A 230686-nucleotide genomic window follows, 5' to 3' on the forward strand; every position below is an offset into this window, starting at 1 on the left:
CAAATCAATTTGGATATATTACGCAATGTGATGCTGATGTTTTTTATCGATTATATACAGCCGCTGGCAAGTACCATTTTTCGAGCTCATGAGCAATCAAGCTCAGCATGGCAAAAACTGTTAGATGAGCCCGCTCTGCATCCCGATATGAAAGCGTTTATCTTAGCTCACACGCAAACGCACCACGCTGAGTTTAAAAAAACCATCACAGCACATGTCACAACGTGGCAAGAATTGTTTTCTCTATGCTCAATGTCGCCGACTGGAAGATGATGAGAGCCTCTTGCACATTGACCAGAAGAAAGTTTGTGTTGAGATCTTGAACAACCGAAAACAACCTTTTGGGTGGATAAAACTCCTCTTATAGGTCCCACCAACGACATAGAAATTTTAATTTTTTGTGCTTTAGTATCTGTTACAATTGTGTGAAATACTCACACTAAACGAACAATGCAATGAAGACCACTGCTCGATTACATTTATTTATTATATTAATCTTCAGTTTAGTATTTATTGTATCAACCGTCAGTTTTTGGCAGTTATCTAACCACGATGTAACGTTAGAAACTCAAAATGCACTTAATAATGCCCAGTTACTCATAGAGCGAGAAACGCCGCCAGAGGCCTTATATGAGTTTTTGACTCGAAGTCGACACGTACAAATTTCAAATCAATTTCAGGATGAAGCGCCCCACTTTATATATCAGGGAAAGCATTATTATATTTTGCCAGATGGCTCCTCTGAGCTCGATGAAATCGCATTCACCATTGGTCTATTTTTCGCTTTATTTGCCTTGGCGTTATTTTTAACTCTTTACAGCGTCAAACGCGTTCTCAACGAAAAAGAACAAACCATTCATCGCATCCAACAGCAATTAGTTCACATCCAAGAGCAAGAACGCCGTCACTTTGCCATGGAATTACACGATAATGTTAGTCAAATCATCAGTGGGATCCATGTCAATGCTTATATGCTGCAAGCGACGCTAGGAACGAATCAAGATGTGTTAAACATAGCAACCAAAATCTCGACTATGTGTGAGGCACTAAAAGAAGATACAAGGAATTTAATCAACTCCCTACATCCAGTTATGCTAAGTCGTCTTGGATTTGAAAAGGGATTGGCGCAATTTATAGCAGCAGCCAACGAAAATTCCGATGTAGCTATTCTACTGAAAAACCAACTCGACACTTGGTTTGACGATGAAGACCGTGATATTCAAATATTTAGAATTTGCCAAGAAGCCATTCAGAATGCTTTGCGTCATGCCCAAGCATCTGAGATAGTGTGTAGCCTATCAGCCAACAATGATGTGGTGCTGATTGAGATAAAAGATAATGGGCTTGGCTTTATCCCTAATAAGGTAAAATCAGGGGTCGGTTTTCACTCAATACAAGAACGAGCCAGAATTGCCGGATGTGAGCTGAATATAATCAGTCAGCCTAACCTAGGTACGCGTATCAGGATAAGTTTCAAAAAGGATTGATCAAATATGAGCAATACAGACTCCCTCTTACATATTTTACTTGTTGATGATCACGCTGTGGTTCGTCAAGGCTATAGTGCATTGGTACAAATGCTCTATCCTGATGCGGTGGTGCAAGAATCAGCATCCGGTGAGGACGCTTTAGCAATAGCCTCATCTCGGGCATTTTCTCTAGCTGTTTTAGATATTAATTTAGGTGGAATGTCGGGGATCTCACTTGCAACAAAGTTATTACAGTCACAACCTGATATCAAAATTTTGTTTTTTAGTATGTACGATGAACCGAGTTTGATTCAACAGGCTATGCAAACGGGTGCGTTAGGCTATATCAGCAAGCGCAGTGAACCAAAGATGATGCAAGCCGCTATCACGACGGTTCTAAATGGCAAAACTTATCTAACGCCAGAAATTGCCAGCAAATTAGCCTGCGCAGAACTCTCTGAACAACCCAACCTAGGTAAACTGCTAACCGAAAGAGAATTTGATATATTTTTGGCAATTGCCCATGGCCAAAACAAACAGAACGTGGCTCAAGCATTGGGGATCAATGAAAAAACCGTCGCCAATAGTCTTACGCAAATCAAACAAAAGCTGGCCATCAAAGATCTCGCTGAATTGGTCCACATAGCCCTATCACAAGGATATTTACAACGCTAAAAATCCGTATTCGATAACGTTAATTTTTAGTATCTTCCAACTAAAACCGAAGGTGCGGACCACATAGCATGATAAACCTCCCCATGATGAATGTAATAAATATCCTCATCTACAAACACGGCTCGATCTCGCCAAACGCTCCATTGAGTATCTTCTGGTGACTGAATCTGTCCATGACTATCTATGACACCTCCATTTTCAAGTGAGATCTGTAACAACTCCAAACGACTCTCACTGCGCCAAATATCATTATCGTTTGACCAACTTTGAACGGGTAAGCCAATCCGAATATCAGCAGTCGATAACGGTAAATAAGTAATGGCTTTATAATCAAACTCTGCCGGTGTGGCCCCCTGTTCATAGACCACTTCATTGACTAGCCGAGGTATGTCCGTAGACACATCAAAAAGAGCAACTTTTGCTCCTTCTGCTATCGGTGCAGGCATGGAAGTCGCCAAATCTCCCTGCATGATAAAACGATTGGGATCGATATTTTGTCCAATGCCGAGTAAATATTCAGAACTCAATGGTAAAAGGTAAGATGAATAGCCTGGGATCTCTAGTTCTCCTGCAATAAAGGGTTGCCCTGGTACACTCAGATCCAAGATATATAAAGGATCTATTCGTTCAAACGTCACCACGTAGGCTCTGTCTCCAAAAAAGCGTACTGCGGTGATGTCTTCATTTGGCTTGCCAATTGCTTGTGGAAACGTCGAATTTGGTAACCTTCCTAACACCGGTAATGTTCTATCTTGGGCGGATAAGCTGAGCGAAAAAAATTGATGATCAAAGCGATCTGTGACATCTTGAGTCGATTCGGTGGTCACCACTCTTAGCTGTTGATCAAAAATAGATAAACGCAACTGTGGTTGGTTCCAATCTAATCGACCAGCCAAATTAGCACTACCATTGTATGCAATGGCTCCATTGGCAACAGCAAAGTGATGCAACACAGTTTGCTCTGAATAGTCACCTTGGGCATCGACAACATAATTTTGCCCAAATATCACCAAGTCGTTTTGTGCTGCATAAATACCGTCGTACATACCGTTGACACAGATTGAGTTAATTCGAGTAGGCTCGGCAATATCTATGATCGTTAACGTCACCATACCACTATAACCATTCAACTCAGTGGCATCTTCAGGGATAAAACAGGAGTCTTCATCAACTAATGCCTCCCGTACATTATTCATCTCATAAGTAGGTAAAAACTGAGCCACTGGCATCACAGAAAGTGTTTCAAGATTTGCTTGGCGCTGTGTGTCAGTCGTTGCAACAGGAAGCGTAACATTGCTCGGCCAATAAGTACTCAACAAGATAAGTTGATTGCCTACGCGACGACTGGTAATCAAATTCCCATCAAACTGTATTGTTTGTATTTCATCATTCGAGGGGAGTCTTTGTGAACCATGTGCCGAGTTCAAGTCGACAATAGATAAAGTAAATTTCTCTGCATCCGGAGACCAAAAGTGCGCAAGTCCTTGCTCTGAAAAAGACGTTTTTCGGCTCAATACAGATAAATGATCCGCAGATAGATATAGCCCATTAATATAAGTCCCCTCTTCTAAACCTAATGCCACATATTGAGACGAGCTTAATGAACCATCAGCTTCTCTTCTTAACGCTCTCACTGTATTGTGTTCTGGGGTGGTAATAAATAACCATTCACCATCGTATTTTATGATATCGGCTTCGTCGACGCCGGATTCTTGCGTGATGGTTTGTGAAAATGAAGGCGCTGCTGTGGCTTCTGAATCCGACATATTAGGTGCTACTACCGGTAACGCTGTCGTTCGCGATGATGTACTCCCGTAATACAGTCCATTGGTTAATTGCGTATGTAATTCTGTCGCACTCGCTGGTTTGAGTTTCGCAACGGATAACGTCGGTGGTTGAATGTCAGGTAACACAACCGGAGACGGTGGTGAAACAACAGAATTCGATGAGGAACTTCCACCACAAGAGAATAAAAATAGAGTTCCAAAAACGAACGTAAGCTTTGCATTCAACATAAAATAATCCGTATTAGCTATTTGAATACAAGTTAGCAGTTGGAATGCTTTAAAACAAGTAAGAAAGAGAAACGAGGAGAGATTTGGTAGGACTGGGCGAATTCGAATCGCCGACCTCATCGATGTCAACGATGCGCTCTAACCAACTGAGCTACAGTCCTCCCGAAGTCGACGTGCATTATACATTTTAAATATTGCTGTGCAAGCATTAACTGTAAATTGCTCATTATTTGACAGCAAATTCAAAATCTTTGATTTCATCAACGATTCGCCCCGTTTTAATCGCATCAAAAAAATACTCAGCTAGACGATCTGATTCACTTAAAATAGTTTGCCAATATGGGATCCTCTGTTCAGGAGTCATCTTTGCAAAATCATTGCGATCTGAGATTTTGCCATACGGCAAGGACGCAACAAACTCTCGACTCGGCACTAGCATAACCACATTATCGTATGAAGCAGCATGGGGAATTCTATGCGTAAGGCGCTTATCAAACCAACCGGTGATAGGACGTGGATAAAAGTGCGGATATAACGTTAAACCAGCGTTTTTTGGATGCTCAGAGAATTGCAAATCAAAGTGGTAATCTGTGATACCACCATCGCGATACATCCCTTGTCCTGCCCCAGGAATATCTGAGATACCACTCATCACCATAGGTATAGAGCCACTTGCCAGCAACGCAGGCTCAAGGTTGTCTTCAGTTAATGGTACAAATTGATTACCTAAACGGTAAGGATCAATGATGTTCAATCGCTGAGTGCCAAATGTAACACGATCAAAATATCGAGTTAACCGAGTTCTTGAGCGCATATTAGCAAACGCGCTTTGGATTAAACCAAACATTTGAAGCTTGCTGTTTTCACTCGCAACCAAGCCTTTACAGCGCGCAACGATAAAGTGAGCTTTGAATCTTGAATTGGTTAAAATTTCTTGAGTCCCCGTCTCACCCAGCATTTTTGCCAAAATATCTGCAGCACTTTGCGATATTTCGGCCGGAGAAGGCTTGTCAGAGTAAACGGTATTTGAGTAAAAATGCGCTAAACGATCAATGGCTGCTCGCGAGTCTCGTTGACACATACAGGCGGCACGAAAAGCCCCTGCTGAAGTTCCGATTACGTCGATGGATTGATTGCAAGTGGCGAAAAATTCACTGACTAAAATCCGATCCAAACCTGCTAAGACAAACCATTTTGGTCCACCTGATGCGCCTAAGATAGTGTCAAACAATTCTGCATTGAAGCCATTTTCTCTAATTTTTTGTTTGGCATAGGGACCTGAGTATATATCAAGCAAGACTTCTTCCTTTTTTGGTTTGATTGCATGGTTTAAAGGTGTAGGCGTATGCTTACAATTTGTGCATATCTAAAAATTTAATCCACACCTTACATACCTCACAAATACATTCTAAGCTGGCTTATCTAATATATGTTTGAAATTGATTTAGTTCACTTTGAAAAAAAATACCCATCCTATTGATTCTTTGTACCCCTTAATTTAATTGGCCTTTGAGGTATTTTAAAAAAAAACGAAATAAAATCAGTTTGTTTTTTATACAATCTAATGACAAACACGAGATAATGTACAACGAAAGTATAAATCCAAACAATATTCACAAAGTTATCCACAGATCTAGTGGATAATTATCAACAACGAGAGTAAGACATATCTTACAAAAACAAACGACCTGATTACCCAAGAATTATTAATGAATTTCATATGATAATTGATTACACTTGCATGACATAATAATCAATACAAATTTTCCTATTATGATAACAGTCTTCGGTATAAAGAACTGCGATACAGTAAAAAAATCTTTAAAATGGTTAGAGGCCAACAACATCAGTTATGAGTTTTATGATTATAAAAAACTTCCTCCGAAGCGCGAATGGCTGATTGAACAAATTGAACAACACGGCCTTGATACGATAGTAAATAAACGCGGCACGACTTATCGCAAACTTGATGACTCAGTCAAAGCATCACTCGATGTCGATACGGCTCCTAACCTGTTAGTTGAAAATCCATCGATGATAAAACGCCCGATCCTCTGTCATCAAAACAAACCGAAAGCAAAAAGTTTAGTCGGTTTTAAATCTGAACAATATGAGCAATTTTTTAATGAGTAAATCTCCTGTCATCACACTGTGTCAAGCCCTTATCCAACAACCTTCAGTCACGCCAGATGATGCCAATTGCCAACCGATGATGGCTGAGCGGCTTAAGCCGATTGGCTTTAATATCGAAACCATGCAATTTCATGACACAACGAATATGTGGGCAAGAAGGGGCACAACTGGCCCTGTCTTTTGTTTTGCTGGACATACCGATGTAGTCCCAACGGGACCAGAATCACAATGGAGTCATCCTCCATTTGACGCACACATCGAAGATGGCATGATTTGGGGAAGAGGTGCAGCTGATATGAAAGGTTCTCTGGCGGCAATGGTCGTTGCCACTGAAAGATTCATAGCCGATTACCCGAATCACAAAGGCTCTATTGCCTACTTAATTACCTCAGATGAAGAAGGGCCTTTTATCAACGGGACAACTAAGGTAATTGATACATTAGAGGCACGTAATGAGAAAATTGACTATTGCATTGTCGGTGAACCCTCAAGCACATCTCATGTTGGTGATGTGGTTAAGTATGGTCGCCGTGGCTCCTTAACGGGTGACTTAACCATCATTGGTAAGCAAGGTCATGTAGCTTACCCTCATCTCGCAGAAAATCCTATTCATGCGGTTGCACCTGCATTAGCAGAATTGGCGAATACCGTTTGGGATGAAGGTAATGCGGCATTTCCACCTACGAGCTTTCAAGTTTCAAACATGAATGCCGGTACAGGTGCTGGAAACGTGGTTCCTGGGCGTGCAACCTTGTGTTTTAATTTTCGATTCTGCACAGAACAAACCTTTGCTTCATTAATTGAACGAACGTTGGCTATATTAGATAAGCATAATCTTAAATATGAGATTGACTGGACCTATAATGGACAGCCTTTTTTAACTGAAACGGGTACTTTGGTTGATGCAACGGTATCAGCTATTGAGTTAGTTACCGGAAAAGCACCTGAACTTTCTACGGCAGGTGGAACTTCTGACGGACGTTTTATTGCTCCCACAGGCGCTCAAGTTGTTGAATTAGGACCAATTAATGCCACAATTCATCAAATAGATGAGCGTGTTAGTTGTGCTGATTTAGAGCTGCTGACGGATATGTATTATCAAATACTGAAACATTGTTTGGGTCAATAATAATGTTACTTGACGAACAAATCCTGGGTTTAGAAGACAGTCATTTAACGGATTTGTCCACACTCAATGCATTGGGTGTTTCCGGAGGTTTTGCCCTGATTAAAGAGGCTGGAGAAGCTTTTGTAAGCATGCAAAAGGCCGCAAATAAGGATGGTATAGACTGCCAAATTTATTCTGGTTTTCGAAGCTTTAAAGCGCAATCTTCGATTTGGCAGCGCAAGTGGTATGGTGAAAGACCTACGCTGAACGACAAGGAAGAAGCAATCGATATAAATATCTTAAGTGACGTTGATAAAATGTATGCGATATTGCGTTTTTCAGCTTTGCCTGGTGCCTCGAGACATCATTGGGGGACGGATATTGACGTGTATGACGCAAAGCAGGTAAATAACAAAAACCAGCGTCTTGCACTAGTACCAAGTGAATATCAGCCCGATGGGATTTGTGGTGAGTTAAACGCGTGGATGGAAGCAAATGCTGAAAAATTTGATTTCATTCGTCCCTATGCTCATGACTATGGTGGTATTGGTGTAGAGCCATGGCACTACAGTTTTGCCCCTATGGCACAAAAAATAATTAGAAATTTCCCTCTAGCTTCACTTAATCAGCAATTAATGCAAAGTAATTTACCAGGCACACAAGTCATTTTGAATAACCTGGATATTGTGTATAACCGATATATACTTAACAACTCTCTTGGTGATTCAATATGAGCACAACAGTTATTGTGATTATTGTCTTAGTCGTGTTTGGCTTAATCATTTCAAATTTATTATTGTTAAAAGATTCAAAACGAATGGATCTACCGCAATCATACAAAGACCGAAAAGAAGCGGAAGCCAGACATCTCAAAGAACAAGAAGACAATAAGCAAGAATAATCTATTTAAGCCAACCTAGCAAACGCCTCTTGGAGTGTGTTTATGAGTTTCAACTTAACCTTACTGTCGTATTGAATGACAGGCTGTTTGCCCCATATTGGACCAGGCCAAGCAGGATCATCTGAATATCTTGCCACATGATGAATGTGAAGTTGTCGAACAATATTACCTAGTGCTGCGATATTTAATGTTTCAGGGTTGAAAACTTCTGTTAATACTACTGAAGTCAGATTTGAATCCTGATTCAATAAGCTTTGTTGTGTTTCTGTTAGGTGGTGTAATTCACTAACATCTGCAACTTGAGGCACCAAAATTAGCCAAGGGTATTGTGCATCATTCATCAAACGCACAGTACAAAGTTGCAAGTCAATGACAAAGTCAGTATCGTTTTGTAAGCGAGTGTCGAGCGCAAATCTATTTTTCATATCAGTTCCAAATCATGTAAATCAACCTCGACAACCGTCAATAAAGCGCGTTGCCCGATAGCCACATCCGCATTAGGAAAAACAATGGCTTCTTTTTTTGCTAAAACAGGATATTCTTTTTTGCCTGATTGAGAATAGGCTGTTGCTAAATTATATCCTTGGTCAAATGCAGTAAAATTTGGGGTATCATCAGCAAAATGCAACTCAAAATCCTCGGTTTCTCTGCGCACCGTTTGGGCAATATCAAACACAATCGGTGAATCATCACACTCGGGATTGAATTGATTATCGATTAATAAGTGCTTGAGGAACTCGAAACTCGATGCAAAATCAGCACGATTATTGTGCCCAAATGTCCTCACCTTGCCTAGTTCCACAGTGAACGCATGTGCATCACAATGTTTACTCGTATAGTAAGAATAAGTGGTCGTTGGGTTGTGTGATAGCAGTATTGCTTGAATACCTGCACTCGCCAACCAATTGATTTGTTGTCGACTATAGGGCTTGCCATGTATATAAGGGTATACCGCAAATCTAGGGTATTTGGCGTCTCTTATAGCAGTATGTAAGTCGTAATGAAATTTTAGATCTCGATGGCCACACTCGGCAAAAAAAGTTCGAGTACAGCACTCTAGCTGAGCAGCTCGACGGGTTTCTGGACCGGGTTCATAATGGTGATGAGCGCCATCGAACAAGCGATTCATATTGAGATCAACAAAGCGTTCACCGATATTCATCGCCGGAAGATTAGCAAACTGAAATTGCACTTTTACTTGTGGAATAATCGATTGGTTTAATATTCCTTCGACTAAGTCCGAACACATTTCAATCGGGGCCGTTTCATTGCCGTGCACCCCGCAGCTTAACACTACATGACGCACTTCACTTGGTTGATAATTAGCTGGTGCAAATTCAATTATCCCTGCATCAATCACAGATACACGAGTGCCATTGGAGAGTATAGTTTGATGAGGCTGTATTTGCTCCGGCGAAAAACGAGAGCGGTCTAAAAATGATTGCATATCGGGTCTTATCTTTTTTGCGTTAATTTTACCGTTTGCTCAGGTTTTCACAACAAAAAGGAGCCAGCTGGCTCCTTTTTCAATTATTAAAGCGATTTAATCTTTAACCTCGCATGGGGTTAAACGCCAGATGTTATTGACATAATCGCGAATGGAGCGGTCTGAGGTAAACTTACCCATGTGTGCCGTATTCAAAATCGCCATACGAGCCCAATTTGTTTGATCTCGGTAAGCTTTATCCAAATCTTCGTGCGCGTTAGCATAACTTTCATAATCGGCTAAACACAGATAGGGGTCGCCACCGTCTAACAAGCTGTGCTTAATATTGCTCAACGCACCGGGTTTACCTGGCGTAAAGTAATCCGTATCCAACCAGTCAATGACCGCTTTCAGCTCGGCGTTGGCATAATAATAATCGTAAGGATTATAGCCTTTCGCTTTGATAGCTTGCACTTCCTCAACGGTTAAACCAAAGATAAAGATATTATCATCACCAACTTCTTCAGCGATTTCAATATTAGCGCCATCCAAAGTACCAATCGTCAGTGCGCCATTAAGTGATAACTTCATATTACCAGTACCAGAAGCCTCTTTACCTGCCGTTGAAATTTGCTCAGACACATCCGCCGCTGGGATCATTTTTTCGGCTTGAGAAACACGATAGTTTGGTAAAAACACCACTTTTAGCTTGTGATTGACACGAGGATCGTTGTTAATCTTTTCAGCAACGGCATTGATTGCGTATATGATGTCTTTGGCAAGCTTATAACCTGGGGCTGCTTTAGCACCAAAGATAAAGACTCGAGGATGCATATCGTAGCTCGGGTTTTCGAGCAGGCGTCGATATAAAGCTAAAATGTGTAGCAAGTTCAAATGTTGACGCTTGTATTCGTGCAAGCGCTTGATCTGAATATCAAAAATAGCCTTTGTATCGACTTTTATCCCGGTTAACTTCAAAATTTCTTTGGCTAAATCCGCTTTATTTTCTTGCTTCACTTTCATGAAGGCTTTTTGAAATTTGGGATCGTCTGCAAACTCGGCAAGACCGGTTAATTTATCCAGATCCAACGGCCAATTTTTACCAATCTTTTTGTCAATCAGTTTGGATAGGCGTGGATTACAAGCTTTTAACCAACGACGCGGAGTAATCCCATTGGTCACATTGGTTAACTTTCCAGGAGACATCTGTTCAAACTCAGGGAATAAGTTCGCTTTGACTAATTTAGAGTGAATTTGCGCCACACCATTGACTTTGAATGAACCAATAACTGAAAGATTACCCATGCGAACCATTTTTTCATCTGCTTCTTCGATGATGGACAGCTTAGCCTTCATGGCATTGTCACCTGGCCATACTTTTTCCACCTCAGCTAAGAAGCGATGATTGATTTCATAGATAATCTCAATATGCCGTGGTAAGATTTTTTCAATCATACGCACAGGCCATTTTTCTAGCGCTTCGGGCAATAACGTGTGATTCGTGTAAGCAAAGACTTGGCTAGAAATACCCCAAGCCGTGTCCCAATCAAGCTCAGCGCGATCAACTAAAATGCGCATCAGCTCTGGGATAGCAATTGCTGGATGGGTGTCATTGAGTTGGATCACAACTTGCTCAACAAAACGCGACCAATCATCACCATGTGCGCGCTTGTAACGACGTATAATGTCTTTTAATGAACAAGCACAGAAAAAATACTGTTGGATGAGGCGCAGTTCTTTACCCGCTTCGGTTTCATCATTGGGATAGAGGACTTTTGAGATCGTTTCAGCTTGAACATTTTCGCGTTGCGCATCGACATAACCGCCGGCATTAAACACGTCCCAGTTAAAATAATCAGACGCCTCTGACTGCCATAAACGCAAAACGTTGACCGTTTTACCACCGTAACCCACCACTGGTACATCCCATGGTACCCCTTTTACAATCATACCTGGATGCCATTCTTTTTGAATACCACCATCGCTGTTGTATTTGGTCTCAACATAACCATAAAGCGGAATTTCTTGGATGGATTCTGGTCGGCAAATCTCCCATGGATTGCCGTAGTCACGCCAACTATCTGGACGCTCAATTTGCTGATTATCACGAATTTCTTGACGAAATAAGCCATGTTCGTAGTGAATACCATAACCAATTGCCGGTAAGTCCTGCGTGGCTAAAGAATCCAAAAAGCAGGCGGCAAGTCGGCCTAAGCCACCGTTACCAAGAGCCATATCTGGCTCTTCTTCCAAAATATCAGTCAGTGAAACGCCTAGCTCATGCAAAGCCTCATCAGCTGCATCGAACACTTCAAAATTGTGCATATTGTTTGACAGCAGACGTCCCATCAAGAACTCAGCCGAAAGATAATGTACCGCGCGAGTGTCATTGAGATAATGGGTTTTTTGGGTTTTACGCAACCCTTCCAATACGAGTTCCTGCATTGCAGCAGAAGTCGCTTTCCACCAAGCGTGATTATCGGCTTTATTTTCATCCGTCCCCAAGGTCGAATGAAGATGACGCACCACTGCGTCTTTAAATGTTTGTTTGGTGATTGATGTACCGCTCATGTTCCATTTACCCTAAAAGAATAATTAAGATAATTGTAACAGTGGATCACTTTGTTTTTTGTTAAAATAGTGTTAACAAATCGAATTATTACAATACATTCGTTTGCAAAACCAAACTTGTTAACGACTTATTAACTTTTTATTTAAAAAAATTAAACATAGCGGTTATTTAATGACGCTTGCGACTAAGTTTTGAGCATCTTTTAACAAGCGTTCTAGGTGCTCATCAGACACAAAACTCTCAGCATAGATTTTATAAACGTTTTCCGTGCCTGAAGGACGAGCGGCAAACCAGCCATTTTCAGTACTCACTTTAACCCCGCCAATCGCAGCACTATTGCCTGACGCATGCGTTTCAATGCGCAAGATAGACTCGCCAGCAATTTGCGTAGAGGTCACGCTATCTGCATCCATAGAACTTAACGCCTGCTTCTGTGCAAGACTCGCAGCCACATCCATTCTTTTGTAATACGGTGTGCCGTGTTTTTCAGTAAGCTGTGCATAATACTGGCCAGGATTCATACCGGTCTTTGCCGTAATTTCAGCTGCTAACAAACACAAAATAAAACCGTCTTTATCAGTTGCCCACGGGGTGCCGTCATGGCGCAAGAAGATCCCGCCGGCACTTTCTTCACCAGCAAAGGCAATCGACTGTTCTAATAAACCAGATACAAACCACTTAAAGCCTACTGGCATCTCTGCCAATTTGGCACCTTGTGCCTTAATAACTCGATCAATCATAGAACTTGAGACTAATGTTTTACCAATCGCTGCATCTTTAGGCCACTGCGGTCGATGCTGTAGCACATAATCAATCGCAACCGCCAAATAATGATTCGGATTTAATAAACCATGAGTGGGAGTCACAATTCCGTGGCGATCAAAATCGGCATCATTGCCGAATGCCAAATCATAATCTTGCGCATAAGTAAGCAATCCAGCCATTGCATAAGGAGATGAACAATCCATACGGATTTGACCATCTTTATCGAGCGGCATAAAGCGAAACGTTGGATCTATGTTGTTATTTACAACTTCAATATCCAGCTGATAAGTCTCTGCAATACGTTGCCAATAACGCATTCCTGAGCCACCTAATGGATCAACTGCGATCCGCAATTTGGCGGTTTGGATGGATTCGATATCCACTACATTGACCAAATCTTGGATATAGTCATCCATGAAATCGATTTCAGTCACATATTCTGACGCCATTGCCTCTGCGATATGGATGCGTTTTACCTCGACATTTGAATTAGCCAGTAACTCATTTGCACGTTGTTGGATTTGACTCGTTGCATCACTATCAGCCGGACCGCCATGAGCGGCATTGTACTTAAAGCCACCATCTTGTGGGGGATTGTGCGATGGTGTGATAACCACACCATCGGCCACGTCATCATACTTGGCATTGTGCTGCAAAATCGCTCGTGAGATCACTGGTGTCGGCGTATAATTTCGGTCCTGCTGTAGCACCATAGCGACTTTATTGGCCGCTAATACTTCAATCGTCGTGGTTAACGCAGCTTCAGATAAAGCATGTGTATCCATACCAATAAAACATGGACCTGTATTACCCTGTTCTTGTCGGTATTCGGCTAATGCCTGAGTAATGGCAGCAATATGAGCATCGTTAAATGACAGATTAAACGCACTGCCGCGATGACCTGATGTACCAAAACTCACCGCTTGGGTTGGCTCGTTTACATTGGGTTGTAAGCTGTAATAATCACTGATAAGTTTTGGAACGTTGATCAAATGTTCACTTTTTGCTGGCTGACCAGCGAGAGGATGTAATGCCATGCGCTTCCCTGTCGATAAAAGATAGTTAATTCAATTCTTTACAGTATATAAACATTTATAAGCGATCTCATCTGTTTTTGAATATGTTTTATAGAGAATATTGACATATTACCTATGCATACAACGTTTATAACGTGATTCGTCATATCATCCGAGTGCTCATTGGCAAGTAAATAAGTACCGATAGTAAAAAATGGACATTAAAAAACCCCGAGGAGCGAAACTCATCGGGGTTTTGCTATATTCGAACAGCTTACTTAGCTTCTTTACGCGCTTTCGCTTCTTCGATAACTGCTTCAGCTACGTTCTGTGGACAAGGGCTGTAGTGTGAGAACTCCATTGAGAACTGACCACGACCAGATGTCATTGTACGTAAGTGACCGATGTAACCGAACATTTCTGAAAGAGGTACATCAGCCTTGATGCGAACGCCTGTTACGCCCGCTTCTTGGTCTTTGATCATACCACGACGACGGTTCAAGTCACCGATAACGTCACCAACGTGATCGTCTGGCGTAAATACGTCAACTTTCATCACAGGTTCTAGTAGTTGTGCACCCGCTTTTGGAATTGACTGACGGAACGCACCGCGCGCTGCGATTTCGAACGCAACCGCTGATGAGTCAACGGCGTGGAAACCACCGTCGAATAATTCAACTTCAACATCTAATACTGGGTAACCCGCTAGCACACCTTCTTGCATCATTGAGGCAAAGCCTTTTTCGATGGCTGGGAAGAATTCTTTTGGTACGTTACCACCAACAACCGTTGATTTGAATGTGAAACCAGAATTTTGCTCGCCTGGCTTGATACGGTAATCAATTTTACCGAACTGACCAGAACCACCGGATTGTTTCTTGTGCGTGTATGAATCTTCAACTTCTTGTGTGATAGTCTCACGGTATGCTACCTGAGGTTTACCTACTTCAAGTTCTACGCCATAAGTACGCTTCAAGATATCTACTTTGATGTCTAAGTGAAGTTCACCCATACCTTTAAGGATGGTTTCACCTGAATCTTCGTCCGTCTCAACTTGGAATGAAGGATCTTCTGCAACCATCTTACCGATTGCAATACCCATCTTCTCAGTAGAGCCTTTGTCTTTTGGTGCAACCGCAATTGAAATAACTGGCTCAGGGAAGATCATAGGTTCAAGCGTACAAGGATGATTTGGATCACATAAAGTATGACCTGTTTGTACATTCTTCATACCCACAACAGCAATGATGTCACCTGCTTGTGCAGATTCTAATTCAGTGCGCTCATCAGCATGCATTTCTACCATACGGCCGATACGCTCAGTTTTACCTGTTGCAGAGTTTAGTACCGTCATACCTTTGGTCATGCGACCAGAGTAAATACGGATAAAGTATAATGCACCGAAACGGTCGTCCATGATTTTGAACGCCAATGCGCGTAGTGGCTCGTCAGGAGAAACGATGGCTTTTTCGCCAGTCGGCTCACCAGTTTCTTCATCAGTCAAATCTTGAGGATCAACTTCGGTAGGTGACGGTAAGTAGTCAACAACCGCGTCAAGTACTAACTGAATACCTTTGTTTTTAAATGCAGAACCACAGTAAGTCGGGAAGAACTCAAGGTCACGAGTACCTTTGCGAATACACGCTTTGATTTGCTCAACTGAAGGCATCTCACCTTCCATGTACTCCATTAATAGTTCATCATCAACTTCTAATGCAGTTTCGATCAGTTCTTCATAATATTGGTCAACTTTATCAACCATGTCGGCTGGTACATCTTGCACTTCGTAGTTTTCTGGAAGACCAGAATCGTCCCAGACATACGCTTTCTTAGAAAGAATATCAACCACACCAACGAAATCATCTTCGATACCAATTGGTAAAGTCATTACTAGAGGCTTAGCACCAAGTACTCTCTTTACTTGGTCAACAACGCGATAGAAATCTGCGCCCATGCGGTCTAATTTGTTCACGAAAATCAAACGTGAAACTTCAGATTCGGTAGCATAACGCCAGTTTGTTTCTGATTGTGGCTCAACACCACCAGAACCACAGAATACACCGATACCACCATCAAGTACTTTCAATGAACGATATACTTCAACGGTGAAGTCAACGTGTCCTGGAGTATCGATGATGTTCATGCGATGGTCTTTCCAGAAACAAGTTGTTGCCGCTGATTGGATAGTAATACCACGCTCAGCTTCTTGTTCCATGAAGTCAGTCGTAGACTCACCGTCATGTACTTCACCCGTGCGGTGGATCTTACCAGTTAACTTTAGAATACGTTCTGTAGTGGTGGTTTTACCCGCGTCAACGTGAGCAAAAATACCGATGTTACGATAGAGTGATAAATCAGTCATGGTTACACTTTTAAATTGGTTCAAAAAATCGGGCGGATTATATAGGATTTTAGCGCTGAAGTCATAGAGTTTTTAGTTTTTAAATAAAATTTTCATAAAAACCTCTACAAATCGCCATCGCGTAAAATACAGACGGTGACTTCATCGCGGTTGTGATAAAGATGCTTTGCTTGCAATGAAAATGATATGCCTGCACCTTTGAGACCTTCCCTAAGCAGGTTCAGGCATTCGGTCATAGTGGCATAGCGATTTTGCATCGGTAGCTTTAAATTGAATATCGCGTGTCGAGCATCGCCGTCAAGCAACCAATCCAACATCAAATTAGTTACTCGTTGCGGCTGTTCGATCATATCGCATACCAGCCATTGAACCGGGCCGTGCAGAGGTCGATATTTGAATCCATCTACAGCGTAATACTCAACTAATCCCGTCGCCATCAGTTGAGCTTGCATTTTGCCATTATCGATTGCTGCCACCTGAACTCCTCGTTTCACTAGCTGATAGGTCCAACCTCCAGGACACGCCCCCAAATCGACAGCTCGATAGCCTTCGCGAAATAGGTCGGCTTGGTCGGTTTTGGGGATGAAGGTATAAATGGCCTCTTCCAACTTGAGCGTTGAGCGACTAGGGGCATCTTGTGGCATTTTGAGCCGATAAATACCTTGTTCATGGTCACTGCGATTATGCGGGAGACTGACACCTAACAACGCCTTATCATTTTGTGACAAAAAAATATGCCAACACAGACCCGCAATAGGCTTGTTGAATTTGCGCCGATACAGCACCCCTTTATCTCGCATGGCTTGTCTGAGCGGTACTGCAAATTTGCGACTGAACTTGCTTAAGTGTTTGCCTTCTTCAGTATCCGGCACTTCAACCACGCAAGTTTGTAGTGCTTGCTCTGATTCAGGTAATACAGACACGACTTCGCTTACCCTATCGTCTCCAGAGAGATGTACCGGATGAGCAACCAAAAACACCAGCTGACGAGCGAACATTAGTTCAGAAAACTGAACCTGCTTTGAAATCGTTTTCAACGACTGGCTTTGATGAAGATAAAAGCAAGCAAAGCCTGCGCTTTTAGTAAACTTTGGATAACCAGAAATCGCTGATTGGGCAAAATACCTCGACAATTCATCAGACATCTGACTAGCATAGCCCTGCCGGCAATAGCACAAGACGCCAATGATTTCGAAGTCTGGAAAAAATGCTTTTGCGTGAGTCATACTTTTGCTTATGTTCCTGGACCTTGCTTTGGCACTGAGCGTATGACATATATTATCAAAAGCAACCATGAAATAAGTAAGGAAATTCCACCAAACATAGTTAACTTGCCCCAAATGGCAATATCAAACACGTATTTAGCATATATAGTGAACGAAAAAAGCACCACACCAAGAGTTGCAAACATCTGCACTAAAAAAACTAGTGCATCATTGCGCTGAAATTGACCAATGAGCAAAATTAACAGCACATGGACAATATGCATCATTAAAGCATTATCGATACTTTGTTGTGCCATTTTATGTAGTTGAGATTGATGAGAAACATAAGCACTCAATGCAACAAAGACAAACCCAGCGAAAGCCGCTACAGCATTCAAACATCGAGACAATTGGTCAAACCTATTCACTTACCCGCCCTTTCATGAACTGAGTAATTTTTGAGGCCGCAGTATGCATGTGTTCAATATGAGATAGGCCACTTACTTTGCGCGGTTTTAAACTGTGATCACCATCTGGTACACAATGAACGGCGATGTTTGTTGGGAGTGAATAATCTGCTATTTCCTGTGCGTTGCCAAACGTATCTCGCTCACCTTGAATGATAATGACTGGTTGCTCTATCTGGTGTAATACATCAAGACGAGTGTTATTTGGTTTACCGACTGGGTGGAATGGATATCCTAGTACTGCAACGCCTTTTATATCATCACTTTGGCACGCCACATGGCAAGCCACTCGACCACCCATTGATTTACCTCCGATCCAAAGCTGAGCATTAGGCTCGCGTTGTCGAATTTCAGTAATGACTTGAGAATATTCTTCAATTAATGTGGGTAATCGAGACGGTGGGATTTTTTTTTCTTCAGCATACGCCTTTTGCATATAGCCAAAATTAAACGTCCAAACATTTACGCCTTTCTCACAGAGAAATTCTTGCATCCCTTGCATAAAGTCATGACGCAACCCTGCACCTGCGCCATGCGCTAAGACCACATGCAAATTAGATTCTGCGTGTTTCACATTCAGATCAAACATTATCTATCTCCGAGTCGAAACGGTTATTCGATGTTGTACCGTTATGCGGAAAAGCACTTTCATGTTTGACTAGTTCAAGCATCCACTCGCGAAACGCTGTGACTTTTTCTGATTCGTAGTGCAATTTATCCGCGACCAGATAAAAGGCGTCTTTCGCCGCAATCTTTTGTGGAAAGGGACAAACCAAACGACCTGATTCTAATTCCGGTTTAGCTAAAACAGTATTAGCCAAGGCCACCCCTTGACCAAGTGCGGCAGCTTGTAACACATACATTGAATGACTAAATACAGGACCTTGATTGACATTTATGTGCGTTAAGCCGTAGTGACGCAGCCAATTACGCCAACCATTTCTGGATTCATCGTGTAGGAGTGTGTGCTTATCGAGATCCGTAACGGAATTCAATAGCGGTTGATGCTCTAACAACATTGGAGAACATACTGGCGTGATGAACTCATCGTGAAGTTTGTCAGCCAATAATCCCGACCAGCGTCCCCGCCCATAGTAAATTGCCACATCCATATCGTCGGTCAAATAGCCATCATCAAAATCAACCGCCTTTAAACGCACATCAATATCCGGATATACTTGACTGAACAAACTTAATCTTGGCACTAGCCATGTACTGGCAAAACTGGGTGGAGAGGCAATGGTTATGGCGCCTTTCGCACCGCGCGCAAGCAGTTTTTCGGTCGCGTCTTGAATATGTGCGAAGATATCTTTCATATCATGAAAATACGCTTGCCCTTCTTCAGTCAAGAACAAATTCCGGTTGCGACGTGTAAACAACTTTACGCCCAAATGCTCTTCTAATAATTTTATTTGATGACTTACAGCAGCCTGTGTCACAAAAAGCTCATGTGACGCCTGGGTAAAACTCAAGTGTTTTGCAGCGACGCAAAATGCTCTCAACGCATTTAATGGCGGTAATCTTTTCATAAAACTCTTGTCACAGGATGTTGTCGTTAAATATATCGCAGAAAGCCGACACTGGACGAATAACTTGTAAGAACTCTAATCACACAACTAAGCGTTGTACGACTGGAGCGAATGTTACATGTGCAAAGCGATACGGTAAACGTCCTTGTAAAAACCCCATGTTACTCTGCGCTGGTATCTAATGGTGCAAAACCTTTAACCAGCTCATCAACCGCTTTCATTTGCGCCAAATAAGGTTCTAATTTGGATAATGGCAAAGCACAAGGCCCATCGCATTTGGCTTCGTCAGGCTTTGGATGCGCTTCGATAAAAAGACCGGCAATACCGAGTGCCATCCCAGAACGAGCAAGTTGTGCAGCCTGAGCGCGACGACCGTCTGCAGAAGATTCACGACCGCCAGGCTTTTGTAATGCATGTGTGGCGTCAAATATCACAGGCGCCATGGTTTTCATCTCATCCATTGCCAGCATATCGACGACCAGATTATTGTACCCGTAACACGAGCCACGCTCACACAGCATGATTTTTTCATTACCTGCTTCGGCAAATTTTTTGATGATATGGCGCATTTCGTGGGCGGCGAGAAATTGCGGTTTTTTAACGTTGATCACCGCATCGGTTTTGGCCATTGCTACGACCAAATCGGTTTGCCTAGCCAAAAACGCCGGTAACTGAATGACATCCACAACTTCAGCCACAGGTTCGGCTTGAAAAGGTTCATGAACATCAGTAATGATAGGCACACCAAAAGTGCGTTTGATTTCAGAAAAAATTTCAAGACCTTTGTCCATGCCGGGACCTCGAAACGAGTGAACCGATGAACGATTCGCCTTATCAAAGCTAGCCTTAAACACATAAGGAATGCCTAGTTTGCTCGTTACCTCAACATAATGCTCTGCTATGCGCATCGCCAGATCTCGGCTCTCTAATACATTCATTCCACCAAACAAAGTAAACGGTGCGTCATTGGCAACGCATAATGCGTCAATCTGACATGCTGCAATAGTCATAAAATTCCTTAAAATAACGGGGTTTTAGTGATAGCAATATTCACTGTAATTAACAGCCAAGCGATGGCACCTATGTACCCAAGCATGCGCATCCCATTATTACGAGCATATTTATAAGCGAGCGCACCTAGAGCGACATAACACACAAAGCCCAAAATCTTGTGCATAACCCAAGTATGCTCTAATGGGTTCAGTTTTAATGTGCCTAATAATCCAAACGCAGTTATCAAAATGAGGGTGTACAAGATATGGGGTACTATTTTGAGCCACTTTTTATCCTTAATGGCTAAATCGAAGTAATGTGCAACAAATTGAATGGTCAAAACGATTGCCGATAAGCTCACAACAAGATAGTGTAAGTGCTTAAACATCATATACATAATAATCTTCCTAGTCTCATTATAATTGTGTTGATATCTTGGACTATGGCATACGTCCAAGAGTAATTCGCGGTTGTTGTGCATAATCGCATAAGGTCTGGATATCTGTAAACCCAGCATGACTAAATAGAGCCTGTATCGCACTGCCCTGCTCAAAACCATGCTCAAGCATTAACCAGCCTCCATAATGCAAATACTGCGGTGCAGATTGAATGATCAGTTTGATATCAGCCAGGCCGTTTAATGCCGATGTCAACGCAGACTGTGGTTCAAAGCGAATATCCCCTTTTTGTAAATAGGGGCTCCCTGGTTCAATATAGGGTGGATTGCTGCATATCACATGAAATTTTTGATGAATTTCGTTAAACCAATCACTGGTAAAAATCTCGGCATTGGCAATTTTTAATGCCTGTTGATTGTGCTTTGCTAAGTGAACGGCATCTGGTACAAAGTCGACACAAACCACTTCTGCATGTGGCGCTGCTTTGGCGATGGATAAGCCAATTGCACCGGTACCCGTGCCTAGGTCAAGAATTTGCGGAGAGGATATGTCTGTGATTTTTTGCAAGGCTAAATCAACTAGCATCTCCGTTTCTGGTCGCGGTATTAAAGTACAGGGTGCAACCGCAAAAATACTATCATAAAACCCCTGCTCACCCAGTATATAGGCAACTGGTTCACCGTGCATTCGCCTCAATAACATATGATGGAGTTGCATCACTTGTGCATCGCTAAGGTGTTTTTCAGGGAACGCTCTTTGCTGAGTTGCAGATATACCACTGATATGCTGAATCAAGCGCATTGTTTCAGTTCGTGCATCGGACTTGCTGTATACCACACCAGGTCCTTGCACACTAGCTAAAGCATCAAGTAAGGCACTTTCCGCTTCAACTAAGAGGTCTTGAATTTGGGTAGAACTTAACACTAGTCGTCGGCAAGCGCGGCAAGTTGGTCAGCTTGATGTTCTTGACGAATCGGCTCTAACAAAGCGTCTACATCACCGGCAATCACTTCATCTAGCTTGTATAAAGTTAAATTGATACGGTGATCAGTCACTCGACCTTGCGGGTAGTTATACGTTCGGATCCGCTCGGAACGATCGCCCGAACCCACCAGACTTTTACGCGTTGAAGCTTCTTCTGCTGCACGCTTTTCTTGTTCAATATTGTTTAAACGAGATTGCAAGACTGACATCGCTTTGGCGCGATTTTTGTGTTGCGAACGCTCATCTTGACATTCCACCACCAAGCCAGTTGGAATATGTGTTAAACGAATGGCTGAATCAGTTTTGTTAACGTGCTGACCACCAGCGCCTGATGCACGAAACGTATCCACACGCAAATCTGCAGGGTTAATTTCGATAGCCTCAGATTCAGGTAATTCAGCTAACACTGCAACAGTACAGGCCGATGTGTGAATGCGACCTTGGCTTTCTGTTTCTGGCACACGTTGCACCCGATGACCGCCAGATTCGAATTTGAGCACACCGTAAGCACCATCACCAATCACATTCACAATGACTTCTTTGTAACCGCCATGCTCACCTTCGTTAGCTGAAATCAATTCTACTCGCCAGCCCTTAGTTTCAGCATAACGCGAGTACATGCGGAACAAATCACCAGCAAAAATCGCTGCTTCATCACCACCAGCACCAGCTCGAATTTCCAAAAAGCAGTTACAATCGTCTTGAGGATCACGAGGTAGTAATAAGACTTGTAAAGATTGTTCTAATTCAGCGATTGTGGCTTTGGCTGTTTTGAGTTCCTCTTGTGCCATCTCGCGCATTTCAGGATCGTCTTCATTTAACATTTCATTGGCCATCTCGAGATCATCACACGCCTTCTGATAATCGTTAAAGTGCTTGACTACGTCTTCAAGTTGAGAAAATTCTCTTGAAAGAGCTCTAAACTTTTCTTGATTGCCGATCACTTCAGGATCACTTAACAGGGCTTGAACTTCCGCAAAACGCTCAACCAAGTTTTCGAGCTTATGCACGACCGATGCTTTCATTTGTATTCATTACCTTCTGTTTTAACTTCGACATCCAGCCCCATGGCTTGACTCACCTGTGCCAACAAATCGTTATTGCCGTCCGCACTGAGCTGACCAAGTACCTTAGTTGGTCCGTGCGCAAGTTGATTGGTGAGCTTATATGCAAATTCGTCGAGAACAGACTCTGGATCTGTTCCGTCTGCTATTTGTTGTTTGGCTTTGCTGAGAAGTTTATCACGGATTTCGATATTTTTTTCACGAAATGTTTTGACGACATCCACCCCAGCCTGTGCGGCTTGCCACTTGGCAAACTCTGTGATTTGCGAGCTGATTAAAGATTGTGCAGCCTTAGCTGCTTGTTCACGATTGGCTAAATTTTCTTGCACAATCTGCTGTAAATCATCGACCGTATACAAGTATGCCTCATCAATGTCAGCAACTTCTGCTTCGATATCGCGAGGCACAGCAATATCGACAAACAACATCGGACGGTGTCGGCGTTGTGCTAAGGCGTGTTCAACTGTCCCTTTACCTATTATTGGCAGTTGCGAAGCCGTAGAACTGATAATAATGTCAGCTTGCGCTAAATGAGACGGTAATTGACTTAACGTCAATGCTTCACCGGCAAAAGCTGAGGCAATCCCTTGCGCCTTGGACAAGGTTCGATTGGCCACACTGATATTCGTTGCGCCTTGGTCATGAAGATGCTTAGCGACCAGTTCAATCGTTTCACCGGCACCGACTAACAAAACTTTGGAACGGTCGAGTTTTGAAAAAATTTGTTTGGCTAGTTGTACTGCAGCAAAAGCAACTGAAACGGCGTTGGCGCCTATTTCTGTCTCAGTACGGACTTTTTTTGCCACTTGAAAGGTGTAATCAAACACTTTGCGAAATTGATTCGTTAGAGCGTCATGGTTTTTGGCGTCCATCACGGCTTGTTTCACTTGTCCCAATATCTGTGGCTCCCCTAATATGAGAGAATCTAAACCACTCGCCACGCGCATAATGTGATTAAGCGCCGCTTCATTTACGTGGGTGTAAGAGTGATCCGCGAGCGTATCAATGTCTACATTGTGGAATTGCCCCAACCATTGCAGCAAAATTTCTGGATCTTCTTTTGTACATTGAGCATAGATTTCGGTACGATTGCATGTAGATAAGACAACCGAGCTAGTCACACCATCGATTTTTTGTAAACTCGAAAACGCACGGGTCACCGCATCTGGCGTGAAGGCCACTTGCTCCCTGAGTGCCACAGGTGCCGTTTCGTGATTGATGCCAAAGGCAATGATGGTCATGGTGTTCCTACTCTTTGTTACGGCGTGCATTGTACGAAAAAGCCCTTATGAATAAAAGCAGTTTACGACTATGGATCGTGTTTTATTGCCTGTGGTTTAGTGGTTGTTCCACTTTGCCCAAATCATTACCTTTGACGGATACGCAAAGACCATCCGAACTTACACAGTGGCAAATGCGCGGGAAACTTGCCGTAATTACCCCTGATGAGCGTCGAGCTGTTAATTTTTTTTGGCAACGCAACGACGCAATTTATCAGACGGTAATAACCACTTCTCTGGGCATAAATGTATTATCGGCCAAACGCAATCAATCGGGTCTAGAATTAACTGCTGATGGGCAGACCTATGCATCAAACGTTCCGGAACAACTCATCCTTGAACTCACTGGTTGGCAATTGCCCATAGATCAATTAAATCATTGGTTGATTGCTGACGTCAGGGAGGAAGATGGCGTGGTCAGCAAAAATGATCAGGGGGTAATTACTGAATTTATGCCAACATGTTTTGTTATTGACAAACAAACTTGTCCAACACCCATGCGTGTTACCTACTCTGACTATCGCAAAGTAAATAAAGTCTCGTTGCCACATCGTATTACCCTGATCATGGGGGCACAAACATTCAGACTCAAAGTCTCCGGCTGGAATTAAGTAAAATGTATAATCAAATCGATTTTTTAGATGCTTTTTCACACGTCAAATGGTCTTCTCCAGCAAAACTGAATCTTTTTTTGCACATCACCAAACAACGAGATGATGGTTATCACGAACTACAAACCCTATTCCAGCTACTCGATTACGGCGATTCTCTGCGTTTTTCACCCGCATCTGTTGGCGAGATTAATATGCTAACCCCCATCGAAGGTGTTGCTGATGAAGATAATTTAATTGTCAAAGCAGTACAGCTGTTGCATCAAACGACGGGCAACCGCTTTGGAGTAAACATAACATTAGAAAAAAAGCTCCCCATGGGCGGCGGGATTGGTGGGGGTTCGTCCAATGCAGCGACCACTCTAGTGGTACTCAACAAATTGCTCGCGCTGGGCTTAAACCCAATTGAATTAGCCGATCTGGGTTTGCAATTAGGTGCAGATGTGCCGGTATTTGTAAACGGGTTAACTTGTTTTGCCAGTGGCGTTGGCGAAGAATTTGCGCCGGCACCGCTCAAATCCTATACATTTTTAGTGATCCATCCAGATGAGCACATTTCAACTGCAGCCATTTTTAAACATCCTGACCTCCCCAGAAATACACCAATAATGAACTGGCACGATTATCAATTTCCCAAGACCCATAATGATTGTCAGGAATTAGTCGTAAACCTTTATCCGAAGGTTGCAAATTTATTACAGCACTTGTTACACTACGCACCGTCGAGATTGACAGGTACGGGCGCATGCGTATTTGCAATGTTTGACACGGAAGATGAAGCTTTACATGCACTGCAAGAATTGCGTAAACAGCAAATAGTCGATAATAATACACATGCATTTATTGCCAAAGGAGTTACTGAATCTCCTTTGCATAGTCAACTAAAAACGTTATTTGCAACACATGACACGGATTAACCACTGGGGTATAGCCAAGTTGGTAAGGCAGCGGGTTTTGATCCCGCCATTCGTAGGTTCGAGTCCTGCTACCCCAGCCATCTTTTTGACAATTTGACTAATTGACCGCACTGAGGAAACACCTGTGCCAGACATGAAAATATTTGCCGGTAATGCCGTTCCTGAACTCGCCTGTAAAGTTGCTGAAAGACTTTATACCAAACTAGGAAACGCCACCGTCAGTCGTTTCAGTGATGGTGAAATTTCGGTCGAAATCCATGACAACGTTCGTGGTGCCGACGTCTTCATTATCCAATCTACTTGCGCCCCTACTAATGACAACCTTATGGAATTGATCGTGATGATCGATGCACTGCGTCGTGCATCAGCTGGCCGTATTACTGCAGTAATCCCTTACTTTGGTTATGCACGTCAAGACCGCCGCGTTCGTTCTGCACGTGTTCCCATTACCGCAAAAGTGGTTGCAGATTTCTTATCGAATGTGGGGGTTGATCGCGTATTAACTATCGATTTGCACGCTGAACAAATTCAAGGCTTTTTTGATGTACCGGTAGACAATGCTTTTGGTACACCTATTTTATTGGCTGACATGCGTGAACGTGATTTTCATGATCCAGTCGTGGTATCTCCTGATATTGGTGGTGTGGTCCGTGCTCGTGCTACAGCAAAATTACTCGATGATATTGATTTGGCTATCATCGATAAACGTCGCCCAAAAGCAAACGTCGCCAAAGTCATGAACATCATCGGCGATGTCAAAGGCCGTGACTGTATTATTGTGGATGACATGATTGATACCGGTGGCACTTTGGCCAAAGCTGCTGAAGCGTTAAAAGACCACGGAGCGCGAAACGTTTATGCTTACGCAACGCATGCTGTATTTTCTGGTCGTGCACCAGAAAATCTTGAGGCATCCGTTATTGACGAGATCATCGTGACCGATTCGATTCCTTTGTGTGACAAAATGCAAAAAGTTTCAAAAGTGAAGCAGTTGACCTTATCGGACATGCTCGCTGAAACCATTCGTCGCATCTCAAATGAAGAATCAATCAGTGCGATGTTTGAGTACTAAAATCTGATTGATTGATAGCATAGGCAGCGAAAGCTGCCTTTTTTGTTTGTACCTTGGTAATTTACTTGTCGCAAGCGCTCACAAATGGTAGACTTCGTCGCCCTCAATTTGAGGCGAACATGACATAACTTTGATTGCGTCACTCACAAGGGTTAATCTTGGTCGCAAAGATTAACAACATTTATTATTTATTTGGAGACTATCATGTCTGAAGCTATTTTTAACTTAGATGCTGAAGTCCGTAACGATCTAGGGAAAGGTGCGAGCCGCCGCCTACGTCGTGAAGACAAAGTTCCAGCAATCTTATATGGCGCTGATAAAGAGCCTGTATCTTTAACTCTTGCTCATAACAAACTGATCCAAGCATCAGAGTTCGAAGCATTCTACTCTCACGTATTAACCCTAAACATCGGTGGTGAAAGCGTAGAAGCACTAGTTAAAGATATGCAACGTCACCCGTACAAGCCAAAAATCTTGCACGTTGATTTTTTACGCGTTGATGCATCTAAGAAAGTTCATACTCAAGTGCCTGTTCACTTTATCAATGAAGCCACAGCACCTGCAATCAAAACTCAAGGCGGTCACGCTGAGCACCACGTAGCAGAAATCGAAGTATTGTGTTTACCTGCTGATTTACCGGAGTTCATCGAAGTTGACTTAACAGAAGTTGCACTAGGTCAAACATTGCACTTATCCGACATCAAACTTCCTAAAGGTGTAGAGTCAGTTGAGTTAGCAAAAGGTGAATCACACGACCTTGCAGTGGTTACTGTGAAAGCTGCTAAAGGCGCTGCTGCTGAAGCGGAAGGTGAAGCTGACGGCGAGTAAGACCGTTGACTAAGATCCAACTTATCGTGGGCCTGGGCAATCCAGGCCCCGAATATCAAAACACTCGGCACAATGCGGGTGAAATGTTTGTCTCATCTTTAGCCAAAACTTTTGGCTGTACCCTATCCCCTGAAGCAAAGTTTTTTGGACTCACCGGTCGCACTCGTATCGCTGGTCAAGATGTGCGTTTACTGTACCCTACGACATTTATGAATCGCAGTGGTAAAGCAGTATCTGCCATCGCTAACTTTTACAAGATAGATGTGGCAAACATTTTAGTCGCGTTTGATGAATTAGACCTTCCTCCAGGAGTGGCGCGATTCAAAGTAGGTGGTAGCTCTACGCAAAACGGAATTCGAGATATTGTCAGTGCGCTTGGCAATCAAAAAGATTTTTACCGTTTGCGTATAGGTATTGGTCATCCCGGCCACAAAAGCAAAGTGACAGGGCATGTTCTAGGCAAAGCACCACACACCGAACAGACCAAAATTGACTCCAGTATTGATGAAGCAATTCGCTGTACTGAAATATTATTAAAAGACGATTTAGTCACAGCACAGCAACGTCTGCACAGCTTTAGTGCTGAATAGACGTTTTTTGTTGTGTGACGTAATTTGAGGAATGACTTATGGGTTTTAAATGTGGCATTGTTGGTTTACCCAATGTGGGTAAATCCACCCTATTTAATGCACTGACTAAAGCAGGTATCGAAGCAGCAAACTTTCCGTTTTGTACCATTGAACCAAATACCGGTGTTGTGCCTGTACCTGACCCTCGCTTAGACGCATTAGCAGACATCGTCAATCCACAAAAGGTCATTCCAACCACGATGGAGTTTGTCGACATTGCGGGATTAGTCGAAGGCGCTTCAAAAGGCGAAGGTTTAGGCAATAAGTTTTTAGCAAACATCCGTGAAACGGATGCTATTGGTCATGTAGTGCGTTGTTTTGATGATGAAAACATCGTTCACGTTGCGGGTAAAGTCGATCCTGCTGAAGACATTGATGTCATCAACACCGAACTTGCTCTGGCTGACCTTGATAGTGTAGACCGTGCCATTATCCGTGTGGGTAAACGCGCAAAAGGCGGTGATAATGATGCAAAGTTCGAATTAAAGGTCTTAGAAAAGATCAAGCCTCATCTTGATGAAGGCCAACTTTTACGCAGCGTTCCATTAGAGAAAGAAGAACACGCCGCCATTGCTTACATGAACCTACTTACGTTGAAACCAACCATGTATATCGCTAATGTCAACGAAGACGGTTTTGACAACAATCCATATTTAGATAAGGTATGTGAGATCGCTGCAGGTGAAAACGCTGTCGTCGTAGTGGTCTGTGCTGTAATCGAAGCAGAAATTTCTGAGTTAGAAGATGAAGATAAAGCCGAATTTTTATCAGAAATGGGATTGGATGAGCCGGGTTTAAATCGAGTGATCCGCGGTGGCTATAATTTACTGACATTAGAAACTTATTTTACTGCAGGGGTCAAAGAAGTTCGTGCATGGACCTATCCCATCGGTTCGACTGCGCCACAAGCTGCAGGTAAAATTCACACAGACTTTGAAAAAGGCTTTATTCGCGCTGAAGTGATCGGCTTCGATGACTACATTGAGTGCAAAGGTGAAGCCGGTGCCAAAGACGCTGGCAAATGGCGACTGGAAGGCAAAGATTACATCGTAAAAGACGGTGATGTGATTCATTTCCGCTTCAATGTTTAACAACAATCGTCAAGCACAAAAGGTCGGGGTTACCGGCCTTTTTTGTACAGCCAAATCCTATAAAACATCACTGATCACTCAATATTTAATCAAGATGCTTATTTTGCCAACTATTTAGCAAAAAAGGTTGACGCAAGCATTCGATATGTCCATAATACGCGCCACTTCCAAGACACAGATTGTACTTGGAACTACCAAGGCTACGTAGCTCAGCTGGTTAGAGCACATCACTCATAATGATGGGGTCGCAAGTTCGAATCTCGCCGTAGCCACCATTTTACTTTTTGTAAAATGACCAGAGAAATGCGGGAGTGGTGGAATTGGTAGACACGCTGGATTTAGGTTCCAGTGCTTCACGGCGTGAGAGTTCAAGTCTCTCCTTCCGCACCATCTGCTGGGGTATAGCCAAGTTGGTAAGGCAGCGGGTTTTGATCCCGCCATTCGTAGGTTCGAGTCCTGCTACCCCAGCCATCTCTCTACTGTATCATTCATGTATCCACTGGGGTATAGCCAAGTTGGTAAGGCAGCGGGTTTTGATCCCGCCATTCGTAGGTTCGAGTCCTGCTACCCCAGCCATGAATTGCACAGATATTCTCGAAACCATATCGTTATTAGTCTATTTGTTTTATAATCATTTTAATAATTAGAATAAATCTCCACTAATCACATGATCCACGATATTGTTGCCTTTATTAATAACATCCTTTGGGGTGACGGCCAGATTTTGATCTACATGCTATTGCTTGCAGGCATTTGGTTCACCTGGCGTCTTCGTCTATTACAAGTCATTGACTTCAAACACATGTTTAGCCTACTCAAAGGCTCTACTGCATCTGATAGCCGTGGAATATCATCCTTTCAAGCACTTTGTACATCCCTTTCTGCTCGCGTGGGAACAGGCAACCTCGCTGGAGTCGCCGTGGCGATTTCTCTTGGTGGTGCTGGTGCTGTATTTTGGATGTGGGTGATTGCGTTTTTGGGCATGGCCACAGGCTATGCTGAAAGTGTTTTAGGTCAAGTGTATAAGGTCAAAGATGCCAACGGTGAGTTTCGTGGGGGACCCGCTTATTATATCAAACAAGGCTTAAACCAATCCTGGCTCGCAATTACCTTTTCGTTATGTTTATTTTTGGGGTATGGGTTTATTTTTTCGGCAGTGCAAGCCAACACCATTACCGATGCTCTGAATAATGCCTACGACATTGATACGCTTTATTCTGGATTAGTTATTATTACCCTTGCCGGATTAATTGTGGTGGGCGGTCTCAAAACCATCGCGCGTTTTGCCGAATGGATTGTGCCTTTTATGGGCCTTGCGTATGTGGCTGTTGCCTTGGTAATCACCGTCATCAATATTGATTTGTTGCCTTCGGTATTATGGCAAATTATCGCAGGTGCGTTTGGTTTGGAAGAAGCTGCAGCAGGAACGTTTGCTGCTGCCGTCAAGTACGGGGTCATGCGCGGCTTATATTCGAACGAAGCTGGCTCTGGTTCAGTGCCACATGCAGCCGCCGCCGCTACGCCCCACCCTAACCATCCAGCCTCACAAGGCTATATCCAGATGCTTGGTGTTTTTATTGACACGATGATTCTGTGTACTGCAACTGCGTTCATTATTCTGCTCGCTGGTGGTGGTCAGTCAGAGCAAATGGAAGGCATTCGTTTAACTCAAACGTCAATGAGCTTTCATTTAGGCGATGTAGGAGCTGATTTCGTTGCCGCTGCTATTGCTCTATTTGCCTTTACCTCAGTGGTAGCAAACTATGCCTATGGTGAATCTAACTTACATATCTTTAAACTGGACAACAAAATTGGCCGCTGGGCTTATACCGCTGGGTATCTGGCGATGATTTTGTGGGGTTCAATGGCAGCTCTGCCAAAAGTCTGGGCCGCAGCCGATATGGCTTTAGGTTTGATGACGGTCATCAATATCATCGCAATCGTCTGGCTGACCCCCACTATTGTGAGTATCAGTCGCGATTATATTAACAAACGCAAATCTGGACAGAGCATGGCATATAAAGCCGGAGACTGCGAGATCCAAGGCGAGTCTGAAAAAGGTATTTGGTAACATTTACCTTAATTGTGTCACTGAATATCCTTTGGCTTCGAGCATGGTAAGTACACTGTGCTCGCCAGCCAAATGCAAACCACCTACCAAGACCAATTCAGTATTATTATCTTCAAACATGGCTTCAATTTGAGGCACCCAACGCATATTGCGGTCTTTCAATAGTAATTGATACATTCGTGGGAATTCTCTCGGCATATCCGCAATGCCGATCTCCGCCATTGCTTTCATATTACCACTGCGCCAAGCCGCTAACATGCCGTCTAATAACGTTTTAGCGGTAGCAGTTTCAGTCACAGAATAGGAGATAAATAAGTCTTCTTGGCCTTCAGCCATGCCCATCATCATTGTCAGCTGCTCTTGAGGAGATTCTAGCCATGCAATGTCTTTACTATCTTGGTTCGCTTTATCAAAAAAGATTTTATCAACACCTGGTTGGGTTAAACCCAAGATTTGCAGTTCTATAAACGTTATTGCTGTCCCTAATAATGCAGGCTTCATTGGTAAAAAATTCTCAATTGGGATACCGCGTTGTTGTAAGTGTGATTTGACCAATGCCACTGTTTCAGGTGTCAGTACATCCTCAAAAGTGCGACCATCTTGAAAACTCATACTCTGCATCATTAATTGTTGAAATTGCTGAGTTTCCATAAAAGCCAAATCCGATTCAAAAATCAGCTCATCGCTCAAGGCGTAAATTTCTTCGAATAATATTGGCAAAGGTAATTCAGAGGCTGGTAAAACATGCACCGTACCTCCTATATAGAGAATGTCGCCATCTGGTGCTTTGACTTGCCAGATGGAAGTGGCTGAGGCATTTGTTGAAAGGAAGAGTAAAACAGTAAATAGCAACGATTTCATAAAACTTGTCCGTGTAAATTATCACGAACACAATATAGGCTAAAACGCGAGCATTACCAACTGTACTATCAACATGATCATGATCAACGGCCAGATAAACCGGCTGATTTTACTTGTGGTCTCATCACTGACTCGAAGATTGGATTTTTCAATCATGGGAATAAATATAATTAATGCAAGAAACAAGACACCTAATAAGACGAGTACCTCCATAAAGGGCTCCTTACTTTAAACCCATGGCGTGTTTGATAACCTGACGTTTTGCCAAACCACCGTGCTGTGCTAAAAACAAGCCAAGATTCCGCAACGGCTTTAAGATGACATTGGTATTTGAAAATAGATGATACAACACATCCATGCTATTCATCATTTGGCCATTGGCCGCTTGTCGTGGTAATTGGTAATAGCGCTTAAGAGATTTTTGTTCCGCAATGACACCCAATAAACAGCGCACATCAGCAAAGCCCAGATTGACGCCCTGCCCGGCTAACGGATTGATGGCATGTGCCGCATCGCCAATCAAAATCACTTTATCTTTAACATAGTGCTGTGCATGCATACGCACGAGTGGGAAACGTGCTTTGTCCAACACTTCAAACTCGCCAACTTCTTTAGGAAAATGTGCTTTTATCGCTTGGGTGAGTTCTTGAACGGTCATTAGTTCAAGCTCAGCCAAACGTTGCGGCGAATCATACCAAATTAAACTGGCATATTGTTCGTGCATGGGCAAAAACGCCACTGGCCCAGAGGGTTTGAACGCTTGCCAAGTCAATGCTTGCGCCGCTTGAGCTTGCTCCTCAGAAGCATAGTGGTTGCGCACAGTAATCCCCATTGCTTGTTGATCGTATTCCCAGCCGACCGTCGCAATACCAGTTTGTTTGCGAACTTGCGAATGCACACCATCGGCAGCGATGATCCAATTGCCTTGGAGCCTCTTTCCTGATTCAGTTTGAACTACGGCATTGGCTGAATCAATAAAGGAAGCTTTGTCATGCATGACGGTAATGAGTTTTTCATCTTCCATCGCTTGAGCTAAGCCGAGTTGAGTAATGCGATTTTCGACAAAATATCCCAGTAATGATTGACCGACTTCACTGGCATCGAATTGTGTTTTGGCCCAACTTTCTTCCCATACTGCGAGAGAAGAATATGGTTGAACACGCATAGCTGTAATATGTTTCCACGCGCCCAAATCGTCCAATAATTGTACACTGGCCATAGCTAAAGCAGACATCCTCAAGTCAGGCCCTTGATCGGAAGCAAATTCACTGGCAGGAAATGCTTCCAAGACAATGACACTGTGGCCAAGTTGAGCCAAGCCTAAGGCTGCGGCCGAGCCCACCATACCGCCACCTACGACGATATAATCTGCGTTGTGCACTGCTTGGGTCATGCGCTGAACTCCTGAGAAAAACAAGGTTAATCCTTATACGTAAGAAACCCTATTATGTGTCACTCGTGATCCTTGCGCAATACTAGTCTTTGTGAACAATGTCCTGTAAAATCACGATGTTTTTCGATTCTTTGCATACAAGGTCAATACGACAGATGAGCCAAAAACTCTATATCAAAACTTGGGGCTGCCAAATGAACGAGTACGACTCGGAAAAAATGGCCGACTTACTCGACTCAACACATGGATATTCGGTTGCCGAAACGGCCGAAGAAGCAGATGTGATTTTGCTGAACACCTGTTCAATTCGCGAAAAAGCCCAAGAGAAGGTATTTCATCAACTCGGACGTTGGAAAAACCTCAAAAAATCCAACCCTGACCTTATTATTGGTGTAGGCGGTTGTGTTGCTTCTCAAGAAGGCGATCATATTCGTCAACGCGCACCGTATGTCGATATTATTTTTGGTCCACAAACCCTGCATCGTTTACCAGAGATGATCAATGACATCAAAGACGGTAAACCGGCTGTTGTGGATATCTCTTTTCCTGAAATAGAAAAATTTGACCGTTTGCCTGAGCCTCGCGCTGAGGGGCCAACAGCATTTGTTTCTATCATGGAAGGCTGTTCAAAATACTGCACATTTTGTGTAGTACCTTACACTCGCGGTGAGGAAGTCTCCCGCCCTGTTGATGATGTGCTATTTGAAATTGCGCAACTCGCAGAACAAGGCGTTCGTGAAGTCAACTTGTTAGGCCAAAACGTGAATGCCTATCGCGGTGACCATCACGACGGAAGCGTCTGTCGTTTTGCTGAATTACTCGAACTGGTCGCATCCATTGACGGAATTGACCGTATTCGCTATACCACTTCTCATCCGGTTGAATTTACCGATGATATTATCGCAGCATATGACAGTATTCCAGAACTAGTAGATCATTTGCACCTTCCTGTGCAAAGTGGCTCGGATCGTATTTTAAACTTTATGAAACGTGGACACACGGCAATCGAATACAAATCAAAAATCCGCGCATTGCGTAAAATCCGTCCAAACCTTTCTATGTCTTCTGACTTTATCATTGGTTTTCCTGGTGAAACCCAGGCCGATTTTGCAGACACGATGAAATTGATTGATGACATTGGTTACGACTTGAGCTTCAGTTTTATCTACTCAGCTCGTCCAGGTACACCGGCTGCGGACATCGTGGATGACGTCTCTGAAGATGAGAAAAAACAGCGTTTGTATATTTTGCAGGACCGTATTAATCAATCTGCACAGCGTATCGCACGCAACATGCTCGATACAGAGCAGCGTGTCTTGGTGGAAGGTCCATCCAAGAAAAATCCAATGGAGCTCACCGGTCGTACTGAAAACAATCGTGTAGTCAATTTTGAAGGCTCACCCGATATGATTGGTCAGTTTGTGGATGTTAAGGTCACTGATGTCTATACCAATTCATTGCGTGGCGACGTTATACGCCGTGAATGTGATATGGGGCTACGTGTCGCCATATCACCACAAAGCATCCTTGCCAAACAACAAGACTCATTAGGTGTGCAGATCGTCACGCCTAAGTTTGCATAATTTTTTAGAGGCATTTTTGAGTAACTTAGAATCGAACGAGCTTATCTTAGAAGCGGATAATAAGCGCCTTGCGAGCTTATGCGGTCCTTTTGATGACAACATCAAGCACCTTGAAAGACGTTTAGGAGTCGAAATCACCTATCGCAACAATCACTTTAAAATTATTGGTGAAACCTCTGCATCGGATGTTGCCATAGATTTATTAAAAAATTTATTTGTGGAAACTGCTCCTGTTAGAGGAGTCATTCCAGAATTATCTGCAGACCAAGTTCACCTAGCCATTCAAGGGGCTAAAGTCTTAGACCAAGTCAGCGAAGATGAACTCAACCCCTACGGTAAACAAGTTCACATTAAAACTAAGCGCGGCATCATTAAACCGCGTAATCCGAATCAAGCCCAATATGTCGCCAACGTCATTAACAACGACATCGCCTTTGGTATTGGCCCTGCGGGAACAGGTAAAACCTATTTGGCCGTGGCCTGTGCCGTAGATGCTTTAGAGCGTCAAGAAATTCGTCGTATATTGTTGACTCGCCCCGCCGTTGAAGCAGGCGAAAAACTCGGTTTTTTACCCGGTGACTTATCACAAAAAGTCGATCCGTATTTGCGACCATTATACGATGCATTATTTGAAATGCTCGGTTTTGAAAAAGTCGAAAAACTCATTGAACGCAACGTCATCGAAATTGCGCCTCTTGCCTATATGCGTGGCCGAACCCTAAACGATGCTTTTGTCATTTTAGATGAATCACAAAATACCACCACTGAACAAATGAAAATGTTCCTTACTCGGATTGGCTTTAACTCTAAAGCCGTCATTACAGGTGATATTACTCAAGTGGATTTACCCAGAGGGGTGCGTTCGGGATTGCGTCATGCGATAGAAGTATTGCAAGACGTAGAAGATATTTCGTTTAATTTTTTCAACGCCCATGATGTCGTACGTCATCCAGTAGTGGCTCGTATTGTGCAAGCTTATGAAACCCATGATGCGGAAGTAGCCAAACGCAAAGCAGTAGAAAAAGCCCAAAAACTTGCTCAGCAAGCAGCCAAAGATAACGATGCAAATTGATTTAGATGTGCAAATTGCGGTTGATGCTTTGGATTTACCTCAACCAGAGCAAATTGAGCAATACATCCAAACCACATTAGAACAAATTCAGCATGATTGTGCTGAAATGTCAGTTCGATTCGTTTCTAAGACCGAATCACAACAGCTCAATCGCGAGTATCGGGGCAAAGACAAACCGACAAATGTTCTGTCGTTCCCCTCTGATTTGCCCGATTTTATTCCCTCCAATCACATTGGCGACTTGGTAATCTGTCACGATGTGGTCGTGTCTGAAGCGGCAGCTCAGCACAAATCGATAGCGGCACATTATGCTCATATGATCGTCCATGGCACCTTGCATTGTTTGGGCTTTGACCATATTAAAGATGATGAAGCTGAGTTAATGGAATCACATGAAATTGCCATATTAGCGCAATTAGGTATTGACGATCCCTACAACACAGATTAATTTAGATATTGTATTTTTTGCTAAGGTAAACAAAATAAAGTCATGAACGACGACAATCCCCACTCTAGTAACGGTTCTGCGCAAAGCAAAAGCTTTTTTGAAAAAATAAAAGACACGTTTAGCCCAGAACCGCAAAGCACGGAAGACCTCGTAGAAGTCATCTCAGAGGCCCAACAAAATGACGTCATTGACCCACAAACACGGGAAATGATAGAAGGCGTTATCAACGTAGGCAATATCAAAGTTCGCGATATTATGATTCCTCGGGCTCAGATGATCACTATCAATATTGAAGATAAAGTCGAAGACTTTTTACCCCAAGTACTAGAATCCGCACACAGCCGTTTTCCAGTGATCAGTGAAGACAAAGACCATATCGAAGGTATTTTGCTTGCTAAAGACATGCTCAGTTATGCCTTTAACAGTGATGCCACCTTTGAGCTCAAAGATGTGTTACGCGATGCCGTCATTATCCCTGAATCCAAACGAGTGGATATTTTATTAAAAGAGTTTCGTCAGCAGCGCTATCACATGGCGATTGTGGTCGACGAATACGGTGGTGTATCGGGTCTAGTGACCATTGAGGATATTTTGGAACTCATTGTTGGAGAAATCGAAGACGAACACGACGATGACGAAAATAGCATCGATGGTATACGCCCTCTTAACAAGCATACTTATTCAGTCAAGGCCCTCACGCCTTTGGATGATTTTAATGCCTTTTTTGAAACCCAATTCAATGAAGAAGAAGCCGATACTATTGGTGGCATTGTTCTAAAAGGCTTTGGTCATATGCCCGACAGTGGTGAAAAGGTAAAAATTAACGGCATTGAATTCAAAGTCACTCACGCTGATAAGCGTCGTATCGTACAACTCAAAGTCACTTTACCAGACGTACCAAACGAGACCCCGGCCTAATGCCCAAGCATTTACCACAGTGGTTAGCGCCTCTGTGGCGTCAAATGATCATGGCCCTAGTCTGCGGTGCCATGATGACACTGATTTATGCACCATTTGAGCATGGGCTGTTGGTGTTTTTTATTTTACCGGTTTGGTTTTACCTCATATTGCGTTCTCAAGCACCTGGCAAAGTGGGCTTTGCTTTTGGCATGGGCTGGTTTGGTGCCGGTATAAGCTGGGTACATGTATCGATTGCTGATTATGGTGGAGTGCCATTATTAGTATCATTGGCTTTAATGGGGGTATTATGTAGCTATCTGGCACTCTTCCCCGCGCTATTTGCTCGTTTGTTAGCATGGGTGAATCAACACAGTCAGCAACAGCTATTGCCGACCTTATTAGCCGCCCCCATCTTTTGGTATGCCGTTGAATATTTACGCGGTATCTTATTGACAGGTTTTCCATGGCTATCACTTGGTTACAGTCAGATAAATGGTTCGGCACATGCGACGCACCTCATTCCCATCTTTGGCGAGTTAGGCACTAGTGCGTGGATAGTATTGGTATGTATTTGTTTAACACCAGCCACTAATCGTTATCTTTGGCGTCACGCCATTGAACCCAAATCAAATGGACTCTTTGCGCTCGGCTTGTTTTTGGCTGTTTTCATGAAATACACCAATTGGCATTGGGAAATTGAAGATCCACAACAATCTGTAAATCTCGCGTTAGTTCAAGGCAACATTCCGCAATCTCTGCGCTGGGTACCAGAAGAAGACGCCAACACCATGAATAAGTATCTTTCCATGACACAAGCATTATGGGACACACATGACGTCATCATTTGGCCTGAAGCGGCTATTCCGCAATTAGAACCGCTTGCTGATGATTATCTCGCTGCATTACAACAACAGAGTATGGCATCGGATACCCCCTTGATCACTGGGATCCTTAATTATCGGGTGCCAACGAATGAAGCGTTTAATAATGTCATTGTCATTGATAAGCAATATACCTATGAGCATGCTAATCGCTATGCCAAACATCATTTGTTACCTATTGGTGAATTTGTTCCTTTTGAAGGGGTTTTGCGTAAATTGGCGCCTATTTTTGATTTACCTATGTCATCATTTACCCGCGGGGCGTATTTACAACCTAATTTACAAGCAGGGTCACTGTCACTCACCACCGCACTTTGCTATGAAATATTATTTGCCAGACAAGTGCGTGATAATCTCACGCCCAAAACAAATGCCATATTGACGTTAAGTAATGATGCCTGGTTTGGTGCCTCTCATGGTCCTTATCAACACATGCAAATCGCACAGATCAGAGCGCTTGAATTAGGGCTGCCGGTGATTCGAGCGACCAATAATGGGATCACCGGCGTTATTGATCATTATGGGCGGGTTACAGCACAACTTGAGCAATTTTCAACCTCACATCTTAGTTACGCGTTACCATTAAAAAAGCGACATACCCCTTATTTTTACTTTGGTGAGGCAATAAATATGATTTGGCTAGGGATCATGCTCATGATTGCGGTATACTGCATGGTAACAACACGAAAACAGACGTTACAATAACAATAATCACCTCATTTTAGGGAACACAATGATTAAAATTACCAAGCATCTTATCATCGGCCTCTCTTCATTTTGTTTGTTTCACTCTTTTGCCTTCGCTGACTCCATCAAAGTCCTGAAAGCGGATAAACTTATCTCGGTAAGGGATGGCAAGGTTTATCCAAAACCGGTAGTGATTGTTACTGATAATGTGATCACGCAAGTAGGTCAACAAGGTGATATGAGCATCCCTTCTGACGCTACTGTGATTGATTTAAGTGGGCATACCTTAATGCCAGGTCTAATGGATATGCATGTTCATCTCACCTCTGATGCCAATATTCATGGTTATAAGCGCTTGCAACGCGATACCTCCCGTGCAGCCATTACTGGCGTCGTCAAAGCCAAGCGTACCTTGATGGCTGGTTTTACCACAGTGCGCAATGTGGGTGCACCAAACTATGCCGATGTAGCGTTGCGTAATGCCATCAACGATGGTGATGTACTGGGCCCTCGAATGTTCGTCTCAGGTCCGTCGATCGGCGTCACTGGCGGTCATTGTGACAATAACTTATTGCCGTTCGAATACGATGTCACTTCAGAAGGTGTGGCTGACGGTCCATGGGCGATGAGAGCAAAGGTCCGTCAAAATATCAAATACGGCGCCGATGTCATCAAGTTTTGCGCGACCGGCGGGGTGTTATCCAAAGGCACCAAAGTTGGCGCACAACAGCTTACCTTTGAAGAAATGAAGGCGTTGATTGACGAAGCACATCTACGCGGGCTGACTGTTGCAGCACATGCACACGGTACAGATGGGATCAAAACCGCCATTCAAGCTGGGGTGGACTCGGTTGAGCACAGTTCATTTTTGGATGAAGAAGCCATCGCCCTAGCAGTCAAACACGGTACTTACCTATCTATGGATATTTATGTGACAGAATATATCCTTGGCGAAGGTGAGAAAGCTGGTATTTTAGAAGAAAGTCTTGCCAAAGAAAGAACCGTAGGCAAACGTCAACGCGAAAGCTTTACCAACGCGTTGAAGGCAGGTGTAAAAATGGTTTTTGGGTCTGACGCTGGCGTATATCCACATGGTGATAATGGCAAGCAATTTGCGCGAATGGTGCAATTTGGCATGACCCCGATGCAAGCCATTCAATCCGCAACGATAGCCCCTGCGACCTTAATCAACAAGGAAAGCACACTCGGCAGTATTGATGTCGGTAAAGTTGCTGATATTTTAGCCGTATCAAATGATGTTCTTAACGATATCAGCGTGTTAGAAAATATCCCATTTGTCATGAAGGACGGCATTGTGGTCAAGGATCACATAGGAAACACGGTACAATAAGCATTTTACGACTTTCGTCGCACAGTGGTCGGTCTTGTTGCACCGAACATGACTTGGGAAAATAACGGACGTTAATACCGCAATAACTAGAGAAATACATGCTCGCACTGAACAAACTTTCGCTTAATAATCTACGAGGCGATCTTCTAGGGGGTTTAACCGCTGCCATTGTCTCTTTGCCTCTAGCCCTTACTTTTGGTGTCGCCTCGGGCGCTGGCGCTGAAGCAGGTTTGTATGGCGCTATTTTAATCGGGTTATTTGCCTCGCTGTTTGGTGGCACATCCACGCTTATATCGGAGCCTACAGGCCCTATGACGGTCGTTATGACCGCTGTCGTAAGTTCTCTTATCGCGTCTAATCCCGATAAAGGCATGGCAATGGCGTTTACCGTCGTGATGATGGCTGGTGCTTTTCAGATATTTTTTGGTTATTTAAAACTCGGTAAATACATTACTTTAATGCCCTACTCTGTGGTATCTGGCTTTATGTCTGGCATTGGTGTCATACTGATTTTACTGCAACTTGCACCTGCGCTAGGGCAATCAGCGCCCGCTGGCGGTGTGATTGGCACAATCAGTCACATCCCTGAGCTATTGAGTAATATTCGCTTGCCTGAGTTAATGCTGTTTAGCATGACGTTGGTCGTGTTGTTTTTGACCCCTGCCAAATATAAAAAGTACATCCCGCCCCAATTGATTGCTCTAGTATTTATTACTTTGTTATCGGTGCTGTTTTTTAGCAACGGTGGCATCAATCGCATTGGCGAAATCGACGTATCTTTGCCGTCGATGGTTATGCCCTATTTCACGCAAGAAGAACTGCGTATGATGCTCATTGATGCCATGGTGTTAGGTATGCTGGGATGTATCGATTCGATGCTAACCTCGGTCATTGCCGATAACTTAACGCGTACCGAGCACAACTCCAACAAAGAACTAGTGGGTCAAGGTTTGGGGAATATTATGTCTGGCCTCTTTGGTGGTCTACCCGGTGCGGGTGCTACCATGGGGACGGTGGTCAATATTCAATCTGGAGGACGCACTGCCCTCTCTGGCGTGTTCCGAGTAGCGGTGTTGGTTGTTGCCGTGTTTGGCGCAGCGTCCCTGATTGAAACCATTCCCTTAGCCGTGCTGGCAGCCATTGCCGTAAAAGTGGGTGTGGATATCCTTGATTGGTCCTTTATCAAACGTGCCCATCGCGTGTCTCGCCACTCTACCCTAATCATGTACGCGGTATTACTATTAACGGTGTTTGTCGACTTGATTGTGGCGGTAGGCGTCGGTGTCTTTATCGCGAATGTCATCATCATTGAAAAGCTTTCTGCCGTTGAAGCACAGAAAATCAAAGCGATGTCGGATGTGGATGATGAAATCCCATTAAATGATGAACAACGCGAATTGTTGAACAGTGCTCAAGGTCGTTTGTTGTTTTTCTATCTGTCTGGGGCGATGATCTTTGGTGTTTCAAAAGCGCTTGCGCGTGAACGTAAAAACATTGAAAGTCATGATGCTGTTATCTTTGATATCAGCCATGTTTCTTTGCTCGATGACACAATGACGCTTTCTCTAGAAAATGTCATTCTTGAAGCAGTAGATATGGGCAAACATGTTACGATTGTTGTGCGTACTGATGAAGCTAAAGCCAAACTGATGCAAGTAGGATTAGAAGCACATCTTTCGGATGAACATTTTACTAACTCTCGTACCAAAGCTTTAGAGCGCAGCACTCAGTTTCTAAACAGCTATTAAAAAAGCCACCGCGTTAGGTGGCTCATGCAAATATCAAAATTCCTAGTTTAGTTGTGCTCAACTTCTAATATTTCAAACTCCACAACTCCTTTGGGCGTTTGAATATTGACCACATCATCCACCATTTTACCAATCAAGCCACGAGCAATCGGCGAGTTAACAGAAATCAGATTATTTTTAATGTCGGCTTCATCATCGCCCACAATCCGATATGTAATCTCTTCATCCGTATCGCAGTTCAATATGGTCACGGTGACGCCAAAAATGACCTTCCCTGTATTAGGAATACTGGCAACGTCAATCACTTGAGCGTTCGACAACTTACCTTCGATGTCTTGAATACGCCCTTCGCAAAAACTCTGTTGCTCACGCGCAGCATGATATTCAGCGTTCTCTTTTAAATCGCCGTGCTCGCGAGCTTCCGCAATCGCTTGAATAATTTGTGGGCGCTTGACCGACTTGAGTTCGTTCAGCTCTGCACGAAGTGCTTCTGCACCTTGCACCGTCATTGGAAATTGTGTCATGGCTAATTCCTTGTTCTTTTGATTTTGTCATAACATTAGAACAAAAATGCGCCCTATCCTTGTTAAGCATAAGGCGCATTTGTTATTTTGAAGGTATTTTAAATGGCTTTAAACCATTTGTCACCTGTGATTTAGGCGTTGTTCACCTGCTCATGAAGCTCTTGAACAGATGTCACACGTGCCCGATCATCCGCTTCTTTAGAATTGATGGTCGCAAACGCCGCATTCAATGTCGTCGTATAAGTCACTTTATTTAACAGTGCTTCTTTACGAATGTACACAGAATCGGTGATCGCTTGACGCCCTTCAGTGGTGTTAATGATATAAGCATATTCACCATTTTTGATGGCATCGACGATATTAGGACGGCCTTCTGAAACCTTATTGACAACGGCCACGTCTGTCACACCGGCATCATACAGTGCCGTTGCAGTACCACGAGTCGCTTCTAACTCATAACCACGTTCCAGCATTAATTTTGCCAGTTCGACCAAACGGACTTTGTCATTGTTACGCACGGACAAGAGTGCTTTGCCCCCTGTTGGAATTGGGCTAGATGCCCCCAAGTTCGCTTTGGCGTACGCCTCTTCAAACGTTTCACCAACACCCATGACCTCACCAGTAGAGCGCATTTCAGGACCTAGTAATGGATCAACACCTTGGAACTTCGCAAATGGCAAGACGACTTCCTTGACCGAGTAAAACGGCGGAATAATCTCATCTGTGACACCTTGGCTCGCCAATGACTGACCTGCCATGGCACGTGCTGCCACTTTGGCACATGCTCGACCGGTCGCTTTTGAAACAAACGGCACGGTACGCGCAGCACGAGGGTTTACCTCAATCAAGTAAACTTCATTGTCTTTAACCGCAAACTGGGTATTCATTAAGCCAATAACACCTAACTCAAGCGCCATTGCTTTGACTTGGTCACGCATGACCTGTTGAATCTCAGGTGATAATGAATATGGAGGCAGTGAACAGGCTGAATCACCAGAGTGAACCCCTGCTTGTTCGATGTGTTCCATAATGCCACCAATCACGACATCAGTGCCATCGCAGATCGCATCGATGTCAATTTCAATCGCATCATCTAAGAAACGGTCGAGTAATACGGGAGAATCATTTGAGACTTTTACCGCTTCATTGAGGTAACGCTTCAAATCTTTCATGTCATAAACGATTTCCATGGCTCGACCACCTAATACATAAGATGGACGTACAACTAATGGAAAGCCAATATTTTCCGCTTCGGCTAACGCTTGTTCCATATTGGATACGGTGGCATTTGCAGGCTGTTTTAAGTTTAGCTTATTGACCATGTGCTGAAAACGCTCACGATCTTCGGCACGGTCAATGGCATCAGGTGACGTTCCGATAATTGGCACACCATTGGCCTCAAGCGCCCGAGCGAGTTTAAGCGGAGTTTGACCACCGTATTGAACAATGACACCTTTAGGTTGTTCAACTCGCACAATTTCGAGTACGTCTTCTAACGTCACCGGCTCGAAATACAAACGGTCAGAAGTATCATAATCAGTTGAGACAGTTTCTGGATTACAGTTTACCATGATGGTTTCGTAACCATCTTCACGCATCGCTAGAGCAGCATGCACACAACAGTAATCAAACTCAATGCCTTGACCGATGCGGTTAGGACCACCGCCTAAGACCATGATTTTATCTTTATCCGATGGGTTCGCTTCGCATTCTTCATCATAGGTAGAATACATATAAGCGGTGCTCGTGGAGAACTCTGCGGCACAGGTATCAACACGTTTGTAGACTGGCTTGATATCCATTTTGAGACGCGTATCGCGAATATCATCTTCAGCCACATTAGTTAAAGCAGCTAAACGTGCATCTGAGAAGCCCTTACGCTTAAGTTTACGCATCAAGTCGGCTTCAATACCCGCTAAACCAATACGCTCGACAAGTTGTTCAAGTTGAATGATTTCTTCAAGTTGCACCAAGTACCAGCGGTCAACATTGGTGTAACTAAATACTTCATCAACCGTCATTCCCATACGGAACGCATCACCAATGTAAAGGATTCGATCTGCACCTGGCTCGCGTAATTCATACATCAACGTCTGCTTTGCATCAGGGCTTTCTGGATCAAGAATGGGATCAAGACCATTAATGCCTACTTCAAGCCCACGCAAGGCCTTTTGTAACGATTCTTGCTGATTACGACCAATCGCCATCACCTCTCCCACAGATTTCATCTGTGTAGTCAAACGATCATTAGCACCGGCAAATTTTTCAAAGTTAAAACGCGGGATCTTGGTCACAACGTAGTCGATGGCCGGCTCGAATGATGCAGGCGTTAGACCACCGGTAATATCATTAGCAAGCTCATCTAAGGTATAACCAACGGCTAATTTGGCCGCCACTTTGGCGATTGGGAAACCTGTGGCTTTTGAAGCTAATGCAGATGAACGTGACACACGGGGGTTCATCTCAATGATGACCATGCGACCGTCTTTTGGATTCACGCCAAACTGTACGTTTGAACCGCCAGTTTCTACACCAATTTCACGTAACACCGCCATCGCTGCATTACGCATAATTTGAAACTCTTTATCAGTCAGGGTTTGAGCAGGAGCCACCGTGATGGAATCACCGGTATGCACGCCCATGGCATCAAAGTTTTCAATGGTACACACAATGATGCAGTTGTCCGCCTTATCACGGACCACTTCCATTTCATATTCTTTCCAACCGATGAGTGATTCATCGATTAATAACTCTGAAGTCGGTGACAAATCGAGGCCGCGTGCACAGATTTCGTTAAATTCGTCAATGTTGTATGCAATACCACCGCCGGTCCCGCCCATGGTGAACGATGGGCGAATAATACACGGAAAGCCAATGCGACTTAACACGTCGTGAGCTTGCTCCATCGAGTGGGCGATTTCCGCACGAGGACACTCTAAGCCAATGTCTTTCATGGCTTTGTCGAAGCGTTCGCGGTCTTCTGCTTTATCAATCGCATCTGCCGTGGCACCAATTAATTCAACACCGTATTTTTCAAGTACACCGTATTTATTTAAATCAAGTGCACAGTTTAGTGCGGTCTGACCACCCATAGTTGGTAATACAACATCTGGGCGTTCTTTTTCGATGATCTTTTCAACTACTTCCCAATGAATAGGTTCGATGTAAGTTGCATCGGCCATTTCGGGATCGGTCATAATCGTCGCGGGATTTGAGTTCACCAAAATCACGCGATAACCTTCTTCACGCAATGCTTTACACGCTTGCGCCCCTGAATAATCAAATTCACAGGCTTGGCCAATCACAATAGGACCGGCACCTAAAATCAATATACTTTGTATGTCAGTACGTTTTGGCATCTCAATTCCTACTTGTGTTGCTCAATGAGTTCAATAAAGTGGTCAAATAACGGCGCTGCGTCATGTGGGCCAGGGCTTGCCTCTGGGTGTCCTTGAAAACTAAACGCGGGCTTATCAGTTAAATGAATGCCTTGTAATGAGCCATCAAATAATGATTTATGAGTCACTTTGATGTTTTCTGGCAAATTGTCTTCTTTTACCGCAAAACCATGGTTTTGCGAGGTAATCATCACGACATTACGTTCTAAATCTTTGACTGGATGGTTTGCACCGTGATGACCAAATTTCATTTTTTCAGTTTGCGCGCCACTGGCAAGGGCTAATAATTGATGCCCCAAACAGATTCCAAAAATGGGTAAGCCCTTATCTAAGAACGTTTTAATTGCCTCAATGGCATAGGCACATGGCTCGGGATCACCTGGACCGTTAGATAAGAAAATACCATCAGGATTCAATGCCAGTACATCTTCAGCAGGCGTTTGCGCAGGCACAACCGTTAATTTACAGCCACGTTCAACTAACATGCGCAAAATATTGTGTTTGGCACCAAAATCATAAGCCACTACGTGATGAGGTAAATCTTGTAGGTCTTTGCCGTAACCTTCACCTAATGCCCACACACTGTCGTTCCAAATGTGCGGTTCAGAACACGTTACTTCCTTGGCTAAATCCATGCCTTTCAAACCAGCAAACGATTGAGCGTGTTCTAACGCTTGGCTTTCATCAATGTCACCTGCCATAATGCAACCGTTTTGCGCACCTTTATCGCGTAATATACGAGTCAGTCGACGCGTATCAATATCAGCAATGCCAATGATATTGTTGGCCTGCAAATATTCAGAAAGCGTTTGTTCGTTACGGAAATTTGAAGCAATCAACGGTAAGTCGCGAATGACTAAGCCTTTTGCCCAAATACTAGTAGATTCCACGTCTTCGCTATTCGTACCTGTGTTGCCAATATGAGGATAAGTCAGCGTGATGATTTGTTCAGCGTAGGATGGATCAGTGAGAATTTCTTGATAACCTGTCATTGAAGTATTAAACACTACTTCGCCAACAGCGTGGCCAGTGGCACCGATTGCGGTACCTTTAAAGACAGAACCGTCTTCTAACACCAAAAGGGCAGAATGAGCCAAGTCAACCTCCAGTCGTAGGATAACTAGGTGCAATCCTTAGATTACACATACAAAAAACGGGATAAAACATACTGACATGTTCATCCCGTATAACATTCTTCGCGCTACTACTCGCCAAATCCATGAGGCGATTTCGTTCTTGCAGGCAAATTAGCGAGATTATATATGCAGACTCGCAAATGATCTAGTAAAAATATGAAAATTTAGTAAAACAAAGGCTTTCATTAATTTTTTATGCGAAGCTTGTAAAAGTCATGTTAAACCCATGCTAAATCAGGCGTTTTAAACTGCTTTTATTTCTTATAAACCAAGCACATCCATCATTGAATAGAGCCCTGGCGGTTGCTTTTTGACCCATTTAGCGGCTCGTACTGCGCCTTTCGCAAAAGTCATCCGGCTTGATGCTTTATGAGTCAGTTCAATACGCTCACCAATGTCTGCAAACAATACGGTATGATCCCCTACTACGTCGCCACCACGCACGGTCGCATAGCCAATCGTTTGTTGGTCACGCTCGCCTGTGTGTCCCTCGCGCCCGTATATAGCAACTTCATCATGATTTCTATCGATGGCATGAGCAATACCTTTACCAAGAGCCAAGGCTGTACCAGATGGTGCATCAATTTTGTGTCTGTGATGCGCTTCTATGATCTCGATATCTGCGCTCTCCCCCATTACCTGAGCCGTTTGTTGGGCAAGTTTAATAAGCAGATTAACACCTACGCTGTAATTGGCAGCAAAGACAATCGGAATGTGTTCCGACGCTTTGTGCAAAGCGGTTTCTTGTTCTAAACTGAGTCCTGTGGTACCAATTACAATAGGCAACTTATGCTGAATGCACCAATCCAAATGGGTAGACAACACTGTCGGCAAAGTAAAGTCGATCACAACGTCTAAACCCATGATTTGCGTGTTATTTAACGTGTCTAGGTTGACGTTTAGGGGCGTAATCCCAACTGCCACACCCGCGTCAATACCTAACAAAGGTGATGCTTCACGCACCGTGCCACTGTGCAATGACGTTTGCGGATCTTCCGCTACGGCCGTGATCAAATTCCGCCCCATCCGACCATTGGCACCTAACACACTGATACTTAACATAAACCCTCTTGATACAACTGTTTACAAAACCCAACCTTGAGACAGGTTTTCTTTTACAAAATTTGCGCCATAATAACACGAATAACGGTCGATATGAGAGCGGATGTGTCTGCAATCATATATTTGTAAGGAAGGTTAAATGACGACTCACACTGACGCTGAAACATTTGAAACACCGGATCAAGAAATCGGTTTTAGTAATCGTGTGATTACCAATGCTGATGGAACCACTATTCATTCTCCTGATATCACTCATATTTCTGCAGATTACCCAGGTATCAGCCTGCTAGTAGGTCTGTCGGTAGTCGCAGTACTCAGCATTGTCATACTTGGCCTCATTTTTCAGCCCTACTTCGCTCTACCGGAAAAGCTTGAATATTGGGGTATTCGCATCTGGGGAGGAATTGCGTTGCTATGGTGTCTACTTGAGGCTTATGAATACGGTGCCAACAAACGATTAGGCTATTGTTTACGAGAACAAGACATTACGATGTTCAAAGGGTGGCTATTTTGCAAAATCAGCACCCAACCCATCTGTCGTATTCAACACATTGAAGTGAAGCAAGGCCCTATTGACCGCAAAACGGGTTTAGCAAAATTACATGTGTTCAGTGCGGGAGATTTGACTCAAACCTTTATCATTCCTGGACTAGAAAAGGACAAAGCTGAATTCATTCGCAACACCATTTTACAGCATAAGGAGTTACACCAACGTGGCTGAATTATCGCAAAGCTTGCCTGAAGGTAATTCTGGCATACAGGGTGAATGGTCACAAGTGGCGCCAATTGGGATCTTGTATTTTATTCAAAAATTCATTGTGATTGTGGTGAACAATGTCTTCTACATGTTGCCCATCTTATTTGTACTGTGGGATAAAATCAAAGCCAACCCATGGATTGCGGTGTTAATTTTTGCTGGCATTTTGGGACTCTTAATCGGTTTTGCAGTGCTCTCGTTTGTGTTTTTTCGATACCGGTTGTTTGACGGATCCGTTGAAGTAAAAAGCGGGATTATTTTCAAAAAACACATTAACTTGCCATTTAATCGTATTCAAAATGTCAAAATTGAACAGCCGTTTTACTATCGTCCCTTTGGCTTCGCTTCGCTTGCTTTTGACTCTGGTGGCTCACTTAATCAAGAAGCGCGTTTAATCGCTTTGCGCCTGAAAGATGCGCAACATCTTCGCAAGCAAATCAGTGAGGTGGCCACCGAGACAGATAATACTCAAACCATCAGCGAAACTATTACAAACACCTCCAAGGTAGAGGCGCCATCGGATGAAACAGTGATCAACACTCGCACCGTTGGCGATCTCGCGATGCATGGTGTGACCTCTAACCGCATATATTTGTTGCTGGCTTTCATAGCGCCTTTTCTTGATGAAATCATTGAGTACTTTAGCGGCAAATTTGCAGGCTGGGGCCTCAATATTCAAAGTCACATCGAAAATGATCCGACTTGGCAGATAGGCTTGTACATGGTTGGTCTCTTTTTGTTATTTTTAGGGATCATGACCGTTCTATCTATCATTGGTGCGGTTATCCTATTTTGGGGATTTACGTTGAGTAAAACTCATGAAAAATTCATACGTCGCAGTGGCTTGATTAATCGACATGAGGTAGCAGTACCGATCAGCCGCATACAAGTTGCCATCATGAAGCAAGACTGGCTGGATACGATATTTGGTAGGATTAATTTGCGCCTGGATCAACTCAACGCTCAAGCCAATGTCGCGAATCCGGAAGCATTAGCCAATAAATTAATGGTGCCTTCTGTTTTTGCATATCAATGCAGAGATATCTTAGCCCACGTCTTTCCTGAGCATCGTCTGCACGACACGCCATTTTTAGCCATTAAAAAGATGTTCATCATTCGCTTTGTATTATGGCTTGTGTTGCCTATTACCATCGGTTTAGCCGTTCTGTTTGCGTATCATAATGACCCAAATTGGCTTGCGCTATTGATGACGCCTGTTGTTTTGACAGCCTTAATTTGGCTGCGTTGGAAACGCTGGGGATTTGCCTATACCGATGATTATCTGTATATCAAAAAAGGCTTGTTTGGCGTAGATAGATACTGCATTCCAGTTCATAAAATACAACGTGTCGCTATTTCTCAGAGTTATTGGATGCGTCGCAGTCAGGTAGCGTCTATCAAGTTTTATCTGGCATCCGGGAGCTACAGTATTCCATTGATCGACGAGACAGTTGCCAAACAGCTCCAATCTGTGATTTTATATCAAGTAGAATCACAGGCACGTTCATGGATGTAAGTTAATGAATACAAATCATTCACGCGTATGGGACATCTATACCCGACTGTTTCATTGGTTGCTGGTCACTGGCATTGCCTACCAATACTACTCAGCAGAAATAGCAGATACCGCAATTGATAACCATGCTTTGGTTGGTTATGGGCTCTTAGGCCTAATTATATGGCGGGTATTGTGGGGTCTAATCGGTCCAGTTCCAGCTCGATTTAGCACATTTCTATCCCATCCTAGGGCGTTAATCAAGTATGTAAAAGCCTCGCCAAAGCCGATCTTCGCAACGCACAATCCATTGGGCGCGTGTGCAGTCGTCTTGTTTTTGTTGTTCATCTCGCTTCAAGCTATCTCTGGTTTGTTTATGACGGATGATATTTTGTTTACTGGGGTCTTACACAATTGGTTATCAAGTGCTATGACTGAGTCCATTATGTGGTTTCACAACAATGCCTTTAACCTGTTATTGGTTCTGATTGGCGTTCATGTATTTGCAGTTATGGTGCATGTCAAAACCACCGAGCCATATCTCATCAAAGCGATGTTCGACGGGAATAAACCCAATCACCAATATGCCGTGACATACGACTGGAGAATGCACATGAAATGCTTGATATGTATTGCGATAAGCGCGGTAAAGGTCTACTTGCTCGTCAACCATGTGCCAGATTGGTTGGGAGTGGAGCCCGAAGACCTATTTGATTTTTAGCTTACAATTGTTTAATCCGCCTTATAATCGTCATGACAAGCTTTACAAGTGCCAAAAATTGCGCGCATTTTGCCAACATATTCATCTGATTTTTTGTTTTGCACAGCATCAAGTAATTCTTTTGACTTAGTCGTCATATTTTGGGCTTTTTGGTTAAAGTCGCCTTGGTTATCCCATATTTTATCTAACGCACTGGTTTGGACATCATTATTGCGTGTGTCTGCGACAAAATAATCAGGAAGCATTAGTGACAGCTGATGTAATCGCGTGGCATTTTTTTCAATTAATGCTTCATCAATTGGCATTTGTCCTTTGGCCATTGCGCCAAAAGGCCCTACATTGCTTTTGACAAGTTGAAAAATACTTTTGCGAAACTCAACTGCGTTTTTAGCTTGTTTGTCGCTAAGTGCTGCACTAGTCGAAAAAGAGGCAAGCAATATAGTGGATGCAGTGATAAGTGTTACGGATTTGAGCATGAAATGTTCCCTATTCAAGGTGATTTATTATTTTTATACAGTCTAAAACAAAAAAAGGTGCGATTTCTAGAGAAAATCACACCGTTATTACATTTTTTGAAGACAACGTCTAGTTGGTTAAATCGTCAAAAAACTTTTTAACCCCGTCGAAGAAGCCTTGCTCTTTTGGACGATGCTTAGCTACTGTGCCATCCATTGATGCTTCAAATTCTTCAAGCAACGCTTTTTGTTTACTCGACAGATTGACTGGTGTTTCGATCACCACTTTACACATCAAGTCGCCAACAACATTCGAGCGAACGGATTTAACCCCCTTACCACGCAGGCGGAACATCCGTCCAGTCTGAGTTTCTGGTGATACTTTGAGTTTTACTTTGCCATCAAGTGTTGGGACCTGAATATCGCCACCAAGGGCCGCGGTAGTAAAGCTCAAAGGCACTTCACAATACAAGTTATTGCCATCTCGCTGAAAGATTTCATGCTCGCGCACGTGAACTTGTACATATAGATCACCAGAAGGCGCACCCATTTCACCGGCTTCCCCCTCGCCAGATAAACGAATGCGATCGCCAGTATCCACACCAGCAGGGACTTTGACTGACAAGGTCTTGGTCTTTTCTTTGCGACCTCGACCGCGACACTCGCCACAAGGGTCGCTGATCACTTTACCTTTACCGCCACACGTTGGACAAGTTTGTTGTACAGCGAAGAAACCCTGACGCATTTGCACCTGACCACTGCCATGACAGGTTGAGCAATTCTTAGGTGACGTACCAGGTTTAGCACCTGAACCATCACAAGGTTCACAGCTGACTAGAGTTGGTACCTGAATTTCAATTTCTTTGCCACGCACAGCTTCTTCAAGAGATAATTCAAGGTTATAGCGCAAATCGCTACCACTGCGCGCACGTGAGCGACCGCCACCGCGACCACCACCAAAAATATCGCCAAAGACATCACCAAAGATATCACCAAAATCAGCGCCACCAGCACCACCTCCACCAAAGCCACCACGGCTTGGATCGAATGCAGCATGCCCATATTGGTCATACGCAGCTCGCTTTTGATCATCGGTGAGCACTTCAACGGCTTCTTGGATTTCTTTGAATTTTTCTTCCATGCCTTTGTCGCCCTGAGTACGATCAGGGTGATACTTCATTGCGAGCTTTTTATAAGCTTTTTTAATTTCGCGTTCAGTCGCCGATTTACTGACACCTAGAACTTCATAATAGTCTCGTTTAGACATGCAACTTTCTCATTCTCGTTTCACAAACAAAGCGCAGTACGGTCAGGCAGCTGCGCTTTGTTTTTCAATTAGAGCAGATACTACTGAGGTATCTGCGTATTTTTAACGATTATTTTTTATCGTCTTTGACTTCTTCAAACTCAGCATCAACTACATCGTCATCTGCTTTTTTGGCAGTTTGCGCGTCTGCTTCTGGCGCTTCTGCACCACCACCTTGCGCTGCCGCTTGTGCTTGAGCAATTTCCATCAACTTAGCCGAGGCTTCGATCAATGCTTGCGTTTTGGCTTCGATTTCCGCCTTGTCATCACTTTTAGAGGCGCTCTCTAGGTCGCTAATAGCAGCTTCGATCTTAGTCTTTTCATCTTCTGGTAACGCATCACCCGCTTCTTCAATTTGTTTCTTGATAGAAGAGACCATACCGTCAGCAGAATTACGTGCTTGAACGAGTTCTTCAAACTTCGCATCCGCTTCTTTATTGGCTTCAGCGTCTTGTACCATTTGATTGATTTCGTCTTCTGACAAACCTGAAGAGGCTTTAATTGTGATCTTCTGTTCTGTACCCGTATCTTTGTCTTTCGCTGATACGTGTAAGATACCATCTGCATCAATATCAAACGTTACTTCAATTTGTGGTACACCGCGCGCTGCTGGACGAATACCTTCTAGGTTAAATTGACCTAGTGACTTGTTACCAGAAGCTTGCTTACGTTCACCTTGCAACACGTGAACGGTTACCGCTGATTGGTTATCTTCTGCAGTTGAGAAGGTTTGAGACTTCTTCGTCGGAATGGTCGTGTTCTTCTCAATCAGTGCCGTCATTACGCCACCCATGGTTTCAATACCTAATGATAATGGCGTCACGTCAAGCAATAGTACGTCTTTCACATCACCCGATAATACACCACCTTGAATCGCTGCACCGGTTGCTACCGCTTCATCAGGGTTAACGTCTTTGCGTGGCTCTTTGCCAAAGAAATCCGCTACGTATTTTTGCACAAGAGGCATACGTGTTTGACCACCAACCAATATGATGTCATTCACATCAGAAACCGATAAATCGGCATCCACAAGTGCTTGTTTGACTGGTTCTAAAGACGCTTTCACCATATCTTCGACCAGTGATTCCAGCTTCGCACGGGTGATTTTGATTGCCATGTGCTTAGGCCCAGACGCATCTGCTGTAATGTATGGCAAGTTCACTTCAGTTTGCTGCGCAGAAGACAATTCGATTTTGGCTTTTTCGCCCGCTTCTTTTAAACGCTGCATGGCAAGGGGGTCTTTTCTCAGATCAACGCCCTGCTCTTTTTTGAACTCGTCTACTAAATAGTTGATAACACGGTTATCGAAGTCTTCACCACCTAGGTGAGTATCACCATTAGTCGCAAGTACTTCAAACGTGTGTTCACCGTCCACTTCATCAATTTCGATGATAGAAATATCAAAAGTACCACCACCTAAGTCATAGACTGCAACCACATTGTCGCCAGATTTTTTGTCCATACCATAAGCCAATGCCGCAGCAGTTGGCTCATTGATAATGCGCTTAACTTCTAAACCAGCGATGCGACCTGCATCTTTGGTTGCTTGACGTTGGGCATCGTTAAAGTAGGCAGGAACGGTAATAACTGCACCTGTCACCGGTTCACCAAGAAAGTCTTCTGCGGTTTTCTTCATCTTTTTTAAGACTTCAGCAGAAATTTGCGGCGGTGCCATCTTTTCATCTTTTGCTTGCACCCAAGCATCACCATTATCGGCTTTAATGATTTGGAATGGCATGATGTCGATGTCTTTTTGCACTTCTTTATCTTCGAAGCGACGACCAATTAAACGCTTAATCGCAAACAACGTGTTTTGTGGATTGGTAACTGCCTGACGTTTCGCCGCAGCACCAACTAATGTTTCGCCATCGTTAGTGTAAGCGATGACAGATGGAGTTGTGCGATCGCCTTCCGCGTTTTCAATGACTTTTGCCTTGTCGCCGTCTAATACCGCAACACATGAGTTAGTTGTACCTAAGTCAATACCAATGATTTTACCCATTGCAATTTCCTCAAAAAATTCTGGTTTTAAATACTTACTTTCTTAATAGGGTTGTTAATTGCACTTTCAAGTGCCAACCTATAAAAAATTACGCTTCAACGTCGATTGGATTGGCGGGTGCTTGTGACACCATCACCATGGCCGGACGTAATAAACGGCCATTAATTTCATATCCCTTTTGCACCACTGCAATAACCGTATTCGGTGGTACTTCCGCACTTTCTTGCATAGACATGGCTTGATGCTGTTCAGGGTTAAACGCTTCGCCTTGTGGGTCAAGCACAACCAATCCGTGCTTAGTGACCGTGTCATTGAACGTCTTCTGTGTTAACTCAAGCCCTTCAAGTACTGGCTTTAATGCTTCGTTACTTGGATCGGCATAACGTACGGCTTGATCTAAGCTATCGATGACAGGAAGCAAATCACCAGCAAATTTTTCTAATGCAAATTTGCGCGCTTTATCAATCTCGGTTTCAGCACGACGTTTGGCGTTTTCACCTTCTGCTAAGGCTCGCAATGCCCCTTCTTTTTGATCGTGCAATGCTTGTTGCGCTTGAGCTAACTGAGCTTGTAACTCAGAGATTTGTGCGTCTTTAGGATCGATTTCAACTACCTCTGCGGTGTCTGTATTCTCAGGTTTCTGTGCCGTATCAGCAGATACATCACTGTTTTGTACATCAGATACTTGTTCTTCTGCTACCTGAGATTGCTCTTCTTGAGTTTGGTCATTTTGCGGTTCTTTTGACTCGCTCATGCTTGCCTCCAAATAACGTTTAGCTTGATTTCGTTGATAAATGGGGATAATTTTTTGGACTTCAAGCATCTTTGTCTAGTTAACCCTTATTTTTTTAAGGAAATGTGATAGTGTGAGTGCATGAATGTGGTGGAATGAAACTAAACAACTGGATATGACATGCTTTCTACGCCTTTTTTAGTTGTGGTTGTGCTATCGTTTTTTGCGATGATGGCAGCATTATTTTGGTTAACCCCTCGCCTTTCTATTCCAAACCGATTAAAAACTCCCATATTTAGCTTAAGTTTAGGCGTGCACTGTACTAGTTGGGCTATGCTTGGCACGGTAGCACAAGCTGCTCAGCACCAATGGGCCATATTCCCAACCTATTTAGGGATTATGTTTACCATGATTCTGGGACACAGCATGGTACAAAAAGTATCTGTTCTTAGTGCACAAAGTAATAGTGCATCTTTAGCCGACTTTATGGCATCGCGTTGGCCCCATGTTGGCTGGTATGGCACACTTGTCACATTACTGGCCTGCGTAACGGTTATCCCCTATATTGCATTACAGCTCATGGCGTTAACAAACATTGGCGAGTTACTGCTTAATCGTTCACCGCAAAATCTTGGTCTATGGGTCACTGTATTGCTGATAATTAGCATCGGCTTATTAAGTTTTAGCCGAGGCAGCTTACTGCAGCAAGGACAAAGTATTTTATTACTCAGTGCGATTAGCTCAATTATTAAACTGACTGCTTTACTCAGTGTGTTAATGTTTATTAACTATGCTTTATTTGACAACACATCAGACTTTGTCATTAACACCCTCACTACGGTTAAGCCTGTCAGCAATTCGGCGTGGATCAGCTATGCTAGCTATTGTCTACTTGGTTTATCTGTCGTATTTTGCTCGCCTCGTCAATTTCACATGGCATTTGTCTTAAATCGCGATAACCGTATTTTTGGTGAGGCACGCTGGCAGTTTAGTGCCTTTTTACTTGGTATGGGTTTGCCCATACTACCCATAGCGCTTGCTGGACAGTATCTTTTTAATGAACAGGTATTCAGTGCAGAACTCTACACGCTTGCTATCCCGTTGTTTAATGACGCAGCGTGGCTCAGTGCGCTGGTCGTATTAGGTGTTCTTGCTGCAGCGGTCCCCATGATATTGGTCGCAACCATTAGTTGCAGCGTCATGTTAGCAAACAATGTCGTTAGCCCTATTTGGGTCAAGCGCAATTTGAATCAAGTCAGCCCTTTAACGCATAAACGGGTATTAAATATACGTCGGATCACTATTGTTTCATTCTTAATTGCGGCTTATGTATTTTTCGAATACGTTGCACAATACACTGAACTGGTTTTTTCTGGTTTTGTAGCGCTAGCTTTGATTGCGCAGTTACTGCCAAGTTTTATCGCATCCCTTTATGTAAAACGCCCAAATGTTATTGCACTGAGTCTTGGCATTGCATCAGGGGTCACAGTGTGGATTGTGTATTTAAGTGGTTTTTTTGCGCTTGATGACGTGATTATTTCTTGGGTTGGGGTTGAGCAAGCCTTACCGATGACATTATTCATCAGTATTGGTCTCAATGCATTCATCATTACTGCTTGCCAACACTATTTGCAAACTAAACTGCCTTTTTACAATGCTCATTCTGAAGAATTAAAATACTCAGAGCCAAGCAATGCCTCATTGAGTTTGTTAATGACCTTATGTGATGCGGTCTTACCCAAAGAAGAATATAAGGCAATACACAGCATCACCAAAACAGAATTACGCTTTGAAAAAGCGCGTAACGCGCTCGTAAATCGGGTCGGCCTTGCCAGTACTAATATGCTCATAGACAATGCTCAGCAATACTCCGAGCAGCCTAATACACTGCTTAATTGGGTGCAGGAAACACAAGAGCTATCAGAAGCTAAGCGGATAGCGGAAGCGGAAAACAAAAGTAAAACGAGATTCTTAGCAGCTGCTGGGCATGATTTGATGCAGCCGTTCAATGCTGCCCAGTTACTCAGCAACATTTTGTATGACAAAACCAAAGATACGCCCCAGCACAAAATTGCTCATGACCTGCAAGATGCCCTCAAGCATGCAGGCACCTTACTTACGTCTTTACTAGATGTTACAAAGTTAGACTCAGGAGTAATGAAAGCACGCCCGAAACCCTTTCAATTGCACCCTACACTATTACCATTGATCAGAGAATTTAGTGTCATTGCCAAAGCACAAAATGTTACCTTACATTATGTACAGAGCAATGTATGGCTTAAAACCGATCCTAATTTGTTTTTGCGGTGTTGCCAGAATTTAATTGCCAATGCGATTCGATATACTGCCATGAGCCACCCTACAGGTGGTGGCAAAATAGTTATCGGATGTAAACGCTATGCCAATAAAGTTTATCTGCATGTCATTGATAATGGCCCAGGGATCCCTGCAGAACAACACAAAATGATTTTTGATGAATTCACGCAACTCGGGCAACACCGAGGACAAGAAGGGCTTGGAATCGGCTTGACCATTGTAAAAGGGATATGTGAATTACTAAACATCAAGATTAAGGTCAAGTCTCAACCTCAGCGCGGAAGCCTGTTCGCGCTTGATTTACCCATAGTCAATCAGAGTAATGTCATCTCTACTGAGCCTGTCTCAATGAAGGAATCTCGCATTTTACAAAAACAGTTATTGTTGTGGTTAGTTGAAAATGATGACGCAGTTGGCAATGCAATGTTACGACTTGCTGAGCATTGGGGCATGGAAGCGAGGTGGTTCAAAAATCAAATTGAATTAAGCGATGCCATTCAAAGTGATGAGTATCCCGATGTCATGATATTGGATTATCATCTGCATGATGGCGAGCTTGGCACACGAGTCTGGGACAATGCCTGTGTTGAATGGCAAAATAGAGGTCGCATTGCTCCAGTCGGGATTTTAGCGACTGCGGATAGAAGCACTGAAGTAAGGGAAACCGCAAATGACTTAGGCTTAACTTACCTGCCTAAGCCAATCAAGCCAGATGTTCTTAAACGGATCATCATCAACAAAACTACTCGCTCAGTGGCGTAGCAGATGCAATATCTAGGTACTGCCGATAGATTACCCCAGCTTGGGTGCGATTGATTAATGAGAGTTTTTTGAGTACCGCTGAAGCATGCTGTTTAACGGTAGACTCTGAAATCTCCATTGTGTAAGCAATTTGTTTATTCAGAAGGCCTTCTGCCATATATTGCAATACTTTGAGTTGATGTGGCGTAAGCGACTGCAATTTTTGAATAAATTCGTCATCCAGTTCATCTTCATCACTATCAATCGGATACCAATTATTACCCGTCAAAATGTGTTTTACTGCATCCTTTAATTGTTCTAGCTGGGTGGATTTGGGAATAAAACCACTCGCACCTAGCTTTTTGGCTTTGTTAATAATGTGGGGATCTTCATGTGCAGAAATCATAATGACTTGCTTTTCTGGAAACTCATTTAATATGGTCACTAGACCATCCAACCCATGAACGTCAGGCATCGCAAGATCTAAAAAAATCATATCCACCAGCGGATTCTCTCTTAATACAGTCAAGGTAGAAGCAAAATCTTCGGCCTCTAAAATAAGTTCATGAGTCAATTCTGATAATGCATATTTTAGGGCATTGCGAAACAATGGATGATCATCCACCAGCAAGAAGTGATGTGACATGAATGAAGTAGTTGATGAAAAAGACATGGTTGCGTTCCCTTTGTCCAGTCGCTTAATAAAAAAACTATCATGCTCTGTGTGTTTTTTACAGTGATATTTTTAAAATACAAAAAAGGCGACCAGTGGGTCGCCTAAACTCAGGTAATAACAACGTTTAAAAACGATACCCTGCCGTGAGGTGAACGGTCGCAGGTGCCCCATAATATCCGATTAAGGTGTTATCGCCACCTAGACCCGGAGTGTATAGGTCACGGTTAGATGGATCGCTTGGGTCTGGGGCTACGAATTGATAACCACCGACTAAGTATTCTTCGTCCGTGATATTTTTAAAATGCAATCCAGCGTACCAATTGCCATCATCATGCTGCCAATTGATGGATAAATTCAGTAAGCCATATCCATCCTGTACTAATAAATTATCTAGCTCTGTGATGCCGTATTCAGAGCGATAATAGTAGTTACCATTGACACTGAATTCACCCATTGAGGATGGAATAAAGTAGGTAAAACCAAGATTGATGGTACGTTCTGGCGTATTCGATACTTCAAAGCGATCTGCAATGTTATTAAAGCCCCCGTTACCATCCGCTTCTAACACTTCGTCAAACTCTGCGTCGATTAAACCAATCGCAGCGGTCAAGGTTAAATCATCCGTGGCTTGGTAAGTAATTTCGGCTTCTACACCAGTTGCTGATGATTTACCCACGTTCCCCAACACTTGAGCCAGTTCTGACGCATCTTCAGTAGGCAGGACGGATACATATTGACGGTCTTTGTGGTCGAGATCAAAGATTGTGATATTGGCTCGTAAGTTATCATTCCACTCACTCTTCATACCCAATTCGATTGAGTCGACAATCTCTGGATTAACGGCGTCTTCGTTGGCACTCGCACGAGGATTAAACGTGCCCGATTTAAAACCCTGTGAATAGTTCGCATAAAACATGACATCTTCAGCATACTGATATTCAATACTGACACTTGGCGTAAAGCGGGACCAGCTTTCAGATTTTGGTGCGTCTAAAACACCATCACCATCGGTATCGTCACCTAATACTCTTGGCACGATTTCGCCATCGAATGTTGCTGCTGGACGCGTATATCCAGGTACCCAGTTATTATAAGGGTATGCACCGTCAAAAATAAGCCCGTTGTGAACAAAGGCTGATTTTTCTTCGTCTGTATAGCGTGCACCGACTGCCATAGACACTTTGTCGGATACGGCAAAATTCGCTTGGGTGTAAACTGCCCAACTATCAGAGTTATTGCACCCTGTGACCTCACGCGTTAACCCTGGAGTAGAAAACGCAGCTCGCCCTAAAACATTCAGTATCGCATCAAAGTTGCCGCACGATTCACCCTCATACGCATACAAACCACCTACAACGGTGTAATCATCCTGCGAGTATGAGAACTGTAATTCGTGTGAATCGGATTCATCAAAGTACTCTGCTGGCACATCAAAGATATCTAGTGGTGTGTTGTCAAAGTCGATATTAGTGGGTGAATAGCCTTCTCGATGAGCCATAATGTATTTAATGCTCATAGCGTCACTAAGGTCATGGCGAATGGTTAGACTATGCCCTTCTAGCTCGACTTTGTTCCATGTCGGCAATGAAGTATATGAGTCATAAACGCTATCAGGCACCGGCGCATTAGTGAGTAAACTTGGCAATAAACGATAGCCGCCTTTGGCATTCGAGTCATCATCGGTTTTGTCATAGCTTAAGCGAATAAACCAATCGTCTGCTGGGGTGAGTTCCACATCAAAACGCATCGCGGTAAGATCTTTGTTGTAGTTTTCTCGGTCTTGGTTATCTAACGCAGATTCTAAAAATTCACCGTAGCCATCGCGATTGAGTGCGGCATAACCAAAGCCAAAATACAGTTTATCTTCTATGATTGGCAATTGACCGGTTAATTTAATGTCTCGTTGCGAATAACTCCCTGCGGTGACTTCTGCAGTAAAGCTGGGGTCACCGCTCATTTCTTTAGTGACGTATTTCACCGCACCGCCAATCGTATTTTTGCCATATAAGGTCCCTTGCGGCCCTCTAAGCACCTCAATACGCGATATATCTAGCAAGTCCAAAACGGCACCTTGTGGGCGGGCCATGTAAACATCATTGACATAGATGCCGACACCTGGTTCATAGCCCCACAATGGATCCTCTTGACCAACCCCTCGGATAAACGCGGTTAGCGTTGAATTGGTACCGCGACTCGTTTGCAAGGTGGTATTGGGTGAAAATTGTTGTACTTCAGTAATCACTTCAATGCCTTTTGCAGCAAGTGCATCGGCACCAAGACTGGTAATTGACACTGGTACTTCTTGCAGTGATTCGACGGTTTTACGGGCAGTCACTTCGATGCGTTCTAGTTTACTTTCATCATCCTGCGCAAAAGCAGAAGGCTGTATACTGGCACATAAAGCGAGTGCAATTGACGTACTTATAACGGATTTTTTATAGCTTGTTTTAGTTTCCATGTCACTACCCATGTAAATAAGTTGTTTTGTAAGTGTGAAATATCTTTCGTAGACAAGCTTACTTCGACTTTTGAAAAAAATCGCTAGCACGATAGTACTATAGGCTTTTACAGTGAAATACATCACTATTTGTAAAATTCGCAATCTTCTTTGCGTAACATAAAAATAACAACTCAGTAAAAAATGGAGTCGCTATGCTAAGTATTTTTGGCTTGCTAGGTGGATTGGCGTTATTAATTTTTCTAACCATTCGAGGCATGAATCTATTTATCGCTGCACCCTTGTGTGCGGTATTCGTCGCATTGTGCAATGGCATTGCCGTATTCACGGGTGAGGCAAATTTTGTCACCATGTATATGTCTGGCTTTACCAGCTTCGTTGGCGCTTGGTTCTTTATGTTTTTACTTGGGGCACTGTTTGGTAAATTCATGGAAGATACTGGAGCCGCTGACGCCCTAGCGCAATGGATTGTGACCAAACTGGGGTTTCAACACGCTGTGTTGGCCATAGTCAGTGCCTGCGCTATTCTGACCTATGGCGGCGTTTCTCTTTTTGTCGTTGCGTTCTCGGTTTATCCAATGGCCTTAAGCCTATTTAAAGACGCTAACTTACCACGTCGCTTTATTCCAGCTACATTAGCATTTGGCTCGGTTACATTCACCATGACGTCAGCTGGCAGCCCAGAGATCCAAAACTGGATCCCCATCCCCTACCTTGGCACCTCTGCCTTTGCTGCGTGGGAAGTCAGCTTAGTGGTTGCGATATTTATGGCGCTGTTTGGTTATTGGTGGCTCAAACGAATGATTGGTAAAGCCGTCGCTGCAGGAGAAGGCTTTGTCGCGCGTGATGACGACCCGCAAGTCACCCAGCGCAAATTGCCCAATCCAATAACGGGTATCATACCCATCATAGTAGTATTAGTGCTGTCTTTTATCTTCCATGAAACGTATGGAAAGATGGCTCTGATTGTCGCGCTAGGCGGTGGTGTATTAACACTTTTGGCAATCAATTATCGCTATTTTATCAGCATCTCAAAAGCTATAAACCTAGGTACTACTGGCGCACTTGTTGCTATTGGCAATACCGCAGCAGTTGTTGGTTTTGGTGCAGTTGCCAAAAATACCCAGGCGTTTTCCGATACCGTGGCAATCATGACTAATTTACCCGGCAACGAATTAATCGGGGCCGCGGTCGCCGTCAGTGTGATTGCAGGCTTAACCGGATCTGCATCCGGTGGACAAGCGATTGCACTCCCCTTGCTGGCCCCACATTATCTTGAGCAAGATGTTGACCCAGAAGAGCTGCATCGCATTGTCGCCATTTCCTCAGGGGCGTTGGATTCCTTGCCGCACAACGGATATGTGGTCACCTTAATCCGAGCCATCTGTGGTGAAAACCACGCCAATGCTTATCTGCCTTTAGGGGCATTAACCGTGATAGTACCATTGCTTGGTGTGATCATGGCGATTGCGTTATTCAGTATCTTTTAAGATAAGGAGCACGTGTATGTTGATGCGAATTATCCTTTTTATCATTATTGGGCTGTATATGTTTAATACCGAAGTCACTCTTGCTCAAGCACAGACATTCAGCAAAGAGAAACGCGAATTTTCGATGCCGTCGCTGACGTTTTTTAACGGTCAAACCATTTCTGACGTTCGGGTTGGTTGGGAAGCCTATGGATCGCTTAACGAAGCAAAAGACAATGCCATCCTCATCACTCACTATTTTACCGGTAATTCACACGCTGCAGGACAGTACGAAGAAGATGGCGAGCCTGGCTATTGGGACGTAATAATTGGTCCGGGTAAGGCGATAGATACCGATATTTACTATGTCATTGCAGTGGACACACTAGCAAACCTTGGGGTTCACGACCCATATGTGATTACAACTGGTCCTGCAAGTATCAATCCTAAGACCAATAAACCTTATGGCTTATCATTTCCAGTGATCACTATGCGCGACCAAGTAAATGTCCAAAAAGCATTGATTGAGTCGTTAGGTATTACCAAACTACATGCTGTGATCGGTGCATCAATGGGATCGATGCAAGCCCTTGAATGGGCCAGCGCATATCCAGAAATGGTGCCAAGAGTCGCAGCTGTGATTGGTTCTGCTCATTCTGATGCATGGACAACGACCGCGCTAGAACATTGGAGCATGCCAATCAAGTTAGATGCCAACTGGAATAATGGGGATTACTACGACAACAAACCACCCATTGCGGGTCTTACCGCTGCATTAATGGCCATCACACAAACCGCGCTTCATCCTGATTACATGAATTTGATTGGCACACAACTCGGTCATTTTCCTCTAGAAGAGGCTCCTTTAATGAACATTACCTCAGACCATGCGATTACCACTTGGCTCAAACAAAGAGCGGCTGAACGTGCTGAGGTAATGGATGCTAACCATTTGCTGTATCTGGTTAGAGCATGTCAGTTGTATATGGCTGGACAAAAAGACTCTCTTAAAGAGGGGTTAACAGCCCTTAATGCCAAAGTATTGTTGATGCCTGCCAGTAATGACTTGTTATTAATGCCCTATCATCTAGAATTAATGCATCAAGCATTGACTGACATGGGCAAATCATCAGAACTAATTTATTTGGATGGGGATTTTGGACACCTGAACGGGTTAGCCACCATCGCACAAGCAAACGATGCTTTGCAAGAATTTTTAAAAAGTTCACCAACGGATAATCACAATGACTAAACGGACTCTAATGCTTGTCAGTTTTTTAAGCTTTTTGGCTCGTGCAGAAGCTCCCCTAGAACAATTAAATTTGCACACCGAACAGGTGACTATTTCAGGTTTATCTTCTGGAGCTTACATGGCCGGTCAGTACCATCTTGCTCATGCTGAACACGTGTCTGGTGTCGCTATGCTTGCTGGTGGCCCCTATTATTGTGCCCAAGGTAATCTCGGCCAAGCCATGGCGGCCTGTTTGCACAAAGAAGATGCTCCGATTCAGTTAGATGCGATAAATCGCACAATTGAAGATTATCAATCTCGAGGCTTACTAGCTTCGGATAGTGCAATAAAAGATTCAAAAGTTTGGATTTTTCATGGTGATAACGACGAAACCGTTGGACGTCATGTGGCGGAACATCTTGTCAGGCAATACCAGCAATGGTTTAAGCAAGATAATATGACAGTGATATTTGATGACGAAGCCAGCCATCATTTTCCAACGGTGAGCGAAGGACATGCGTGTGATATCTCTGTTTCTCCATTTATAGGGGCTTGCCAATTCGATGCCGCAGGTGCACTTTTAAATGCCACTGCGGGCCAACTCAATGCCCCTAGTACTTCAGAGCAAGGTAAAGTGTACTCAATTAAGCAGCATAAGCTCGGTGGAGATTCAGCCAAAAGTATTGCTAAAAATGGTTATGTATATATTCCCGATGTGTGTTTGGATGGCGAACCATGTTCCTTGCACGTGAGTTTCCATGGCTGTAAACAGAATGCCAAAACCATCGGCATGCAATACATCGAAGATACCGGCCTTAACCGCTGGGCGGATACCAATCGTATGGTTGTTCTGTATCCACAAACTAAAAACTCTCTTGCCCTACCGTTTAACCCTTATGGTTGTTGGGATTGGTGGGGCTATACCGATTATCAATATGCAACACGTGAAGGCCAACAGATTAAGGCGATACACACTATGATCCAAGCTTTGGGTGCTCTGGGTAAATCCAGTGCCATGAGCCAACGCAGTGTTGACTAATTTTAGGAATGTAAGTTTATGACCCCTCAACAAAAAACTCTTTTTATCACCGGTGGAGCCAGTGGCATCGGTTATGCAATGGCTGAATATTTTTGCGCTCAAGGGCACACCATCATCATTGCAGATATCAATCTTGAAGCCGCGCAAGTAGCGGCTAATAAATTAAGTGACTCAGGCTATCATGCCCACCCGATTAGACTAGACGTTGGTAGTTTAGAAGATATTGCGAGCTTACCAGAGAGAATGGGTGACGTTAAAGTCGATGTCTTAGTGAACAACGCTGGCATTCAACATGTCTCTCGCATTGAGGATTTTCCACCTGAAAAATGGCAATTACTCATCAATATAATGCTCGTAGGACCCGCTATGCTCACCCAAACGTTTTTACCTGGGATGCGAGAGCGTAATTATGGCCGTATTATCAATGTGGGTTCCATCCACTCTCTTGTTGCCTCCCCATTTAAGTCCGCTTATATTGCAGCAAAACACGGGCTAATTGGTTTGGCAAAAACCGTCGCATTAGAGAATGGCGATAAAAACATTACCATCAACACGCTTTGCCCTGCTTACGTTAAGACGCCATTAGTAGAAGCTCAAATTGCCAAGCAAGCAATTGAAAATGGGATCTCAGAGGAAGATGTCGTGAATAAAATCATGCTCGAACCCATGCCCAAAAAAGCCTTTATCGAGCCATTAGAACTGGCGCAAACCGCTGAATTTTTGATGTCTAATGCTGCCAAAAACATGACCGCGCAAACCTTAGTCCTCGATGGGGGTTGGGTTGCACGCTAAAAACGTGATACATTGCGCGTAATAACAAACAAAGTGTTACGCGCATGGCCTACTCAACTGTCGGAATATTAGGGAAACCCCAACACGAAGCCACTTATCAAAGTGTGCTTGGCCTAATTGATTATCTGCAAGAAAAACAATGCACAGTTTTAGTCGAAGAACGCCTGCATAAAGAACTCATTGGTACTGATTTACCGGCAGCGAATTTGGTCGAAATTGGCCAAGCTGCTGATTTAGCAATTGTGGTCGGTGGCGACGGAAATATGCTCGGTGCTGCGCGCGTGCTTGCTCGATACGATATTCATGTGGTGGGTGTTAACCGAGGCAACTTGGGTTTTTTAACCGACATTAACCCCGACAATATTGTGGCCGATTTGGATGATATATTTGCCGGTAACGGTATTGTTGAGGAGCGATTTTTACTCGAAGTGGATGTGCGCCGTCACGACTCGTTAAAATCAACAAATGTTGCGGTAAATGAAGTCGTACTGCATCACGCCAAAGTCGCGCACATGATGGAGTTTGAGGTCTATATGAACGATAATTTCATGTTCACGCAGCGGTCAGATGGCTTAATTGTCGCCACTCCTACTGGCTCCACAGCGTATTCATTATCAGGCGGAGGCCCCATAATGATGCCATCACTGAATGCCCTCACCTTAGTGCCAATGTTCCCTCACACCTTAACCAGCCGCCCTATCGTTGTTGATGCAGATAATACCGTGAAATTGATTATTTCGCGTGAGAATACCGATGATTGCCAAGTCAGTTGTGACAGTCAGGTGGGCTTGAGTATCATGCCTGGAGACGAAGTCATTATTCGCAAGTTCCCTTCTCCACTGAGAATCGTTCATCCATCTAGTTACGATTACTTTAATGTATTACGCTCCAAGCTCAATTGGGGCAGTAAACTTTTTTAAGCGAAAAAGCAAAACTGATCTTGATACTGTATAAAATACTGTATATATTTACTGAATTGTATATTTAACCAGTACTTTAGGTTGTTTAAGCTATGTTAACTGCACTCTCAATTGAAAACTTTGCTATTGTGCGCAACGTCTCTGTACAGTTCAAAGGAGGCTTATCTGTCATCACGGGTGAAACAGGTGCGGGTAAGTCAATTGCCATTGATGGATTAAGTTTGTGTTTGGGTGCGCGAGCCGATGCGTCTTCTGTTCGCAAAGGAGCTGATAAAGCGCAACTCAATGCCTGGTTTGACTTATCTGACTTACCCAAAGTTGCCCAATGGTTATCTGAACATGAAATGCTCGATGATGAGCAGACAAATCACTGCCATATCCGTCGTGTCATTTCTGCTGAAGGTCGTTCTAAAGCTTTTATTAATGGCGTTTCCGTTACATTAAGCCAACTTAAACTACTCAGTCAGCAACTATTAGCTATTCATGGGCAGCATGCACATCATTACCTTTTGAAACCTGAAGCACAGCTTGAGTTAATAGATAAATATGCCGAACACACTGAACTCTTGAATGAAGTAGCACGTGCTCATCAGCATTACCACACCTTGCAACAACAACTTAATCAACTGCAAAAAGCACAACAACAACGCGCTGACCGACGTCAACTCCTTAGCTATCAAGTTCAAGAATTGAATGATTTTTCCCTCCAAGAAGATGAGTTTACTGAGCTAGAAATTGAGTACAAGCGCCTTAGCAACGCCCAAGATCTACTTGAAAACGCGCAAAAAGCGTCGTATCGAATCAGTGAAGATGAGCAAGCCAATGCCGTTCGCATGGTACGTAAGTCAATCCAAGAGTTATCTGAGCAAGTTGATAACGACCCTGCCCTTACTGATATCATTACCTGTTTAGCAGAGGCCGAAATTAACCTGAATGAAGCAGCTTCGCAACTGAATGAATATTGTTCTGACTTAGAGCTTGACCCGATGCGTATGCAGCAAGTTGAGAATCGATTCAATCAGGCGATGGAACTTGCACGTAAACACGCTGTGATGCCAGAGAGCCTTTTCTGCCATCATCAAATTCTCAAGCAAGAATATGAATCCTTACAAGGCGATGAGGAGTCTATACAAGGTATCCAAACAGAATTAAACGAAGCTAGAAATGCGTACACTGCTGCCAGTAGCAGGTTGAGTAATTCACGGCACAAACACGGTGAAGCATTAGCACAAGCAATTGTTCAGAGCGTATCCAAAATGAATATGCCACACACACAAATGCAATTCACAGTGCAACACAATCCACAAGGCCCCTTTACCTCACTTGGCCAGGACGAGGTGCAAATTATGATCACAACGAACCCTGGACAACCTATGGGACCGATTGATGAGATAGTTTCTGGCGGTGAATTATCAAGAATTGGACTTGCTATACAGGTAATTACTTCAGATCAAAATCAGATCCCTACACTCATTTTTGACGAAGTAGACACAGGTATCAGTGGCCCAACTGCGTCTGTGATTGGACAGTTATTGCGCAGTTTAGGTCAAACTACGCAAGTTCTGTGTGTCACCCATTTACCACAAGTGGCTGCCCAAGGCCATCAGCAATTGTTTGTAAATAAGCTCACCGATGGACACAGTACAGAGACAACAATGCGTGAACTCTCGCCTGAACAACGTTCACGTGAACTTGCACGACTATTGGCGGGAGATGAAATCACTGAGACTGCCCTAGCAAATGCTAACGAATTATTAAAAAATGTCAGCTGAACTTCTTATTGGTTGCAAGGTCTTATGCGCTAGGTTAGCATTTACGCATTGATTGAATTAAAAAGATAACTATGCAAGTAATTAAGCAAACATTGGCTGTCGTCATATTAGTGATGAGTTTTTCTTCGTTAAGTGGCTGCTCAAACTGGATCTATCGCATTGACATACCGCAAGGCAACTACTTAGACAAACGAGATGTTGAGAAACTACGTGTTCAAATGACTAAAGAACAAGTGGAATTTGTTTTGGGCAAGCCAGTTATCAACGATTTGTTCAATCAGGACACTTGGTATTATGTTTACGAAATCAAACGTGGCATGAAAGGATTTGGCGAAGATTTACGTAAAGAGCTGGTGTTGCGTTTCGAGGATAACAAACTTATTTCTGTTGCTGGTGACTTTGAAGTCTCTGAAGACTTTGATACACCGTTGAGTTAAGACTATGGATAAAATTCTCGAACACGTTGACCTCAAACGCCTAGCCAGAGTGTGTGGCTTGATCTTACTACTCCCATTGGCAGCAACTATTTTAGATGAGAACTTCCGATGGGGAGCGTTCGACTTCCTCGTTGCTTACGTGCTTTTTTTCTTAGCCGGGGCAAGCATTCAAGTCACTATACGTCACCCACAGGCGCTGTATAAGTTTAGTGCGGCGTTAGTATTTATGACGGTTGCAATTTTATGGGCGGTATTGGCAACAGGTGGCTAATCACCTAGTTGCCACTTAGCCTATCAAAAATTAAATCTTACGCTATTTCAAGTGCTAACGACGACGCATGGATTGTGATGTGCGTTTGTGCGCTTTTTTCCGTACTTCTTTGTGCTTCTTGACTGAACGTCGCATTTGCGCAAGCTTTTTATGATCCAGTTCGCTGTCGTGAATACCTAATACCGTCTGTTGCTCATTGGGCAGTTGTACGCTTTTGCGCAAGGCATTCACCACATCCAGTTCAGCTTCAACCCAAGCCCCTTGTGGCAGACGTTTTGGCAGTTCGACAGGGCCGTATTGCAACCGGATCAAGCGAGACACCTGCACTTCTTGAGATTCCCACAAACGACGCACTTCACGGTTACGCCCTTCTGCAAGCGTGACATCAAACCATTGGTTGATGCTGTCTTCTGCAGCCACTCGTAAACGCACATCATCAAATTTGGCTAGGCCATCTTCAAGTTCGACCCCTTTGGTCATGTTCGTGATCATCGCTTGGCTTACCGCACCAAAGACTCGCACAGCATAGTGGCGTTGTACCTGATGTTTGGGATGCATCAAACGGTTAGCAAGTTCCCCATCATTAGTAAACAACAACAAGCCACTGGTATTCAAGTCCAAACGTCCTACAGCAATCCAACGGCCATTGCGCAACGGAGGCAATCGGTCAAAGACGGTATCACGGCCTTCTGGATCAGAATTAGTACAGATCTCGCCTTCAGGTTTGTTATACATCAGGACGCGACAGACAAAGTCGTCTTTGTCGTATTTGACTAAGTTACCATCGACTCGAATTTGTTCGCCAACCTCTGCTCGGTCACCTAATGTTGCCACTTTACCATTAATAGATACACGACCAGCTTGGATCCAGCGTTCCATTTCACGACGAGAGCCAACGCCAGCGTTAGCAAGAATTTTTTGGAGTTTTTCAGACATGTTAGTGCAGTTGCTCAGAGGTTGATGGTGATTCAGGATCGATTATATCAGATTGCACGCTTTCAGGTGAGTTTTGTATGCTTTGAATCTGATTTTGTGTCTCTGCGGTCAATCCTTGCGCGTCCTCTAAGGCCGCTACAAAGGTATCCACATCTGGCAGTTCCGATAATGATTGCATCCCAAAATAATCCAAAAAACCTTTGGTCGTTGCGTATAACGCTGGGCGCCCGGGGACTTCTTTGTGTCCCACAACGCATACCCAGTCTCGCTCTTGCAAAGTTTTCATAATATGACTGCTGACCGTAACGCCACGCACTTGTTCAATCTCACCTCGAGTAATTGGCTGTCGATAAGCAATCAAAGCTAACGTTTCGAGTAATGCCCGAGAATATTTCGGCGCCGTTTCTTGCCATAATCGCCCTAACCATTGCGATAAACTATCTTGTGACACAAAGCGCAAACCTGACGCCGTTTCCTGTAACACAATACCCCGAGGTGCATAATCTAAAATCAACTCATTAATGACCTTGTTGAGTGCTTGGCTAGAAACAGAAAAATCCAACAATACAGTGGACTTAAGACGGTCGCGGCTGATTGGCTGTTCAGATACAAAAATTGCTGCTTCAATCAATTGTTTGAGTTGCTCATGAGATATTTTCATACCCTACTCATCCTCTACTGCCAGTTGTGCTTTTAACCTAACATTGACGACACCTAAGGGATCGGCCTGCATGCATTCAAGCAATCCCTCTTTGGTTAATTCTAATATCGCCAAGAAGCTCACGACACACCCCGCTTTGCCCTCTTGTGCCGAAAACAAATCGGTTAATGCCATAAACGTATCGTGTTTCAGGGTCTGTAAAATCTGACTCATTCGTTCACGGGTTGAAAGTTGTTCACGCTCAATCTGATGATGCGCAAACGCCTCAGCACGTTGCATAGCCTCGGCAAACGCTAAGACAATATCGGCCATCGCGACATGCGGATGGATTTTTTCAGGGGCAATATTTTCAGCTGGGGAAGCGTTTGCGACAAATCTGTCGCGTCCCATTCTTGGTAATGCATCCAATTCTTGCGAGGCGTGTTTAATGATTTCATATTCTTTGAGGCGTCTGATGAGTTCAGTGCGCGGATCGATTTCATCTTCCTCAGCAGCTGGCGGTTTGGGCAAAAGTAGACGCGATTTGATTTCAGCCAAAATCGCCGCCATCAACATGTATTCGGCTGCAAGCTCAAGCTTAACTTCCTGCATAAGCTCGACGTATTCCATATATTGTTTCGTGATTTCTAATATGGGTAAATCAACGATGTCGATTTTTTGTTTGCGGATGAGATACAGCAACAGGTCAAGCGGGCCCTCGAAGGTTTCCAGGATCACTTCTAAGGCATCGGGTGGAATGAACAAATCTTCTGGCTTTTCCACCAAAGCTTCACCGTGTACGAACGCCAACGGCAAAGGCTGTTGAATCATCGTTTTCTCAGCTGGATTTGCTTGTGGTTTTTCCGAATCGCTCACTCGTCTACTCAAACACACTAACATCGCCACTGCCGTGACGAATAACGTTGATTTCTCCTTCCGATAAATCCAGCACTGAAGTCGGTTGCTCTCCAATGTAACCGCCATGGATAATCAGACCAACCAGTTTTTCAAGTCGGTCACGGATCGCGTCTGGATCCGATTCTGCCATATCTTCACCTGGCAAAATCAGGGTAGTGCTCATTAGTGGTTCACCCAACTCCTCCAATATCGCCAAGGCAATTGGATTATCCGGCACGCGAATCCCGATGGTTTTACGCTTGGGATTTTGTAACCGCTTAGGTACCTCTTTGGTCGCTTTAAAAATAAATGTATAGGGCCTGGGGTATTGTTCTTGAGGAGTCGGAACGAAACATTATCGACTCGTGCGTATTCGGATAATTCAGACATATCACGACACATCAACGTGAAATTGTGTTCTTTAGACAAATCCCGAATGCGACAAATTTGCTCTAAAGCTGCTTTATTGTCCATTTGGCAGCCGATGGAATAACCTGAATCGGTTGGATACACAATGACCTGTCCCGCCTTAATGATCTCAACCGTTTGTTTGATCAAACGCGGTTGGGGATTATCAGGATGAATATAAAAAAACTGACTCATGATGCGTTCCTGCATTCTGGCCAATCTGCCCATACGGTGGGCAAATCGGCATCAATATCGAGCTTGCGCCCGAGCTCGCTCCAAGGACTTGGAGCATGAAAGTCCGAGCCCACTGCAGCAAGCAGTTGATATTCCCGAGCCAGACTGAATAAAAGTTGTTTTTTGGTCGGTGGCATATTGGGATGGGTAACTTCCATTCCTTGCCCGTTGGCGTGTTTAAAATCACTTAACAAACGTCTGAGCCATTTGGTTTTCATGTCATAATGACCAGGGTGTGCCAACACCGCTACTCCACCAGCATCGCGGATCCATTCAATGGCCTGTGTCATACTTGGCCATGGCGCATTGACATACGCCTTTTTGTCTTTGCCTAAATATTGTGAAAAAGCACTTTGCCAACTGCTCACTTCCCCACGATCTAATAATACTTGGGCCAAATGTGCGCGAGTAATTTGACCATTACCCACTCGTTGCATAGCATCGTCAAACACACCATTAATACCGATTTTGGCCAGCTTGTCGCACATTTTTTGAGCGCGAGCTAATCGTATACTGGCCTGTTCGGCCAACCGTGCGCCTAAAGTCTCATCTTGACAATCAATGTGCAACCCCAGGATATGGATTTCAAAACCGTGCCATTTGGTAGAAATTTCAACACCACTGATTATATGCAAAGGTCGTTTTTGTAACGCTTGATATTCTCGCGCTTCGGCTACCCCTTGTACGGTATCGTGGTCAGTAATGGCCAACACATCGATTTGTTGATTATGCGCACGCATAACGAGTTCCGCTGGCGATAATTTGCCATCCGAATAGTGTGTATGCGTGTGTAAATCTATTTTCATCAAATACATAGTTGCAATTGTATTAATAATGGTTAGTATATATCACACAACTGAACAAACCAATGTTCTAATAAGGTTCCATAAGGTATTACCCATGCTTACAACGCACATTGCAAATATTTGGTGGTGGCAGTCTCTCTAGGGCTGTGCTTTGTGTGTGTGTAAGAATAAGCCCGTCATATGTAACGGGCTTTTTTATTGGATTAAGGAAAATAACAACGTGACTGGCGAAAATCATTCATTGTTCCCAAATAAAGGCGTTCAATCCCGACGCTTTGCAGTTCCCTATTGCGACGATCCACTCGCGCAATACTATGCAATGTGTCACGACCAACAAAATACCATGTTGCTCGAATCAGCTGAAATTGACAGCAAAGACAATCTAAAAAGCATTATGCTCCTGAACGCCTGTGTGCGAATAGAATGTGTGGCTAATCAAGTTACGCTCACGGCACTCAATGCCAATGGACGCGCAGCTTTGCAGTTACTCAGCGAAAGCTTGTCAGATTACATCAGTGCACAAACCGACCATGTGATGCAATGTACTTTTCCAGCCATTGATCCCAACTTAGATGAAGAAACTCGTCTGCAAGCGGATAATGTATTCACGGTATTACGCGATGTTGTGACCAAGATCCCACATGAAGATGAGTTTGGGATCTTTTTAGGTGGCTGCTTTGCGTATGATTTGTTTGCAGTTGCAGAGTCACTGCCGGAAGTGCCCACTGGCAAAAACACCTGTCCGGATTTTGTGTTTTACCTTGCAGATACGTTGGCACTGATTGATCACAAAACAAAAGAGAACCACATAATCCTAAATCAATTCTGTGCCAGCAAGCATGTCAGTGAACAACTGGCTCAAGCACAAACACAACTAGCCAATGCGTTTGCCCAAATCCCAAGCTCTTTGGATAAACAGATCACTCATCCTAATTTAACACTTAGCCCTGATGATGTGTTAACTGACAGGGACGATGCAACGTTTTGCCAAGATGTTCTCGGGTTAAAAGAACACATATTGGCGGGGGATATTTTTCAAGTCGTGCCCTCTCGCACCTTTTCATTGCCCTGCCCCGAGCCGATTTTGGCTTATGCCAAATTAAAAGTGCTCAATCCAAGTCCATATATGTTTTATATGCACGACAAAGATTTTAGCCTGTTTGGCGCTTCTCCTGAATCTGCTCTCAAATATACGGCCAAGACCAATCAAATTGAAATTTATCCCATTGCAGGCACACGTCCTCGAGGCAAACGTGCCGATGGTTCGATTGACTTTGATTTGGATGGGCGGATAGAGCTGGATCTGCGCGAAGATCTTAAGGAAAAATCCGAGCACATCATGCTGGTTGATCTGGCACGCAATGACGTCGCGCGAGTCTCTATACCAGGTACCCGACACGTAAAAGAGTTACTCAAAGTTGACCGCTATTCACATGTGATGCATTTGGTTTCTCGCGTTGTGGGTCAGCTTGCCCCACATCTGGATGCATTACACGCTTATCAGGCCTGTATGAATATGGGGACACTCGTTGGTGCCCCAAAAGTCTCTGCTGCTCGCTTAATTAGACAAGTCGAAAATCAACGTCGTGGCAGTTATGGTGGTGCCGTTGGCTATCTCGATGGGCAAGGTAATATGGATACCTGCATCGTGATCCGTTCGGCCTTTGTCCAGCATGGTACTGCGCATATTCAAGCGGGTGCGGGGGTAGTGTATGACTCTGTACCACAAGCTGAAGCGGATGAAACACGCGCCAAAGCACAGGCCGTGATACGCGCCATTATTGCTTCGCAAGGAGAATCGATATGAACCATTTAAACGTTGTCATGCTCGATAACATCGATTCATTTACCTATAACTTGGTCGACGAATTGCGGACCTTAGATGTCAATATGCGCGTGTATCGCAATACGGTGGATGTCACAGTCATTGTTAATGCGATTGACGAGCTGGCGAAACAAGGCCCAACGTTATTGTTGTTGTCCCCGGGACCAGGAGCGCCCCACGAAGCAGGGTGTATGCCTGAGTTAATCCAACGCATGGCCGGTTATGTTCCGATTTTAGGAATTTGTTTAGGACATCAAGCTATCGTTGAATTTTGTGGTGGAACAGTGGTGCGAGCCGAAGCTGTGGTGCATGGCAAAGCCTCACTGTTAACTCATTGTGGCGACAAGATGTTTGCCAATATGCCCCAGCCCATGTCCATTGCTCGATATCATTCATTAGCCGCAGGGCTTATCCCAGAAAATCTTGAAGTGTTGGGACACGTAAACGATATCCCCATGGTCGTGTTTGAACCAAAACGCAAAATGTTAGGTATGCAATTTCACCCTGAATCGATTTTGACCCATAGCGGCAGTCAGTTACTGCGCGACAGTATTGATTACCTACTCGGCACAAATGGAACCCAAGATTAAGGAAGCGATTTATGTTAGATATTCTAGAAAGTTTATACGCCCAAAATGACTTATCACAAGCACAAAGCGAAGAGATATTTAGTCAAGTCATGCAAGGAAAAGTCAGCGAAATTAGCTTAACCGCGTTATTGACCGCCTTAAAAATCAAAGGTGAAACGCCTGAAGAAATCGCCGGTGCCGCCCAAGCTATGGTGACCAATGCTACTGCATTTCCAAGACCAAACATCCCATTTGCGGACATTGTCGGCACCGGAGGTGATGGCCATAACACCATTAATATTTCCAGTGCTGCTGCCGTGGTGGCCGCATCATGTGGCGTTGCCGTCGCTAAGCACGGTAATCGCAGTGTTTCCAGTCAGTCCGGTTCAGCTGACTTATTTAACGCGTTTGGCTATAACTTGATGCACACGCCAGAGCAAGCTAGAGCCACCATGGATGCAAGTAATTTGTGTTTCCTGTTTGCTCCGGTTTATCACGCTGGGGTAAAGCATGCCATGCCGGTTCGCACCGAACTCAAAACGCGCACCATATTTAATGTTCTGGGTCCACTCGCTAACCCTGCTCGACCGACTCATTCAGTCATGGGTGTTTATACACCAGAGTTACTGATTCCTTATGCTCATACCTTGCAACTTCTCGGTCACGAGCGTGTTCTAGTTGTGCATGGTAGTGGCTTAGACGAATTTGCATTACATGGTGAAACACAAGTAGTTGAAATTGATGGTGATTCACTTACAGAATACGTTGTCACTCCAGACGACTTTGGCTTAGAAAGTGCGCCATTAGAAGCCATCGTTGGGGGAACACCGGAACAAAACAAAGCGGCCATTGAAGCCGTATTCAAAGGTGAAGGTGAGCCAGCGCATACCCATGCCATTGCCATGAATGCCGGTGCTTTACTTTATCTATGCGGCCAAGCTAATACTTTTGCTGATGGGGCTCAACTTGCTTTATCTTCCATTGCACAAGGCAACCCTCTGCAAACTATCCAAAGAGCTGCCCAACTGAGTCAGGAAACCAATTAACATGGCCAATGTTTTAGAAAAAATCGTTATCGATAAGCGCGAAGAGCTCATTACTAGAGAAGCTGAGTTACCCTTGGCTACCTTTAAAGACAGCTTAGTGCCATCACAAAAAAGCTTATATCAAGCCCTGAGCCAAGCAAACGCTGGCTATATTTTTGAATGCAAAAAAGCATCGCCCTCAAAAGGTCTCATCCGTCCGGTGTTTGATTTGGACGAGATTTTGGCAGCTTATACCACTGAAGCCGCGGCTCTTTCAGTATTAACCGATGAAAAATATTTCCAAGGCACTTACGAATACTTGCGCTACGTCACTGATAGAGTCGACATTCCGGTGCTCAACAAGGACTTTTTTGTCAACACGTATCAAGTTTACCTTGCCAGACATTACAATGCAGATGCGATTTTATTGATGTTATCCGTACTGTCTGATGAAGAATATCGCGAACTGCACGAGGTTGCAGACACTTTATCACTTGATGTATTAACCGAAGTATCCAATACCGAAGAAGCCCATCGTGCGGTGTCCTTAGGTGCCAAGATCATCGGTATCAACAATCGCAATTTGCGTGACTTATCGACTGATTTAGCCGCGACAGAACACCTTGTGCCACTGTTGCGAGAACTCGGCCATCAGGGCGTATTAATTTCTGAGTCGGGTATTTACACACGTCAAGACGTAGCCCGTTTGGCTCCGTTAGTCGATGGCTTTCTTGTAGGTTCATCGTTAATGGCTCAAGAAAACTTATTACAAGCTGTGCAAAAGTTGGTTTATGGTGCGGTCAAAGTGTGTGGCATTACACAACTTGAACAAGCAAAAGTCATATTAGACACACCGGTTTCGTATTTGGGACTGATATTTGCGCCACAATCTAAGCGCTGTGTCTCTTTTGAGCAGGCTTTACAAATCACTTCACAGGCACCCGGACGATATGTCGGTGTGTTTGTGGATGCATCAATAGATGATGTGGTTAACATTGCCCAACATTGTGGACTGTTTGCGGTTCAGTTACACGGCAACGAAGACGATGAGTATGTTCTAAGTTTACGCGATGCCTTACCTAATACGTGTCAAATCTGGCGTGCGGTTGGCGTAACCGATACAATACCCACTTTGCCAAATCATTGTGATCGTATTTTATTGGATTGCAAGGTGGGTGAGCAAAGTGGTGGCACCGGCCAGGTATTTGATTGGTCATTATTAGATGGTCTGCAAACAAATACGCCAATTGCATTGGCTGGCGGATTAACTCCTGACAATATTCAACTGGCCATCCAAACAAAAGCAGACCTCTTGGATCTGAATTCTGGTGTAGAATCCGCACCAGGTATAAAAGACATTGATACAATTAATCGTGTATTTGAATTACTGCGTCAATACTAAATGAGTAAAAAATCATGAATCAGTTAAATAGTAAATTTGGTGAGTTCGGGGGTATGTATGTTCCCGAGCTGTTGATTCCAGCATTAGATCAGCTTGAAAAAGCGTTTTTGGATGCCAAAGACGACCCAGAATTCAAACAGCAATTCAGCGATTTGTTACACGATTATGCTGGCCGTCCTACGGCGATGACTTTGACGCGTAACCTCGTTTCGAATCCCAAAGTAAAGCTGTATTTGAAGCGTGAAGATTTGCTTCATGGTGGCGCACACAAAACCAATCAAGTATTGGGTCAGGCTTTGTTAACCAAAGCCATGGGCAAAAACGAAGTCATCGCTGAGACCGGTGCTGGCCAGCACGGGGTGGCGACAGCTCTAGCGTGTGCCTTACTTGGCTTAAAAGCGCGTATTTACATGGGGGCTAAGGACGTTGAACGTCAATCTCCGAATGTGTTTAGAATGCGTTTGATGGGTGCTGAAGTCATTCCTGTTAACTCAGGTTCAGGTACCCTCAAAGACGCCGTCAATGAAGCCATGCGCGATTGGTCTGCGAATTACGACAAAGCACATTATTTATTAGGAACCGCTGCCGGTCCTCACCCATTCCCTACCATAGTACGCGAATTTCACCGCATGATCGGAGAAGAAACACGAGAGCAAATGCTTGCTAAAGAAGGTCGCCTGCCTGATGCAGTCGTAGCCTGTGTCGGTGGTGGTTCAAACGCCATTGGCATGTTTGCCGATTTTATTGACGAGCCAAGTGTTCGTCTGGTCGGTGTTGAACCGGCTGGTAAAGGCCTCCATACGCATGAACACGGGGCAACTATTTGCCAGGGAACAAAAGGTATTTTACACGGTGCGTTTAGTTACATTATGCAAGATGCCGATGGACAAATTGAAGAGTCCTATTCCGTGTCTGCTGGCCTTGATTACCCTGCTGTGGGTCCACAACATGCTTATTTGCACGAAATTGGTCGAGCCGAATACGTTGCTGCAACGGATGAAGAAGCACTGAATGCTTTCAAGTTGTTAGCGCGCAAAGAAGGTATTATTCCGGCGCTTGAATCGTCGCATGCCCTCGCTCATGCTCTGAATATGGCCGATGAAGCCGAAAAAGAAACGATCATTGTAGTGAACTTATCTGGTCGCGGGGATAAAGATCTCGCTTACGTAACCTCTATTTTAGGAGACGATTTATAATGTCCCACGCTCACCGTTACGACAACATGTTTACTGCCCTTGCCGAGAAACAGCAAGGTGCTTTTGTGCCATTCGTTATGATTGGCGATCCAACGATTGAGACGTCTACTCGTATTATTCAAACGCTGATTGATCACGGCGCTGATGCATTGGAACTCGGTTTTCCTTACTCTGATCCCATTGCCGATGGCCCAACGATTCAAGCTGCGTCCATTCGCGCGTTAGCGCACAAAATGACTCCCAGCGATTGCTTTACTGTTATTCGCAATATACGTGCAGCGAACCCAGATATTCCAATTGGTTTATTACTCTACTCTAACCTTGTGCTTGCTCGTGGCGTTGAAACGTTTTACGCCGATGCGTATGCTGCCGGTGTGGATTCCATTTTGATTGCGGATGTGCCAATTCGTGAAGCGGCGAGATTTGTCGATGTCGCTAAGGCCAATCACATCGACCAGATCTTAATTGCTCCTCCCAATGCGACCGATGAGACCCTCGACGCGCTCGGTAAATACTCTTCTGGTTATACCTATTTACTTGGTCGTGCTGGGGTAACGGGTGCCGAAACCGCTGCGCAAACGCCTGCGCACGAATTGATTGACAATCTCAATCGCTTCAATGCCGCACCGCCTTTACTCGGTTTTGGGATAGCCCAACCTGAACAAGTTAAGGACGCTATCTCCGCTGGTGCGGCTGGGGCTATCTCAGGTTCAGCGGTGGTCAACATCATTGCTAAGTATCTTGATGATGAGGATGCAATGTGTCAGGCGCTGGGTGAGTTTGTCCGTGCCATGAAAGATGCGACCCAGTTTTAAACAGTATATCTACTCTACCCTATAGGAAATACCATGCTTTACGCGATTATTGCACAGGACAAACCCGATACATTAGAGCAGCGCCTTGCGGCCCGCCCAGACCATTTGGCGCGATTAATCGCATTAAAAGATGCTGGACATTTGGTTATGGCGGGACCCCATCCAGCCATTGATTCTGACGATCCAGGCCCTGCTGGATTCACTGGTTCGTTGGTGATTGCTGAGTTTGCATCTTTAGAAGACGCGCAAGCGTGGGCAAATGCCGACCCTTATATTGATGCAGGTGTGTATGAACAAGTTACGGTAAAACCTTACAAAAAAGTTCTACCGTAATTATTGAACCGCGAATGGCGTCTTAACCGTGAATCACTTCAAGTAAGTGCAACTATTATTGAAGCGATTCGTGGATCACTTCCACATTGATCATCCGGTCTTCAATCAGATATTGATTGGCCGCTCGTCTAACATCTTCCACTGTGATAGACCTAATCAAATCCTCTAGGTCAAACCAACGGTCTACCGCATTGGGTTCAGTATGCAGCAATCCCAAACGGTTTAGCCAAAACCCATTTTGCTCAAGCGCTTGATTGATCCCCGCAACCAATGGCTCGACTGCACGTGATAACTCATCATCACTGATCCCGTCTTCACTTTTGATCTCCGCGACAATCTCATCATAAGCCTGCATAACTTGTCCAAGCTGTTCCGGTGAAGTCTGTGTATCAAATTGAATATAACCATCATCCACCACATACCGAGATTGCGTATTAAACACACCAGGTGAATACGCTGCACCCAATTCTTCGCGAAGCTTTTGGGTCACTTTTAGGCTCAACACTTCGCGTAAAATATTCAAGGTGTTATTGCGTTTTTTATCGCTGTTATCCGCGGTGTGATAGACGCGAATTGCCAACGCATTTTGTGGATTTCCCTGATGCGTTAAACGATACTGTCCTGGAGTGTCTAGTCGTAAATCTGTGACCTTACGCTTTTGTGGTGGGGTAAAATCATATGCTAGAGCACCGAACGTTTGTGCAACAAAATTAATCACCTCTTCCACATCAACATCCCCTACTATTGAGAGCGTCATAGGACCATCAGCAAGTTGTTCTTGACGCTCCGCATTGAGTTCTGCAAAGGTACGACTTAACGCAACGGGTAATTCAGGGGTACTTACCCTTACATCATTGGCGTAGAGTAGATTTTGTAACTCAAAACTGCGCACCGCATTGACCGAACTTTTGGCTTGCTGATATTGCTGTTGGGTATTTTGCCGATAAAGATTTTCTAATGCTGGATCCCATGCCGCATCCGACACAAAGGCGGCCATAAGCTGCAGTTGTAATAATAGGTGTTCATTAGACGCATTGAAGCGCCCTCCCCATGTATTAAAACGAGGCACAAAGCGCAAACTCACATCTTTGTCAGAGAGTAATTCACGCAGTTCATTGACATTATGTTGGCCTAAACCTGCCGCCACCATGTAATTATAAAGCTCTTTTAAACCGGAATCTTTCTCGGTAAAAAATTGATAGCCTGTTCCGTAGCGCAGATCAAACTCAACTTGCCCTGTGACTAATTTAGTCGGCTTCACGTTAAGACGTAAGCCGTTATCGAACATAACTGTGGTAATGTCATAGACTTCATCATACTCGCGTAATACGACTTCACCATCTTGACCAAAATCAGTGTAGGCAAAGGCCTTTGTCACCGCAAATTCATCCGGGACAATCTCAAGATCAAGCGCAGCATTAAACGCCGTTTTAATGTCTTCTTGGGTGATTTCGGCAGATGCGTCACTTTGCACAAATATAGTGGGCTCGACGGCTGAGAACTGATCAATCATTACTTGATTTATTTCGTCTAAGGTAAAGGTCTGCATCAACTCCTCAAACAGTTTAAGCTCAGCCTGAGGCGACAAAATCGCTCTTTCGTCATCCAGACTTTCCAAAAGCGCCTGGGTGATACGAGCGGTATCCAGTGTATCGGCTTCTGAGGCCACCGTATAAAGGCCATTGCGAATACTGGTGATTTGACGGTCAGCTTCATCCCATGACACTCCAAACTCTTGAATTTTTAAAATTTCAACAACCAATTCGCTTAACGCATCACGCCAGCGATCTGGTGACGTACTGACGAGAGACAAAGAGATATCCGCCCGTTCGAACAGATTAAATTGTGCGTGATAAGCATTTTCAAACGATGCTTTACCAGTCAGTAACTTCGATGCCAAACGGTAATTCAAAATACTATTCGCGATTAACTTCAAATACTCATCTCGGCGTTGCGCAACACTATCCCCTTTAGATTCAGACATTTGACTTAACGTTATCATGACTTGAGTCGGCAAACCTGGAGCTTGATGCACAACAAACACAGGCTCACCTGGCATACTTAACTCACCAACTAACGTGTCTGGACGTTGTGACTCATTGCTCCAATCAGCAAAATTCGATTCGATTTTTGTTTGCATCTTTTGCGCATCAAAATCCCCAACGATGATCAAAGTGCTATTAGCTGGAGTGTAATAACGAGCATAAAAATCTTTTAGTTGTGCTGCGGTCATAGCTCGTAGCGTGTCTTTGGTGCCAATTGCCCAGCGCTGTGCATAGCGCATGCCCTGGGTGTACTGATTAAATTGCTTTTGTTGTGCTTGGAAAGCCAGAGTATTACGCGCATCATACTCGGCAAGCACCACTGGGATTTCTGCCGCTAATGCGGTTGCTGATATTGTGAGATTGGAAGCCGTTTCTCGCATCAAAAACAACGCTGTATCAATAATTGCTTCAGAGTTTGTTGGCAAATCTAATTTGTACTGCGTTTCGTGAAAGCTGGTTGAAGCATTGGTGTCTGCACCGAAACTCAAGCCATAGCGCTCTAAAATCGCTACCATTTCGCCTTCAGGTACATTGGTTGAACCATTAAACGCCATATGTTCAAGTAAATGGGCAAGCCCTAACTCATTATCCGCTTCATCGAGACTGCCCACGTTAATGTGTAAACGCACGGCAATTTCGTTTTTTGGGGTTTGATTTTCAACCAAATAATACGTCAAGCCATTCGCTAACTGTCCTTGTTTGATACGTGGATTATCAACTAACTGAGTCGCAATCGGCAACTGTCCCGAGTGCCACAGTTCATGTGGTGTTTTCACTTGCGTGGCACAGGCAGTTAAACCAAACACAAAAACTATCAACCAAAATATTCGCATTAAATTGCCTCTATCCTTTTCTTTCTGACTCAACATTCGCTAAGATAAATATGAATTCAGTTCATTACCAATTCAGACATTTACTATAGACTTAACGCAATGATAGTTCGAGTATTTATTTGTGTAATTCTGTGTCTGTCCAGCTCAATGGCCATGGCTCACATAGAGAACGAAACGGAACCGCGCAAGCTGACCGTGCGCCACGCTATGGACGCAGAAAAACAAGCTGCCATTGTCGCGGCAAAACGTCTTCACGAAGGACGGATACTACAAATGCAACGCTATGGTGAACGCTATCGTTTCAAAATGATGAGCAAGGATGGCCGTGTGACCACTGTTGAGATTCATAGCAAGCAACTCAAATCGGCACAAACACTGCGCCCGTCTAATCAGAAAAAGGACCACTAATGCGATTATTAATTGTTGAAGATACGCCACAATTATTGGTTCAGTTGGATATGTTTTTTCAAAAAAATGGATTCAGCGTGGACTTGGCCGATGACGGTGAACGTGCCTTATTTTTGCTCAAAGAATATGAATACGATGCGGCGATTATCGACTTAGGACTGCCCAAACTCGATGGACTAGAAGTCATCAAAGCCGCACGCAAACTCGATATAAAGGTGCCAGTCCTGATTTTAACCGCCCGTGACAGTTGGCAGCAAAAAGTCAATGGTCTTGATGCGGGTGGCGATGATTATCTGACCAAACCGTTTCATGAAGAAGAACTCCTCGCTCGAGTCAAAGCCCTTATCCGTCGCTCATCAGGTCATGCGTCATCCGAACTCAAAGCGGGTCCGATTACCTTGGATTTATCACTCCAACAAGTTTATGTCTCAGAGCAACCGCTTGAGCTTACCGCCTATGAATACAAGGTGTTGGAGTATTTGATGCTTCATCCCAAAAAAGTGATTTCAAAATCTGAACTCACCGAACACATTTATGACCAAGATTTTGATTTGGACAGCAATGTTATTGAAGTTTTTGTCGGACGGTTACGCAAAAAACTAGACCCGGACAACTCTATTAAACCCATTGAAACCTTACGTGGCAGAGGATATCGCTTATTTTCGCCCGCTTAAACGCCCTGTCTCTCACCATGCGCAGTGTATTGTCGCTGTGCTTAGTGGTTATTTTTGTGCTGCCCGCGTTGGTGTGGTCCATTAGTACGGCCCACCTTAGCTCACTTGAGCGCGCAAAAATGACTGAACTGGAATTAATGAGCTATGTGCTGATAGCAGACTTTGATCTTCGTGAAAGTGTCATCACCATGCCCGTAGCCGTATTGGATGAGCGTTTTAATATTACGCAAAGTGGTTATCACGGGTATATCAAGCTCAATGACACGTTGATCTGGCAATCCGTCTCGGTCACCGATTCCATTGAGCCAGCAAAGCTACCGCGCACTGGTGCTGGTGAGTCACGTTTTTCAACGATTGAACACAACGGTGAGACATGGTATCTATATAGTTTTACCGCCGAGTTTCTCAACTATAATCGCTATGAAGCGATTCATTTTCACATTGCCAATCATGCCCGAGATATGCGAGCTGAACACGCTGTGTTCACTCGTACATTGTGGCAATCAACATTAGTCATTTCATTGGTTATTACCATTGTTCTCATTCTTAGCTTGTTATCCGTTTTACTCCCAGTACGCACCTTAATTGCTCAGCTAAAACGCACCCGTCAAGGACAACAAAGTCAGTTATCGGGTGAGTTTCCATTAGAGCTCAATGCAATGAAGTCCACCATCAATAAGGTTTTACAGGAAGAACAACAACAACGAGAACGCTATCAAAATGCTTTGCAAGATCTGGCGCATTCCCTTAAAACCCCTCTTACGGTCATTAAAGGCGACCCAGCTTTACCACCTAGCTTGCATCCTCAGGTTGACCAAATTGATCAAATCATTCAAAGGCAGCTTTCGCGAGCGCGTTTTAGTCAAAAGTCAGGACATCAGCGCATTGCGCTCTCGCCTGTGATTAAAAAAGTTTGCGAGAGCATGCACAAAATTCACGCCGATAAAGCGCTGAGTATTATGTACGATGAGACTCAATCTGTTGAATACGCAATAGACCAAGCAGATTGGTATGAAATCCTTGGTAACATTCTAGATAATGCCTGTAAGGCTGCACAAAAACACGTAAAAGTCAGATTAAAAGAGGATCTGCAATGGGTGATGCTAAGCGTCGAAGATGATGGACAAGGTATCCCCCTTGCACAACAAAAGCAGATCCTTAAACGAGGTTATCGGCTAGACCAATATACGGAAGGCTCTGGAATTGGCCTTGCCACTGTCAACGACTTAGTCGATTTATATGGTGGCAAAATACGGTTCAGTGAAACCTTACCATTTAGTCTTTCGATTTATCTGCCAAAGTAAAATCCGCATCTTTATCGTCATCTCGATGTGGCTTAAAATACTCATCGGCATCATCGGCAGACAACAGAACCGCTAACCACATGGTTTCCTCACGAGATTCTAAAGCGATTTTGACAATCATCGTCAATGGTACGGACAATAACATGCCCACTGAACCGAGCAACCAGCCCCAAAATATCAACGACAAAAACACCACCAAGGTACTTAAACCAAGACCGCGCCCCATATAGCGAGGTTCAATCACATTCCCCATTATGGTATTGACGACGATAAAGCCCAAGCCGGTTAAGCCTGCTTTGGCAAACCCGAATTCCAAGAATGCCACGAGTACTGCTGGGATCGCCGCGATAATCGAACCAATATTGGGAATGAAATTTAATAAAAATGCTAATACCGCCCATAACATAAAGTGGTCGACTCCCAAAAAGTACAACCAAATGCCAATCAACGTGCCAGTCGCCAACGAAACAAGGGACTTGATCCCAAGATAATCTTTGACCGACTGTAAAAAGCGGTCAATGTGATGCAGCTTCATACCAGGATCACGTAATGCAATATGCACACGCTTGGGAATACTCTCTGCCTCAAACAACATGAAAATCACGGTCAAAATGATCAGAAATAAATTCGAAAGCACCCCACCTAAACCAGAGATAAAATTAGTGGCAACGGACATTGCTGTACCCGGGTCGAGGTGATTGAGAATGAGATCTTTATCAATGTAAATATTGAAATTTCGCAATTGTTCCACAATCCACACGAATTCTTTGCTAAGCTGAGCTTGGTAGACAGGCAGATTTTGGCGAAATTCGGCTAAGGATTGACCAACTAGACCGGCGAGCATAAATCCAATTACGATAATTAGCAGTATAACTAAAGTAACAGAGAGCCAACGTGGTATGCGATAGCGCGAGGCAAGATTAATCAATGGGCTACATGCAATCGCGATAAAAAGCGAGAGTAAGAATGGAACCATAATGGCGCTAGCGGCTTTGATCCCAGAAAGCACGACGACGACCGCGGCGGTCACCACAAATGTTTTGGCTGTTGAAGATTGTAATTCCATAGATCCCTAGCAAGCAAACGAGTGTGTTTGATAAAGCACTTTGTACACATAATAACAGGAACTTACCGTAATGAAATTAGATGATGCTACGATCCGCATAAAAAATTTACGCTTGCGTACCTTTATCGGCTTTAACGAAGAAGAAATGCAGAAGAAACAAGATGTTGTCATCAACGCTGTCATTAAGTACGACGCTATAAAGGCAGCTGAAAACGACAATGTTGACCTTGCTATCAATTACAAAGTGATCACGAAGGCGGTCATTAAACTCGTTGAAAACAATCGTTTTTTGTTACTAGAAAAGCTGACTCACGACATACTTGCATTGTGTGCCGATCACCCTTGGGTCAAATGGGCGGAAGTTGAAGTGGATAAGCCTCACGCGTTACGTTTTGCCGATTCAGTTTCACTGAGTATCGCATGTTCAAAGGACGTCTAATTCTTATATTGGCAGATTAAAGGAAGCACTATGCGTATTTTGATAACGGGTGGCACAGGTTTAATTGGACAAGCATTTGTGCACGCTCATCTTAACGAACACGAGTTTCTCATCGTGAATCGCAACCCGAGTAAGGTATTGCAGACGTTTCCAGAAGCGATATCAGCAGGCAAGGTTGAGAGCATCACGTTGGCTGAACTGAACAAAGATGTGAGAGTGGATGCGGTCATTAATCTCGCAGGTGAACCCATTGCGGATAAGCGTTGGAGCGATAAACAAAAGCGTTTGATTTGTGACAGCCGTTGGCATACCACCCAAGCGCTAGTGGATTGGATGCATACAGCGACGACTAAGCCTACTGTTTTTATCAGTGGCTCAGCCATTGGCTATTACGGACGGCAAGATGAAACACCTGTGGCAGAAGACTTTGCGGATATCCATCATGAGTTTAGCCATGAACTGTGCGCACAATGGGAAGCCATTGCGCAAGGTGCACCGGAATCCGTGCGTATATGTGCTGTACGTACTGGTGTTGTACTTAGTGCAGAAGGTGGGGCATTAGGTAAAATGCTTCTGCCGTTTAAATTTGGCTTAGGTGGCCCTGTTTCGCCAGGCTCGCAAGGGTTTTCTTGGATCCACATCGACGACATGGTTGCAGGATTGGCGTTTTTGCTCAATCAGAAAGACGTATCCGGTGCTTTTAACTTTACCGCCCCGAACCCTGTATCAAATGAGGTGTTTTCAAAAGCTTTAGCCAAGCGCTTGAACCGCCCTTGCCTGTTTAAAGTGCCACAAATTTCGATGAAGCTGTTATTAGGCGAAGGTGCAGATTTGCTCACAACGGGGCAATTTGTGATCCCTCAACGCTTGCTTGATGCCGGATTTGAATTTCGCTATGCCACGGTACAAGAAGCCTTAGATGCGCTAGAGTTATAATATTTTCTTTGTCTGTTTGGCTTGGTAAACAGACCAGGCCAAACACGCGGCCACAGTCACATCGACGCCCAAGCATACATCGGGATAAAACCAACTCACACCGTCATTGACCACGAGCCAATGATGCACGTAATCATAGAACCCGTGATACAACCACACGCCCATTGCGACCTTGTCCTTGCGCTCATTTGACCATTCTTGCATGTGACTGATGCCGACCAGCATGAAAATGGGCATGCCAAAAAACATTTCTTCAATCACACTTTGCGTGGGTGTCGAAGACCACAGTGCGAAGCCGACATAAATAGCAGGTAGGAAAATGGTGAGTTGCAACAAGTCCCAGCGCATGAGACGAGCGTAGCGATAGAGCGCTATGCCAAAGGCGATGCCGAGCAGGATGAGTATAAGTTGCTGCATAAAAACCTCAGAATGACCTATATTCCTGTGAATAAAGCGTCGTATGCATTGAGTAATTCATCCCTTTGGTCTGAAACATTGAACATGAATTTATTCAACCTCGATGCCTCGATGGTGAACATGACATTTGTAGACACATAATAATATTCTGAATTATCTTTAATTGTCACAGATAACCGCTCTAAAGCGAGCGTTTCGTTATGTGTAACAAAGGCAACCAAGCATGAAGATAAATCACGGTAAAGGTCATTTTGTAACACACAAACATAAGGGTAATCGGCTCGACTTTTTGCGATTGGGTTTTGAAATACATCAAACTGATTGATATGCATATAAATGCCTAAACACAAATATCTTCATCATCAAAAGGTAACCCTTTCGCTGCTATATGTTGATTATATTTTTGAATTTTTTCTTGGTTTTGTTCCAGCCATTTTTTAGATAACTCCTGTTTTAGAGCGTTTTCTAAACTGTTGCTGAGATTTATACCCAGTTTTTTAGCATCACAAGTCAATGATTTATCTACATACACATTGACCCTAACTTTTTCTTTTGCAGACCCCATAAAACTCTCATGCGCAAAACCTGTACACACAATATAATACACACAATGATATTTTGAAAATGTTTTTAATATCTACAACACCTTACGCAACAACGTCGTGGTATTGAGTTTCAACAAGACTCGACAACTTGCCGCGCCCAGTAATCCTACCACTATAGCCCCCGTCAATGGGGCGACGACCCAGTATTCATAGTGAATGGATGTGGACATTTGAAACACTTGAGATTGCAATAGGTACAAACTGACTTCATTAGCAAGTGCTGCCATGAATCCCGCCACTGAACCAATGATCAAAAACTCATAGATCACCGAACGTCGAATCAACCCACCTTGCGCCCCTAAGGTGCGTAAAATAGCTAATTCGCGCTGCCGTTCATCCATTGACGCTTGAACCTGTGCAATCAACACCAACGCACCAGCTACCAATACAAGCACTAGAATAAACTCAACCGCTGCTGAAACTTGGTCAATGATGCTGCGGATTTGATTAATACGCGCATCTACATCAAACAAGGTCACATTTGGGAATGGGCGCAAAAGTTGAGCTAGCTCTGGCTTGCGCTCCTCGGGTAAGAAAAACGAGGTTATATAAGTAGGTGTAAATCGCGCCATAGCATCGGGATGCAAGACAAAGAAGAAGTTAGGCTGCATGGTTTGCCAGTTCACTTGACGCAGTGATGTGACCTGTACATCGACGATTTCTGAACCAATGTTAAAACTCAAGACATCGCCCATGCCAATGCGCATGCGTTTAGCCGCTTCCACTTCAACAGAAACTGGGTAAATCCCCTCACCTAATTCACTGTTTTCATATGACCAGGCATCATGCCACTCACCGGCTACAATTTCGTTGGCTTGTTGTAATTCTGTTCCCCAAGTCAGGTTGGCTTCTCGCCCCATTCCTGCACGTCGTTCATTCGTGCTATCTTCATCTTCTTTAGTGACTTCTGAGCGCAATACAACATCATTTATTTTGGCAAAGCGCCCTCGGGTCACTGGGTATAAATCGTCGGATAACACAGCGTTTTGAGCAAAGTGCTGTGCCAAATGATCCTTTTGCGCTTCGGTGACATTGATCATGAAATAATTGGCCGTGCCTTCGGGTAATTGCTCTTGCCATTGCTTCACAATATCGTTACGCATAACCAGTACAACCAGCAGTAGCATAAGGGTGAGCGCAAAACTGATCAATTGCACAGAGTTGTCTAATGCTCGGCGTTTTATCCTTGCCCAAGCAAGCTGAGTTGCTGACATTCTTCCTTGTCCCAAGACTCGGCCAAGGGCTATTAAGCCATACGTTGCGCCTAACAATAAAACCACTAGGATAAGGCCCGAAATAAACATGATGGCGCTAACCTTGAAGTTCTGTGAATAGGCATACATCAACCCAAAGATCGCCAATCCTGATGTTGCATATTGCCCGCCTCGACTTTTGAGTGTAGAGACCATATCTCGGCGCAACACCCGTAACGGCGGGATCGCAAATAAGCCCAGCAATGGATATAGGCAGAACAATAAGGCGCAAATACTGCCTGTAAAAATCGCAATAAATAACGGACGCCAATACCACACCTGCAACGCCACATCGACCGTGCCAGCAAGGGCACTGACCACAACCTGTTGCACAACAAAACCAATGACAGTGCCCAACACTATACCTAATAATGCGATAAAGATGATTTGATACAAATACACCTGACGAATGGTACCAGTTGAGGCACCCAAGGTTTTCATGATCGCGACTGGATCAAAATGCCGCTGAGCATAGCGCTGAGCGGCAACCCCAATAGCGACACAGGCTAATACGATAGCGAGCAATGAGGCCAATAAAAAAAACTGCTCGGCCCTTGCTACCGACTCACCTATCGGTGATTCATCATCATCTACAGATAACCAGCGATGATATTCACGCTGAAACTCACCTTTAACGTTATCATAAAATGTTTCAAGCTCATCATCAGTGCCAGTAAAGTAGGCTTTGTAATTGACGCGGGAGCCTGGGCCTGTCACATTGGTTTTGGCTAAAGCGTCCAAATTAATCAACACCATGGGATCGGTATTAAACACGCTAAATCCAGCATCCGGGATTTCACTCAACACCTTAGATGCGGTAAATACGGCATCACCAATTTCTACCTCGTCGCCTATTTCAAGGTCGAGTACTTGGAACAATCGAGAATCTAACCATGCTTCGTTTTCCTGTGGAACTTGGTTAGTGGGTTCACCTAAGGCAAAAGGCTGTGGTGATAGCTTAATACTGCCCTTGAGCGGGTATGCTTGATTGACTGCACGCAAGTCAACAAGCTGTAGCTGGTCATTGGCAAAGACCATGGAACGCGTGGAAACTTGTTCAGCCACCCCTAAACCTTGTGCCTTCGCCTGTTCAAGCCATGCCAACTCAACCGGTTTGCGCGATGAAAGCTGTCTATCGGCAGCAATGAATTCGGCGCTGCGCTCATTGAGTGCCCCTTGTAAACGCTCGGAGAATAGCGACAGTGATAACACCGCCGCTACAGACAAAATGATCGCAGATAATATAATACTGAGTTCACCCCGGCGTGCCTCATGTTTGAACAAGCGCCATGCTAATGAAAATCCCATAAATGATGCCCCTAGCTCGCTCGTTCAGTCATAGGTTGCGCAGATGCTTCGCTCAGCTGTCCGGCAGACATGATGAGCTGTCGCTCACAACGCTGAGCTAATTCGTTATCGTGTGTGACCAGCACAAGGGTCGTACCGGCTTGCTGGTTGAGATCAAATAACAACTGCTCAACTTTGAGTGAATTATCTGCATCCAAATTACCCGTCGGTTCATCTGCAAACAGTATTTTGGGTTGTGTGATGAACGCTCTTGCAATCGCGACACGTTGTTGCTCTCCACCTGATAGTTGGTTGGGGTAATGCGAAGCACGATGAGATAACCCCACCTTTTCTAATGCATCGATTGCAAGCGCTTTGGCGTTATTTAAGCCATTAATTTCGGCAGGTAACATCACATTTTCAAGGGCGGTCAAAGAGGGGACCAACATAAAAGCTTGAAAGATGAACCCAACTTTCTGGCCACGTATTTGCGCTCGAGCTTCCTCATCCATGGTTTCTAACGATGCCCCATCGAGTTTTATAGACCCTTCTGTTACAGTATCAAGACCGGCTAACAAACCAAGTAACGTAGATTTTCCTGATCCAGAGGCCCCCACTATGGCAACACTTTGTCCTTCAGTCACTGTAAAGCTAATGGGTTGTAAAATCTGCAATGCGCCGTTATCCGTAGTAACTGTTTTGGTTATGTTTGTAACTTGTATCATGGAGTGTTAATTACCGTGTTTTATATTTTTCGCAAAGACTTCATTATCCTTGCCATTTTTGTCAATTTAGCAGTTTTTAATACGCCAATCAGCCATGCAGAAGATCAACCTCAAGATGCGATTGACGTCTTAGTGTTAGGCGATAGCTTAAGTGCAGCCTATAACTTAGAGCAAGACCAGGGGTGGGTAAATCTGTTACAAAATATGTTGCACGAAAACGACGTTCACATCAATCTTATTAATGCGGCTATCAGTGGGGAAACCACAGACGGTGGTGTGGCCCGATTACCTCGCTTGCTCACCCAACATATGCCGGATATCGTATATATCGAACTGGGTGGAAATGATGGATTACAAGGCCATCCTATCAAGAAGTTACGCGACAACCTAAGTACTCTTATCACAACTAGTCTAGATTATGACGCAAGAGTCATTCTCCAATCGATTCAAATCCCCACAAACTATGGACGTCGCTACAACAGCATGTTTACTGAAAGCTTTGCCAAAGTTGCCAGCGAGCATAATATTGCATTGGTGCCGTTTTTTTTGGAAGACATTGCTTTGAATAGTGAGTTGATGATGCGAGATGGGATCCACCCCAATGCCAAAGGCCAACAACAAATTGCTGAGTTTATGTATCAAGAGTTTATTCCACTGATTCAAGCTATGGATGTTTCGCAATAATAAGGCTTTTTGAATATGCAACACGCTAAAACATCTCTGATTGTCACCGCTGCGTTTATCGGCCCTGGGACAGTGACCACCGCAACGCTTGCAGGGGCCGAGTTGGGCTATGGTTTGTTGTGGGCGTTATTATTTTCAATCTTAGCCACCATCATCATTCAAGATATGGCATCTCGGTTGGGGTTAGCAACGGGTCGAGGCATGTCCGAAAATCTCATCACTGTTTATAAGCACCCTGCTCTGAAATATTCTGTATTCGTATTAGTGGTAGTGGCATTAGGCATAGGCAATGCAGCGTATGAAGGGGGTAATTTAAGTGGCGCCGCATTAGGTATGAGAAGTGTTTTTGCTGGTTCTCAGGGTGTTTGGGTAAGTGTGTTAGGTGCCATTGCACTATGCTTGATCTGGTTAAACCGTCCAAATCTACTCACCAATGTATTAGTCATACTGGTCGCGATCATGAGTCTGGTATTTCTTTTGGCAGCCATGACTGCAGGTGTGGATATTGAACAACTAAAACGCGGCATCATGGGCATTGGACTGTTTGATAATAGTACACTGTTGTTAGCCATTATTGGTACAACCATTGTGCCTTATAATATCTTTTTACACAGCAGTTTAAGTGCTCAAGTCCGACAGTCAGACCAAGAAATCAGCCTTGATCGAAAGCAGCTGATATCCTCTATCTCGTTGGGTGGGCTCATCACATTAGCAATTATGTCTTGTGCAGCCAACGCTTTTTTTCTTACTCAGACCTCAGTTGATCGAGGAAATATTGCCTCGCAATTATCACCTATATTATGCGACTGGGCTCAATGGTTCTTTGGCATTGGGATCTTTGCAGCTGGCTTAACCAGTGCAATCACTGCGCCATTAGCAACCGCCTATGCCATTTGTGGGTTATTGTTTCAACCAAGCGCGTCAATTACCTCATCATATGCGTTCAGAATGATCGCTACTATCGTTGTGGTGATTGGGATAAGCATCGCATTATCCGGTGCTCAACCTATTGTTATTATCGTTACTGCACAAGCTGCAAACGCCCTTCTTCTGCCATTTTCTCTTATATTGCTGTTGGGGTTGCTCAATCGCACACATGTCATGGGAACATACCGAAATACAGCCATTGTTAACCTCATGGCAGTAATAGTATTATTGACAGTTGTGAGTTTGAGTGTTTATAAACTGTTGTCATTATTACAATAACGCCGATAAATCATCCAGATGATTGCGCTCAAAAATAGAAACCAAACGGAAGGTGAGTTGACGGGTTGAGGCATTTGCGCAGTTGGATCCCTTACCCAAATATTCATATGTGATACACCTTCTGCATTGCCTCCACCATTGATGAGATCATTGGTATTAAACGTACCCGAGAGAATATAATGAGGTTGAGGCTTTTATGGATAAAGCGAGATGATCAAATGTGGCACGACCCAAAACAGATTGTACCACTTCGATGATATTTTCTGTGGTCGTCAATGTCCACATCCCTGAAATACAGTCACTTGTATGACATCCACTGATATCAAAACTGAGTAAATCACCAATATTCAAGTTATCAGGACCAAGTGAACTATACTCTGCTTCGAGATCATCATCAGCATTAAGGTTAGCCAAATGGATCCAACCCGGATCAGTCGCTGTACCATCATTGTCTAAATCTAATAACTGTTCGGGTGTGATAAATTCATTGCCCGTAAAATATTGCACGTCTTTGCCTTTTATTCTAACCGTCTGGCCATTGAGTAAGCCGTCATTAAGCTCACCAATATTGGGAGATGGTGAACTAAGACCCTTTTGATCGTCATTGGCTTTTGCAAAGCCAACACAGCTCTGAGCATCATAATGATTGATTAATAGGTTGTCTGAAGACGTTAAGGTCGTAATCGAGGTTAAGCCTACATTCGAGGCATTACACGTTAGTGAAATAGGTGCAGCTATGCCTCCTTTAGAGGCTACCAAGCACAATGCAAAACAGACTATCCAAAGTGTGTGTATAAACTTTATCATCAGAATCATTCCATTGTTTCTCATTCTGGGCTTTTAAGACAGAGCCCATATATCACAGCCATAAAAAAGCCGATACAAACGTATCGGCTTCAACTTAAATTGCTTTAGATTATGGGCGCACGTAACTCATTGGACGTGCCTGTTCTAAATCCAAATATCGGTCTCTCAACTCGGTTTGACGTGAGCTCATTTCAATGGCTTGACCTTTAATAAAGACCTGTTCTGCAGCTTCAGTCACCTCCAACGGATCGCCTGACCAAATTACGACATCTGCCGACATTCCGGCTTTTATAGAACCAACCTGTTTATCCATACCATAGATTTTAGCAACATTTGAAGTCAACGCCGCCAATCCGTCTTGATATGGCATGCCATTGGCGACAGCATTGCCCGCATGTTGCGTTGCCAGTCGGATATTATGCGTTTCCATACCAATAGCCACATCCACGCCAGCTTGTGCAAGACGTCCAGCATTAGCCAACGTCGCACCGATACGGTCGAACCCACCAGGTAAATTATATTCTGGGTTAATGATGACAGGAATATTTGCTTGAGCGAGTTGCTCAGCTACTCTCCAAGCCTCTACACCATTGACCAAAACGACATTGAGCTTGGCAAAGCGTTGTTGTAAAGCAATGACTTGCAAAATATCGGCCTTACGATCAGCCATCACGAGCAAAGGTATATGACCGGCTACTACATGGGATAAGGCTTCTGCATCGGCTTTGCTGAGCATACCGTCCCAATCCTCATTATCGAACTCCAACGCTTCTGTCAGTGCATTGATAAGGGTTGGCCACATCACTGCACGAGTACCTCCTACTCTATCAGCACCACTGTTTGTGACATCGACGGAAACAAATGCACGAGACTTTAACAACGCATCGTCATCCGTTAAATGCATAATGGCACCTTGACCTTTGAACAAGAAACCACTGCGCTCAATATTGGTCGCAGCCGCTGTGAAACCTTCAATGCGAGCAATCGGGATCAGTGATGAATCAGGATTAATAGCATAAGAGACATCCAATGCAGCTCCTACACTAGTTAGATGCTCAGCGTGATCCATATCCACTGTTGAGTCTACTTGTCCTGCAGACAAGCCAACTTCTTTTAAACCAAGTGCGGTATACGCTCCGATTAAGCCGGGGGTAACGACCTTACCTTTGGCATTGATGGGTTCGTATCCACGGACAGTTTGTGAGCCTTTTAAGACGTCTTGGATATAACCATCTTTGATCAATATCGTAGCTTCTTCCAAAGTCCCTTGTTCAGCCATGGTATGCACCTTGGCCCCAACAATAGCAAATTGTGCCCCTTGTACCGTCATTGTCACACAGGCAAATGTAGCTAATAAAATACGTTTCATTTGACATCTCCCGCGGCAATTTGGCCTAACTCAAAATCACTGACCGGCCAATTTTCAGGGTCGTTTCGATCAAAGGCTAGCCCGCCATCGATAAACACTTTTTCAGCTTGAGCGTACGTAGAGAATGGATCCTCAGTCCATAATACCACATCCGCATTTTTGCCTACCTCTAATGAACCGGTTTGGTCAAAAATCCCTAGAGATTTTGCAGGGTTTGCCGATACCCATTGCCACGCATCTGCTTTGCTAATATCGATACCCACACGCTTGCCATCGGACCACGCTTTGGCCATCTCTTGATTGAGACGCTGGATACCAATGTCACTGTCCGAATGCACGACCGCACAAGCACCTGCATTGTGAACCATTGGGACATTTTCACGAATGCCATCGTAGGCTTCCATTTTAAAGCCCCACCAATCGGCCCACATAGATGAACAGACATTATTGTCACGTAATTTGTCCGCTATTTTGTAAGCTTCTACTGCGTGGTGGAACGAGCCGATTTGGTAATCAAATTCTTGCATGACATCCATCATGACGGTCATTTCGTCCGCACGATAGCAGTGCATATGAACGATGATCTCACCTTCTAGCACACCTTTGAGCGTTTCCATTTGCAAATCCCGCTTGGGCGCTTTAGCGTCTTCGCCGGCGTCGATTTTGGTATAGTATTCATCCCACTGGTTTTTGTAGTCTGTCGCTTGGATCCATGCTTTGCGATAGCCAGCCACATTGCCCATACGGGTACCTGGACCGCCTTTATTACCATAGACTCGTTTGGGGTTTTCCCCACAGGCCATCTTAATCCCATAAGGCGCACCCGGAAACTTCATGTCTTGCATGGTGCGATCGGGCACGTTCTTCAAGACCACGGTACGACCACCGAACAAATTAGCGGAACCAGGCAAAATTTGCATCGCAGTCACACCACCAGCCAACGCTCTTTGAAAACCTGGGTCAAACGGCCATACCGAATGCTCCGCCCACACTTGAGAGGTTACTGGACTGGTCATTTCGTTGCCATCGGCGTGAGAGCGCGTATCAGGCGATGGATATACGCCCAAATGTGAGTGGGTATCGATGATACCGGGGGTGACCCATTTGCCTTTGCCATCAATCACGGTTGCGTTTTCAGGCATCACAATGTCATTGCCCAAAGCTGTGATTTTGCCATCTTGCAAGACAATGCTGGCGTTTTCAAGTAAGCCACCAATACCATCAAGAATGCTGACATTTTGAATGACGGTCGTGGCAGCAGGGATAGGTTGATAAGTGCTTGGGAAGGGATCGGGATTGATTTGCACTGCCTCTTTGGCTGTTGCGCTAGCACTTGATGGCTCATTTGTACCACCACATGCCGCTAAACCAGCAGACAGCAATCCGATCACCAAGCCACGTTGCAATAACGAGGTTGAATGCATAGGAATTCCTTATAGTTATTAGTTATTCTGTCAGGGCGTAATCTAATCGAATCGAATTTGAACCTCAAGTTGATCATTGATTAAAGATGTAAAAATAGTGTTACTACTAATGGATAATCGGTTTTTTTGACAAAATACGTTATGTTGACTAAAAAATAATCGACTCAATACATGTTGTATCGCCTCAGCGATTTTACCCAAAACATCAGTAAGGACATCACCGGAGGTTTGACCGCGGGCGTGGTAGCGTTGCCATTGGCGCTCGCTTTTGGTATTGCATCAGGTGCAGGTGCCATTGCTGGTCTTTATGGCGCGATAATCGTCGGCATATTGGCCGCGATATTTGGTGGCACCAGACAACAAATCTCAGGCCCTACTGGCCCAATGACGGTCGTCATGACAACCGTGATCATGGATTTTACGGCGCGTTTTCCTGAACAATGGTTAGGCCTTGCGTTCACACCGGTTATGTTGGCCGGTGTGATGCAAATTTTGTTTGGTTTACTGCGCATTGGTAAATACATTGTGATGGTGCCCTATCCGGTCATTTCTGGCTTTATGTCTGGCATTGGATTAATCATTATTGTATTACAAATTCCAGTTTTGTTGGGTTTTGCTGTTCCTGCATCATTGACAGACGTTTTTACTCACTTACCTGAATATATAAGTGATGTGCATTTACCGACATTATGGCTGGGGATCGCCGGGATCTTAATTCAAATTTTGTGGCGAGGCCCTTACGCCGGTGCGCTACCTCCTGCATTAGTCGCATTAGTGGCTGTGACTATTATTTCAATTTTCACTGTTGAGAGCGATGCATTACTGCGTATTGGTGAGCTCCCCAGTGGCTTGCCCCCAATAGTCATACCAACCTTTGAATGGTCCGTTTTAGAACTCATGTTGTTGAATGCGTTTATGCTTGCCGTGCTTGGCGCAATTGACTCATTATTGACCTCATTAGTGTTAGACAATGAAAGTGGCGAGCAGCATGACTCAGATCAGGAACTCATCGGGCAAGGCGTTGGTAATGCGTGCGCTGGATTGTTAGGTGCTCTGCCTGGTGCGGGCGCCACAATGCGCAGTATGATCAATGTCAAAGCGGGTGGCCAAGGCCCCTTAGCAGGCGTGTTACATGGCCTGTTGCTGTTGCTTGTGGTATTGGGCTTGGGGTTTGTGTTTAGCGAAATCCCTCAGGTCGTATTGGCTGCGATATTGCTCAAAGTCGGTATCGACATCATTGACTGGCCGTTTTTGAAAAAAATCCATCGCCTTCCCCTGTTTCCAGTGTGTTTGATGTTTTTGGTGTTGGGACTCACCTTGTTCGTGGATTTGATTACAGCGGTTTTGGTCGGCGTATTCATCAAAAATATTGATACCGTAAAACGTTTATCCGACTTACAACTGGGCGATATTATATTAAGTGATGGCAAAATTGACGCGCAGTTATTATGTGACATGCATCTAAACTATCTGTCAGAACATCCCAATACCGTGTTGTTAAAAATCACCGGGCCAATGAGCTATGCTGTTGGCCGAGGACTCAAAAAACGCTACCGAAATTTTGTCTCACATCAACGTCTCATTGTCGATTTGAGTGGAGCGCGTATTGTGGGCTATTCGACTTCGTTGATCTTGTTTGAACTGGTCAAAAAAGCCGTGCAACAAGGCCAGCGTGTTGTGCTCGTTGGCGTTGATGAGAATACGCGCAACATGTTAGGGCGTCTAGGGATTGCAGAAGTCCTCGCGGAGACAAGCATTCGAGCCGACAGTGAACTGCCAAATTTGAATAGTGACGCAGGTTAACGACGCAGAGTCGAAACGATTTCATCTGAGCACTGTAAACGACGAATATCCATGAATAACTCATCCGCTTGGGTGTACTCGCGTTTTAAATACCCCAGCCACTGTTTGATTCGATTGGGGTAATAGCGACCTTTGTCGCCATAAATCTCATAACCTGAGTAACTGATTAATAACTCTTTGACCTCATCCCATGTCATGGGCGCGTGCTGATGGGCAATTGTGGCGGCCAAATTCGGAAGCGACAAAGCCCCTCTGCCTATCATAATATCTGGACATTGTGAGACCTCCCGACACCTTTGGGCATCGTTCGCATTCCAGATTTCACCATTGGCGATGATATGTAAGTTGGGCACAACGGCTTGGATTTTGGGGATCCATTCCCAATAAGCCGGGGGTTTATACCCATCGATTTTGGTTCTGGCATGAATAACCAAAGAATCCGCCCCCGCCTCGGCTATGGCTTGGGCGTTGGCATATGCGTTGGCCGTATTTTCATAACCAAGGCGGATTTTGGCTGTGACAGGATGCTCCGAAGGTACCGCGTCTCTGACAGCTTTGACAATCTCATACAAGGTTTCTGGGTATTGCAACAACACCGCTCCGCCCTTGGATTTATTGACCGTCTTTGCAGGACAACCGAAGTTCAAATCCACCCCGTGTGAGCCGAGTTTAACTGCTTTGACGGCGTTCTCAGCAAGGACTTTGGGATGTTGACCCAACAATTGGATTTTTACGGGGATCCCCGACGGAGTGTAACCATCGTTGTTGAGTTCAGGGCAGATACGATAGAACACCTTATCCGACATGACGTTTTCAACGACTCGCAAAAACTCCGTCACACACAAATCAAAGCCGCCAATTTGAGTCAGCATATCTCGCATGAGGGCATCGACCACACCTTCCATGGGCGCAAGAATGATTTTGGGTTTGGCTGGCATCAAAGGTTACTTGTGTCTTGATATATGAGGGCGTGGATTATAGCGGAATATCAGGAGAACTTAAAAGCCTGCGTTGGACTGCCTCAAAATGTTCTATCGATGCATCGTCTACATCACTCCATTTGCCTGGAAGTAAATAATGGTCGGCTCAATAATGCAAAAACTTAACGTTTTCTTAAGCTTTATTTAGTACACTGTGCACATCAATTATCCAATGGTTCAGTATATGCACTTACTTTTGGTGGAAGACGAATTAGCGCTTGCAGAGCAGATCATCACTATGTTGCGTCGTTCCAATTATGCAGTGACACACGTCACGACGGGAAAAGCGGCCATGTTAACAGCCCGCTCTGGAGATATTGATGCCATTATCTTAGATCTTGGCTTACCAGATATCGATGGACTGCAACTATTAAAGCAAATGCAACAAGCTAATATCGATATTCCTACGCTCATACTTACCGCGCGGAACAGTCTTGATGATCGTGTTTTGGGCCTAGATAGAGGCGCGGAGGATTATCTGGCTAAGCCGTTTGCTGAAGCTGAACTGCTAGCTCGTCTGCGCGTGATCACTCGTCGTTATCGGACCGCTCAATCATCTCAGCTGACTTACCAAGATGTGTCACTTGATATTAGTGCAATGACACTGACAGTGGCCGGCTGTGAAGTAGAGTTATCGCGTAAAGAACTGATGATTTTACGGATTTTACTGGAGTCGCAAGGACGCGTGATCAGTAAAGAAAAAATTACTAATAGCATTTATGAATACGGCGAAGAAGCCTGCAGCAATGCCATTGAAGTGCATATCAGCAACCTGCGCAAAAAGCTCCCTGACCGATTCATTACAACGCTGAGAGGTTTAGGGTATACCATCAAGTGAAGACAATGCTTTTTTCATCATTATCGCGTACATTAATTTTGATCTTGACCTCTTTAATCGTTCTGATCATCACTGTGGCTACGTTACAAGCGTATCGAATCACCTTGCTTGAACGTCAACACGCGCACGATGTTGAACTCGCACACATTGCCTCACTACTTTTGCAAACACAGCCACAACAGCACCATGTAAAAATCAAAGCACCGTTATTTGTGCGCCAAAAAATCCATGATACCTGGTATGAGTCCCCCGATGCGCCTAACATCCTTCCTGAACATACGGGCTATCATGAAATTATGGTGAACGGTACGCTATGGCGAGTGTTAAGACTCCAGCAAGATGTGACAACCGTGGTCGTCGGCTTTCCTAAAGAAGTTGTGTTTAATGAACTTGAAGCACTTATTTTGCCGACCATAACGCCGTTTTTAGTGGCATTGCCCGTGATGGGTGTGGTGATTTTTGTCGTTGTCAGGCTACAACTGCGTCCGCTTAAACAGTTAGATAAAACATTAACCAAGCAGGAAGACTTTCAATTTACCCCTTTGCATATTGAAAATGCTTTTCTTGAACTGCAGCCGGTCATTCTTACGATCAACAAATTAATGAGTCGCCTCAAAGCCAGCTATGAGCGAGAGCAATCGTTTAGTGCCAACGTGGCTCATGAGCTAAAAACTCCCTTGACCACAATATCATTAACCATCGATAACCTCATCGCCGACGCAGCGAACTATGAACAGCACTCTTGCGAGAAAAGGAAACAGTCTTTGGAAAACATGCAAGCTCACCTACTACGAGTCAATTCAGTCGTAGAGAGTTTGTTGTTGATGGCCAAAACGCACCCACATTTTTATCGTGAGTCATTGAGTCGAATGAATATTCTGCCAGTAGTCCAAGAGACATTAAGTGCACTTTTCCCAAAATTAAATAACAAGCAACAATCCTTGAGTTTTGATTATGCGCAAGAGTCTTATTTTTTGGATACCTCCCCCACATTGGTATCGATTGTCATTGATAACCTCGTTCTAAATGCACACAAGTACTGTCATGAAGGCGCTCAAATCATGGTTGAGTTGACACAGCAAGCGGCACAAGTGTCATTGACTGTGCGCGACAACGGTCAAACGGTAACTTTAGATACAATTAACCATTTATCTGAGCGATTTGTCAGAGGTTCACAAACACATATTAGTGGTTCAGGCCTCGGTCTGTCCATTGTGCAACAAATTATGGACATTCATCACGGTACCATGACCGTCAGCATTGACGCAAAACTTGGTGGTCTCAACATTACGTGTATTTTTCCAAATGGGACCCAGCCATGCGCTGTGTGATGTTATTCGTCAGTTTGTTAGTTATAGCGGCTAATGCAGCACCGGTAACACACCAAATTGTGCTGCACCAGCACATCTTTGAACCCAGCATTATTAAAATACCAGCTTATACCAAAGTCACTTTAGTGATCATAAATCGCGATGACACTCTTGAGACCTTTTCTAGTTTTACATTAAATCGTGAAAAACTATTGTTGCCACACGCTTCAACCACAATTTACCTTGCCCCAATGCCGCCTGGGGAATATCCCTTTAGCGGCGAATACCACCCTTATTTCGCGCAAGGTAAAGTGCTTGCTGTGCTGGAGGGAACCCCCTAATGTTGACGGTGAGTTTTGCCCAACTCTTGGGTATATTTTTGCCATGGATTGGATACTGTGCATTGATGAGTCGCGCAGAAAGTATTTCCATGCTCACATGGGCTTACCTCGGTGTCGCTCTCGTGTTATTGACTGGAGCGAGCACCTGGTTGGTACTGAGTCCTTCCTCGCAAGGAATGTTACAGTACCTATCATGGTTTTATGTGGTGATGATGAGTGCCTTTTTGCTGTGGCAAGCCGCATGGATGGTCTATCCCAAAAAAGCACTGTACCTTGCTGCCTTAAGTGTGGCTATTGTATTGCCAAGCCTTGAGCTGGGGATGTATCTGTCAACGCAAATTACTGCCGCGATGTCTCATACGCTATGGCAACTTATCTACGCTGTGTGTTTGGCCAGTTTGTGCTTGTTAGCGGTTGCTATTTTACTCAGTTATGTGGGGCACATTACCCCCGTTTTGCTCTGGCGTGTCCTACTGAGTACCATCCTTACCGGTTTTGTTCTACAGATATTAGAGCGACTAATACAGATTTATCATTGGGATGTGACGTATTGGTGGTCGATGGAGTTTTTGTACGAATGGTTGCCCGGTGAATGGATTTTTAAAGACTTGTTGGGGTGGCCCTATTGGATCAGTGACCTGAACGCTGGGGTTTTTGTACTGAGTTTAATGGTGATGGCTGTACTGTTTCTTTCGTCAAGTATTTATACACAAGATAAAACAAAGGATAACGCAAATGAAGCATAATGTTATAGGCGGTTTAGGCCTGTTTTGCTGCGCTCTAGCGATGTCTCTCGCTTCTCTGGTGAAGGCGGACAGTGTCATTGACACTATACACCACCCGTATTTTTTACCTCTAGGACAAGAGTTGGAATGGCGTATTGTGACGCGCCACGATCACATTGAAAATGAGTTATTTCAACGCATTGGTTATAGCTATGCGGTCAATGACAGTCTCATGCTTGGTGCGGCATTGACTGGTGAGCGCGATATCAGCAAAGAATTTGGTATTGCCGCATATCATCTAAATGCCTTGTGGAAACTGACAGAACAAGGCCAGTATTGGGCCGACCATGGCCTCTTAGTGGATGTGGAAAAAACACACAAGCAAAACGAATACGAAGCCAACATTGGCTTATTGACTGAAAAACAATGGGGACAACATATCCTGACCAGTAACGTGTTGCTCAAGCATTTATTTGGCAATGGACGTGCTCGAGATACCGAAATTGAATACCGGTTGCAATGGCAATATCGTTTAAAAACGACGTTTCAACCTACTCTTGAGATGTATTCTGATCGGGATTATTTTGGCGTTGGGCCAGGCTTAAGTGGCTTTGTTAAATATTCTCCTACTCGTCAATTACGCTACGAAATGAGCTTCATTAACGGCTTCAATGGCACAGAAGATTTTGCCTATCGTGCGCGGATCCAATTTACTTTTTGATTTAAGGCCTATTTAAGGTTTCTCCTTTACGCTACCTCTCACATGATATTTGTTGTGAACACATGAGGTCGCAGTATGAGTCTCTTACCGATACATTCCCGAAAACAGCTAGCTCGTTTGCTCCTTGGCGGTGCATTCGCAGTGATGAGTTTCGTTACTCAGGCACAAACGCCTGAGATTCAATTGACCCAATCCAGTACATCTTTACAAGCGCAAACGCTTTCAGAACTTACAGATAAGGTTGTATATTTGGATTTTTGGGCGTCTTGGTGCGTTCCATGTCGTCGTTCATTTCCTTGGATGAACACAATGCAAGCAAAATATGCCGAGCAAGGTCTCGTTATCATTGCCATCAATCTTGATCAAGAACGCGCCCTAGCCGATGCGTTTATCGCTGAAACACAAGCAAACTTCCATATCGAATTCGATCCAGCCGGTGAATATGCAGAGTCCTTTGGTGTGGCCGGTATGCCTACCAGCCTGTTGATTGATAAAAATGGACACATTCGAGCGCAGCACCAAGGCTTTTTTAACGCCAAAACGGCTCATTACGAAAAACAAATTCAAGCATTACTCGCTGAATAATACCACTGAGGTGAATTATGAAAAAAATGAAAATCATTGTCCTGTGTGTCGTCATGTCACACGCCGTCGGGTGTGCCAGTCTTGGCGTCAAACCTTGGGAGAGAGATGTCTTGGCCAAAGAAGAAATGCAACTTAACGCAGAAGGCTTAGATTTGACCTTAGACGACCATATTTATTTTTCCAAAGAAGGGACCTCTGGCGGTCGCGGTTTTGCTGGTGGAGGTTGTGGATGCAACTAACTAAAACAAGTAAGATGGCAGCCAGTCTGGCGTTGGCAAGTTGTCAACTGATTGGTGCAGCACCCGCTCAAGCGTCTGCTGAAAAAAGTGATGAATGGCAATTTGATACGGCTATTTTGTATTATGGTGAAACGGATCGAATCAGCTTAGTTGAGGGAATGGTATCGGCTACGAAAGATTTTGGTGATGATCATATTTTTAATGGCAAATTGACGTATGATGCCTTGACGGGTGCTTCAGCAACTGGAGCCGTACCGCAAGATTATGTGCAGACATTTTCTCGTCCTTCTGGGCATGGGCAATATCAAGTCGCTCCTAATACCACACCTTTAGATGATACTTTCCGAGATTCTCGAGTGCAGCTAAACGCACAATGGACCCAGCCAATGCTACCAAATCTGACTGGTTCAACTGGGGTTCACGCATCCAAAGAATACGATTATCTGTCGTTGGGACTCAATGGATCCTTAGCTTATGACCTCAATCAAAAAAACACGACCTTGTCAGTGGGTTTATCTTATCAAATGGATAGCATCGACCCTGTGGGAGGCGCACCGACGCCATTGAGCAGTTTGCCCTTGGCAGACAATGCATATTCGGATGATAACGATGGATATGATGACGATGATTTCGAACATGGTGAGCGCAGTCAGGGACAAACCCAAGATAAGGACACAGTGGATCTGTTACTCGGCGTGACACAAGTTATTTCACGGAACATGCTGATGCAGTTCACATTAGGTTTATCTAAATCAGATGGATATTTAAATGATCCTTACAAATATGTGTCTGTGGTGAATAATTTAGGTACTGTCCAGGATACGTTATACGAATCACGACCAGACTCGCGAACCAAGCAGACTGTGTATTGGCAAACCAAATATGCCAAAGGTTCATTTGTAGGCGATGTATCGTATCGCTACATGGAAGATGATTGGGAAATGACCTCGCATACCATTGATAGTAGGTTGCGCTTCGATTTGGGCAACGATAACTATATTCAACCCCACTTTCGCTATTATCAACAAGGTGCTGTCGATTTTTACCGACCGTTTTTGCTTGATGAAGCATCTCTTCCAGCATTTGTCACAGCGGATTATCGCTTAGGTGAAATGGATGCAATGACCATTGGACTAAAATATGGCCAAACCATGAACAACGGCCATGATTGGGCTATACGAGTTGAGTACTATCAGCAAAACCCTAAGAATACAGGATTTATTGCTCCAGGTAGCTTACAAAATCAAGAACTCTACCCAAGCATTAAAGCGATGATGGTACAATTTAATTATTCATTTTAGTTCATTGAATAAATAAAGGTGAAAAGTGCCAAGTTTTGAATTGAGCCAACGCGAAGACCATGTGTGCGTATCTTTTACTGCCATGGCTTCGCCTTGTGAGATCCTAATTGACGGTAATGACCCAGAGATTGTGCAACACATTGCTCATATGGTATCAGCCGAGGCTTGGCGCATTGAAACAAAATACTCGCGTTACCGCGAAAATAATATTATTCATCAACTGAACCACGCTAAAGGTCAGCGAATCAAGCTTGACGAGGAAACACACAAGCTGCTTTCATTTGCACAACAATGTTTTGTCTTAAGTAATGGGCAATTTGATGTCACCGCTGGCATTTTAAATCGCATTTGGCGTTTTGTGGCGGATGCCAATCCCCCGACCCAAGCTGAAATTGACACTTTGTTACCTCTTGTGGGTTGGCAAAAGCTAACTTTAACCGAACACTCCCTGCAAATGCCGGATGATATGCAAATTGATTTAGGGGGTATAGGTAAAGAATACGCTGTAGATAAAGCCGTTACGCTGTGTCAGCAGACGTATCCAGAACTCTCGGTCCTGGTCAATTTCGGAGGTGATTTGGGGGTGACACGCCCACGCCAAAATGGAGGTTTTTGGCAAGTGGGTATTGAGCATCCAGATCCATCTCAATCTGTTCCCATGCTTGTCAAAATAGCTCAAGGCGGTCTTGCGACAAGTGGCGATGCGAGACGATTTTTGTTGCATAAGGGCACTCGCTACTCACATGTACTCAATCCATTGACTGGTTGGGCTATGACTGATGCACCACGTTCAGTTACTGTAGCAGGCCAAAATTGCACACAAGCAGGGTTATTGGCGACGTTAGCCTTGTTGCAAGGTGCTGATGCGAAGGCTTTTTTGCAAGCGCAAGAGGTAACGCATTGGGTCTTAAACTAGGCGAACCTTTGGGTTCTCATGTCCTTTACGAGAGATGTGAACTACCCCGCGACATCGCTACGCTCTGATCACGGGGCTTCAGCTGTATAGTGGCTTAAGACTATGCAGCTTCTCTTTTCTCAGCTCCCACAGACAACTTCAATCGCTCGAAGACTTTCGTTTTGACGCCTGATTTCTGCTGAGATGTGGGGATTACCCTCGCGACAAGACCGTCCGCGATAATGCCTGCCTCTCCTTTGCGTTCAATGGTCACTGCTGAGGACACATCTCGGCTCTGATGTGTCCCACACGCTGTGCAGGTGAAACTGCGTTGACTGAGCGATAACGCATGATGCGCGTGACACGCTACACACACGCCAGTCGATTTCTCATAGCGTCCGATTTCATAGTAGAGCTTACCTGCCAACTCGGTTTTATATTTCACCAAGCCTGTTATCATTCCCATGACGTTATCACCCACCATACTGCCATTGAACTGCTGCATACCTTTCACGTTCAAATCTTCGAACACACATATATCACTGCCATTGGTTATCTGTCGTGATGTTTTGTGGGCAAAATCAAGTCGTTGCCTTGCGATTTTTCCGTGTAAGGTGTTGATGCGATGTTTAGTCTGTTGCCAGCGCCTTGAGCCTTTTGTGCGCCGTGCAAGCTGGCGTTGCAACTGGCTAAGTTTTTCTTTGGATTGTTTGAGGTATTTGGGGTTGTTTGCCACATACCCATTGGAGCCGACGACGGTCTGCTGTGAATTGATATCAAAACCTGCCATCGTATTGAGTTGTTGTTTAGGCGCAGTGAATTCGACCTGTTGCGTGATACTGCACTGCCAATGCCCATGCCTATATTGCACAGTGACGGTTTTAATCTCACTGACCAGATTGCGATGGAGCTTAATCGGCACTCTGCCAATTTTGGGCAGGCTAATCGTTCCGTTTACTATCCGAATGCACTGGCTGTTATTGACACAGCGAAAGCTGTCATTGTGTTGTTTTTTCTTTTTGTACGACACTTTGTGCTTTGGAAACTGCTGTAAGCGACCTTTAGCAGATGCGTTTTTCAGCGCTGTATCTAAATCCCGAGCGACTTGTTGCGCAGCTGCTGAATCAAATGCTTTGAGCCAAGCAAATTCCTCAAACGGCTTCAACGCTTTGAGTAAACTTGCCATATCCTTGTAAAACACAAACGTCTTATCGTATTCGTAGCGACGGATATTCTCAGATAACAACAAATTCCACACACCACGGGCATAGCTGGCAAACTCGAATAGTTTACAAGCCTGCTGCGGTGATGGGTTGAGTCGGTAGTTGTATCTAAGTATTTTTTTCATATACTGTATAGACTACTGTATACGATGAGATTGTCAAATAGAGGAAAAGACTTTTAATCAACAGTATGGGTATTTGTATGCACAGTTGGCAATGCTAGTGCTGAGACGATACGTCGATATATTCAAGAGCAGGGCTAGCGCTTCATCCCCGCGACGTCACTATCGTTCCGATCACGGGGTTTTCTCGCTAAACTTTGATAAAAAAACCGCTACACAAGGTAGCGGTCTTTTTTATATGGCATCCCGTAGGGGATTACCTCGGGCTCCTGCCCTCGCCGCTTCGCGGTGCCTACGGCAGTGCAAATTCGCTCCCGGCGAATTTGTACTCGTATCATCCTAATACTCGCCCTGCGGGCCTGCCTATGGCAGTGCAAATTCGCTCCCGGCGAATTTGTACTCGTATCATCCTAATACTCGCCCTGCGGGCCTGCCTATGGCAGTGCAAATTCGCTCCCGGCGAATTTGTCGAACCTTAGGGTTCTCATATTCTCTAAGTGATATATACAAAAAAACCACCGCAAGGGTGGTTTTTTTGTATATGGCATCCCGTAGGGGATTCGAACCCCTGTTGCCGCCGTGAAAGGGCGGAGTCCTAGGCCTCTAGACGAACGGGACATCTAAACGGTTTGTTTCGCAATACGCTCATAATTGAGCCTAGGTGAGCGTATTGTATAGAACCTTTTGGTTCTCATATCATCTACTGATGATATTTTATTGAGCTGACCTTCAGTCAACTCTATAAAATATGGCATCCCGTAGGGGATTCGAACCCCTGTTGCCGCCGTGAAAGGGCGGAGTCCTAGGCCTCTAGACGAACGGGACGTCGTGTTGTGGAGCAAAACATCAATGATGTTTCGGCCTATCTCCGTGCTGTAATGGTGGAGCCAAGCGGGATCGAACCGCTGACCTCAACACTGCCAGTGTTGCGCTCTCCCAGCTGAGCTATGGCCCCATTTGATGGAACTCATTGGCTTAGAGTCTTGCTTGCCTCGTTCCTTAACAGCGGTGCGCATTCTATTGCCTACACCGCCGTTAGTCAAACCTTTTTTTAAGAATTTGCCCTGTTTGCTATAAAAGTAAGCGCTTTGTCTATCCTTTGCGCGATTTGCTCTTTATTTAGCAAAACAAGGGTGACATCTAATGAAGGTGAATTGCCAGAACCGGTTGCAGCAACTCGCAATGGCATGCCTACTTTGCCCATACCAACTTCAAGGGTTTCTGCGGTTTGATTAATGGCGGTTTGAATACTTTCACTGGTCCATTCTTCAAGGGCTAACAAGTTTGTTTTAACCAGTTCAAGTGCTTCTTGTGCAACTGGGCGAAGGTGCTTTTTGGCTGCATTCGCATCGAACTCATCAAACTCACGATAAAAATACGTGCTGATTTCAGCCATTTCTTTCAGGGTTTTGACTCGGTCTGCCTGGATTGCAACAATTTGAGAGAGTTCTGGGCCATTAGACGTATCGATTCCCATCTCAGAAAAATGCCAAGCCAGCGCATCAGCGACCTGCTCTGCTGGTAGCTCTTTCATATAATGTTGATTTAACCAGATAAGTTTATCGGTATTAAACGCTGACGCCGACTTGCTGATGTTATTGAGAGTAAAATGCTCAATCATTTCGTCAACACTAAAGACTTCCTGATCGCCATGCGACCAACCAAGGCGTACCAAATAGTTCAAAACTGCCTCTGGTAAAAAGCCATCATCGCGATATTGCATGACACTGACCGCACCATGACGTTTGGATAACTTTTTGCCATCATCACCCAAAATCATAGAAACATGTGCAAAAGTCGGTAACGGTGCACCCAGAGCATTAAAAATATTAATTTGGCGTGGGGTATTATTGATATGGTCTTCACCACGGACGACATGCGTGATCCCCATATCCCAATCATCGACTACTACACAAAAATTATACGTTGGCGAACCATCCGTACGCTGAATAATCAAATCATCTAATTCAGTATTGCTTATTCTGATTTCACCACGGATTTGATCTTGGAATACCACATCTCCCTCTAGTGGATTTTTGAAACGCACGACATAAGGTGCGTTTTCTGGATGGTCGGTACGATCACGCCACGTTCCAGGATAACGCGCTTTCTCCCCTGCTTTTTCTTGTGCTTCGCGAATGCTATCCAACTCTTCTTGAGACATAAAGCATTTATAGGCTTTGCCTTCGTCAAGAAGCTGCTGAATCAAAGCTTTATATCTGTCAAATCGATCCGTTTGGTAGATGGGACCAGAATCGTGATGTAAACCCAACCACTCCATGCCATCTAAAATAGCTTGTTTTGCTTCGTCAGTTGAACGCTCTAAATCGGTATCCTCAATGCGCAACACAAATTGACCACCATTCGCTTTAGCAAATAACCATGAATACAGAGCAGTTCTTGCGCCTCCAACATGAAGATACCCGGTTGGGCTTGGCGCAAAACGAGTCACAACTGACATAAAAAGTCCTTAAAATGATAATAACGTGTTTATTTTATCAAATAGGATGATTTTTGATAGACATTCATGCAGGAAAATAGCGAAAACACGCACTTTGTTCAGGTTTTGCGCAAACAAGCATGAAAAACAAAAAAGACGTCATTTTCAGTTGACAGAACAAGGTGAATCTCTATAATAGCGCCTCACTTGCTAAGGCAAGTACAAAAAGACGGACGCTTAGCTCAGTTGGGAGAGCACCGCCCTTACAAGGCGGGGGTCACTGGTTCAAGCCCAGTAGCGTCCACCACTCTTTTTAGTAACAAAATCAATACCTTGGACGCTTAGCTCAGTTGGGAGAGCATCGCCCTTACAAGGCGAGGGTCACTGGTTCAAGCCCAGTAGCGTCCACCATTTCCTCTCTAAATTCAATACTTTATATCCCCAAGGCGAGCTGGCTCAACTTCTACAAGCGTGCCAACAGTAGCGTCTAACATCGTTTAAAATCAATCACTTACGATCTTACCCAGTTCGAAAATCGACCGATTTTGCGAGTATCGCCTGCGTTATTTTTAAAAAGTGTGCCGAATGTGTGCCATATCTGTGCCGAATCTGCACCACCACCTTGCTACAGGTCAATGATTACAATGTCTAGAGCGTCCTACCACGGATCGTTGAATTTACATCTGAATGTAAGTCAAAAAGTTCCTTGCTTTCATATTTACCTTCTAAATGTCAGCTTCAGACAAATACCGGAGATTCAGATTCGTTCTATTTTGAGAACTTCAGAGGTCACTCTCTACAGAAAGCGGACGTTAAATTCTGGAGGGACAAAACATTAATAGGCAATCAATCCTTTAATCTTTTTAAGGCTTTGTGATAAACATCGCTTCCTTCACGTTTTCCAACTGCTAAAACTGTTACGATGACTACATCATCTTCAACTTTGTAGACAAGACGATAGCCAGATTGACGTAATTTTATTTTATACATATTGTCAGCACCAGAGAGCTTGGAAGCATCGACATGTGGGTTTCCCAAGCGTTCTTTGAGCTTTTTTTTAAATTGTAACTGAAGAGTAGATCCAAGCTTGTTCCATTCTTTGAGAGCGCTCTTTTTAAAATCGAGTTTATAGATCATCAATACTAACCGAAATACTTTCTTCGGATTCTCGTTCTCTAGCGACAGCTAAGAGTTCTAGATCTTCAAGTCTATCGAGCATCATCTCATAAGCTTCAGCAGGTACACAGTAAAATGCAGGCTCGTTTCTGTTTAACACAGCAACAGGCTCGCCATAGGCACTCGTTGCAACTTTCATAGGATTTGCTTTCAATTCAGTAATGCTTGCAGCAACATCAGCCAAGATTCTACTGGACATTTAATCGGTCTCCAAAGCAGTCTTTAATTAGGTTTATTTTAGTCGTTATCACGCTTTTTAACAACTAGTTTGAAGTAAATTGACAACCAAATAGCTACTGGCCCAGTGACTGCGCTGTACCATTTGCTACTATTGATCAAGAAAACTGACGGTCCGCAAAATATAAAACGAAGCAGTAAACGAATTTTAAATGAATTAAAGTTATTTTAGTTTTCGCGTCCTTACAAGGCGAGGGTCACTGGTTCAACTTCTACAAGCGTGCCACAGTAGCGTCCACCATCCTTTAAAATCAATCACTTACGTTTGTACACAGTTCGAAAATCGGCCGATTTTGCGAGTATCGCCTGCGTTATTTTGAAAAAGTGTGCCGAATCTGTGCCAAATATGCCGGACCTGCACCACTCCCCTGCTACAGACCAATACATACACTGCAACAAAAATATTTACAAACTCAACACCGTAAAATCACGTGGCACAGCAGTGACAGTCACGCCGTCGCTGAATTGGACCGTTTTGGTAGCATCACTGAAGTTATACACTACGTAATGTTTGATCCCTTGATTTTCAAAGACCATTGCACTTGGATAGTCTGCCGTAATACCGTCGTTTTGCATGTTCCCTAAAACTTGCCACTGTTTGATCCAATAATACGTATGTGCTTTGGTTTCACCCGCCTCTGGGGTGTAATCCGACAAACTCAAATAATCCGTAAACGCGCTGTCTGCATCGGTCATCGACCAAATTTTCCACCAAATATCGCGCCACTGATCTGGGACCAGGCCAGAGGGTTTGTTATTACTTGACTCAGTTAAGCCCAAAGAAACGTAATCCGCAAGGTAATCAGGGTATTGCCCAATATGCAAACTCAAGGTATTGGAAGGTAAACCTTGAATCCCGAGAATGTGCGCAAACGCTGGCGAGAACCAGGTTGAAAAGACAGCACCATCGCCCCAGATAATCGACGTCGTAATCCGTTCATAGCCACTCGGGAAGTTATCCAGCGTGGCGTCATTATTTGATTGCCAGCCATCGATGTTATTCCAGTACTGCCAATACGCCGCGGCAGTCGACGCATGCAAATAGATCCCGCGATCGCGGATCTCATCATTATCCGTGAGCATACCGTACAAAATCATGGCGCCATAAGCGTTGGCTGCTTCGGAAGTCGATTCGTTATTGTTGCCACGCACAAAGTTGACTCGACCGGATGCCCAAGAAAAGCCGTTTGCCGGATCAAAATGCCGCAAATAGGGGAACATATCGTCCTCACGACCACCGGCGTAGTCGCGGATCAATAATTCGATCATGGGTCCGTATTGCGACGCACTGCACCATGACGCATCAAAACGACACACCTCTGCTGCGGCTCGCACTAAATACCCATAATGAAAGTGATGATCATTAAGCTGTTGATGGGATGCAAACGATTCTTCCATGGCAAATAACGTATCCCACGTCGAGTCATAGGCAAAATACTGCTGTTCGTCGAGTCCATCGTCAGATGCTGCGGTGAACCAATCCGTGAGTTCTGCTTTTAACCAGGTCAACAATTGGTCGCGCTGTGCAGTGAGCGCAAGTTCATCGGCCAATGCGATCAACTCCGCCACTTTGCCGTAATTTTTACCACTCCAATACGCATCCTCACGACCGTAGTTCCACTGGGCCTCCCCAAGCGCAATGAAATCATTAATGTGTTGAGTCACCACATTCAGTTCCAGATCATTATTGATAGCTGGTAATGTCGGTAACACACCGACAAAGGGTAAGGTGTAGGTAAAGCCTGTACCCACATGAAACTGAGTGATCCCTCGGGCACTGCGATGACTGTACGCTGGTTCTCTCACTTGAGCGTGTTTCCAGTGCAGAGGTTGCATACCGGTCATGGTTGTCACAGGCTGTGAATTTGCGTCGACGTATTGATGCGAGACCGATACCTGTTGTTGGGTATGATCGACTTCATATTGGACCTGGACCGCATGCACCACATTACGAGCCAGTTGTGCGTGTTCGGTGATCATCGCATTGCTCGGCGGAGTCGCGGTGGGTAGTAACGCAACCGTAATGCCGCCAGTGACACTGTTGATGCGAATCTCATTCGATTCCACTGCATCAAATACCGTGCCCGTATCACCAGACACTAAAAAATAGTTAGTATTGCCCGCAACGCTGGTCCACACGCCCAGACTATTGTTTTGAGCATAGAATGTGCCTTTTTCTCCGCCATCGGCCCGCAAGGTCCTCAACACCATGTCGCCCGCTAACACATCAAAGTACACATAGGGTGAACCATGCACGAAGGTCCCGCGCATGACTTCGATCTCACCGCTTTTCCACAGTACCGTAACAGAGCCATCTGAAAAGTCATACAATGTGGCGTCTAAGTTAGTGTACTGACTGTTGGCAATGGCCATGCCATCCATGACTTCGCTAAATGGGTCAGGGATCTGGTACAAAAAGTCATTGCCCAAAACGCGGATTCCGCTCGGTAAGCCCATCATGCGCACACCTTTATTGGTAATGCGAGCAGTAATGGGATCTGGGGTAATATACGCGGCGGCATTGGGGTTGCCAATTTCCATTTCGCCTAAGAAAGAGACAGACCCCCACCAGCGTCCGCTGGCCAGAGGGCGTTCAGCAGCCGGGCCACTGACATGAGGATAAAGCGGTGTGGGAGTACCTTGAGGAATGCCCGTAGTTGTATCACAACCCGCAATGCCTGGCTCAACCACGCCCGCGTTGTAAATCCAATTGCCGTAATCTTCAACACAACGATAACTGTTCGGATTGATCGTATCGGACACATTCCCTGCCCCAAACGTTAACGCCGTAAAATCATAAAATCCTGGTCCCGTTGGATTCGGCTCAGGCACAATTGCGTTCTCTGAACTCGTCGAAAAATAGACATTATCCAATGCAAAGACAGTATCATTAAATTGCGACGCCCATATCACAATCCCCGTGTTAATCGTCCGAAGATTCAAGTTACTGGCTTGCAATTGCGCTAAAGGATAGGAAATGGTCGTCCATTCTCCAATCGGTTGTGGGCCGAGATCCACATTACCGGAGGTACAGGGGTACACGCAATCTAATTTAAAGGTCATGTTGGGATCGCCCGATATCACCTTGATATCAAAATTGATGCTCCCTTGTGCATACGCACTAAAATCCAATCCTGAGGTAGCGCTGATAAACAAACCGGCGAGTTGTGCGCCATTGGTGTGAGTCACTTGCAATACCGGACCTCGTTCTGAATCTTGTACGTTCTGCCACTGCATCGAAGCACACATCACCGTCGCGTTATCACAGTCTCCATACCCTAGGGCCTGATCAAACGCCTGAATCCCACGATCCCAACGCGCATCGGGTGTGGCGGCACGCATGACGACGACCTCGGATGCGTTGTTTGTAGGAGGGGTAGGAGCCGTCACAACCACGGTGCGACGTAATTGACTTTGGTTGCCCGCGCGGTCAGTGGCGGTATAGGTAATGGTGTAGGTACCCGCAGCATCAGTGTATGGGTTATCGACGCTCACTGACACATTGCCATCGACATCATCTGTTGCAGTCGCACCTGCGTCAACGTAGCTCTGCCCCACCGTCAAATTGATGGTGGCTGAACCATTGAGCGTAATCACCGGCGCCGTAGTATCGGCCGGAGGAGCAGGTGGTGGCGCAACGGGACTGGTAGTGCCGCCACCGCCGCCACAGGCAGACAGGACCAATAGGCCAGACAAACAAACAATGCGAATGTGGGGGTATATCATAAGAGGACCTCTTTATCTGATAAACAATTACAACATGCCGTCAAATAAAGAAATGAAAGCGCTTACACACAATGTAAATGATATGCATGTAAATTGCAAACAAAAGGTTACATCCTTACCTTTTGTATTTTAATAAATAAACTTTCAGGTTCTTTACAGTTCCTTACCACATGGTAAATTAGAATTTGTTTAGCAATTATTTAAGGAGGTGATCACATATGTCTAGTGTTTTGAATTTTGGTATTGTGACTATGGGTGAGGTGCTACTTAGCTAACCCCTCTTTAGTGCTACCCTAGCTGGCCACGCTACCAGCTCAAACACGGTAAGCCGAGCGATTGCTAGTCGTTCGGCTTATTTTTTTGAGATAAGATTAGTGTGCGTGACCGTGATGATTGTGGCTATGCTCACCTTGTATGGCATCGCCTTGGTCATTATAAAAGCCACTCGCGCCACCTTCGATAAAGCCAAGGTTGACCATTTGCGTTAAAAATGGGTCAGTATGATCATCACCGATATCGGCGTAATCTGTACTGAGATACTGTTCACGGGCGGCAAATTCAGCCGCAATTTCCGTCTTATCCAAATTCAGTGAAGTGAGTTCCCACGTTTCAGTAAACCTTGGGTGTTTGACCTCAAGGTTTTGGATGAGCTGCTTTTGTGGCAACCACTCGAGTTTAATTTGGTCGCTAGCATAAAATTCTACCGATTGACATCCTTGGTTTGAAGCGCTGGTTTGCTTTAGCTTGTTAAGAGTATTATCAGCGATTATTTGATAGCGACGTGACCAATCCGTTTCTATTTCACCTTGAATGCCCTCTCCTGGCTGATATTCAATAGCGCGTTGATGTTGATCAAAAAAACGCGTAGTTTTAATTTGTTGTTTGGTATTGAGATACCACATTTCAGTGATACCGGTATCGTGATATACATGCGCTACGTGATTACCTGAGCGCAGTAATGTAATGCTTGTTTGATAGGTCTGTGCGTTTGCGACTTTTGTAATGGTATAAGTCGCTTTAACTTGACTGTGATCACATTGATTAGACACGCCATCAGGACTGGCAATCACTGAATAAGCAAAACCAATTAAGCTAAAACATAAAAGTGCAGATTTCATAATTTTTCCATTATTGAAGAAAACAAAAAAACGCGTGCTAGGGCAGCCCTAACACGCGTAAGCTGTCAACGTTATTTAAGGTCAGCCGCAAATGCCATGATATGATAGATCATGTTTTGCTCATTGGTACCATTCACCAAAAACGCTGCAGGCCCTTTTGCATAAATCCCAATGTCTTCACCTGAGTGGGTCTCAGCACTGTAAGGTACCAATGCTTCTTGGTGGAAACCCGCTTCTGATGTAGTGACATCCGTCAAATCCTTACGCCCAGTATCCGCAGCTAACCCATACGTTGCATCAGGGTTAAAGCTCGTTGGACCAAAGTCTCTGAAACCACGTCCGTTGGTATAACCTAGCGTCGTGTAAGGCAGTTCGTCACCAGCTAACGCAGGTGTATCAGAACCTACCCCGACTACTTTACCCAAGATGGGGTTGCCACGCTTAGGATAACCAGCAATAGTAAAGACATGACCGTGGTCTGCGGTAACGATGATTAAGGTATCATCATCAGCTGTCAGCTCATCAGCAACTTTAACCGCTTCTGCAAAAGCAATGGTGTCTGTCAATGCGCCGTATGCATTACCTGCGTGATGTGAGTGGTCAATACGACCTGATTCGACCATTAAAAAGAAACCATCTTCATCATTATCTAGGATACGCACCGCTTTTGCAGTCATTTCCGCAATCGTCGGTTCACCTGCAATGTCATTGACACGGTCAGCGTGATATTGCATGTGAGATTCATTGAACAGACCGAATAGTTTTTCCGTCGCTTCTGCATCAATCGCATCAAATCCCGCTTGGTCCATCACGTACGCGCCTGTTGGATACTGCGTCTGCCATTCGGCAATTAGATTGCGACCATCGGTACGATCACCTTCTACCGAAGACGCCGCGTCAGCAGAATTAAATGCCGCATCTTTTGGTAAAAAGTGACGACGACCACCGCCCATCACGACATCGATACCATTGACATCCACACCATCGAAACGCGCTTCAAGGTTTGCTTCAAAATTCACTAACTGTGACGCGATATCTTCACAACCTCCCGTTATCGCCGCTTCAGGCATATCTGAAATATCTTCCCAGTTGCGATCGGCTGATTTGGCATAAGTTGCCGCCGGCGTGGCATGAGTAATACGTGCAGTCGAGATAATACCCGTTGCTTTTCCGGCCATTTCAGCAAGCTCTAGCGCTGTGACTAGTTCATTACCAGCAACCGTGGCACAGTTTCCACGTTCAATGTCTTCATCAACACCGATGGTACCCACATCTGTCTTAACACCTGAAACCATTGCGGTCATGGTGCCAGCAGAATCCGGTGTTTGTGCATCAACATTATAGGTTTTTGATAAGCCTGCGAAAGGAAACTCATCAAAGTGCAAGTTATTTTCTTCACCTAACATGCCTTTGTTTTGACCATCTAAAATACGCGCCGCAGTGACCGTAGAGACGCCCATACCGTCGCCGACAAACAAGATAACGTTTTTCGCTGTGCCACGTAAACGCACGATGGTTTGTGCTGTGGTTTCATTGGCAGAGTCAACGCGTGCCATTTTTGCCATGCTACCGGAAGTCGTTTGCAACCATGTTTCGCGTGCTTCAGAAATCTCTAATTGACCATCTTGGTACCATGGGTTAGTCAAATTATTCAAAATAGTATTGCGATCTACGGTGTTTACGGTGGGCGTGCACACGTAACTGGTTTGACTGATCTCTGCAGTGTCTAATACGCCATTAGCGTTAGAATCAATCCCAGAGTCAATCTGCGTACCACCGTTACGGCAATTTTCGTTATTTATGGCAAGGACGGTTTGCTTCACTAACGAGTTATTGCCAGCTGGACCTTGTGCGCCAACTGGACCTTGTGCGCCAGTTTGACCTTGTGTCCCTTGAGGACCTGTAGCGCCATCTTCACCGTCTAGGGTACAGGCTGATAAGCCAGCAATGGCTAACGCTAAGACGCTTAATTTTAATAATTTCATCGTAGTATTCCTTAGGCTTTGTTATTGTTGGACCAAGCCTAATGCTTGATTAATTAAGTGATAAATGTAGTTTTGTTCAACGACACCTTGTGCTAATTGTGCGCCTGGGCCTTTCGCGTGCAAACTGATGTCTTCACCAGAGTGGGTTTCAGATGAGGTTGGGATCAGCGCTTCTTGGTGGAAGCCTGGCGTAGTGGTATCAACTGCAGTCAAATCTTTACGACCGTTGTTGTTAGGTTCCCCATATGTCACATCTGAGTTCGTTTCAGCGCCATAATCACGGAATCCGCGACCGTTGGTGTACCCTAATGTAGTAAACGGTAGTCCGTCAGCTGCCATCGCAGGCTCAGTGCTACCGACTGAAACGACTTTACCTAGGATAGGATTGCCACGCTTTGGATAGCCAGCAATGGTAAACACGTGGCCATGGTCAGCTGTAACCAAAATCAACGTATCTTCATCCGAGGTTAAAGCATCCGCCGCTGCAACCGCTTCGGCGAAAGCCAAGGTGTCGGTTAAGGCACCAGCGGCATTACCTGCGTGGTGCGCATGGTCAATTCGGCCAGACTCAACCATCAAGAAGAACCCATTTGGATTGTTATCTAAGATCTCAATTGCCGCGGTTGTCATCTCAGCAATCGATGGCTCACCTGCAATGTCGTTGCCACGGTCGGCTTCGTATTGCATGTGCGATTCGTTAAACAGACCAAATACCTTAGTTGCTGAAGCAGTATCAATTGCATCAAAACCAGCTTGATTCATAACATATTGCCCCTGCGGATAAGTGGCTTGCCACTCACTTACTAAGTTACGACCATCAGTACGATCCCCTTCGACTGACGAGCTGGCATCAGCTGAATTAAACGCCGCATCTTTGGGTAAAAAATGACGACGACCGCCCCCCATAACCACATCGATGCCGTCAACATCGACACCGGCAAAGCGTGCTTCTAAGTTTGCTTCGAAGTTGACTAACTGTGATGCAATATCTTCACAGCCATCGGTTACAGCAGCTTCTGGCATGTCAGAAACATCTTCCCAGTTGCGATCGGCTGATTTAGCGTAAGTTGCCGCTGGCGTTGCATGTGTGATACGCGCAGTTGAAATGACACCAGTCGATAGGCCTTTAATTTCAGCCATTTCTAGTGCAGTCATGACCTCATTGCCTGCAACGGTACTGCAATCGCCACGTTCGATGTCTTCATCTACACCGATGACACCAACATCTGTTTTTAAGCCAGACATCATAGCGGTCATCGTACCGGCCGAATCAGGTGTTTGCGCATTAACGTTATAGGTTTTTACCAAGGCAGTATGCGGGAAAGTCTCAAAACTTAAATACCCTTCTTCGCCCGGATCTCCCTCAAGTTGCCCCTTATGAATACGCGCAGACGTCAAAGTAGAAATACCCATTCCGTCACCGACAAACAAAATGACGTTTTTTGCTTTAAATGTGTTTTTTACAGCCAGTTTGCGTTCTAACTGTGACTGCGCATCAGTAAACCACGCATTTTGCGTTTGATAATCAGGAAGTGCAGTTTGAGCATGGGCGGTAGCCACAGCAAATATTGCACTACCAAATATAGTGAGTGTTTTTTTCATATCAATTGTCCTAGTGTGAGATATCTGTTCATGCAATTTGAACATTAAAAAAACTACGTGATTTTTATGACAAACTCTTATCAGTTCTTTTTCAAGATCGTGACAATTAAATGAAGCTTATATTAAATTGTTATGCTATCTCATTACGAAACAATATATCTCAATCCCTTCAGATGTAGCTGTTCAATCGCCCAGTTTTAACAAATCTACATCCTCACCGAATTAATTTGATATACTCTCCTCTTTACAACGCAAGACCATACTCATCCATGACCCCACACACTCTGATTGAGCTGACTGACTCAGCGCCACACACTATTGAATTTGCAACTGTCATGTCTGTCATAGATTCATATTACGATTATACACCCTCTGACTTTACCAACGGCGACACCCATAATGCAGCGGGCAGCAACGAAGGCTCATGTAAAATATTTGCCTTTGCCAAACTCAATAAACTCAGACCAGAAGCGACTTTGTCTTTATTTGGCGATTTTTATCGCAAAGATGTGTTACAAAACCCAGATGGTACTGACCACGCTAATATCCGTAACTTCATCAAGTATGGCTGGGAGGGGATCTCATTTGCACAGCCTGCGTTACAAGAAAAAGTCCCGATTGGTCGCCTCACCACACGCACCATTGCCATGCATGCGGACACCAATCCTGCTGGAGATATTTTTGGTGGTTGGGTCTTATCACAAATGGATATGGCCGCAGGCATTTGTGCAGGGCAACGTGCGCAAACTAGAGTGGTCACGGTTGCACTCGATGGCATGAGTTTTATCAAGCCGGTGCATGTGGGGGATATTTTGGGTGTCTACACTCGCATTGTTCGCGTGGGTCGCAGCTCCTTGGATGTCAACGTCGAATGCTGGGTGCGTCGCAGTCGGATTGGTCAACGTGAAAAAGTGACCGAGGCTATTTTTAAGTTTGTGGCACTCGATCAGAATGGCAATTCGGTTGCGGTGCCTGCACTTGAAGACTTACCTCACTATGTAGAAAGTGACTTATAAGACGATGGCTGAAGCTTCTTTCACTACAATGGGTTTATGTGCGCCAATACTGCGCGCGTTAACCGAACACAATTATACCTCTCCGACCCCCATTCAACTTGAGGGTATTCCGGCGGTATTGACTAAAAAGGACGTGATGGCAGCGGCGCAAACCGGCACCGGCAAGACGGCTGCTTTTACCTTGCCGATATTACATTTACTTTACGAAGCACAACTCAAACAACCCAAGCACGTAACCAATAACCATGTGCGTACTTTGATCCTTGCTCCGACAAGAGAACTTGCCTCACAAATTTACGACAATGTTGTCAAATACAGTCAATACATGGATGTTCGTGTGAATGTCGTCTTCGGCGGGGTCAAAATCAATCCACAAATGATGAAAATCAGACGCGGTACGGATATTTTAATTGCTACACCTGGTCGTTTGTTGGATTTGGTGCAAAAAAACGCCGTAAAATTTGGACAACTGAACACCCTGGTTTTAGATGAAGCCGACCGGATGCTCGATATGGGCTTCATCCATGATATTAAGCGCGTGATTACATTACTGCCACAAAAGCGCCAGACCTTGATGTTCTCGGCAACGTTTTCAGACGATATACGCCAATTAGCCAAACGTTTAGTCAAACAACCCATTGAAATTACGGTCACCCCGCCGAACTCAACGGTGGAGCGGATTGAGCAAGTATTATATACAGTCAACCAATCTGACAAGACTAAGTTACTCATTCACTTGATCAAAGAATATAACTTTCATCATGTGTTGGTCTTTTCTCGAACCAAACACGGTGCTAACCGTCTTACAACGACTCTAATCAAAAAGGGCATCCCTGCAGCGGCCATTCATGGCAACAAATCGCAGAATGTGCGCACCCGAGCGCTGAATGATTTTAAAAATAATGACATTCAAGTTTTGGTTGCAACCGATATTGCTGCGCGTGGTATTGATGTCGCCGGCTTACCTTATGTGATCAACTTTGATTTACCAGATGTCTCAGAAGACTATGTGCACCGTATTGGACGCACCGGGCGTGCTGGAGAGTCAGGTCTAGCCATCAGTTTGGTGACGCCCGAACAAGCACCGGCATTGGCTGGGATAGAGCATTTAATCCAATTACATATCCCTCGAAAAAACGAGTCGGGGTTTGTCTGTAGTCAAGCAATACCGCAGACTAATTTACAGAAAAAAGCGAAGAAACCCAAAAAACCCAAGAAGCCCAAACCACCGCAAAGCGCGCCAAGTCAAGCAAGGAGACGTTGAGTCAATAAGCTGTTTCGTTGCGTATTAGTACTAATGGCAAAATGCAATACCTCAAGCTCCCCTACCAATGACACTTGTTGTTTGGCTCGGGTGATGCCGGTATATAACAACTCTTTGCACATGAGTTGTTTTAGCTGAGACGGATTAGACGATAACTTGTTATTATCTGGCATCACCAAACACACATGCCCAAACTCAGAGCCTTGACTCTTGTGCACCGTCATGGCGAACGCTGTCTCATGCGCTGGTAACTGGGCAGGCAAAAACGAGCGGTACCCATCGCTTGATGGAAAGTACACTCTCAACTCTTGCTGGTTATGTTCTGTCAAACTGGCCAACACAATGCCCACATCGCCATTAAACAAACCGATATCCGCTTGATTTTGTGTGATCATCACCGGCCGCCCGTGGTACCAATTTTGCTCAGTTTGAGCCAAACCCAGCCGTTGTCCCAATGCATCAAACTGCTCTTTATCCGAGCGTGTCGCAGTTAACACCTGAAACTGAGCAAAGGTCTCAAAGACAGATGCAATGTCACCCACTGTTGAGAAATGCTCAACACGCTTTGCATAAGCTGAATATTGCGCTTTGGCAAAATCAATAACCGACCCAAACACCATATTAATGGCTGGATCAGCATTGCTCAACACACTGTCAAAGGCCTCAATTTTTTGTTCGTTGACTGCAACCGCTAACGCTTTGATAGCGCCACCAAACCGATACGTATTTTGTAAATGCACCCTATGTTCTGGCATACCTTGCGCAATCGAGGATAAAACAGCGCCAGCTTCGACTGAAGCAAGCTGGTCAGCATCGCCCATCAAAATTAGCTTACACTTTGCAGGCAATGCTCTGAGTAAGCGATTAAACATGCCAATATCGACCATAGAAGCTTCGTCTATAACCACTACGTCTGCATGCAATGGATTGCCTTTGTGATGCCTAAATTCTGGGGAACCGTGTATTGCTCCCAATAAACCGTGTAACGTCGAGGCCTCTTCTGGCACTGCATCTAAAGCCTGCTCCTGCCCAGTAAAACACGCTCGAACAAATTCGATATTTTGTTTGCCATTGCGCAACGATTCACTCAAGCGAGCCGCTGCTTTCCCCGTTGGCGCTGCGACTTTAATGGTGAGTTCTGGGGATTGCATTAATAACAGAGCAAGAATTTTGACCACTGTAGTGGTTTTACCGGTGCCTGGACCACCGGTTATCACAGCAAGCTGTTTGGTTAACGCCATCTGCGCAGAAAGTTGCTGGTACTCATCATTAAAGTAAGTATCAAGCGATAAAAGCAACTGCAAGGTAGATTGAGACAATACTCTTAACCTATTTGCGACTTCCACTTCGTGTTGCCAATAGCGTTGCACATACAAGTGCCCTTTATCTAGCACAAACGGTTTATCTGCTTGGGTGCACTCTATCTGGTTATCATTGAGGGTTTGATACACATCATTGCGCATTTTAGCGTTCTTCAGTTCATCCTCATTTAATGCAATGCAAATGTGACCTTCTTTGAGCGCATCGAGCAACCGGGTAACAATCGGTTGCCATCCTGAGTCTTGTGCGGCAAAAAACGATGCAACTCTGTTGGATAACTGTTCAGGATTAATGGACATAGACAGAATCTCCTGCAAACAACTTATCCAACGCATCGATTAAAGCAAAGGGGATGTCGTAGCGGTAAACGCCCTGTTCCGCTCGCCCCTCTCGCATGCCTCGACAGAACAAATATCTCACCCCACCAATATGCTTTTCATATTGGTAATTTGGCAATCTATGTTGCAAATAACGATGCAACGCTAAAGTGTAGAGGACACCTTGTAACCCATAATTACTGGTCTGCATTTTGTAATGCATAGCATCAAAATCATAACCTTGAGAAATAAAGTTGGATTTGTAATCCATAACAAAAAACTGCTCAGAGTCATCGCAAGAGTATTGGGCAATTAAGTCCACAAATCCGTTGAGGTGACCGACCAGTGACTTGTCTTGAATTGGCACAAATGGGATCTCAGGAGCATGACTTGCCATCAATTCATTAATTTGCTTGGTGGAACTTTCACTAAGAGGAAAATAAAACGGCATTTCTTTGAGCACGGATGCAGACGAAATATCTTTTAACGCGATAAAATGACCAAGTTCTAGTGAGGCGTGTACGGTATTTTGTATCAGTTGATTGAACGCATCAAAAAACGTGGGATTAAGGACTTCCTCGCTAGATTTGTCTTTGTGAAGCATGTCAAAAACGCCATGTTTTTTGACCAACTGCATGACTAAATCCGGATCGACACCAGCTCTGGCTAGTGCGGCAAAATCAGACAACTCCAACACATCATGTAATAGATTACCGAAATGTGCGCCTTTGGGCAGAATATCTTCATGTGCTAATGTTTCTTCTACTACAAGACCTTCATCCGATGCTTTGGCCATCGCCGTTTCTTCTTTGACGTTTTTACTCAAGCCTGAGAAACTTGTCATGCGATAACGTTTGTCCACTGAACGAGTAAATGTGTTAACGTTTGCACAGTTCAGTTCATCGGTAATGGGTTGATAGATACCTGCCCCCTGCAAACTCACCTCATCAATTATTCGACTGGTTATATTTGGACTCTGCGGGAGACCTTTTGGCAGTAATCTACGCAGGTTGCTATCTTCTGTTGTGATATCGCCTTCAGCTAAAGGATATGCAAATGATTGCGGCATCACCACAATGGTTTCTTGCTTTGCACGAGTAAGCGCAACATAAATTAAGCGCGTGTCTTCATTGTATACATCTTCACACATTTGCTCAGCCAGAACACTTCGCCCCTCATCATTTACATTAGCATGCCACTGACCGTTTCGTTTCACACGATACACCGAACCATTAAGTGCTTTCTGACTAGTGTTATGCAGGTCAGGACAATACACAATTGGGTATTGCAGACCTTTTGATGAGTGTATGGTTACAATCTGCAACGCTTGGGCATCGCTTTCCAGTCGTAACTCTAGCTCATCTGAACTCTGTCCTACCATAAGCCTGCCTAATGCTTGCAACGTTTGTTGTGGTGATAACGCTTCATCCAAAACGTGCTCCTGGAGCAGCTCTAGGATATGTCGAAGATTGGTAATGCGTCGTTCTACGTCTTGATATCGACCCAAATTGACAAACGCACTATGCGTTTCAAACAAATACGTCATCGCAGCAAATAAACTGTTTTGTTGCCAAATATCGGATGCTTTATATAGTGATGTGACCCAGCGTTCCAGTTCATTATTGAGCCCTTCATTCGCTTGTACAAATGCCTCGAGTGTTGGACTAAACATTGGCTCTGCTAGAGCTTTTTTGGCCAATGATAGACGATTCGGTTGCAACAAGGCTTCTAAGATCCGGTACAGAGATTTGGCCTCGTCTGATCCGAACACTGAGTCTTTAGTCCGCACAACAGCGGGAATTTTGAGTTTGGCAAGCGCTTGTTGATAGCGTTTTGCAATATAATTATTGCGAACCAAAATCGCTACATCTTCAGGTAATGTATCGGTCGTTCTAAGCCGTTCGAGTATATTCAAACACACATTATTGCAGATCACCGTCTCTTCATTTGGCGGATTCTTGGTGCCCTTGTCCGTTTCAGCAACCAACCAAAAATGCAAAGGCTGCTCGATGACGGGGTCTTCTGGTTTGTATTTTAGGCCCGGTTTCACCGCTTGAAATGGGAGTTGTTCATTGCCAAAAGGGTGGTCTTTTTGTGCAAAAATCGCATTGGTCGCATACACTAAATTTGGCGCAGAGCGCCAGTTAAAGTCAAGCGTCAAAGCCACGTCGGCAGTATTGACCGCTTCGATATACGTATCGATATCCGCTCCACGGAATTTGTATATCGCTTGTTTGGGATCGCCAATCAGATACAAATAGTGATGACCTGAGCCAAACAAACTATGGAAAATATGCCATTGCTCGGCGTCCGTATCTTGAAACTCGTCAATTAACGCAGCCTTATATCGTGTTTGAATGGCGTCTTTGATATCTTGATGCGCCCCTTCATCTGACAATATCTGCGCTAAACGCAAAATCAAATCGTCAAAGCTGATCACCCCTTGGGCATCTTGCCGCTGCTGTAACTCAGCGCGATAATAATGATATAACTCATGTTTTAAGCTCACTTCAAGACTGGGGAGAGCCTCTTGATAGGCTTGAGCTGCAAACATTGGCGGTTCGAATATAGATTCAAATTCAGCCCAAAAAGCGGCTTTGCGTTCATCTCCTGATATACCGCCTTTTTTCATGAATTTTTTGCCGTTCAACAGCGCCGCGAAACTGGTAAATGAACACAGCTTCATATATTCAGAAGACAAGTTTTCAAAAACAGATACCCCCTCACCTTTGAACTGTTCTTGATTCGATGCGAACCAATTCAACAGTGGAGTGGTATAAGTCTTCAACCAGGTGCTGAGTTTGTTAGACTGAGTATCAATTATCCGCCAGACGGCTTCCCACTCTACCGTTTTCGCCGGTAACAACACAACCTCTGATTGTCCGACCTCTTTGAGCCAATCGATTAACATTTGTGGTGAGGTGTTCACCTGCGCAAACGTCCACGCTTGTTCAGGGGTGAGGTCATAAGTATATTGACGCCAAAAATCATGGACAATTTGCTCTTTGAGTAATGTCGCCTCATCACTCATCGTCAAATCAAATCCCTGCTGACTTTCCAGTGGAAATTCGGTCAATACTCGCTGACAAAAACCATGGATTGTAAACACACCGGCTAAATCAATATCCACCAAGGCACTATTCAAAAAAGCGATGTCCTGCTCCCTACTCTTTTGCCGGGTGTGGATCCAATCCATCAGTTGCGAATCATCACTCGGCGTATCATAGGCCATTCGTGCAGCATACAACTTAGCTCGAATACGCTCTTTTAACTCTTCCGTTGCCGCCTTGGTAAAGGTGACCGTTAAAATTTTGTCGATAGGTATCCCTTGCTCCACGACAAGGCGCAAAACAAGATAGGCAATTGAATAGGTTTTTCCCGTACCGGCACTGGCCTCGATACAGGTGATGCCAGGAACAAAGGGCTGAGCAATTGGATCAAATGGCTGACTCATGAGCGCCCTCCTTTACTGGCAAAGAAAATATCCTTAATACATTCGATACTGAGGTGTTGGGATTGGCTATGCCAAATCTGATCAAACGAGCGGCCTTGTGCAATACGCATGACATCGTCATCAGGTATAGCTTTAAAACCTATTCCCCTTTGGCTATCGAACTGTTTGAGTGCCGAGGAATGCGCTTTATAGCGACGCTCATCTTCGTCAAGTTTAGCTGATTGAGGGCTGTGATATGTGGTCAGCCATGACCATGCCAGATCGGGCCAATACTGCAACGGATCGTTGTATGCATCAACATACATTTTGAGCAAGAGTGGTAAATCCATGTGAACCTCAGCAAACTCTTTTGCCACAACGTTTTGTCCCGTTCCAGCCCCATACAAATACACGGGTTGTTCCGTTATGGCACACACAAGCCCTGCCTTAATAAAGTCTCTGGTTTTCAACGTGCTAAATCGCGCCTGAATAAAACCACTTGCATAATAATTCGGCAATGCACCTTGAATACGGTATTGACCGTATTTGGCATCTACACTAAACACTTCAGAAAAATTATCCATCTGCGTTTGTTTAACCGCTGTTGCAAATCGCTCAACATGCTTAATTTGATGAGTTAGCTGCCTTTTGCCTACCTGACCACTCGCCCATTGACCGGATTCATATAATTGATTCGCAATGACTTCGGCCCCTGCGCCTTCTAAAAAGCGCTGAAAGATAATTTGATTAAGCTGATAGCGTTCTAAAGGGCCAATGGCAAATGGCTCATGAGGCGCAATCATCGAATCTACACTATTCAATCTCACTCCCAAGCGCTCTTTCATAAACCAGCGTTGGGGATGACACGCAAAACTCATCAAATCATCCAGATCAATCACATCGTATTGATGATTACTGGTCGACAGCGGTAATTCAACCCAAGCAGCATCATCAGATTGGTCATCAATCTGTTGAGCTATCTGAGCGTTGTATTGAGCGAAGGTGCTCACTCGACTATGTGGCAAAAAATATCGTTTAGCAAAGGGTTGCAATGGATGCTGGATCACAAATTGCTCTTCTTTCATGCCAAGAACATCTAACAATTCTTGTACGACAACTGAAGGCGGAATGGCTTGAAGTTTTTTTTGTGATTGACCGACATAACTCAGATGCAAATGGGAACGAGCGGATAACAACACTTCTAAAAATTGATAGCGGTCATCGACTCGAACGGATCTATCCCCAAGCTGAAAATCATTGGCCATTAAATCAAAGCTGCGATGCGGTTCTGCTCTGGGAAACTCCCCATCATTCAGCCCCAGGACGCACACCACCTCAAATGGAATACTGCGCATCGGCAGCATAGAACAAAAGGTCAATTGCCCAGCCATAAAGCCCTGGGAGCTCTTGCGCTCGCTGATGGCATTATCTAACCAAGCAATGATGGTACTGAGCTCATGCTCGTTGTTGAGTACATCCTGACAAGGATAGTCTAGCTTGAGTTGGGCAAACGTTCTTATGAGCTCCTGTACCAGAGGGTGTTGTGGGTCAAATAAAAGCACTATCAATTCACTGAACCAAGCTTCCCATTGTGCAAGGGTTTTAGCGGTGGAAGCTTGTTCCGACCAAACAAATAAACACTCGCGGACAAAAAAATCGAGCTTTTCAAGAAGCGCCAGTTGACCGCCTTCAATCGAGACGTTTTGCCCTTGCATCGCAAAACCCTGCATCATTTGGGCAATTCCGGCTTCCCACGTATTTAAAGACAAAGCTGGCAAGCCCATACTCGCTCGATGCGCCGATGATTTGCCCCAACGGATATTGGTGTGTTCGATCCATATGACCATTTGCTCGACATCCGCAGACGAGATATTCAGAAAGGACTGAATTAAGGGTCTGTCTAATACATCAACCACTTCAGACCAAGTAAAACGTCCAGGTAACAGATCCAAAACGGACAGCAACGTTGCATAGACCTGATTGCCAGACTGCGGAGCTTTATCCGCGATTGCATATGGCATATCGCTGCCAGAAAACACGGCATCGATAAACGGCTGATAGTCGGTAATATTGGGTGCCATGACCGCAATATCACGCAACTCAAGTTCAGGATTATGTTGCAACTGACGTAAAATTGCGTCCTTGACTACTTCGACCTCACGCAACCGAGAATGACACGATACCACCTGGAGTGACTCATCTGCTTGAGTGATCTGGGGTTGGGCCATATTGTGCAAAATCGCATGTTGAATCGAACTGAGTACCGTCTCTGCCTCAATATCTTGTTCTGTACTATCAAACTCCCAATGAAACGTTGCAGTGGCGAGTAATAATTTATGGAAATCTCGGCCTTGTTGGCCAAGTAGAGATAATAATGGATGCTCACTTGACGCATCTATTTGCTGAGCAAAAGCATCTAATTTTGCAATTTCAGCGGAGCTCACTCGTTGCATAAGCTGATCGAGACGAGTTTGTGAGCGAGAACGAATGTCAGCCCAATACCCTTTGGTTGGTTGGGTAAGATAAATATGTACGTCAATGTGTTTTGATAAACACTGTAAGACTTTGACAAATACCTCGGGCATGGAATGGATCCCAAATACAGAAATGCGCGGTGGTAAATCCTGAAACGTGCCAACTTCAGCGTCATGTAATGCCTGCATCAGATTGAGCCACATTTGGCCAATATGCTGCTCATCCTCTATGCGTTTTAAGACACGGCGCCAAATCTGCAAGGTCCAATGCTTGCGTTTTCCTAAAACAGTTAAATCCGGTACCGACTCAGGATCCATCCATAATGGACGAAAAATCTGATATTGATCGAATAACTGGGTCAACTGCTGAGCGAGTTGAAAGCGTTTTTTTCCGTTATCGTCTTTTAAATATCGCAAAACCTCGCCAAACTCAGTCAACGCCTCATCACGAATGTCTTTTAAAACCCCATCGACCACCCAAACCAAACGCTCCCGAGCAAAATGCTCTGGTTTGAGGCTTTGCTCTGAACACACTTGCAGACTGATTTGGTTAAAAAACTTGTTGGGAAACAAAAATTCATAGTTTGCCATCACCCCAAAACGATCCGATAAGCGTTGCAATAACCAACGCTCCATGCCCTGTGACTGAATTAAAAATACTTCCTGATCAAACACACTGGGCAAAGGGTGTGACTCAATAACTGTGGCCAGATGCTCTAACAAATGTTCCGTTCTATTCGAGGTGTGCAGAGTAAATGCCATCGTGTCCTATCTATGTTGAGGAATGATTTGGAGATTTGAGACTTATGATAGACTGCTAATGCGTTTTTTGAAATAGATGATTTTGTACATATTAAATATAAATTTTATGACTTATAGATAACTATAGAATAAAAGTAGAAAGGTGCGAGAATTGGGCAAAAAAAAGCCACTTCAAATGAAGTGGCTCACATTTATTCACTTATGATTAAGCAAAGGCATTCTCTAAAATGCTGTTGAACGTCTCACTTGGGCGCATAACCGCATCGCGTTTAACCGGATCAGAGTAGTAATAGCCGCCGATATCTGCAGGCTGGCCCTGTACGGCAATCATCTCTTCAACAATCTTATCTTCGTTCGCGCTCAACTTCTCGAACAATGGTGCAAACTGTGCAGCCAAATCCGTATCTTGAGTTTGCGTAGCAAGCTGTTCCGCCCAATATAAACACAAATAGAAGTGCGAACCACGGTTATCTAACTTGCCCACTTTTCGCTGTGGCGACTTGTTATTATCGAGCAATTTACCGGTTGCAGCATCCAAGGCATCGGCTAGGATTTTCGCTCGTGTATTGCCGTTTTTCTCTGCAAACTGTTCAATCGAAACTGCCAAGGCTAAGAACTCACCTAACGAATCCCAACGCAAGTAATTTTCTTCAACTAACTGCTGAACGTGCTTCGGTGCTGAACCACCCGCACCAGTCTCAAATAAACCACCACCGGCCATTAATGGCACAACAGAAAGCATTTTAGCTGACGTACCCAACTCAAGGATTGGGAATAAGTCCGTTAAGTAGTCACGCAGGATGTTACCTGTTGCTGAAATCGTGTCTAAGCCACGGATAACGCGTTCAAGGGTATAACGCATTGCACGAACTTGCGACATGATACGAATATCCAAGCCTTCTGTATCGTGTTCTTGCAAATATAATTCGACTTTTTTGATCAGCTCGTTTTCGTGTGGGCGATATGGATCTAACCAAAATACCACTGGAGTATTCGAACTGCGGCAACGATTTACAGCGAGTTTTACCCAGTCGCGGATCGGAGCGTCTTTGGTTTGACATGCACGCCAGATATCGCCTTCTTCGATTTCTTGCTGCATTAAGACTTCACCCGAATCGTTATCCACAATGCGTGCTAAACCATCGCATGCAGCTTCAAATGTTTTGTCGTGTGAACCGTATTCTTCGGCTTTTTGTGCCATCAAACCAACGTTCGGTACCGTGCCCATTGTCGTTGGGTCAAAGTTGCCATTTGATTTGCAGAAGTTGATCATTTCTTGGTAAATTCGCGCAAACGTTGACTCAGGAATAACCGCTTTACATTCGTATTGATTGCCATCGGCGCCCCACATCATACCGCCAGAACGGATCATAGCGGGCATCGATGCATCAACAATCACATCGCTTGGTGAATGGAAGTTGGTAATGCCTTTGGTCGAATCAACATAAGCCAAACGCGGACGGGTTTTGTGACATTCGTGTAAGTCGCGCTCAATTTCTTCGCGCGTCGCCGCTGGTAAAGTTTTGATTTTGTCATAGAGCTCGGCCAAACCATTGTTGACATTAATACCTAACTCATCGAATAAAGCGCCGTGTTTGGCAAAAGCTTCTTTGTAATAAATCTTGATTGCATGACCAAATACGATTGGATGAGATACCTTCATCATGGTGGCTTTTACGTGCAACGATAATAAAATATCCGCGTCTTTACAGTCTTCAAACTCGCGCTCATAAAATTCACACAGCGCAGTTTTGCTCATGAACATCAAGTCTAATACTTCTTTGTCTTGCAACGGCAATTCAGCTTTTAAAACGTGTGCATTGCCTTCTTTATCAACGAGTTCCATGCGAACGTTGCGCGCACGATCTAAAGTCATAGACTGTTCGCCGTGATAAAAATCACCTTCTTTCATGTGCGAAACGTGGGTTTTCGACCATTGTTTCCACTCGCCCATACTGTGTGGGTTTTTGCGTGCGTATTCTTTTACTGCACGTGGCGCACGACGGTCAGAATTACCTTCACGTAATACAGGGTTAACGGCACTGCCTAAGATCTTGCCATAACGAGTGCGGATTGATTTTTCTTCATCCGTCTGTGGCTCATCAGGAAACGCTGGTAACGCATAGCCTTTCTCTTGTAACTCTTTGATACACGCTTTTAATTGCTGCACTGAAGCGGAGATATTCGGTAATTTGATAATGTTCGCATTTGGATCTTGCGTTAATTGGCCGAGGTGACCTAGGTTGTCTTCCACTTTTTGATCATCTGTCAAAAACTCTGAAAACTCTGCAAGCACACGAGCGGCAACACTGATGTCACTGACATCAACGTCGATGTCGGCAGACGCTGTAAAAGTGCGGATAATCGGTAAAAAAGAAGCCGTTGCTAAAAGAGGTGCTTCATCGGTATAAGTGTAAATAATTTTTTGTTTATTTTCAGACATGACGTTCGCAATTCCAAATTGAGAGGTTGTGTTGTGATTCCTTTTATATAGCCGATAGTAAAGGCTAAAGAAAAATTAATCAATAGCTGTAAATTGGTCTTACCAATAGCTTTAAAATGAACGTAAGCGCTTTATTTTATTAACATAAAGCACATTTCTATTAACTTAAAGCCGATTTAGGTAAGACTAATTGGTATGCTTATATAAAGCTTGACAGTAGAGAATAATTACTCAATAGTTTACATAAACATAACAAACAAGGATGTCAGATGGCATTTGATACCGACCAAATTGCAGAACTGGACCTACTTCTACTCTTCCCCGATACCAGCCATATGCAAGGACTCAAAATCCACCGCGATGCCGACCCAGCCAAAATAGCTGCCGCACAACGACTTTTTGATAAGGGCATTATTTCGCAGGTAGATGGTGGTTATTTGACAGAACTTGGGCATGACTTGGCCAAACACGTGCATATTCTGCAGTCTGCATTAACCAGTAAATCACTCGGTTAACGTTTGTTTGATGCCATGTGTGTAAGGCGTTACCACAAAATCTGAAAAACGGGCTTTGAACTTATCTGACACGAAAATATTGTCTATGCCATAACGTGGCCATAACTCTCGAGTTTCCGCGAGTGCGGGTTTAAAGAATTTTAATATTTCAAGTAGCCACCTATTTAGCACCCGATGCTCGCAAGGTCGACCCAGGACGTGTTGTGCATAGTCAATCATTTGGGCGTAGGTCATGCGCTCATCATCACAAGGCAAATGCCAAGTTTGGCCGTATGCATCACTGGTATTGCCCAATAACGCCGTTGCTCTGGCGGCGTCTTCGACATGGATGAGCGTACGTTTGGTGTGTTCGGATATGAAGATCCGCGCTTGCTTAGCTTTGCGTAATGCTTTTAACACCATTAAATTGGTGAAGCTCAACGTTTTACCCGGACCATAAAATTCAGGAGCTCGCGCAATGAGTGCGTGTAAACCTTGATGTTGCATCGCCTGCAACACACTTTTCGTCATATTAGCTCTGACTCGTCCTTTTGCCCCCTGCCCGACCACAGGGGTTTCTTCTGTTAATCGCGATACGTTTTGTGGGTACATGTAAGTGTTGTCAAAAAACACCAGCTTCGCATGGTGTGCGAGACAGGCATTAATCACATTCTGGGTAATTAATTCAAATTGCGCCTGCCACAGCTGGGTATTTAATGGCAATCCTACGACAAAATAGACAACTGAAGCATCTTTTACGGCCTCGAGAGCGGCTTGCTCATTGCATAGATCACTCGCCACCACTGAATAGCCATTTTCAATACTGAATGTTGCAGAAAGATCTTGTGGCTGACGACTGACCAAGCGAATCGGTTCATCAGTGAATGTGGGTAGTTGAGATGCCAATGCAAGACCGATGGGGCCTGTTGCGCCCAAAATAACCTGCATAATTACTTCCCCAAAAAATAGACTGAGTCGACAACAATATAGAGTGCAGTCAAAGTCGTCAACTTGCTTGTACATTCTATTTTTCCTGGGGTGTTTGCTTTGCCCAAAAATATCGGTACATTCTTACGTGTAAGTACAGAGAAAGATCACTGCTATGAATAATTTTAATCAATTTACGCGCTTTGCCGTGTTTGCCACAATCTGTATCGTTGGGATCCACTTTGCGTTTTATTTGATGAAGCAAGACCGTACATTAATGGCTCTGTTGCCAATAGGTATTGTCTTATGTTGTGCTTTTTATTATCTCAAAAAATACACCGAAATCGATAACGGTGAATAACGCTTATACCCGAATTATCTCATACCGTAGATCGTTTCGAGTACTTTCGTGCCGATTAATTCAGCCGGAATTGCTCCACTGCGACTGGCGTCAAGATTAGCTAACACTGAAAAAGACAGATTATATTCGGGAACATAGGCCGCAAAAATCGATACACCATGTACACTCCCCCTCACAACAGAACTGCCCAAATACTGCGACATGCCCAAGCCCGTTTGCCACCCTCGCTGCATAGGCGCATCCAAACCAGCCAACAACTTTCGCGAACCAATCGATAAAAAATCAGAGCTCATCACTAAATGCATAAATTGCGTCACATCAGCACTGGTCGACACAATCGATTTTGACGGGCCAGCCCATTCTAAACGCCATTGCTCAAGATGAGTCAACCTAGGTCCAGGTTTATAAGCAAATTGCGGATGCGCATAGCGATATCCATAAGAAACATCACCCGAGAATGGCATCAGCATGTAAGCAGTATCATTGAGACCAAGTGGATTGAAAACATACTCTTGTAAAGCCTCAGCAAGAGACATATTGGTCGCTCGCGCCAAAGCTTCTCCTAGTAACACTCCGTTAGTGGCACTATAACGAACATCATTCCCCGGAATGAAGCTTAGCGGTTTATTCTGCACCCATTGGAATAATTCTGGAGCCTGCCAAATCCTTGATGGATCAGTTTCAACCTCTCGTTGAAATTCCTGAAGCCGTAAATAATCGCTAAGGCCAGAAGAATGAGTCGCTAAATTGCTAAGAGTCAGCACCGAGGCATGCGTGGCCTCTGGAACGTATTGTGCAAGTGCCTGATCTATATGCACTATGCCTAAATCCTGTAAGCGCAAAAGTAAGGTAACTAACATAGCGTGTGATGCGTCAGCTAAATAAAATCGCGCATGCATTGGCATGGCTGTTTCAACATTAATTTGACCATACGCATACTCTGCATAAACAAGGGGCTTAGCACCTTGTGCAGAGGTGAATACCACACCGGTTGCACTGGAATCTGATGCAAGAGAAGCGATGAGTTTAGATAAAGATTGTGCTGATAATAAAGGCGGTAATGAGTCGGGTTTGTTCGATGTTGTAGCAAGTTTAAACCACACACCTACGAGCAGAATACAAACGACAATCCCCAAAAACAAAAACTTTGTATGCTCGATAATGAAATGTTTCATTCAGGTTACCCTGAGACTTTAATCAACACATTTGATTAGTTTATCAGCGACTTTGACAACTTCAAGTGCACAATTATTTGGCAGTAATGCCAACTCTTTTTTGCACATCATTAATAGGTATTTCACGCGATTTTGGGCAATGAACAGAGCCTCATCGGTGGAGCTATTATTCGCTAAGATTGAGACAATATTGAGCGTATCGTTTTGAGCATCCGTTTGCCAATCTTGCATATCATCGAGAATCTGATACGCGATGGCAAATTTGGCCGCAATGTAATTAACGTTTGGCAGCAAGTCACTGCGGTCAATCAAAACCATAGGGAGAGCTAATGCCAAGCGGAATAATGGACCAGATTTTTGCGCTGCAATATGCTCGTATTGTTTGGAATCTTTGATATTGGATTTATCCAAATCTAGCGTTTGCCCTTTGACTGTTTCGGCAACCGCTTTGTGAACTTCATGCAAGCAGGCGCGAACGTGTTCAACCTGGGTCAGTTCAGTCAGTGCTCCAAAGGCAGCATTGATCATGGCATCGCCAGTACAAATGGCGCGAGCTTGGCCAAATTTTTTCCATACGGCCATGTTACCACGACGATATGCATCTCCATCTTGTAAGTCATCATGGACTAATGAAGCATTGTGGAGAAGTTCAACGCAAGCTGCGATGGCAAGAATATCAGATTGTGGTAGGCCTAATTGAACACCAGCATTAATACAAATCCTAGCACGTGTTCTTGAACCTCCCGATTGGAGATGAAATGCAACCGCTTCATCACTTTCTAGACGTTGTAACATTTCGACTTCAGTGAGGTCACACAATTCGTTGATGGTTTGTGTGGATAATAGACTAACGTTTTCCATGCCGGCCTCGCAGTTATTATTATAAGTACCTGTTGAACGTATATTTTTTGGGGTATTGCTGTAATACAAAAGGTTGACCAGCCAAACTATTGCTTGACTGGTCACGAGTCATATCAAGCTTATGCTTGATCCGCTGTGCCTTTAATTGTTTGGCTTTCAGACGTCGCTGCGTACCAAATCAATAGACCAAATGCGACTTTGTTCACTAAGTCCGCAAGGTTGTATACGATGTTTAACGCCTCTGGAGACGCTGCACCTAACATATAACCCATGACATAGCCAATTGGGTAGATTGCCCAACCTACAGTCACAATCCAACGCATTGTGTTATAAGCATACTTAACCGCATCAGAAGCATTCTTCTCTGCTGCTTTGCCTGCTTCACCGGCGAAGATTTCATACAAGATATAGAACCAACCCAACATCCCGATAACAAAACCGATGGTGATATCCATGTAACCCGCTTCCGCTAAGTAACCTGGAACAAGCATTACCAACGTACCGATGAGCAAACGCCAGAAGATACCAGCAGTCGCTACACCAATCGCACGTAAAATTAAGTAAAACTCAATCATTAGTAATGGTACTGTTAACAACCAGTCAATATATCTAAATACGGTTGGTGAAGTGCCTGTATCGACCCATACATCACGCATGTAGAAATAATGCACTGCAGCAATGAATGTAACCAGTGCAGATACCACTAGAGACGTTTTCCATTTTGCAGTAACTGATTGTGTTTCCCAAAGGAAAAACACAGTAGATGCCATTAGAGCCATCGAGATCAGCCAGAATGTAATTCCGACAAAATCGTTCTGGTCTAGGTTACCTGCATACGCAGTACCTGGCACCATCATCAGCAAGCCCATCACGCCAAGCGCTTTGAGCGAGCTTCCTTTTTGTAGCACATTTGAAATTTTCATATTTTTCATGCCTTCTTATTTTTTTAAAAAAATAGTGAGTGTTCCATAGTGACCACATATTTTAGTCCCTAGGTACATTTATTGGTACAAATGTGAACACAGATGGATCTCTATTCGCTAAGTTTTTGTTAACTTTAAATTCACATAAATGTTCATTATTTTTTACATTTATACTAAAGATCCAGAAAATATAAGGGATTGAAGATGGTGGGTAGCGGCATCAATTTATTTTGAAAAAATTAATGCCTCAAATGAGCAGAAACAAAGAGGATTAACTGGCAAATTTTTTGATGTAGACAAATACGGCAAGTAACACGATCGACACTGGTAATAATGCCATTCCCGGCGAGCCATCTAAAACCAGCGTACCGGCGGTCAAAATCAATGCCACCAAACAAACGGCTATCACAGCCAAAAAGAACAGTTTCTTGAACATAATGCACCTGTATTATTGTGTTGTCATACTATGCATACGCATCACAACACACTAAAAGTTCACTATTGGTCAATGGGAATTCGACTGGGGACAGAAACTTGTCGCTGAATACTGGGTTCAGGAGCAATAACAAATAAGTCACCATTGCGACCAGTCAGCTGTAAAGGTACACCGTTTTGTTGAGCGATGTGCGCATTGATGCCCATATGGTAGCTTTCCCCATGAGTGGGAATAGCACATTTTGGTTTTACCCATCGATACATCTGGGCAAGGTTTTCAGCGTTCGCATGCCCCGAGACATGAATAGTGTGTTGCGTATCATTTTGCTGAATGACATGAATATCGCGTTCTTTGAGTTGCTGAGTGATTTTATCGACAAACGCTTCATTACCGGGGATCACCATGGAGCTAAAGATCACGCTATCCCCAGAGTCTAAATCACACCAACGATGACGGTTGGCGGCCAGTTTAGCTAGAGCTGCTCGCGGCTCGCCTTGACTGCCTGTCGCCACAATCAGTACCTCATGTTTGGGCAGATACCCAATGTGTCTTGAGGGGATGACTTGCGCCTCTTCTGGCCAATAACCACATTGACGGGCAATGCTGATCATATTTTCAAGCGCACGACCAAACACTGCCATATATCTGTACGTGGCAATGGACACCTGAGCCAAGCTAACCAGCCTAGCAATATTACTGGCAAAACACGTCACCACCACTCTGCCCGTTTGCGCCTTAACAACTTGGGTCAATCCATTTAAACACGCTTGCTCAGATAACACATCGTCGGCTTTGGGCGCATTGGTCGAATCGCAAACCATTGCAGTGATCCCTTTGGCACCGAGAGCTTTGTAACGACTCGGTTTGAATTTATTGCCGATGACCGGCGCATCATCGATTTTCCAATCCGCCGTATGTAACACGCGCCCTACTTCAGTGGTGATCAATAACGCCTGGGTTTCAGGAATAGAATGGGTGATGGGTAACCATTTCACGGTAAAAGGACCTAAATCAAGCTCGTCACCAGGCTGTACTTCGACAATCGGAAGTTCGTAATACAAGTCTTCTTGGTAAAATTTGCGCCGGATCACTTCGGCGGTAAAGCGCGTGGTATACATGGGAACTTGCAGTTGTGGCCAGATGTGTAGCAACGCACCAATGTGATCCTCGTGCGCGTGAGTCAGCACGATGGCTTGCAAATCGTCTTTGCGCTCAATGATGAAGCTAGCATCGGGAATGACCATACCATGACGTTTTACGTGCTCTTCATGGTCTTGACTAGAGTCAAGTGGCACATTAAAGGTAGATCCACAATCGACCATGAGCCATGCATTGGAGTGGCCATAGAGATTCAGATTCATGCCAATTTCACCAGTGCCCCCGAGGGGTAAAAACCAGAGATCAGTATGAGAGGGAGTTAATTGATTTGTGATGTTTTGCATATCAATATGATACGCGATTTCGGCTTAATTAGTTTTAGTTAATTTAAATTAAAACAACTCAAACCCCGCTCGACCAAAACGACTATAATGCGGGAATACATCCGCAATCTCAGACTGCCCTAGACCAAACCACTGAGCGATTTGCGCGCCAAACTGCTCAATCGATGTGGTGGGAATCATCCGACCATCGCCCAAATCATTCTGACTATTGATCACTTGCTCTGGCACATCACCTTGAATGCGCCCACCTTGAATCGGAGTCCCCATAATCACTTGATGACCAGCCCAGCCGTGGTCAGTCCCATCACCATTGGAGGTGAGAGTTCGACCGAATTCTGACTGGGTAAACGTCACGACGTTATCGGCCATGCCGCGAGCTTGTAAATCCGCATCAAAGCCGGCCATCGCCTCAGCTAATATGTTTTGTAATCGCGGCAACTGATTGACTTGATCATCGTGAGTATCAAATCCACCTAAGGAAGCGAAAAAGATTTGTCGTCTTTGCCCTAGCACAGATTGCGCTTGAATGACGCGGGCGATCATTTGCAGTTGTTCGGCGAGATTTTCGCCTGTGCCATAGGTCACATCCGTTGTTGGGATGTCGGCGAGCGCTTCGCTTAACAACGCGTTGTTTTCACGCACAGCCAAGAGTTTTTGGGCATAAGCACGACTAAACGTATCGTCTGCCGCATGTAATATTCGCAAATAATGTTCGATGCGGTGATTGTTCCAATGATGTTGCGGGTCAAGGCCACCAAACTGCTCCACCCCATCGGTATTCATGACATAGTGTTGCGCTTGACGCCCAGATTGGAACAAATTCGTCCCGCCAAGACTGAAACTCAATGGCAGTGATGCATCCGTGTCCATTAGAAGATCTGCCATGCGCCCGCCCCACCCTGAGGTCGTACCGGTATCCATCACGCCGTTTTGCCAAAGCGCTTGCTGGTCATTATGAGAAAATAACTGAGGGGGTTGCAAAGCATCATTATTGAGTAATTCGGTTTTGGTCGCAGGCGCGAGCATGGGGCCAACATTAGTAACAAATGACGCCCGCCCGTTATTGAACAATCCCGCCAGTGCACTGGCAGCATCTGGCATGGCTAACGGCATGGCATCTGACTGGTTCAGAGCGATCAGCTGTTCACGAGGTACCGCGAGGGTTTGTCTGGTGGATGCATAATCTTGGTAGCTAGAAGCATCGGTTGGGATCAATAAATTAAAGCTGTCGTTTCCGCCATACAAAAAAATACAAACCAAGGCTTTATAATCACTAAAACGATGCGCCGACAACGCTTGTCCAAGTTGTAACTGACTGGCTAATGTTGAAAAACTGGCCATACCGCCAAGTGTGGCACCGATGGAAGTCGCTAAAAATTGTCTTCTATTCATGTTGAATTTCCTATCGAGTCTAGCGAGTTATCGTTGGACGGCAAATTGAGGCGAACCGGTCACCAGAAAAACCAGTTCTTGAATACGCTCACGATCATCGAGCCATTGTTTGGCTTGGTTGTCATAGTCAATCATGGCGGTGCGCATCTCATCAGACATAGCACCTGACAACAACACTAAATCAAGATAATCAATAAAGGGAGCGACATTTTGCGCGAGCATAGGCGTAAACTGTGCATAGTCAATGGTCATGCCGCGGTTATGACCACTATCCACCTCTTCTGCTGTTGGCACCCACATCGACCACCAGCCTGCATGATTGGAATTTCGCACCATGTACGTATCGTTGATGATTTGCATCTCCGGTGCTGCCAAACCAAGGTCTGCAAGCTGACCGACAGGCGAAAAATCATCTAAGAAAAAATTAAAGACCGATGGCGCAGCTAATGGCGCCTGATTATGTGGGTACTCTAGCCACTGCGGGCCAAGTTCTCCGTCTTTATAAATACCAAAGGCTCGAATTAATTGCATACCGCGAATAATCGGCTCTTTGACTTTGCCAAAACTCGATGCTTGTTCACTGATTGGCTTCCTCGCCTCATCGTCTAACAAAGTCGCTCGCACCACCGCTTCCAAATTACCCCGTACGCCAGAGCCATCATCATTAAACACTTGCGCCACGCGAGCAATGTATTGTGGCGTAGGGTTGGAAGTCACTAAACGTCGAATGATGTGTTTGGCGACAAAGGGGCCGACATTGGGGTGCTCAAACAAACTGTCTAGTGCCATTTGCATGGCAGTTTCCCCATCAGTGCCCGGCTCAACAATCACATTATTGAGGAGTTCTTTACGCACATCTTGGGCATGGTATTCCGGTACTAAGGTCATTGGATTGCGAAAATTGCGATTTTGCCACCAGCGATGCCAAGTGTCAGCCGTGGTACCGCGAAAATGCCAACCGGTAAAGACATGGGCATAGGCTTTTACTATGTCAATATTATAGGTCGGAATAGGCTTACCGTTATTCAGTTTGAGACTACCATCAAGGTTCAGCTCATCTAAGCCAATGGTAAATAACTGCATGACTTCCCTAGCGTAGTTTTCATCAGGTCGGATATTATTGGCAAGGTCGGGTTTTTCATTGCCCAACATATTCAAATACACGCCCATAACGGGTGAGAGAGTAACATACTCCAGTAAGTCTCGGTAATTACCAAAAGCATGCTCTGCAAGACCATCATAATATCCCGCAACATCTAATTGCTGGCCGTCTAAAATACTTTTATCTGAGACCACGAATAATTGACTCAACGCAAACGCGACGCGCTGGCGTAACTGGTCTTCACCATGTAGTGCAATATCCATCCACGCGCCATAGCGATGTCCGCCCCAAGGGCTGTCTGCGTTGTTATCTTTTGCGTTTTGATCGGCGTTAAAAATTGCTAAGGTTTTAGCACGATGAGAACTTATCGGTGCATTGACTTGCTCGTCGAGCCAAGACGCCAAACCGTACTGTGCAACCTTTTCAATTTCTGCCATAGTCGGACCGAAAGTCGCTTGGGTGAGAAAACGCGCAGCGTCCTGGGGCGTCGTCGATGCATTTTGAATGGTCGTCGAGGATGTATTGTTGGAAGGCGAACTGGCTGAAGTAGTGGAGGTTGAATTCGAAGTGGCCGTGTTTGTTGGGGAATTAGCACTGGGCACACTAGTACTTGCTGTATCACTACTGCCACCACATCCTGTGATGAATAGCGCCGTTCCAATTAGCGCTATTTTTAAAGGGTGGGTTATGTTCATCGCATTAACCTTAAAAACTGTCTGACACACTTTGCGTATGAATCTCGAACATACATTATGTGAATTTTATACGTCAATGACAATATATCGGAATATAATTAAAAGAGCGTATAAATAAACCCAGCCAGATCATTTGCTTAGAGGAGAGTCATTGCGCGATGCGGTTCATGCAAAATTGCCTCTTTCTCCTGATGCAATTTTGCTACATTGCTCTCGGCCAGAAGCTATCACACAAGCATTGCCCATTATTGAAGGGTATGGAGTGACATTTGCTGCTTATGCCAATGGCTTTGAATCGGTTACCTCACTTTATCCTGGAGAAACCGTCAAAACGCTTCAGACACGAACAGATTTTACGCCCAAACAGTATGCCAAATTTGCACAATCATGGCGTTCAGTGGGGGCTAGGATCATTGGTGGGGGTTGTGAAGTAACACCAGAACATATTCACATGCTCAATACTGAATTAGGGTAAATCAACCTTGTTTACGTTAACCGATAATGACATGAAACCGTATTTCTTCACCTTCTCATTGTTTGCAACTCCTTCATAGACTGATTGCATGGAAGATGAATCAAACACCGTTATCTTTTCGACATAACCATAACGATCACTCATCGACATGGACTCGGCATTTCGGCAAGAAGGTCCCGTGATAGACGCATGATATTGTGGAGATAATGGTACATCAAAATTCGCAATGTTTTGTTCTTTCCACACGACACGCCAGTCTCCTCCTAAACATTTTCTCTCTTTAACTTCGCAAGTGAGCGTCAACGAATCTTGAACCCAACCTGATTGAGTATCGACATCCAATACGGCATTAAAGTGAACTGGCTCAGCAGACGGCATATTGATGGCTGTTGCCCCGCAACCGACTAAAATAACTGAGGTGACGCATGAGCATAAGGTCATAAGAGATATTAATAACAATAGGATTTTCATTCTTTCACCTGCCGATACGATTTCTTAAAAAATTGGCCAGATTAGGTCCCAATCGGATTGTATAGCTGCTCTAATTTTCATCAGTACCTAACATACCGAAAACAAACAACCCTAACGTTATTAAAAATGTAGCAATATTGGAAGACCAACCAAGTATACGAACAAACAACAGTTTCTAGCTCTGGATCAACCGACACTTTTGAGAAAAATGTTTGCTCCTTTAACGGCTCAAACATCGGACCTGATAATTTATTTTCGAGATCTACCTCTCCAGATGTACCATCATCAAAACTTACCCAAAGCTTAAAGTCGTTAATGTACTTTGCGTTTTTGACGTGTAGCATTGTTCTACTCCAAAGGTGCTATGTAGTTTAGCGGCTCGCCATGCTGAGCACGTCGCCAGTTTTCTTTTAATTCAGGTTTATGTAACTCTAACCATTCTTGTACGAATTTTTACGGAACTGAAACTTGAGTCACATAACGCTTGATTGACGTGCCGAACGCAGTGAGGTCACAGCGAAGCGAAACCGCCAAGCGTTGCGAATCACTCTTAAATGCTTTGTTATAGCTCTGCGATGTGCGACAGTGTTTCTGGATGACGCTGTACCAACTTTAGAAGAGTAACAGCTTGCCCATTAGGTGCGCTACGCCCTTGCTCCCAGTTTTCCAATGTGCGTGATGATGTATGCAGTAAACGAGCAAATACACCACGAGACATATTAAACTGCTCACGAATACTAACTATTTCATCAGGCGAAATATCTAATTCACTAATGTCATTTACTTGGTGAGTTTTCAGAGTCACTTTACCCTCTGAATGCTCCTTAGCTTCAACAAGTGCAGAACTTAGCTCTGCAAATAGGTCACGATTACTCATTGCGCCACGCCTCCATAAAAGCTTTTAACTGTTTCTTTTGATATGCGGTTAAGTCTGCCATTTCATTTTTGCCGTAAATGGTTAGCAAATAAAAACGACGCTTTTCATCGAGGAAATAATAGATAACACGTGAACCACCACGCTTTCCTTTACCTTTACTTGCTACTCGGATCTTTCGCAAACCACCTGTACCTTGAATTACATCACCTTGCTTCGGGTTCGACATTAGTTCAGCTTGGAACAGTCGAAACTCTTCGTCATTGAGATATTCATTTCGGTACTTTTCAAATATGCTTGATTCAACAAATACACTTTTCATAAGCAAAGTGTACGCAAGTAACGTACGAATAGCAAACTATACGTGATTTACGTAGTATTACAAATTGGGAGTGCGGACCTGAATAGAGCTATAACGCCCACATTTGCGGCAGTTTGTATTTGCTAAAATCTGCAAAAATTGAGCGCAGTGAAATGCAGGTTTTAGCAAATACAAAATGTCCGAAGGAGTGACAACGACTGACAAAATGCTCTTGTTAGGCATCTATTTCTCCTAATCTAATACCTAGCGACATTGGCGGAAAACGTGTCTGATAGTAATTTCAAATGGGTCTTGTAGTCGAAAGACAATTTGATTGTAAGTGCCTTCACCCAAATAGTCACTGTAAGAGCAACTTTTTATCATTACCGGTGATTTCGGTAACTCAAATTTATTTGAAACAGTTGATTCACCTTCTCGCTTTAATGCAAGACCAAGTCCCGGATACCTTCCTTCGATGTCTATTTCACACGGTTTAATAGTGAAAACCGAGTCATCATCAAAGACTAAATTAACTTCATAACAAATCAAAAAATCCTTGTTGGTATCGTCCTGCCAAGCCGGGGAAACACTGTCATGATTACTACTGATTAATACTTCGGTTAAATATTTTTCTGAGAAATCAGTCATATGCTACGGGATGCCTAACGCCCCGCTCAGCAGCGCCGAGTATGGAGCGATTTTGTGTTAATGTCTGAGCGCAGCGAGCAACACAAAATTGTGGAATGCTCGGTGTCTGTCTGGAGCGGCTTGTTATAAGCCCTATTCATCATTACCCATATACTTGTCGAAATTTTGGATATAATCATTTAAATTCTCTTCGAGCATTTTTTTGTATTCGGAGGCAAAATATTCGATTGTTTCATTTTTTGCAGATTCCATTTCTTCTTTAGAATTCCACCCACAAGCACTAATCCAAGAATTAAATCGAGCAGTTGCATACATCATCGATGCACTTACTTTCCCGCGACCAATTTCTTCAGATATTTGATCGTTTGATAAATGAATATGTGAATCGGCTCTCTCGTAAAATTTGTCATCCACCTCTTTCATAATGATTTATCCCGTGGGCTTATAACGCCCGCATAAAGGGCAGTAATACGTAGGCTAAAATTGGAACGAAGTGACAGAGCCTACGTGTTACTGTCCCAGCGAGCTTGCGAGCGATTTAATGCGTTTGTTATGTTTACTTGCCTAAAAATCGCAGTTGTATTTTTAACATTAACGCTAACAGCAAGCCGCAAATAATAGGTGTAGCCAATATAAAATTTACCCGCCCTTGATGCCAGTTCTGAGTAAGCCAATAAATAACAAAAAGTACCGAATAAATAGGAAACAGAATCATTAATTTGTTTTCTTGTACTGCCGCTTTTGTGTATTGACCTAGTGCTAGTGACATAAAAAAGAGAAAAGAAAAAACGAAATAAGTTGCATACAGAGTGTTGTAAATGGCTTCCTGCAATGGCTTTTGAATGAGGAGTATGACAAATAGAATGCTCAGTCCAATAAATGGGAATCGCGCCGTTTTAATACTCATTAGTGCCTAATTCCTAGCGTAAACATAACGCCCCGATAAGGGGCAATTGCTTGCATGCGAAAATGGCGAAGCCGCGTGCGAGGAATTGTCCCAGCGAACGGAGTGAGTGAGCTTGATCGGTTTGTTAGGTGTCACGATACCAATCACTTCCTAAAAATTTTTCAGGTATATCCTGTTCACTTGGATCATCAAAACCAAGCGCCTCCAATGTATCAAACCAAAGATCTCTCTTGGACGTTGGTAGTTTTGTGCCACACCACGGGCAATATGAAATACCTGCAGAAGCAGTACCTCCATCATGAATGATTATGCCGTACTCGTCGAACTTTGGAATATAGGAAATGAGAGTGTCAGGGCATTCATATCCATCACTATGTTGTTCACAATCAAACTCAATCGCTTTTTCCATTTCATTGCAACAATGTTTAATCACACGCGACACCTAACGCTAAGCTAACGGGCATAAACGGAATGCGAAAATTTGCGAAGCCTCGCATTGCGTTTGTGTCCCAGTGACCGCAGGGAACGAGTTAAGCGCCTTGTTATATTCCTACACTGAATCACATTTAGCCCTCTGTTTTACGTTGTCTATGTATTCCTCGTATGAAGAGAATACATCCAGCACAATCTTGGCATCAGGCTTTAGCGCAATAAACTTTTTATTCATTTCCAAACTTTTATTGAACGATGCACAAGCTAAAAAAACTTGGTCATTTGCAATGTAGGTATAGCCTCTATGCAAATAAATATTTGTTAAATCATCATAGCGTTCTAACTCTTCATAAATCATTGCAGACTTATCTAGAAACTTAATTGACGCATCAAATCTGTCCTCATATTTGATCGTAGAGTTATTAAATCCGTTTTCAATGTAACGGCTTAAATAGAGTTCAACGCTACTGGACCTGAGGAAAATTGCATAAGCTTTGTAAGCTTCGGCAAGTCCAACACGGTCGTTTTCTGTTTGATATATGTCGATTGCTTCAATTATAAGTTTTTCAGCTGGTAGCGGCCTTTCGTTTTGATCGAATAACCAATAAGCATCTGAGATTTTTTGTTTTGGGTCAGATGTATATGGCACCAATGCAGCTGCACACCCTAATAAATTAGAAAACAATAAAACGATTATTGCTGTTCGAAGCATGATTTTTCCTTGAATATAACGCCAATATTAAGCGGCCGGTTTGGAGGCGCACCGCGCCGGAAAACGGGTCCGGTGGAGGCCCGCCAGGGCCGGAACGAACTTGAATGACTTGTTAAGTGACCTCACTCCATAGATCGAGCAAATCGGCGTAATGGGCTGCCAATGATGTAGTTTTACCTTCGCTCGATACATTGGCCACCTCAAGATCACCAAACACCTCGACTATAGCCTCGACTTCCCTTTCCTGAAGCACTACACGAAACAAATCAGTCTCTTTTCCACCTTCGTGCTTTTCAGGCTTTTCTATCGGGCCTCGCTCAATGATCGTCTGCAGTTTATTTGCGATCCTTGGATGCGCTGGACGAACCACATCAATGGTTTCTTCTATCAGTGACCTGCAAAGCGCATTCGCCGCCTTAGCTAACTCTCTATATTCAGACTGGTTCATGGTAGGCACTTAACGCCCGCATAAGGGGCAGCAAAACGTAGCGGCGATTGGTTAAACTTTGCGAAGCACCAAAACTAATCGCCGCGTAGTTTTGATGTCCCAGGGAGCGAAGCGACCGAATTGATGCGCTTGTTAGGTGCCTTTACGCTTACTCTCTACCAAACAAACTAGGTCTTTAATTGTCCTTGCCGATGATGCTTCGTCGTCTGAAATTTTTATAGAGAACCTATTCTCTAATGCAACGACAATTGCAACATCCGCCATTGAATCAAACTCCCAAAAAAAGCTCAAATTTTTGGAAAAGTCGTCACATGACGAAAGCCTAGAAAGATCTACATCAAGCTGTTGTTCGAGAACCTCCCTGACTCCCACAGCCACTTCTTCAGAGAAACCTTTTTGTTGAAAGAATGTTTCGTAATACTCGCGCGGTGACAACCTCTTACGATTTGTAAACGCCTTATCAAGCTTCTTGGCTTTCCTAGGACCTTCATTCCAGGTCGCGAGAGCGAACCACACAAGGCCAGCAACTGCACAAATGATTATGAGATACGAGCTATCCATAGGCACCTAACGCCTTACTAATGGGCGCATAAATGCTTGGCTAAAATTAGCGACGAAGGAGCACAAGCCAAGCATTTTGCGTCCTTTTGAGTAACTTGTTATAAGGCTTTACTCCAATTACGGTGTTTCAACGTATTGCCTTTTTCTAAATATTTTACATAAACGTTCTGAACAAAATTCAAGTGTGACGTTATCAAAAAAATAGGCCGAATCAAACATAACGACCCATTTATCGGAACTATAAAAGTATTCTGGATTTTGTAATAAATTCCCTATTTTCGACGATTTATTATCAGCACTAACTAGGTTAATGGCATCAATACTTTTCTCTGGGCTGGTTTGCAGGTTGGAAAGAACTTCATTTTTACTCATGCCGATTGAGAACCCGAAAGCGCTGCCTTCTTCAACAATCTCATGAATTGCACTTAACCAAAAAAATACAACAATAAATATCAGAAACGATATTGTTCCTAATGCAGCACTTGAGAATAAGTAATTTTTAGTTTTCATCCATTAAGACCACATGAGTTGGATTAGCCTTATAACGCCCACATTTGCGGCAGTTTGTATTTGCTAAAATCTGCAAAAATTGAGCGCAGTGAAATGCAGGTTTTAGCAAATACAAAATGTCCGAAGGAGTGACAACGACTGACAAAATGCTCTTGTTAGGCATCTATTTCTCCTAATCTAATACCTAGCGACATTGGCGGAAAAACGTGTCTGATAGTAATTTCAAATGGGTCTTGTAGTCGAAAGACAATTTGATTGTAAGTGCCTTCACCCAAATAGTCACTGTAAGAGCAACTTTTTATCATTACCGGTGATTTCGGTAACTCAAATTTATTTGAAACAGTTGATTCACCTTCTCGCTTTAATGCAAGACCAAGTCCCGGATACCTTCCTTCGATGTCTATTTCACACGGTTTAATAGTGAAAACCGAGTCATCATCAAAGACTAAATTAACTTCATAACAAATCAAAAAATCCTTGTTGGTATCGTCCTGCCAAGCCGGGGAAACACTGTCATGATTACTACTGATTAATACTTCGGTTAAATATTTTTCTGAGAAATCAGTCATATGCTACGGGATGCCTAACGCTAAGCTAACGGGCATAAACGGAATGCGAAAATTTGCGAAGCCTCGCATTGCGTTTGTGTCCCAGTGACCGCAGGGAACGAGTTAAGCGCCTTGTTATATTCCTACACTGAATCACATTTAGCCCTCTGTTTTACGTTGTCTATGTATTCCTCGTATGAAGAGAATACATCCAGCACAATCTTGGCATCAGGCTTTAGCGCAATAAACTTTTTATTCATTTCCAAACTTTTATTGAACGATGCACAAGCTAAAAAAACTTGGTCATTTGCAATGTAGGTATAGCCTCTATGCAAATAAATATTTGTTAAATCATCATAGCGTTCTAACTCTTCATAAATCATTGCAGACTTATCTAGAAACTTAATTGACGCATCAAATCTGTCCTCATATTTGATCGTAGAGTTATTAAATCCGTTTTCAATGTAACGGCTTAAATAGAGTTCAACGCTACTGGACCTGAGGAAAATTGCATAAGCTTTGTAAGCTTCGGCAAGTCCAACACGGTCGTTTTCTGTTTGATATATGTCGATTGCTTCAATTATAAGTTTTTCAGCTGGTAGCGGCCTTTCGTTTTGATCGAATAACCAATAAGCATCTGAGATTTTTTGTTTTGGGTCAGATGTATATGGCACCAATGCAGCTGCACACCCTAATAAATTAGAAAACAATAAAACGATTATTGCTGTTCGAAGCATGATTTTTCCTTGAATATAACGCCCGATTAACGAGTGACCAGACTACGGCGTGACGGTTGCGAAGGCAAGCGACATGACTTTGTCTGGGCATCTCTGTTCAATCTCTTGTTAGGTAGCATCGCTCGGTTGCTCACCATGGTAAAAATATAAAAGCTGTTCTTTCTCATGATAGCCAGTTCCCCATAAAGGCGAATTAAGTGAAGCAATTGAACCATCTTTCGCAATTTTTATTTTTGCTCTTGCGTATGCACAGTAATCTTCAATTTCACTGTTTATCTTACTTTTAAGCGCATCTAAAAATTGTTGTGCTGAATACTGCACTGGCTTTAACGAAAAATGTGTAGCACAACCATTAGGGACTAAGAAAAACTCCCCATCGTCATCCCAGTGAAAAGCCTCAATCGCGCGAAGTTCGATATTTCCCGAACCGTCTTGAGCGTAACAAGCAAAAGCGACATCATACTCTTTTGCCTTCGGAAGTGATTTAAAGACTGATTCAACGTCTTCAATGATTTGCCTGACATTCATCCCTGCTACCTAACGCCCCAATAAGCGGCAAGTAACACTTGGCTAAACTAAGCGAGGCACGAGCGCAAGCCAAGTGTTATGCGTCCGCCCTTAATTGGTTTGTTATGTTTCAACAATTTAAAGGGTCTATGCCTATATATTGAACCCTATCAAATCTAATTTCATCAAGACTAATTTTTGTACCGTTAATCATGATCTCAGGATATGAAACAGAAAAACTTTGTAATCTCGATAAAATTTTTCTTGTGCTGATACTAAACGACATTCCTGTATTGAAATATCTTTCTCTACCAAAGAGCACAGAGTAAGAATAGGTTTTACCGCTTATTTTTGATAAGGCAGGAACCCGTATATATCCGTTTTCTTGATCGGAATTTTTAACTCGCTCAATAAGATCCTCACTAAGCCCCTGATATGATCTTTTTAAAATAGAATTGGGTGAGCCGAGATAATTTTTCTTGTTCGTTGATAAGAAATCAATATTTAGTTGCCAGCTATTAGAGGTGTTATTGTCTTTGACTATGATGTAATCACGGTCTAACTGAAGTTCTACTCCCTCAGGTGCGTTAATACTTGAAAAGAGATAAAAGTTGTCTAATTCAGTGTTGCTATCTGTGCTTGACGCCCACATCTGAATTTCAACACCTTCAGCAAGAAATATTTTAATTGTATCTGGCGGTCCAGAACTACCGCACCCGCGAGAAATAAGAGTTCCCTCTTCATGTAAAGGTTTATAGAAGTCTCTTGGAACAGGTGCACATGAAGCTAAAACTAACACGCTAAAAAGCACCACTAATGCTATATGAATCCTATCCAAGTTCACGCAACTCCCTTTGAAACATAACGCCCCGCTCAGCAGCGCCGAGTATGGAGCGATTTTGTGTTAATGTCTGAGCGCAGCGAGCAACACAAAATTGTGGAATGCTCGGTGTCTGTCTGGAGCGGCTTGTTATAAGCCCTATTCATCATTACCCATATACTTGTCGAAATTTTGGATATAATCATTTAAATTCTCTTCGAGCATTTTTTTGTATTCGGAGGCAAAATATTCGATTGTTTCATTTTTTGCAGATTCCATTTCTTCTTTAGAATTCCACCCACAAGCACTAATCCAAGAATTAAATCGAGCAGTTGCATACATCATCGATGCACTTACTTTCCCGCGACCAATTTCTTCAGATATTTGATCGTTTGATAAATGAATATGTGAATCGGCTCTCTCGTAAAATTTGTCATCCACCTCTTTCATAATGATTTATCCCGTGGGCTTATAACGCCGCCAACACAGGCCGAGCGAAGCGAGGTCCAGTGCAATGCGTTTTTTGCATTGCACGTTTGTGCTTGGCCTTGTTATGAGTGTTACTTGCTGCATACTACAGCCCCAAGCCATTTTTTATTTCAATGATCATTTTTGCAATATTCAAGTCGTGCTCTGGAGCGGCAGACAAGCCCATACTTTCCGTTGAAACTACGCCAAGATACTTAGCAATTGGCTCAGGCGAATCACTTTCCATTGCATGGGCAAAAACTCTAGGCAAGTAAGACTGATACTCATCTCTAGCCCAGTCCCCATCTGAAATCCCAATCGGATCCCATTTATAGAAAAGAACCTCATCAATTCTTTTATAAAGTTCCAACTGATCTGGTGATAGTTTCTGTCCCATTACTTACTCATAACAGTATATTATGTAGAACTCTGTGTAAAACATAACTGCTTTCCCCTCAAAGCTCTACATAATTTTAACAATATCAAAACTATACAACGCATTAACAAGTAATTACCACAACTTTTTTTCGTAGTTACATTGCGTTCTATGTAACAGCAATGCCAACTCATAACAGACACACAAGTATGTTAAAGCAATCAAATCTTATCCCATTGTTATATCCGTGATTATATTGAATGCATAGTAACAACATCATCAAACTGCCCTAAAGCTCTGCGATTTATGGTCATAAGGACAGTCGAATTTTTTATACAATTTTCCTTCATTCAGAACTGGAAAATTCTTATTTTGACAACCTCACCATTCTTAGAAAGCATTCGACACGTGTTAAGGACTAAGCATTATTCAATCCAAACAGAAAAGACGTATCTCTTTTGGATCAAACGCTTCATTCTATTTCACAACAAACGCCACCCTGCAGGGCTTGCTGAAGAAGAGGTTATGCAATTTTTAAACTACCTAGCAGTAAATAGAAAAGTCACTGCATCTACTCAAAATTTAGCCTTATGCGCCATTGTATTCATGTACAAACATATTTTTGACAGAGAATTAGTACTACTGCCCGATACTGTTCGGGCAAGAGCGCCTAGCAGAGTGCCAACAGTACTATCTCATGAAGAAGCCATGAACATCATTGAGCACATGTCTCCAAAGTATCAACTCATGTTTTCCATACTATATGGCAGTGGATTGAGAAAAACAGAACTTCTTAAGTTAAGAATAAAAGACATCGATTTTGAGAATCGCACCGTGTTTATATTCAGAGGCAAGGGAAACAAAGACAGAACCAGTCTATTACCCAATAAACTCATCGAACCTTTACAACGACAAATCGAGAACGTTCGTAAAATCCATGCCAAAGATCTGGCAGAAGGCTACGGTATGACAAGTTTGCCACCGAGTCTTGCAAGAAAATACCCAAATGCGATCACAGAGCTTAAGTGGCAATATGTATTCCCTTCGACCACACGTTGCCAACATCCCTATGATGGATACTATTGTCGACATCATCTTCACAATACGGCACTGACCAAATCATTGAAGCTCGCTGTTCGCCAATCAGGTGTGAACAAACATGTTACTGCACACACCTTTCGACATTCATTTGCCACACAGTTGCTCTTATCCGGCACAGATATTCGCACGGTACAAGAACTACTTGGCCATACCGATGTGCGCACAACCCAAATTTATACCCATGTCATTGGGCAACACGTCTCGGGAGTCATCAGCCCGTTTGATAAGAATTAAAACAGCGTATAAATAAATCCAGCTAAACTCGATTGCTGTGTGGCTACAACTAACCCACCTAGCAACACGAAAAAGATAAAAATAGGCAGTAACCACAGTTTTTTGCGATGTTTCAAAAACGCCCATAAATCAGATAAAAATTCACTCATATTGCACTCATAATGATAACTAGCATGACTAAAACGGATCCTGCATATGGTCTTTACGCATATCCTCGCGACTTCGCTTAATATAAAAACTATCTGCTTCGTTGGCTTGTGGACGTTTTTGATAGGTTAAACGCTTGGTGAGTTGGCTATACAGCCCCATCGGCATCACCAGACACACATACAGTAACAGCAAAATGATTTTGGTATTGGTATAGGCCAGCACTGAAGCAATCACCATCCAGCTTATATACACAGGATATACCGCAGGCAAATAAATCGAGCGCATCAACAACAAATACGCACTCATGTACAAGGGCCAATATGGCACTGGGCCATCGAACAACCAAGGCAACAATCCCATGAATACCAGACAAACAAAGCCACTGAATTGCCAACAAAACACGGTCAAACCGCGTTTGTCATCTTTATCACATAAAGGCAGTTGATGCTGTGTCCACCAATTAGTTAATGCGTTAGTCTTTGGCAAATGTCACCTCCTGCGCCCGTTGCATGACTGCATCCGGCATAGCTTGTTTATCGAGCAGCACCCCATCCATGTATAAATAATCCATCTCAGTCGCCAAAAAACAACGGATCGCGTCACTCGGCGTGCACACAGGGGGTTCCCCGCGCACATTGAACGATGTATTGATCAGCACCGGCACACCTGTTTTGGCATAAAACGCCGCCAAGACCTGATGCACTGGTTGAGACGAATGCACGGTTTGTACTCGCGCACTGCCATCGACATGGGTAATCGCAGGTAGCACCGATTGTTTATCTGACTGGACTTGCGCTACCATCAGCATATAAGGGCTATAGGTGATATCGCAAAACCAATCCGCAACATGGGCATCCATCACAATCGGGGCAAAGGGGCGAAAGGATTCGCGTTGTTTGATTTTTAAATTCATCACCGACTGCATTTTTGGGTCACGCGGATCACCCAAAATCGAGCGATGCCCCAACGCTCTAGGGCCAAATTCCATCCGACCAGTAAAATACCCCACTACGGCTTGTTCCGTTAACAAGTGCGCCACCCCCTCTGCGGTCACATCCGCTCGAAACTGCACGCCCCATTCTGCACAAGCTTGTTCGATATCATCTTGAGTAAACGTCGGACCGAGCTGACTGCCCTGCATGCTATCTTGTGGCGACGGTAATACGTTGATTTCACGCGTTATTGCGCCAGACTGAAACGAATACTCCAGTGCTGCCCCTAGCGCGCCACCCGCATCGCCTGCCGCAGGCTGTACATATATCTCATCAAATCCAGCCTCGCGGAGTAACCGCCCATTTGCGACACAATTCAGTGCCACGCCCCCGGCCAGACATAGATGAGTCTGCCCTGTCTGGGCTTTGAGATGCATCGCCATTGCCAGCACCACTTCTTCGGTCACTTGTTGAATGGAAGCCGCGAGATCTTTGTGTTTTTGTTGTAAAGGCGCATCGTGCGCAAGGGCGGGACCATCAAACAGCGCACAAAATGCCTGATTGACCATGCGCTCGCCCACCATAAAATCAAAATAATCCAGATTCAGCGCAAAACTCCCATCGGCTTTGATATCAATGAGATGACGTTTAATAATATCGGCGTACACGGGTTTGCCATATGGCGCAAGGCCCATTAACTTGTACTCTCCCGCATTGACTTTAAAACCGCAATAATAGGTAAACGCCGAATACAATAATCCCAAAGAATGCGGAAAATGCAGCTCCCACAGTGGACTCAGGCTTTGACCTTCACCAATCCACGCACTGGTCGTTGCCCATTCACCGACCCCATCCAAGCACAGCACCACGGCTTGCTCAAACGGAGAGGGATAAAACGCAGACGCCGCGTGTGATAGATGATGTTCGGAAAACGCAATGGGAGGCAAAGTTGCCTTTTTATCCAGTCCAGCCAGCGTCCGGCACTCTCGCCTTAGCAGCTGCTTAAAATAGAGTTTTTCTTTGAGCCAGATGGGCAATGCGCGACTGAAACTGATAAACCCTCGCGGGGCATGGGCAAGGTAAGTCTCTAACAAACGTTCAAATTTGAGCAGTGGCTTGTCATAAAAGACAATTGCATCGCAATCACTGAGTAAGACATCGGCCTCGGCTAAACAATAGGCAATGGCTTGGGAAGGAAATGACGCATCGTGTTTGATTCGGCTAAAGCGTTCTTCTTGCGCTGCGGCCACAATCACACCGTCGCAAATAATGGCGGCGGCACTGTCGTGATAAAAAGCGGAGATCCCAAGCACGTATTGCGACATGAATGTTATTATTGGTTTTGTCGGTCTGATAAGTCTATTGTGCCACGCTTGCACAAAAAGGTTAATCTTTTGTTGTGATTTTGTAATGCTCTGATTATCCTAACAGCATGTAAAGCATAATAATTAAAATACCCATTACATGCGCAAACTTGCCTTTTACCTCATTGCCATCTTCGTCATTCCACTGCTGCTACTGTTGTCTGCGGAAGGCTTATTACGTCTGGTTGGCTTTGGCCAAACTACTCCGCTCGTTGTACCGGTCAAAGGGCAAGCGGGTTATGTCATGCCCAACCCAAACCTCATCCAGCGCTTTGTCTTGCATCCGGCTCACGCGCCTGCAGTAGCGCCCGATACTCAGTATTTTTTGGCAGAAAAACCAGCCGATACCTTGCGTATTATTACCCTAGGCGGCTCATCCATGGCAGGTTTTCCCTATGGACGGTTTGGCGCACCTGGCTCTTTCTTACAACAGCGCGTTACAGGCCTGTATCCGGACAAAAATATCGAAGTCATCAACCTCGCCATGTCTTCCATCAATAGTTATGCGCTGCGCGATATTGCGAAAGAGGTCGTGACGCTTGCGCCAGATGCGGTCTATATCTATGCTGGACACAATGAATACCTTGGCGTCATGGGGGTGGGTTCTTCTTATGCAGGCTTAGGTGGTCACCGACTCAACACGTTGTATTTATCGGTCAAAGAGTGGCGATTAACCCAGCTTATCGTGTCTTTGATCAGCACATCATCTACAGACAATAAACCTGACAATGCCCGCACCGTGATGGCCAGTGTTGCCCAAAATCGCAACATTGCCTTTGACAGCCCTGCCTATCATCGCGGGATTGAGCAATATCGGGATAACATGCGCAAGGTCTTAGCCACATTTAATGCTGAGGATATTCCGGTATACTTGTCGACCTTGGCGGCCAATGATAAAGACCAAGTCCCTTTTGCGGATAGCTATGCATTGAGCGACACTGACAGTGCGAAGCTTGACAGTACATATCTTGACACGCTAAAAGCCCTACACAAGCAACACCCTTTCCATGCGACAGTGAATTACCGTCTTGCGCAAGCTTATTTGGAAAATGGGGATACTCAGCTGGCGCGTCAGCATTTTGGTCTAGCAAAAGATTATGATGCCTTGCGTTTTCGCGCCCCTGGCGAGCTCAATATTGTCATCTCTGAGCTGGCAGAGCGCTTTGATAAAACTTATCTCGTTGATGGTGCGGATATGCTGCGCAGACAATCAAAAGATGGCATTGTCGGGTTGGATCTGATGCACGAACATTTGCATCCCAATGCCAAGGGGTATTTTTTCTTAGCCGAAAGTGCGCTGATGCTCATGCAGCGCCATTTGCTACTGCCCAAAGTCAACACAGTTGCCAGCGCCAATGCCGCTTGGCATCATCGCTTTATCAATCCTGCTGACGAGTATCTGGCCAAAGTCAAAATCGCACGATTGACATCCGATTACCCGTTTGTCCCTCAAGCGGTACCCGTACCTGAGTTCACACCGACAAATACCGAAGAAAAGCTCGGCGCTGCCCGTCTAACTCAAAACAACTGGCTCGGACAGCAACAACAGCTGCTCAACTATTATCAGACGGAACAAGATTATTTGAGTGCGGCCAATGTGGCAGCCAGTCTGTTTTATGCCCTGCCCTATAATCCTGAGATGGCGTGGTTTGCCGCCAATCTGTATAAACAGGCCGGTAGTTTTGATTATGCGCGCTATTTTGCCCGGCGTGTGACTGAGATACAGCCGCAAAAGCTGGAAGCGCGATTATTATTCGCTGAGATGCTGTTTAATCAAAGAGATTTTGCTGGCGCCAAAGCACAGCTTGAGGAAGCTTTACTTATTGAACCAACACATGAACCGACTAAACAGTATATTGAGCAGGTGGAGCAGCTAATGCAAACTGACGTTTCTAATGAGAGCAAGTGATATGAAAAATCACTCAAACACCTGGTTATTTCGTTTGATCGCCATCTTAATCCCGTTTGCATTTGTTGGCTTAATCGAATTATCGTTGCGTCTTGTTGGCTTTGGTCAAAGCTACCCCTTATTCATCCCCAACCCTGCTCACCCAGATTATCTATTAACACGTCCCGATGTGGTCAAACGCTATTTTCCGTTTCAAGAAAATGTCCCAAATGTGACGTTGGAGCCGCATTTTTTCTTGAAAGACAAACCAAGTAATGGCGTACGGATTTTTGTGCAAGGGGGCTCTACCGCCGCAGGCTACCCCTACGGATTAGGCGCATCCATTGCAGGCATGCTGGAACATCGTCTGCGCGCGTCACTACCAGGCAAGCATGTAGAAGTAGTCAATACCGCACTTTCTGCGGTCAATAGCTATACGTTGCTGGATTTTGCCGATGAAATCATTGCTCAACAGCCCGATGCGGTATTGATTTATGCTGGTCACAACGAGTACTTGGGCTTGCTTGGCTCAGGTTCGCGTTTTGCCATTGCCGATAGCCACGCGGTCACCTTATTACAGCTTGCACTCAAAGACTGGCGGATCTACCAGCTCATTCAATGGCTAGTGGTTGAACTGTCATCCACCACATCTGATACAAAAGCCTCTACCGGAACATCCTCTCGCACGGTTATGGCGCAAGTTGCGCAAACCCAAACCATTGAATATGGCAGTGAGGCCTTTGCTGCGGGCAAAACCCAATTGAAAGACAATTTGACGTTACTGCTTGATAAATACCAACAAGCCAATATCCCAGTATTCATCAGCACCATTGCCAGTAATGAAAAAGACTTTGCGCCTTTTGTTTCTGCGCCTCTCAGTGCAGAATACACGAAATTGCTGAAGGAGCTCCCCAGTAGTTATGCCACATTAGCAGAGCAAGCAGATTCCGCCACACACGCAGCCCTTGCCTATCATCTCGGGCAGTTCTGTCTGGCTACGCGTCAAACCTGCGCTCAGGCATGGTTTAGCAAAGCCAGAGATTATGATGCGTTGCGGTTTCGCGCCCCGTCGCACGTCAATGAGATCATTCGCAGCTTTGCCGATCAGCAGGTATTTATAGTGGATAGCGAAGCGCGATTGCGCGGCCGAGATCCACAGGGTTTTATCGGCAACAACGTAATGCTCGAACATTTGCACCCCAATGTGTCTGGGTATTTTGTCATTGCCAACGCCTTCTATGACCGTCTGGTGGAAAGCGAGGTATTTGACGACATCCGTACCATTGACGTCAATACTGCGTGGCAACGTCGGCCCATTATTCCTGCCGAAGAATACGCGGGATTTGCGGATGTGCAGGTACTGATGTCAGATTATCCTTTTACTGATTCTCCTCAGCCCGTTAAGTTGCCCGCGCCAAGTAACGCCGATCAGCACTTTGGTTTACTAAAACATCGAAAAGAGCTTGATTGGCTAGGCATGATGAAACAAGCTCAGCGCTATTACATCAATCAAAAAGACACGCAAATGGTCACTAAGGTAACGCAAATTATCGCCGACGCCCTGCCCCATGACCCGATGGCGAATCTTAAGGCCGGGCAATACTTGGCACAAGCAGAACGCTTTGCTGAAGCCCTGTATTATTATGAACGCGCCCAGCGTGCGGGGGCGCTGCAGCTTGAGCAGACGATTGCAACACTTAAGACGAAAAGCCAGATGTAATTTCCCCCCTGGTTTGTTATGGTAGTGCTTTCAGGGAGGAACTTATGCACAAGCACATTTACACGCTTATTTTTATCCTATTAGCGCTATTTGCCCCATTTTCAAGTCTATCAGCGACTCTACATATCACCGTCAGAGGCATTGAAACGCCCAGCTTATTTGTCATAGGTGAATCGGCACCATTGTCTATGACCAAGCCAACGCCCATGATACGTCACAAAGACGGTTTTAAACTTAGCCTATGGTTACCTGAAGTGGCCGTGGGTGAGCGTGTGCGTCTTAAATTTGCACAAATTAAACAAACTGACTTACTTTCTCCCCCCGAAATCATAACAGAATCGCTGCAGGGCTTTCGTCAAATCAAACTCACCGATGAGCACACCTATACTTCACACGCTTATGGCGTGCCCGACCCACTGGCATTTTCAGATGTGGATACATTTACACCTGCGCAATTGCAAGCGGATTTGGCTATTTTGAATGACGTCCTTGAGACACTACATCCAGGGTTGAATCGCTACATGAGCGACAGTCAGTGGTCAGCTCACAAAGCCTCACTTTCCCAGCAATTCAAACAACCTATGAGTGTCAAAGACACCTACCTTGCGATCACGCTCTACGTTGCTGCCATCCAATGTGGTCATACGCATACTGGGATTTACAACCAGTCGGCCTTTATCGATCAGCTCTTACAAGGCGCTGCAGACAAACTACCCTTTTTGTTTGATAACCAAGACGGTCGTTGGTATTTAACACACAATGTGTCGGGCAAAAGTTTGCTCAAACCCGGCACCGAAATTCTAGCCATTAACGATCAGCCAATTGCAGACATTATTGATTCCATGTTGCCTTACATGAGCGCGGATGGTGCCAATGACGCCCATCGTCATGCGCAAATCGCTCTGCACCCTGTCAGTACGTGGCAAATGTTTGATGCGTATTTTCCATTACTCTTTGGCCAAGCCGATACACCGTATCGTCTAAAAGTACGCTTGGCCAACAGCAACAAGCCCTTATTTATCAATGTGGATGCGGTTACTTTGGCTGAACGCACGCGCCGCCTAGAAGCGTTAGCAATACCCGAAATGGACATCAACCAAAGTTGGTCTTATCGCATTCAAGAAGACGGTTCGGGCTATCTGCGCATTGGTACCTATGCCACCTACAAAATGTCGTTAGACTGGCAAGCTTTTTATGCAGAAGCGTTTGCGGCATTTGCAGCAGCCGATGTCGAACACATCATTGTCGATATTCGCGGTAACGGCGGCGGGATGGATATTGCTCGCTTAACCTTAGATGCGTACTTGGGCCTGACGGATTTACCCGACCAATGGACGCACATGAGCAAGTACCAGGTGGTGCCAGAGCATTTGCGCCCTTATCTCAATACGTGGGATAACAGTGTGTTAGATATCTCTGAATGGACGCAAGCAGCGAGTAATAGCGTGCTTGATGGATACGAAGCAGTCTCACCGACTCAGCCTGAGCTACCCGTTTTAGAATCCCCCTTCACTGGCAAGATCAGTTTGTGGGTTGATGGCACCAACTCGTCGGCCACTTTCTATCAAGCTGTCGCGTATCAAGGTCATCCCAGAGTGGAGATTATTGGTGAGCCTACCGGCGGTAACTTGCGTGGCATCAATGGTGGGGCAATGTTCTTTTTGACACTACCTAACACACAAATCGGTGTGGATATTCCCCTGTTTGCGTCGTTTCCAAAAGATGCAGATTTGGGCACAGTCCCTAATCGAGGCATCATACCCGATGCAATAAAAAAGGGCGTGTAAAACACCCTTTTTTTTTGCAGAATATACGATTATTCGCCGCCGTCACCTTTCTCCTTGGCTTTTTCTTTCGCTTGTTCAAGCAAAGATTTGGCCTCATTTTTTGTCTCTTCTGCCTCGTCTTTCAAACCAGAGAGCATGGCTTTGCCTTCATCAACTTTGGCTTTAGCCGCATCGGTATATTCGCTCACTTTAGCCGCAGCTTCTTCAGAGTATACACCAACTGCGGCTTTAGCTTTGTCCATCATTTTGTCCGATTCAGCAAAGGTTTCTTCTGACTTTTTAACGGCTGCATCGGCAGTTGCGACGGCTTTGTCTGCAGCTTCTTTGGACTCTTCTTGCTGTTGCTCTGAACAGGCACTGAATAAAAATACTCCTGTTAAAACAAGCGAAACAATAGAGACGGACTGTATTGATTTTTTCATACGACTTTCCTTAGTGTGAATTCAGTAACAAATGAGTCATAAGTCATTTAATAAGTGACTACTCTAATAGAATAGATAGCTCTCACCATAATGCAAACATTTTGAGATTGTTCAATATCGAACAGTGGAGGCAAACTGGCGGTCTGGCCTAAATTGTTCAATGCCCCCCACAGGTTTTTGATAAATCAATTCAGAAGCAATTATCTTTCCAGCCAAAGGACCTAGACATACACCACTATGCATGACTGCAATATACACCTCTGGACGCTTCAGTGATGAGCCTAATACTGGATGGCCGTCTAATGGTAAAGGTCGCCAGCCGATGACGACATCGGCTAGAGTTAGTTCTTGCAGTGCTGGAAAGTACTGACTTGCTCTTGTCAACATTTGCCTGCCATGTTGCAATGCTAAGCTTTGATTAGGAAAGCGGTTAGGACGATTTTGTAAACGCATGGTATGGGCCTGCCCCTCCGGTGGACCATCTTGTTCACCAATGACAACAACACCGTCTGCGCGTTGATGGAGGTGAACACCCGGCGCTGCAACTACTGAATGAAGAATTCGTTCTGTTGGTTCAGAAAAGGCAATAACTCCAGGTGTCGATCGCTGTGGTAGAGGCAATCCAGAGAAATGCTCCGGTAACTGTGGATCAGCACCTGAGGCAATCACGACAAAGTCTGATGGGATCGTTCTAAGATTTGTTTCTACCCCAATTAATCGCTCATTTCTCAAGACAGGATTAAGCGCTGCTTCTGGGAAATGTACCTTTGCTCCAAGCTGTACTGCTGCGTCTAATAATTGTTTGGTCGCCTGAACCGGATCCACCGCACCATCATTTTGAGCATAGGCTGCAACCGTTGCATCATCAATCACAATATTAGGTTCAAGCTCCCGGATTGCATCAGCATGAATCATACTAGAACGCTCACCCCAACGCTCCTGCTCTAAAATTTGCTCAGATAAGCGTTGGTTTCTCTGGGTAGACTCGAACCATTCAATGGAACCATGCCAATCAATAGGAATAGATAATTCAGCTTGCAGTGCACGCCACTGGCTAAGCCCTAGTTGATTTAAATAATGGTAGTGTTTTGGCTGTTTTGCCCAACTTGCGTTGAGCCAAGCAAACGTCCCAAGTGTTGAATGACTTGCTGGTGCCTGTTGATCGATAACCGTCACGTCAGCGCCAGCTTTAGACAGGTAATACGCAGCAGAGCTACCAACAATTCCTGCACCGATCACGGTCACTCTTGGTTTGCTAGCTGCAGCAAAAACAGGAGGTAATGCTATACAAGCACTAAGGCTAGCAAATAATTTTAAAGCCGTTCGTCTATCCATAAATCGCTTACCGTCTTATGAATCGTTTCACAATGAAAAGAGATATTAGAATACAAAAAAAAACCGCCATATTAAATGGCGGCTTTTGCGATTAGGAATTTTTTCCTATGGGGTTTGTGTCACCGTTAAGCTCGGTACACCCGTTAATGGTGGGCCTACCGTGAACTTGTACGTCGCATTGGCAGGGAAATCAAACAAGAAATTATCTTGACTGTTTTGGATTAGCCCTACTGGCGTATCAATCACAACATCACGCTCACCGCTTGGTGCGCCTAAGTTCACTGTCGCCCAATCGTCTGAAGCGACTTTAAACTCATACGCACCCGCTGAAATCTCAATATCGACAGTGTATGTACCAGAGTCATTGTCAAATGCAAATGCATTTGCCGTACCCCAGCCATTCATACCGCCACGTAAGAAGACCTCTGTCGCGCCGAAGAATTGGTTTTGGAACACACCAATCATTGGCATCGCAGGGTCAGAGACATCTAACGTCACGCGAAGCTCATCTGCAGCTGCACCTAATAAGCGGAAGTTTGGACCGCCACTGGTGTTGGCTTGGAGTAATGAACCTACGGTAAAGTTACGCGCTGCATCGGTGTCTTCCGTCGCACCATGGTCGACTGTTGACCAGTCTTCTGAAGCAACTTTGAACTCGATGTCGTTACCATCGTGGTTGAATACCGCGCTGAATGTCTTACCGCCTTGGTAATTCATTTCATTGCCAGTACCCCAACCGTTCATGCCACCACGTACATAGACTGCCGTACCGAAGTAAGGATTGTCTTTACGTACCAATAGTGTCGGGTTGTCTAGGTCTGCTGCATCAAACACAAACTCATAGGTTGCGTCCACATCAGCTGTGAACTTCAAGTTGTTGTTCGATGGCGCTAGTGCAAACGCACTGCCTTCAGTGACCACATCAGATTCACCATCTGGTGCACCTAGGTTTGGATTCGCCCAATCCGCTTCCGCGACTTTGAACTGCTCCTCTACCCCACCTGTGAGGTCATAGGTCGTTGTATAGATACCATCGCCTGCGTAGCTAAACGGTGTGGCCGTGCCCCATCCATTCATGCTGCCGCGTAGGTAAACCGTCGTTGAACCATAAGGAACAATGTCTGGTGCACCTGCTGTCGCGAAGGCCGATAAGCCCATACCTTGCTCAGTGCCCTGCTCTTTCACAAATACCGCGATGGTTTGGGCTGGGACTGTAAACAGACCATTGCCTTCATCATCGTCAGTACCTTCAGCAAAGCTTGCACCACGCACGACTTCATCCACCGAAGCAGCTTGAATGTCGTGAAGCGTAAAGCCCGTCGCAGTATTCACACGAATCGATGCTTCTTCATAGTTGCTGTTCACAACGACCATGATGGCATCGACGTTTTCGTCTAAATCAGCAAAGTCGGTACCATCGTCAATGCTCATCGCAATGAGACCCGGCTGTTGTGAGCGACCAATGTTGTGGAAACCTACACGTGCTTTGATGTCTTCACCCGTAGTTAAACGGAACAATGGTGAGCTGCTGCGAATACGCAATAGCTCTTGGAACACGTCGCCAGCAAACGCAATATGCTCAGCGGTCGCAACACGGTCTGAACCATAAACAAACTCACCAATCGCATCCCACGCACCTTGGTTGTCTTGCGCTAACGGCAGACCAACGTTCCAGTTGTTCGTAGTCTTAGTGAAATCCGTCTTGTTAAACCAGTCGCCGGCATCATAAGTGTTACGATCCATTGATTTGGAGCGCAGTAAATCACCACCAAACTGTAGGAACGGAATACCTTGTGACATCAACGGTAAACCTAGCGCCATATTGTGCGCACGCACACGCTGGTCAATGGTTAAGTCATTGGGTAAGACATACTGCAACTGATCCCAAAGCGTATTACCATCGTGCTTAGACACATAGTTGATGATATCCGCAGGGTCTGCTGCATAACCGCCAAGTGCTGAAGTATTAGACGCTACGCCATTTTGGTCTTCTAAAATGAAGTCCGAAAGCGTGCCTGCCATACCTGACTTGATACGGTCGCCTTTATCGAGCTTCGCACCATTGTCATCACTGTTACGCGCAAAGAATTGGCCTTGACGGATGTCTTCACGCATACGGTCATTGAATGTACCAATGCCGCTACCCGCAAGGTTCATTTGCGTCGCTTGCGTCGCACCACGGTCAGCCATGGTCCAACCTTCACCGTAGAAGTAATTGTCCGGATCCACTGCTTGCACTGCTTCACGCAATGCCAAGACGGTTTCTTCAGAGTGCAAGCCCATTAAATCAAAGCGGAACGAGTCAAACTTGTACTGCGTGGTCCACATTAATAAAGAGTCTTGCATGAACTTCGCCATCATGCGTGAACGGTCTTCTGTATCGTCACAGCACGACTGACGCAAAATGCCACCAGATGTTATGTCGTAACGGTGGTAATAACCCGGTACCACTTTGTCTAGGACAGATTTTTCACTCAGACCAGACGCATTCGTGTGGTTGTACACAACGTCTAGTACAGTGCGTAGACCCATCTCATGCAAGGCTTTGATCATCGTACGCATCTCTAAAATACGTGCAACACCATCTGGGTCGGTTGCGTATGAGCCTTCTGGCGCATTGAAGTGATGCGGATCGTAACCCCAGTTAAACTGGTCATAGTTACGGACCTGATTCATTAGCTCCTGTGCTGCAGCTGGATCTAAGAACGGATCATAGCTTTCTAGCACTTGCTGGAGTGTCATGTCACGAATCGATGTGTCTTCACAGATGTCCAAACGACGATTCAGCAAACACAATTCAAACACTGTGCTGTTCAAATCCACAGTACGATCACTGCGTTCATCAATGGTCGCAATGTCATTCGCTGGAAGCATGTGGAAGTGAGTCACACCTGCATCGGCAAGCGCTTTTAAGTGATTCACTGGCGCTGTATCTTCTTGTGCAAACGCTAAGAATTTACCGCGAACCGCTTCTGGCGTCGATGCGTCAAGTGCAGAGAAATCACGAATGTGACCTTCATAAATCACGGCATCTTCAGGATTCTCAATCGTTGGCGCAGCATAATCATCCCAGCCTTCTGGCTTCAGATCAGCATCGTTTAAATTCACAAACTGTGAGAAACGACCATTCACACCTAAGCTAACTGAGTACGGGTCTGTGACTTCGTATGACTCAATGTCACCTGTGACCGGGTGGAACACCGTCATCGCAAAGCGGTAGAACATGCGATCCATGCCAGTACCTGTGTAAGACCAGATACCTGTCATGGGATCTTCAGTCATCGGATGCGATGCTTGTAGACGTTTTTCAGCGTTATAAACTTGTAACGTAACAGATAGTGCGGTCGGCGCCCATAGGTTGACGGTAATACCATCATCACCATAGATAAGACCTAACGTTGCTTCGTCCGCATCGGCTTCACCAGCGGTATAGATGCTGTCAAGCGCATTAGCAATTTGTACGCCAGTCGCTGCCACTAAGGCACCATCGACATCATAACCACCAAGCACGGCTTGACCTTTTAAGACCGCTTTCGCGTCATCCACTGTCCAAGGGCCAGAAAACGCACTTGCACCAGTCACTTCTGGGTCAATTGCACGCTGCGCATCAGTCAAATCCACGGCCGTTAAATCAACCGCTGTGCCGTTAAGACCAGATTCTAACGTCGCCTCGATACCTGCAGATAATGAGTAGTGTAGTTTGACTGACTCAACCGCATCTGGTGCATCCCAAACGATCGTCGTCGCATCAATCCAGTGTGCGGCCATGCCGTCAATCTGAACTGGACGCTCGCCCAAAGAAATAATTGGGAATTCAAAAACCGTTGGCTCACCAGTAAGCGTGAAGTTCATGCGCGCAAAACGGGCTTCATCTTCGGTCGGTGCTGGCGCTTCAGGATCGTCCAATAACTTAGCTTTAAAGTCTGCACCGCCCATTTCTTTACCCGCATCGTCAGTACCGATGTGGATAATGAAGTTATGGCAGCTCCCAAAACCCTCTTTTAAGTTCAAGATCCAGTATGCACCATAGTTAGGATCAACCCCGTTGTGCACTAAACCATTGTCCCAAGATGCGGCAAGCGAACTTGATTCAAGGGCATCACACGCATCGTTGTTCCAAGTATGCAAACGCCAACCTTCATATGACGCATCGTTAGTGGTATTCGGCGCACCGGCTGCTGCGCGGTTATAATACAACACCGCTTGACGGTCTGTTGGAAAAACAGATGGATCCGGCAATGATGTATTCACACCAACCACACAGTTTTCATTGGCCGCGTCAGGTACTGTTGGTGCAGCACACTGAATCGGAGGAGGAGGCACACAAGCAGTACCTTGCGCATTGGGTACATTTGGCGCAGAACAAGCTAATAGTTGCACGCCAGATTCAATATCTGAACCGCCACCACAGCCTGCAAGGCCTAAAGTACCAAGCACGAGTACTACTGCACCCATTTTTCGGAATGTTTTAAACATAATCTTATTACTCCGATATTATAGTGAATAGGTCATGCCTAAGAAGTACTGAGTACCAAAATACTGAATCGTACCGGTCAATGACTCATCGATAAAGTACGTTTTAGTTGGTGCGTCAGTCACGTTATTCGCTTGGAATAACACGCTTAGGTTTTCGTTAATTTCATAAGATGCCTGCAAGTCCACAACGATTTCTTTATCGAAGTTTACGACTTGTTCATTCACGGCAACTTGTTGTGACACAAATGGGTCGCGATAGCGAGTACTTATACGCGCTTCAAACCCGTCGTGCTCCCAAAAACCAGTTACCGTTGCAACTTGCTTGGAAAGCCCTTGTAAGTCGCTCGTATATACACCATTACCTGTGGTACGTGTGATCTCAGATTCGGTATACGAGTAACTTGCGTTGACCCCTAAACCAGCCCAAAGTCCCGGTAAATTTGAGTAGATCTCGGTGTAGGCAATTTCAATACCGCGAATGTAACCACCCTCAGCATTATTGACTGCCGTTGTGTATGTTCCGTTTTCAGTTGGAACAATCACAGTAATTGGGTCGCCTGATGCATCCAATACTGGCTCATCATCTTCGTCCAATACCGTGACCGACACCTCTGTTGGCACATCAAATCCATTTGCAGCAAAATCATACGGGGTGATCCCAAACTCATCGATGAAGGATTTGATGTTTTTGTAGAATAACGCTACGACAAAGGCACCATCAGTTTCATCAAAGTAACGCTCATAAGACAAGTCGAACTGATCCGCATAGAACGGACGCAAGAACGGACTGTTGGTACTCGAGCCGTTGATCTCTGCCGTTGGTTTGGTCAGTACGATGTCGCCAGTGTCTTCATCAATGGATGCAAACACATCCGATACACGCACATTTGCATTGGCAAATAAACGATTGATTGGCGGACGCCCCATGACCTTGGCAGCAGCAAAACGAATCTGTTCATTGTCTGAAATCTTGAAGTTCAAGTTTAATGAGGGCAAGTAATCACGATACGAATCGCCTATAATATCAAACGCAAACCAATCGTTGATTAGGCCTGCTTCGTCAGTCAGATATTGCGCACCATTTTCAGGATTACCCCGTTTATCAATAATTCTGCCTAATTCGTCTTCAATATTTTCTGACACATCCCGTAAGACAGTGGAAGATTGCTTAGTATCCACCATGCGAACACCGATATTGCCCGTTACTGGTAAATCGCCAATTTCTGCGTCGATGTTCGCCATGATGTAAGCCGAAGTGACCTCTTCAAATACAGAGCCTGACTCTGTCACTGACCATGCCGTATTTGGACCTTGACCAGGAGTAGGACTATTGATTACACCAGGATGAGAGGTCCCCCACGTTTGCACTGGCTGTGGAATACCTGATGGGAACCATGCATTAAGCGCTTTATCCAAGTCAATCGATAGGTAACTAGGGAAGTAGCTAAACTCACCTTTCCAATCCACCACTTCCACCATATCAGAGGTCAAACGCAGTGGCGGTTGATTGCGTGGGAAGCCCGAATCTGAACCGTACTCAAACACAGAACGGTCTGAAGAATACTCGCGGTCAGAGTAACGCGCACCAAACTCAATAGAAGAGATGTAATCACTATCCACTAAGTATTTGAAGTCCAAACGGAGCGCTTCTATCGCATCTTCGTTTTGATAAGGATAAATACCATATTTACTGGCCATCACCCGGTTGATGTCGCTGAAGGCATCAAACTGACTGAAACCAATATCTGGTAAATCTAAACCGTTATTTTGATAGCTGATTTGGACATTTTCATCAAACACAGCCGTGTCAGCGTTCGCATCGACTGCCACATTGGACCATAACAAACCATTGCGGAAATCAGACGATGCAGATGAATAGGATGCGTCAAAACTGACTGACCAATCATTATTAATATCCCACTGAGCATTGACACCATAACTTTTCACTTCATCAAAATCTTGGTTGTCATCGTTTACTAACTCAACACGTGTCGCACTAGATGAGTTACGTGTAAACGTACCACCGGTCACAAACCCGTTGGGGTTTACAGTTAGATTAGCTAATGAGGCTTGATTCGCAGCGAGCTTCACGCGGAAACCACGTGCAAATTGTTCTGAATCAAAGCGCGACAAGAAAAAATCGGATTTCAAGCGGAAATTATCCACTGGCTGCCATTCTATGGCTGCCATGTAACCGTTTCGGGTTTCTTCGCCGCCCTTATGCTGCATCTCGAAACCTTCGGAAACAGTGACTTCTTGGCCTTCATAAATGCGAGTGCCACCTGGTGCTAGGCCAATATACTGCGTCGCGACCGATGGTTGAAACAAACGGGCATAACCAAGGGCTAGACCTAAGGTATCATCAAGGTATTTGCCTTGATAAGAAAAACTCAAACGACTACCAAAATCAGAGTTATCAGACACTTCGTCCGAACGGTCGTTGGTCATGCCACGCACATTCAGACCAAATGTATGAGTTTGGTCATTGCTCAGCGGACTCGCCGTAACAAGCTCAACCGTACCGGCAACACCGCCTTCAATCAAAGACGCCTTTGGCGATTTGTATACCGCAGCAGAACTGATCAATTCCGAAGGATATTGGTCGAATTCGATTGACCGGTCACCTGAGGTAGAGACCTGTTCTCTTCCATTAAGGGTTGAAAAAACGAAATCGCCAGATAACCCACGGATGTTGATTTCCGCAGCCTGTCCACCGGTACGTACCGCAGATATACCTGGAAGACGCGTTAATGCATCCGCCATTGATACATCAGGTAGACCACCGAGATCGTCAGCTGATAATTGTTCTGATACCGTGTCACCAAAACGTTTTTGATTGAGTGATTTAATTAAGCTCGTAGAAAATCCACGGACTTCAATTACTTCTACTTCCTCTTTTTTTGGTGCTTCCTCTGCGTCCTGAGCAAGTAACGGTGTTGCCATTACTAACCCACTGGCAGCTAGTGCAGCGGTTATCATACTGGGTCTAAATTTATTCATTAGTGTGTCCCATTCCCATTGTAAAAATATGAGTTACGAGATTTAGCACGAAACTCACGCTGTTTATCACAGTTCAAGATAAAAAAAATAGGACACAACTACAACTTTATACATACGTATTCATAACATTTATGTAACAACAATGAACGTGTAAACCGATATTTTGGTCAGCAGACATCTGTATTTTGTTATTTCATAATCGCTTTGCAATCAATGCACTTTATTAAGAGGAAAAAATATCATGCAACGACAACAAATGGTGGTTATTAAGCCGTCTGAATGGAAAAAGGTAAATGGTGGCGTATACAAGGATGCATTTATCCCGGATGATTACATGAAACCGTATGGTCCATATTATGAAAAGCCAAATCGACATGATTACTATGATCACATTGTAAAATAGCAGAAAAAAGCCCCTTACTCAAACGAGTAAGGGGCTTGTATTTCATTAAGCTTGGTTAAATTACCAACCAGTGATTTCGCGCAGACCTTTGCCGATATCAGCAAGAGAGCGAACGGTCTTTACGCCAGCCGCTTCTAGTGCTGCGAACTTGTCATCCGCAGTCCCTTTACCACCTGCGATAATAGCGCCCGCGTGCCCCATACGCTTACCTGCTGGAGCCGTTACACCTGCAATATAAGAAACAACAGGCTTAGTCACGTTTGCTTTGATGTACTCAGCCGCTTCTTCTTCTGCTGTACCACCGATTTCACCGATCATCACAATCGCTTCAGTACCTGGGTCGTTTTGGAACATTTCAAGTACGTCAATGAAGTTAGAACCAGGGATTGGGTCACCACCAATACCTACACACGTAGATTGGCCAAAACCTTCATCAGTCGTTTGCTTAACAGCTTCGTAAGTCAACGTACCAGAACGTGAAACGATACCTACTTTACCTGGCTTGTGGATGTGACCAGGCATGATACCAATCTTACACTCACCCGGAGTGATAACACCTGGGCAGTTTGGACCGATCATACGCACGCCTTTTTGCGTGATGTATTCTTTGACATACAACATGTCAATCGTAGGAATACCTTCAGTAATACATACGATTAGCTCGATACCTGCATCAGCGGCTTCGATGATTGAATCTTTACAGAAAGGTGCTGGTACGTAGATAACTGTTGCGGTAGCGCCAGTCGCTGCTACTGCATCTGCTACGGTATCAAATACAGGAAGACCTAGGTGCGTAGTACCGCCTTTACCAGGAGTAACACCGCCCACCATTTGTGTGCCATACTCAATCGCCTGCTCTGAGTGGAACGTACCTTGACCACCAGTGAAGCCCTGACAGATGACTTTAGTATCTTTATTAATTAAAACTGACATTATTTGCCCTCCGCCGCTGCAACTACTTTCTGAGCTGCATCTGTAAGAGATTCAGCTGCAATAATATCCAAATCAGAAGAAGCAAGTACTTCACGACCTAAATCGGCATTCGTACCTTCTAAACGCACAACCACAGGTACATTTACGCCAACTTCTTTCACCGCACCGATGATACCTTCAGCGATCATGTCACAACGTACGATACCACCGAAAATGTTAACCAATACTGCTTTAACATTGCTGTCAGATAGGATGATTTTGAACGCTTCCGCAACACGCTCTTTGGTCGCGCCGCCACCCACATCTAGGAAGTTTGCTGGGCTACCGCCGTGCAAGTTAACGATGTCCATCGTGCCCATTGCCAGACCAGCACCGTTCACCATACAGCCTACATTGCCATCTAGGGCAACGTAGTTAAGCTCAAAAGAAGCTGCATGAGCTTCACGCTCGTCTTCTTGAGAAGGATCGTTCATTTCTGCGACTTTCTTTTGACGATAAAGCGCATTTGAATCCACACCTAATTTGGCGTCTAGACAGTGTAAATCACCGTCTTCTTTAATCACTAGCGGGTTAATTTCGATCAATGCCAAATCTAAATCTTCAAACATTTTCGCAAGACCCATGAAAATGTTTGTGAACTGGCGAACTTGTACACCTTGCAGGCCAAGCTTGAATGCAATTTGACGAGCTTGGTAAGGCTGAGGACCCACTAATGGATCGATTTCAGCTTTAAGGATTTTCTCAGGTGTTTCTTCTGCAACGGTTTCAATTTCAACACCACCTTCGGTAGATGCCATGAAAACAATTTTACGAGAAGCGCGGTCAACCACTGCACCTAAGTACAACTCTTGAGCGATGTCTGTGCATGATTCAACTAAGATACGGCTAACTGGCTGGCCATTTTCATCTGTTTGATACGTTACTAGGTTTTTACCTAACCAGTTCTCTGCAAACGCTTTGATGTCTGCTTTGTCTTTAACAAGCTTTACACCGCCTGCTTTGCCACGTCCACCTGCGTGAACTTGACATTTAACGACCCACATGTCGCCGCCAATTTTATCTGCCGCTGCAACTGCCTCTTCTGGCGTAGCTGCTGCGAATCCTTCAGAAACAGGTAAGCCATATTCTCTGAATAATTGCTTGCCTTGATATTCATGCAAATTCATGTTTTCTATCCGCTTTTTTGATTAAAAATCAGACGTTAATACGTCCATTCGTTGCTAAAAAGAATGTTTCATGGGTATAAAACACTCAAAACAAGACCGATGATACGTGATGTAACATCGGTCTAAAACTCTAAAAGACCAAAGTCTAACTATACATCAAGTAGTAGACGCGTTGGATCTTCTAACATCTCTTTGACTGTCACTAGGAAGCCAACTGATTCCTTACCATCGATAATGCGGTGATCATACGATAATGCCAAGTACATCATTGGTAAGATCTCAACTTTGCCATTCACCGCTACTGGGCGATCTTGGATTTTGTGCATACCCAAAATGGCACTTTGAGGAGGATTGATGATAGGTGTTGATAACAATGAGCCAAATACCCCACCGTTAGTGATAGTGAAGTTACCGCCTTGTAATTCGTCTAAAGACAACTTGCCGTCACGACCTTTGATCGCAAGTGCTTTAATACCTTTTTCGATATCCGCCATACCTAACGCATCAGTATCTTTAAGTACTGGAGTCACTAGACCACGAGGCGTAGAAACTGCAATGGATACGTCAAAATAGTTGTGATAAACAATGTCATCACCGTCAATAGATGCATTCACTTCTGGGTAACGCTTCAATGCTTCTGTTACAGCTTTAACATAGAATGACATAAAGCCTAAACGAATACCGTGACGCTTCTCAAAACCGTCTTGGTATTGCTTACGCAAATCCATGATAGGCTTCATGTTGATTTCATTGAATGTCGTCAACATCGCTGTAGAGTTTTTCGCTTCTAATAGACGGTTAGCGATTGTCTTACGTAAACGCGTCATTGGTACGCGTTTTTCTGAGCGCTCACCACCAAGGTTTACGGCTGCTTCTGCTACTGGAGCTGTCGCCACAGGAACCGAGCCACCTTTTAAGAATTGCTCAACGTCTTCTTTTGTAATACGTCCACCTTTGCCTGTGCCTTTTACTTTCGCTGGGTCAACGCCTTTTTCGGCTAGTAAACGGCGAACTGAAGGGCTAAGTGCATCGTTATCATCATTTGACACTTCTTCCGCTGCTGCAGGCGCAGCCGCAGCTGGCGCTGCACCGTGTGCAAACTGTGCAATCACTTCTTCTGCAGTGACCGTCGCACCTTCTTCTGCGCTGATTGCAATCAAAGTACCATCCGCAGGAGCAACGACTTCAAGTACTACTTTATCGGTTTCAATATCGACAAGATTCTGATCGCGAGAAACTGGCTCGCCAACCTTTACATGCCAAGTTGCAACGGTAGCATCCGCTACAGATTCAGGTAGTACTGGAACTTTAATGTCTTCGGTTTTACCTGACGCTACAGGCGCTTCAGCCGAAGCACTTGCCTCAGCTTTTGGCGCAGCAGCTGCACCTTCAGTCAAATTAGCAATGACTTGTTCAGCTAATACTGTTGCGCCTTCTTCATGAAGGATTTCAGCAATCACACCATCAGCAGGTGCAACCACTTCTAGAACCACTTTATCGGTTTCAATATCAACAAGATTTTGGTCACGAGTAACTGTATCACCAGCTTTTACGTGCCAAGTTGCAACCGTTGCATCCGCTACCGACTCTGGTAAAACGGGAACTTTAATTTCAGTAGTCATTGTGTTTGTCCTTATTTAATATTGAGTGCGTCTTCAACCAACGCTTTTTGCTGTTGATTGTGAACGGCTATGTAGCCAACCGCTGGAGATGCTGATGCGTCTCGTCCGGCATAAGTTAATGTCGCTCCAGCAGGGATTGACTCATAAAAATGGTGCTGTGAACAATACCAAGCGCCTTGATTTTTCGGCTCTTCTTGGCACCATACCCAGTCTTTTACGTGTTTGTATTGCTCTACCACGTTCTGCATCTCAGCAGATGGGAATGGGTAAAGCTGTTCAATACGTACAATAGCGATGTCGCTTAGTTCTTTTTCACGACGCTTTTCAAGTAAGTCGTAGTATACTTTGCCCGAACACATCACAACGCGTTTGACCTTCTTCGGATTGATATCATCAATCTCAGGCAAGACGTTGTGGAAGACGCCTTCTGCTAATTCTTCCATTGACGAGACCGCTAATGGATGACGTAGAAGTGATTTAGGCGACATGACAATCAACGGACGACGCATCGGGCGCACTGCTTGACGACGCAGCATATTGTATACCTGTGCCGGAGTTGATGGCACACACACTTGCCAGTTGTGGTCAGCACATAGCTGTAAGAAACGCTCTAAACGGGCTGAGCTATGCTCAGGGCCTTGGCCTTCATAACCATGTGGTAATAATACGGTCAAGCCACATAGACGACCCCACTTGGCTTCACCAGAACACAAGAACTGGTCAAATACGACCTGCGCACCGTTTGCGAAATCACCAAATTGGGCTTCCCAAATGGTTAATGTGCGGGGCTCAGCAGTTGAATAACCGTATTCAAACGCCAGTACAGCTTCTTCAGAAAGTACTGAATCGTGCACTTCAAAACGGCCTTGTTCAGGCGCAATATTTTGTAGTGGCAAATAGACGCTTGCATCCGTTTGATTGTGCAATACGGCATGACGATGGAAGAAGGTTCCACGGCCAGAGTCTTGACCGGTAATACGGATATCGGTGCCTTCAGCTACCAATGACGCATAGGCTAGGTTTTCTGCCATACCCCAATCGAGTAAGCGTTCGCCTTCAACCATTGCACGACGGTCGTCATACTGTTTTTTGACACGAGAGTGCAACTTGTGCTCAGCAGGGATATCAACAATACGCTGACCTAATTCAATTAGACGTTCTACCGGTAATTTACCGTCATAAGCAACATCCCAGTCGTGCCCTAAGAACGGAGTCCAATCAACTGAGTGCTCGGTCATTGGACGCCACTCTTCTACCACACAAGCACCGTGGTCAAGGGCTGCGCGATACTCAGTAATGAGTTTATCGATTTCGTGCTGTTCAACACTGCCTTCTGCAGTCAATTGTTGTGCGTACAACTCACGAGGCACGGGGTGTTTTCTGACCTTTTGATACATCAAAGGTTGCGTTGCATTGGGTTCATCCGCTTCATTATGGCCATGACGGCGATAACACACCAAATCAATGACAACATCACGTTTAAACTTATTGCGATAATCCAGCGCAAGCTTCGTCACAAACGCAACGGCTTCTGGATCATCACCGTTAACGTGAAAAATAGGCGCCTGAACCATTTTGGCAATATCAGTACAGTACTGAGTCGAACGCGTATCTTCGGTTTTGTTAGTAGTAAAACCAACTTGGTTATTAATAACAATTCGTACTGTACCACCCACCGAATATGCGCGTGTTTGTGACATATTGAAGGTTTCTTGTACCACACCTTGCCCTGCAATTGCAGAGTCACCGTGAATAGTGATTGGCAAAACTTTAGTACCTTCTGAACCACGACGCTCTAAACGCGCTTTTACAGAGCCCATCACCACAGGATTAACAATCTCAAGATGCGATGGGTTAAAGGCAAGTGCTAAATGAACATTGCCGCCATCTGTTGCAAAATCAGATGAATAACCAGCATGGTACTTCACATCACCTGCGCCTAATGATTCATCATGCTTACCGGCAAACTCATCGAATAGGACAGATGGGTTTTTGCCTAACACGTTAACGAGTACATTTAATCGACCACGGTGAGCCATACCGATAACGACTTCTTTTGAGCCCGATGCACCGGCTTCATTGATAAGACCCTTCAGCATTGGAATTAAAGAGTCACCGCCTTCTAACGAGAAACGCTTTGCACCAGGGAATTTAGAGCCCAGGTATTTTTCCATACCGTCCGCAGCAATTAAGCCTTTTAATATCTTGATCTTCTCATCACGAGAAATTTCAGGACGCGCTTCAACCGATTCAATACGCTGTTGCAACCAACGCTTTTGCTCGGTATCCGTGATGTGCATATATTCTGCGCCAATCGAAGCACAGTAAGTACGATTCAGTGATTTATACAACTCGCCTAAAGACATTTTGTCTTTACCGATTGCATAAGAACCGACATTAAATACCGTATCAAAATCTTGTTCAGACAAGTTGTGATGAGACAACTCTAAATCGCGCACACGCTCTTGACGCCATAAACCGAGTGGATCAAGGTTGGCGTGTTGATGCCCACGGAAGCGATAGGCATTGATGAGCTGTAACACTTTGACCTGTTTTTCATCGCCTGCGACACCCACTTGCTGTGGAGCGCTTGAAGCAGCGCGGGCAATAGGACCAAGTGCGGCGAGTTTGCGGTACTGTTCGCGAATTTCAGTGTGATTGGCGTCAAGTGAAACGCCATCAACTTTTGGTAAAGAATCAAATACTTCTTGCCAAGTAGCTGGAACGCTCTGCGGATCCTCTAGATAGAGTTCAAATAACTCTTCTACATAGGCCGCATTTGCACCTGCCATGTGTGAGGATTCCCACCAAGCTTGCATTGTGCTTTGTTGCATCGATTATGCCCTGTTTCCTATTTGTGATGTGTAGTCTTGCTGTGACCACGTCCATTGTTTCAATATTTTGTGCAAAAAAATAGCCATCCATGTCACGGGATAGCTATTTAGGAACTGAAGGCCGACTTGCTGTCAGCCTTTATTACAACTAAACAGCTCGTTGTAAAAGCATCGATTTGATTTGACCGATGGCTTTGGTCGGGTTTAATCCTTTCGGACAAACGCTGACACAGTTCATGATCCCGTGACAACGGAATACACTAAACGCATCATCCAGATCATTCAATCGTTCTTCAGTCGCAGTATCACGACTATCTACTAAGAAGCGATAGGCGTGTAACAAACCAGCAGGCCCAATGAATTTATCAGGGTTCCACCAGAATGATGGGCACGAAGTCGAACAACATGCACATAAAATACACTCATAAAGACCGTCTAGCTTTGCACGTTCTTCAGGAGACTGAAGGTGCTCACGTGCTGGAGGCTGTTTGTTATCATTAATCAAGAATGGCTTGATTTTTTCGTACTGGTTATAAAACTGCGTCATATCAACGACTAGGTCACGAACAACTGGTAGCCCCGGTAAAGGTCTAACAACAATTGTACCCTTGCCTAAAGCTGATAATGGAGTGATACATGCCAGGCCGTTTTTGCCATTCATGTTCATACCATCAGAACCACAGACGCCCTCACGACAGGAGCGACGGAAAGATAAAGTTGGGTCTTGTTCCTTGAGCGCCAAAAGTGCGTCAAGAACCATCATATCCTGACCTTCTTCAACCTCTAACGAGTATTCCTGCATACGAGGCTTATCATCGATATCAGGGTTGTAGCGATAAATTGAAAAATTAAGTTGCATCTTCATTCTCCTTAATATGTACGCGCTTTCGGCGGGAAGGCTTCACGCAATTTAGGCGTCATATTAACGTCACGTTTAGTCATGCCTTCAGTTTGAGGGCGGTAGATAGAGTGGCATAACCAATTATCATCATCACGCTCTGGGAAGTCGAAGCGGCTGTGCGCGCCACGGCTTTCCGTCCTGAAGTTCGCTGCAACTGCTGTTGAGTACGCTGTTTCCATTAAGTTATCTAGCTCTAAACACTCGATACGCTGAGTGTTGAAGTCTGATGACTTATCATCCAAACGAGCATATTGTAAACGCTCACGGATTTCTTTTAATTCTTTAAGACCTTCAGCCATTGCATCGCCTTCACGGAATACCGAGAAGTTTAATTGCATACACTGCTGCATGTCTTTCTTGATTTGAACTGGGTCTTCACCTTTACCAACTGCTGATGATTCCCAACGATTAAAGCGTGATAATGACGATTCCAAATCAGATTCAGACGCGTCGCGAGATACGCTGATTTCTTTCAGTTTATCGCCAAGGTGTAAGCCAGTAGCACGACCGAATACAACCAAGTCAAGAAGTGAGTTACCGCCAAGACGGTTGGCACCGTGTACAGACACACAGGCGATCTCACCACAAGCAAATAAACCTTCGACTGGGACGTCATTGCCATTGTCGTCGATATTGATGACTTGACCATCAACGTTAGTTGGTAATCCACCCATCATATAGTGACACGTTGGGATAACTGGAATCGGCTCTTTGACCGGGTCAACGTGTGCAAATGTGCGAGATAATTCAAGGATACCAGGTAAACGCGACTCAAGGACTTCTTTACCTAAGTGGTCAAGTTTGAGCTTGATGTGTGGGCCCCAAGGACCATCACAACCGCGACCTTCACGTATTTCAGTCATCATTGAGCGTGCAACGACATCACGGCCAGCTAAGTCTTTGGCATTTGGTGCATAACGTTCCATGAAGCGCTCGCCATCTTTGTTTAGAAGATAACCACCTTCACCACGACAGCCTTCAGTGACCAAGGTCCCTGCGCCTGCTATACCCGTTGGGTGGAACTGCCACATTTCCATATCCTGAACCGCAACACCTGCGCGAAGTGCCATTCCAACACCGTCACCAGTATTGATGTGAGCATTGGTAGTAGACGCGTAGATACGGCCAGCACCACCTGTTGCTAAGACAACCGCTTTGGATTTGAAGTACACCACTTCGCCCGTTTCGATGTCTATTGCAGTACAACCAACCACAGCACCGTCTTGATTTTTAACTAAATCAAGCGCATACCACTCAGAGAATACTTTGGTTTTGTTTTTAACATTTTGCTGATAAAGCAAATGCAATAAGGCATGACCTGTACGGTCTGCTGCGGCCGCAGTTCGGGCAGCTTGCTCACCACCAAAGTTTTTAGACTGGCCACCAAATGGACGTTGGTAAACACGACCTTCTTCAGTACGAGAGAAAGGCAAACCCATGTTTTCCATTTCAATAATAGCTTCGGGGCCGGTTTTACACATGTATTCAATCGCATCTTGGTCACCGATATAATCAGAACCTTTGACCGTATCGTACATGTGCCATTCCCAATTATCTTCATGAGAATTACCCAGTGCTACTGTGATACCACCCTGTGCAGACACAGTGTGAGAACGAGTCGGGAATACTTTGGAAAGCAAAGCACAAGACTGACCTGATTGAGAGATTTGTAAAGCAGCGCGCATACCCGCACCGCCTGCGCCGATTACAACGGCATCGAATTCATGAACTGGAATACCCATCGTCTCTTACACTCCCCAAAGTACAAATAAGCCTACCGCTACATAAACGAAGGCAATAATATTTAACACGTATTGTAAACCAGCACGTAATCCAGCTGGCTTAATGTAGTCCGTTAGTACCTGCCATAGGCCTATGCGAACGTGTAACATGACTGAGACTAATGCCGCAAGAGTAAACACCTTGGTCGTTAACGAACCAAAGAAACCTTGCCACACGTCATAAGTTACTGTGTCAGTGGTGATGAAAAACCAACCGATGTAGAAAGAAAACAGCATAATGATAAGTGCTGTAGCGCGTAATGACACCCAGTCTTGGACGCCGTCGCGTTTGATTGTTGCTTGATTGGTTACCACAATGCCACCCCTATGATTAATGTTAGAGCAATCCAAGCGCCAATGACGATTTGCGCGCTTTTGTTACCTGATTCCAGCTCTTCCCAGTGTCCCATATCCATGATTGCATGGCGTACACCGCCAAGAATATGATAGGTTAAGGCTGAAATTGTGCCGATGGTAATGAACTTACCTAAAAAACCGTTCATTGCTGCCTGTACGTCCGCAAAACCTTGGGCTGAGCTCAAAGAGACTGCCCATGCTGCAATAACAAACAACAAAGCAAAAAACATCGCCACACCTGTTACACGGTGTAAAATCGATGAAATAGCAGACGGTGGAAATTTAATCGTATTTAAATCTAAATTTACGGGTCTTTGCTTTTTCACAATAACTTGCCTATTTCTCATTCGTAGGGATTTTTAACATTGACGTTATTTTCAAACGTGTCACATAGATGTTTGTAAATTTAACGTTAATTGCTATAAATCGTTGTTTCATCCAAAAAACCACAAATGTTAACCATTTGTTAACGTTTTGTAAGCTAAATATATTCCTTCAACATCAGATACACTTAGCAATGTAAGTATACCGAGGGCATTATACAATTACAATTTTCTGTGTCTAGTTAAGACATTAGTAGCAAAGTAAATGATCATGAACAGTATAATAAATGGCAATTTACACCATTTATTAAGGAAATTGTCATAAAAATTGACTTAATGTTACTTTACCCTTACAAATACGCCCCTTTGCAAAAGGTTTATTTATTTACATAACGCAGTTAAGATATGTAAAGAAACAATCTGAGGAGAACAAAATATGGCAGTAGATAAAGCCATTCTTACTATTGGTGACAAGGAAGTAGAACTTCCAATTTTACAAGGGACTGCTGGAAATGATGTCATCGACATTCGCACATTAGGCAGTACTGGGTATTTTACATACGACCCAGGTTTCTTAGCTACAGGTTCTTGCGATTCTTCTATTACTTTTATCGACGGTGCTGAGGGTGTATTACTACACCGTGGCTTTCCAATTGGTGAACTTGCTGAAAAATCAGACTATTTAGAAGTGTGTTATATGCTCCTCCACGGTAGCGCACCAACTTCTGAAGAATATAAAGAGTTTAAAAATACCATCACACGCCATACTATGGTGCACGAGCAAATCGGTAAGTTTTTCCACGGTTTCTTGAATGATTCGCATCCGATGGCGATGTTATGTGGTACTGTTGGTGCATTATCATCTTTTTATCACAGTGATTTAGATGTTTCTTGTCCTGAACAACGCATTCGTTCTGCGCATCGTTTGATTGCAAAAATGCCAACCCTTATCGCAATGGCATATAAGTATTCCATCGGACAACCCTTTGTTTATCCTCGCAACGATCTTTCTTATGCTGCGAACTTCTTAAACATGATGTTCTCTGTACCTGCCGAAGATTATCACATCAGCCCAGCGGTTGAACGAGCAATGGACCGCATTTTCATCTTGCACGCTGATCACGAACAAAATGCTTCCACCTCAACAGTTCGTCTAGCTGGTTCTTCTGGTGCAAACCCTTATGCATGTATTGCTGCTGGTGTTGCGTCGTTGTGGGGACCTGCGCACGGTGGTGCCAATGAAGCATGTTTGAACATGCTAGAAGAAATCGGTACAGTTGACCGCATTCCTGAGTTCATTGCTCGTGCGAAAGACAAGTCTGATCCATTCCGCTTAATGGGCTTTGGTCACCGTGTTTACAAAAACACAGACCCTCGCGCCAAAGTCATGCGTGAATCTTGCCACGAAGTACTTGCTGAATTGCAACTAGACGACCCGTTACTTGACGTGGCAATGGAATTGGAGCGCATCGCTCTGTCTGATCCGTACTTCGCAGAGAAAAAATTATTCCCTAATGTTGATTTCTACTCAGGCATCGTATTAAAAGCAATCGGCATCCCAACAAACATGTTCACATGTATCTTTGCACTTGCACGTACCGTTGGTTGGATTTCACACTGGCATGAAATGATGAGCCAGCCAGGTCAAAAGATCGGTCGCCCTCGCCAAATGTACACAGGTGAAACACAACGTACTTATCAGCCAATTGATAAAAATTAATTAGCTAATATTCTATAAAAGCACTCTTCAGAGTGCTTTTTTTGTGTTCGCTTGATAGAATTTGCACAATGCAGAAGATGGAATGAAAAGATGTCTCACAATTCAAGTGTCCCCGAACCAGAAAGCTCCTATCGATTACCATTTCAAGCTTGGCTGTTAGGTGTTGCAGGACTGATTCCTTTTCTAACTATTCCGTTATTAATTACCATTGAGTTCATCTCATATAGTCAAGGTGTGTTTTATTTTAAGCAATATTCAGCACTGATTTTATCTTTCTTAGGTGGTGTATTATGGCTTAATGCCTTAATGGAGAGACATACTCCGCACATGCTTTACGTTGCCATGCTACCGAGTATCTTTGGCTGGTTTGCCGTCAGCTTTTTATCTAACAATACGGCTCTTACTTTTCTAACGTTAAGTTTTGTCAGTTTGGTGTTTTATGAAAGGTTGTTTCTTTTGATTCCAAAAGATTGGGTAAAAGACTACAGTAAATTGAGAATAATACTGACCGCAGTCGTTGCGGCCAGCCACTTTGTGATGACGATTCTAGATTAACCGTAAAAGTTAGAACCCATAATCAGCTTTTCCTGCGACCATAACGATCTGAAAGGCGCACAATGTCGTCTTCGCCAAGATAGCTTCCTGATTGCACCTCGATTAATTCCAGTTCAATTTTGCCTGGGTTTTCTAAAGCGTGTACCTCACCGATCGGAATATAGGTAGATTCATTTTCTGATATCAAAAGCGTTTCTTCACCTAAAGTAACCTTCGCCGTGCCTGAAACCACAATCCAATGCTCTGCACGATGATGATGCATTTGTACAGATAACTTTTCACCTGGCTTGACTGTGATGTGTTTAACTTGAAAACGCTCGCCATTATCTATCGAATCGTAACTTCCCCATGGACGGAATACCTCTCTGTGGAATTGGAATTCTGGACGAGATTGTTCCTTGAGTTGATTGACAATGGTTTTGATATCTTGTACTGCATCACGTTTAGCAACCAATACTGCGTCTTTGGTTTCAACCACAACCATGTCATCACATCCTACTAACGTAACTAGACGCCCCTCTGCATTCACGTAATTGTTGTGTGACTGTGTGGCCAAGACATCACCCACGAACGCATTGCCAGAAGAGTCTTTTTCTGCCACATCCCACAAAGATGACCACGCCCCCACATCAGACCAACCGGCTTGTAACGGAACCATGGCTACATTTTCTGCTTTTTCCATGACGGCATAATCAATCGAATCGTCTTGAGAAACAGAAAATGCCTCATCTGCAACCCGAATAAAGTCTAAATCTTGTTCAGCCCCTTCAAGTGCCCTCTCGCAAGCAAGAAGAATTTCAGGTGAATGGATCTTCAATGCGGCTAAATAGGCCCGTGCCTTGAACATAAACATACCCGAGTTCCAGTAGTAGTCTCCACTTTGCACATAATCTTGTGCCGTTGCCAAATTGGGTTTTTCGACAAACTGCGCTACTTGATAGCCCAATAACGTTTCTTTATGTGAGACTGAACTACCGCTTTTGATATAACCATATCCTGTATGAGGTGCTTCTGGTACTACCCCAAAAGTAACCAAATAATTTTGTTCAGCAAGCGTACGGGCTTTAACTAAGGCCTGATGAAACGCCTCTTCATCTTGTATCAAGTGATCGGCAGCCAACACCAACAACATGGGGTCATGAGCATTTTGTACCGATTGTAGGGCGGCCAGGGCAATCGCAGGCGCCGTATTTCGACCAACAGGTTCTAGGATAATGCCTTGATGCCGATGATTGATCTGACGCAGTTGTTCCGCGACCAAAAAACGATGCTCTTCATTGCAGATAAGTAATGGCGCAGAAGTACCACTCACAGGCAAACGCGTAAGGGTGTCTTGTAACATGCTTTGTTCAGAGGTGAGTTTCAAAAATTGCTTGGGATAAGCAACACGAGACTTGGGCCACAGGCGACTACCTGAACCACCGGCTAAAATAACAGGGATCATTGTTGTATTCCTTTACTCACAAATGTCTTTAAAGTGTAGTCAATCAGTCGCATATTCGCCAAATCATCTAGACAATTTTTATGTCAGTTGTCCATTTTGATAATCGGTAATAGCCTGACGGATTTCTTCTTCAGTATTCATCACAAATGGTCCATATTGCACGATTGGCTCATTAATTGGCTTGCCACTGACAAATATAAACTTTGCCTCACTTTCAACATTAACAGAGATTGTTTCACTCAGCGAAAGTACTGCACAAATACCCCTAGTGATTGTTTTAGTGGCAATGTTGACCTCACCATCGTAGACATAAATAAAACCACTTTGTTCAGGGTCTGTATCGGCATGAAATGCCTGTTTTTGAGTCAAATGTACATCCCAAAACTGAGGTTTGACCGCTGTTGTATTCACAACTCCGTCAATATTGTGAAACTGGCCAGCTAACACTCTCACTTTACCGGCTTTTAAAATAACCTCTGGAATCATTGAGCTAGGAATATCTTGATAGTTCGGCTCACTCATCTTTTGGTGCGCAGGCAAATTGACCCACAACTGAAACCCGCGCAAAACACCATGCGTTTGTTGAGGCATTTCTTCATGAATAATTCCTCTGCCTGCGTTCATCCATTGCAAACCACCGTCTTCAATAAGACCTGAGTTTCCGACTGAATCTTTATGTCTCATTTTGCCTTGCAACATATAAGTGACAGTTTGAAAACCTCTATGTGGATGTGGCGGAAATCCAGCAATATAATCCTGCGCAGAATCTGAACCGAATTCATCTAGCATCAAAAAAGGATCGAGTCTTGGTAATAAAGGCTGCCCAATAATTCGTTTTAGTTTTACACCTGCTCCATCTTGGGTAGCAATGCCTTGCACTGTGTGGGAAATTATCGTCATACGTTCCTTTTCGGTTTTGGCCTGTGATAAAATAGCAAAAGTTTACTAGATTATACGCAATTTTATGCAAAAAGAACGATTTGGTGGTGTCGCTCGATTGTACTCTGAAACGAGCTTAGACAAATTTCAAAATGCGCATGTGATGGTCATTGGCATCGGTGGCGTAGGTACCTGGATTGCAGAAGGACTTGCCCGTAGTGCAATTGGTGAAGTGACCTTAGTTGACTTAGACGATATTTGTGTAACTAATACTAACCGCCAGATTCATGCATTACAACACACCATTGGACAGCCTAAAGTAAGTGTAATGGCTGAACGCTTAAGAGATATAAATCCCAGCATAAAAGTAAACGAAGTAGAAGATTTTGTGCTACCAGAGAATGTTCAAGAGTTGATCCCAAAAGATGGACGCTTGGTTGTGGATGCTTGTGATTCTATATCCGCCAAGGCTGCCGTTATTGCGCATTGCAAACGCTTCAAGATCCCAGTGATTACCATAGGTGGTGCGGGGGGACAAACCGACCCTAGACAAGTCACCACAGGTGACTTAGCGAAAACGATTCAGTGCCCTTTAAGTGCCAAATTACGCAGTGAACTCCGAAGGCAGTATCACTTTAGCAAGAACCCCAAGCGACGTTTTGGTGTTGAGTGTGTTTACTCTACAGAACAACTCAAATACCCCCAACCAGACGGTTCTGTATGCCCAACAAAATCATTACAAGAAGGCTCTACTCGATTGGATTGTGCCAGCGGTTTTGGCGCAAGCGTAGCGGTGACTGGGACCTTTGGCTTTGTTGCAGTATCTAGAATTCTTGAAAAGATTCGTTAACTTTTTTTATTTTTTATATCCAAAACAATAGCAACTATTAACCAAATAAATAAAGCAGCAAAAATAAAGTAAGTATTTTCTGCTAACTGCATAATTTCTTCACTTAAAATTGCAGTACCTGCTATCAACAATAAATAATATGGTAAATTCAATAATCCGGCTAACCAAACGACCTTCCAACTTTGCCCCTTAGCGCCTTGTGAGACCATAAAAAAAGCTAAAGAATTTATATGAACCATCGCTAAAAGTAAGTTTTTTAAGGTAATTTCTTTACTTTTAGAGTTATCTTGCATCTGTCTTCTGCCCAGTGCAAAGTTAACCACAGACCCTAATGTCGCGGCCAACACCATGGCGATAGTTAGATAAGTAATTCCCTTTAAATCAGGTTCTGAGCCAACTACTAATAACACAGCAAAAAATTGTCCTGGAAAATAAAAACCAACAAATACGATCGCTTCTAATAATATAATTAGGAATATTAAAGCATAAAAATAATCGCCAATTTGTCCATTAATGACTTGCAAAGTAGTGAAACCTGAGGGGATAATGGAAAAGTGTGTTAGGACTTGTATTAGAGACAGCGCTATCAGTGCAGATAAAGGAAGGATAAATCCATATTTCATTAAACGTAACTCGCAAACTCATTTATAACTGATTTACGAATCAAAACGCGTTTCAGATCGCAAGGATCTGTATGAATGATGAAAGGATATGCAGACAATAACCAAGGAGATAATGGATGAGTTATCGTCCTAAAACCACACTCGAACAGTGGCGGATTTTGCAAGCTGTAGTGGACTATGACGGTTATGCGAAAGCTGCGCAGGCCCTAAATAAAAGCCAATCATCACTGAATCATGCAGTGGCAAAATTACAGTCTGTATTAGGCGTACAATTACTTGAAATCCGCGGCCGCAAAGCCTATTTAACTGAGGCGGGTGAAGTCATGTTGCGTCGTTCTCGGTATCTGACTGAGAACGTTGAATCACTTGAGAACCTCGCAGAAAACATCAATCAAGAATGGGAGCCAGAGATCACTTTGGCCGTCGATCTAGCGTTTGATAGAAACCTGCTCTACCCCGCATTACAACAGTTTATCCCTGAATCTCGAGGTTCACGTCTAAAAATAATCGACACGGTTCTAACCGGGACCATCGATGCAATCACCGAACACTGGGCTGATTTAGTCATCTCACATCAGGTGCCTGTTGGATACTTGGGAGAACCCTTAGTCGACATGCCTTTTGTGGCTGTATGTCATCCTCAACATGCCATTGCACGCATGCCAAGTCCTATTGACGCCGAAGCATTGATGCAGCATTGTCAAATCGTCATCAAAGACACCTCCAATAAACCACAAGAGCAATCCGGTTGGTTACGCTCTGAAAACCGCTGGACTGTTTCCCAATTCGATACAGCAATTGATTTGTTATTACAGCAAATTGGGTTTTGTTGGTTACCATTACACAAGGTGTCAAAATACATTGAGAATGATGAGCTTTATGTACTGAATATCAATGGTTCGACACACAAACGACTCAGCTCGTATCTTATCACTCCTCAACCAGATAATATTGGCCCAGGCACTCGTTTGTTATCTGATTTGATATTGGCACAAAAACAAATTTCGATAGCTTAAATATTTTTACGACAGATATTTTGCATTTGCCGGGATCTGTTACGAACGTTTGGTAAAAGATCCCAATATCAGCGTTTTGAATGACTTTATGCTCGCCTTTGGGCAATCAGAAAATTAACTTTGATTCGCAGATTGAGCCTGTTGCGTTGGAGTTCCAGGCTTAGTACGCGGGGTTTTATATAAAGGCCAAGCCAGTTGCTCTTTCCAATTTGCTCTGCGCATCCCCTCTACACCGTAACTGGCTGGGTATTGACGAGTAATCTTTGCCGTACCAAACAAAATATCCCAAAAGAAAAACATATTGCCATAATTTCCTTTGTAATTGGTTGCCGGGTCGTCTTTGCGCAAACCGTGATGGGCACTATGGGTTGAAGGAGTAGAGATGACCCGTTCAAGCACCCACATGACAGGATTGAGTACTGGGATTTTGTAAAGCGCTTGATCCCATTTCCATTCCGCATGTGCTCCCATAATAATGGTTAATTTAACCACCAAATAATAAGCATATACCCATCCTAATCCCATATAAATTAGAATACCAGAGAACCAAATAGACGGCATCATCGCGTAATAAAAAATGTTATTGCGAAACACAATACGCACACTCATATACTTGGCATTATGATGCGCACGATGCAAATTATACAATGGAATAAACGTATGACTGGCTCGGTGCCACCAGTACTGCATCATGTCGTCGAAGACAAATAAGAGACCGAGCTGAACAAACACCGAGGTGCCAATTAGCACACCTTCCATATCAGGAGCGACCACACTAGCTAAAGCACCAGAACTAAATAACACCAGTGGCTGGGTCAGCGCAAACAATACAATTGTACTGATGAATTCTACTTTGCCATCATCGGCGACCTCTGATTCCTTGCGAAACAGGCGTCCTTTAAACGCTTCCATCAAGGCAAAGCCAATAAATACACACAATATAGCGACCTGGTAAGACATATTATTCTCCTATTCTTGTATTCATTGTAAAGTTAGGTATCATCACAAAAAATATATTTATATAGTTTTATTAAAAAAATGTTTGTTGCAAGTAACAATACGTCGATGCCCACCCCGTTGCTCGAGAAGTGCTTAGCCTACGGCAAGCTTGTTCACTATCAAGTTGGCAAGCTGATCCACGACCGTGGTGATAAGAAACCGGGTATATCGATAGTGGTTTCGGGAGAGGTGGAAGTAGGTAACTATGATATTGAAGGTCGTTATTATCTTACTGCCATTTTAGGTGTGGGTGAGGTGTTTGGTGAGTTCACGGTACTGGCAAACTTACCTCGAACCCACAACGCAGTTGCATTGAATAATTGTCAGATATTACAGATTAGTGCGTCTCAAACGCACAAACTTCTCACTGATATACCGCAAGTGCAAACTTTTTTGTTACAGTCTCTCGCGACACGGCTACACAAAGTGTTAGAGCGCTTAGATGATGTCATTCGCTTACCCACTCATGTTCAATTAGCTAAATATCTCTATCAAATTTATAGCCAAACTCAACACAACAAAATCGAATTGCGACAACAAGACTTAGCGACCAGACTGGGAGTCACGGTGCTATCGGTACACAAAGCCATCAAGAAGCTCAGCGCATTAAATTTGGTTCAGACTTCTTATGGCGCAGTTTTGATTCCTGATAGGGTGTATTTTGTGCAATGGCTCAACGAGCAATCTGGCATATTACCGCTTAATAATGAAAACTGATACAATAACTGTCGTTAATGAATATCAATCTGAGGCAAGCTCTACATGACGGTAAACCAATTCAATCCAAAACAAACGACCACACTTGAGACACCTAAAAAGGTCATTGAGGAGCAGCACAGTCAAGATGTCGCAGAAGGGATTGAAATGGAACTTGGCCATCGCATTGGTTTTGTCAGTCTTGGCTGCCCCAAAAACCTCGTGGATTCAGAGCGCATTTTAACTCAGTTACGCACTGAGGGTTATGATGTGGTGAGTACCTATGACGATGCCGAGCTTGTCATTGTCAATACCTGCGGCTTTATCGACTCAGCAGTACAAGAGTCGCTCGATACCATTGGCGAGGCATTAGCCGAAAACGGTAAGGTCATCGTGACAGGTTGTTTAGGTATCAAAGAAGACGAAATACGTGAAGTTCATCCAAATGTTCTATCGATTACCGGACCTCATGCTTATGAAAGTGTGGTCGAGCAAGTCCACGCTCACCTTCCCAAACCCGAGCACAACCCTTACATGCACCTAGTGCCCGATCACGGGATCAAGTTAACGCCACGCCATTATGCGTATCTAAAAATATCTGAAGGCTGCAATCACAAATGCACGTTTTGTATCATTCCATCAATGCGAGGTTTGTTGGATTCGCGCCCTATCGGCTCTATTATCGCGGAGGCCAAGCGACTTCAAGCTGGTGGCGTTAAAGAACTTCTGGTGATCTCTCAAGACACCAGTGCCTACGGTGTGGATGTCAAACACAAGATCGACTTTGCAGACGGCACGCCGTTGCGTACCGATTTGAATACCTTGTGTAATGAATTAGGTAAATTAGGCATGTGGGTGCGTTTGCATTATGTTTACCCCTACCCGCATGTCGATGATTTGATTCCATTGATGGTGGAAGGCAAAATCCTTCCATATTTAGATATTCCATTTCAACACGCGAGCAAACGCATTCTGCGTTTGATGAAACGTCCAGGTTCGTCTGAGCGTGTTATCGAGCGAATCAAGCAATGGCGAGCTATGTGCCCCGAGCTGATTATTCGATCGACCTTTATTGTTGGTTTCCCGGGGGAAACCGAAGAAGAGTTTGAAGAATTACTCGATTTTCTCAAAGAAGCCCAACTGGATCGCGTTGGCTGTTTTAAATATTCTCCAGTTGAAGGCGCAGCAGCGAATGACCTTCCCGACCACATACCTGAAGAGATTAAAGAAGAACGTTTGCAACGATTTATGGCCGTGCAAAGTGAAATCAGTAGCCAGCGTCTACAACAGCGCATCGGTCAAGAGTATCTAATAGTCGTTGACGAAATTGGACCCGAAGGTGCAATTGGTCGCTGTTTCGCCGATGCACCAGAAGTGGATGGTGTGGTGCACTTAAACAATGTGTATGACGTCGAACCAGGTCAGCAGCTCTGGGCTGAAGTCATCCACGCTGACGCCCATGACATCTGGGCAGTTCCTGTCGAAGAAGACGACGAAGCTTAGCCCATAAGCTTCGTCAAATCCTCTGGTGTATCAACACCTGGAGGGGGTGTTACTAAGGCTTCTGCAACATGAATGTTTTCTCCGTGATATAACACGCGAAGTTGCTCAAGTGATTCGAGTTGCTCTAAAGGACTGGCTGGCATATCAACATAACGCTGAATAAACTCGGCGCGATACGCATAGATACCGATGTGGCGCAAATATGGGAACGCTGCAAAATCCACTTTCGCTTCAGAACTGCTTAATGCCTGTTGTTCCCCTAACATCCCATCGCGAACAAACGGCAAGGCAGAACGAGAAAAATATAAAGCTTTACCCGAGGTATCTGTGACTACTTTGACAATATTAGGATTGTAAAATTCATTAATATCTGTGATCCGGCACGCCAATGTTGCCATGCTGACCTCTGGATTGTCCGCTAAATTTTGCGCCACTTGCCTTACCACACTTACCGGAATATGTGGCTCGTCACCTTGGATATTCACTACAATATTCTGCGGATCACATTGTAGAGTTTGCACCACCTCAGCTAATCGCTCGGTCCCCGATTGGTGATCACTTCTGGTCATTACCACTTGACCGCCAAAGCTTTCAACGCACCTAGCAATACGTTGATCATCCGTTGCGACATACACAGCTTCCGCTTGAGCCAATTGAGCTCGCTCAACGACATGCTGGATCATGGGTTTGCCATCGATATTAACCAATGGTTTCCCAGGGAAACGAGTGGAGCCGTAACGCGCTGGAATGATTACGGTGAATTTCATAGTTTGGGTACCTTTTCCAATTCTTTTAAAGTGAGTGAACGCGCTTCACTAGTCAATAACTTAGGTATACCGTCATATATCGGGAATGCTACTTTATCAAAACGACACACAAGCTCTTGTTTTTCAGACTGTTCACCAACTTGGGACAAGTGCAACACGAGTTTGCCTTTACACATGGGACAGGCAAGTACATTTAGTAAATTGCGTTCAAACTTTTTCATAATCTTTCTATGTCGTGAGCAATACGCAGCAAAAAATCATTATCGAACGTCGCCTCCACAGGTAAATAGCACCAATTTTTACCTGCAAAATCTGTACACTTAATTGCGTCTTTTTGCGTCATTATAATACTTTGATCGGTTGGTAAGTCGTTTTCAGTATAGGCATAGTGATCAGCAAATGCACGTTGTGCTTCAAACTCAATTCCTATATCTTCAAGGGTAGTAAAAAAGCGCTGAGGATGCCCTATTCCTGCGATTGCCATGACGAATCGTTCCGGTACTTGTCCGTTGGGCAAAATAGGTTGTATGGGTCTTGCCTGCAATGTCATACGGACATCACATTTGAGTCGGTTTGCACACCTTTGTGGGTCTGCACTATTGAGAATCGAATAATCAACCGTGTTTAACCGCCAAGGCCCCTCGCGTAAAGGCCCAGATGGTAATAACTGACCATTTCCAAGCCCTCTTTCATCCATTACGACAATTTCAATATCTCGTGCCAAAGCGTAGTGCTGTAAACCATCATCACAGATAAGAACATCACATTGTGCTAATAACCGCTCCCCCCCTCGCGCACGAATCGGATCAATTACCACTGGACACTGACTCAATTCGCTTAATAACTTAGGTTCATCGCCAACATAGCTCGCCTTATCCTCAGCCGTTACTAAATGCGGAAAAGTCTTACACTTTCCCCCATAGCCTCGCGACACAATCCCAGGGCGCTTTCCTTGAGCTTTTAAGAATTTAGCTAAAGTAAGTACGACAGGGGTTTTCCCATTTCCCCCCACACTGATATTGCCTACGACAATAACAGGAATAGGAAGTGTAGTGTGTTTGAAGATCCCATTTCGATACAGCCACCTGCGCAGAGCACTTAATATGCCAAACACAGCACTCAAAGGCCACAAACACAACAGCCAAGGCGAACGATTGAGCCATGCGCGTTCTAAGCGAGTCATGACGATTCAGCACCAAACTGCATCTGATGGAGGTTAAAGTAATGGCCTTGTTTATCAAGTAAGGCTTCATGTGTACCAATTTCGACAATACGACCTTGTTCAATAACAACAATTTGATCGGCTTTTTCAATGGTTGATAACCGATGAGCCACGACAAAGCAAGTGGTATGTTTTTGCAGTTGCTCTAATGCGTTTTGAATCAAGCGTTCAGACTCGGTATCTAAGGCTGACGTAGCCTCATCCAGAATCAAGATTGGCGCATCCAACAAAATGGCACGAGCAATGGCAATTCGCTGTCGCTGTCCCCCAGAAAGCATTAACCCATTTTCTCCCACTATCGTTTCGTAACCATCTTCTAATTGGGTCACAAAATCATGTACGTGAGCTAACTTGGACACTTCCTCAAGCCGCGATTGCGAAACCTGACCGTCGGCTCCATAGGCGATATTGTTCGCTATCGTGTCGTTGAATAAAGTGACGTGTTGAGAGACTAACGCACACTGACGTCGCAAACTGCGCAACTCAATGTCATTCAAGTCAATCCCATCAAGCGCAATAGTCCCTCGTTGCGGACGATAAAAGCGTGTTAGAAGATTGGATAAAGTTGATTTACCACTGCCTGAACGACCGACTAGAGCAATGGTTTCGCCTGCCTTAACGGTCAAATTAATTTCTGACAATGCGGGTTGTTCTTTACCAGGATAAGTAAAGGTCACATCATTAAAGACAACATCCCCTTGCGCTTTGTTCAAGTTCACCTTACCTTGGTCAATTTCAGCCAATTCGTCTAACACTGCAAAAATACTGGTACACGCAGCCATCCCTCGCTGAAACTCATTATTTACCGTAGTAATTTGCTTCAACGGCTTTAATAGCATGGTCATACATACGACCACATTGGTGAACACCCCAGCCGATAAATCAACGAGTCCTGGAGTGCTAGCGATAAAAAGTACAACCGCTAAAGCAACCGAGGCAATAATTTGAATGGTAGAAACACTGATCACTTTGGTTGCAAAAAGCTTAAGTGTTTGTTGCCGGTTTTGGTTGTTTTTGCGCTGAAAGCGCTGGGCCTCTTTTTCTTGACCACCAAACATCAAGACGACCTTGTGACCTTTGACCACTTGTTCAACCGCTGTAGTTAAATTACCCATGGCATGTTGAATATTGCGTGAGACCTTACGAAAACGCTTACTTACCACAGAGACGATTAGAGCAACAAGAGGCCCAATTAATAAGAATATCGCAGACAATTGCCAGGAGTAATAAAACATCACCACAAGTAAACCGATGATCAAGGCACCCTCTCGAACCAACACCAAAAGCGCATTTCCTGCTGCGCGTGCCACTTGCTCTGTGTCAAAGGTCAATTTAGAAATTAAAGTACCGGTTGCATTTTGGTCATGAAAACTGACTGGCAATGCCATGTAGTGCTGAAACAGCTCTTGGCGCATGTTCATTATCACTTGGCCACTGATCCAATTAAGCGTGTAAGTACCCAAAAAATTGCAAACACCTCGCAAAATAAAAATGGGTACAATCAAATACGCGGCCATGCGCAAAAAATCATATTCCCCTTTGCCGAGACTTTCATCGATAATGGGTTGTAACTGAGCGATAACGAAAGCGTCAATAGACGAGTAGCCAATCATACCCAAAATGGCAATGACAAAGTATTTTTTATACCCAGTAAGGTAAGAAAAAAAGCGTTTCACAACAGGAGCATCTAATGACTCTGCCGTTTGTTCAGATTTATTGGCGTTCATAGCAACTTAGAATAATCTTTTTATTTTTAATCTTTTATAATTACATTGTACCGCTCATTGCTTGGTTTCTAAAGCGTTAATCCCAAAATCAAAAGCCCCAGCCCCACAACCACTACCCCACATCGTCCCCACCAGATAATAGGCAGGCTTGCGCCAGAAATAATGACTAACCAACAACCTAGTACACCCAATAGTGATATAGAACCGTAAACAGGCTCTGTAAGATGATTCACTAACACGCTTAATAGCCATTCTAGTGAAAAATCTAATATTAACACTCCCCCTTGCACAATGGGCTCGAACATTCCATTACTCAACTTGTTGACATACATGATCACCAATAAAACACCCCCCACTGGTACAAAGAACAGAGTAATAATAGGAATAAATAGGAGATTCCATAACCAAGACAACGGGTGAATATAGCCCAAAATATGATATTGTACTGGTGTAAACAACACCGTAAACACCATTTGAAAAGCAACAAAGCCCTTAATTTTTTGCCACCGAGTGTCCATATTAAGTGGTAACCAATGCGCGCAAAAACCTATACACAAAAGCGCACCAAAAGTCAGATAAATACTGGCTAGCACCACGCAAAATGGATCGGTCAGCACCAAATAAAAAAATACCCCCAACAATAAATCACTGAATCTCACACGAACGTATAACCAGCGTAATAACAACCCGATACACATTGCCACAAAGGCTCTTTGGGCAGGTCCTTGAGCACCCACTACATCCACATAAAAGTATCCGGCTAAAATAAGTGCCAGACAAATTAATAATCGACTTTGTCGATGCGACAGCCTCGTGTAAGTCATCACATCTATGCGCTTAAAAAACCAGTAAAATCCGCCTGCCACAACGGCAAAATGGAGTCCTGAAATTACAAACAAATGAATAATACCTGCGTTTTTTAATGCACTAGAAAATTCACTCTCAACTGGCTTTATGCCAAGCAATAAAGCTGGTAACCAACTATCTTTTGACACACCAAGCCGTCGTGCCTCACTCAATAATTGCCCTCGAATCGATGGCGCATGATCTTGTAATAAAGAGTTATGCACCCAGCCAGTCGCACTGATATTTTGTCCAAACAGGCTTTTCTGATAAGGCTTTGTGGCATGCCAATGCTCAGGCACTGGCGCAATGGTCACAGAGAGTAACCAATGTTGCCCATGTTGGTATTCTTTGAACGGGTCGCGGTCTATCAACTGAAACTTTTGTTCTGACAACGCTTTTGGCGCCATCACGGAAACCTGCACTATCGTTCGTTGAGACGTAATTTTGATGTCTTCTATGAGCCCAAGGATCTGCCATTGCGGTGTTTGCTTAAGAAATGCTGAGTGGTTTTGCCAAGCTGTGCTGTTATATGTAAAAAATATAAGACCAAAGATTAAGCCAAGATAGAAAACTCTTAGTTGTTGAAGGTAGCATAATCCCAATAAGGCACATATAATGAAAACCTCAAAAAGCGCTGGCAATGATGGCCAAAGCGGGAATGATAGTGCCACGCAAATTGTTCCAAACCCAAACTCTCTGAGTTGGTTGGCGTTTGGAATACCATGCCAAGTATGCACTGCATTAAGATTGAATTGAGGTCGCATGCCTAAGAAGTTTATTCGTAAATACTTACCGGATCACAACAGTATCAAAGAGCAAAAATCTCTGAAACTGTTCGGAAGTTTGTTACATGACCCAAATCTTTGGCACCTCAATCGTCACAGTGCCTGCGGCGCATTTGGGATCGGCTTATTTTACGCCTTTTGGCCAGTGCCCTTTCAGATGTGGTTGTCTGCTTTGACCGCAATTCCGATGCGCGTGAACCTTCCTTTATCGATCGCAACCGTTTGGATTACTAATCCATTTACTATGCCGCCAATCTTTTATGGTGCTTACAAGGTCGGCGCATTTGCGGCAGGGATACCTGAGCGTGACTTTAATTTTGAGTTGTCATGGCAGTGGTTGATGGACAGTGTCAATACAATAGGCCCTGTGTTTTTGCTGGGCTGTTTGATTTGTTCAGTGGTGGCTGGATTACTGGGTTATTTTGGGCTACAACTCGTCTGGCGATTGCAAGTGGTTAGAGCATGGGAAAAACGCAAACTACGCTTTTCCATGCTCGGAAAAAAACGCTAGCATCGCGTCTTCATCCCATACTGTCACGCCAAGTTCATTGGCCTTTGTGAGCTTAGAGCCGGCTTTTTCACCCGCCACTAAGAAATGTGTTTTCGCTGATACGCTACCTGCGACCTTCGCACCTAAACTTTGCAAAATCACTTTCGCATCGGCTCTGCCCATGCTTGATAAGGTTCCCGTTATCACACAAGTTTGACCGGTCAACGGTAAAGCGTCAGTATCGATAACGTCGACAGCTGGCCAGTGAACCCCGGCTTGGACCAAACGTTCAACCACATTTAAATTAGCTTCATTGGCAAAAAAAGCCTGAACATGTTGTGCCACGACAACTCCTACATCATCGACTTCTTGCAAAGCTTCAGTAGAAGCGGATTGTAAACTTTCTAAATTTCTAAAATGCAATGCCAAATTGTGCGCAGTTGCCTCACCCACTTCTCGAATACCCAAAGCATAGATAAACTTAGCAAAAGTGGTTGCTTTGGCTTTTTCAATTGCATTGATTAATTTGACTGCTGATTTACTGGCAAAGCGCTCAAGTGAAACTAGCTGTGGGATGGTCAAACCAAACAAATCCGCAGTATTACTAATCAGCTTAGCATCCACCAGTTGTTCGACGACTTTATCGCCTAACCCATCAATATTAAACGCTTTGCGAGAGGCAAAATGAATTATAGCTTGTTTCTGTTGAGCCCCGCACACTAGACCACCAGTACAACGCGCAACGGCCTCGTCAACCACTCTTTCTACCGGACTCTCGCAATCTGGACATGTGGTTGGAAACACAATGTGTGCAGCCGTGTCCGGACGCTCTGCATGAATCACGCTTACTATCTGTGGAATGACGTCACCAGCTCTGCGAACAACCACGGTATCTCCGATCATTAGTCCAAGGCGGTCGATTTCATCCTGATTATGCAAGGTCGCATTACTGACAGTAACTCCACCCACGAAAACAGGTTCAAGTCTTGCTACGGGGGTAATCGAACCAGTGCGGCCCACTTGAAAATCAACGGACAATAATCTGGTTAATTCTTCTTGTGCTGGAAATTTTGCAGCAATCGCCCAGCGAGGGGCTTTCGCGACAAAACCTAAGCGTTCTTGTAGCGTTAAGTCATCGACTTTGAAAACCACACCATCAATGTCATACGGTAAGTCATTGCGTTGTTGGCCTATCTTAGTAAAATAATTTTGGCAAGCTTCTACAGAATCCGCTGTGCTTAATTCAGGACACAAAGGTAAACCCCATCGCCCAAGTTGATACAGCCGCTCAGAATGAAAAGCGGGGAATGTGCCTCGCTGGTTTTGCACAAGACCGGTTGAATAGGCATAGAATGCGAGTGGGCGTTTAGCGGTAATTTTGGGATCGAGCTGACGCAAACTACCCGCTGCGGCATTTCTAGGATTAGCAAACGTCTTAAGCCCTTTTTCTTTTTGTCTTTCATTGAGTGCAATAAACCCCTGTTTGGGCATGAAAACTTCACCCCGAACTTCAAGCCATTTTGGCCAGTCATCGCCTAATAAACGCAAAGGAATATTTTTGATCGTTTTGACATTTGCCGTGATATTTTCCCCGACACGGCCATCGCCACGGGTTGCTGCTCGCACCAAGATTCCATTTTCATACACAATGGATACAGCAAGACCATCCAACTTCGGTTCACACGCATATCGGATAACTTCTGCAGTACCTAATCGCTCGTTTACTCGTGTAGCAAAAGCAGCTAGTTCCTCTGCATTGAATACATTATCAAGCGATAACATAGGTTGTTCATGAGTCACTTGACTAAAAGCAGCTAACGCCTTTCCCCCGACTCGTTGAGTGGGGCTATCCGGTGCAATCAGATCGGGGTGCGCTGCCTCAAGTTGTTGTAATTCACGCATTAACCTATCGTATTGAGCATCTGGCACGGACGGTGCGTCTAATTCATAGTATTCTTGATTGTATTGATTAAGAAGTGAGGTCAACTCATCAATTCGAGCAAGGGTCAATAAATCTGCCACGTGTTATCCTAATAAGCGACGTTTTTCAAAATCACGAATACGCTCAACATACTGAGGCAAACCAGAAACCGTTAATTCTTGACGAGATTCGTCCAATACCTGCGCGCCAAACTCATCTGCTATTTTGCGCGCCGCATTGTGCATCATATTAAACACCTGATGAGCATCACTCTCAGTTGGCAAAGTCATGAACAATGTTAATCCTTTCGTTTCAAATGTTTCCATGTGATGAATATCAAAAACGCCAGGTTTAAACATATTCGCGAGACTGAACAACACCGGGCCTTTGCCGTTATTATTAACATGTCTATGAAATATATCCGAGTCCCCAAACTTCAGACCGAGTGTCAACAGCATTGGTAACAATTTTGCTCCGGTAATACTATTTTCGTCTTTTGCTCGCACACTAATGCAAAGTACTTCTGGTGGAATATTGGGGTCATACTTTGGGGCTTGCGTGGCCGTACCTTGCTCTGCTCGAGCTTGCTCTTTGGCTTCGTTTAGTACCGGATCAACTGAGTCAAAATCAATACTAAATTGGTTCTCATCCACTTTGCGTTGTTTTTTCTCTGCTTTACTACGTGAACCAAACAGCATATTAGCCAATGATGATTTCGGTTTTTTCGTTTGCGTTGCAGGCTCGCTAGGAGTCGCTATCGGTGTATTTTCTAAAGGTGGTTGGGAAGGTATTTCAATTGTATTGTCTTGATGACTCTGTGGTGGAATAAGCTCTTCGGTATCAGACTGAACTATAGGGTCACTTGCAGTTTCACTGACGTTTGTCGCCTCAATTTTGCTGGCTTGGGCATTATCTGTTGGCTGAACTTGAACAAATTCAGCAGGTGGTGGAGTAACCGATATTTCTGGGTCTTCAGGTAAGGGAGCGGGTTTGGCTTTATTTTGATAGTGTTCAACCGGCTTTGGATTAGATACGGCCGGTGCGTATTTTGGCCCCTCATCAGTAATTGGCGTTTCTGGTGATGCTTTGGGTACTTCTTCAAGGTTTGCAATATCTGGAATATTGTCCAAATTAATGTTGTCTTTTTGCCCTGGTTCAAGCTGGTTCACTTCAGAATACTCAGATCCAGTCGGGGTATCAACTTCATTTTGAGACTCAGAATCAATTTCCTTATCCGCCACAGAAGTGGAGAGGACACGAGTCTTCCCGACACCAAATTCGTCAAACCCTTGAGCATCTAATTGAGGTTCTACCCTGGTCGGTTTCGAAAAATCCATCGAGGATGGTGACATATCCTCATCGCTGTCGCCCCATTGCTCTTTGGGTGTGTTGTTTTTGCGCATGACATATAACCCATGCAACAACAGACCTAAGATGGCAATCCCACCAAGTACGATCAACACCAAACGTAAGTTATCCATTAAAACCTCTATTATGCTTCAACAATCGCAACCGCTTCTGCCAAGTCAACTGAGACCATCCGAGATACTCCCGGTTCAGCCATTGTGACACCGGTCAAATGCGTTGCCATTTCCATTGCAATTTTGTTATGCGAAATATAAATAAACTGTACTGTCTTAGACATTTCACTGACTAATTTACAAAAACGCCCCACATTCGCATCATCAAGGGGCGCATCAACCTCATCGAGCAAACAAAATGGTGCTGGATTGAGACGAAAAATTGCAAATACTAATGATAATGCGGTTAAGGCTTTTTCTCCACCAGATAATAGGTGAATAGTGCTATTTTTCTTGCCTGGAGGTCGGGCCATAATCGTCACCCCCGTATCCAACATATCATCTCCAGTTAACTCAAGATACGCAGCACCGCCTCCGAATACCTTAGGGAAGAGCATTTTTAGATCGTTATTAACCTGTTCAAAGGTACTTTTGAAACGGGTCTTAGTTTCGTGATCAATTTTACGCATCGCGGTTTCTAACGTCTCTAATGCAGATGATAAATCGGTGAATTGTTCATCAAGATGTGCTTTGCGCTCGGCTTGAACTTCATATTCGTCGACGGCAGCTAGATTCACCGCACCAAGACGTTGGATTTTTTGACCTATTTGTCCAAGTTCATCTTCCATCGCCGTCACATCAGCATCACGATCGAGTGAAGGGATGAGATCTTTCAAATTCGCATTGTGTTGGGCAAGTTGTTCGACAAAACCAGCCGCACGCACATTATGTCCTTCCAGTTCGAGTTTCGCTGATTGTACTTTATCATTGAGAAGTTGTAGTTGAGCACGATAGCCAGTTGCGCCCTGCTCTAGAACTTTGATCTCTTCATCAAAGATAGCCATCTGCTGTTGCACAACTAGGATCTGCTCTTCGATCTCAGCTTGTTGTGCTAATTGGGTTTGCAGTTCGCCTGATTCATACTCTGACGGTTCATTTAATAACAACAATGACTCATTGAGTTCTTCAAGTTGAAGCTGCTTTTCAGAAATCTGTTCTTTGTGACTCGCCAGTGTTTGTTGTAAATATTGCGCACTAGATTGAGCTTGTTGCACATTAAGCTCAGCTTGATGGACCACAGCCTGTTGTTGTTCTACTGTAGATTGCAACTCATCGACATGCTCTTGCAGTTGCGACTGTTGTTCACCAAAACGCTCGTGAACGTCAGCAAAGTCCTCTAATTGTAGCTCCAATTCTGCAATTTCCTCGTTGAGTAAAGCTAAACTCATTTGTTCTTGTTCAACACTTTCCTGAACTTCTTGCAACGATTCTTGATGACGAAGATACGTTTGCTTGGCATGTTCTGTTTTGAGTTGTAACTGTTGCAATGTTTGGGCTGTTTGCTGAGCCTGTTGTTGCGCAATGCGCTCAAAGTTTTGTGCGCTATCAAACTCAAGTTTTAACGATTTTTCGCGCTCTAATTCAACACTGATTTGAGTCTCTAACGCTTCTTTTTGCGCAGCTAAGGACTGAATTTGTTGTGCCAAATACTGGATTTTCTGCTCCCTAGCAAGCGCACCGGCTTCGCTATTATCGGCAGAGAACATCAGTAAATTGTTAATACCAAATCCACTAACAGCCTCTTGCGCTTCGGTATAAAATAGAATGTCTGGCACCTTATCAGCTTGCACGAATTGAGCTAAACCAAGTAGTTTGTTAGAGACAAACTCTTCAACAAAACAAAATGCATACCCTAGCGGGAGAACATCATGAGCCTGCAACAGCTCAATAAACTCTGCTCTTGGGATAGTCACGACCATTAGCGCAGGTAAGGTGCTGAGCCAACCATCAATCATGGCAATTGCATTTGATGCAACCTTAAAATACTCACTAAACAACTGACAGTGATTCAAAATCGCATCTGGTAAAGCTGCAGTTTGTTGCGTGCGAAACTCGCACAAGGTGTCGTGTTCGACTTGTGCGGAGCGTAACTCCCGCTCAATGATATTAAACTGTTCTTGGGAGTGTTTTAATTGTTGTTGGGATGTATTGAGATGTTGTAGAGAGGATTGCTGTTTTTGTTGCGCTTCAGCGTGCTCGAGTAAAGCCTCTTCACACAACTGTTCCTGCTCAGCAAGCTGAGCTGTCAAGGTATCCATTTGCAGTAATAAAGCTTGAGTGTGTTGTTCCAATTCAGCCTGTCGTGCTTGGTTCTTGAGCTGAACCGATAGCAAGGCTTGAATTTGGCTATGTTTGGCAGCGACTTGATTTTTGCAATCTTGATACTGATTGGCGGTGTTTTGGCTACTGCGCAAAAATTCAGATAGCTCTGATTTTGCTTCATACAACGCACGCTGATATTCGTGTAACTGCTCTTTGAGGATCAATGACTCAGGTAGAAGCTCATCCAACACAGCTTGTGCTTCTTGCGCTTGTGCCGTTAATCCAGAAAAGCCTTGTTGCTGAGCATCCAATTGATATTGTACTTGTTGAATATTTTGCTCTGTTTGACGAATTCGCTCACTTTGATATTTTTTGTCTTGCTCAAGACGCGTTATCTGAGTAACAAGCTTGAACTTTTGTTCTTGCAGTTCCGACAACTGCGCTTGTGCTTCCTGTTGTTGCACTTGTTTTTGCACAAGTTGAGTATGGTCACCCTGCTCTTTTGACTTATAGGCTTCAAGCTCATTGGTTAAGGCATTTATCTGCTGTTGAGTATGTTCGATTTTATCTGCTTGTTGTACCCATTTAAGTGCGAGCAAATCGTGTTGCAACGTTCTTTGTTGTTGTTTTAAATCGGTATAGCGTCTAGCCGCCGCGGCTTGTCGTTGTAACTTGTCAATTTGAGCGCCTAGTTCAGTTCGCACATCGCTCAGTCGCTCCAGGTTTTCTTGAGTGTGCTTAATACGGTTGAGCGTTTCTTTGCGGCGTTCTTTATATTTGGATACCCCTGCTGCTTCTTCAATAAATACTCTGAGTTCTTGTGGCTTAGATTCAATTAAACGAGAAATCATACCTTGTTCGATGATGGCATAACTTCGAGGTCCCAAACCGGTACCTAAGAAGATGTCGGTAACATCGCGACGGCGACATTTGGTGTTGTTTAGGTAATAAAAAGATTGCGCGTCTCGAGTCACCACCCGTTTTACGGACAATTCGTTGTATTTGGCGTATTCACCGCCAATTCGATTAGAAGTATTATCGAACACTAACTCAACGGAGCATTGACCGACAGGTTTTCGTGCAGATGAGCCATTGAAAATAACGTCGGTCATGGCATCACCGCGCAAGTTCTTGGCTGAGCTTTCACCCAAAACCCAACGCACAGCATCAATTACATTCGACTTGCCACAACCATTAGGACCAACGATCGCTGTCATCTCCCCAGGAAAAGGAATATTTGTAGGATCTACAAAAGATTTGAAACCAGCGAGTTTGATTCGTTTTAACCGCATAGTTGAGATTGTGGATTTATCATTCTTATAATGCTCATAATTTATCAAGAACTTGGCATTTATACAATGTTACAATTCGCCATACATCTGAGATAAAACCTGAGTATAATAGTGTTCACACTAAATAAAGTTTTATCAATATGTCTTATCAACATTCGCAATCTGGGTTTGATTATTTTTTATTAGGCGCTCAACTAATTAAAACCAAAGGGCTTAAACGCTTCGTTTTCATCCCTCTTGCGATTAATCTTGTGTTGTTTATTTCTGCTTTTATCTATCTATTTGGCGAAATGGGAAGCGCCATTCAAGCGGTTATTGATCTCATCCCCGATTGGTTTGGATTTATCAAAGAAAGTCTTGTATATGTATTATGGCCTTTGGCTGTGATCACCGTTCTTTTGGTATTTGCACTCATTTTTGGAACACTTGCCAATTGGATTGCAGCCCCCTTTAATGGCTTATTGTCGGAAAAAGTCGAAGCTCATCTCACAGGACAGCCTATGGGTGATGCTGGCTTGATTGATGCGTTTAAAGACATTCCTCGCACCCTAGCACGTGAAGCAAGGAAACTCATTTACTATATACCTCGTGCTGTGATTTTCCTGGTGCTGTTTTTTGTGCCAGTTATTGGCCAAGTTTTATGGTTTTTATTTAATGCTTGGATGATGGCTTTGCAGTACATTGATTACCCCTTTGATAATCACAAAATCGGTTTTACCCCAATGAAAAAAGCTTTGCGTACCAACAAAACGCTGACGTTTCAGTTTGGTATCATGGTGAGTGTTTTTTCTCTCATCCCTATTGTAAACTTTATTGTCATGCCAATAGCAGTATGTGGCGCAACGGCATTATGGGTCAATGAATACAAGGCAAAGTACGCCTCTTGATCTATTTTTGAGCTGCTCTGGCAAACTCTTGCAAGCGGTATTGCCAAAGGTGTTGATAAATTCGCGGGATATAACTCAGGTCAGAATACTGTAAAAAATGCCATTTAGCGTGTTTTATTTTGTACCAGCGCTTTCCTGTATGCTCTGTACATTGCTCATCGATTATTTTTGCATTAATTTGCTCAAGTAATTCCCATAAATAGTCTTCACTGCTCATTAAGGACGATGGTCTTTTATTGGCATAGCCCTGCCAATGACATTGCTGAGCCAACAACCTATCAGAAAGTGCGTATTCATCGGCAAAATATACCAAATGTGCTAATTCGTGGATCAACACATGGTAAGGATGAGACGTGCTGATATGTAGTTTATCTCCGCGAACAAACGCCTTCGCTTTGTTAATAAATATGACCTGAGCATCAGATTGAAATGGATCACTGCGCTCATCTACAACATGGCTTATGCCCGTAGGCAACTCAAAACATATTGGTAAAAACCCCAAGTTTTTGTCAAATACATATTGCTCATACCAGCGTAATGCAGTTAAAAACTGTTCCGCATATTCCACTCTAAAGCTTATGCGTTGATGGCAATCTTGAATGTACGGATTGACGTGTAATGGCAGGACAGAATGGCCTGTAGCACGTATTGAAAAGGATGCCGAATACAAGACAATAAGTAGAAAAAGAAATTTATAATGACGCTTGTTCACGTAACTTGTTCAACTCGACCCGGGCAAAGCGATATTCCACAAATTCATAGATATTGGTACTTAACGAGAGTTTAAAAAAGTTATTTGCTATGGATAAATTGCCTTGATACACGTGATATTTACCAAGATAAAAATACAATTCACACAAACGCTCATTCAATTGTTGCTGATTTTCAATCCCAGCTATGACGGAATCAAGTAACTCTTTTTGCGACAGTTCCTCCAGAAAAAAACCAACGATCCGACGTGACCAATTGTCTGTAGTTAACCGTTCATAAGCCGAAGCCAATTCGACATTTGCTCGCTTTGAATCCATCTTAAGCGTTGTAAAATATCGCCATAACAATCGTAATGGGTCGTTATTATCCAGCTGAAGATAGGTGTCAAAATCTTGGTAACTCAGTTCATAGCGCTGATGATAATACGAGGTCAAGCCACGATTAAAATAAGCAAATGCATAATCTGGATCCATTTCTAATGTCGCATCCAGAGCATCGTAAGCCTCTGCGTAATTACCTAAAATGGTATAATGTATACCCAAAGAGTTATACACATCAGGCATTCTAGGTTGTAAGCGGAGCGCTTGAAGATAATCATTATGCGCTAGAACCTCTAGGCCCAAACTGTCATGCACTAACCCTCTTTGAAATAAAAGTTGTGCGCGCTCGTCGTCACTAAGTTCGCTATTTAATACGATTTGATTGAATTGTGCTAATGCGCGTTGCGCGCGATAACTGGCAGCAGCGGGTTCTGCTAAGACAAGGTTGCCCAAAGTTGTCTGAGGCGATTCAATTGCTTTAGGCGCAACATTTTGACAGCCACTAAGTACCAACGAAGAAGCCACAACTAACAAAATAGTGAATTTGAGCACAGTTATCCTTTGTCATTAACAATATGAGAATCATCGCAAAATCAGCGATGATTAGCAAAAAAACCTAACAAAAAAAAACCATCACAGAGATAGTTCCCTGCAATGGTTCTTTAAATATTTTGCTAGAGCTTATTCAGCGTCAGGTGCATCATCCTGTGGCGCTTCTTGAACTGGCTTCTCAATGAGTTCCTTCATGCTCAAACGCACGCGGTTCTGACGGTCAATTTCCATTACCTTAACTTGAACTTCTTGACCTTCACTCAAATAATCAGTGACCTTAGCAACACGCTCGTGTGCAATTTGTGAAATGTGAACCAAGCCATCTTTACCAGGTAATACTTCAACAAACGCTCCAAAATCTGCGATGCGAGCAACTTTACCGGTGTAGACCTTGCCGACTTCGATTTCTGCAGTTACTGCCTCGATACGTGCAATGGCAATATCTGCTTTGGCTTTTTCAGTGGCAAAAATCTTAATGGTACCGTCATCTTCGATTTCGATATTAGTATCAGACTCTTCCGTAATCGAACGAATCGTTGCACCGCCTTTACCGATGACATCGCGAATTTTATCAGATTCCACTTTCATCGTGTAAATACGAGGCGCAAATTCTGATAACTCTTCACGATGCCCCTGGATTGCTTGGTCCATTACACCAAGAATATGTAAACGAGCTTCTTTTGCTTGTTTTAATGCGATCTGCATGATCTCTTGAGTAATGCCTTCGATCTTAATGTCCATCTGTAGCGCGGTAACACCTTCTGCAGTACCGGCTACCTTAAAGTCCATATCACCAAGGTGATCTTCATCACCTAAGATATCCGACAATACGACGAAGTTATCATCTGATTTGACCAAGCCCATTGCAATACCCGCAACAGATGCTTTAATTGGTACACCCGCGTCCATTAACGCTAGAGAAGTACCACAAACAGATGCCATCGAAGATGAACCGTTTGACTCAGTGATTTCCGATACAACTCGAACCACGTAAGGGAATTCTTCCATTGAAGGCATCACTGCTTGAATACCGCGTTTTGCCAAACGACCATGGCCAATTTCACGACGCTTAGGAGAACCAATCATACCCGTCTCACCAACGCAGTAAGGAGGGAAATTGTAATGCAGCATAAAGCGCGAGTTGGTGACTCCACCTAGCTCATCAATCATCTGGGCGTCACGCTCAGTACCAAGCGTCGCAGCGACAATAGCTTGCGTTTCACCACGAGTAAACAATGCAGAACCATGCGTACGTGGTAACAAACCTGTTGCTACATCAAGTGCACGGATCATAGCCGGGTCACGACCATCAATACGCGGCTCACCAGCAAGGATGCGTGAACGTACCACATCAGATTCTAGGTCATGTAAAAGATTAGAAACTTCTTTTGCGTCCTGTGACTCATCTTCGGCAAGAATTGCTTCTAGGGCTTTTGCCGTTACTGCTTCAACTGCAGCTTTGCGTTCTAGCTTATCTGAGATTTGATATGCTGCTGTCATACCTTCTTTAGCAAGCTCTGCAACTTTATTTTTAAGTTCTGTGTTCTCGGCTTCTGGCTGCCAATCCCACTTCGGCGTATTTACTTTGGCTGCGAATTCATTAACGGCATTAATGACCGTTTGAGATTGTTCATGGCCAAATACAACCGCACCAAGCATTGTTTCTTCAGACAATACATCCGCTTCTGATTCAACCATTAATACTGCAGATTGCGTACCAGCAACAACTAAATCAAGTTGGCTAGCTTCCATTTCTGAAGTGCGAGTATTTAAAATGTATTCACCGTTTTGATAACCAACACGTGCGGCACCAATTGGGCCGTTAAATGGAATACCTGAAATAGCTAACGCCGCAGAGGTACCAATCATTGAAACTATGTCAGTTGGAATTTCTGGGTTAGCAGAAACAACGGTAATAACGACTTGAACTTCATTTTTAAAACCTTCCGGAAAAAGTGGACGAATTGGGCGGTCAATTAAACGCGCAATCAACGTTTCACCTTCTGAAGGGCGGCCTTCGCGTTTGAAAAAACCACCAGGGATCTTACCTGCTGCGTACGCTTTTTCCTGATAATTCACCGTTAATGGGAAGAAATCTTGGTCCGCTTTAGCTTCTTTTTTGCCAACAACGGTAACTAAAACAGAGGTATCATCCATGCTTGCCATGACCGCGGCAGTTGCTTGACGTGCAATCACGCCAGTTTCTAATGTCACAGTATGCTGTCCATACTGGAAAGAGGTAGTAATAGGAGTCACTATGTATCCTTTTATATATCTAAATGTCTATCTAAATTTGATTTTTTTGCTTTTTAACGCGCGCGTATTATATGAAACATTCTGACAATAAGCCATGTTTAGGCATATAAAATACGAAAATTACTCGATTAGGTAGAATATCTAATACATAACACTTAAGAATTAATCCCAAAGTGTTATTTCGGAATCACAATTATTAACCTATATTTAACATCAGCATTAAAGTATTCCCCCTAATGCAAGTAAGACCTAACATGATTTTATATCGTATAGAAGACTTTAAAAGTGCCCCGTCCTGGATTGAATATATCAGTTTATATGCGATCAGTAGTACATTCATTATCATTGCAACTTATGCAATTATGGATAAGATCTCGGCGATATTAGGGTTTATTGCTTTTTTACTGTTTCTCATAGCCTCATACACATTTGCAACCATAAAACGCGTTCGTCAAGAGCGAGCTATTCAGTTTTACTGTGCATGTTTGAAAGAACTCGATGTCAATGAGTTGAAAAACCTGGCGCAACGCTACCGGAGCACCGATCTAGAACTCACGATAATTAAGCAACGATTACATGTCCTGCATACCCACCCTACTCCGTCAGAGCCACCTGTGATGCCCATTGTCAATGTCTAATTTTTTTACACTACCACGCACAAGAAACAAAAATAAGCCTACAATTCAATAATTTAACAAGTGGTTTAAAAATTGCTTCATCATTTTGTCTATAGATGTAACGAGGCAATTATGAACCGAATTAAAGACGCTACCAAACGTGTCAAGCTATACCATCAAACGTATCAAGAAGAAATGCATCTGCCACAGCTCGATACAACTTCAAGCAGTAAACTTAACGCTCTACTCGATAAAATATATCGTTTTGAGCATCGCTGTACGATGAAAAAAATTAAATATTCAGAGCCAGTCTGTATAAAATTTCGTGGTGCAATTGCTGACTTGATGTTGTTACTCGATGATTTTGACTTACAACAAGCGATAGCAAATCGCGATAATGAGGACCAACACAAGGAAATTGATAGTGTTGCTTAACGGCAACACCTTTGGTGTCGACATTTTTTACAAACTCTTAAACATCCATATATATATCATTGTAATTTCAATAACATATACCTCTGGCACTGCTTTTGCAAATTCTGCAGTACTATCGAATTAAACCGGATTAAACATGTCACTTGCAATTATTACCTTGCTAGTTTTACTCACATTGTATGCCATTTATTTTTATGACAAACGGTGTAACAACAGTAAAAAACATCTCAGATTAAAACAATATTTAAAGCAAGATAGTGCCAATAATGGTACTAATGAAACATTCCAATCATTTTTTGATAAAGAACCCATGCTTAAAGAGATCAAAGAAAATGGCGCTTTAATTTTTGAAGAGCACAAATTGAGAGGCATTTTGGATGGGAAATATTACTGGGAACTAAGTACCAATAAATACCAAAAAAAGGGGTACATTGGACTGATCATAAAAGGGTCAAAAGAGATTGCTGGAGTAGCCAAAATCGCTGCATACCATGGTCCCCTTAGCAAAGAAGAACTAATAGATAACAAAGACAAGCATGGCGTTTTGCTTGAACAGATCAACCAATCTGACTGCAAACACAATATTGCAATTGAGTTAGCTGAAATTATCCGATTTGAGCGACCCATCCCTTATGAACACAAGCTTGGAGCCGTAATGTGGGTAAAGATTGGCGAGCAAGATGATGTTATGCAGGCATTGGCAAAAACATTATCAAATTACTAAAAACAAAAAAACGAGCAATCGCTCGTTTTTTGAATTGGTGCGGAAAGCGGGACTTGAACCCGCACGAGCATAGCTCACCACCCCCTCAAGATGGCGTGTCTACCAATTCCACCACTTCCGCAAAAATTGATATTTAATTAATTACCAGGCTTATCACCCGAATCTTTTATATCATCCTGGGTAGATGATGCAGGTACATCAGACGCAGGAACAGACTGTTGCACAGGTAAATCAGAAACAGGCACATCAGAATTAGCCGGCATTACTGGTGCAGTAGAAACGGGAACTTCGATATTTTCAAATTCATCAACTGCTTTTTCTGAGCCTGCTGTTAGATTACCAAGTAACAAGCAAATCACAAAGAAAAATGTTGCTAAGATGGCTGTTGTTCTAGTTAAAAAATTACCTGAACCTGACGAACCAAATACGGTGTTAGAACCGCCACCACCGAAAGATGCCCCCATATCAGCACCCTTGCCTTGTTGGATAAGGACTAAACCGATTAAGCCCAGTGCGACAATCAAGTAAGCAACAATCAATACTTCTTGTAACATGTAAACCTCTATTTATTTGCAGCTTTGCAAATGTTTATAAATTCTTCTAATTGAAGGCTTGCTCCACCGACAAGACCACCGTCTATATCCGGTTGAGCAAACAACTCTGGCGCAGTTGATGCATTCACACTGCCCCCGTATAAAATTTTTAATGACTCGGCAACTGCCTCATCATGTTTTGCAAACCAAGCTCGAATAAACGCGTGTACCTCTTGCGCTTGAGCGGGCGTTGCAGTTTCACCAGTACCGATTGCCCATATTGGCTCGTATGCAATAATTGCGTTACCAAATCCTGCAATACCAACTGTATCAAGTACCGCTTGCAACTGCGCTTCTAAAAAGGCAAATAGATTACCGGCTTGTCGGGTTTCTAACGATTCTCCAACACATAATATCGGAGTTAAACCAGCCTCTTGAGCTCTGACAAATTTTGCTGCAACAAGGTTATTGTCTTCAGCAAACATCTCTCTGCGTTCAGAATGACCGACAATCACATACTGCGCACCAACACTTGCAAGCTGCTCACTAGATATTTCACCCGTAAAAGCTCCAGACGCACTAGATGCCAGATTCTGACCACCTAATCCGAGGTCAGATCGGAACAAGGGTAAAAATACAGCTGGAGGACAGATCACGATATCAACTTCAGATAGATTCACATTACCTAAACCTTGGTCAAAAGTTGTTACCAGGCTAGGATTACCATTGAGTTTCCAATTCCCAGCAACTAACTTGCGTCGTTGAATCATCGTTTGTCTTCCATGCAAGTGTACTTAGGCGCGAGATGATACCCAAGCCTACTGATTTATACAAGAACAAAATACAGAAATGCCTATGCTTTGCTCACTTCTTCAACTACTGCGGCGATTTGCTGAGCATTTTGTTGCGCAACATTATCATCTTCAGCTTCAACCATCACTCGAATAAGTGGTTCTGTACCGCTCTTGCGCAATAATACCCGCCCTGTGTCGCCCATCGCCTGTTCCGCCGTAGCAACAGCATCTTGAACAGTTGAGTTAGAGATAAAGTCTTGCGAATCATCGCTGTAGCGAACATTTATGAGTGTTTGTGGGAACTTTTTCATACCACTGGCCAAAGCATGTAAGCTCATATCATTACGCAGCATCGCAGTGATAACTTGTAATCCTGCCACAATGCCATCACCGGTTGACGTAGCTGCTAAATTGAGGATATGACCTGAACCTTCACCACCAATTAGCCAGCCATTTTCTTGCAATAATTCCATGACATAACGATCGCCCACTTTACTGCGTTTAAATGGGATACCTAATTGCTCAAGTGCAAGCTCTAAACCTAAATTGGACATTTGTGTACCGACAACCCCACCACTTAGGCGACCAGACTTTAATGCATCTCGAGCGATAATGAATAATATTTGGTCACCATCAATAACATTGCCCTTGTGATCAACAAGCATAATACGGTCGCCGTCACCATCCAAAGCAAAGCCCAAATCAGCTCCGTGTTCAACAACCGCCTCAGCACACGCTTTCATAGAGGTAGCACCCACCTTGTGGTTTATATTGGTTCCGTTTGGTGATGTGCCTATAGTGATGACCTCAGCGCCTAATTCACTCAGTACGTTAGGAGCGATGTGGTACGTTGCACCATGTGCACAATCCACAACGATCTTCATCCCTGTGAGCGATAATTCAGAAGGGAATGTCCCTTTACAAAACTCAATATAACGACCCGCGGCATCGTCAATCCGAACCGCTTTACCAAACTTATCAGCAGCCACACATTCCATTGGTTGATCGAGCATTGCTTCAATTGCTAACTCAACATCATCATCTAGTTTAAAACCATTGGCCGAGAAAAACTTGATCCCATTGTCATAATATGGGTTATGGGATGCACTGATAACTATGCCTGCTTCAGAACGAAATGTCTTGGTCAAATAGGCAATCGCTGGCGTGGGCATCGGTCCTAATAAACCTACATTTAACCCTGCTGCAGACAAACCCGCTTCTAGTGCGGATTCCAGCATATATCCAGAAAGGCGTGTGTCTTTGCCAATTAACACCTTGTTAGTACCCTTGCCGGCAAGTACCTTTCCGGCTGCCCAGCCTAATTTTGTAATGAACTCTGGGTTGATGGCTGACTCACCGACACGACCTCGAATGCCGTCCGTGCCAAAATATTTGCGTTGACTCATTAACGTTTACTTCCCTTTGAGAATAATTATTCGACTGAATTAGTCTGATTGAAAATAGTGACCAAATCGACTGTCTCGGCCACATCATGCACACGAAGAATGCTAGCTCCTTTAACGCACGCTAACATAGCACATGCCAAGCTTCCTGCCAAACGCTCAGGCGTGTCACGGTCCAATAATTTACCAATCATAGATTTGCGTGACATGCCGGCTAGAACAGGCACATTGAGATATTGGAACTTATTGAGATGTTTCAGTAATTGATAATTGTGTTCAAGAGTCTTACCAAAACCAAATCCAGGATCGACTATAATCCTATCTGTTGCAATGCCCGCTGCCACACATGCATTAATACGCTGTAATAAAAAGTCATATACGTCACCAACTACTGAGGTATACGTTGGGTTATCTTGCATCGTTCTGGGCTCGCCTTGCATGTGCATTAAACATACTGGAACCTGAAGTGAGGCAGCCGTTACAAGAGCATCGGGTTGTTGTAGCGCACACACATCGTTAATCATATCTGCACCAGCATTTACTGCAGCATACATGACTTCAGCCTTATTTGTATCAATCGAAATAACGCCATCAAACTCTTTACGTAATTCTTGGATAACGGGTACGACTCTGTTTATCTCATCTTCTGCTGTAACAGGCTTTGCTCCAGGACGAGTCGATTCACCGCCAACATCGATCATTTTTGCGCCATCAGCAATCATTTGACGAGCTTGTTTTAGTGCAGTTTCTACTGAATCAAACTGCCCTCCGTCAGAGAATGAGTCAGGAGTGATGTTTAAGATACCCATTACTAATGGAGTATGAAAATTGTGAGAAACTTGAGAAAAGTTCATTGCGATATCCCTATTAAGCACAAAACGCCGGCTTAGCCGGCGTTTTAATACAGTATTACACGTTAGTGAGGTAAGTCACCTGGTTTACCTACTGGCTCGTCATCACCTTTGTCATTCAGAGTGGTCGTGCCACTATCATTGTTATCAGGTTTGTTGTCACGACGTTCCCAATCCGCTGGTGGACGCACCTCAACACGTGCCATCAAATCATCAATTTGCAATGCATCAATGGTTTCATACTTCATTAACGCATCTTTCATCGTATGCAAAATATCCTCATTATCTTTAAGAATTTGTTCCGCGCGTGCGTAGTTCCGATCCAAAATCTTTTTGATTTCAGCATCAATTGCTTTGGCGGTATCATCTGACATGGAAGAGGATTTCGATGCAGAACGGCCAAGGAATACTTCACCTTCTTCTTCTGCGAACAACTGCGGACCCATTACTTCGGAAAGTCCCCATTGCGTCACCATCTTGCGAGCAATGTCGGTGGCACGCTCAATATCATTAGACGCACCAGTTGTGACTTTTTCGTCACCATAAATAATAGCTTCTGCAAGACGACCACCATACAAAGACGAAATCATGCTTTCTAAGTGTTGCTTTGAGTGTGATACACGATCTTTTTCAGGTAAGTACATCGTCACACCTAGCGCACGCCCACGAGGAATAATAGATACTTTATAAACTGGATCATGTTCAGGCACGATGCGACCAACGATGGCGTGACCTGCTTCGTGATAAGCAGTCATTTCTTTTTCTGATTCAGACATCACCATCGTCTTGCGCTCAGCGCCCATCATAATTTTGTCTTTAGCCTTCTCAAACTGCTCCATATGCACTAGGCGACTGTTTGAACGAGCTGCAAATAATGCGGCTTCGTTCACTAGGTTTGCTAAATCCGCACCAGAAAAACCTGGCGTACCGCGAGCAATCACTGCGGGTTCCACATCATCCCCAATTGGGACTTTGCGCATATGCACCTTAAGAATGTGCTCACGACCGCGGATATCAGGTAAGCCCACAACGACTTGACGGTCAAAACGACCAGGACGCAATAACGCAGGATCTAGGACATCCGGACGGTTCGTCGCTGCAATCACAATAATGCCTTCGTGCCCTTCGAAACCATCCATTTCGACAAGCATTTGGTTAAGAGTTTGTTCACGTTCATCGTGACCACCGCCAAGACCAGCGCCACGCTGGCGTCCCACTGCGTCGATCTCGTCGATAAAGATGATGCATGGTGCAGACTTTTTAGCCTGTTCAAACATGTCACGAACACGCGATGCACCGACACCGACAAACATCTCGACAAAATCAGAACCGGAAATGGTAAAAAACGGAACTTTTGCCTCACCGGCAATCGCTTTAGCAAGCAGTGTTTTACCTGTACCAGGAGGACCAACCATCAACACGCCTTTAGGGATTTTGCCACCTAACTTCTGAAACTTTGAAGGATCTCTTAAAAAATCCACTAGTTCTGAAACTTCTTCTTTGGCTTCATCACACCCAGCTACGTCAGCAAAGGTCGTTTTAATTTGATCTTCTGAAAGTAAGCGAGCTTTGGACTTACCAAAAGACATTGCCCCACGGCCACCACCGCCTTGCATTTGGCGCATGAAGAAAATCCACACACCAATCAGCAACAACATTGGGAACCATGAAATAAAAATAGAAGTCAATAACGATTGTTCTTGAGGAGGTTCACCTAATATTCTCACGTCTTGTTTCACTAAGTCAGAAACAAGTTGGTCATCAAAATACGGAATATAGGTGACAAATGTCTCACCTGTGCGTTTGGTGCCACGGATTTCGTTCTTGGAAGAATCAATTCTGACCTCTCGGATCATCCCTTGATTGGCTTCTTTCAAAAACGTCGTGTAGTCGGTTTGTGGGCGTGCGTTCTCGCCCGGAGAAAAGTTGTCAAAAACAGCCATCAGCACTACTGCTATGACCAACCATAAAATTAGATTTTTCGCCATGTCACTCAACGTGTTTAACCTCTTGTCAAAACTAGCCGATTGAAAATTCAGCCACAGTATAAGACTACTATACTTTATAGCCTGTTGCCACTAAGTAAACCTCCCGAGAGCGTGCTCTTGATGAATCTGGCTTTCGTGTTTTTATAGTGGTAAATGTTTGTTTTAGTTCTTTAAAATATTCATCAAAGCCTTCACCTTGGAATACTTTAATTGCAAACGCACCATTTTTGCCCAACACCTGACGGCACATATCCAATGCTAACTCGCATAAATACATTGATCGAGCTTGGTCAACACTCGCGTTTCCGCTCATATTTGGCGCCATATCTGACAATATAATATCTACGCTGGTATCACCAATTCTGTTCAATAAAGCTTCCAAAACTTTTTCTTCACGAAAATCACCTTGTAAAAAATCCACCCCAGCAATCGGATCCATTGGTAATATATCGCATGCAATGACTTGACCTTGAGTACCAACTAACTCTGTTGCCAGTTGTGACCAACCGCCTGGTGCCGCCCCCAAATCAACCACCGTCATTCCTGGTTTGATTAATTTGTCTTTCGCTTGGATTTCTTCGAGCTTAAATACTGCACGAGAACGCAGACCTTGTTTTTGCGCTTTTTGCACATAGTGGTCATTAAAATGTTCGGTAAGCCAGCGTTTAGAACTCGCAGAATGCTTTTTTTTAGTCATTGCGTAAAATATTGGTACATCATAATAGATAGAGGTAGAATACACGTTTTCAAGTGCATTGTGCAAAATAACTCGTATTAATATGGCATTATCTAACAAACAAAAGCAGTATCTTAAAGGGCTCGCCCACCCCCTTAAACCCGTCGTTCAGCTTGGTGGCAATGGTTTTACAGAAGGAGTGTTGGCAGAAATCGAAAATGCCTTGGCGCATCACGAATTAATCAAGGTCAAAGTGCCATCCGAGGATCGTGATGAAAAAAAACTCATTATGGACGCCATTATCCGTGAAACTGGAGCTGAAAAACTGCAAGTCATCGGCCATACCCTTATCATGTACAAAGCTAGTGAAGACAATAAGATAGAACTTCCACGTAAATAAACTGTACAGGAAGCACTATGCAGATAAGTAAGCAAACGTTTGTTATTACTGGCGCTGGTTCTGGCTTAGGCTTAGCCACCGCAAAATATCTATCTGCACAAGGTGCACACTTAGCCTTACTCGATATCAATGCTGAACAATGCCGGTGCGCTGAAACCGAACTAGAATCGGACTCGGCTATTTCTTATGTAGTAGATGTGACAAATGAGGTACAAGTCGAAGATACCTTTGCACAGATTAAACAAAGCTTTGGTACTGTACATGGTTTAGTTAATTGTGCAGGCATTGCTCCAGCGCAAAGAGTTCTGAACAAATCTGGGCAAGCGAACCCTCTTTCCGGATTTGCTTCCGTCGTCAACATAAACCTGATAGGTTCCTATAACTGTGCCCGAGTCGCGGCTCAACACATGGCATCCAATGCATCCGAAGAAAATGGCGTCATTATAAACACGGCTTCCGTGGCCGGCTATGAAGGGCAAATTGGTCAGACCGCTTATGCGGCATCTAAAGCTGGAATAATAGGATTATGTATCGCTTTAGCTCGAGACTTGGCGTCATCCAAAATAAGAGTTAACACCATCGCTCCAGGAATTATGGCGACTCCAATGTTATTGGGTATGCCACAAAATGTGCAAGATGCCTTATCGGAAACAGTAGTGAATCCCAAACGGCTGGGAGCACCTGAAGAGTTTGCCAAGTTAGTTGCACACATTATTGATAACGCCTATCTCAATGGCGAAACTATTCGCTTAGATGGTGCGTTGCGTATGGGGCCGAAGTGAACTAACCGTATTAATTGCGCTTCGCTTGCTTCCACGTCCCACCGTATTGATATCCGTCTTGCTCTTTGATAGTTAATTGACAAGCTTTGCATACCAATATCCAATCAGATTGTTCTTGGTATTTGACCCGAAACATCTCTGCAACGATGGCCTGACAACCTATACAATGTTTTTCCGGTTTTTGGCGAGAACGTTTCCCCACTATTCGTCATCTCCACCATTAACAATATTGGCAATACTATACAGTTGGCTTAACGCAAGGCTATTGATGCTGCCTTTGGGATAACGTCCTTTACTATTTTGTTCACCAGCTTCTTTGCCCATTAATAAACTCAATGCCTGGTCCACAGTTTGCACCGCATACACATGAAAATCACCCGCTTCAATCGCTTGACAAACTTCATCACTCAAGATCAAATGACGCTGATTAGCGTACGGTATAATAACGCCATGAGAGCCATTCAAACCTCGATGCTGACACAAAGCAAAAAATCCCTCGATTTTTTCATTAATCCCACCGACAGATTGCACTTGACCGTATTGATTGATCGAACCAGTGATAGCTAATGATTGTCTACATGGCAAGTTAGTGAGAGCAGAAATCAATGCAACCAATTCGCCCAGCGAGGCGCTGTCGCCATCGATATAACCATAAGATTGCTCTAGCGCGATGTTAGCTGATAATGTCAATGGAAAGTGTTGTGCGTATTTATGACCTAGATATCCGGTGAGTAACATGACCCCTTTAGAGTGAATCGACTGACCTAATTCAACTTCGCGTTCAATATCTGTCACCCCATTTGCGCCAGCATATACGGTTGCCGTAATGCGAGCCGGCGTACCGAAGGTGGTGGTGCCGATATCTAAGACCGTTAAACCATTCACTGTCCCAACTGTTTCACCATTGGTTTGAATGATTATTTGCCCTTCTTTTATATCATCAAGTAATGATTGAGGAACTCGTCCAGTACGATAACGCCTAGCGGCTTGCACTTGATTTAGACATTCTCTATCAAGCACACAAGGTAGCTCAGAACGCGCATAAAAACTGGCTTCATTGATCAGTTCTAATATATCCGCAAACTGCGCACTGATCTTATTTTGGTGTTCCGCATCGCGCATGCTTTGCAAAATTAAGCCTCGCAACGCATCCGTATCGACATCTGTAAAATTGTATTTCTTAGCGTGAGCAATAACTTGCTGCACAAAATCCACCATGTTGCTGTCTTCAGCCGGCATGTCGTATTCAAAATCGACCAAGACTCGAAACAAGTGTGAAAACTCCTCATCAATATCTTGTAAGGCATAAAACAAATCGCGAGAGCCAATCAGAATCAACTTAATCTGCAATGGAATCGGCTCCGGCGTAAGTGAAACAGAACTGACCATACCCGCATCTTTCTGGGGTAAATCGATGCGCAACACATTTTGCTTTAATGCGCGTTTGAGAGACTCCCACACATGGGGTTGTTCAATCATTTTATCCGCGTCCAGTAACAAGTATCCTCCGTTCGCTCGATGTAACGCTCCGGAGCTGATCATACGATAATCACTGATTACACTGCCGCTGGCAGTCGAATATTCAATACGACCGAATAGGTTTTGATAGGTTGGGTTGGATTCATACACCAACGGAGGCGATGCATCCTCAGTATGTTGCACAATGATATTCGGCAAGTATTGGCTTTCAAGCACATCTCTAGCTTGGGTGATATCGAACTTATCCTCCTTTTCTTCTAATTCATCCAACCACAATACCGAATCAATGATATGAGATTCCAGAGATAAAATGTAATTGGAGACCTCTGGTAAATGCGTGTAACGTTCAGCCAGTTCAGCAAGCAAAGGTTTGACGGCTTGTTGTGAAGTTTCTTGTTTTAGCTTACGCAACGCTTTTGCTAACTCTCGTTTCCAGACAGGTAGCTCAATTAAAGCTTCTTCAAGCGCATCTTCAAGTATTGCAATATGCTCCAAAAAATAAGCCTGTTGCGGCTCATCTAACGTTGCGAAAGTCTCTTCATTAATTGCCTTGCCTTCAACTATGGGCATAAAGCTAACCAAGCCATCTTCTTCAAACATCGCAATATTATGCTCTTGCGCTTGATTTTCGACCGATTCTAATGCGTCTTCATACTGGCTTTGATGGTGTTTTTGTGTAGCGCTTTTTTTGCGCTGATAGCCAGGGTTATCAAACGCTGCCGGGAACATATCCAGCAGTTGATTAACCAGACTTTGCATATCTTTAGAAAACCTTTCGCTTTGCGCTGCTGGCATTTTGATCGCTTTGGGACTGCGTTCAGCTTTGACATTGTTGACATAGACCCAATCAAAAAGTTCTGCTTTGACAGCGTGTTTTGCGACATAATCTTTGACCAAGGTAGCCCGTCCTGTGGCTTGTTCTCCCATAACATACAAGTTATAACCTTTAACCGGCATGCCTAAACCAAACTCTAACGCGTGTTTGGCTCTTTCTTGACCAATAAACACACGAACTTCATTGCTATTTGCTGGTGCTGCCTGACGCCATTGGGCAATTTGATTATCGCTTAAAATAACACGGCACTGGTTAGGATCGACGCGCAGAGATTGTTCCAAGGCGATAACAGCGGAAGACTTAGCTGCGGATAATTGGGGCATGTTTTAACGCTTTTTAATTTTTTACCTCATCCTACACTAAACCCATTAAAAAATCACTGCTTACCATAGTCAATAAAGCCTCTGTGGTGTATTCTATAGCGCAGATAAAACCTTATATTGATAAGCACTAGAACGATGACGCAAGCAACTGAACACACTTCATATCAACCCAATTCAATCGAATCGTCAGTCCAAGATTATTGGCAAAAGCATCAATGTTTTGCAGCTCAGCCTGACAGTGACAAAGAAAAATTCTATTGCCTATCCATGTTCCCCTATCCCAGTGGCAAGCTACACATGGGTCATGTTCGAAACTACACAATTGGTGACGTGATAAGTCGTCAACAACGCATGTTGGGCAAAAACGTGTTACAACCTATGGGATGGGATGCTTTTGGCTTACCTGCAGAGAACGCGGCTATTGCCAATCAAACTGCGCCAGCCAAATGGACGTACGCCAACATTGAATACATGAAAGGCCAGCTTAAATCACTTGGCTTTGGCTATGACTGGGATCGCGAATTTGCTACTTGTCAACCAGACTATTACCGTTGGGAACAATGGTTTTTTACCCGCCTCTTTGAAAAAGGTTTAGTGTACAAAAAAAACGCAACAGTGAACTGGGACCCGATTGACCAGACGGTTCTAGCGAATGAACAAGTTATTGACGGACGTGGTTGGCGATCAGGAGCGATTGTTGAGCGCAAAGAGATTCCACAGTGGTTTATCAAAATCACCGATTATGCCCAAGCGCTTTTAGATGACTTGGAAGAGCTTGAGCAATGGCCCGAACAAGTCAAAGCGATGCAAAAAAACTGGATCGGACGTTCAGAAGGTGCCGATATCCAGTTTGATTTGCCCCAACCCATTGCTGGCTATGAACAATTAGAAGTGTACACAACCCGCCCAGACACACTTCTCGGCGTGACTTTCGTGTCTGTTGCCGCTCAGCATCCGATTGCCCTTGAAGCGGCCAAAACCAATCCTGATTTAGCGGCCTTTCTCGATGAATGCAAAAACACAAAAGTCGCAGAAGCTGATATGGCAACAATGGACAAGAAGGGGATGGCTACAGGATTTTCTGCAATCCATCCTTTGACAGGGAATACTGTACCGATTTGGGTTGGCAACTTTGTCTTAATGGAATACGGCTCTGGTGCGGTCATGGCAGTACCAGCACACGACCAGCGCGATTGGGAATTTGCTCATAAATATGGTTTGCCAGTCAAACAAGTCATAGAATTTGCGCAAGAACACGACTTAAATGAAGCGGCCTATACGGAAAAAGGCACTTTGATTAACTCGGGTGATTTTGATGGCTTGGACTTTCCCCAAGCATTTGACGCAATCATTGATGCGCTAGTGGCCAAAGAGCGCGGTCAGAAAACCATCAATTATCGTCTTCGTGATTGGGGCGTTTCGCGTCAACGCTATTGGGGAACTCCGATCCCTATGTTGAATACTCAAGACGGTGAATCCGTTCCGGCACCTGCTGAAGATTTACCAGTGCGCTTGCCTGAAGATGTGGTTATGGATGGCGTTACTTCTCCTATCAAGGCGGATCCTGAGTGGGCCAAAACCACATACAATGGACAGCCAGCGACCCGTGAAACGGATACCTTCGATACTTTTATGGAGTCATCTTGGTATTACGCACGCTACACCTCAGCCCCATCGGATGCAATGCTCGATCCAGCTGAAGCCAATTATTGGTTACCAGTGGATCAGTATGTAGGCGGGATTGAACATGCTATTTTGCATTTGTTATATTCGCGTTTTTTCCATAAATTACTGCGCGATGAAGGCCTCGTCGATTCGTCTGAACCATACAAGCGACTGCTTTGCCAAGGCATGGTGTTAGCGGATTCATTTTACCGTGAGGATGATGCGGGTAAGAAAACTTGGTATTCACCAGCCGATGTAACCGTCGAGAAAGATGAAAAAGGACGTGTTGTTGGCGCAACGCTCAATGCAGATGGACAGCCAGTTATTCATGGCGGAATGACCAAGATGTCTAAGTCCAAAAACAACGGAATTGACCCACAATCGGTAATTGACCAATACGGTGCAGATACCGTCAGACTCTTTACTATGTTTGCAGCGCCGCCAGAACAAACTCTAGAATGGGTTGATTCTGGCGTAGAAGGTGCACATCGCTTCTTACGCAGAGTGTGGAACCTAGTCCATGAACACTTGCAGCACGGTGCTACTGCGCCATTAACTAACAACTTGTCTAAGCCGCAACGTGAATTACGTCGTATTATCCATAAGACCATTGCCAAAGTCAGTGATGATATTGAGAGGCGTCAAACCTTTAACACCGCTATTGCAGCCATAATGGAGTTGACCAATGCACTGCAAAAGGCGGCGGTCGATACTGATAACGACCGCAGTGTGATACGAGAAGGTATTGAAGCCTTAATTTTGATGTTGACACCTGTGACGCCTCACATTTGTCATGTTTTATGGCAAGCTCTAGGACACTCTGATGTTCATAATGCTCCTTGGCCAACGGCTGATGCCGAGGCTATGATTGAGGAGGAAAAACTTATCATTGTTCAAGTCAATGGCAGACTTCGAGCCAAAATCACCGTTGCCGCAGACGCAGCACAAGCAGACGTAGAGCAAATTGCTATGGCAGAAGACAATGTGCAATCCTTTGTTGACGGAAAAACCATTCGCAAAGTGATATTTGTCCCAGGTAAATTGCTCAACATTGTTGCGAATTAATAATGCGTATATGGTTTCTTATTTTTGTCGTATTTTCTTTGGCGAGTTGTGGCTTTACGCCACGACAAGCCAATTTGGTACCACAGGAACTGCGCCAACTCGCAATAGTCACTCAACCATCAACCCAAGCATTTGCTGAGGCACTGAAGCGTTTAGGCTCTCTAAATGATTTAGTTTGGCGCAACGAGAGTGATATTCGCTTAAATTTGATCGATGAAAAGGTCACTCGCAGACTCTTATCTGTATTTGCTTCAGGACAAGTCGCTGAATATGAGCTAAATTATACGCTACGCTATCAATTATCCGTTGATTCGGCTTCTATCCCACTAGAAATCAATATCCTTCGCGACTATCAAGATGATCCTAAGCAGGTTTTAGCCAAATCGCTGGAACTTGAACTCATTATGCAAGAATTGCGAAACCAAGCTGCCGAACAACTGCTTAGAACGCTTGCGGTAAACTATCAAACCGCTTTGTTGCTGGAGTAAATTGTGCAAATCAAATCGGACCAACTCAACGCGCAATTATCTAAGCAAATCCCACATGTGGTGCTTATTTTTGGTGATGAACCACAGCAAGTAATTGAAGCATTGGACTGTGTTCGAAATGTGGCAAAAGACAATGGTTTTTCGGAACGCACGTCACTGACTGCAGATGGGCAATTTGAGTGGGACAGTTTATTTGACGCCACTCAGACCATGTCGTTATTCAGCGATAAGCAAATGATCGAGTTGCATCTGCCGACCGGTAAACCAGGTGTTACTGGCAGTAAAACACTCATCGCGCTGGCTGAGCAATTGCACGATGACTTGCTTTTAGTGATCCACGGTCCTCGAGTTGGCAAAGATGTGCAAAACACCAAATGGTTTAAGACCATTGCTCAATGTGGTTTATTTGTGCCCTGCTACCCTCTCTCGGGACACGCTTTACAGCAATGGTTAGCAGGATTATTGCAACAGGCAGGACTCAATTTCGAGCCACAATGCGTTCAGTTTATCGCAGATGCGTGCGAAGGTAATATGCTTGCCGCAGCTCAAGAAGTACAAAAATTAGCATTGCTTTACGACTCTCAGACTTTGACATTAGATATGTGTCGACATGCGGTCGTGGAGCAATCTCGCTTTAACGTGTTTCAGCTAATCGATGAAGTACTCAAAGGCGATAGCGACATGATTGTGCGTCTGCTATTGCGTCTAGAGGGCGAAGGCGTTGAACCCAATGTCATTATATGGTCTTTACTCAAGGAATGGCAAAACCTGCTGCAACTGCAAGCGTTGCTAAAAACCAAACAGCCCATTCCGTGGCAGCGTTTTGGTATTTGGCCACAGCGTCAACCACTTTATCAAGCCGCATTACAAAGACTCGAGCCACAACAACTCGAAGTCATTGCTAATGAATTAACCTACGCAGATAAGCAATTTAAATCAGAAACGACGGCCAGACCTTTTGTTCAACTTGCTCACTTGTGTTTATTGTTTACTGCTCAAGGGGCTCAGAATATATCATTACAACGCGCATGAAAATCGTCTTTGGCGGCACATTTAACCCTGTGCATTTTGGTCATATTAAACCACTGTTAAGCTTATGCGAAGAATTTGGCTTTGCACAAATCGGCTTGATGCCAAACTTCGTAAGCCCCTTCAAGCAAGGTGAATGCATGGTTTCCAATAACCACCGAATTAACATGCTCGAAAAAGTCATCGCAGAATTTCCTAAGCTATATCTCATTCGTGATGAAATCGACCGTGAATGTGTGTCGTATACCGCGGATACGATTCAATCATGGCGTGACAGAACGCCTGAAGAAGAGATTGTTTTTGTTATGGGCGCTGACAGTTACCAACAACTGCATCACTGGTATGATGTTACACGGTTACTGGAACAAACCAGCATAATTGTATTGCCACGTGATAAACCTGTACAAAAAAACAACAACCTAGCCCCTGAACTCGAGTTTTTTGATTCCCATCAGGGCTTAATGAAGGGGCACATTTATCTGGCACAAACTGCCTTGTATCCAATTTCTTCAACACAAATTCGCCAAGCCATACAAAACAATCAAGACTGTGCTAAATATCTCCCTAAAGGCGTGTTAAACTATATACAGAGACATCATTTATACCAACACCACAATTAGAGGTACTCTTGGAGTTACAAGCGTTATTAGAATTTGTCATTGATAAAGCGGATGACATGAAAGCACGTGATATTATTACGTTAGATTTGACCGGTAAAAGTACAATTACCGATGCCTTTGTGATTTGTTCAGGCAATTCCAAACGTCATGTTTGCGCCATTGCCGAAAATGTTGTTATGGAAATGAAACACGCAGGCTCCCCTCCCCTTAACATTTCCGGCACCGAAGATGGAGAATGGGTGGTTGTAGATATGGGTGATGTGGTGTTGCATGTAATGCAGGACGCGTCACGTGATTATTTTCAACTTGAGAAACTTTGGGGATAACTGGAATCATCCATGCGCATCACTATTATTGCTGTTGGCACCAAAATGCCAGCATGGGTAGAGGAAGGTTGTCGCGAGTTTTTGCGCCGATTCCCGCCTGAGCTCGATGTGTATTTTAAAGAAATTCCAGCAGGTAAACGCGGCAAAAATGCCGATATCCCACGTATATTAGAAAAAGAAGGTGAACTGACTTGTCAAGCCATTGGCAAAGGAGATAAAGTCGTCACCCTTGAAGTCAAAGGTCGTCCATGGGATACCCCGCAACTTGCCCAACAATTACAGAACTGGCAAATGGACGGACGCAACATTAGCTTGCTTATTGGTGGTCCGGAGGGACTGGCGCCGAGTTGTTTAGCGTTAGCCGAACAAAGATGGTCTCTATCAGCATTGACATTACCTCATCCTTTGGTCAGGATCATAGTTGCAGAGAGTCTTTATCGGGCTTGGACCGTTACTCAAAACCATCCATATCATCGGGAATAAGATATTATGGCTAAGCGCCGTCAGGCAATGCGTGATTATACCGCCGAAGATAAGTTGTTCTTGCGCCGTGCATTCATCGCAATATGTTTGGTCGCCGTTGTTTTTGGGGTGCTTCTCCTTAATATGTATCAATTACAGATAGTCTCTTTTGAAGATTATCAAACCCGAGCTGACGGCAATCGTATCAAGGTGGTTCCGATCGCGCCAAATCGTGGGTTGATTTATGACCGCAACGGCGTCTTATTAGCAGAAAACCGTCCTTCGTTTAGCTTGCGGATGGTCAAAGAACAAATTCGCGATATTGACGAAACCGTTGCCGAACTTTCAGAACTGCTTGTCATTAATGACGAGCAATTACAAGAAATTCGTGACAGCATCAAAAATGCCCGCCGTTTTCAACCAGTCACTATTTTGGATAACCTTAACGAAGAACAAGTGGCTAAATTTTCAGCGCAACAGCATCGTTTTTCGGGTATGTTTGTTGAGGCCGGTTTGACCCGATATTACCCGTACGCCGATGCATTGACTCACGTGCTCGGTTACATTGCCAAAATCAATGGCCAAAATCTAGAAAGCATCGCTTTAAGAGGTCAAACTTCGAACTATGCCGCAACGCGTTTTATTGGCAAACAAGGCATTGAACGCTACTATGAGGACAGACTCCACGGTAGCGTTGGTTACAAACAAGTCGAAGTCGATAATAAAGGCCGGGAATTACGAGTATTATCTGTTGAAGAACCGATTCCTGGAGAGGATTTGGTTCTAAATATCGATGTGCAGCTACAATTGTTTATCCAAAATATCATGCGAGAAAAACGCGGGTCAGTGGTTGTTTCAGATCCTAGCACTGGGCAAATCTTAGCGATGTTTTCAAATCCTAGTTATGATCCCAATTTGTTTGTTCGTGGGATCAGCCAAAAAGAATACAACAAACTTATCCAAAATACCGACCGTCCATTATTAAATCGTGCCGTACAAGGACAATATCCCCCCGCATCTTTGATTAAACCCCATCTTGCTTTACTTGGACTTGAATACGGTGTCATTTCAGAACACAGTAAAATCCACGACCCGGGTTATTATCAACTACCTGAAGTATCTCACCGCTGGCGCGATTGGAAGAAAACAGGCCACGGACATGTTGATGTCAAATATTCAATTGAAGTATCTTGTGATACCTTTTTTTATGAGCTGGCTTATAAGTTGGGCATTGACACCATCCATGAATATATGACTCAATTTGGTTTTGGCTTATATACCGAAATTGATTTGGCTGAAGAAACCGACGGTAATATGCCATCTCGTGGATGGAAACAAGCCCGTTTCAATCAGCCTTGGTATATTGGTGATACGATTTCTATAGGTATTGGTCAAGGTTATTGGACAGCGACTCCGATTCAGTTACTTAACTCATTAAACACGTTACTCAACGACGGGGTTCGCCATATTCCACAAATTTTAAGAGGTTCGCTGATCCAAGAATCATTACTTGAACAAGGTGTTAGCGAATTCCCTCCGATTTCGATGCTGCAATCTAGACATTGGGAGCATGTACGAAATTCCATGAGGGATACTGTTGGACTGCCCCATGGAACTGCATACGGTGCGTATCGGAATGCCAAGTATTCATCAGGTGGCAAGACTGGAACCGCTCAATTATTCACTGTTGGGCAAGATGAAGACGTTGACGAAATAGAAATAGCCGATTATTTGAAAGACAACGCGATGTACTTCGGCTATGCGCCTGTTGATACTCCTGAAATTAGTGTCATTGTGGCTTTGGAAAACGCCGGTGGCGGTGGTTCTAATGCAGCCCCTCTCGCACGGCAAGTGATGGATTACTATCTCGTAGATCGAACATCACGCGACGCCACGATTGCTCAGCAAAAGGTCAAGTTTAATGACTAACCCGTCCTCGTCTTTCTTATCGAGTTTACTGCAGCGCTTGCATATCGACGCATGGTTGATGGTGGG

At 44.2% G+C, this 230686-nt stretch carries 208 protein-coding genes, 12 tRNA genes and 1 pseudogene (2 of these 221 only partly in view); 95 read left to right on the plus strand and 126 right to left on the minus strand.

All coding sequences use genetic code 11. The annotated features are described in order from the left end of the window. The 3 genes from NLG07_RS09375 to NLG07_RS09385 form a co-directional block, all read left to right on the plus strand. Positions 1–273, plus strand: the final stretch of a protein-coding gene (locus NLG07_RS09375) for a DUF3080 family protein (RefSeq protein WP_254855201.1). Its footprint begins 744 nt before the window's first position; only the last 273 of its 1017 coding nucleotides appear in the window; its start codon lies beyond the left edge, outside the window; it ends in the stop codon at positions 271–273. Between the two features lie 182 nt (positions 274–455). After that, positions 456–1487 (plus strand): sensor histidine kinase, encoded by a 1032-nt coding sequence (locus tag NLG07_RS09380; protein WP_254855202.1) that lies wholly within the window; start codon positions 456–458, stop codon positions 1485–1487. Positions 1488–1493: 6 nt separating this feature from the next. After that, positions 1494–2144 (plus strand): response regulator transcription factor, encoded by a 651-nt coding sequence (locus tag NLG07_RS09385; protein ID WP_254855203.1) that lies wholly within the window; start codon positions 1494–1496, stop codon positions 2142–2144. Positions 2145–2170: 26 nt separating this feature from the next. Here the strand turns inward: NLG07_RS09385 and NLG07_RS09390 are convergent, their stop codons facing one another. From NLG07_RS09390 to NLG07_RS09400, 3 genes are all read right to left on the minus strand, one after another. Continuing rightward, positions 2171–4159: a beta-propeller domain-containing protein gene (locus NLG07_RS09390; RefSeq protein WP_254855204.1), complete on the minus strand. Its 1989-nt coding sequence runs from the start codon at positions 4157–4159 to the stop codon at positions 2171–2173. Between the two features lie 84 nt (positions 4160–4243). Next, positions 4244–4320 (minus strand) — tRNA-Val (locus NLG07_RS09395). A 65-nt stretch (positions 4321–4385) separates the two neighbouring features. Further along, complete coding sequence (locus NLG07_RS09400) at positions 4386–5456, minus strand: patatin-like phospholipase family protein (protein ID WP_254855205.1); 1071 nt, start codon at positions 5454–5456, stop codon at positions 4386–4388. Between the two features lie 476 nt (positions 5457–5932). On the opposite strand from NLG07_RS09400, the gene NLG07_RS09405 reads away from it, so the two are divergent. The 4 genes from NLG07_RS09405 to NLG07_RS09420 are packed head-to-tail and all read left to right on the plus strand — an operon-like array spanning position 5933 to position 8301. Next, positions 5933–6292 carry an ArsC family reductase gene (locus NLG07_RS09405; protein WP_254855206.1) on the plus strand — a complete coding sequence of 120 codons (360 nt, stop codon included), beginning with the start codon at positions 5933–5935 and terminating at the stop codon, positions 6290–6292. Beyond that, positions 6285–7421 (plus strand): succinyl-diaminopimelate desuccinylase, encoded by a 1137-nt coding sequence (gene dapE, locus NLG07_RS09410; RefSeq protein ID WP_254855207.1) that lies wholly within the window; start codon positions 6285–6287, stop codon positions 7419–7421. Before NLG07_RS09405 ends, dapE begins: the two co-directional genes overlap by 8 nt. Before the next feature lie 2 nt (positions 7422–7423). Next, the gene (locus NLG07_RS09415) at positions 7424–8134 is read left to right on the plus strand and encodes a M15 family metallopeptidase (RefSeq protein ID WP_254855208.1); all 711 of its coding nucleotides are present in this window, start codon (positions 7424–7426) and stop codon (positions 8132–8134) included. Beyond that, positions 8131–8301: a DUF2897 family protein gene (locus NLG07_RS09420; RefSeq protein ID WP_254855209.1), complete on the plus strand. Its 171-nt coding sequence runs from the start codon at positions 8131–8133 to the stop codon at positions 8299–8301. Before NLG07_RS09415 ends, NLG07_RS09420 begins: the two co-directional genes overlap by 4 nt. Positions 8302–8306: 5 nt before the next feature. Here NLG07_RS09420 and NLG07_RS09425 read toward each other — a convergent pair whose 3' ends face one another. The 14 genes from NLG07_RS09425 to hemA all read right to left on the minus strand — a co-directional run bounded on the left by NLG07_RS09425 (position 8307) and on the right by hemA (position 24323). Next, a complete protein-coding gene (locus tag NLG07_RS09425; RefSeq protein WP_254855210.1) occupies positions 8307–8726 on the minus strand; it encodes an HIT domain-containing protein in 420 nt (139 codons plus the stop codon). Continuing rightward, complete coding sequence (gene astE / locus NLG07_RS09430; protein ID WP_254855211.1) at positions 8723–9748, minus strand: succinylglutamate desuccinylase; 1026 nt, start codon at positions 9746–9748, stop codon at positions 8723–8725. The genes NLG07_RS09425 and astE overlap by 4 nt, the downstream gene beginning before the upstream one ends. A gap of 96 nt (positions 9749–9844) precedes the next feature. Next, positions 9845–12298: a glycogen/starch/alpha-glucan phosphorylase gene (locus NLG07_RS09435; RefSeq protein ID WP_254855212.1), complete on the minus strand. Its 2454-nt coding sequence runs from the start codon at positions 12296–12298 to the stop codon at positions 9845–9847. Between the two features lie 165 nt (positions 12299–12463). Continuing rightward, a complete protein-coding gene (pgm, locus tag NLG07_RS09440) occupies positions 12464–14101 on the minus strand; it encodes a phosphoglucomutase (alpha-D-glucose-1,6-bisphosphate-dependent) (RefSeq protein ID WP_254855213.1) in 1638 nt (545 codons plus the stop codon). Between the two features lie 253 nt (positions 14102–14354). Continuing rightward, a complete protein-coding gene (fusA, locus tag NLG07_RS09445; protein ID WP_254855214.1) occupies positions 14355–16442 on the minus strand; it encodes an elongation factor G in 2088 nt (695 codons plus the stop codon). A gap of 104 nt (positions 16443–16546) precedes the next feature. Continuing rightward, entirely contained in the window at positions 16547–17668 is a 1122-nt protein-coding gene (rlmM, locus tag NLG07_RS09450; protein ID WP_254855215.1) for a 23S rRNA (cytidine(2498)-2'-O)-methyltransferase RlmM, read from the minus strand. A gap of 8 nt (positions 17669–17676) precedes the next feature. Then, on the minus strand, positions 17677–18045 hold the full coding sequence (locus tag NLG07_RS09455; RefSeq protein ID WP_254855216.1) for a DUF423 domain-containing protein: 369 nt from the start codon (positions 18043–18045) through the stop codon (positions 17677–17679). Positions 18046–18067: 22 nt separating this feature from the next. Then, positions 18068–18703, minus strand: coding sequence for an alpha/beta fold hydrolase (locus tag NLG07_RS09460; RefSeq protein WP_254855217.1), 636 nt, complete (start codon positions 18701–18703; stop codon positions 18068–18070). Next, positions 18696–19643, minus strand: a complete 948-nt coding sequence (locus NLG07_RS09465) for a transcriptional regulator GcvA (protein ID WP_254855218.1) — start codon at positions 19641–19643, stop codon at positions 18696–18698. The genes NLG07_RS09460 and NLG07_RS09465 overlap by 8 nt, the downstream gene beginning before the upstream one ends. A 161-nt stretch (positions 19644–19804) precedes the next feature. Then, positions 19805–20653 (minus strand): 3-deoxy-8-phosphooctulonate synthase, encoded by an 849-nt coding sequence (kdsA, locus tag NLG07_RS09470; protein ID WP_254855219.1) that lies wholly within the window; start codon positions 20651–20653, stop codon positions 19805–19807. Between the two features lie 8 nt (positions 20654–20661). Beyond that, the gene (locus tag NLG07_RS09475; RefSeq protein ID WP_254855220.1) at positions 20662–21033 is read right to left on the minus strand and encodes a SirB2 family protein; all 372 of its coding nucleotides are present in this window, start codon (positions 21031–21033) and stop codon (positions 20662–20664) included. A gap of 43 nt (positions 21034–21076) precedes the next feature. Then, entirely contained in the window at positions 21077–21958 is an 882-nt protein-coding gene (gene prmC, locus NLG07_RS09480; RefSeq protein ID WP_254855221.1) for a peptide chain release factor N(5)-glutamine methyltransferase, read from the minus strand. After that, positions 21958–23043 carry a peptide chain release factor 1 gene (prfA, locus tag NLG07_RS09485; protein WP_254855222.1) on the minus strand — a complete coding sequence of 362 codons (1086 nt, stop codon included), beginning with the start codon at positions 23041–23043 and terminating at the stop codon, positions 21958–21960. The genes prmC and prfA overlap by 1 nt, the downstream gene beginning before the upstream one ends. Next, positions 23040–24323, minus strand: a complete 1284-nt coding sequence (gene hemA, locus NLG07_RS09490; protein WP_254855223.1) for a glutamyl-tRNA reductase — start codon at positions 24321–24323, stop codon at positions 23040–23042. Before hemA ends, prfA begins: the two co-directional genes overlap by 4 nt. 47 nt (positions 24324–24370) lie before the next feature. Here hemA and lolB point away from each other — a divergent pair, with 47 nt between their 5' ends. From lolB to NLG07_RS09550, 12 genes are all read left to right on the plus strand, one after another. Continuing rightward, positions 24371–24973 (plus strand): lipoprotein insertase outer membrane protein LolB, encoded by a 603-nt coding sequence (lolB, locus tag NLG07_RS09495; RefSeq protein WP_254855224.1) that lies wholly within the window; start codon positions 24371–24373, stop codon positions 24971–24973. 5 nt (positions 24974–24978) lie between these two features. Further along, entirely contained in the window at positions 24979–25890 is a 912-nt protein-coding gene (ispE, locus tag NLG07_RS09500; protein ID WP_254855225.1) for a 4-(cytidine 5'-diphospho)-2-C-methyl-D-erythritol kinase, read from the plus strand. Positions 25891–25894: 4 nt separating this feature from the next. Then, a tRNA-Gln gene (locus NLG07_RS09505) sits at positions 25895–25970 on the plus strand. A gap of 44 nt (positions 25971–26014) precedes the next feature. Then, positions 26015–26962, plus strand: a complete 948-nt coding sequence (locus NLG07_RS09510) for a ribose-phosphate pyrophosphokinase (protein ID WP_254855226.1) — start codon at positions 26015–26017, stop codon at positions 26960–26962. 204 nt (positions 26963–27166) lie between these two features. After that, positions 27167–27790: a 50S ribosomal protein L25/general stress protein Ctc gene (locus NLG07_RS09515; protein ID WP_254855227.1), complete on the plus strand. Its 624-nt coding sequence runs from the start codon at positions 27167–27169 to the stop codon at positions 27788–27790. Between the two features lie 5 nt (positions 27791–27795). Continuing rightward, positions 27796–28380, plus strand: coding sequence for an aminoacyl-tRNA hydrolase (gene pth / locus NLG07_RS09520; protein WP_254855228.1), 585 nt, complete (start codon positions 27796–27798; stop codon positions 28378–28380). Positions 28381–28418: 38 nt separating this feature from the next. Further along, positions 28419–29510: a redox-regulated ATPase YchF gene (gene ychF, locus NLG07_RS09525; RefSeq protein ID WP_254855229.1), complete on the plus strand. Its 1092-nt coding sequence runs from the start codon at positions 28419–28421 to the stop codon at positions 29508–29510. 198 nt (positions 29511–29708) lie between these two features. Continuing rightward, positions 29709–29785 (plus strand) — tRNA-Met (locus NLG07_RS09530). A gap of 30 nt (positions 29786–29815) precedes the next feature. Continuing rightward, positions 29816–29900, plus strand: a tRNA-Leu gene (locus NLG07_RS09535). A gap of 5 nt (positions 29901–29905) precedes the next feature. After that, positions 29906–29981, plus strand: a tRNA-Gln gene (locus tag NLG07_RS09540). A 29-nt stretch (positions 29982–30010) separates the two neighbouring features. Then, positions 30011–30086: transfer RNA gene (locus tag NLG07_RS09545), tRNA-Gln, on the plus strand. 91 nt (positions 30087–30177) lie between these two features. Continuing rightward, positions 30178–31581, plus strand: a complete 1404-nt coding sequence (locus tag NLG07_RS09550) for a sodium:alanine symporter family protein (protein WP_254855230.1) — start codon at positions 30178–30180, stop codon at positions 31579–31581. A 3-nt stretch (positions 31582–31584) separates the two neighbouring features. Here NLG07_RS09550 and NLG07_RS09555 read toward each other — a convergent pair whose 3' ends face one another. Genes NLG07_RS09555 through NLG07_RS09565 form a run of 3 tightly spaced genes read right to left on the minus strand, consistent with a single transcriptional unit; the run spans position 31585 to position 33835 of the window. Then, positions 31585–32442, minus strand: a complete 858-nt coding sequence (locus NLG07_RS09555; RefSeq protein ID WP_254855231.1) for a TraB/GumN family protein — start codon at positions 32440–32442, stop codon at positions 31585–31587. 39 nt (positions 32443–32481) lie between these two features. Next, positions 32482–32655, minus strand: a complete 174-nt coding sequence (locus NLG07_RS09560) for a hypothetical protein (protein ID WP_254855232.1) — start codon at positions 32653–32655, stop codon at positions 32482–32484. Between the two features lie 10 nt (positions 32656–32665). Then, on the minus strand, positions 32666–33835 hold the full coding sequence (locus NLG07_RS09565; protein ID WP_254855233.1) for an FAD-dependent oxidoreductase: 1170 nt from the start codon (positions 33833–33835) through the stop codon (positions 32666–32668). 155 nt (positions 33836–33990) lie between these two features. Here NLG07_RS09565 and miaB point away from each other — a divergent pair, with 155 nt between their 5' ends. The 7 genes from miaB to NLG07_RS09600 all read left to right on the plus strand — a co-directional run bounded on the left by miaB (position 33991) and on the right by NLG07_RS09600 (position 42505). Beyond that, positions 33991–35418 (plus strand): tRNA (N6-isopentenyl adenosine(37)-C2)-methylthiotransferase MiaB, encoded by a 1428-nt coding sequence (miaB, locus tag NLG07_RS09570; protein WP_254855234.1) that lies wholly within the window; start codon positions 33991–33993, stop codon positions 35416–35418. Between the two features lie 16 nt (positions 35419–35434). Then, entirely contained in the window at positions 35435–36490 is a 1056-nt protein-coding gene (locus NLG07_RS09575) for a PhoH family protein (protein WP_254855235.1), read from the plus strand. Beyond that, a complete protein-coding gene (gene ybeY / locus NLG07_RS09580) occupies positions 36480–36938 on the plus strand; it encodes an rRNA maturation RNase YbeY (RefSeq protein WP_254855236.1) in 459 nt (152 codons plus the stop codon). The genes NLG07_RS09575 and ybeY overlap by 11 nt, the downstream gene beginning before the upstream one ends. A gap of 42 nt (positions 36939–36980) precedes the next feature. Beyond that, positions 36981–37856, plus strand: a complete 876-nt coding sequence (gene corC, locus NLG07_RS09585) for a CNNM family magnesium/cobalt transport protein CorC (protein ID WP_254855237.1) — start codon at positions 36981–36983, stop codon at positions 37854–37856. Continuing rightward, complete coding sequence (gene lnt, locus NLG07_RS09590; RefSeq protein ID WP_254855238.1) at positions 37856–39424, plus strand: apolipoprotein N-acyltransferase; 1569 nt, start codon at positions 37856–37858, stop codon at positions 39422–39424. Before corC ends, lnt begins: the two co-directional genes overlap by 1 nt. Positions 39425–39452: 28 nt before the next feature. Then, on the plus strand, positions 39453–40757 hold the full coding sequence (locus NLG07_RS09595) for an amidohydrolase family protein (RefSeq protein ID WP_254855239.1): 1305 nt from the start codon (positions 39453–39455) through the stop codon (positions 40755–40757). 98 nt (positions 40758–40855) lie between these two features. Beyond that, positions 40856–42505: a SulP family inorganic anion transporter gene (locus NLG07_RS09600; protein ID WP_254855240.1), complete on the plus strand. Its 1650-nt coding sequence runs from the start codon at positions 40856–40858 to the stop codon at positions 42503–42505. 47 nt (positions 42506–42552) lie between these two features. Here NLG07_RS09600 and greA read toward each other — a convergent pair whose 3' ends face one another. The 4 genes from greA to dapB form a co-directional block, all read right to left on the minus strand. After that, positions 42553–43029 (minus strand): transcription elongation factor GreA, encoded by a 477-nt coding sequence (gene greA / locus NLG07_RS09605; RefSeq protein ID WP_254855241.1) that lies wholly within the window; start codon positions 43027–43029, stop codon positions 42553–42555. A 131-nt stretch (positions 43030–43160) separates the two neighbouring features. After that, positions 43161–46388 carry a carbamoyl-phosphate synthase large subunit gene (carB, locus tag NLG07_RS09610; protein WP_254855242.1) on the minus strand — a complete coding sequence of 1076 codons (3228 nt, stop codon included), beginning with the start codon at positions 46386–46388 and terminating at the stop codon, positions 43161–43163. An 8-nt stretch (positions 46389–46396) separates the two neighbouring features. Further along, the gene (gene carA / locus NLG07_RS09615) at positions 46397–47524 is read right to left on the minus strand and encodes a glutamine-hydrolyzing carbamoyl-phosphate synthase small subunit (RefSeq protein ID WP_254855243.1); all 1128 of its coding nucleotides are present in this window, start codon (positions 47522–47524) and stop codon (positions 46397–46399) included. Positions 47525–47824: 300 nt separating this feature from the next. Further along, a complete protein-coding gene (gene dapB / locus NLG07_RS09620; protein WP_254855244.1) occupies positions 47825–48625 on the minus strand; it encodes a 4-hydroxy-tetrahydrodipicolinate reductase in 801 nt (266 codons plus the stop codon). A gap of 139 nt (positions 48626–48764) precedes the next feature. On the opposite strand from dapB, the gene NLG07_RS09625 reads away from it, so the two are divergent. Genes NLG07_RS09625 through NLG07_RS09635 form a run of 3 tightly spaced genes read left to right on the plus strand, consistent with a single transcriptional unit; the run spans position 48765 to position 51598 of the window. Next, positions 48765–49346: a PH domain-containing protein gene (locus tag NLG07_RS09625; RefSeq protein WP_254855245.1), complete on the plus strand. Its 582-nt coding sequence runs from the start codon at positions 48765–48767 to the stop codon at positions 49344–49346. After that, entirely contained in the window at positions 49339–50898 is a 1560-nt protein-coding gene (locus NLG07_RS09630) for a PH domain-containing protein (protein WP_254855246.1), read from the plus strand. Before NLG07_RS09625 ends, NLG07_RS09630 begins: the two co-directional genes overlap by 8 nt. Before the next feature lie 4 nt (positions 50899–50902). After that, positions 50903–51598: a cytochrome b/b6 domain-containing protein gene (locus NLG07_RS09635; RefSeq protein ID WP_254855247.1), complete on the plus strand. Its 696-nt coding sequence runs from the start codon at positions 50903–50905 to the stop codon at positions 51596–51598. 11 nt (positions 51599–51609) lie between these two features. Here the strand turns inward: NLG07_RS09635 and NLG07_RS09640 are convergent, their stop codons facing one another. The 4 genes from NLG07_RS09640 to grpE form a co-directional block, all read right to left on the minus strand. Continuing rightward, a complete protein-coding gene (locus tag NLG07_RS09640) occupies positions 51610–52074 on the minus strand; it encodes a cytochrome c (protein ID WP_254855248.1) in 465 nt (154 codons plus the stop codon). Positions 52075–52183: 109 nt separating this feature from the next. After that, complete coding sequence (gene dnaJ / locus NLG07_RS09645; protein ID WP_254855249.1) at positions 52184–53320, minus strand: molecular chaperone DnaJ; 1137 nt, start codon at positions 53318–53320, stop codon at positions 52184–52186. A 109-nt stretch (positions 53321–53429) separates the two neighbouring features. Beyond that, the gene (gene dnaK, locus NLG07_RS09650; protein ID WP_254855250.1) at positions 53430–55361 is read right to left on the minus strand and encodes a molecular chaperone DnaK; all 1932 of its coding nucleotides are present in this window, start codon (positions 55359–55361) and stop codon (positions 53430–53432) included. Between the two features lie 88 nt (positions 55362–55449). After that, a complete protein-coding gene (gene grpE / locus NLG07_RS09655) occupies positions 55450–56115 on the minus strand; it encodes a nucleotide exchange factor GrpE (RefSeq protein WP_254855251.1) in 666 nt (221 codons plus the stop codon). Between the two features lie 159 nt (positions 56116–56274). Between grpE and NLG07_RS09660 the strand changes: the two genes are divergently transcribed. Further along, positions 56275–59172 carry an ATP-binding protein gene (locus tag NLG07_RS09660; RefSeq protein WP_254855252.1) on the plus strand — a complete coding sequence of 966 codons (2898 nt, stop codon included), beginning with the start codon at positions 56275–56277 and terminating at the stop codon, positions 59170–59172. Here NLG07_RS09660 and NLG07_RS09665 read toward each other — a convergent pair. Together NLG07_RS09665 and NLG07_RS09670 are read right to left on the minus strand one after the other, a co-directional pair. Next, positions 59153–59824: a response regulator transcription factor gene (locus tag NLG07_RS09665; protein ID WP_254855253.1), complete on the minus strand. Its 672-nt coding sequence runs from the start codon at positions 59822–59824 to the stop codon at positions 59153–59155. The two genes, NLG07_RS09660 and NLG07_RS09665, sit on opposite strands and share 20 nt — an antisense overlap. 127 nt (positions 59825–59951) lie before the next feature. Continuing rightward, positions 59952–62285 (minus strand): TonB-dependent receptor, encoded by a 2334-nt coding sequence (locus NLG07_RS09670; RefSeq protein WP_254855254.1) that lies wholly within the window; start codon positions 62283–62285, stop codon positions 59952–59954. A gap of 194 nt (positions 62286–62479) precedes the next feature. Here NLG07_RS09670 and NLG07_RS09675 point away from each other — a divergent pair, with 194 nt between their 5' ends. The 8 genes from NLG07_RS09675 to NLG07_RS09710 all read left to right on the plus strand — a co-directional run bounded on the left by NLG07_RS09675 (position 62480) and on the right by NLG07_RS09710 (position 70216). After that, a complete protein-coding gene (locus NLG07_RS09675) occupies positions 62480–63775 on the plus strand; it encodes a GntP family permease (RefSeq protein WP_254855255.1) in 1296 nt (431 codons plus the stop codon). 58 nt (positions 63776–63833) lie between these two features. Beyond that, on the plus strand, positions 63834–65006 hold the full coding sequence (locus NLG07_RS09680; RefSeq protein ID WP_254856850.1) for a homoserine O-acetyltransferase: 1173 nt from the start codon (positions 63834–63836) through the stop codon (positions 65004–65006). Further along, on the plus strand, positions 64999–66024 hold the full coding sequence (locus tag NLG07_RS09685; RefSeq protein WP_254855256.1) for a PHB depolymerase family esterase: 1026 nt from the start codon (positions 64999–65001) through the stop codon (positions 66022–66024). Before NLG07_RS09680 ends, NLG07_RS09685 begins: the two co-directional genes overlap by 8 nt. Before the next feature lie 18 nt (positions 66025–66042). Next, entirely contained in the window at positions 66043–66816 is a 774-nt protein-coding gene (locus tag NLG07_RS09690) for a 3-hydroxybutyrate dehydrogenase (protein WP_254855257.1), read from the plus strand. Positions 66817–66860: 44 nt separating this feature from the next. Next, the gene (gene nadK / locus NLG07_RS09695; protein WP_254855258.1) at positions 66861–67736 is read left to right on the plus strand and encodes an NAD(+) kinase; all 876 of its coding nucleotides are present in this window, start codon (positions 66861–66863) and stop codon (positions 67734–67736) included. 92 nt (positions 67737–67828) lie between these two features. Beyond that, complete coding sequence (gene recN / locus NLG07_RS09700; RefSeq protein ID WP_254855259.1) at positions 67829–69508, plus strand: DNA repair protein RecN; 1680 nt, start codon at positions 67829–67831, stop codon at positions 69506–69508. A 71-nt stretch (positions 69509–69579) separates the two neighbouring features. Beyond that, positions 69580–69945, plus strand: coding sequence for an outer membrane protein assembly factor BamE (locus tag NLG07_RS09705; protein WP_254855260.1), 366 nt, complete (start codon positions 69580–69582; stop codon positions 69943–69945). 4 nt (positions 69946–69949) lie between these two features. After that, a complete protein-coding gene (locus NLG07_RS09710; protein ID WP_254855261.1) occupies positions 69950–70216 on the plus strand; it encodes a hypothetical protein in 267 nt (88 codons plus the stop codon). A 54-nt stretch (positions 70217–70270) separates the two neighbouring features. On the opposite strand, the gene rluB is transcribed toward NLG07_RS09710, so the two are convergent. The 5 genes and pseudogenes from rluB to NLG07_RS09735 all read right to left on the minus strand — a co-directional run bounded on the left by rluB (position 70271) and on the right by NLG07_RS09735 (position 74137). Beyond that, positions 70271–71152 (minus strand): 23S rRNA pseudouridine(2605) synthase RluB, encoded by an 882-nt coding sequence (gene rluB / locus NLG07_RS09715; RefSeq protein ID WP_254855262.1) that lies wholly within the window; start codon positions 71150–71152, stop codon positions 70271–70273. 1 nt (position 71153) lies between these two features. After that, positions 71154–71813, minus strand: coding sequence for an SMC-Scp complex subunit ScpB (gene scpB / locus NLG07_RS09720; RefSeq protein WP_254855263.1), 660 nt, complete (start codon positions 71811–71813; stop codon positions 71154–71156). 3 nt (positions 71814–71816) lie between these two features. After that, positions 71817–72623, minus strand: a complete 807-nt coding sequence (locus tag NLG07_RS09725) for a ScpA family protein (RefSeq protein ID WP_254856851.1) — start codon at positions 72621–72623, stop codon at positions 71817–71819. Positions 72624–72672: 49 nt separating this feature from the next. Beyond that, positions 72673–73325: pseudogene (locus NLG07_RS09730) on the minus strand (L-threonylcarbamoyladenylate synthase). Beyond that, complete coding sequence (locus NLG07_RS09735; protein ID WP_254855264.1) at positions 73289–74137, minus strand: PHP domain-containing protein; 849 nt, start codon at positions 74135–74137, stop codon at positions 73289–73291. Before NLG07_RS09735 ends, NLG07_RS09730 begins: the two are co-directional and overlap by 37 nt. A 241-nt stretch (positions 74138–74378) precedes the next feature. On the opposite strand from NLG07_RS09735, the gene NLG07_RS09740 reads away from it, so the two are divergent. The 7 genes from NLG07_RS09740 to NLG07_RS09770 are packed head-to-tail and all read left to right on the plus strand — an operon-like array spanning position 74379 to position 81302. Further along, positions 74379–75944 carry an anthranilate synthase component 1 gene (locus NLG07_RS09740; protein WP_254856852.1) on the plus strand — a complete coding sequence of 522 codons (1566 nt, stop codon included), beginning with the start codon at positions 74379–74381 and terminating at the stop codon, positions 75942–75944. Further along, positions 75941–76552 (plus strand): aminodeoxychorismate/anthranilate synthase component II, encoded by a 612-nt coding sequence (locus NLG07_RS09745; protein ID WP_254855265.1) that lies wholly within the window; start codon positions 75941–75943, stop codon positions 76550–76552. The genes NLG07_RS09740 and NLG07_RS09745 overlap by 4 nt, the downstream gene beginning before the upstream one ends. 11 nt (positions 76553–76563) lie before the next feature. Next, the gene (gene trpD / locus NLG07_RS09750) at positions 76564–77577 is read left to right on the plus strand and encodes an anthranilate phosphoribosyltransferase (RefSeq protein ID WP_254855266.1); all 1014 of its coding nucleotides are present in this window, start codon (positions 76564–76566) and stop codon (positions 77575–77577) included. 1 nt (position 77578) lies between these two features. Further along, positions 77579–78958, plus strand: coding sequence for a bifunctional indole-3-glycerol-phosphate synthase TrpC/phosphoribosylanthranilate isomerase TrpF (trpCF, locus tag NLG07_RS09755; RefSeq protein ID WP_254855267.1), 1380 nt, complete (start codon positions 77579–77581; stop codon positions 78956–78958). A 14-nt stretch (positions 78959–78972) separates the two neighbouring features. Further along, a complete protein-coding gene (trpB, locus tag NLG07_RS09760; RefSeq protein WP_254855268.1) occupies positions 78973–80154 on the plus strand; it encodes a tryptophan synthase subunit beta in 1182 nt (393 codons plus the stop codon). Next, entirely contained in the window at positions 80154–80969 is an 816-nt protein-coding gene (gene trpA / locus NLG07_RS09765; protein WP_254855269.1) for a tryptophan synthase subunit alpha, read from the plus strand. The genes trpB and trpA overlap by 1 nt, the downstream gene beginning before the upstream one ends. Before the next feature lie 33 nt (positions 80970–81002). Beyond that, on the plus strand, positions 81003–81302 hold the full coding sequence (locus tag NLG07_RS09770) for a YciI family protein (protein WP_254855270.1): 300 nt from the start codon (positions 81003–81005) through the stop codon (positions 81300–81302). Positions 81303–81357: 55 nt separating this feature from the next. Here the strand turns inward: NLG07_RS09770 and NLG07_RS09775 are convergent, their stop codons facing one another. After that, positions 81358–84180, minus strand: coding sequence for a pitrilysin family protein (locus tag NLG07_RS09775; RefSeq protein WP_254855271.1), 2823 nt, complete (start codon positions 84178–84180; stop codon positions 81358–81360). 153 nt (positions 84181–84333) lie between these two features. Here NLG07_RS09775 and NLG07_RS09780 point away from each other — a divergent pair, with 153 nt between their 5' ends. From NLG07_RS09780 to NLG07_RS09790, 3 genes are all read left to right on the plus strand, one after another. Then, positions 84334–84588 (plus strand): hypothetical protein, encoded by a 255-nt coding sequence (locus NLG07_RS09780; protein ID WP_254855272.1) that lies wholly within the window; start codon positions 84334–84336, stop codon positions 84586–84588. Then, on the plus strand, positions 84588–85262 hold the full coding sequence (locus NLG07_RS09785; RefSeq protein ID WP_254855273.1) for a response regulator transcription factor: 675 nt from the start codon (positions 84588–84590) through the stop codon (positions 85260–85262). The genes NLG07_RS09780 and NLG07_RS09785 overlap by 1 nt, the downstream gene beginning before the upstream one ends. Before the next feature lie 119 nt (positions 85263–85381). Beyond that, a complete protein-coding gene (locus NLG07_RS09790) occupies positions 85382–86566 on the plus strand; it encodes an ATP-binding protein (protein ID WP_254855274.1) in 1185 nt (394 codons plus the stop codon). Here NLG07_RS09790 and NLG07_RS09795 read toward each other — a convergent pair. Further along, positions 86538–87632, minus strand: coding sequence for an AI-2E family transporter (locus NLG07_RS09795; RefSeq protein ID WP_254855275.1), 1095 nt, complete (start codon positions 87630–87632; stop codon positions 86538–86540). The two genes, NLG07_RS09790 and NLG07_RS09795, sit on opposite strands and share 29 nt — an antisense overlap. 70 nt (positions 87633–87702) lie before the next feature. Between NLG07_RS09795 and folX the strand changes: the two genes are divergently transcribed. Further along, positions 87703–88071 (plus strand): dihydroneopterin triphosphate 2'-epimerase, encoded by a 369-nt coding sequence (gene folX, locus NLG07_RS09800; protein WP_254855276.1) that lies wholly within the window; start codon positions 87703–87705, stop codon positions 88069–88071. 30 nt (positions 88072–88101) lie between these two features. Further along, complete coding sequence (locus NLG07_RS09805; protein ID WP_254855277.1) at positions 88102–89007, plus strand: TIGR01777 family oxidoreductase; 906 nt, start codon at positions 88102–88104, stop codon at positions 89005–89007. Here the strand turns inward: NLG07_RS09805 and NLG07_RS09810 are convergent. From NLG07_RS09810 to NLG07_RS09830, 5 genes are all read right to left on the minus strand, one after another. Next, the gene (locus NLG07_RS09810; RefSeq protein WP_254855278.1) at positions 89002–89424 is read right to left on the minus strand and encodes a hypothetical protein; all 423 of its coding nucleotides are present in this window, start codon (positions 89422–89424) and stop codon (positions 89002–89004) included. The genes NLG07_RS09805 and NLG07_RS09810 overlap by 6 nt on opposite strands. Before the next feature lie 17 nt (positions 89425–89441). Then, positions 89442–89756, minus strand: a complete 315-nt coding sequence (locus NLG07_RS09815) for a CcdB family protein (protein ID WP_254855279.1) — start codon at positions 89754–89756, stop codon at positions 89442–89444. Positions 89757–89764: 8 nt separating this feature from the next. Next, positions 89765–89989, minus strand: a complete 225-nt coding sequence (locus NLG07_RS09820) for a type II toxin-antitoxin system CcdA family antitoxin (protein WP_254855280.1) — start codon at positions 89987–89989, stop codon at positions 89765–89767. 72 nt (positions 89990–90061) lie between these two features. Beyond that, a complete protein-coding gene (locus NLG07_RS09825; protein WP_254855281.1) occupies positions 90062–92590 on the minus strand; it encodes an ABC transporter permease in 2529 nt (842 codons plus the stop codon). 11 nt (positions 92591–92601) lie between these two features. Then, the gene (locus NLG07_RS09830; RefSeq protein WP_254855282.1) at positions 92602–93294 is read right to left on the minus strand and encodes an ABC transporter ATP-binding protein; all 693 of its coding nucleotides are present in this window, start codon (positions 93292–93294) and stop codon (positions 92602–92604) included. 15 nt (positions 93295–93309) lie between these two features. Between NLG07_RS09830 and NLG07_RS09835 the strand changes: the two genes are divergently transcribed. Beyond that, a complete protein-coding gene (locus NLG07_RS09835) occupies positions 93310–93978 on the plus strand; it encodes an arylesterase (protein WP_368501251.1) in 669 nt (222 codons plus the stop codon). A gap of 15 nt (positions 93979–93993) precedes the next feature. Further along, positions 93994–95184, plus strand: a complete 1191-nt coding sequence (locus NLG07_RS09840) for an Nramp family divalent metal transporter (RefSeq protein WP_254855283.1) — start codon at positions 93994–93996, stop codon at positions 95182–95184. Between the two features lie 156 nt (positions 95185–95340). Here NLG07_RS09840 and NLG07_RS09845 read toward each other — a convergent pair whose 3' ends face one another. The 3 genes from NLG07_RS09845 to NLG07_RS09855 all read right to left on the minus strand — a co-directional run bounded on the left by NLG07_RS09845 (position 95341) and on the right by NLG07_RS09855 (position 98784). Next, complete coding sequence (locus NLG07_RS09845) at positions 95341–95943, minus strand: hypothetical protein (protein WP_254855284.1); 603 nt, start codon at positions 95941–95943, stop codon at positions 95341–95343. A 157-nt stretch (positions 95944–96100) separates the two neighbouring features. Further along, on the minus strand, positions 96101–97360 hold the full coding sequence (locus NLG07_RS09850; protein ID WP_254855285.1) for an amidohydrolase family protein: 1260 nt from the start codon (positions 97358–97360) through the stop codon (positions 96101–96103). Further along, entirely contained in the window at positions 97357–98784 is a 1428-nt protein-coding gene (locus NLG07_RS09855; RefSeq protein ID WP_254855286.1) for an amidohydrolase, read from the minus strand. Before NLG07_RS09855 ends, NLG07_RS09850 begins: the two co-directional genes overlap by 4 nt. A gap of 171 nt (positions 98785–98955) precedes the next feature. Between NLG07_RS09855 and NLG07_RS09860 the strand changes: the two genes are divergently transcribed. Beyond that, the gene (locus NLG07_RS09860) at positions 98956–100587 is read left to right on the plus strand and encodes a SulP family inorganic anion transporter (RefSeq protein ID WP_254855287.1); all 1632 of its coding nucleotides are present in this window, start codon (positions 98956–98958) and stop codon (positions 100585–100587) included. Here NLG07_RS09860 and NLG07_RS09865 read toward each other — a convergent pair. Further along, the gene (locus NLG07_RS09865; protein ID WP_254855288.1) at positions 100584–101525 is read right to left on the minus strand and encodes a tRNA-dihydrouridine synthase; all 942 of its coding nucleotides are present in this window, start codon (positions 101523–101525) and stop codon (positions 100584–100586) included. The two genes, NLG07_RS09860 and NLG07_RS09865, sit on opposite strands and share 4 nt — an antisense overlap. A 226-nt stretch (positions 101526–101751) precedes the next feature. Here NLG07_RS09865 and NLG07_RS09870 point away from each other — a divergent pair, with 226 nt between their 5' ends. The 9 genes from NLG07_RS09870 (at position 101752) to NLG07_RS09910 (ending at position 108543) form a co-directional block, all read left to right on the plus strand. Further along, on the plus strand, positions 101752–102405 hold the full coding sequence (locus NLG07_RS09870; protein ID WP_254855289.1) for a response regulator transcription factor: 654 nt from the start codon (positions 101752–101754) through the stop codon (positions 102403–102405). 5 nt (positions 102406–102410) lie between these two features. Beyond that, on the plus strand, positions 102411–103736 hold the full coding sequence (locus tag NLG07_RS09875; protein WP_254855290.1) for a sensor histidine kinase KdpD: 1326 nt from the start codon (positions 102411–102413) through the stop codon (positions 103734–103736). After that, positions 103736–104056 (plus strand): cupredoxin domain-containing protein, encoded by a 321-nt coding sequence (locus NLG07_RS09880; protein ID WP_254855291.1) that lies wholly within the window; start codon positions 103736–103738, stop codon positions 104054–104056. The genes NLG07_RS09875 and NLG07_RS09880 overlap by 1 nt, the downstream gene beginning before the upstream one ends. Beyond that, on the plus strand, positions 104056–104802 hold the full coding sequence (locus NLG07_RS09885; RefSeq protein ID WP_254855292.1) for a hypothetical protein: 747 nt from the start codon (positions 104056–104058) through the stop codon (positions 104800–104802). The genes NLG07_RS09880 and NLG07_RS09885 overlap by 1 nt, the downstream gene beginning before the upstream one ends. Then, positions 104792–105502 carry a hypothetical protein gene (locus tag NLG07_RS09890; protein ID WP_254855293.1) on the plus strand — a complete coding sequence of 237 codons (711 nt, stop codon included), beginning with the start codon at positions 104792–104794 and terminating at the stop codon, positions 105500–105502. The genes NLG07_RS09885 and NLG07_RS09890 overlap by 11 nt, the downstream gene beginning before the upstream one ends. A 75-nt stretch (positions 105503–105577) precedes the next feature. Next, positions 105578–106087 carry a TlpA disulfide reductase family protein gene (locus NLG07_RS09895; RefSeq protein WP_254855294.1) on the plus strand — a complete coding sequence of 170 codons (510 nt, stop codon included), beginning with the start codon at positions 105578–105580 and terminating at the stop codon, positions 106085–106087. 17 nt (positions 106088–106104) lie between these two features. Beyond that, the gene (locus NLG07_RS09900; RefSeq protein WP_254855295.1) at positions 106105–106326 is read left to right on the plus strand and encodes a DUF4266 domain-containing protein; all 222 of its coding nucleotides are present in this window, start codon (positions 106105–106107) and stop codon (positions 106324–106326) included. Beyond that, positions 106317–107627, plus strand: a complete 1311-nt coding sequence (locus NLG07_RS09905) for a DUF3570 domain-containing protein (protein ID WP_254855296.1) — start codon at positions 106317–106319, stop codon at positions 107625–107627. The genes NLG07_RS09900 and NLG07_RS09905 overlap by 10 nt, the downstream gene beginning before the upstream one ends. A 25-nt stretch (positions 107628–107652) precedes the next feature. Continuing rightward, a complete protein-coding gene (locus NLG07_RS09910; protein ID WP_254855297.1) occupies positions 107653–108543 on the plus strand; it encodes an FAD:protein FMN transferase in 891 nt (296 codons plus the stop codon). A 100-nt stretch (positions 108544–108643) separates the two neighbouring features. Here NLG07_RS09910 and NLG07_RS09915 read toward each other — a convergent pair whose 3' ends face one another. The 5 genes from NLG07_RS09915 to gltX form a co-directional block, all read right to left on the minus strand. Beyond that, positions 108644–109870, minus strand: coding sequence for a transposase (locus tag NLG07_RS09915; protein WP_254855298.1), 1227 nt, complete (start codon positions 109868–109870; stop codon positions 108644–108646). Positions 109871–110409: 539 nt separating this feature from the next. Then, positions 110410–110485 (minus strand) — tRNA-Glu (locus NLG07_RS09920). 131 nt (positions 110486–110616) lie between these two features. Beyond that, positions 110617–110692: transfer RNA gene (locus tag NLG07_RS09925), tRNA-Glu, on the minus strand. Positions 110693–110746: 54 nt separating this feature from the next. Then, positions 110747–110822: transfer RNA gene (locus tag NLG07_RS09930), tRNA-Ala, on the minus strand. A 96-nt stretch (positions 110823–110918) separates the two neighbouring features. Next, complete coding sequence (gltX, locus tag NLG07_RS09935; protein ID WP_254855299.1) at positions 110919–112328, minus strand: glutamate--tRNA ligase; 1410 nt, start codon at positions 112326–112328, stop codon at positions 110919–110921. Positions 112329–112538: 210 nt separating this feature from the next. On the opposite strand from gltX, the gene NLG07_RS09940 reads away from it, so the two are divergent. Together NLG07_RS09940 and NLG07_RS09945 are read left to right on the plus strand one after the other, a co-directional pair. Beyond that, positions 112539–112614: transfer RNA gene (locus NLG07_RS09940), tRNA-Val, on the plus strand. Between the two features lie 28 nt (positions 112615–112642). Continuing rightward, a tRNA-Val gene (locus NLG07_RS09945) sits at positions 112643–112718 on the plus strand. 435 nt (positions 112719–113153) lie between these two features. On the opposite strand, the gene NLG07_RS09950 is transcribed toward NLG07_RS09945, so the two are convergent. From NLG07_RS09950 to NLG07_RS09975, 6 genes are all read right to left on the minus strand, one after another. After that, entirely contained in the window at positions 113154–113444 is a 291-nt protein-coding gene (locus NLG07_RS09950) for a type II toxin-antitoxin system RelE/ParE family toxin (protein ID WP_254855300.1), read from the minus strand. Beyond that, the gene (locus NLG07_RS09955) at positions 113434–113682 is read right to left on the minus strand and encodes a type II toxin-antitoxin system Phd/YefM family antitoxin (protein ID WP_254855301.1); all 249 of its coding nucleotides are present in this window, start codon (positions 113680–113682) and stop codon (positions 113434–113436) included. Before NLG07_RS09955 ends, NLG07_RS09950 begins: the two co-directional genes overlap by 11 nt. Before the next feature lie 443 nt (positions 113683–114125). Beyond that, entirely contained in the window at positions 114126–117446 is a 3321-nt protein-coding gene (locus tag NLG07_RS09960; RefSeq protein WP_254855302.1) for a glycosyl hydrolase, read from the minus strand. 371 nt (positions 117447–117817) lie between these two features. Then, entirely contained in the window at positions 117818–118564 is a 747-nt protein-coding gene (locus tag NLG07_RS09965; RefSeq protein WP_254855303.1) for a hypothetical protein, read from the minus strand. Between the two features lie 71 nt (positions 118565–118635). Further along, complete coding sequence (locus NLG07_RS09970) at positions 118636–120549, minus strand: alkaline phosphatase (protein WP_254855304.1); 1914 nt, start codon at positions 120547–120549, stop codon at positions 118636–118638. Between the two features lie 21 nt (positions 120550–120570). Next, positions 120571–122151, minus strand: a complete 1581-nt coding sequence (locus tag NLG07_RS09975; protein ID WP_254855305.1) for an alkaline phosphatase — start codon at positions 122149–122151, stop codon at positions 120571–120573. 269 nt (positions 122152–122420) lie between these two features. Between NLG07_RS09975 and NLG07_RS11920 the strand changes: the two genes are divergently transcribed. Beyond that, on the plus strand, positions 122421–123167 hold the full coding sequence (locus NLG07_RS11920) for a HopJ type III effector protein (protein WP_368501252.1): 747 nt from the start codon (positions 122421–122423) through the stop codon (positions 123165–123167). Positions 123168–123171: 4 nt separating this feature from the next. Next, positions 123172–124431, plus strand: a complete 1260-nt coding sequence (locus NLG07_RS09990) for a DEAD/DEAH box helicase (protein ID WP_254855306.1) — start codon at positions 123172–123174, stop codon at positions 124429–124431. On the opposite strand, the gene recD is transcribed toward NLG07_RS09990, so the two are convergent. From recD to NLG07_RS10010, 4 genes are all read right to left on the minus strand, one after another. Then, positions 124413–126050, minus strand: coding sequence for an exodeoxyribonuclease V subunit alpha (gene recD / locus NLG07_RS09995; protein WP_254855307.1), 1638 nt, complete (start codon positions 126048–126050; stop codon positions 124413–124415). The two genes, NLG07_RS09990 and recD, sit on opposite strands and share 19 nt — an antisense overlap. Continuing rightward, the gene (gene recB / locus NLG07_RS10000; protein ID WP_254855308.1) at positions 126040–129522 is read right to left on the minus strand and encodes an exodeoxyribonuclease V subunit beta; all 3483 of its coding nucleotides are present in this window, start codon (positions 129520–129522) and stop codon (positions 126040–126042) included. Before recB ends, recD begins: the two co-directional genes overlap by 11 nt. Beyond that, on the minus strand, positions 129519–132737 hold the full coding sequence (gene recC / locus NLG07_RS10005) for an exodeoxyribonuclease V subunit gamma (RefSeq protein ID WP_254855309.1): 3219 nt from the start codon (positions 132735–132737) through the stop codon (positions 129519–129521). The genes recB and recC overlap by 4 nt, the downstream gene beginning before the upstream one ends. 205 nt (positions 132738–132942) lie before the next feature. Beyond that, positions 132943–135180, minus strand: coding sequence for an NADP-dependent isocitrate dehydrogenase (locus tag NLG07_RS10010; protein WP_254855310.1), 2238 nt, complete (start codon positions 135178–135180; stop codon positions 132943–132945). Between the two features lie 269 nt (positions 135181–135449). Between NLG07_RS10010 and NLG07_RS10015 the strand changes: the two genes are divergently transcribed. Continuing rightward, on the plus strand, positions 135450–135695 hold the full coding sequence (locus NLG07_RS10015; RefSeq protein WP_254855311.1) for a TIGR02647 family protein: 246 nt from the start codon (positions 135450–135452) through the stop codon (positions 135693–135695). Here the strand turns inward: NLG07_RS10015 and NLG07_RS10020 are convergent. Further along, positions 135684–136622: an NAD-dependent epimerase/dehydratase family protein gene (locus NLG07_RS10020; RefSeq protein ID WP_254855312.1), complete on the minus strand. Its 939-nt coding sequence runs from the start codon at positions 136620–136622 to the stop codon at positions 135684–135686. The genes NLG07_RS10015 and NLG07_RS10020 overlap by 12 nt on opposite strands. A 154-nt stretch (positions 136623–136776) precedes the next feature. Here NLG07_RS10020 and NLG07_RS10025 point away from each other — a divergent pair, with 154 nt between their 5' ends. Further along, positions 136777–136962: a hypothetical protein gene (locus NLG07_RS10025; protein WP_254855313.1), complete on the plus strand. Its 186-nt coding sequence runs from the start codon at positions 136777–136779 to the stop codon at positions 136960–136962. Positions 136963–136976: 14 nt separating this feature from the next. Here the strand turns inward: NLG07_RS10025 and NLG07_RS10030 are convergent, their stop codons facing one another. The 7 genes from NLG07_RS10030 to NLG07_RS10060 all read right to left on the minus strand — a co-directional run bounded on the left by NLG07_RS10030 (position 136977) and on the right by NLG07_RS10060 (position 144988). After that, entirely contained in the window at positions 136977–138137 is a 1161-nt protein-coding gene (locus NLG07_RS10030) for a serine hydrolase (protein WP_254855314.1), read from the minus strand. Between the two features lie 18 nt (positions 138138–138155). Then, positions 138156–138998, minus strand: coding sequence for a polyprenyl synthetase family protein (locus NLG07_RS10035; protein WP_254855315.1), 843 nt, complete (start codon positions 138996–138998; stop codon positions 138156–138158). Positions 138999–139117: 119 nt separating this feature from the next. Further along, positions 139118–139921 (minus strand): bacteriorhodopsin-like, encoded by an 804-nt coding sequence (locus NLG07_RS10040; RefSeq protein ID WP_254855316.1) that lies wholly within the window; start codon positions 139919–139921, stop codon positions 139118–139120. Between the two features lie 271 nt (positions 139922–140192). Continuing rightward, complete coding sequence (locus tag NLG07_RS10045) at positions 140193–140357, minus strand: hypothetical protein (RefSeq protein ID WP_254855317.1); 165 nt, start codon at positions 140355–140357, stop codon at positions 140193–140195. A gap of 62 nt (positions 140358–140419) precedes the next feature. Further along, positions 140420–141799: a ribonuclease J gene (locus tag NLG07_RS10050; RefSeq protein WP_254855318.1), complete on the minus strand. Its 1380-nt coding sequence runs from the start codon at positions 141797–141799 to the stop codon at positions 140420–140422. 48 nt (positions 141800–141847) lie between these two features. Further along, positions 141848–143191 carry a DUF1501 domain-containing protein gene (locus tag NLG07_RS10055; protein ID WP_254855319.1) on the minus strand — a complete coding sequence of 448 codons (1344 nt, stop codon included), beginning with the start codon at positions 143189–143191 and terminating at the stop codon, positions 141848–141850. A gap of 27 nt (positions 143192–143218) precedes the next feature. Next, the gene (locus tag NLG07_RS10060) at positions 143219–144988 is read right to left on the minus strand and encodes a DUF1800 family protein (protein ID WP_254855320.1); all 1770 of its coding nucleotides are present in this window, start codon (positions 144986–144988) and stop codon (positions 143219–143221) included. Between the two features lie 133 nt (positions 144989–145121). Between NLG07_RS10060 and NLG07_RS10065 the strand changes: the two genes are divergently transcribed. After that, positions 145122–145463, plus strand: coding sequence for a homocysteine S-methyltransferase family protein (locus tag NLG07_RS10065; protein ID WP_303049202.1), 342 nt, complete (start codon positions 145122–145124; stop codon positions 145461–145463). Here NLG07_RS10065 and NLG07_RS10070 read toward each other — a convergent pair. The 18 genes from NLG07_RS10070 to NLG07_RS10155 form a co-directional block, all read right to left on the minus strand. Then, complete coding sequence (locus NLG07_RS10070; RefSeq protein ID WP_254855322.1) at positions 145455–145934, minus strand: hypothetical protein; 480 nt, start codon at positions 145932–145934, stop codon at positions 145455–145457. The two genes, NLG07_RS10065 and NLG07_RS10070, sit on opposite strands and share 9 nt — an antisense overlap. An 80-nt stretch (positions 145935–146014) precedes the next feature. Next, positions 146015–146278, minus strand: a complete 264-nt coding sequence (locus NLG07_RS10075; protein ID WP_254855323.1) for a DUF2442 domain-containing protein — start codon at positions 146276–146278, stop codon at positions 146015–146017. Positions 146279–146496: 218 nt separating this feature from the next. Next, positions 146497–146811 carry a DNA-binding transcriptional regulator gene (locus NLG07_RS10080; protein ID WP_119912653.1) on the minus strand — a complete coding sequence of 105 codons (315 nt, stop codon included), beginning with the start codon at positions 146809–146811 and terminating at the stop codon, positions 146497–146499. Then, positions 146804–147130: a type II toxin-antitoxin system RelE/ParE family toxin gene (locus tag NLG07_RS10085; protein ID WP_254855324.1), complete on the minus strand. Its 327-nt coding sequence runs from the start codon at positions 147128–147130 to the stop codon at positions 146804–146806. Before NLG07_RS10085 ends, NLG07_RS10080 begins: the two co-directional genes overlap by 8 nt. Before the next feature lie 243 nt (positions 147131–147373). After that, positions 147374–147757 (minus strand): hypothetical protein, encoded by a 384-nt coding sequence (locus NLG07_RS10090; protein WP_254855325.1) that lies wholly within the window; start codon positions 147755–147757, stop codon positions 147374–147376. 132 nt (positions 147758–147889) lie between these two features. After that, positions 147890–148180, minus strand: coding sequence for a DUF3144 domain-containing protein (locus tag NLG07_RS10095; RefSeq protein WP_254855326.1), 291 nt, complete (start codon positions 148178–148180; stop codon positions 147890–147892). A 133-nt stretch (positions 148181–148313) separates the two neighbouring features. Then, the gene (locus NLG07_RS10100; RefSeq protein WP_254855327.1) at positions 148314–148664 is read right to left on the minus strand and encodes a hypothetical protein; all 351 of its coding nucleotides are present in this window, start codon (positions 148662–148664) and stop codon (positions 148314–148316) included. Positions 148665–148788: 124 nt separating this feature from the next. Continuing rightward, positions 148789–149097, minus strand: a complete 309-nt coding sequence (locus tag NLG07_RS10105; protein WP_254855328.1) for a hypothetical protein — start codon at positions 149095–149097, stop codon at positions 148789–148791. Between the two features lie 117 nt (positions 149098–149214). Further along, positions 149215–149808 carry a hypothetical protein gene (locus tag NLG07_RS10110; protein WP_254855329.1) on the minus strand — a complete coding sequence of 198 codons (594 nt, stop codon included), beginning with the start codon at positions 149806–149808 and terminating at the stop codon, positions 149215–149217. Between the two features lie 112 nt (positions 149809–149920). Next, complete coding sequence (locus NLG07_RS10115) at positions 149921–150265, minus strand: hypothetical protein (protein ID WP_254855330.1); 345 nt, start codon at positions 150263–150265, stop codon at positions 149921–149923. Between the two features lie 123 nt (positions 150266–150388). After that, complete coding sequence (locus tag NLG07_RS10120; protein WP_254855331.1) at positions 150389–150817, minus strand: acyl carrier protein; 429 nt, start codon at positions 150815–150817, stop codon at positions 150389–150391. A 117-nt stretch (positions 150818–150934) separates the two neighbouring features. Further along, the gene (locus NLG07_RS10125) at positions 150935–151327 is read right to left on the minus strand and encodes a hypothetical protein (protein ID WP_254855332.1); all 393 of its coding nucleotides are present in this window, start codon (positions 151325–151327) and stop codon (positions 150935–150937) included. Between the two features lie 155 nt (positions 151328–151482). After that, entirely contained in the window at positions 151483–151896 is a 414-nt protein-coding gene (locus NLG07_RS10130; RefSeq protein ID WP_254855333.1) for a hypothetical protein, read from the minus strand. Positions 151897–152018: 122 nt separating this feature from the next. Next, positions 152019–152612, minus strand: coding sequence for a hypothetical protein (locus tag NLG07_RS10135; protein ID WP_254855329.1), 594 nt, complete (start codon positions 152610–152612; stop codon positions 152019–152021). Positions 152613–152720: 108 nt separating this feature from the next. After that, the gene (locus NLG07_RS10140) at positions 152721–153140 is read right to left on the minus strand and encodes a hypothetical protein (protein ID WP_254855334.1); all 420 of its coding nucleotides are present in this window, start codon (positions 153138–153140) and stop codon (positions 152721–152723) included. Between the two features lie 109 nt (positions 153141–153249). Further along, positions 153250–153957: a hypothetical protein gene (locus NLG07_RS10145; RefSeq protein ID WP_248526311.1), complete on the minus strand. Its 708-nt coding sequence runs from the start codon at positions 153955–153957 to the stop codon at positions 153250–153252. Positions 153958–154098: 141 nt separating this feature from the next. Continuing rightward, positions 154099–154389 carry a DUF3144 domain-containing protein gene (locus NLG07_RS10150; RefSeq protein ID WP_254855326.1) on the minus strand — a complete coding sequence of 97 codons (291 nt, stop codon included), beginning with the start codon at positions 154387–154389 and terminating at the stop codon, positions 154099–154101. 124 nt (positions 154390–154513) lie between these two features. After that, a complete protein-coding gene (locus NLG07_RS10155; protein ID WP_254855335.1) occupies positions 154514–154804 on the minus strand; it encodes a hypothetical protein in 291 nt (96 codons plus the stop codon). 351 nt (positions 154805–155155) lie between these two features. On the opposite strand from NLG07_RS10155, the gene NLG07_RS10160 reads away from it, so the two are divergent. Further along, positions 155156–156118 carry an integron integrase gene (locus NLG07_RS10160; protein WP_254855336.1) on the plus strand — a complete coding sequence of 321 codons (963 nt, stop codon included), beginning with the start codon at positions 155156–155158 and terminating at the stop codon, positions 156116–156118. Here the strand turns inward: NLG07_RS10160 and NLG07_RS10165 are convergent. The 3 genes from NLG07_RS10165 to NLG07_RS10175 are packed head-to-tail and all read right to left on the minus strand — an operon-like array spanning position 156115 to position 158525. Further along, positions 156115–156267 carry a DUF5989 family protein gene (locus tag NLG07_RS10165; protein ID WP_254855337.1) on the minus strand — a complete coding sequence of 51 codons (153 nt, stop codon included), beginning with the start codon at positions 156265–156267 and terminating at the stop codon, positions 156115–156117. The genes NLG07_RS10160 and NLG07_RS10165 overlap by 4 nt on opposite strands. A 28-nt stretch (positions 156268–156295) precedes the next feature. After that, a complete protein-coding gene (locus tag NLG07_RS10170) occupies positions 156296–156754 on the minus strand; it encodes a hypothetical protein (protein ID WP_254855338.1) in 459 nt (152 codons plus the stop codon). Then, positions 156741–158525: a carbamoyltransferase gene (locus NLG07_RS10175; protein ID WP_254855339.1), complete on the minus strand. Its 1785-nt coding sequence runs from the start codon at positions 158523–158525 to the stop codon at positions 156741–156743. Before NLG07_RS10175 ends, NLG07_RS10170 begins: the two co-directional genes overlap by 14 nt. Positions 158526–158664: 139 nt before the next feature. On the opposite strand from NLG07_RS10175, the gene NLG07_RS10180 reads away from it, so the two are divergent. The 3 genes from NLG07_RS10180 to NLG07_RS10190 are packed head-to-tail and all read left to right on the plus strand — an operon-like array spanning position 158665 to position 163959. After that, positions 158665–160473, plus strand: a complete 1809-nt coding sequence (locus NLG07_RS10180; RefSeq protein WP_254855340.1) for a hypothetical protein — start codon at positions 158665–158667, stop codon at positions 160471–160473. A 1-nt stretch (position 160474) separates the two neighbouring features. Further along, positions 160475–162172: an SGNH/GDSL hydrolase family protein gene (locus NLG07_RS10185; RefSeq protein ID WP_254855341.1), complete on the plus strand. Its 1698-nt coding sequence runs from the start codon at positions 160475–160477 to the stop codon at positions 162170–162172. 44 nt (positions 162173–162216) lie between these two features. Beyond that, the gene (locus NLG07_RS10190) at positions 162217–163959 is read left to right on the plus strand and encodes a S41 family peptidase (RefSeq protein WP_254855342.1); all 1743 of its coding nucleotides are present in this window, start codon (positions 162217–162219) and stop codon (positions 163957–163959) included. 29 nt (positions 163960–163988) lie between these two features. Here the strand turns inward: NLG07_RS10190 and NLG07_RS10195 are convergent, their stop codons facing one another. The 4 genes from NLG07_RS10195 to NLG07_RS10210 form a co-directional block, all read right to left on the minus strand. Beyond that, positions 163989–164381: a hypothetical protein gene (locus tag NLG07_RS10195; protein ID WP_254855343.1), complete on the minus strand. Its 393-nt coding sequence runs from the start codon at positions 164379–164381 to the stop codon at positions 163989–163991. A 111-nt stretch (positions 164382–164492) separates the two neighbouring features. Then, the gene (locus NLG07_RS10200) at positions 164493–165716 is read right to left on the minus strand and encodes an FAD-binding oxidoreductase (RefSeq protein WP_254855344.1); all 1224 of its coding nucleotides are present in this window, start codon (positions 165714–165716) and stop codon (positions 164493–164495) included. A gap of 105 nt (positions 165717–165821) precedes the next feature. Then, complete coding sequence (gene pulA / locus NLG07_RS10205) at positions 165822–170192, minus strand: pullulanase-type alpha-1,6-glucosidase (protein ID WP_254855345.1); 4371 nt, start codon at positions 170190–170192, stop codon at positions 165822–165824. A gap of 18 nt (positions 170193–170210) precedes the next feature. Continuing rightward, entirely contained in the window at positions 170211–173192 is a 2982-nt protein-coding gene (locus tag NLG07_RS10210; RefSeq protein ID WP_254855346.1) for a TonB-dependent receptor, read from the minus strand. Positions 173193–173433: 241 nt separating this feature from the next. Between NLG07_RS10210 and NLG07_RS10215 the strand changes: the two genes are divergently transcribed. Then, positions 173434–173595, plus strand: a complete 162-nt coding sequence (locus NLG07_RS10215) for a hypothetical protein (RefSeq protein ID WP_254855347.1) — start codon at positions 173434–173436, stop codon at positions 173593–173595. A gap of 60 nt (positions 173596–173655) precedes the next feature. Here the strand turns inward: NLG07_RS10215 and sucD are convergent, their stop codons facing one another. From sucD to sdhC, 8 genes are all read right to left on the minus strand, one after another. Next, positions 173656–174528, minus strand: a complete 873-nt coding sequence (sucD, locus tag NLG07_RS10220) for a succinate--CoA ligase subunit alpha (RefSeq protein WP_254855348.1) — start codon at positions 174526–174528, stop codon at positions 173656–173658. Then, positions 174528–175694 (minus strand): ADP-forming succinate--CoA ligase subunit beta, encoded by a 1167-nt coding sequence (gene sucC, locus NLG07_RS10225; protein ID WP_254855349.1) that lies wholly within the window; start codon positions 175692–175694, stop codon positions 174528–174530. The genes sucD and sucC overlap by 1 nt, the downstream gene beginning before the upstream one ends. Positions 175695–175843: 149 nt before the next feature. Then, entirely contained in the window at positions 175844–177316 is a 1473-nt protein-coding gene (gene odhB, locus NLG07_RS10230; protein ID WP_254855350.1) for a 2-oxoglutarate dehydrogenase complex dihydrolipoyllysine-residue succinyltransferase, read from the minus strand. 11 nt (positions 177317–177327) lie between these two features. After that, a complete protein-coding gene (locus NLG07_RS10235) occupies positions 177328–180150 on the minus strand; it encodes a 2-oxoglutarate dehydrogenase E1 component (protein WP_254855351.1) in 2823 nt (940 codons plus the stop codon). A 148-nt stretch (positions 180151–180298) separates the two neighbouring features. Beyond that, complete coding sequence (locus NLG07_RS10240) at positions 180299–181009, minus strand: succinate dehydrogenase iron-sulfur subunit (protein WP_254855352.1); 711 nt, start codon at positions 181007–181009, stop codon at positions 180299–180301. A gap of 11 nt (positions 181010–181020) precedes the next feature. Beyond that, positions 181021–182793, minus strand: a complete 1773-nt coding sequence (gene sdhA, locus NLG07_RS10245) for a succinate dehydrogenase flavoprotein subunit (RefSeq protein WP_254855353.1) — start codon at positions 182791–182793, stop codon at positions 181021–181023. Between the two features lie 6 nt (positions 182794–182799). Continuing rightward, positions 182800–183147 carry a succinate dehydrogenase, hydrophobic membrane anchor protein gene (gene sdhD, locus NLG07_RS10250; RefSeq protein ID WP_254855354.1) on the minus strand — a complete coding sequence of 116 codons (348 nt, stop codon included), beginning with the start codon at positions 183145–183147 and terminating at the stop codon, positions 182800–182802. Continuing rightward, the gene (gene sdhC / locus NLG07_RS10255) at positions 183141–183515 is read right to left on the minus strand and encodes a succinate dehydrogenase, cytochrome b556 subunit (protein WP_254855355.1); all 375 of its coding nucleotides are present in this window, start codon (positions 183513–183515) and stop codon (positions 183141–183143) included. The genes sdhD and sdhC overlap by 7 nt, the downstream gene beginning before the upstream one ends. 433 nt (positions 183516–183948) lie before the next feature. On the opposite strand from sdhC, the gene NLG07_RS10260 reads away from it, so the two are divergent. Beyond that, positions 183949–185232, plus strand: a complete 1284-nt coding sequence (locus tag NLG07_RS10260) for a citrate synthase (RefSeq protein WP_254855356.1) — start codon at positions 183949–183951, stop codon at positions 185230–185232. Between the two features lie 90 nt (positions 185233–185322). Continuing rightward, a complete protein-coding gene (locus NLG07_RS10265) occupies positions 185323–185787 on the plus strand; it encodes a DUF3429 domain-containing protein (protein WP_254855357.1) in 465 nt (154 codons plus the stop codon). A 22-nt stretch (positions 185788–185809) separates the two neighbouring features. Here the strand turns inward: NLG07_RS10265 and NLG07_RS10270 are convergent, their stop codons facing one another. Then, positions 185810–187231 carry a mannose-1-phosphate guanylyltransferase/mannose-6-phosphate isomerase gene (locus tag NLG07_RS10270; RefSeq protein ID WP_254855358.1) on the minus strand — a complete coding sequence of 474 codons (1422 nt, stop codon included), beginning with the start codon at positions 187229–187231 and terminating at the stop codon, positions 185810–185812. A 78-nt stretch (positions 187232–187309) separates the two neighbouring features. After that, the gene (locus NLG07_RS10275; protein ID WP_254855359.1) at positions 187310–188131 is read right to left on the minus strand and encodes a pirin family protein; all 822 of its coding nucleotides are present in this window, start codon (positions 188129–188131) and stop codon (positions 187310–187312) included. A gap of 64 nt (positions 188132–188195) precedes the next feature. Between NLG07_RS10275 and tcdA the strand changes: the two genes are divergently transcribed. Beyond that, positions 188196–188960, plus strand: a complete 765-nt coding sequence (tcdA, locus tag NLG07_RS10280; RefSeq protein WP_254855360.1) for a tRNA cyclic N6-threonylcarbamoyladenosine(37) synthase TcdA — start codon at positions 188196–188198, stop codon at positions 188958–188960. Here tcdA and NLG07_RS10285 read toward each other — a convergent pair. Next, positions 188957–189484 carry a hypothetical protein gene (locus NLG07_RS10285; RefSeq protein ID WP_368501253.1) on the minus strand — a complete coding sequence of 176 codons (528 nt, stop codon included), beginning with the start codon at positions 189482–189484 and terminating at the stop codon, positions 188957–188959. The genes tcdA and NLG07_RS10285 overlap by 4 nt on opposite strands. Before the next feature lie 215 nt (positions 189485–189699). On the opposite strand from NLG07_RS10285, the gene NLG07_RS10290 reads away from it, so the two are divergent. Continuing rightward, positions 189700–190599: a LysR family transcriptional regulator gene (locus NLG07_RS10290; RefSeq protein ID WP_254855362.1), complete on the plus strand. Its 900-nt coding sequence runs from the start codon at positions 189700–189702 to the stop codon at positions 190597–190599. Positions 190600–190713: 114 nt separating this feature from the next. Here the strand turns inward: NLG07_RS10290 and NLG07_RS10295 are convergent, their stop codons facing one another. Further along, complete coding sequence (locus tag NLG07_RS10295) at positions 190714–191559, minus strand: sterol desaturase family protein (RefSeq protein ID WP_254855363.1); 846 nt, start codon at positions 191557–191559, stop codon at positions 190714–190716. 105 nt (positions 191560–191664) lie between these two features. On the opposite strand from NLG07_RS10295, the gene NLG07_RS10300 reads away from it, so the two are divergent. Together NLG07_RS10300 and rimO are read left to right on the plus strand one after the other, a co-directional pair. Further along, the gene (locus tag NLG07_RS10300; protein WP_254855364.1) at positions 191665–192315 is read left to right on the plus strand and encodes a Crp/Fnr family transcriptional regulator; all 651 of its coding nucleotides are present in this window, start codon (positions 191665–191667) and stop codon (positions 192313–192315) included. Positions 192316–192360: 45 nt separating this feature from the next. Then, a complete protein-coding gene (rimO, locus tag NLG07_RS10305; protein ID WP_254855365.1) occupies positions 192361–193797 on the plus strand; it encodes a 30S ribosomal protein S12 methylthiotransferase RimO in 1437 nt (478 codons plus the stop codon). On the opposite strand, the gene kdsB is transcribed toward rimO, so the two are convergent. The 5 genes from kdsB to NLG07_RS10330 form a co-directional block, all read right to left on the minus strand. Further along, the gene (kdsB, locus tag NLG07_RS10310) at positions 193794–194564 is read right to left on the minus strand and encodes a 3-deoxy-manno-octulosonate cytidylyltransferase (protein ID WP_254855366.1); all 771 of its coding nucleotides are present in this window, start codon (positions 194562–194564) and stop codon (positions 193794–193796) included. The genes rimO and kdsB overlap by 4 nt on opposite strands. After that, complete coding sequence (locus tag NLG07_RS10315; RefSeq protein ID WP_254855367.1) at positions 194561–194785, minus strand: Trm112 family protein; 225 nt, start codon at positions 194783–194785, stop codon at positions 194561–194563. Before NLG07_RS10315 ends, kdsB begins: the two co-directional genes overlap by 4 nt. Continuing rightward, positions 194782–195747: a tetraacyldisaccharide 4'-kinase gene (lpxK, locus tag NLG07_RS10320; protein WP_254855368.1), complete on the minus strand. Its 966-nt coding sequence runs from the start codon at positions 195745–195747 to the stop codon at positions 194782–194784. Before lpxK ends, NLG07_RS10315 begins: the two co-directional genes overlap by 4 nt. Beyond that, entirely contained in the window at positions 195744–197513 is a 1770-nt protein-coding gene (gene msbA / locus NLG07_RS10325; RefSeq protein ID WP_254855369.1) for a lipid A export permease/ATP-binding protein MsbA, read from the minus strand. The genes lpxK and msbA overlap by 4 nt, the downstream gene beginning before the upstream one ends. A 68-nt stretch (positions 197514–197581) precedes the next feature. Beyond that, complete coding sequence (locus NLG07_RS10330) at positions 197582–199123, minus strand: ComEC/Rec2 family competence protein (RefSeq protein WP_254855370.1); 1542 nt, start codon at positions 199121–199123, stop codon at positions 197582–197584. On the opposite strand from NLG07_RS10330, the gene NLG07_RS10335 reads away from it, so the two are divergent. Then, the gene (locus NLG07_RS10335; protein WP_254855371.1) at positions 199122–199655 is read left to right on the plus strand and encodes a DUF2062 domain-containing protein; all 534 of its coding nucleotides are present in this window, start codon (positions 199122–199124) and stop codon (positions 199653–199655) included. The genes NLG07_RS10330 and NLG07_RS10335 overlap by 2 nt on opposite strands. On the opposite strand, the gene ligA is transcribed toward NLG07_RS10335, so the two are convergent. The 3 genes from ligA to NLG07_RS10350 are packed head-to-tail and all read right to left on the minus strand — an operon-like array spanning position 199623 to position 206470. Then, on the minus strand, positions 199623–201656 hold the full coding sequence (gene ligA, locus NLG07_RS10340; RefSeq protein WP_254855372.1) for an NAD-dependent DNA ligase LigA: 2034 nt from the start codon (positions 201654–201656) through the stop codon (positions 199623–199625). The genes NLG07_RS10335 and ligA overlap by 33 nt on opposite strands. 3 nt (positions 201657–201659) lie before the next feature. Then, on the minus strand, positions 201660–203036 hold the full coding sequence (gene zipA / locus NLG07_RS10345; protein ID WP_254855373.1) for a cell division protein ZipA: 1377 nt from the start codon (positions 203034–203036) through the stop codon (positions 201660–201662). Positions 203037–203047: 11 nt separating this feature from the next. After that, positions 203048–206470 carry a chromosome segregation SMC family protein gene (locus tag NLG07_RS10350; RefSeq protein WP_254855374.1) on the minus strand — a complete coding sequence of 1141 codons (3423 nt, stop codon included), beginning with the start codon at positions 206468–206470 and terminating at the stop codon, positions 203048–203050. A gap of 140 nt (positions 206471–206610) precedes the next feature. On the opposite strand from NLG07_RS10350, the gene cysZ reads away from it, so the two are divergent. After that, on the plus strand, positions 206611–207357 hold the full coding sequence (gene cysZ, locus NLG07_RS10355) for a sulfate transporter CysZ (protein WP_254855375.1): 747 nt from the start codon (positions 206611–206613) through the stop codon (positions 207355–207357). A 1-nt stretch (position 207358) separates the two neighbouring features. On the opposite strand, the gene NLG07_RS10360 is transcribed toward cysZ, so the two are convergent. The 3 genes from NLG07_RS10360 to pnp all read right to left on the minus strand — a co-directional run bounded on the left by NLG07_RS10360 (position 207359) and on the right by pnp (position 211196). Next, positions 207359–207925 carry a hypothetical protein gene (locus tag NLG07_RS10360; RefSeq protein ID WP_254855376.1) on the minus strand — a complete coding sequence of 189 codons (567 nt, stop codon included), beginning with the start codon at positions 207923–207925 and terminating at the stop codon, positions 207359–207361. Positions 207926–208049: 124 nt separating this feature from the next. Beyond that, complete coding sequence (gene nlpI, locus NLG07_RS10365; protein ID WP_254855377.1) at positions 208050–208940, minus strand: lipoprotein NlpI; 891 nt, start codon at positions 208938–208940, stop codon at positions 208050–208052. A 129-nt stretch (positions 208941–209069) separates the two neighbouring features. Next, complete coding sequence (gene pnp, locus NLG07_RS10370; RefSeq protein ID WP_254855378.1) at positions 209070–211196, minus strand: polyribonucleotide nucleotidyltransferase; 2127 nt, start codon at positions 211194–211196, stop codon at positions 209070–209072. Between the two features lie 254 nt (positions 211197–211450). On the opposite strand from pnp, the gene NLG07_RS10375 reads away from it, so the two are divergent. From NLG07_RS10375 to NLG07_RS10385, 3 genes are all read left to right on the plus strand, one after another. After that, positions 211451–211834: a hypothetical protein gene (locus tag NLG07_RS10375; RefSeq protein ID WP_254855379.1), complete on the plus strand. Its 384-nt coding sequence runs from the start codon at positions 211451–211453 to the stop codon at positions 211832–211834. Between the two features lie 111 nt (positions 211835–211945). Further along, on the plus strand, positions 211946–212248 hold the full coding sequence (locus tag NLG07_RS10380) for a hypothetical protein (RefSeq protein WP_254855380.1): 303 nt from the start codon (positions 211946–211948) through the stop codon (positions 212246–212248). Positions 212249–212384: 136 nt separating this feature from the next. Further along, positions 212385–212972 (plus strand): hypothetical protein, encoded by a 588-nt coding sequence (locus tag NLG07_RS10385; protein ID WP_254855381.1) that lies wholly within the window; start codon positions 212385–212387, stop codon positions 212970–212972. A gap of 35 nt (positions 212973–213007) precedes the next feature. Here the strand turns inward: NLG07_RS10385 and NLG07_RS10390 are convergent. From NLG07_RS10390 to rlmE, 7 genes are all read right to left on the minus strand, one after another. Further along, positions 213008–213093: transfer RNA gene (locus NLG07_RS10390), tRNA-Leu, on the minus strand. 16 nt (positions 213094–213109) lie between these two features. Next, entirely contained in the window at positions 213110–213526 is a 417-nt protein-coding gene (gene secG, locus NLG07_RS10395; protein WP_254855382.1) for a preprotein translocase subunit SecG, read from the minus strand. Positions 213527–213534: 8 nt separating this feature from the next. Next, positions 213535–214275, minus strand: a complete 741-nt coding sequence (gene tpiA, locus NLG07_RS10400) for a triose-phosphate isomerase (protein WP_254855383.1) — start codon at positions 214273–214275, stop codon at positions 213535–213537. A gap of 83 nt (positions 214276–214358) precedes the next feature. Continuing rightward, positions 214359–215705: a phosphoglucosamine mutase gene (gene glmM / locus NLG07_RS10405; protein ID WP_254855384.1), complete on the minus strand. Its 1347-nt coding sequence runs from the start codon at positions 215703–215705 to the stop codon at positions 214359–214361. A gap of 26 nt (positions 215706–215731) precedes the next feature. Beyond that, positions 215732–216556, minus strand: a complete 825-nt coding sequence (folP, locus tag NLG07_RS10410; protein ID WP_254855385.1) for a dihydropteroate synthase — start codon at positions 216554–216556, stop codon at positions 215732–215734. 62 nt (positions 216557–216618) lie between these two features. Next, positions 216619–218550, minus strand: coding sequence for an ATP-dependent zinc metalloprotease FtsH (gene ftsH / locus NLG07_RS10415; protein ID WP_303049203.1), 1932 nt, complete (start codon positions 218548–218550; stop codon positions 216619–216621). Between the two features lie 58 nt (positions 218551–218608). Continuing rightward, a complete protein-coding gene (gene rlmE / locus NLG07_RS10420) occupies positions 218609–219238 on the minus strand; it encodes a 23S rRNA (uridine(2552)-2'-O)-methyltransferase RlmE (RefSeq protein WP_254855386.1) in 630 nt (209 codons plus the stop codon). 82 nt (positions 219239–219320) lie between these two features. Here rlmE and yhbY point away from each other — a divergent pair, with 82 nt between their 5' ends. Both yhbY and NLG07_RS10430 read left to right on the plus strand, forming a co-directional pair. Beyond that, positions 219321–219617, plus strand: a complete 297-nt coding sequence (yhbY, locus tag NLG07_RS10425; protein ID WP_254855387.1) for a ribosome assembly RNA-binding protein YhbY — start codon at positions 219321–219323, stop codon at positions 219615–219617. Positions 219618–219634: 17 nt separating this feature from the next. After that, positions 219635–220399, plus strand: coding sequence for an SDR family NAD(P)-dependent oxidoreductase (locus tag NLG07_RS10430; protein ID WP_254855388.1), 765 nt, complete (start codon positions 219635–219637; stop codon positions 220397–220399). Positions 220400–220409: 10 nt separating this feature from the next. On the opposite strand, the gene NLG07_RS10435 is transcribed toward NLG07_RS10430, so the two are convergent. Next, positions 220410–220601 (minus strand): hypothetical protein, encoded by a 192-nt coding sequence (locus NLG07_RS10435; protein WP_254855389.1) that lies wholly within the window; start codon positions 220599–220601, stop codon positions 220410–220412. Next, positions 220601–223036, minus strand: a complete 2436-nt coding sequence (locus tag NLG07_RS10440) for a Lon protease family protein (protein WP_254855390.1) — start codon at positions 223034–223036, stop codon at positions 220601–220603. The genes NLG07_RS10435 and NLG07_RS10440 overlap by 1 nt, the downstream gene beginning before the upstream one ends. A 135-nt stretch (positions 223037–223171) precedes the next feature. Here NLG07_RS10440 and leuS point away from each other — a divergent pair, with 135 nt between their 5' ends. The 8 genes in view from leuS to rodA are tightly spaced (at most 12 nt apart) and all read left to right on the plus strand, a layout consistent with a single transcriptional unit that may run on beyond the window. Further along, positions 223172–225766 (plus strand): leucine--tRNA ligase, encoded by a 2595-nt coding sequence (leuS, locus tag NLG07_RS10445; protein ID WP_254855391.1) that lies wholly within the window; start codon positions 223172–223174, stop codon positions 225764–225766. Between the two features lie 2 nt (positions 225767–225768). Next, a complete protein-coding gene (gene lptE, locus NLG07_RS10450) occupies positions 225769–226254 on the plus strand; it encodes an LPS assembly lipoprotein LptE (RefSeq protein WP_254855392.1) in 486 nt (161 codons plus the stop codon). A 3-nt stretch (positions 226255–226257) separates the two neighbouring features. After that, positions 226258–227286, plus strand: coding sequence for a DNA polymerase III subunit delta (gene holA, locus NLG07_RS10455; protein ID WP_254855393.1), 1029 nt, complete (start codon positions 226258–226260; stop codon positions 227284–227286). Continuing rightward, positions 227283–227903, plus strand: a complete 621-nt coding sequence (gene nadD, locus NLG07_RS10460) for a nicotinate (nicotinamide) nucleotide adenylyltransferase (RefSeq protein WP_254855394.1) — start codon at positions 227283–227285, stop codon at positions 227901–227903. The genes holA and nadD overlap by 4 nt, the downstream gene beginning before the upstream one ends. 8 nt (positions 227904–227911) lie before the next feature. After that, positions 227912–228229 (plus strand): ribosome silencing factor, encoded by a 318-nt coding sequence (rsfS, locus tag NLG07_RS10465; RefSeq protein WP_254855395.1) that lies wholly within the window; start codon positions 227912–227914, stop codon positions 228227–228229. A 12-nt stretch (positions 228230–228241) separates the two neighbouring features. Beyond that, the gene (rlmH, locus tag NLG07_RS10470; RefSeq protein WP_254855396.1) at positions 228242–228712 is read left to right on the plus strand and encodes a 23S rRNA (pseudouridine(1915)-N(3))-methyltransferase RlmH; all 471 of its coding nucleotides are present in this window, start codon (positions 228242–228244) and stop codon (positions 228710–228712) included. 6 nt (positions 228713–228718) lie between these two features. Further along, positions 228719–230620 (plus strand): penicillin-binding protein 2, encoded by a 1902-nt coding sequence (gene mrdA / locus NLG07_RS10475; RefSeq protein ID WP_254855397.1) that lies wholly within the window; start codon positions 228719–228721, stop codon positions 230618–230620. Beyond that, positions 230613–230686: the start of a rod shape-determining protein RodA gene (gene rodA / locus NLG07_RS10480; protein WP_254855398.1), read on the plus strand. It continues 1039 nt past the right edge of the window; the window shows 74 of its 1113 coding nt (coding positions 1–74); the start codon lies at positions 230613–230615; its stop codon lies beyond the right edge, outside the window. Before mrdA ends, rodA begins: the two co-directional genes overlap by 8 nt.

It is taken from the genome of Alteromonas sp. LMIT006 (assembly GCF_024300645.1).
Taxonomy (GTDB): Bacteria; Pseudomonadota; Gammaproteobacteria; order Enterobacterales; family Alteromonadaceae; genus Opacimonas; species Opacimonas immobilis.

Excerpts from the sequence above, each read along its gene's own strand:
- NLG07_RS09915 (WP_254855298.1), bottom strand. The coding sequence starts at position 109,870 with ATGAAAAAAATACTTAGATACAACTACCGACTCAACCCATCACCGCAG.
- mrdA (WP_254855397.1), top strand. The coding sequence starts at position 228,719 with ATGGCTAAGCGCCGTCAGGCAATGCGTGATTATACCGCCGAAGATAAG.
- NLG07_RS10175 (WP_254855339.1), bottom strand. The coding sequence starts at position 158,525 with ATGTCGCAATACGTGCTTGGGATCTCCGCTTTTTATCACGACAGTGCC.
- gltX (WP_254855299.1), bottom strand. The coding sequence starts at position 112,328 with ATGTCAGTTGTGACTCGTTTTGCGCCAAGCCCAACCGGGTATCTTCAT.
- NLG07_RS09900 (WP_254855295.1), top strand. The coding sequence starts at position 106,105 with ATGAAAAAAATGAAAATCATTGTCCTGTGTGTCGTCATGTCACACGCC.
- NLG07_RS11920 (WP_368501252.1), top strand. The coding sequence starts at position 122,421 with ATGACCCCACACACTCTGATTGAGCTGACTGACTCAGCGCCACACACT.
- NLG07_RS09875 (WP_254855290.1), top strand. The coding sequence starts at position 102,411 with ATGCTTTTTTCATCATTATCGCGTACATTAATTTTGATCTTGACCTCT.
- fusA (WP_254855214.1), bottom strand. The coding sequence starts at position 16,442 with ATGACTGATTTATCACTCTATCGTAACATCGGTATTTTTGCTCACGTT.
- odhB (WP_254855350.1), bottom strand. The coding sequence starts at position 177,316 with ATGACTACTGAAATTAAAGTTCCCGTTTTACCAGAGTCGGTAGCGGAT.
- NLG07_RS10040 (WP_254855316.1), bottom strand. The coding sequence starts at position 139,921 with ATGAAAATTTCAAATGTGCTACAAAAAGGAAGCTCGCTCAAAGCGCTT.
- NLG07_RS10270 (WP_254855358.1), bottom strand. The coding sequence starts at position 187,231 with ATGATCCCTGTTATTTTAGCCGGTGGTTCAGGTAGTCGCCTGTGGCCC.
- nadK (WP_254855258.1), top strand. The coding sequence starts at position 66,861 with ATGGCCTACTCAACTGTCGGAATATTAGGGAAACCCCAACACGAAGCC.
- NLG07_RS10215 (WP_254855347.1), top strand. The coding sequence starts at position 173,434 with ATGCAACGACAACAAATGGTGGTTATTAAGCCGTCTGAATGGAAAAAG.
- NLG07_RS09820 (WP_254855280.1), bottom strand. The coding sequence starts at position 89,989 with ATGGGGTCTGCAAAAGAAAAAGTTAGGGTCAATGTGTATGTAGATAAA.
- pgm (WP_254855213.1), bottom strand. The coding sequence starts at position 14,101 with ATGGCATTACATCCTCTCGCTGGTCAGCCAGCAAAAAGTGAACATTTG.
- NLG07_RS10055 (WP_254855319.1), bottom strand. The coding sequence starts at position 143,191 with ATGAATAGAAGACAATTTTTAGCGACTTCCATCGGTGCCACACTTGGC.
- NLG07_RS09460 (WP_254855217.1), bottom strand. The coding sequence starts at position 18,703 with ATGTTTGATCTGAATGTGAAACACGCAGAATCTAATTTGCATGTGGTC.
- lpxK (WP_254855368.1), bottom strand. The coding sequence starts at position 195,747 with ATGACTCGCTTAGAACGCGCATGGCTCAATCGTTCGCCTTGGCTGTTG.
- greA (WP_254855241.1), bottom strand. The coding sequence starts at position 43,029 with ATGACACAATTTCCAATGACGGTGCAAGGTGCAGAAGCACTTCGTGCA.
- tcdA (WP_254855360.1), top strand. The coding sequence starts at position 188,196 with ATGCAAAAAGAACGATTTGGTGGTGTCGCTCGATTGTACTCTGAAACG.
- NLG07_RS09665 (WP_254855253.1), bottom strand. The coding sequence starts at position 59,824 with ATGTCTTTTTCATCAACTACTTCATTCATGTCACATCACTTCTTGCTG.
- NLG07_RS09975 (WP_254855305.1), bottom strand. The coding sequence starts at position 122,151 with ATGAAAAAAACACTCACTATATTTGGTAGTGCAATATTTGCTGTGGCT.
- NLG07_RS09880 (WP_254855291.1), top strand. The coding sequence starts at position 103,736 with ATGTTATTCGTCAGTTTGTTAGTTATAGCGGCTAATGCAGCACCGGTA.
- NLG07_RS10155 (WP_254855335.1), bottom strand. The coding sequence starts at position 154,804 with ATGGGACAGAAACTATCACCAGATCAGTTGGAACTTTATAAAAGAATT.
- NLG07_RS10430 (WP_254855388.1), top strand. The coding sequence starts at position 219,635 with ATGCAGATAAGTAAGCAAACGTTTGTTATTACTGGCGCTGGTTCTGGC.
- NLG07_RS09555 (WP_254855231.1), bottom strand. The coding sequence starts at position 32,442 with ATGAAATCGTTGCTATTTACTGTTTTACTCTTCCTTTCAACAAATGCC.
- recD (WP_254855307.1), bottom strand. The coding sequence starts at position 126,050 with ATGTCCATTAATCCTGAACAGTTATCCAACAGAGTTGCATCGTTTTTT.
- miaB (WP_254855234.1), top strand. The coding sequence starts at position 33,991 with ATGAGCCAAAAACTCTATATCAAAACTTGGGGCTGCCAAATGAACGAG.
- NLG07_RS10060 (WP_254855320.1), bottom strand. The coding sequence starts at position 144,988 with ATGAACATAACCCACCCTTTAAAAATAGCGCTAATTGGAACGGCGCTA.
- NLG07_RS09775 (WP_254855271.1), bottom strand. The coding sequence starts at position 84,180 with ATGCGAATATTTTGGTTGATAGTTTTTGTGTTTGGTTTAACTGCCTGT.
- prfA (WP_254855222.1), bottom strand. The coding sequence starts at position 23,043 with ATGAAAGCATCGGTCGTGCATAAGCTCGAAAACTTGGTTGAGCGTTTT.
- NLG07_RS09640 (WP_254855248.1), bottom strand. The coding sequence starts at position 52,074 with ATGCTCAAATCCGTAACACTTATCACTGCATCCACTATATTGCTTGCC.
- ychF (WP_254855229.1), top strand. The coding sequence starts at position 28,419 with ATGGGTTTTAAATGTGGCATTGTTGGTTTACCCAATGTGGGTAAATCC.
- astE (WP_254855211.1), bottom strand. The coding sequence starts at position 9,748 with ATGCAATCATTTTTAGACCGCTCTCGTTTTTCGCCGGAGCAAATACAG.
- NLG07_RS09815 (WP_254855279.1), bottom strand. The coding sequence starts at position 89,756 with ATGCATATCAATCAGTTTGATGTATTTCAAAACCCAATCGCAAAAAGT.
- NLG07_RS10200 (WP_254855344.1), bottom strand. The coding sequence starts at position 165,716 with ATGGATAGACGAACGGCTTTAAAATTATTTGCTAGCCTTAGTGCTTGT.
- secG (WP_254855382.1), bottom strand. The coding sequence starts at position 213,526 with ATGTTACAAGAAGTATTGATTGTTGCTTACTTGATTGTCGCACTGGGC.
- recB (WP_254855308.1), bottom strand. The coding sequence starts at position 129,522 with ATGAGTCAGCCATTTGATCCAATTGCTCAGCCCTTTGTTCCTGGCATC.
- lolB (WP_254855224.1), top strand. The coding sequence starts at position 24,371 with ATGAATAAAAGCAGTTTACGACTATGGATCGTGTTTTATTGCCTGTGG.
- NLG07_RS10290 (WP_254855362.1), top strand. The coding sequence starts at position 189,700 with ATGAGTTATCGTCCTAAAACCACACTCGAACAGTGGCGGATTTTGCAA.
- NLG07_RS10110 (WP_254855329.1), bottom strand. The coding sequence starts at position 149,808 with ATGCTTCGAACAGCAATAATCGTTTTATTGTTTTCTAATTTATTAGGG.
- NLG07_RS09785 (WP_254855273.1), top strand. The coding sequence starts at position 84,588 with ATGCGATTATTAATTGTTGAAGATACGCCACAATTATTGGTTCAGTTG.
- NLG07_RS09965 (WP_254855303.1), bottom strand. The coding sequence starts at position 118,564 with ATGAAATCTGCACTTTTATGTTTTAGCTTAATTGGTTTTGCTTATTCA.
- NLG07_RS10335 (WP_254855371.1), top strand. The coding sequence starts at position 199,122 with ATGCCTAAGAAGTTTATTCGTAAATACTTACCGGATCACAACAGTATC.
- NLG07_RS10080 (WP_119912653.1), bottom strand. The coding sequence starts at position 146,811 with ATGAGTAATCGTGACCTATTTGCAGAGCTAAGTTCTGCACTTGTTGAA.
- lptE (WP_254855392.1), top strand. The coding sequence starts at position 225,769 with ATGCGTATATGGTTTCTTATTTTTGTCGTATTTTCTTTGGCGAGTTGT.
- tpiA (WP_254855383.1), bottom strand. The coding sequence starts at position 214,275 with ATGATTCAACGACGCAAGTTAGTTGCTGGGAATTGGAAACTCAATGGT.
- NLG07_RS10180 (WP_254855340.1), top strand. The coding sequence starts at position 158,665 with ATGCGCAAACTTGCCTTTTACCTCATTGCCATCTTCGTCATTCCACTG.
- NLG07_RS10035 (WP_254855315.1), bottom strand. The coding sequence starts at position 138,998 with ATGGAAAACGTTAGTCTATTATCCACACAAACCATCAACGAATTGTGT.
- dapE (WP_254855207.1), top strand. The coding sequence starts at position 6,285 with ATGAGTAAATCTCCTGTCATCACACTGTGTCAAGCCCTTATCCAACAA.
- NLG07_RS09855 (WP_254855286.1), bottom strand. The coding sequence starts at position 98,784 with ATGCATTCAACCTCGTTATTGCAACGTGGCTTGGTGATCGGATTGCTG.
- NLG07_RS10015 (WP_254855311.1), top strand. The coding sequence starts at position 135,450 with ATGGCATTTGATACCGACCAAATTGCAGAACTGGACCTACTTCTACTC.
- NLG07_RS10440 (WP_254855390.1), bottom strand. The coding sequence starts at position 223,036 with ATGCCCCAATTATCCGCAGCTAAGTCTTCCGCTGTTATCGCCTTGGAA.
- NLG07_RS10100 (WP_254855327.1), bottom strand. The coding sequence starts at position 148,664 with ATGAGTATTAAAACGGCGCGATTCCCATTTATTGGACTGAGCATTCTA.
- dnaK (WP_254855250.1), bottom strand. The coding sequence starts at position 55,361 with ATGGGTAAAATCATTGGTATTGACTTAGGTACAACTAACTCATGTGTT.
- NLG07_RS09515 (WP_254855227.1), top strand. The coding sequence starts at position 27,167 with ATGTCTGAAGCTATTTTTAACTTAGATGCTGAAGTCCGTAACGATCTA.
- NLG07_RS09565 (WP_254855233.1), bottom strand. The coding sequence starts at position 33,835 with ATGACCCAAGCAGTGCACAACGCAGATTATATCGTCGTAGGTGGCGGT.
- cysZ (WP_254855375.1), top strand. The coding sequence starts at position 206,611 with ATGTCTTATCAACATTCGCAATCTGGGTTTGATTATTTTTTATTAGGC.
- sucD (WP_254855348.1), bottom strand. The coding sequence starts at position 174,528 with ATGTCAGTTTTAATTAATAAAGATACTAAAGTCATCTGTCAGGGCTTC.
- NLG07_RS10045 (WP_254855317.1), bottom strand. The coding sequence starts at position 140,357 with ATGTTCAAGAAACTGTTCTTTTTGGCTGTGATAGCCGTTTGTTTGGTG.
- NLG07_RS10300 (WP_254855364.1), top strand. The coding sequence starts at position 191,665 with ATGCCCACCCCGTTGCTCGAGAAGTGCTTAGCCTACGGCAAGCTTGTT.
- scpB (WP_254855263.1), bottom strand. The coding sequence starts at position 71,813 with ATGAAAATATCTCATGAGCAACTCAAACAATTGATTGAAGCAGCAATT.
- trpD (WP_254855266.1), top strand. The coding sequence starts at position 76,564 with ATGTTAGATATTCTAGAAAGTTTATACGCCCAAAATGACTTATCACAA.
- NLG07_RS09670 (WP_254855254.1), bottom strand. The coding sequence starts at position 62,285 with ATGGAAACTAAAACAAGCTATAAAAAATCCGTTATAAGTACGTCAATT.
- NLG07_RS09810 (WP_254855278.1), bottom strand. The coding sequence starts at position 89,424 with ATGCAGCAACTTATACTCATCCTGCTCGGCATCGCCTTTGGCATAGCG.
- NLG07_RS09465 (WP_254855218.1), bottom strand. The coding sequence starts at position 19,643 with ATGAAAAGATTACCGCCATTAAATGCGTTGAGAGCATTTTGCGTCGCT.
- NLG07_RS09805 (WP_254855277.1), top strand. The coding sequence starts at position 88,102 with ATGCGTATTTTGATAACGGGTGGCACAGGTTTAATTGGACAAGCATTT.
- rlmM (WP_254855215.1), bottom strand. The coding sequence starts at position 17,668 with ATGACTCACGCAAAAGCATTTTTTCCAGACTTCGAAATCATTGGCGTC.
- NLG07_RS10025 (WP_254855313.1), top strand. The coding sequence starts at position 136,777 with ATGAATAATTTTAATCAATTTACGCGCTTTGCCGTGTTTGCCACAATC.
- dapB (WP_254855244.1), bottom strand. The coding sequence starts at position 48,625 with ATGTTAAGTATCAGTGTGTTAGGTGCCAATGGTCGGATGGGGCGGAAT.
- corC (WP_254855237.1), top strand. The coding sequence starts at position 36,981 with ATGAACGACGACAATCCCCACTCTAGTAACGGTTCTGCGCAAAGCAAA.
- nadD (WP_254855394.1), top strand. The coding sequence starts at position 227,283 with ATGAAAATCGTCTTTGGCGGCACATTTAACCCTGTGCATTTTGGTCAT.
- NLG07_RS09865 (WP_254855288.1), bottom strand. The coding sequence starts at position 101,525 with ATGCCAGCCAAACCCAAAATCATTCTTGCGCCCATGGAAGGTGTGGTC.
- NLG07_RS09860 (WP_254855287.1), top strand. The coding sequence starts at position 98,956 with ATGTTGTATCGCCTCAGCGATTTTACCCAAAACATCAGTAAGGACATC.
- NLG07_RS09420 (WP_254855209.1), top strand. The coding sequence starts at position 8,131 with ATGAGCACAACAGTTATTGTGATTATTGTCTTAGTCGTGTTTGGCTTA.
- NLG07_RS10195 (WP_254855343.1), bottom strand. The coding sequence starts at position 164,381 with ATGAAAAAATCAATACAGTCCGTCTCTATTGTTTCGCTTGTTTTAACA.
- rimO (WP_254855365.1), top strand. The coding sequence starts at position 192,361 with ATGACGGTAAACCAATTCAATCCAAAACAAACGACCACACTTGAGACA.
- NLG07_RS10085 (WP_254855324.1), bottom strand. The coding sequence starts at position 147,130 with ATGAAAAGTGTATTTGTTGAATCAAGCATATTTGAAAAGTACCGAAAT.
- NLG07_RS09850 (WP_254855285.1), bottom strand. The coding sequence starts at position 97,360 with ATGAAACGTATTTTATTAGCTACATTTGCCTGTGTGACAATGACGGTA.
- rlmH (WP_254855396.1), top strand. The coding sequence starts at position 228,242 with ATGCGCATCACTATTATTGCTGTTGGCACCAAAATGCCAGCATGGGTA.
- NLG07_RS10070 (WP_254855322.1), bottom strand. The coding sequence starts at position 145,934 with ATGAAAATCCTATTGTTATTAATATCTCTTATGACCTTATGCTCATGC.
- NLG07_RS10120 (WP_254855331.1), bottom strand. The coding sequence starts at position 150,817 with ATGGATAGCTCGTATCTCATAATCATTTGTGCAGTTGCTGGCCTTGTG.
- NLG07_RS09725 (WP_254856851.1), bottom strand. The coding sequence starts at position 72,623 with ATGATTCAACAGCCTTTGCCGTTGGCGTTCGTACACGGTGAAGCTTTG.
- NLG07_RS10090 (WP_254855325.1), bottom strand. The coding sequence starts at position 147,757 with ATGACTGATTTCTCAGAAAAATATTTAACCGAAGTATTAATCAGTAGT.
- NLG07_RS10260 (WP_254855356.1), top strand. The coding sequence starts at position 183,949 with ATGGCAGTAGATAAAGCCATTCTTACTATTGGTGACAAGGAAGTAGAA.
- NLG07_RS09435 (WP_254855212.1), bottom strand. The coding sequence starts at position 12,298 with ATGAGCGGTACATCAATCACCAAACAAACATTTAAAGACGCAGTGGTG.
- yhbY (WP_254855387.1), top strand. The coding sequence starts at position 219,321 with ATGGCATTATCTAACAAACAAAAGCAGTATCTTAAAGGGCTCGCCCAC.
- zipA (WP_254855373.1), bottom strand. The coding sequence starts at position 203,036 with ATGGATAACTTACGTTTGGTGTTGATCGTACTTGGTGGGATTGCCATC.
- NLG07_RS09660 (WP_254855252.1), top strand. The coding sequence starts at position 56,275 with ATGCTTTCTACGCCTTTTTTAGTTGTGGTTGTGCTATCGTTTTTTGCG.
- trpA (WP_254855269.1), top strand. The coding sequence starts at position 80,154 with ATGTCCCACGCTCACCGTTACGACAACATGTTTACTGCCCTTGCCGAG.
- NLG07_RS09790 (WP_254855274.1), top strand. The coding sequence starts at position 85,382 with ATGACTGAACTGGAATTAATGAGCTATGTGCTGATAGCAGACTTTGAT.
- NLG07_RS09955 (WP_254855301.1), bottom strand. The coding sequence starts at position 113,682 with ATGTCCAGTAGAATCTTGGCTGATGTTGCTGCAAGCATTACTGAATTG.
- NLG07_RS09735 (WP_254855264.1), bottom strand. The coding sequence starts at position 74,137 with ATGAAAATAGATTTACACACGCATACACACTATTCGGATGGCAAATTA.
- rlmE (WP_254855386.1), bottom strand. The coding sequence starts at position 219,238 with ATGACTAAAAAAAAGCATTCTGCGAGTTCTAAACGCTGGCTTACCGAA.
- NLG07_RS09795 (WP_254855275.1), bottom strand. The coding sequence starts at position 87,632 with ATGGAATTACAATCTTCAACAGCCAAAACATTTGTGGTGACCGCCGCG.
- NLG07_RS10050 (WP_254855318.1), bottom strand. The coding sequence starts at position 141,799 with ATGCAAAACATCACAAATCAATTAACTCCCTCTCATACTGATCTCTGG.
- rluB (WP_254855262.1), bottom strand. The coding sequence starts at position 71,152 with ATGTCTGAAAAACTCCAAAAAATTCTTGCTAACGCTGGCGTTGGCTCT.
- NLG07_RS10185 (WP_254855341.1), top strand. The coding sequence starts at position 160,475 with ATGAAAAATCACTCAAACACCTGGTTATTTCGTTTGATCGCCATCTTA.
- trpCF (WP_254855267.1), top strand. The coding sequence starts at position 77,579 with ATGGCCAATGTTTTAGAAAAAATCGTTATCGATAAGCGCGAAGAGCTC.
- carB (WP_254855242.1), bottom strand. The coding sequence starts at position 46,388 with ATGCCAAAACGTACTGACATACAAAGTATATTGATTTTAGGTGCCGGT.
- NLG07_RS10135 (WP_254855329.1), bottom strand. The coding sequence starts at position 152,612 with ATGCTTCGAACAGCAATAATCGTTTTATTGTTTTCTAATTTATTAGGG.
- hemA (WP_254855223.1), bottom strand. The coding sequence starts at position 24,323 with ATGACCATCATTGCCTTTGGCATCAATCACGAAACGGCACCTGTGGCA.
- recC (WP_254855309.1), bottom strand. The coding sequence starts at position 132,737 with ATGGCATTTACTCTGCACACCTCGAATAGAACGGAACATTTGTTAGAG.
- NLG07_RS09870 (WP_254855289.1), top strand. The coding sequence starts at position 101,752 with ATGCACTTACTTTTGGTGGAAGACGAATTAGCGCTTGCAGAGCAGATC.
- NLG07_RS10350 (WP_254855374.1), bottom strand. The coding sequence starts at position 206,470 with ATGCGGTTAAAACGAATCAAACTCGCTGGTTTCAAATCTTTTGTAGAT.
- folX (WP_254855276.1), top strand. The coding sequence starts at position 87,703 with ATGAAATTAGATGATGCTACGATCCGCATAAAAAATTTACGCTTGCGT.
- NLG07_RS10240 (WP_254855352.1), bottom strand. The coding sequence starts at position 181,009 with ATGCAACTTAATTTTTCAATTTATCGCTACAACCCTGATATCGATGAT.
- leuS (WP_254855391.1), top strand. The coding sequence starts at position 223,172 with ATGACGCAAGCAACTGAACACACTTCATATCAACCCAATTCAATCGAA.
- NLG07_RS09895 (WP_254855294.1), top strand. The coding sequence starts at position 105,578 with ATGAGTCTCTTACCGATACATTCCCGAAAACAGCTAGCTCGTTTGCTC.
- kdsB (WP_254855366.1), bottom strand. The coding sequence starts at position 194,564 with ATGAAATTCACCGTAATCATTCCAGCGCGTTACGGCTCCACTCGTTTC.
- NLG07_RS09890 (WP_254855293.1), top strand. The coding sequence starts at position 104,792 with ATGAAGCATAATGTTATAGGCGGTTTAGGCCTGTTTTGCTGCGCTCTA.
- pulA (WP_254855345.1), bottom strand. The coding sequence starts at position 170,192 with ATGTTTAAAACATTCCGAAAAATGGGTGCAGTAGTACTCGTGCTTGGT.
- msbA (WP_254855369.1), bottom strand. The coding sequence starts at position 197,513 with ATGAACGCCAATAAATCTGAACAAACGGCAGAGTCATTAGATGCTCCT.
- NLG07_RS09405 (WP_254855206.1), top strand. The coding sequence starts at position 5,933 with ATGATAACAGTCTTCGGTATAAAGAACTGCGATACAGTAAAAAAATCT.
- NLG07_RS09905 (WP_254855296.1), top strand. The coding sequence starts at position 106,317 with ATGCAACTAACTAAAACAAGTAAGATGGCAGCCAGTCTGGCGTTGGCA.
- NLG07_RS09710 (WP_254855261.1), top strand. The coding sequence starts at position 69,950 with ATGGATAAAATTCTCGAACACGTTGACCTCAAACGCCTAGCCAGAGTG.
- NLG07_RS10295 (WP_254855363.1), bottom strand. The coding sequence starts at position 191,559 with ATGTCTTACCAGGTCGCTATATTGTGTGTATTTATTGGCTTTGCCTTG.
- NLG07_RS09425 (WP_254855210.1), bottom strand. The coding sequence starts at position 8,726 with ATGAAAAATAGATTTGCGCTCGACACTCGCTTACAAAACGATACTGAC.
- NLG07_RS09705 (WP_254855260.1), top strand. The coding sequence starts at position 69,580 with ATGCAAGTAATTAAGCAAACATTGGCTGTCGTCATATTAGTGATGAGT.
- NLG07_RS09560 (WP_254855232.1), bottom strand. The coding sequence starts at position 32,655 with ATGGAGGTACTCGTCTTATTAGGTGTCTTGTTTCTTGCATTAATTATA.
- NLG07_RS09830 (WP_254855282.1), bottom strand. The coding sequence starts at position 93,294 with ATGATACAAGTTACAAACATAACCAAAACAGTTACTACGGATAACGGC.
- NLG07_RS10315 (WP_254855367.1), bottom strand. The coding sequence starts at position 194,785 with ATGAAAAAGTTTGAACGCAATTTACTAAATGTACTTGCCTGTCCCATG.
- NLG07_RS09675 (WP_254855255.1), top strand. The coding sequence starts at position 62,480 with ATGCTAAGTATTTTTGGCTTGCTAGGTGGATTGGCGTTATTAATTTTT.
- NLG07_RS10385 (WP_254855381.1), top strand. The coding sequence starts at position 212,385 with ATGTCACTTGCAATTATTACCTTGCTAGTTTTACTCACATTGTATGCC.
- sdhA (WP_254855353.1), bottom strand. The coding sequence starts at position 182,793 with ATGGGTATTCCAGTTCATGAATTCGATGCCGTTGTAATCGGCGCAGGC.
- kdsA (WP_254855219.1), bottom strand. The coding sequence starts at position 20,653 with ATGACTATTGCAGCATGTCAGATTGACGCATTATGCGTTGCCAATGAC.
- NLG07_RS09960 (WP_254855302.1), bottom strand. The coding sequence starts at position 117,446 with ATGATATACCCCCACATTCGCATTGTTTGTTTGTCTGGCCTATTGGTC.
- NLG07_RS09990 (WP_254855306.1), top strand. The coding sequence starts at position 123,172 with ATGGCTGAAGCTTCTTTCACTACAATGGGTTTATGTGCGCCAATACTG.
- NLG07_RS09780 (WP_254855272.1), top strand. The coding sequence starts at position 84,334 with ATGGCTCACATAGAGAACGAAACGGAACCGCGCAAGCTGACCGTGCGC.
- sucC (WP_254855349.1), bottom strand. The coding sequence starts at position 175,694 with ATGAATTTGCATGAATATCAAGGCAAGCAATTATTCAGAGAATATGGC.
- NLG07_RS09690 (WP_254855257.1), top strand. The coding sequence starts at position 66,043 with ATGACCCCTCAACAAAAAACTCTTTTTATCACCGGTGGAGCCAGTGGC.
- NLG07_RS10380 (WP_254855380.1), top strand. The coding sequence starts at position 211,946 with ATGAACCGAATTAAAGACGCTACCAAACGTGTCAAGCTATACCATCAA.
- dnaJ (WP_254855249.1), bottom strand. The coding sequence starts at position 53,320 with ATGTCTAAACGAGACTATTATGAAGTTCTAGGTGTCAGTAAATCGGCG.
- recN (WP_254855259.1), top strand. The coding sequence starts at position 67,829 with ATGTTAACTGCACTCTCAATTGAAAACTTTGCTATTGTGCGCAACGTC.
- NLG07_RS10165 (WP_254855337.1), bottom strand. The coding sequence starts at position 156,267 with ATGAGTGAATTTTTATCTGATTTATGGGCGTTTTTGAAACATCGCAAA.
- NLG07_RS09385 (WP_254855203.1), top strand. The coding sequence starts at position 1,494 with ATGAGCAATACAGACTCCCTCTTACATATTTTACTTGTTGATGATCAC.
- NLG07_RS09825 (WP_254855281.1), bottom strand. The coding sequence starts at position 92,590 with ATGGGATTTTCATTAGCATGGCGCTTGTTCAAACATGAGGCACGCCGG.
- NLG07_RS09635 (WP_254855247.1), top strand. The coding sequence starts at position 50,903 with ATGAATACAAATCATTCACGCGTATGGGACATCTATACCCGACTGTTT.
- NLG07_RS10375 (WP_254855379.1), top strand. The coding sequence starts at position 211,451 with ATGATTTTATATCGTATAGAAGACTTTAAAAGTGCCCCGTCCTGGATT.
- NLG07_RS10190 (WP_254855342.1), top strand. The coding sequence starts at position 162,217 with ATGCACAAGCACATTTACACGCTTATTTTTATCCTATTAGCGCTATTT.
- NLG07_RS09415 (WP_254855208.1), top strand. The coding sequence starts at position 7,424 with ATGTTACTTGACGAACAAATCCTGGGTTTAGAAGACAGTCATTTAACG.
- NLG07_RS09970 (WP_254855304.1), bottom strand. The coding sequence starts at position 120,549 with ATGAAATTATTAAAATTAAGCGTCTTAGCGTTAGCCATTGCTGGCTTA.
- NLG07_RS09600 (WP_254855240.1), top strand. The coding sequence starts at position 40,856 with ATGCTCGCACTGAACAAACTTTCGCTTAATAATCTACGAGGCGATCTT.
- NLG07_RS10010 (WP_254855310.1), bottom strand. The coding sequence starts at position 135,180 with ATGTCTGAAAATAAACAAAAAATTATTTACACTTATACCGATGAAGCA.
- NLG07_RS10210 (WP_254855346.1), bottom strand. The coding sequence starts at position 173,192 with ATGAATAAATTTAGACCCAGTATGATAACCGCTGCACTAGCTGCCAGT.
- lnt (WP_254855238.1), top strand. The coding sequence starts at position 37,856 with ATGCCCAAGCATTTACCACAGTGGTTAGCGCCTCTGTGGCGTCAAATG.
- NLG07_RS09380 (WP_254855202.1), top strand. The coding sequence starts at position 456 with ATGAAGACCACTGCTCGATTACATTTATTTATTATATTAATCTTCAGT.
- ispE (WP_254855225.1), top strand. The coding sequence starts at position 24,979 with ATGTATAATCAAATCGATTTTTTAGATGCTTTTTCACACGTCAAATGG.
- NLG07_RS09475 (WP_254855220.1), bottom strand. The coding sequence starts at position 21,033 with ATGTATATGATGTTTAAGCACTTACACTATCTTGTTGTGAGCTTATCG.
- NLG07_RS09680 (WP_254856850.1), top strand. The coding sequence starts at position 63,834 with ATGTTTAATACCGAAGTCACTCTTGCTCAAGCACAGACATTCAGCAAA.
- NLG07_RS10020 (WP_254855312.1), bottom strand. The coding sequence starts at position 136,622 with ATGCAGGTTATTTTGGGCGCAACAGGCCCCATCGGTCTTGCATTGGCA.
- NLG07_RS09885 (WP_254855292.1), top strand. The coding sequence starts at position 104,056 with ATGTTGACGGTGAGTTTTGCCCAACTCTTGGGTATATTTTTGCCATGG.
- grpE (WP_254855251.1), bottom strand. The coding sequence starts at position 56,115 with ATGAGCGAGTCAAAAGAACCGCAAAATGACCAAACTCAAGAAGAGCAA.
- NLG07_RS10330 (WP_254855370.1), bottom strand. The coding sequence starts at position 199,123 with ATGCGACCTCAATTCAATCTTAATGCAGTGCATACTTGGCATGGTATT.
- NLG07_RS10095 (WP_254855326.1), bottom strand. The coding sequence starts at position 148,180 with ATGAAAGAGGTGGATGACAAATTTTACGAGAGAGCCGATTCACATATT.
- NLG07_RS09745 (WP_254855265.1), top strand. The coding sequence starts at position 75,941 with ATGAACCATTTAAACGTTGTCATGCTCGATAACATCGATTCATTTACC.
- NLG07_RS10235 (WP_254855351.1), bottom strand. The coding sequence starts at position 180,150 with ATGCAACAAAGCACAATGCAAGCTTGGTGGGAATCCTCACACATGGCA.
- NLG07_RS09550 (WP_254855230.1), top strand. The coding sequence starts at position 30,178 with ATGATCCACGATATTGTTGCCTTTATTAATAACATCCTTTGGGGTGAC.
- NLG07_RS10030 (WP_254855314.1), bottom strand. The coding sequence starts at position 138,137 with ATGAAACATTTCATTATCGAGCATACAAAGTTTTTGTTTTTGGGGATT.
- NLG07_RS10150 (WP_254855326.1), bottom strand. The coding sequence starts at position 154,389 with ATGAAAGAGGTGGATGACAAATTTTACGAGAGAGCCGATTCACATATT.
- NLG07_RS10125 (WP_254855332.1), bottom strand. The coding sequence starts at position 151,327 with ATGAAAACTAAAAATTACTTATTCTCAAGTGCTGCATTAGGAACAATA.
- NLG07_RS09770 (WP_254855270.1), top strand. The coding sequence starts at position 81,003 with ATGCTTTACGCGATTATTGCACAGGACAAACCCGATACATTAGAGCAG.
- NLG07_RS09625 (WP_254855245.1), top strand. The coding sequence starts at position 48,765 with ATGACGACTCACACTGACGCTGAAACATTTGAAACACCGGATCAAGAA.
- NLG07_RS09390 (WP_254855204.1), bottom strand. The coding sequence starts at position 4,159 with ATGTTGAATGCAAAGCTTACGTTCGTTTTTGGAACTCTATTTTTATTC.
- NLG07_RS10140 (WP_254855334.1), bottom strand. The coding sequence starts at position 153,140 with ATGAATGTCAGGCAAATCATTGAAGACGTTGAATCAGTCTTTAAATCA.
- folP (WP_254855385.1), bottom strand. The coding sequence starts at position 216,556 with ATGAACTTTTCTCAAGTTTCTCACAATTTTCATACTCCATTAGTAATG.
- NLG07_RS09595 (WP_254855239.1), top strand. The coding sequence starts at position 39,453 with ATGATTAAAATTACCAAGCATCTTATCATCGGCCTCTCTTCATTTTGT.
- NLG07_RS09685 (WP_254855256.1), top strand. The coding sequence starts at position 64,999 with ATGACTAAACGGACTCTAATGCTTGTCAGTTTTTTAAGCTTTTTGGCT.
- ybeY (WP_254855236.1), top strand. The coding sequence starts at position 36,480 with ATGCAAATTGATTTAGATGTGCAAATTGCGGTTGATGCTTTGGATTTA.
- NLG07_RS09840 (WP_254855283.1), top strand. The coding sequence starts at position 93,994 with ATGCAACACGCTAAAACATCTCTGATTGTCACCGCTGCGTTTATCGGC.
- NLG07_RS10265 (WP_254855357.1), top strand. The coding sequence starts at position 185,323 with ATGTCTCACAATTCAAGTGTCCCCGAACCAGAAAGCTCCTATCGATTA.
- NLG07_RS10275 (WP_254855359.1), bottom strand. The coding sequence starts at position 188,131 with ATGACGATAATTTCCCACACAGTGCAAGGCATTGCTACCCAAGATGGA.
- NLG07_RS10130 (WP_254855333.1), bottom strand. The coding sequence starts at position 151,896 with ATGACTGATTTCTCAGAAAAATATTTAACCGAAGTATTAATCAGTAGT.
- glmM (WP_254855384.1), bottom strand. The coding sequence starts at position 215,705 with ATGAGTCAACGCAAATATTTTGGCACGGACGGCATTCGAGGTCGTGTC.
- NLG07_RS10075 (WP_254855323.1), bottom strand. The coding sequence starts at position 146,278 with ATGCTACACGTCAAAAACGCAAAGTACATTAACGACTTTAAGCTTTGG.
- trpB (WP_254855268.1), top strand. The coding sequence starts at position 78,973 with ATGAATCAGTTAAATAGTAAATTTGGTGAGTTCGGGGGTATGTATGTT.
- NLG07_RS09950 (WP_254855300.1), bottom strand. The coding sequence starts at position 113,444 with ATGATCTATAAACTCGATTTTAAAAAGAGCGCTCTCAAAGAATGGAAC.